A 227,008-nucleotide genomic window follows, 5' to 3' on the forward strand; every position below is an offset into this window, starting at 1 on the left:
AGACCAAGACCGCGCCCCGCCATGCGGACTGGCTGCACGAACTTGCCCGGAAGGAACACGGGGTCAGCTGATCCACACCGGCTAGGAACCTCACCCTTTGCGTTGCGTTGCAGCGCAAAGGGAGTTTCGCACTCGTGAATTACATCGATACGCTGCGCGAACAGCTGCAGGACATGGGCGAAGGTTTCGTGGCGAGCCTTCCAAGCATCGCGATTGCGATCTTCATCCTTTTCATTACCTGGATCCTCGCGCGCTTTGCTGCGCGTATTTCGGACATGCTGGTCGGCCGGACCGACCTGCGGGCCAGTCTCAAGACGCTGATCGACACGCTGGTCAAGCTGGGCATCTGGGTCGCGGGGATCTTCATTGCGGCTGTCGTCGTCCTGCCGGGCCTGACCGCCGCCAGCCTGCTCGCCGGGCTCGGGATCGGCGCAGTCGCCATCGGCTTCGCCTTTCAGGACGTTTTCGAGAACTTCCTCGCTGGCGTGCTCATCATGGTCCGCGAGAAGATGCGCATCGGCGATGTCATCGAGTGCGAGGGCATTTCGGGCAAGGTCGAACATATTACCTTGCGCGAAACGCATATTCGCAAGCTCTCGGGCGAACTGACCGTCGTGCCCAATTCGATCCTGTTCAAGAACCCCGTCGAAATCGTTACCGACGAAAGCCAGCGCCGCCACGAGGTAGTGGTCGGCGTTTCCTACGACACGCAGCTCGACCATGCTGCAAGCGTGATCCGACGTGCGGTCGAAGGGGTCGACCATGTCCTCGCCAGCAAGGGGATCGACATCTTCGCGCAGGAATTCAATTCCAGCTCGGTCGATTTCCTGGTGCGCTGGTGGGCGGGATCTTCCCCGCGCGACGGCTGGGAAAGCAAGGACAAGGTCATCCGCGCAATCAAGGCGGCGCTGGACGATGCAGAGATCGAAATCCCCTTCCCCTATGTGACGCATACCTTCAAGGAAACGGTTCCGGTCAGCCACTTGGGTGACACCAGTCATCCGACGCCTTAAGGTTTCGAATCAGGACCGGATCATCGGTCGCCTGGGAGGAGAAACCTTTGCAGATCCTGCGCACGCCCGCCGAACGCTTTGCCGGCATTCCTGACTATCCGTTTGCCGAGCACTGGTTCGAGGTCGACCTCCGCGATGGCCTGAAGGCTCGCCAGCATTACGTCGACGAGGGGCCGCGCGATGCCCCGCCCGTCCTGCTGTTCCATGGCGAGCCGAGCTGGTCGTTCCTCTATCGCAAGATGATCCCGCCGCTGGTGGAGGCTGGCTTCCGCGTGCTCGCGCCCGATCTGATCGGCTTCGGAAAAAGCGACAAGCCCGACGACATCGCGTTCTACACCTATGCCCGCCATGTCGACTGGCTCAAGCAGTGGCGCGCTGCAGTCGAACCGCGCCCGGCCGCGCTGTTCTGTCAGGATTGGGGGGGACTGCTGGGGCTGCGGATGGTTGCCGACGATCCCGATCTGTTTTCCTGCGTCGTCGCCAGCAACACCTTTCTGCCCGCAGGCGGCACGCCAAGCGAAGCTTTCCTGGCCTGGCGCGAGTTTGCCCGAAGTTCGCCCGATTTCAGGATCGGCGCGCTGCTCGACCGCGCCACCGCGACGCCGCGAAGCGAGGCGGAGATCGCTGCCTATGACGCGCCCTTCCCCGATGAGCCTTCGAAAGCGGGCGCCCGCGCCTTCCCGGCCTTGGTCCCTGCGGCTGACGGGATGCCGGGGGTCGAGGAAAACAAGCGAGCCTGGCCCGTGCTCGCCGCTTACGACAAGCCGTTCCTCACCCTTTTCGGCGAAGACGATCCCATCACCCGCGGCGCTGAAAAGCATTTGATCGAACGTATTGCGGGCGCTGCGGGGCAGCCGCACCGGACGCTGGCCACCTGCGGTCACTTCTGCCAGGAAGACCAGCCCGGTGTTCTCGCGCAAGGCGTCATCGCGATGGCGCGCAAGGCGGGTCACCTCGGTTGAACCATACGGCACGACTGACGGCCGCGCAGGAAACCTCGCTCGCGATCGCCGCGGCGGTGGTGACGGCGAACGCCTATTACATCCATCCGATCATCGCGCTGGTTGCCGACCACTTCGGGGTCAGCCACGCACGGATCGGACTGGTCCCTGCGCTCAACCAACTCGCTCTGGCCGTCGGGATCTTCCTGCTGTTGCCGCTGGGCGACAGGTTTTCCAACCGCCGCCTCACCATCGCGTTTGCCACAGGACAGACGGTATCGCTGGCGGTCATGACGTTCGCACAGGGCTTTACGCTTTTCGTGCTCGGATCGACGCTGCTGGGGTTCTTCACGATCGCACCGTACTTGCTGCCCGCATATGCTTCCAAACGCGTGGCTCCCGAACGGTTGGGACAGGTCACTGCCAAGCTGACTGCGGGCGTCATCCTGGGCATTCTCGTCGCCCGGGTGGGCGCGGGCGTCGTCGCCGAGCATTTCGGCTTGCGCGCGGTCTATTGGGCCGCGACCGGGCTGATGCTTGCAGTCACTCTCGCCCTGCCCCGACTGATGGAAGGTGGCGAGCGGCCGGCCAGCGGAAGGCAGTCCTATACCGGGCTCATCCTCTCGGTGTTTCCGCTACTATCGCGCCACCGCGAGATCCTCATTGCCGGCGCCATTCAGGGCTTGAACTTCGCACAATTCATCGCGCTCTGGCTCGGGCTGGCGCTTTATCTCACCTCACCGCCGATGGGGTATGGCACCGACACGGTCGGCTACCTTGCAGGCTTGGCGGCGGTAAGCATCGCCTCCACGCCATGGCTAGGCCGCTGGTCCGATGCGATCGGCCCGCGCACTGCGCGAATGGTCTTCGCCTCGATACAGCTCGTCGGGATCCTGCTGCTGTGGCCGCTGGGCGGGACGCTGTGGGGGCTGCTGGTGCCGCTGTTCATCGCCAATCTCGTCGGACCGGGAATCGACGTCACCGGCCGGATGACCTTCCTTTCGCTCGATCCCGCGATCCGCACCCGGCTGACCACGATCTATGTCGTGATCATGTTCATCGGCGGCGGAATCGGCAGCTATGCCGGGACGCTGGCCTATGACATCCACGGCTGGGCCGGGACCTGTGCGCTGCTGGCGGGATGTTCGCTCGCTCTGACTGCGCTGTCCTTCGCAGCGCGCCGGTATGGCCGCTGACGCTCAGACCGCGGAGCTGAACTGCCGAGCGCTCGGCTGCCGATACGCGTCGAACGCTGCGGCGATCGTTCGCGCATAGGGGAGCCCCTCCGGACAGATGGCAAGCCATTGCCCGTCGATAGACGCCAACCCTCGTTCGAGAAACGGGCGGAGCGTCTCGTTCGCTTCCCGCATGAGGCACGCCCCTAACTGCGCGCGGCCCTGGCACAGCAGCCGTTCGATCACCGCTGCGCGGTAACGGTCGTCGGGATTGCGGACGATGCCGCGACCGGCCGCGAGGTGTCCCTGCGAGCTGAGCATGCGATAGCGGCCACTGTTCTTCTCGTTTTGCGCGAGCAATTGCGGGAAGCTGCTGATTGACGACGCGCCCAGCCCGATCAGGATGTCGCTGGGATCATCGGTGAACCCCTGGAAGTTGCGCCGCAACGTCCCGTCCAGCGCCGCACGCGCGAGCGGGTCTCCCCCCGGCTTGGCGAAATGGTCGAAGCCGATCGGCGTGTAGCCATGCGTGGCGAAATAGGCGTATCCCATCTGGGCCATGGCAAAGCGTTCGCGCTGGTCTGGCAGGTTGCTGCCATCGATCACCCGCTGCCGCGGTACCATGTGCGGCACATGAGCATAGCCGAACAGCGCGACCCGGTCGGCGCCGAGCACACGGGTGCGCTGCAAACTGTCTTCCAGGTCATGCATCGTCTGGCCCGGCAGACCGTACATCAGATCGAAATTGAGCGACGTCACCCCTGCCCCTCGCAGCCAGTCGACGGTCTGGACGATGCAATCCTCCGATTGCACGCGGCCAATCGCCTCCTGACACTGGGCCGAGAAGGTCTGTACGCCGAGGCTGGCGCGTTCGATACCGACCTGCCCGATCACATCGGCCCATTCCCGCGTCATGGTCCGCGGGTCGAGCTCAATCGAGAAGGTCGGATTGGACACATGAAGGTTTGCAAGCAGGCTGTCGACCAATCGCTGGAAGTCGCCAGGCTCGATGGCATTCGGGCTGCCCCCACCGAAGGCGACCCGCGCGATCCGGGCAGAATCCGGCAGCAGCGCAGCGACCAGCTCGATCTCGCGGTGGAGGGCGGCCAGATAGGTCTCGAGCCGCTGACGCCGGCCTGATGCAGCCGTGTTGCATCCACAATAGTAACATATCTTCTCGCAAAACGGGATGTGGACGTAGAGCGAGATATCGCCTCCTGCTCCGCTCAGCGCTTGCCGGTAGAGGCCGGTATCGATGTCGCCGAATTCGGCGGCGGTGGGATAGCTCGTGTAACGCGGCACGGGCCTGGCGAGCAGATCGGGGTAATATGTCCACATGCGGGCCTGCTTGAAGGGCCGCACCACGCGCGTCATTGCGCCAGATCAAATCTCTTGCGACATGAACCTGCGTGGCACGCCTTCACGGCGCAGGGCTCCTCACGCGCCGGGTTGCGATCGACGGGAATTTCCACCGATCCGCCGTTGCACAGATCGGCGGTGATGGTCCGTGCGGGCTGCGGCAGCGGACCGACCGCCAGTGGCAGCAACACGAGGATGCCCGGTAGCACGGATCCGGTCATCGCTCGTCTTCCTCATCGTCGATCAGGATACGCTGCGCAGCGCCATCGAGATCCTCGAACTGGCCCCGCTTCATGGCCCAGAAGAACGCGGCGAGACCGAGCATTCCAAGGCCCAGCGCAATCGGGATCAGGAAGGCGAGGCCGCTCATTGCGCCGCCCTGGCAAGCCTGAGCGAATTGCCCACCACGACGAGCGAGCTGAGCGACATCGCCACCGCTGCGATCAAGGGCGTTACAAGACCGGCCAGCGCCAGCGGCAAGGCAAAGACATTGTAGACGATCGCGAAAGTGAAGTTCTGTCGCACGATCCGCATGGTCCGGCGGGCGACCCGTACCGCCAGCACGACGGGACGCAGCGACCGGCCGAGGAAGACCGCATCGGCTGCCTGCTGGCTCACATCGCTGGCGCTGCCCGGCGCTATCGAGGCATGCGCCGCGGCCAGCGCCGGGCCGTCATTGATGCCATCCCCCACCATGAGCGGGTGATGCCCTGCTGATTTGAGTTTTTCGATATGTGCAAGCTTGGCGTCGGGGTGAAGTTCGGCCTTCCACTCGAGCCCCAGGTCGCCGGCGACCGCGCTCACCGGCCCCGCCCTGTCACCCGAGACCACCGCACTTTCAATGCCCGCAGCGGCAAGCTCGTCCAAAGTCGCCTGGGCATCGTGCCGAACGGGGTCGTCGAACGCGATATTCGTGACCTCGTCGCCGATCCGCAGTCCGGTAGCGATACGGAACCCGTCGGTATCGGGGCGGGTGAGCGCGACTGCGATACCGCCGAAGACAGCGGAGACACCGGTGCCGCCCGTTTCTTGCACACCCGACAAGTCGACGGGTTGCACGCCGCGCCCTTCGAGCGCGCGGGTGATGCTCTTGCTCAGCGGATGGCGGCTGGTGCGGGCAAGTGCCAGGGCGATCGCTGCCTGCCGGTCGGTAAGATGGCCCAAGGCGGGCACCGGCTCGCCCACGGTCAGCGTGCCCGTCTTGTCGAACAGCGCGGTATCGATTTCGGCAAGCCGTTCTAGCGCGCTGCCATCCTTGACCAGCAGGCCGTTCCTGGCGAGCGCCCCTGACGCCACGACCTGCGCTGCCGGAACCGCGAGCCCCATTGCGCACGGGCAGGTGATGATCAGCACCGCAATCGCGATCACCAGCGACTGGTACCAACCCGCCCCGGCGATCATCCACCCGGCAAAGGCCAGCAGCGCGAGCGAGTGCACCGCCGGGGCGTAAAGCCGGGATGCGCGATCCGCAATGCGGACATAGTGGCTGCGTGATTGGCCCGCCTCGTCCATGAGCCGCGCGATCCCCGCGAGCGCCGTATCCGAAGCGGCCTCTGTCACCCGCACGCGCACTGCATTCCCAAGATTGATCGCCCCGGCATAAACCGTATCGCCGACCCGTGCCGCCTGCGGTGCGCTTTCCCCGGTCAGCATGGCATTGTCGAGCGTCGTCTCCCCTTCCTCGATCACGCCATCGGCTGCGAGCGCTTCGCCGGCCGCGACGATTATCAGCATGCCCCGCTCGAGATCCTCCGCAGCGACGGTGCGATGCGCCCCGCTTTCATCGAGGACCATCGCGCTGCGACCCATGCGCGACAGCAGGGCTCCGATTCCTGCGCGCGTCCGGTTGCGCATCGTCGCGTCGAGCGCGCGCCCGGCAAGCAGGAAGAACAGCAGCATGACCGCGCTGTCGAAATAGGCATGGCCCGTGCCCGCGATGGTCTCGTAGAGGCTCAAGCCCGTCGCCAGCAGGACCCCGATGGAGATCGGCACATCCATGTTGGTGCGTCGGTGGCGCAGTGCCATTGCAGCGCTCGCGAAGAAAGGCCGGCCGGCATAGGCCACCACCGGCAAGGCAATCATCGCCGACAGCCAGTGGAACAGGTCGCGCGTAACCCCTTCCGCGCCCGACCATACGCTGACCGAAAGCAGCATGATGTTCATCATGCCGAAGCCGGCTACGGCGAGCGCCCGCATCAGCGCCGCCGATTCGCGGTCGTCGCGCGCCATCGGATTGTCGGCCACGGACTGGGCCTCGAACCCGATGGCGGCAATCGCTTCGATCAGGTCATCCTCACCCAGCCGCTCGTGGTGGCGGACGGCGACACGCTTGGCGGAGAAGTTCACCCGCGCCGCGTCGACACCTTCGAGCTTCGCCAGCCCGCGCTCGATCTTCGATATGCACCCGGCACAGCGCATGCCCGGCACGGTGAACCGGCTGTCGCGCAAGGGCATGCTACCCTGCGTGTCGAGTGCAAGCGGGGCATTCATTGCACTTCCGCTTCATCCATCCAGCGCTGGTCACCGACGGCGATGGTAACGCGCGCGATCCAGCGGCCCGCGGGCAGGGTTTCGGCCGAGAGATAGCTGCCCGCCCCTGCCTGCTCCAGCTGCAAGGACATGTCCTGCGGCCGGCCGAGCGGTCGCCGCAAATCGGCAGAGACGCGTGCCGCCGGCGGCACACCCTGCGTCGCTACCATCAGCCTGCCGTCCGCGGCGCGAGCCATCTGCGCAGCATAGCCAAGCTTGCGGCCCTCGCGCGCCTCGTCGAGCCAGCCATTGAACTTCTGGCTCGCGACATAGGAGTTCTCGACCACCACGCCGCCGAAACCGCCGATGGCGAGCGAGGCCATGTAGAAATTCACCGCAACCACGACCCCGAAACCGGCGACCATGACCATGGCCATGTCCCGTCCTGTAAATTCACGGCGCATCATTCATCCTCCGGTGCATCGAAGCGCGTTTCCACCACATCCGTTTCGCGTTGCTCGTCGAGCGAGGTGACGCGGAATTCGAATTGCTGCGGTTCGGTGCCGACCGGCACGACGACATAGGCGCGCACTGCCCGCATGAGATCGGCCGGCACTGTCACCCGCTGCGTGGCTGAGGCCTCGTCGCGGTTGATCGTGTCGGTCCACATGAGAGCGCCGGGCAGGCCCTCGACCGCGATCTCCATGGCGCGCGGGCGGCTTTCCATGTTGCGGATCTTGAGCGTGTAGGAATTGCGCACCGACCCGTCCGACATGAGCATGAAGGGCGGGTTGCGATCGGGGGCGACGGTCAGTTCGGTATGACTGCGCGTACCCAGCGCGAACAGCAGTGCTCCGCCGATCCCAGCCCAGATCATCGTATAGGCGATCGTGCGCGGCCGCAGCAGCGTGCGCCAGGGCGATTTCACGGCTTCGCCGGCTGCCTCGCGCTCGCAATCTTCGAGCGTCGCATAATCGATCAAACCCCGCGGGCGTCCGATATCGTCCATGACCCGGTCGCAGGCATCGATGCACAACCCGCAGGTGATGCAGCCGATCTGCGGTCCTTCGCGGATATCGATCCCCGTCGGGCACACTTGCACGCACTGGGTGCAATCGATGCAGTCGCCGAACCGGTCGGGGTTCTTCGCTGCCTTCTTGACGCTTCCGCGCGGCTCGCCGCGCCAGTCCTTGTAGGTCACCAGCAGCGAATTTTCGTCCATCATCGCCGTCTGGATGCGTGGCCAGGGGCACATGTAGATGCACACCTGTTCGCGCATGAAGCCGCCCAGCGTGACCGTAGTCAGTGTCAGCACCGCGACCGTTATGTAGGCAACCGATGCCGCCTCGCCGCGCCAGAAATCCTGGACCAGCGTGGGCGCATCGGCGAAATACATGATCCACGCGCCACCGGTCCAGAACCCGATGAACAGGTAAATGCTCCACTTGAAGGCGCGGCGCGCCACCTTGCTCCAGGTCCACGGTGCCGCGTCGAGCCGGATGCGCGCATTGCGATCGCCGTCGACGAAGCGGTCGACGTGCTGAAACAGGTCCGTCCACACCGTCTGCGGACAAGCATAGCCGCACCATGCGCGCCCCACGGCGCTGGTCACGAGAAACAGGCCGATCCCCGCCATGATCAGCAGCCCGGCCACGAAGTAGAATTCGTGCGGCCAGATCTCGATGCTGAACATGTAGAAGCGGCGATTGGCGAGATCTACCAGCACGGCCTGGTCGGGCGCGTAGGGGCCGCGGTCCCAGCGGACCCACGGCGTTACATAGTAGATCCCCAGGGTGACCAGCATCACCAGCCATTTGAACCGGCGGAAAGGCCCGTCGATCCGTTTGTTGTGCACTGCCTTGCGCGGCTCGTAGAGCCGTTCGGGCAAGTGCTCTCGCGCGGGTTCGTGCGGTTCGTGGCGACGCGTCGTTGCCGCAGGATCGGCAATCGCACTCGAGACCGGCTGGTTGCTCTTGGCGATGCCGTCCTCGACGACTACCGACCAGTCGCGTTCACCCGGTGGCCTGTTGTCTTCAGGGTTGTTCATCGACCGCTACCTCGGGATCCTCGGCAACTTCCACGAAGTCTTCGCCTCCCCCGAGCGAGTGTACATAGGCCGCCAACATCTTCAGCGTCACCGGATCGAGCCGGCCCTCCCACTTGGGCATCATGCCCATGCGCGGATTGAGGATCTGCTGCTTGATCGCCTCGCGGCTGCTGCCCCGCAGCCAGATCGCATCGTTGAGCGTGGGTGCGCCCTGCGCCCGGTCCCCTTCCCCGCGGATGCCGTGGCAGGCAGCGCAATTGTCGGCATAGATCTGTGCACCCACCGGATTGCTCTCGGCCTTGCCGCTGAAGGCGAGAACGTGATCGGTCAGGGCATTGAGCTGGTCGGTATCGAACGCGCCCGCGAAGGGCGGCATGACGCTGCTGCGGGTCTCGTCGTCGCCAGCCTGCCGAATGCCATGCGCAAGCGTGTATTCGATCGCCCTGAGATCGCCGCCCCATAGCCAGTCGTCGTCATTGAGGTTGGGATAGCCAAGTTCCTGGCTGCCCGCCGCGCCCGAACCATGACACTGCACGCAATTGACGCGGAACGCAGCTGCGCCACCGGCAACCGCCTGCTGCATCAGCGGGCCGTCTTCGGGCAGGCGTTCGATCGGAATGCGGGCCAGCTGCTCGCGCACGGTAGCGCGGGCCTGGTCGGCAGCGCTCATTTCCTCTGCCAGTTCCCCCCGGCTCGACCAGCCCAGCACGCCCTCGGTCGCCCGGTCGATCATCGGCCAGGCTGGATAGGCAATCACATAGCCCACCGCGAAGGCAATCGTCAGATAAAAGGTCCACAGCCACCAGCGCGGCAGCGGCGTATCGAGTTCCTCGATGCCATCCCATTCATGGCCGACGGTGGGCGTGCCGGTCGGTTGGTCGATGCGCTTATTCGCCATCGGCTTTTCCTTCGAAGATCAGGTTTGCAGCGTCGCGGTTGCGTTCTTTCGCGCCGGGTCGGAACGGCCAGGCGCACAGCCCGACGAACAGCGCCAGCATCAGCACCAGCGCATAGCTGTCGGCGAAGTGGCGCAGGGTTTCGTAGATGCTCATCGGCCCTTCTCCTCGGCCAGTTCCTCGAGCGGTGCGGCGCTGTCGAAATCGACGAGCGTGCCAAGCATCTGCAGATAGGCGATGAGCGCATCCATCTCGGTCAGCTTGTCGGGATTGCCATCGAAATCGCGGATCTGCGCCTTGGGATAGCGCGCCGCGAGATCGCCGGGATCGCGATCGGGATCCGCCTGCGCGAGCATATCGGCCTCGGCATTCGCGAGGTCTTCCTCGGTATAGGGCACGCCCACCCGCATGAGCGCGACCATGGTCGCTTCGGGATCGCCGATTTCGAGTTCGGTCTCCTTGAGGAAGCCGTATTGCGGCATGACGCTTTCGGGCACCACGCTTTGCGGGTCCTCGAGGTGCTGGACGTGCCATTCGTCGGAATAGCGGCCACCCACGCGCGCCAGGTCGGGTCCGGTGCGCTTGGAGCCCCACTGGAACGGATGGTCGTACATGCTTTCGGCAGCGAGGCTGTAGTGGCCGTAGCGCTCCACCTCGTCACGGAACGGGCGGACCATCTGGCTATGGCACACGTAGCAACCCTCGCGGATGTAGATGTCGCGCCCTGCCTGTTCGAGCGGGGTGTACGGGCGCACGCCCTCGACCTCCTCGATGGTATTGTCGAGATAGAACAAAGGCGTGATCTGGACGAGACCGCCAATGGCGACGGTCACGAAAGTGCCGATGGCCAGCAGGGTGATGTTGCGCTCGAGCCGCTTGTGGCCCTTGACGGTTTCTTCGACGACGGGATCGGTCATGGCTTGGGTGATCCTATTCGGCCGGAACGGCGCTGGGCTGGTTGACGATCGGACGATCCGCTTCGGGATCGTAGGCAGCGTCGTTGAGCGGAGCTTCGACACGCTGCTTCCCGGCCAGCGTCATCCAGATGTTGTAGGACATGATGAGGGCACCGCCGAGGTACATCAGGCCGCCCGCGGCGCGCATGACATACATCGGGTGCAGCGCGGCAACGGTGTCGGCGAAGCTGTTCACCAGGTATCCGTCCGGCCCATATTCGCGCCACATCAGGCCCTGGGTGACACCGGCAACCCACATGCTCGCGGCGTAGAAAACGATGCCGATCGTCGCGAGCCAGAAGTGCCAGTTGATCATGCGCAGCGAATACATCCGTTCGCGCTTCCACAGGCGCGGTACGAGGAAATAGACGCAGGCGAAGGTGATCATGCCGTTCCAGCCGAGCGCGCCCGAATGCACGTGGCCGATGGTCCAGTCGGTGTAGTGCGACAGGCTGTTGACGCTCTTGATCGACAGCATCGGTCCTTCGAAGGTGCTCATGCCGTAGAAGGCGAGTGCCATTACCATCATGCGGATGATCGGGTCGGTGCGAACCTTGTCCCAGGCCCCGTTGAGGGTCATCAGCCCGTTGATCATGCCACCCCAGCTCGGCATCCACAGCATGATCGAGAAGACCATGCCCAGCGTCTGCGCCCAGTCGGGCAGCGCTGTGTAGTGCAGGTGGTGCGGGCCCGCCCAGATGTAGAGGAAGATCAGCGACCAGAAGTGGATGATCGACAGCCGGTAGGAATAGACCGGGCGTTCAGCCTGCTTGGGGACGAAGTAATACATCATCGCCAGAAAGCCCGCAGTGAGGAAGAAGCCGACCGCATTGTGGCCGTACCACCACTGCGTCAGCGCATCCTGCACCCCGGCAAACGCGCTGTAGCTCTTGGCGCCCAGCAGGCTCACCGGCATCGCCAGGTTGTTGACGATGTGCAGCATCGCAACCGTCACGATGAAGGCGAGATAGAACCAGTTGGCGACGTAGATATGCGGTTCCTTGCGGCGCGCCAGCGTGCCGACGAAGACCACGAAATAGGCAACCCAGACGATCGTCAGCCACAAGTCGACGTACCATTCGGGCTCGGCATATTCCTTCGACTGGGTAATGCCGAGCAGGTAGCCGGTCGCTGCCAGCACGATGAACAGCTGGTAGCCCCAGAAGACGAACCGCGCGAGATTGGGAAAAGCCAGCTGTGTGCGGCAGGTGCGCTGCACGACGTAGAAGCTCGTCGCCAGCAGGGCGTTGCCGCCGAAGGCGAAGATCACCGCGCTGGTATGCAGCGGACGCAGGCGTCCGAAATTGAGATAGGGTTCGAAATTCAGCTGCGGATATGCCAGCTGGGCAGCGATGAAAACGCCCGCCAGAAGGCCCGCGAGGCCCCAGAACATGGTGGCGATGACGCCCCAGCGAATGGGATCGTCGTCATACCGCGAAGGTCCGTCAGGAAGCTTGAAGAAGCCCCGCGCCTTGCCCAGCGGGTCGAACCGCGAGGCGCTGACCCAGATCATCACGAAACCAAGGGCTGCAATGATCCAGGCGTGCGCCGCGAAGCCGCTATCCGCCGCCCCGAGCGCTGCCGCCATCGCGACCAGCATGACCAGGAACCACAGGCCCACCCGGCCCAGCGCCGTTTCCGCTTGCATAGAATTCTCCGTCCTTTTGCAGGGGGTTAAGCGGGTATCCCGCGAAGGGCATTGACCCAGATCAAATTCGGAAAAGATTTCACGCGGCCTCGCGCAGGAAACCCGCGCGGTCCCGGAGGCTCTCCAGGGCGTTCAAAATCACGCCTGAACGGCCCACCGTCTCGATCACCCCGTCGTCCCTCAGCTTCGATAGTTGACGGCTGACAGTCTCGATCGTGAGCCCGAGACTGTCCGAGATATCACGGCGGGACATCGGCAATTCGAGAACCAGCCGGCCGTCCTGCTCGACCCCGATCCGCTCGGCCATCCCGACCAGGAACACGGCAATGCGTTCGCCCGCCGTCTTGCGGCCCAGCGCGATCGTCTTCTCGCGGCAACGGCGCAGCGAAAGCGTGGTGTTTTCCAGCAAATGGTGGAGGACCCCCGCTTCGCTCGATGCCAGCCGGAGGAATTCGGCCGAGTCGAAAGCCAGGATGTCGCAGTCCTTGAGCGCGCTGACGGAGTAGGAATAGTTGTCGGGACCGGGGACAGTGAAGACCTCGCCAGCGAATTGGAAAGCGACGATCTGGTCGCGCAACTCTGACGCGTGCGCCACCAGCTTGGTAGCCCCGTCGACGACGAAGACGATCTGCTGGCCCGCCCCCGCGAAATCCAGAGAATGCGCCTTGGCAAGCCGGCTTGCCCGGGCGAGCGCCTGGAACCGGAAGTATACGGTATCCGACAGATTTGCGGGAAGTATCCGGTTGGCAAATCGCTGGAAGGGTTCGGCTGGTGTGATCATGAAGCCGCCCTCGCCCCGATAAGCCGGCGCTTCCTTGACCCAGATCAATGCCGGCAAGAAATTTTCGCGCCACAGCCATCCCAGCGCTGCAACATCCCTGGGCCGCATGGGGCGGCCACTGCCGCGCTCGAGGACGATCGAATGAAGAAGTTTCTGGTAGCTGCGCTGGCCGGTACGGCAATGTTCGCCGCACCTGCCCAGGCCGCGGACAACGACGGCAAGCTGCAGGTAAAGCTGCTCGGCACCCTTGTCGCACCCGATGGCAAAATCACCGATATCAACACGGATATCGTGGGCCTTCCCGCCACGACGCAGACCGAGGCGAGCGACAATTTCGTACCCACGCTGGCAATCGAATATTTCGCCGCGCCGAATTTCTCGATCGAGACGATCTGCTGCGTGACACAACATGATGTCGATGCGGTGGCCGGGCTGCCGGGTGCAGAGCTGGTGTCAGACGCCAAGGTCATCCCCGCAACTTTCACGGCGAAGTACCATTTCGATCTCGGCGGCGTGAAACCCTATCTCGGTGCCGGGGCCACCTATTTCTGGTGGGTCGATGTCGAACCGGGTGCGGACACCATTCCGCTCGGTGTGACGCGCACCACGCTGTCGGACGAATTCGGCCTCGTGCTGCAGGCAGGTACCGATATCGCGCTTGGCGACAGCGGTCTCGGCCTGACGATCGACGCGAAACGCTATTTCGTCGACACGACCGCGCGCTGGTATGCCGGCAACACGCTCGCAATCGAAACCGAACACAAGCTCGACCCGTGGGTATTGAGCGCAGGCGTAAGCTATCGCTTCTGACCGAAGCCAGGCATAATCGGCCTGTAACCTGAGAGGCCTGCCCCCCGGCGATGGCCCGCCCGGGGGGCGGGACCAAGCAACGAGTATCCCGAGAGCTCCTCACCTCCTGTCGAGAGGCCTTCGTCATCTTCTTAACAGCATTTGTAAATTTCCGGAGACGGCGTCCTTCGGTAATCGGATCCGACCGAACCGAGGGGAAAACCATGACGCCGAAATTTCTGATATCGCTGGCCTGTGGCACCGCGCTGCTCGCGTTCTCGCAGCCAGTCCTTGCGAAAGATCCGAGCCCGAAGAAGCTGCTCGAGATGAGCGCAGGCTGTGCATATGTCGTCTCGATCGCAGAAGGCAGCGACGTGAGCCTAAATTATGGATCGGCGGAATGGATCGGCCTGGTTAGGATCATCGAACAGCGGACCGGTCTCGACGGCGAAAAAGCGATCCAGACGGCCAAGGCCAAGTACAACAAGCGGGCGCGTGTGATGGGGGCGGACGAGGCGCGCAACCACATGTTTAAACGCGCGCGCGACTGCGATCGCGAAATGGCCGTTATCCAGTCGTGATGCCGTCCGCCCTCCGAGGACGCCGCGACACGCTCCACGCGTCCCCCGGCGTCCTCGCGCTTGGCGCGGCGGCTTGCTTGCTGGTGGCGGCGGCTCCGCTACGCGCCAATACGGAAGACGCCGAACTGATCTACGAATGCGGTCTGGCGATGCAGTTCGCCGAGAAAGAAGACATTCAACTGCCCGTTTCATCCAACCGTGCGATGGGCCATTTTGCCGAAGTGACACGGAATGATCCGAACCTTCGCAACGAGGCGGATCGGCAAGTTCGAGCCGTCTGGGACGGGATGAGAAAGAGCGACGGGCGCCCCGCGCTCGAGCGTTACGTCCTGTCCGTCGCACAGGACTGTTCCGACCTCTACGTCGAACTGGCAGAGCGCGACGCCGCAGCGGTAGAGGGCGAGCTCAATTCGCTGGGCACCCTGTCAGCCGCGGCGCTCCGGTCTTATGCGACACGAACGGGCGATCTCGGCGAAATCGCCAATTACCTCGTCTACAATTACCCATACGGCAAAGACCTGTTCAAGCCGAACGAGGATGGCGATCTGCTCGGCCAGCTGGTCGTGGAAGCGGGCGCGTCCGGGCTACGTCGATGGAGCGACGAAGCGATCTATGCGATCGCGAACAAGCATTACTGGCAGTATAATCCGCCCGCCACCCGCTTGGTCGATGCAGAGTATAGACGCCGCATGCGGATGATGCGCCAGACCCAATCGGAAGCGCAACGCTGGGCGCAGCGCGCGGCCGACGATCGCGCGGCGCAGGCGCGGCGGGCGAATGCGCCCTACGTCGGATCGCTTGGCAGCGGAAGTTCGAGCAGACCGAAACCGGGCAGCGGTGTCGTCGTCTGCACCACCTACAAGGGCACCGGCGGCGGGCGGGTCTGCAAGGAAGACTGAGGCGCCGGTGAAACCGTGCTTGCGCTTCCATCGAGGCAGTGCGCAGAACGTGAGGGGAAAAGTGAAATGTGTGCGCGACGTAAACTCTTGGGTAGCGGCGCTCTGGCGCTAGCCCTTTCGGCAGGCGTGTCCTTTCTGCCGAATATGGCGCTTGCTCAGCCGCAACAGGTCCTCCGGGACGGCGCGGAAAGCGCTGCCATGCACAATGCAGCCTATGATCGAGGATTGGCGGAGTCCTATACCTCGCCCGAAACAATCGGTGAGATGCTGCAATGCTCCGCGCTGTGGCAGCGTTGGTCCGATATCCTGGGGAGCTCCCAGGATTCGGCATTCGTTGCGAACCTGCGCGAAGAATTGTCAGCCGCTCGTGCGGGAATCCGCCATCGCTATTGGCAGCGTCAGGCACGTCGCGACATGCGGGAAGACAGCGATCTGAGCTATTTCGACAAAATGCACGCCAGGGCTGAAAGCTGGGCGGACAGCCAAGCCGCCGGCTACGCCACCGGTGCCGACAGTAAAATCAGTTCGATGATGAGCTGGCTGGCAACCTGCTAGAACCGCTTTGCGCGCAAGCTCCGGCGGGGGATCCTGTCGCCTGTTTCGGGACTGTCGACATAGCGGACGCGACATTTATCGACCGTCGATGAGCACCATGCTCGCCCACCGCTCAGGATTGGCGGATCCGCTGTCCGTTTCGCTCTCCAGCATCGATAATTGAGCAAGACGAAGAGCGTCCGCGTGGGCGTGCCCATCACGCAGGCGCTTAACGAATTCCACGGTCAGCTGCGACGCGGCTTCGTCCTGGACCCGCCAATGCGAGAGCATCACGCGCTCGCTTCCCGACGCGAAAAAGGCATTTGCAAGACCCGTATAAGCAGGAGCAGCATGAGTGCGTCCCGCGGCGGTGTTGCATGCGGAGAGGATCGCGATCTGGGTCGAAAGGCCAAGCTCCGCAATTTCACCGGCAAGCAGGATGCCGTCGTCGGTCGTACCGCCCGTTCCCGATCCGGGCGTCAGGACGAGCGCCGGTTCCCGTAGACCGCCCAGTTCCCCTTCCATGAGACCGTGCGTGGCGAACAGGACTACACTGTATTCTGCTTCAGCCAGCAGCCGAAGCCGGGCTTCGGTTGCGTCCCCGCCGATGAGGAGGATGCGCTCGCTGGCGCCGCTGACTTCCCCCGCAAGCCGGACCTCCTCGCGGCTCGCAGGCAGCGAGGGCAGCGATCGCAAATCCACGGCGGTTGCCACGACCGCCCGCGTTTCCCCAGCGAACGCTTCGTCCGAATTTGCGGCGGCGCCTATGCCGAGAAACCGCCCGGCATTCCCCCCATCTTGTCTCGAGCCCAGTACAGCGGAAGGCGAAAGAACCGTCGCGAATGCGTGATGGCGGACCAGCCATTCCATCTCGCTGAAGTCCCGCACCTGTCGGTCGGGCACGGAAGACAGCAAAGCGGAAAATGGCAGACGCGAGAGAGCATCGCTCGTAACCAAGGATACCCGGGTCTTTCCATTGAGCGCCGCTGCGATTTCGGCCGACAGGACGAGGTCGTGCAACGCCTTCGCATCGTCGAATGGGAATGCGTCTGCACCTTCGCCCGCGTCGAGTGCCAAACGCAATCGTTCCACGAACGGCCGGATGGTTGCGCGCCCCCCCGGCCCCACTTTCATCACCGCCGTTTCGGAGGTCACGGCCATCAGGAGCATCCCCCGCTTGGCAGGCATTGCGATCAGCAGGGCTTCGTCCGGCCGCAATCGGGCTTGGACGGTCTCGATTGATACATCGACCGGTCGCCGCGTCGTATCGAATTCGGGAAGCGCCGTGCGCAAGGCCGCTTCGGCATCGCTCACCGATCGCTCGAGGTCGGCAATTTCCCGCTCGACTTCGCCGATCGCCTCGGATCGCCCCGCGGCCAGCATCGCCGCCCGCTCGCGCGCGAGCAACCGAAGGCGCGCGGTCCCGCTGCGGAGCCTCTCGATATCGGCAGCAAGGTCGGGCCTGTCGAACTGGCCGTGACGCAGCTTGGCCAATTGGCGCGCACGGGCGTTGACGCCCCAACTGGCCAGTTCGAATGCATTGAGCGCATCATCGGCGCGGTCGGAAATGATCGCGGCTTCGGCGATCAGCAGGATCGAGTCGAAGTAATTTTCAAGATCCGCATCGAGTTCGAAGCTGGTCGCATCCTGGATCATCTTGTCGACGATCCGCGCGCGTGCCCTTGCTACGTGCTCCCAACCCTCATCCTGTCCTGCGCGAACCTGCGACAGTCCACGTTGAATAGCTGCATCGACAGGTAGCTCGCGCCCGCTGCTGTTCACGCGCATTTCGATTTCATCGAGGATGTCGAGCGCAGCCTCGGGTTGTCCGCTCTCATCGAGACGCTGCGACAACGTGAGGAGGCCGCGCAGCGCCTTGTCGTCGTCGGTCGGCAGTTCTCGTGCCAGACCCGCAGCCTTGAGCGCGAAATGCATGGCGTCGTCGTCACGGCCGGCTTCGATCGCGGCGTTTGATGCGGAGAGCAACGAGTTCACCGCTTCTGCCGGGCTGATCTCCATCAATCGCTCGTGCCGCGCCAGCATGAGTGCGATGCCTTCGTCATACTGCCCGAGGCGCATCTGGACCACGCCCAGATTGTGCAGTGCGACCAAGGTATTGCGATGTGTCGGGCCAAGCCTTTCGGTCATTATATCGAGTGCACTTCTAGCAGGTTGTTCGGCTTCCTCATATCGTCCCGCCTGCAACAGGACCTTGGCCAAGGTTCCTTGCGCGAAACCGTGGAACGGGTGCTCCTCCGGGAGCAGCTCGTTCGCCATCGCGATCCCCTGCCTCGCGAGACGCAAGGCATCGACCTGGCGACCGGCATCGATGTAGATATTCGCTCCGGTCGAGAGCGCCACGAAGAGCGTGGTGTCGGTCATCCCGCCACGGATCAGGCCCTTGATAGCGGGATCGACATATTCCGCGGCGTCACCGAAGCGGTTCGCTTCGTACAGCGCGGCGGCGTAATTCAGATATCCCAGCCCGAGTGCCTTGGCGTCGGGAGGGGCAATCCCTTCGGGGTCCTGGCCATACAAGCCGGTCCTTATCTTCAGCGACCGCTCCTGCAGTGGGACGTTCTTCTCCGGCTGCCCTACCCCTGTGTAGAAGGTCGCGATGTTGGCCAATGTCCCCGCCATGGCTTCACCATCGGTCGCCCCTGCGGCGATCAGTCGCTTTTCCGCTTCGAGCGAGGATGCGAGCGCGCCGGCAATGTCCTGCTGGTAGTAGCGGCTGTCGCCGATGCGGTTTAGTGCGTGCGCCTGTTCCTCTGCGGGGCCGTTCTCAGCTTCCAGTGCTTCCAGATAGACAGACCACGCACCCTCCGATTTCGCCGCCTCGGCGAGCGGGTCGATCGCCTCTGCGGCCGCTTTCAGGGATGCGAGATCGGTGAGGCCCGCACCTTCGGAAACGGTCTGCACCTGCGGCAGTACTTGTGGAGCGAACGCGATAGCCTGGCCGATCGCGGCAATCGCAAAGATATGACGGTGCATGTCGACGTGTCCCCCTCGAAACAGCGAGGATATGGCATCGCAGGACGATCAATCGATCACAAGCTGGTAGCGTGTCTTTTTCGTGTTGGGGTTACGCAAAGTAATCGTGTGCCGGTGGGTATAGAGCGGCACCCAGCGACATGTGACACGTTCGGCGACCTTCCTGCACAGCGACTGATCGCTGCTGTCACGAACGGAAATCTCCAGCGGCCTTCCTTCGAGCGCGGACAAACTGATCGCGGCACCGCGCCCCGACAGGAACGTCTGCTCAAGCGCGCGTTCTTCCTTTGGTGCGAGTTCTCCCACCATGAACCCCGGACCGAGGATCCGCCCTCGGGTAATGGCAGGCTGATCTGCGGCCGCCCGCCACCGAGCAAGGATGTCGTTCGCTTCTTCGCCGACCGGATGAAGGCCGACGGCATCCAGCCGCGAAAGCGCGAGAGAGAGGGCGGCACGATCGCCATCCTCATAAGCCGACTGCGCGCGATACAGGACCGCCACCGCGGTTCTATCCGTATCTAAACGGGCCGCCGAGTGGCCCGCGAGTGACGCGCTGCGAGGCTCACCCGCCGATCCGGTGCAGCTGCTGGTCAGCGCGCCGAGCAGCGCCATTGCCAGAAGCTTGTTCATGGCGTCTCTCTGCGGAGCTGGAACAGTGCACCGGTTGCACTCGGAAGGCATTCCAGGATCATCGAATGACGTTGTGCGATTGCGGATGCGAGGGCAAGGCCAAGTCCTGCGCCCGGGCGTTCTTCGCCTCCCTTGGCGTCCGGCCCCCGCTGGAAACGCTCGAATATCCGCGTCCGGTCGGCTTCGGCTATGCCAGGCCCATCATCCGCCACGACGAGGACGGGGCCATCACCGAGCGTGACGCGGATTGTCCCTCCGCGCGGGACGTATTTGAGGGCATTGTCGAGGAGGTTGGCCAGCAGGCGCCCGAGCTGTGCTTCGTCACCGTCCAAGACAACGCCGGGCTCCACCTCCCACTGCAGGACCAACCCGGCATCTTCGGCGCTATCGGCATAGAGTTCGCACAAATTGGTAACGAGGGCGGACATGTCGACGGGCGTTAGCATCGATCGATCACTGAGGCGGGCTTTGCTCCACGCGATATCAAGCAGCGATTCCAACATGCTAACCAGCTGCCGGATTTCGCTGCGGGCTTCGGTCAGCCGCCTGGTGACTTGCTCGTCCGGTTGCGTTTCGAGCGCTTTAACCAGCCTCGCATCGAGGTGGGTCAGGGGGGTGCGAATTTCGTGGGCGAGCCTGTCGGTCGTATCGCTGTGGGCTTCCAACAGGTTCCGTACCCGGAGGATCACTTGCGCGCTATTGGCTGCGAGTTCGTCGATTTCGTCGCGGGTTCGTCTGGGGAGCTCTGGCATGGACGCAAGCTCATCGGGGTGCGACAGGGTGCGGTTGATGCGCGCGATGCGGCGCTTCAACCTGTCGGCAGAAAATTTGCCAAGCATCGCCACGACCAAAACCAGAATGGCCCCGCCAACCAGAAACACGGTTCGCACTCCGGCCTTCAATGACTTGGCCGGATCGACCTCATGCGCGACCAGCAGCCATCTATCCGGAGCAAGCCGGGTCGAACGGGCATGCGCGCTGGAACGATGGCCTATCGCGATCATGCCCCGCTCCGAGATTGCCGCATCGAGATCCGGCCAGGCTTCCAGATCGCCCGCGAGGCGGACCCCGTCTGTGCGCATAAGCAGATAGTGCGGCGCTCCCCCGTCGGCGGGCCGCAATGCCAGGCGATCCTCGATCCTCCGCACCAGATCCGCTTCCCCGCTACTGGAATAGATATCGGCCAGACCGGCAAGATCGACATCGACCGCCTCACGCGCACTTTCGTTCAGCGCGGCATCCATCGTTCGCTCCGTCACCAACCAGAGCCCCAGCACCGTGAGGGCCGCCAGCAAAGTGGCGGCGGCAACCAACCGGGAAAAAATGGAACGTGCCGGTGACACGTCTATTTGCCGTCCAGCAATCGAAAGCCCGTGCCCCAGACCGTTTCCAGCGCCGGAGCGGAGAAGCCGTCCTCGAGCTTGCGCCGCAAACGTCCGATATTGACGTCAACCACATTGGTTTGCGGGTCGAACGACATGTTCCAAACATCGCGCAGCAGCATTTCGCGCGTTACCACCTCCCCGGCGTTTTCCATGAAGTAATGGAAGAGCTCGAATTCCCTCGGGCTCAAAGCGAGGTGCCGGTTCTCGCGAAAAGCCGTGCGCGCTTTCAGATGGCACTCGAAGGCACCGTAAAGGATCACCGCGCTATGCACCCTGCCCGATGCACGCCGGTGGAGGGCGTTCACGCGGGCCATCAATTCTGCGGCTTCGAATGGCTTGCCAAGGTAATCATCGGCACCGGCGTCGAGCCCTTCGGCGCGGTCGCTGGTGCGCCCGAGTGCACTCAGCATCAGGATCGGTGTGTCTACCCCGCTCTCGCGCAGGCGGGCCAAGATCTTGAGGCCATCGTCATCGCCCAGCATTCGATCGAGTATGATGACATCGAACCTGTCCCGCCCCGCTATCCGCAGGCCGGCAGATCCATCGCTTTCCCAATGCAGATCGTCGCCGCGAGACAGGGCGAGTTCCTTCACCCGCGTCGCGGTGTGCGCATCGTCTTCGATGTAGAGGATTTTCAGTCCATCCACGTTCAGCCCCCCGCGCCCGGTATCCGGCCGCCTTCGGATAGCGCGCCCAGACAATTCGAGACACCCGTTATCGCGTCAGTTTTTCACGGGGGCGCGGCGCATTCGACCACGCCAAACCTTCCCTGACCGCCCCCAGGTTGATTTGCTGCACTCCGCTGCCCTTGCTCGGAGCGTCGAAAATCCGCCATTCCTCTCCAGCCTGCTTGAACGCAACCCGAACCGAAACGTCCGCCCCCTGATCCCTCAGGACGGTCAATCCGCTTTTGCCGAGTTCGAAGGTCGAAGTGCCCTCCATCCCATTCTTCTCGCCGGCGACCTTCTCCATGGGCAAACCGGTGCCGTTGCCGAGCCGGAGTTCGACCGCTTCGATGTTCCGGTTGATACCCGCGATCCACTTCCCCCCGGTGGTAAAGTACATGTGCCCCGCGACGCCGAAAAGACCCGGACTGGACAGCCTCGCAAAGCCGGTTTTCACGTCCCCGTCGTGGGCCATGCGGTAGAAGTCGGGTTCGGTAGTATAACCGCCCCCGGTCCATGAACGCTGCGACCGCCAAAGGCCGAGGTGTCGCGAGGTGAATGTGCGTTCGGACGATCCGAGCGAAGTAAAGGCCATCGCGTCGGGAGCAGCAAAGCTGCTGGCTTCTTCCATCAGGCGGAGTTTCTCGAAAGCAGGAATCAACATAACCGTCTGCTTTACCAACCCGCAGGCCTGGTCCGCGATACTCGCGAAATTCGTCCGCAATCCCTGATACATCGCCTCGAGCTGAGGGTCTTCGTACTCGACGAAATGCCCTTTCGGAACGAACTCCCATTCGCGCCGATGGAAGCGCCAGTGCGTTCCCTCAACCGCGCATTGCTGCTGGTCGGTCGTCATGGCTGCCGGGGCGTCCTCCAAGGCCCTTGCCACTACCCTCGCACGCTCGATCGTGACCTTGGTGTCGTCCGGCATGGCGCAGCCCTTCGCCTGCCGCGTGCCACGTTCGGACTGGTCTATCGCTGCGACAACTTCGTCCCCGCCGACCCGCGCCAACTGCCTCCCGATCTGCCCCTTGAGGACCTGGAACGCGCGCAATTCGCCGACGTCGAACAGCTGGCAGCTTTCGTCCGCACCAGCCGCGAAGGTGGCAATTCCGAACACTTCCATCAGCGGTCGGGCCTGCTGGTTCCCGGCCAAGATCTGGAGCCGTTGCTCCACTGGAATGTCTTCCAGGCTCTGAGCGTGCAAGGGTGCCGCGAGCGCCACCGCCGCAGCCAACGTTCCCCAGATCACCGATCGCATCGCAGTCTTCATCAGATTTCCTTCACGCAAGAGGGCTTGTCGCCCAGCCGACATGCACGCCGGAGGGCCTCCATCGTGGAGACCCCCGCAACTTCACCTTCTTCACTTTCCCCTGCGATGCGCGCCAGAGTGGCGCAGGCTTTCGGACTTCCGATTTCGCAAGCATGCGCCACGAGCGATTGCGCACGGGTTTCATCGACCCGGCCGCCAATCCCCTTCTTGTGCATCACCCCGTATGCAAAGCATGCCTTGGCTACGTAGAGATCGCAGGCGCTGCGCATGTAGCGAAAGCCGATGCCCGGAAAATAAGCGTCCTTCGGCCCCTGCGTATAGTAAAGGCCGAGGTTTGCGCAGGCGATCCCCACCCAATCGTCGCACGCTGCCTTCAGGGCCTGCTTGAGATCATCGACTTCGCTTGCCGCCTCGCCCGTCATCAGCGGTTCCAGCAGCGCGTCGCACCCACCGGCCCAGCCCACATTGCACAGCAGGACATTGCGCGCGCGCGTCTCCGCAGCGTCGGGTTCTTCGGCAGGAAGCATCGCGGCGCTGATGCAGGCTGCGAATTGCTGGTCCTCGCAAGCCCTCACTGCGTAACCGCGAACCGCCGCGATGTCCGCCCCGATCTCTTCAGTCGTGCCAAGCAGTTCTGCGGCGTCGACACAGGCCTGCGCACCGCCGTGACGGCACTCCTCGCCCATGGCCAGCAGCGCGAGCTTCATCAGCCCATCGGGTTCGGGCGAGTCTGCCTGCGAGAGCGGCCCCAAAGCCATCCCCGTCCGCGTGCAGGCGAGGTCGTCTCCCGCGCGACAGGCAGCGGCGAACATGCGCGCCGCCCTGATGTGATCCTTGTTGTCGGATGCCGTTTCATGCTCGATTTGTCCGCCGAGGGTGCAGGCCGCGGCCAGCCCCATGTCGCAGGCCTGCCCGTACATCGACAGTGCGGCATAGGTATCCCCGTCGCGCTCATAGGCAAGTCCGCCGCGATGGATCTCCATTAGAGCCTCGTCGTCGAAAGGTCGTTCTTTCGCCTCTGCGAATGTGCTGGTGCTTGCTGCAGCGAGAAGTACGGGCGCGAAGATCCGCGCCGCTACCGCAGTCAGTGTCCCGCGCACCCTGTTACCCACACCACATGCCCCCGCTCGCCTTTGCTTTTGCAAAGCCCGACGAAAGAGATCAATCGCTTGCGGCATTTCTGCCCTCCCCAAATTCATGTCAGTCCTGACGGGCCGGTCCATCGACCATGGCGCAGGCGCTGGACTGGCCGAGATCGCAGGCCTTTTGCCGCAGCGCGCGAGCGGTTTGCGCATCGGCCTCGACGCCTTCTCCCGCTCCCCGCATATCGGACGCGAGCAGGCAGGCCCGCGCGCTGTTCGCTTCGCAGCCGCGCACAGCGAGATCATGGGCGCGCACGAGATCGGTCGGCACGCCCCGGCCTTCGCGCAATTGCCGCGCCGCGTTGGAACACCCTGCACCGTCTCCGCCATCGCATGAGGCGATGAATACGAGCAGCGCCGGGTCGCGCCAGCGCTCGTCCCCGCTGCGATCGGACAGTTGCATCCACATGATGCCGAGATCATTGCAGGCGTTGGCGATACCACCGTCGCATGCCATCCCGAAATAGTCTCGCGCGGACGCCCAGTCGGCGTCATGCGCCAGTCCGTCGCGTGCCATGACGGCGACATTGGCGCACGACTGCCATTGCTCTGCCCGGCAGGCGCGCTCCAGTAAGTCGTAGCCTTTGATGGGGTCAGCCGGCCCACCGGTGCCGGTTGCCAGTAGGGCACCGGCTTGCCCGCAAGCCTCCATCGAATCCAGATCACAGCCTTGCAGGTACAACTCGCGCGCGGCGATCAAATTCTCGTGGTCGATTTGCTGGTCCGATGCGGCCTGCCGCGAAAGGACATTCGCCTGCCAGCTGCAACCCTGTCCAGACCCGGCTTCGCACAGGATTTCTGCGACCTCAGCCGCCACATCGAGCAATTGCGCACCCCCACGCCCTTCGATCAGCATTGGTACCAGCAGATGGCACGCATCGGTGTTGCCGAGTTCGCAGCCCCGCGCGAACATATCGCGAGCCCTGATGGCGCGCGCTTCGCCAGAAAGCTGGACGAGGATCCTCCCTGCATTGAGACAAGCCGCGACCTCCCCGGCTTCGCAAGCGCGCTCGACAGCCGATTTTTCCGACGCCGCGCCCTGGTCCGCGGGCGAGGCGCTCGAGGGAACCGACCAGGCCGCAGCCAGCGCGAAAACCAGGCCCATGCTGAGTAGTTTCAGGGCGAACGCGCCAATTAGTCCCGCTGCAACGCTCACTGTCCCAGCGCCTCAGCCATGGCACAGCCGTCCTGGATGCCCAGTTTGCATCCATTGGTGAAATAGCGCTTCGCCCTGGCGTGATCGGGAGCGGCTCCGGTCCCGTCGCGGTACATCATGCCCGCATTCATGCATCCGCCGGCGGCCCCGTTGTTGCATGCCTGCGCGAACTGGTCGCGGGCTTCGGCGAATTGCCCGTTATCGTAATAGCCGACGCCGGATTCGATGCATCCTTCGGCATTGCCGCTTTCGCACGCGATGGAGAAAGCCTTGTTCGCTCCCGCGGTATCGACCGCACCGCCTTGACCGTCACGTTTCATTATCCCGAGCGCATAGCAGCCATCCGCCGCGTAGCCGGGGCAGGCCCCGGCGAATGCCGTTCGCGCTTCTTCGAAGCGGCGCTCACCGGCGTCGCCGAAATAGAGGATCTGGCCCTGATTGTAGCACGCGCCCGCTTCGCCCGCCTTGCAGGCGAGCCCCAGCGGGCCCAGCGCCTCGGCAGGAACGGCCGGTCCGCCAAGACCATCCTTGAGCAATGCGCCATACTGGCCGCAGGATTTGAGCAGGCCGGCTTCGCATCCGCGCCGATAGGCATCGCGCGCCTGCACCGGGTCCTTCGCCCCGCCCTGCCCCCGCCACGCCATCGAACCGAGATTGTGGCATGCCTCATCCTTGCCATCGCTCATGCACGCTTTCTGGTAGAGTGCGCGAGCAGCCGGGAAGTCCCCCGCATTGTAGCGCTCCTGCGCTTGCTCTGCATTGCTTTGCGCCGCGACGGGGAGAGCTGCAATCGATGTCACCGACAGGACGGTAGCCGCAAGAAAAGGACGAAGATTCATGGCTGCTTGCTCCACGTTCAATTGCAAAGATATCGGTTTGCGTTGTTGTTCATCGTGCAGTGGGCTGTGCGATAACGATTGCGCGTCTCGCGGGAGATTTCCGCTGCACTTTTCATCCGGGCTGGCTGGAACGAGGACGCGGATGAGGAGGACGAACGCGATGCCGCCGTTCTACCCGCCCCTGCCGCCCAACGACGGCTCGATGCACCGGGCATGTTGGTGCAGTTGTAGATTCCGCAGTCGTCGCCCCGGCTGCGCCGTGCAATCTCCGCATTCACCGCGGCATTGAGCCTGCCCGACGGGAACCAGTAGTCGAGAACATAGAGATGGTCCTTGTAGACACTGCCCAATGCGCCCGCCTCCAAGGTCGCTTCGAGCGCAGTCCGCGCATCTGCCAGCTGGCGGCTGTGATAGATCGCCGCATAGATCGCGCTGTCGTATTTGCCCTGCCCGAGGAAGGATTGGACGACTTGCGAAGCGCGCTCGCGTTCGGCTAGGCGACGGCGCTGCGCTTCATGTCGTTCGGTCAACGCCTGCTCGATTTCCTGGCGTCGCTGACGCAGGCTTACGGCGAATTCGCATACCGACCGCTGCTCGGCATGTGGGGGATCGCACGCCTTGGCAGCCACCTGTTCCGCCGGTGCGAATTCCCCAAGATTGTAGTAAATGCGCGCGAGATCTTCGCACGAGCGCCATCCGCCCTGATCGCAATTCACGCGCCGGTAGCGCAGGGCTTTCTCCGCGTCGAATTGATCGGACGACGCCTCTGCAAAGACTGTCTCGGCGACTTCGCACGCTGTTTTATCGAACAGCGAACACCCCTTGATCGCAAACCGGCCTGCCGTGGCCCGATCGGCTTCGATATCTTCGGATCCCTCGAGGTAGACCAACGCAAGACGGCCACACGAAGCCGCGTGGTTACCGCGGCAGGCCTCTTGAAGAAATCTCAGGCTGAGGAAAATATCGTATTGGTCGTTCGCCGGGTCGGAATAGGCGAGCCCGACCGTGCCGCATGCGACCGACACCTGCTGCTCGCAGTCAGCGATAGCCTGAGCGATTTCGGGGTCCTCGCTGGCCTTGGCCGCGCTGGAGCCAAAGGCGAGGCCAGCGACCAAGACGAAGTTGAGTAAGCGCGAACTCGCCCCATCCATCCTGCCCGACTGCACCAAGCTGAAGAACGTGCGAAAAATGTGACCTACCCCCTGTTCGTGATCCACATCAAGGTGAACGAACGATGGCAAACGGCCAATTTACAAATGCTGTTAGGTCTCGATTGAACTCGCAATAGCCAGGCGCCGACGCCACAAGGCACAAAACGGCTTTCCCATACAGTTGGCCGACGCTTCAGCCAGCATTTGGCGCCTTGACCGGAATGACTGCGGACGGCCAAAAAGCTGCCATTCAGTGCCCATAGCATTCCTGCCGGGCGAGTCCGGAAATCAGAGAAATCTGCGGATTTTCGTCAATGGTGCGCCCGACAGGATTCGAACCTGTGGCCCCCAGATTAGGAATCTGGTGCTCTATCCGACTGAGCTACGGGCGCCCGCCGCCGCATTTAGCAGACGATCGCGCGCAAGCAATCAGTTCAGTTCGTCGGGCGGCGCGACCGGCACCAGCAGGGGGGCGACGGCGATGCCTTCCGCGACCATGTCCTCGGCCTCGTCGCGCGTGGCGCGCCCGTGAATGGGTGCGTTTTCGCTTTCCCCATAGTGCATTTCGCGGGCCTTTTCGGCAAAGCAGTCGCCGACCCAGGTGCTGCTCTCGAGCGCCTTGGCCTGAGCCTTCGCCAGCGCTTCGAACGCTTGTTTGACGGCCGGGGGCATGTCGCCCGTGCTTAGCTGCGCCTTTTCTCCCGCCGGGGCTGCGACGGCATTGGCCTTGGCCGGGACTGAGGGGGCCATCGGCGCCTTGCCGACATCTTCGCACCCGCAGGCGGGACACTGCAGCAAGCCTTGCGCTTTCTGGTCCGAGTAGTCGCTCGAGGACGAAAACCAGCCCTCGAAGCGGTGGCCTTCGCTGCAGGATAGGTCGTAAACGATCATGCCGCGGCCTATGCGGTGATATGCCTGCGGTTGGCAAGGCTGGGCACCTGTTCGCGCACCTCGGCCACCCGCTCCAGATCGACATCGACGAAACCCAGTCCGGCCTCCTCTCCGCCCATGTCGAGCAGCACTTCGCCCCACGGATCCACCACCAGGCTGTGACCATAGGTCCGGCGGCCGTCCTCGTGCTCGCCAACCTGCGCCGCGGCCACGACGAAAGCGCTCGCCTCGATGGCGCGGGCGCGCTGCAACACGTGCCAATGCGCGGCGCCGGTCGGTACGGTAAAAGCAGCGGGTATGGCGATGCAGTCGCAGTGCGCGCGCCCCAGCGCCTCGAACAAGGCAGGGAAGCGAATGTCGTAGCACACGGTGAGGCCGAGCCGGCCGAGCGGCGTGCCCTCCACCAGCCCGACGCTGTCGCCTGCACGATAGGCATTGGATTCGCGCCAGCTTTCACCGCTTGCCAGGTCGACATCGAACATGTGCATCTTGTCGTAGCGCGCGGCAATCGTGCCGTCAGGCGCGATGACGAAAGCGCGGTTGACCCATTCGCCCCCGCCACCGCCCTCGAGCGCGAGCGAGCCGAGCGATACCCACAGGCCGTGCTTGCGCGCAGCTTCACGGACACGGGCAAGGACGGGCGAAGTGTCTTCGCTGCAGATCGACCGGGAAGCGCGTTCGCGATCGCGATCGAGCAGGCCCGACATTTCGGGCGTGAACAGCATGTCGGCGCCCCCGGCCGCAGCCTGTGCGACCGCGTCTTCGAGCCCTGCGGCATTGGCCCCGGGATCGATGCCCGAAGTCATCTGCAGGACAGCGACGCGTGCCATTCAGCCCGCCAGCAACGCGTCGAGCTTGCCTTCGCGCTCGAGCGCGGCGAGTTCGTCCGAACCGCCGACATGCGTATCGCCGATGAAGATCTGCGGCACGGTCCGCGCGGTAGGCGCGCGTTCCAGCATCTCTTCGCGCTTCGGCCCGCCCATCGTGATGTCGTGTTCGCTATAGTCCACGCCCTTCTCGTCGAGCAGGCGCTTGGCTCGGACGCAGAATCCGCAACCGAATTTGGTGTAAATGTCGACCGGGTGGTGGCTCATTGATATTCCCTTGTTTTCCGCGGCGAAACTAGCGCGCGACAAGAAGTCTTGAAAGCGCAAAGGACGCGCCTATCTCGAAAATACCGTCACGGTGTTCGTGGCGGCAACGGGGCGCCGATACCGGGCCCCGCCATCATAGAATCGCTCACAAGAGGATTTGTTTCGATGAACCGTATGGACCTTACGCCTTTCCGCCGCTCCACCGTGGGCTTCGACCGTGTGTTCGACCTGATGGAACGTCAGGCTCGCAATGCCGGCGGCGACAATTACCCCCCCTTCAACATCGAACGCCGCGGCGATGACGAATATCGCATCACGCTGGCGGTCGCGGGCTTCCGCAAGCCGGATCTCGATATCGTTGCGCAGCAGAACCTGCTCGTCGTGACCGGCAAGAAGCGCGACGAACTCAACGACGGCGAAATGCTGCATATCGGGATCGCCAACCGCGGATTCGAACGCCGTTTCGAACTGGCCGACTATGTCCGCGTGGCCCATGCCGACCTGGCCGATGGCCTGCTGGTCATCGATCTGGTGCGCGAAGTGCCCGATGCGATGAAGCCGAAGAAGATCGCCATCGGCGAAACGCAGCCGCTCGAAGTCGTCAAGGACGACGAGCGCGACGGCGACACGACCAAGGCGGCCTGATCCCGCCTTCACCTGCACTGGTGAAATGAATAGGGGGCGGAACCAGGTTCCGCCCCCGCGACGTTGAACGCCGCCAAACCCCGAAATCGGCCGTCCGGGTCGCAGAAGACAACCGGCTTCGAAGCAAGCCCCGCCTCGTGCTGGCAAAGCATGTGTCTCCATGCGCCCACACCCGAGGTGTGGAACAGCCGTATCCTGGCCCAAACATAACAAAAGATAAACCGGTCTCGTGCCCGCGACATCATTTTGTCGCATAGCTACAAGCGTAATTTCGACGCCTCCAACGAAATCAGAGGCTTAAAATGCCGCCATCTCGGCGCTGGATCAGACCAGACGTGCCTGTTCCAGCGCCGCGCCGACGAAACCGGCGAACAGCGGGTGCGGTTCGAAGGGCCGCGATTTCAGCTCGGGATGGAACTGCACGCCCACGAACCATGGGTGATCGGGGCGTTCGACGATTTCGGGAAGCAGGCCGTCGGGCGACATGCCCGAGAAGACCAGGCCCTGTTTCTCGAGCGGCTCGATATAGGCCCCGTTCACTTCGTAGCGGTGGCGGTGGCGTTCCGAGATGCTGGTCGCCCCGTGATAGACCTTCGACACGTGGCTGCCCACCGCAAGCTTGGCATCATATGCACCCAGCCGCATGGTCCCGCCGAGATCGCCGCCGGCTTCGCGTTTCTGGAGACCCTCTTCGGTCATCCATTCGGTAATGATGCCGACCACCGGTTCTTCGGTCTCGCCGAATTCCGTCGACGAGGCGCGGGCAAAGCCGGCCTCGCGCGCAGCGTCGATGCACGCCATCTGCATGCCAAGGCAGATGCCGAAGAACGGCACCTTGCGTTCGCGGGCGAAACGGACTGCCGCGATCTTGCCCTCGCTGCCGCGCTCACCGAACCCGCCGGGCACGAGGATGGCATGCATGGGTTCGAGCTTGGCGGCAATGTCGGCATCGTCGCCTTCGAACACTTCGGCGTCGATCCACTTGATGTTGACCTTGACCCGGTGCGCCATGCCGCCGTGCACCAGCGCCTCGTTGAGCGATTTGTAAGCATCCTGCAGGCCGACATATTTGCCGATCACGCCGATCGTGACTTCGCCCTCGGGGTTGGAATGGCGATCCACGACGTCGTACCAGCGCGACAGGTCGGGATCGGGCGCATCGGTTATCCCGAAGGCGCGCAGCACTTCGGTATCGAGCCCCTCGCCGTGATACTGCAGCGGCACGGCATAGATCGACGGCGCGTCCAGCGCGGGAATGACCGCTTCCTGCCGCACGTTGCAGAACTGCGCGATCTTGCGGCGGTCGGATTCGGGGATCGGATGCTCGGCGCGGCACAGCAGCACATCGGGCTTGATCCCGAGACTGGCCAGTTCGCGCACCGAGTGCTGCGTCGGCTTGGTCTTCAACTCGCCCGCCGCGGCAATATAGGGGACCAGCGTGACGTGGACGCTCAGCGTCTGCCACGGCTCCAACTCGTTGCGCAGCTGGCGGATGGCCTCCATGAACGGCAGGCCTTCGATGTCGCCCACGGTTCCGCCGATCTCGCACAGCACGAAGTCATGGTCGTCCTGCCCGGCCAGCGCGAAGGCCTTGATCTCGTCGGTCACGTGCGGGACCACCTGGACGGTCGCGCCGAGGTAGTCGCCGCGGCGTTCCTTGGCGATGATGTCCTGGTAGATCCGGCCCGAGGTGATGTTGTCGCCCTGGTGAGCCGATACGCCGGTGAAACGCTCGTAATGGCCGAGATCGAGATCGGTCTCTGCCCCGTCGTCGGTCACATAGACCTCGCCGTGCTGATAGGGGGACATCGTCCCCGGATCGACGTTGAGATAGGGGTCGAATTTCCGGATACGGACCTTGTAGCCACGCGCTTGGAGGAGGGCAGCAAGCGATGCTGCCATGAGACCTTTGCCAAGCGAGGAGACCACGCCGCCGGTGATAAAGATATACCGCGCCATGGGGGTCGAGCCTTAAGCTGTGGGATTGAGTCGGGGCAAGCGCAAACGCACATGGATCGCGCCATTCGCACGGCGCAATCCACAGCTCTGCGATGGAATGGAGATTATTCGGTCGCGCCGGACAGCGGATCGCCGTCCGCAGGAGCGCCCAGGGGATCGGCGGCAGGAGCGGCTTCGCCGGTCGTGGCCGCACCGAGCGGATCGGCCGGTGCAACCGTGCGATCGAGCGTCGATTCGATGGCGTCGCTGCCGGTCGTCTCGACTGCGACTGCAGCCAGCGCGATCGACAGGACGACGAACAGCACCGCGAGCCATTTGGTCGAACGGGTCAGGAAATCCGCGGCTCCGCGCGCGCTGAGCATGCCCGACGGGCTGCCACCGATGCCAAGCCCGCCGCCTTCGGAGCGCTGCATCAAGATGACGCCGACAAGCGCGGCTGCGATGATCGCCTGGACGACGGTTAGGAACAGGAACATGCGAATACTCTTGGAAAGGCTTTAGCGGAGCTAACGCGCATCTAGGCGCGCCGGCGGCAAACGGCAAGGTCGGGTGCGATCAGGCCTCTTCGGCTTCGGAGGCGCCGACCACGATCCCGAGGAAGCTTTCCGCCGACAGGCTGGCACCGCCGACCAGCGCACCGCCCACTTCGGGGGTCGCCAGGATCTCGCGCGCATTGTCGGGCTTCACCGAACCGCCATAGAGGATGCGGACCTTGGCGGATTCCTCTTCGCCATAGGTTTCGTCGAGCAGCCGACGGATCGCCCCGTGCATCGCTGCGATATCCTCGCCGGTTGCGGTGCGCCCGGTACCGATCGCCCAGATCGGCTCATAAGCGATCGTAAGACGTTCGGCGGGATCTTCGACCACCGTCAGAGCGGCCTTGATCTGGGCCAGCACGTATTCTTCGGCCTTGCCCGCGTCACGCGTATCGAGCGGTTCGCCGCAGCAGAGGATGATGCGCAGGCCCAACTCGATGGCCAATTCGATCTTGGCGTTGATCAGTTCGTTGCTTTCGCCGTGGCCCTGGCGCCGTTCGCTGTGGCCCAGGATCACGAACTTCGCACCTGCATCGGCAACCATCGAGGAGTTGATGTCCCCGGTATGCGCACCTTCCGCGCCCGGGTGGCAATCCTGCGCGCCGACGCCGATCTGCTCGGCTTCCTTATGGACCGCATAAATCAGCGTGTAGGGAGGCGCCACGGCGACCTCGACCTTCATGTAACGCTGCGCGGCACGATCGATGGCGCGTGCTTCGGAAAGCATGGCGCGCGTGCCGTTCATTTTCCAGTTTCCGACGATGTAGGGCCGTTCGGCCATGTCTTGGTCCTGCGATTTATTGAAATGTGTGGCCCGCTATATGGGGCTTGGAATGCGCTCCGCTAGACAAGGTTTCTTCCCGCGTCAAAACCCTTTGCAACCTGTTGCCGCGAGGTCGCAGGGGGGATAAAGCGCCCCAACCCATCCAGGCTCCGCCTGAACAACAGCAGCCATCCAACCGGATCGTCCGTCTATCATGTTCCAATTCTTCCGCAATTTCTTCAAGACCAAGCTCGGGCTGGCAATCGCGCTCGCCTTCCTCGGTCTGATCGCCCTGGCGTTCGCCAGCGCGGATGTTTCGTCCACCGGGACTTTCGGCGGCATCGCGGGCGGTGACCGCGTGGCTGTCGTCGGGGATGAAAAGATATCCACCGCGGATCTGATCCAGGGCGCGAACAACGGGCTCGACCGGGTGCGGCAGGACCAGCCTACGGCCACCATGCAGGCCTTCCTGCGCGGTGGGGGGCTCAATTCCGCGCTCGAAGCGCTGATCAGCCGCGCCGCGCTTAAGGAATACGCCCAGCGCTACGGGCTCCGGGCGGGCGACAATCTGGTCAACAGCGAAATCCGGATGATTCCCGCGTTCCGCGGCCCAGACGGCAATTTCAGCGAGGATACCTATCGTCAGGCGCTGGCCCTGCAGCGGCTGAGCGATGCCGACGTGCGCGAGGACTTGGGGATCGGCCTGCTGTCGCAGCAGATGCTGCTTCCCGCGAGCTTCGGAGCGACCGTGCCCGACAAGCTTGCGTACCGTTATGCGCAATTGTTCAAGGAACGGCGCGAAGGTTCGATCGCGTTGCTCCCCGCAGCGACATACGCCCCGAGCGGCGCAGCCGACCCCAAGGTCTTGCGCGCCTATTACGATGCGAACCGTGATGCGTTCGTACGGCCGGAACGCCGGACGATCCGCTATGCCACCTTCGACGCGGCAGCACTGGGCGACCGGGCGGAACCGACCGATGCCGAAATCGCCGCGCGCTATGAACGCGATGCCGAACAATACGCCGCTGCGGAAACCCGCGACGTCACCCAGCTGATCGTACCGACAGAAGCCGCCGCCAAGTCGATCCGTGACCGCGTTGCCGGTGGCGCGTCGTTCGAACAGGTCGCCCGCGAAGCGGGGCTGCGCGCTTCGCCCGTGGTCGATGTTGTTCGCGAAGGTCTCGCGAGCCAGGCGTCGCCTGCGGTCGCCGCAGCCTATTTCTCCGCCGAACGCGGCGCGATGACCACGCCCGCGCGCAGCCCGCTGGGCTGGCATGTCGCGCGGATCGACGCGGTCGAAACCACTCCTGCCCGCTCGCTGAGCCAGGTGCGCGGCGATATCACCGATACGCTGCGCGCGGAAAAGCGGGTGCGCGGCCTGGCCGATCTCGCAAGCGAGATCGAAGAGCAGCTCGGAAACGGCGCCACGCTCAGCGAAGTGGGCGAAGAACTGGGTCTCGAGCTGGAAACGGTCGGCCCGGTTCTCGCCAATGGCCAGCTGTTCGACGAGCCCCGCGGCACGGTGCCCGAGGTGCTCCAGCCCGCCCTTGCCACGCTGTTCCAGATGGAAGTCGAAGAACCCGAGATCGCCCCGATCGAAAGCGGGCAGACCTATCTGGTTTACGAAGTGGACGACATCACGCCCGCTGCCGTCGCCCCCTATGCACAGATCGCCGATGCGGTCGAAGCGCGCTGGCGTGCTACCGAGGGCATGAAAGCCGCGCAGGCCGCGGCCGACCGGGTGATCGCACGCGTGCGGTCGGGCAAGACGATGGCCGCCGCGCTCGCCGAGGAGGAGCGCCGCGTTCCCCCCGCGCAGAGCGTCGACATGACCCGCGAAGATCTCGCGCGCCAGCGCGAACAGCGCATCCCGCCCCCGATCGCCCTGCTGTTCAGCATGGCTGAGGGAACGACGAAGCGGCTCGAAGCGGGCAACAATGCCGGTTTCTTCGTGGTCGATGTCGATGATATCACCATGGGCGAGATCGCCGGCGACGATCCGCTAATCGCGCAGGCCACCCGCCAGATGGGTCCGCTGCTGGGCGAAGAATACGCCGAACAGTTCAGCCGCGCGATGCGCGAACAACTGGGCGTCTCGCGCAATGCCACGGCGATCGAAGCCGTGCGTGCCCAGCTCTCCGGCAACTGAGGTCCAGTTGGATAACGGCCTGAAAGGCGTCGACCGGGCGCGCACCGCACTGGCGCAGGGCACTCCCGCGCTGATCTGGCGCGAAATCGTGGCCGATACCGAAACCCCTGTCGGCGCGGCGCTCAAACTGTTCGAGGAAGGGCGCGGCGATTTCCTGCTCGAATCGGTCGAGGGCGGTGAAGTCCGCGGCCGTTACAGCCTCATTGGGCTCGATCCCGATCTGGTGTTTCGCGCGACGGGCGACAGCGCGGCGATCAACCGTCGCTGGCAGCACGACCGCGAGGCTTTCGAGGCCTGCGATGCCGGCACGCTCGACAGCCTGCGCGCACTGGTCGAAAGCTGCCATTGCGCGGTTCCCGGCGAACTGCCTCCCGCCCTTGCCTGCCTCGTCGGGCATTTCGGCTATGAGACCATCGGGCTGGTCGAAAAACTTCCGCGCCCGCCGCAGGGTGCGCTTGACGTACCTGACATGCTGTTCGTGCGGCCGACCGTGCTGCTGGTGTTCGACCGGCTCAGCGACGCGCTGTTTTGCATCGCCCCGGTATGGTCGGGCGGTTCGATCGAACGTTCGGGCGAACGCATCGACGAGGTGCTGCGCAGGCTCGCCCGGCCGGCGATCCCGTCGGAAACACGCGCCGCCGATCATCCCGAACCCGCTCTGACGCCGACGATGCCCGCCGCGGACTACGAGGCGATTGTGCTGCGCGCAAAGGACTATATCGAGGCCGGCGACATCTTTCAGGTCGTGCTGTCACAGCGCTTCGCGACCCCGTTCGAACTGCCACCTATGGCGCTTTACCGCGCGCTCAGACGGGTCAATCCCTCGCCCTTCCTCTATTTCCTCGACATGCCCGGGTTTGCGATCGTGGGGTCGAGCCCGGAAATCCTGGTCCGCGTGCGCGAAGGCGAAGTGACCATCCGGCCCATCGCCGGCACTCGCCCGCGCGGCGCGACGCAGGCAGAGGATCGCGACGCCGAACGCTCGCTGCTGGCCGACCCGAAGGAACGCGCCGAACACCTCATGTTGCTCGACCTGGGCCGCAACGATGTCGGACGCGTGGCACAATCGGGCAGCGTGACCGTCACCGACAGTTTCATGGTCGAACGCTACAGCCACGTGATGCATATCGTCAGCAATGTGACCGGCCAGCTCGATCCGGCGAAAGACGCGATCGATGCGCTGTTCGCCGGCTTCCCCGCGGGCACGGTCAGCGGTGCGCCAAAGGTGCGCGCCTGCGAGATCATCGCGGAACTCGAGCCGGCAACGCGCGGCCCCTATGCCGGCGGCGTGGGCTATTTCGCGCCCGATGGTTCGGTCGACAGCTGCATCGTGCTGCGCACTGCGGTGGTGAAGGACGGGACCATGCACGTGCAGGCCGGCGCGGGGATAGTCGCCGATAGCGAACCCGCGTATGAGCAGAGAGAATGCGAAGCGAAAGCGGGCGCCCTGCTCGCTGCGGCGAAGGAAGCCGTCCGCCTCGCGAAGGAACCCGGATTCGGCCAATGAGAACGACACTTGCCGCGCTGGCGCTGCTTGCGCTGACTGCATGCGAAGCCCAACCCGAGGGCGAGCCGGTGGCCCGCGCGCGGATCGACGGACAGCCGCAGGATGCAGCCGGCGACACGCCCACTCCGGCGGCGACACTGGCGAGCCAGGTCGAAAGCGCCTGCCGCTCGATCATTTTCGAAGATACGCCGCTAACGCACTGCCTCGCCGTGCCCGAACGCCACGACATCTCGACTGCGCTCGACCGGGGCGGATCGCGCTACGGCAGCCTCGCCAGATATGCCGATGCCAATGACGGCGACACCATCGCCTTCGCGATGAACGCGGGGATTTTCGGCGAAGGCGAACGCCCGGCGGGCTATTTCGTGGAAGATTCCGAACGATTGAGCGAACTCGACACCGGTTCGGGATCGGGCAATTTCTACATGAAACCCAACGGGGTGTTCTACGGCAGCGGCGGTGACTGGCAGGTGCGCGAGACCGACTGGTTCCTCGCCAATGTCACCGAGCGCCCGCAATTCGGCACGCAGTCGGGGCCGATGCTGATCGTCGACGGCAAGATCCATCCGCAGATCGTCCATGACGGCCCGTCGCGCAAGATCCGCAATGCGGTGGGCATCGATGGCGAAGGGCGCGCGCATTTCGTGATCTCCAACGCTCCGATTTCCTTCGGCAAACTCGCCCGGTTCTACAAGAACGAGCTCGAGGCCGAGAACGCGCTGTTCCTCGACGATACCGTGTCGCTGCTGTGGAATCCGGCAACCGATCGGCTCGACACCGGTGCCGCCATCGGCCCGATCCTCGTGGTCAGAAAGAAAGCAAGCGAATGACCGATACCCGCCGCACGCTCTATCCGGAGATCGAACCCTACGAGACCGGCATGCTCGATGTCGGCGAAGGCCATTCGCTGTATTACGAGCGCGTGGGCACACCGGGCGCCAAACCGGCGGTTTTCCTGCATGGCGGACCCGGCGGGGGCATGGCTCCCGATCATCGCCGCCAGTGGGACCCTGAACTCTACGACGTGTTGCTGTTCGACCAGCGCGGTTGCGGCAAGTCGCTGCCCTTTGCTGAAATAGAATACAATGACACATGGCGCATCGTCGAGGACATCGAGCGCTTGCGCGAGATGTGCGGACACCAAAAGTGGCAGGCGTTCGGCGGCAGCTGGGGTTCGACGCTCGCGCTTGCCTATGCGCAGAAATATCCCGACCGGGTGAGCGAGCTGGTGCTGCGCGGCGTGTTCCTCGCGCGGCAGCAGGAAAAGTCGTGGCTCTACGATTATGGCGCGAGCGAGATCATGGCGGAGCAATGGGATGCGTTCACCGGTCTCATTCCCGAAGCCGAGCGCGGCGACCTCGTGCGCGCTTATTACAACCGCCTGACCAGCGAGGACGAGGCGACCCGGCTTGCCGCGGCGCGCGAATGGTCGCTGTGGGAAGGGCATGTCGCGACACTGCTGCCCAATGAAGACCTGCTCGAAAGCTTCGGCGATCCGGCCAAGGCGGTTCCGTTTGCACGCATCTGCGCCAAGTTCTTCCTCGAGAACTTCTTCCTCGAGGAAGGCGAGCTGCTGCGGAACGTGGATGCGCTGGCGGGAATACCTGGGATCATCGTTCAGGGCCGCCACGATATCTGTACCCCGCCGGGCGCGGCATGGGCGCTCAAGAAGGCCTGGCCCGAAGCCGATCTGTGGATCGTGCCCGATGCCGGTCACAGCGCCGGTGAACCGGGCATCGTCGATGGCCTCGTCCGCGCCACGGACAAGCTGGCCGGCAAGACCGCCTGATCGGCTGCGGGAAGCGCGGTGCCGGCCGCGCTGGCCTGCAAACCTTTCCTTGCTTGAAAGCGCGTCGCCATCGCTTCAAGGACCGTATCGATGACCGACAGCCGATCCATTCTCGTAATCGACAATTACGACAGCTTCACCTTCAACCTTGTCCATTACCTGATGGAGATGGGCGCCCGCGTGGAAGTGGTGCGCAACGATGCCATATCGGCGGTCGAGGCGATGGATGGCGGTCATGCGGGCTATCTGATTTCTCCCGGACCCTGCACTCCCAACGAAGCCGGCATCAGCCTCGATATCGTCGCGGCCTGCGCCGCAGCGGGCAAACCCCTGCTCGGCGTCTGCCTCGGCCACCAGGCGATCGGCCAGCATTTCGGCGGCCGCGTGGTGCGCGGCGGTCTGATGCACGGCAAGACCTCGCCCGTCACGCATGAAGGCGACGGGGTGTTTGCCGACCTGCCCTCGCCCTTCACCGCGACGCGCTACCATTCGCTGGTGGTCGAAGACATTCCCGATTGCCTGGCGATCAACGCGACCAGCGAGACCCCGGGCCTCGACGGCAGCAGCGTCATGGGGTTCCGCCACCGCGATCTTCCGCTCCACGGCGTCCAGTTCCACCCCGAAAGCATCGCCACCGAACACGGCCACGCCCTGCTGGCGAACTTCCTCGCCATCTGCGGCATCGCCGCCAAGGTGCCCGCATGAAACAGCTTCCCGATGCCACCCGGCACCTTGCCGAAGCCGAGGCCGAGGAAGTCTTCGGCTGGATCCTCGACGGCGAAGCCGATGACGACGCGATCGCCCGTTTCCTGGTCGACATGTCAGCGCGCAGTGAAACCTCCGAGGAAATCGCGGGCGCGGCGCGTGCCCTGCGTCACCGGATGATCCCCATCGCTGCGCCCGAGGGCACGGTCGATTGCTGCGGCACCGGCGGCGATGGCCATCATACGCTCAACGTATCCACCGCGGTCAGCCTGGTCGTGGCGGCCTGCGGCGTCCCAGTGGCCAAGCACGGCAACCGCGCTGCCAGCAGCAAGGCGGGCGCGGCCGATACGCTCGAGGCGCTCGGACTCGACATGGAAGCGGCAGGCCGCAGCGCGGAGAAGACGCTCGCCGAACTGGGCATATGTTTCCTGTTCGCCAAGAACCACCACCCGGCAATGGGGCGGATCCAGCCCATCCGCCAGAAGCTCGGGGTGCGCACGATCTTCAACCTGATGGGGCCGCTTTCCAATCCCGCCGGGGTCCGGCGCCAGCTGATCGGTATCGCCCGCCCCGCTTATGTGCCGATCTATGCCGCGGCCAAGGCCCGGCTCGGAACCGAGCGCAGCTTCATCGCCTCGGGCGACGAGGGCCTCGACGAACTCAGCCTCGCGGGCGGCAACGAACTGGCCGACGTGACGGGCAACAGCTTCGAAATGCGCCGCGTGCTGGCAGTGCAGGCCAATCTGCCGCACGCCCCGGTCGAAGCCATCCGCGGCGGCGATCCGGCGCACAACGCCCGCGCGCTCGAGGCGCTGCTGGCAGGCACCCCCGGCCCCTATCGCGATGCGGTGCTGTTCAACGCATCCGCCACGCTGATCGTCGCCGGCCGGACCGACGATTGGACCGAAGGCGCCCAGATCGCTGCCGAGGCGCTCGATTCCGGCGCTGCCCTGACCCTCCTGCGCGACTGGATCGCACTGAGCGTTTGACATGAACAAGCTGGAAGAAATCTGCGCCACCAAGCGCGAAGAAGTGGCTGCCCGCAAGCAGGAACGCTCGCTGTCCGATCTCGAAACCGCGATCCGTGCGCAGACCCCGCCGCGCGGGTTTCAGGCTGCACTCGCCCGCGCGCAGGATGACGGCTTCGGACTTATTGCCGAGATCAAGAAAGCCTCGCCGTCGAAGGGCCTGATCCGCGCCGATTTCGAGCCGGCGGCGCATGCCAGGGCCTATGCCGCAGGGGGCGCGGCATGCCTTTCCGTGCTGACCGATGCGCCCTATTTCCAAGGCCATGAGGATTACCTCATCGCCGCCCGCGAGGCCTGCGACCTGCCCGTCCTGCGCAAGGATTTCATGGTCGACCCGTGGCAGGTCGCCGAAGCACGCGCGCTCGGTGCCGATGCCATCCTGATCATCGTCGCGGCGCTCGATGACAGCGTCATGGCCGAGATCGAGGCGGCCGCGCTCGACCATTCGATGGATGTGCTAATCGAAGTCCACGACGCCGCCGAAATGGACCGCGCAGCGCGGCTTTCCTCGCGGCTCATCGGGGTGAACAACCGCGACCTGAAAACCTTCACCACCGATCTCGCAACGACCGAGCAGCTTGCCCCGCGGGCGCCGGCGGAAAGCCTGCTGGTGGGCGAGAGCGGGATCAGCTCGCATGCGGATTGTGCCCGTCTCGCAGATTCGGGTGTGCGCAGCTTCCTCGTTGGTGAGAGCCTGATGCGGCAGGCCGATGTCGCTGCTGCGACCAGGACGCTGCTGCACGGCTGAACCGTCGCGCCCGGGGCAAAGCAGGAACAGCTGTTCTCGCCTCCATACCGCTAAACCGGCGCAATTGCTTGACTTGCCGATTCGGGTTGCCTACTTGTTCCGTATTCGTTCACAGCTTTGTGAACAGGCGATACGGGAGTTCGCACCATGCTGACCGCCAAGCAGCACGAATTGATCCGCTTTATCCAGCAACGCCTGGAAGACACCGGCATTTCCCCGAGTTTCGAGGAAATGAAGGAAGCCCTCGACCTCAAGAGCAAGTCGGGCGTTCACCGCCTGATCTCGGCGCTCGAGGAACGCGGTTTCATCCGCCGGCTGCCCAACCGTGCACGCGCACTGGAAGTGGTCAAGCTTCCCGAAGACGCAGTTACCGGGAGCGACAAGCCCAGTGCTGCGAACGCCCTGGTCGGGGCGGCAATGCCGACCAAGACCGTGGCACCCGAACCCGCCAACGACATCATCGACGTGCCGCTGCACGGACGGATCGCCGCCGGCGCGCCGATCGAGGCGATCGAAGGCCAGTCGAGCATGCCGGTTCCCGCTGCCCTGCTCGGTCCCGGCGAACATTACGCGCTCGAAGTCTCGGGCAATTCGATGATCGAGGCCGGCATTTTCGATGGCGACTTCGCTCTCGTGAAACGGACCGACAGCGCGCGCGATGGCGAAATCGTGGTGGCGCTGGTCGACAACGAGGAAGCCACGCTCAAATATCTGCGCAAGGACGCGGGGCGCGTGATCCTCGATCCGGCCAATGGCGCCTATGACCCCCAGGTCTACGATGCGCACCGCGTTCAGGTGCAGGGCAAGCTCGCCGGGCTATTGCGCCGCTATCACTGATGGTACGCGCACCGCGCCCTATCGGCGCGGGGCCGGCCACCAGCCATGCGCACCCTGGTCCTGCGCGACCGTATCGATGCGTTCGCGATCGAGATAAACCGCGACGCCGCCTTCGCGTTGCAGATAGCGCCGATCGGCCTTGAGCCAACGCGGCCGGCAGCTGCGCGGCAGGAAGCGGTCGGCCACGACGATATCGGCCTTCCCGCAGGCTGCGGCCAGCGCACGCTCGGCGATCAAGTCGCGATTGCGGGCCACGAGCACGCTCCATGTCTTCCCGCTTCTCTCGACGGGGAGCACGCAGAACTCGGGGCTGCACCGGCTCTGCGGCCACGCCGCGATGGCCATGGGCTCGCGGTCGGTTCCGGCCAGTTCGAGCAGGTTCTGCTGCGCATAGCCCCCGGCACTGTCGCGGAGGACGAGCAGGCGGTCGGCCTGGCTGGCAATACCCAGATCGCGCCCGTCACGGGTGATCAGCAGGTCGGGAACCGGGGCTGTCACGATCAGGATCGTGGACAGCGCGATCGGCACCGCGCCCCACAGTCTTGCCCTGCCCTGCCACAACGCCAGCCACAGTGCACCGCCGATATAGAGCGCCATCGTGCCCATGCCGATGCGGGGCGACAGTTTGACCGAACCGGGTTGCTCGGCGAAGAAATGCGCGATCGCCAGCAGCACGTCGAGTGACTGGCCGACCAGCCACCAGGCCGGCGCCCCCGCCCCCACCAGATCGAGGAAGAGCGCGAGCGCAACCAGCGGCATCGATACGAAGGTTACCAGCGGGATCGCGATCAGATTGGCCGCCGCGCCGTAGAGCCCAGCACGGTGGAAATGGAACAGCACGATCGGAATCAGCGTGAATTCGATGACCAGCCCGGTCAGGAACAGCATCGCTGCACGCCGTGCCAGGCGCGATAGCCAGCTTTCCTCGCGCGGCGCTAGGAAGCTGCGGACCCAAGCGGCATTGTGGAGCGAGACAATGGCGATGACCGCGGCAAAGCTCATCTGGAAACTCGGCCCGACCAGCAATTCCGGCCAGAGCGCCAGCACCACGCCGGCGGCGATCGCGACCATCCGCAGCGACAGGGGTTCGCGCCCCAGGGCCAGCGCGACGAGCACGAGCAAGGCGCCGATGCAGCTGCGAACGGTCGGCACCTGCGCGCCGGTAAGCAGCGTGTAGCCGATGCCCGCAAGCGCGGCTGCACCCGCCGCCACCAACGGCAACCGCACGCGCAGCGCCAGCCAAGGCCAGGCTGCCAGCAGTTTCAGCACCACCAGATAGGTCGCGGCGATAATCGCGCTGACATGCAGGCCGCTGATCGAAAGCAGATGGGTCAGCCCGGCATCGCGCATGGCTTCTTCGTCGGCCTCGGGGATCGCACCGCGGTCGCCGCTCGCCAGCGTGGCCGCGATGGCGCCCGCCGTCCCGTCGAGATTGCGCCGCACATGCGCCGACAGGCGGCGCTGGATCACGGCGATCGACACAAGCGTCTCCGCGGGCGGTTCGACGAGTTCGACGTCACCGACCACCGATCCGGTGGCCGACAGGCCATCGAACCAAGCCCGCCGCGCGAAATTGTAAGCACCCGGCACGATCGGCGGCGATGGCGGCATCAACCGCGCGCTCAGACGGATCCGTGCCCCTTCGCGCAGCTGCGGCCCGTCGGCTTCCAGCGGCAGATTGACGCGGTAGGCGACTGCCCGGGCTGTCTCGGGGTCGCGTGCTGCCAGCACCAGCCTTACCCGTCCTTCCGCCGGCTGTTCCTCGCGCGCGAGGATCCGTCCATCGATCCGTTCGAACCGCGGATAGGGGATCGGCTCGGCACCCACTGTCGCCGACCGCGCCCAGACCAGCGCGGTGCCCGCTGATATGGCGAGGGCAATCGAAAGCAGCGCAGCAAGCGCATAATTACGGTTCTCGCGGCCGCGCCATGCGGTGATGGCTGCGAAGGCTACGACCAGCGAACCGGCGATCACGGCGAGCCATTGCCACGGCCCGGCAAGGAGGAACCACAGCCCGATGCCGCAGCCGAAAGCGACCGCCAGCCATGGACCGCGATCGAATTCGGCGCCCGCGAGAAATGCCTCGAACCGGGCTGCCAAACTGGACATTGCGCCGCGCATGCGCCAAGGGCGCGGCACTGTTTCGCGGGCGGTTTCGCCCGCTTCTCCCATCGGTATCGAAGGCGTCCCCCGTGTCGCCATGTGAATGTTTGAAAGGAAGCGAGTGACAATGGCAAGCGATAGTGACAGCGAGACCCCTCCGGTCGTCACCCGCTTCGCTCCCTCGCCCACCGGCTATCTGCATATCGGCGGGGCGCGGACCGCGCTGTTCAACTGGCTCTATGCGCGCCACCACGGCGGCCGCGCGCTGCTGCGGATCGAGGATACCGACAAGAAGCGCAGCACGCAGGACGCGATCGACAAGATCATCGACGGGCTTGGCTGGCTCGGCCTCGATTTCGACGATGCGCCGGTGTTCCAGTCTGACCGCGCCGAGCGCCACGCCGAAGTGGCGCACAAGCTGCTCGAGGCGGGCCATGCCTACAAATGCTTCGCCACGCCCGAGGAACTCGAGGCGATGCGCGCCGAACAACGCGCCAACAAGCAGCCGATGCGTTACGACCGCCGCTGGCGCGATCGCGATGCGAGCGAAGCTCCCGCGGGCGCGCCCTATGTGATCCGGCTCAAGGTCCCGGCCGAGGGCGAAACCACGATCCACGACCAGGTCCAGGGCAAGGTCACGGTGAAGAATGCCGAGATCGACGATTACGTGCTGTTGCGCGCGGACGGCACGCCGACCTATATGCTGGCGGTGGTGGTCGACGATCACGACATGGGCGTCACACACATCATTCGCGGCGACGATCACCTCAACAACGCCTTCCGCCAGCTGCCGGTGATCCGCGCGATGGATGCGATCGAGGGCGGCTGGCCCGATCCGGTCTATGCGCATGTCCCGCTGATCCACGGACCAGACGGGGCGAAGATGTCGAAGCGCCACGGCGCGGTCGGCGTCGAAGCCTATCGCGACGAAGAAGGCGTGCTGCCCGAAGCGCTGTTCAACTACCTGCTGCGGCTCGGCTGGGGTCATGGCGATCGCGAGGAAATCAGCCGCGACGAAGCGATCGAACTGTTCGACCTCGATGGCGTCGGCAAGGGCCCGGCGCGTTTCGACATCAAGAAACTGCAGAACCTCAACGGCCATTACATCCGCGAGGCGGATGATGAACGGCTGGCCGACATCGTCGCCGACAGGATCGGTGAAAACGCCGACCGCGCGCTGCTTGCCGAAGCCATGCCTGTGCTCAAGACGCGTGCAAGGTCCATGAATGAACTTGCTGAGGGTGCAGGATTTCTTTTCGCCACGCGCCCCTTGCAGATGACCGACAAGGCGGCGGGGTTGCTCGATGATGAAGCGCGGGCGCGGCTCGCCGGTTTGTCCGAAATGCTGCATGTGCAAAATGACTGGACAATCGAGGCTCTGGAAGCCACTACGAAGGCCTATGCCGAGCAGCTCGAACTGGGTCTCGGCAAGCTCGCGCAGCCCATGCGCGCAGCACTGACGGGGACGACGACGTCACCCGGCATTTTCGATGTGTTGGTCCTGTTGGGCAAGGAAGAGTCGCTCTTGCGTATCGATGCGCAGGCCGCCTCGCCCGCAGGCACCGAAGAGAACGAGTGAGGAGACACGCGTGGCCGACAAGCAGGCAACCCTCGATCTGGGTGGTCAGACCCAGGAATTCCCCGTGCTGCAGGGCAGCGTTGGCCCCGACGTGGTCGACATCCGCAAGCTGTACGGCACCACCGGCAAGTTCACCTACGACCCGGGCTACAAGTCGACTGCCAGCTGCGAAAGCGCGCTGACCTATATCGACGGCGAAGAAGGCATCCTGCTGCACCGCGGCTATCCGATCGGCCAGCTGGCGGAAAATTCGTCGTTCATGGAAGTCGCCTACCTGCTGCTCAACGGCGAACTGCCGCAGCAGACCGAGCTCGACGATTTCACCTACACGATCACGCGGCACACCATGCTGCATGACCAGCTGCGCCAGTTCTACCAGGGTTTCCGCCGCGATGCGCACCCCATGGCGATCATGTGCGGCGTGGTCGGCGCGCTGTCGGCCTTCTATCACGACAGCACCGACATTTCGGATCCCGAGCAGCGCAAGATCGCCAGCCACCGGCTGATCGCGAAAATGCCGACCATCGCCGCCATGGCGTATAAGTATTCGGTTGGTCAGCCGATGATGCAGCCCGACAACTCGCTGAGCTACACGGGCAATTTCCTGCGCATGACCTTCGGCGTGCCGGCCGAGGAATATGAAATCCACCCCGCCATCGAGCGTGCAATGGATCGCATCTTCATCCTCCATGCCGACCACGAACAGAACGCCTCGACCTCGACCGTGCGACTGGCCGGTTCGTCGGGCGCCAATCCCTTCGCCTGCATCGCGGCCGGCATTGCCTGCCTGTGGGGTCCGGCGCACGGCGGCGCCAACGAGGCGGCGCTCAACATGCTGCAGGAAATCGGCTCGCCCGATCGCATCCCGCACTATATCGAGCGCGCCAAGGACAAGAACGACCCGTTCCGCCTGATGGGCTTCGGCCACCGCGTGTACAAGAACTACGATCCGCGCGCGACCGTGATGCAGCAGACGCTGCGTGAGGTGTTCGAAGCGCTGAACGTCAACGACCCGGTGTTCGAGACCGCGCTCAAGCTTGAAGAGCTCGCGCTCAACGACGACTACTTCAAGGAAAAGAAGCTTTTTCCGAACGTCGACTTCTACTCGGGCATCATCCTCAACGCGATCGGTTTCCCGACGACCATGTTCACCGCGCTGTTCGCACTCGCCCGCACCGTGGGCTGGGTCGCGCAGTGGAACGAAATGATCTCGGATCCCGCTCAGGTGATCGGCCGTCCGCGCCAGCTTTACACCGGCCCGACCGAACGCGATTACGTCCAGATCGGCCAGCGTTAAGGCTCAAGCCAGGTAACACGAACGGGCCTTGCGAGGCGGCTTCCCGCCCCTCGCAAGGCCCGTTTTTCGTTGGGGATGCTACTGCCGCTGCGCGCGGCCGCGGCAACGGCAAGGCTTCAGCGCGGTGTCTGGCGCAAATCCTCTGCGGCGGGGACCGACAGCGTGAAGCGCGCGCCCTGCCCCGGCGCGCTTTCGACGGTCAGGTTGCCGTCCATCGCACGCGCGATGCGGCGCGAAATGTAGAGTCCGAGACCAGACCCGCCATCGCCGCTGCGCCCGAGCCGTTCGAACTTCTCGAAAATCCGTTCCTGCTGGTCTTCGCCGAGGCCATGCCCCTGGTCGGCGACGGTGATCAGTGCGCGGCTGCCAATCCGGTCGAGCCGGATCCATACCTGGCTGTCATCGGGCGAATAGCGGATCGCATTGCCGACGAGATTGAGCAGGATCTGCAACACGCGCCGGAATTCGGCGATTGCCAGCTGGCTTTCCCCTTCGGGCGGCGCGACGAGCGTGATGCCCTTCTCGCGCGCGCGCACGCCTAGTATACCGCAGGCGCGCCGGGCCACATCCGCCAGTTCGATCCGGTCGGGCGCGGTCACGAAATCCTCGGATTCGACGACTTCGAGATCGGACAGATCATCGATCAGCGCGAGGAGGTGCTGCGCGGCGGTGGCGATATCGGCGGCGTAGGAACTGTATTCGTCGGCCAGCGGGCCCGCCAGCTTGGTCCGGATCGTCTCGGCGTTGGCGATGATCCGGTTGATCGGCTGGCGCAGGACGGGGGTCAGGTCGCGGCCGAACGAAGGCCCTTCCGCGCCCTCGTCCTCGGCATCGGCGTCACCCTTGGCCAGCGGCCGGTCGGCGGTCAGATAGAGCACGAAACCCGCGCTACCGGGCTGCGACTGTCCCAGCGGTTCGAGATGCGCGGTCCAGTTGCGGTTCGACCCCGCGATGCTGCAACTCGCACCGTCGAGCAGGCGCCAGTGCAGCGGCTGCTGGTGGCTGCTGCCGGGCAGGTCGACCAGCTCGGTCCACGGCTTGCCGACCTTTGCCCGCGCTTGCTCGGAAAACTCGGCAAGATCGGAAGCTTCGGTTTCGAGCGACAGGAGCCGCTGCTGCGAATCGAGTCGCGCGGTGCAGTCGGCCGTATGGCGGTTGATCTCGACGCGACGCCGGGCCGCTTCGATATCGTTCTCGGGCGGCAGTTCCTCGCTGTGCCAGCTGACCACGTCGATCGCGCAGCCATCGGCCTCGCCCGCCTCGTTTGTCACCGGCGCGATTTCGACCCAGGCGGTGACCCGGTTCTCGCCGTCGATGGCTTCGAACTGGCGCGCGAGGCGCAGGCCATAACGCTGGGCCTTCTCGACCAGCGCAAGCAGTTCGGGAATGGCGATACGCGTACCCAGCGAACCGCCGCAGGCATGCTGGAGGCGCGCGACGATTTCGTCCGCTTCGACCAGTCGCGCGTCGGCATCGGCGTGGGCCCGGGCGATATAATGGGTTCCAACAGTCGTCGCCATGGTCAGTCTACCTCGGTGAGCGGTGTATCGGCGATCAGCCGGCGGGCATCGTCGGGATCGATGGTAACGGCCTCGGCGGGCGGTTCGGCCTGCGGATTGATCCGCAGGACCTGTCGTTCGGCCTCCTCGCCCGACAGCCCTGCGGCGCGCAGGCCGAGCGCAAGGCGCGCAGTCTGGCGGTTGTTTGTCGACAGCACCGCAGCTGTGCGCGACTGGCCCGACCGTGTCGCCAGCGCGGTCAGGAACAGCGCCACGCCAGCGCGATCGATATCGAGCGCGCGTGCGCCCGCGGCCCCCATGCCCGTCACGACCCGCGCAAGCAGCGACAGCCGCCCTGCGCCTTCGTCGAAACTGGAACGGAGCTTGGTTTCCGCCCGCATCATCGCATCCGACCGCAGCTGGTTGCTGAATTCGCGCCATCCGACCAGCAGGTCGTGCAGGAGGTCGCCCGGCAATTCGCTGAGCGGCAATTCCATGCGGCGCTGGGTCTGGGCGAAGCGCGCCTGTGCGGTCAATGCAGCCATTGCCGCGCCGGAGACGCCATCGTCGTCATGCGCGATGAGTTCCTGCACCAGCGGCGAGAGCACCGGATCGATGCCCGAACGCACTTCCAGCGCTTCCGCCAGCTGCCACTCGATCGCCAGCGAATGGCAGTGCGCCAGCAGAGCGGGCCGTCCGACGAAATGTTCGGCCAGGGCTTCGCCGTGGCGTTCAACGAAGGTTTCGCGTTCGGACTGCCCCGCCGCCTCGGCCTGCGCACGCAGCACCTGCCAGGCAAGGTGGTGGCACATGCCGCGAACCCGGGCGACGATCTCGTCGCTGAACAGCGAATGATCGGGCGTGGCCAGCAGATGCGTCAGGATCGGCGTGATCCGCGCAAGCGACGCATTGCCCTGCGCGAGGGCTTCGCGCAGCGAATCGTGGCCGGCGCCCTGCGGCTCGGATGCGGGATCAGGGATCGACATGACCGGGTGGTACCATCGCCATAGTTAAATGGCCGTTAGTCGCGCGGCGGTGCAGTGAGAAAAAGCGACACGAGAGCGCCCAGCGCGAGCACTGCGGCTGCGGGCTGGATCACGCCGAACAACGCCGCGGGGATCAGCAGCGCCGTCAGCATGACGCGATCGGCATAGCTGCGGCGCCAGTCGCGCTGCGCCAACCGCTCGCCCAGGTGCAGCAGGCCGAACAGGACCGCAGGCACGAAAAGCCGCAGCCAGGCGGTGTCTTCAGGCGATGCGAGGACGATCAGCAGGACGATCACGGGATCGATGAGGATGGCCAGGGCCTGCACCAGCAAGGGCACGCGCGGACGGACCTGGCCCGCCGACGATACACGGCGCACCACCGCCTCCATCGCGAACAGCAACGCGGCGACCGCAGCGAGGCCGAAACCGGGCACCAGCCACCCGAATACTGCAACGGCCAGCGCAAGCACGGCGGCCGCAGCCGAACCCAGCGCGAGGAAGCGTGCCAGATTGCCGCGCATCGTATCGCGCGCGAGCCGCGCCCCCATGCGTTCCGCGACAGCAAGGCCGGGGGCCTTGAACGGCGCGACGTCGGCATGCCCCGCCACCCAGCTGCGTTCGCGCACTGCAAGCTGTTCGGGCGCCGGGTCGTTGAGCCAGATATCCTCGTCGAGCAGGCGGGTCTCGAGCGGATAGGTCCGCGTGCCCGATTGCAGCGCGATACGCAGCAGCGCGGAGGGCGTATCGACATCGTCGGGCAATTGCGCGAGCTGTTCGACCGCCTGCCCCCTCGTCAGCAGGACGCCGGCCCAGGCGAAATGCGCATCGATGCGCTCATAGCCGCGCTGCACCGCAGGATCCTCGGGAAAGACCAGCACGCCCGGCTTGGTCAGCTGCCGCAGCACCGCCTCCTCTTCGGGCAGCACGCCCGGCGCCATGACCAGCAATTCGTCCGATGCACTCACCATGCCCGACAGCTTGCGGGGTTCGTGCAGCGCGATGAAACGCGCACCGGCGGCCTCCGCCCGGTGCTGGAGTTCGATCACCTCGCGGCCGACCGCCTGCGCGAGACAGGCGATGGTTTCGCATCCCGCAGCCAGCGCGATGTCGAGCTGGCGTTCTACCAGCCTCGCGCCGGCAAGCAGGCGAAAGGGAGCCGGCACCTGCTGCGGGCCGGTCTGGCGATCGAGCACGGACAGCAGGGCGACGCGCACGCAGGACTCCGGTTGGCGGTTCGACGGATGTCTTGCTTTTAAGTGTGCGGGGCAGCTTCCGCCAAGGGTGCGGCGGCGGTTTCCCTCAGTTGAGAGCGGCGATGACGCTTTCGATGCGGCTGATCACCGTGGGTTCTCCCGGTGCCCCGGCGCGGGCTTCTTCGGCGAGATCCATCAGTTTTGTTGCATGAAAGCTCGCGGCCAGTTTCCCGAGCCGCTCGGCCGCCATTGCCCAATTGGCATCGCACCGGGCCCGGCGCAGCAGGTCGTGATGCGCCGACGCGCTCTGCACGAACGCCTGCTTCAGGTCTTCCCGCAGGGCGAAGTCGTCCCCGGCAGCATGGGCCAGCGCGGCTTCGAAACCTGTAGTGTGATAGGCCATCGGGCTACCGTAAACGCGAGGCGGTTAATTCAGGTTTAAGCCTGATCGCTTTGGTGGTAGTTTGCCCCATTATGAGAAAGCGCTCGCTTATCCAGGCCGTCGATCAGACGCCTGACGAAACCCATGAGGAAGCCGTTGTTTCCGAAGAGTTTGTCGCAGAAACTTCGCCGGAACTCGAAGAAGACGACGAGGTGGTCTGGGACGATGAGTCCGCGGCCCGGCGGCGCTTTTCCTGGCTGCTCCCAGCTGCGGCGATCCTGGCGATAGCGGGCTGGACGGCGTTTTTTGCCTGGGCGCATGCCAGCCAGCTGATGGCCCTCCCCACGCCCCGCGCCTGGACCGCGCTGGTCACCCAATGGGCAGTGCCCGTCCTGCTGGTAATCGGCGTATGGCTTCTGGCAATGCGCAATTCGGCCCGCGAAGCGCGCCGCTTCGCCACTGTCGCCCACGATCTGTCAGCGCAGAGCGCCGAACTGGAAAGCCGGCTGGTGACGATCAACCGCGAACTCAGCCTCGCGCGCGAATTCCTGACCAGCCAGACGCGCGATCTCGACTATCTCGGTCGGACCGCGACCGACCGGCTGTCCGAACATGCCGACCGGTTGCAGGCGCTGGTCGCGGACAATGGCGAACAGGTCGAAGCGATCGCACGTGTGAGCGTTACCGCTCTGGAAAACATGGACAAACTCCGCGACAACCTGCCTGTTGTCGCCAGCTCGGCCAAGGATGTGTCGAACCAGATCGGTAGCGCCGGCCGCGAAGCGCAGAACCAGCTCGACGGGCTGGTTGACGGTTTCGCCAGGCTCAACGAGTTCGGCTCTGCGAGCGAGCGGCAGGTCGCCTCGCTACGCGAGCGGATCGATGGCGCGCTCGAGGCTTTTTCACAGCAGGCCGATCATCTTGCCGAGATCGCCGATCGGCGGTTCTCGGAACTGCGCGAGGGCAGCGAGGATTTCCGCGGCGAACTCGACCGCCGCGAAGTCGAGGCGTTGGCATCGCTGCGCACCCGCTTCGACAAGCTGCGCAGCGAATTCGCCGAGACCGAGACCGCTACCGCGGCGGACCGTGAAACCGCGGTCGCCAGCCTGACCGAGCGGCTCGCCGCCATTCGTGAGGAAACCGCGCATGCGGCGGCGGCCATACGCGAAGGCGAAGCGCAAGCGATGAACGCATGGCAAGAGCAGATCGAGGCCATGCGCGAGAGGATGAACGACGCCGTCGAGGAGATCGCCCGCGTCGATGATGCCGCGCTGGAAGCGGCCAATGCCAAGCTTGCGGCACTGGCTGCCGAGGCCGAACGCGTCGATACCCGGATTGCCGAACGCAATCGGATGTTCGCGCAGGAGACCACCGAGCGACAGGTCGCCATGGCCGAGGCCGAAGAGGCAGCCCAGCAACGCCTGACCCAGCGGCTCGCCGCGCTCGACGAAGCGATTGCCGATCGCCGGGCAGCGCAGGCCGAACAGCTGTCGCTCATGGCTGCGGAAGGCGACGAACTGGGCGAACGCATCGCGGCGCTCGGTACGGTGTTCGCGGCGATTGCCGAACAGGGCCGCGAGGCGCGGACCGAGCTCGCCGACGGGATCGGCGCGCTCAATGCGAAACTGGCGGACAGCCGCGGCGCGCTCGACGGGACCGAGACAGCGGTATCGCAGCTGACCGACGCCAGCGTCCGCCTGCTCGAGCTGATCCAGGCGAGCGCGAAGCACAGCCGCGACGACCTGCCGCAGGCGATGGAGGCAAGCGAAGCGCGGCTGGACCGAATCGAACAGCGCGCCGAAGAAGTGAACGCGCTGCTCGACCAGGCGAAATCCGCCGGCGAAGCGCTGACCGCGAGCATGGATACCGCCGAGGCGCGCAGCCGCGAGGCAATGGACGGGATCGAGGTGTTCCAGAACCGTTTCGGCGAAACCGCGTCCGAGCATGCCGATGAAATCGCCCGGCTGCGCGGCAGCATTGCGACGCTGGGCGAGGAAAGCGCCGGGGTTTCCGAACAGGCGCAGACCGCGCTGCGCGATGCGATCACCGCGCTCGAAACCAGCGCACGCGAAGCGCTGGGCGCGATCGAGACCGAACAGGCCGAACGCATCGCCGGGATCGCGCGCGAGGTCGGCCAGCAAAGCGCCGAGGCGATCGACCACGCGCTGCGCGAGCAGACCGCGCATGCGCTGACCGAACTGGACGCCGCGAGCGAGCGTTCTGCCGCAGCGGGACGCGAGATCACCCGGCAGCTGCGCGACCAGCTGGCCAAGGTCAACGAACTGACCGCCAATCTGGAAAGCCGCATTGCCCACGCGCGCGAACGCGCGGCCGAGGACGTGGACAATGATTTCTCACGCCGTGTCGCGCTGATCAGCGAAAGCCTCAATTCGAACGCGATCGACATCACCAAGGCACTGTCGACCGATGTGACCGATACCGCGTGGACCAGCTATCTGCGCGGCGACCGGGGGATCTTCACCCGGCGCGCGGTCCGCCTGCTCGACAACACCGAGGCGCGCGAGATCGCGGAACTGTACGATGCGGACCACGATTTCCGCGACCATGTCAGCCGCTACATCCACGATTTCGAGGCGATGCTGCGCACGCTGCTATCCACGCGCGACGGCAATGCCATCAGCGTGACGCTGCTCAGCAGCGATATGGGCAAGCTCTACGTGGTGCTGGCGCAGGCGCTGGAACGGCTGCGCCAGTGATCAGCCCGCCGACGGGCCCCACAGGATGATGTCGTCCACGGTGATCCATCCGTAGATGTAGTTGAGCACGTAAAGCGTGGTGACGACCGCGGAGAGGATCACCGCGCGCAGCAGCAAACGACCGGCGCGAAATTCCACCGGCGCGCTATCGGCCTGCCCGGGAATTTTCTCGATCCCCGCCTCGTCATGCGTGCGCACGCCGAAGGGCAGCAGCACGAAGGCGCTGAACACGAAGAACAGGAAATAGATCGCGAGAATGCTGGTCCACTGCATGGCTGCGCCTCCTACAGATTGGGTACGATCACGCGCACCTGCGGTCGCTTGCCCGACCAGCGCTGCGCCGCCCGGCGCGCGGCGAGCCGCGCGGCCTCGTGAACGCTTGCCTCGTCGCGCCGGTCGCCGCCGCGAAGCTTGCCGATCGCGGCGGTGATGTCCCGCGTCGCTTCGGCGACGAAATCGTCGTAATCCTCGTCCAGCGGCAGCCCCAGGCTGTCGATCCGCGGGTTGAGATCGCCGTCGAGCGCGACGATGAGCACGCCTTCGCGCATGATCCGGCGCCGCATGGCGATCGCCTCGCCATCGGCCGGGATGATGAGATCGCCATCGAGCACCAGGCGGCCCGCCTTCACTTCGGCAATCTTGCCGGGCGCACCGGGCGCGAGCCGCACGAGATCGCCGTTCTGCTGGACGACCTGGTCGGGTATCGCGCATTCCTTACCCAGCCTGCCCTGCTCCTGCATGTGGCGCATCTCGCCATGCACGGGGACGAGGATGTCCGGCCGGATCCAGCCATAGAGCGCTTCCAGCTCGGGGCGGCCCGGATGGCCCGACACGTGGATCATGCTCTGCCGGTCGGTGACCATGGTGATACCGCGCGCAGCGAGCTTGTTCTGCACGATCCCGATCGACAGTTCATTGCCCGGGATCTGCCGGCTCGAAAACAGCACGACATCGCCGCTGACCAGTTCGATCGGGTGGTTTTCGTCCGCCACCCGCGCCAGCGCGGCGCGCGGTTCGCCCTGCCCGCCGGTCGCAATGATCAGCACTTCGCCGCGAGGCAGCCCCATCGCGGTGTCGAAATCGACCGGGTCGGGGAAGTCCCGCAGATAGCCGTTATCCTGCGAGACCTCGATGATCCGGTCGAGCGAGCGGCCGGCAACGCAAACCTGGCGGCCGGTTTCGCGCGCGACATCGCCCAGCGTCTGGAGCCGTGCGACATTGCTGGCGAAGGTGGTCACCATCACCCGCTTGCCCGCATGGCGCTGCACTTCCTCGAGCAAGCCCTTGTAGACCGCCCCTTCCGAACCGCTCGGCGCGGGATTGAAGACATTGGTGCTGTCGCAGACCAGCGCCAGCACGCCCTCGTCGCCGATCGCGACCAGTTCTTCCTCGGTCGTCGGTTCGCCGATGATGGGGTCTTCGTCGAGCTTCCAATCACCGGTGTGGAAGATCCGCCCGTGCGGGGTATCGATCAGCAGCGCATTGCCTTCGGCGATCGAATGCGCGAGCGGGATATAGGTCACCTCGAACGGGCCGACGGCGAACTGGCCGTGGTCCTCTTCGATGACATGCAGCTCGACCTCGTCGACCAGACCCGCTTCCTTGAGCTTGCGGCGGACGAGGTCGGCGGTGAACGGCGTGGCATAGATCGGCACGCCGAGATCGGCGGCGAAATAGGGGACCGCACCGATGTGGTCTTCATGCGCATGCGTCAGCACGATGGCTTCGAGCTGATGGGCGCGTTCCTCGATGAATTCCAGATCGGCGAACACCAGGTCGACGCCGGGATACTGGTCGCCCGAGAAGGTCATCCCCAGATCGACCATCAGCCATTTGCCCTGGCAGCCATAGAGATTGACGTTCATGCCGATTTCGCCCGAACCGCCGAGCGCGAGGAACAGCAGTTCGTCTTCGGGGGTGAAGTCCTTCTTCACGCGGCGCGCCCTGCCAGAATGGCAAGCCCTTCGAGCGTGAGGTCGGGGTCGACCACGTCGAACAGGTCGGTGTGTTCATCAAACAGGATCGCCAGGCCCCCTGTCGCGACCACCTTGGCGGGACGTCCGATTTCAGCCTTCATGCGGGCCACAAGTCCTTCGATCAGAGATACATAGCCCCAGAAAACCCCAATTAGCATCTGGTCCTCGGTGTTGCGACCGATGACGCTGTCGCTTTCGGGCTTCTCGATGGCGATCCGCGGCAATTTGGCCGTGTTCCCTACCAGCGCGTCAAGCGACAGATTGATCCCGGGCGCGATGATGCCGCCCTTGTAGGCGCCGTTGAAATCGACCACGTCGAATGTCGTCGCGGTGCCGAAATCGATGACGATAAGATCGCCGTCGTGCTTGGCATGCGCCGCAATGGTGTTGAGCGCGCGGTCCGCACCCAGCGAGCTGGGCTGTTCGATATCCAGCTCGATTCCCCAGGCCGCCTTGTCCTGGCCCGCGATGAGCGGCGTGATCCCGAGATACTTTTCCGACAGGACCGTGAGATTGTGGATCGCCTTGGGAACGACCGAGCCGATGATCACCTGATCGATCTCGCCGCTGTCGAAGCCCTGGAATTCGGCCAGTTGCAGCAGCCATACGGCATATTCGTCGCCCGTCCGGCGCGGGTCGGAGGCGATCCGCCAGCGCGCCTTGATCTCGCCCTTGTCGATCAGCGCGAAGACAACATTGGTATTTCCGACATCGGCGGCGAGCAGCATGGCTCAGCTCTCCTCGTTTGCGAGCATCACGTCGCCCGCATGGATGGCACGGGTCGATCCGTCCGCCAAGCGCAGCGACAACGCGCCGTCGGGGGTCAAACCGGCAAAGGCGCCTTCGATCCGCTCCTCGCCCGGCGGTTGCACGGTCAGCCGCGTGCCGGGCGGGTGGGCCACGCTGGCCCAGCGCCGCGTGAGCGGTTCGAGGCCGTAGGTGCGCCACCGCTCGAGTTCGCGGTCGAAGGCCTCGGCCAGGGTGCGGGCGAACATGTCGCGATCGGGCGCGGGGCCCAGTTCGGCCAGCGCCACGGTCTTGCGGTCGGGCAGGTCGGGCGCAGCAGCCAGGTTCATGCCCATGCCGACGATGATCCTGTCGCCTTCGCGTTCGAGCAGGATGCCGGCCAGTTTGGCATCGCCGAGCATGAGATCGTTGGGCCATTTGAGCCGCAGCTTGCCGGGTTCGGCCAGCACGGCGGACACGGCCTCGTAGGCCGCCACGCCCGCGACCAGCGCCAGCGTTGCCGGGGCGGGATCGCGCGGCGAAATGCGAACCGCGGTCGAACCCATGAAATTGCCGCTGCCGTCGAACCAGCTGCGTCCCTGCCGCCCGCGCCCCGCGACCTGCCGATCGGCCACCAGCCAGTGACCCTCGGCCACCACCTCGCCCGCGCGCACCTGCGCGGCGAGATCGGAATTGGTCGAACCGGTTTCGGTTACGAAGCGGATCACATCGCAGCGACGAAGGATGCCGCGGCCTGCGCCGTCCATTCACCCAGCGGGATGGTCAGCAGGTAGCCGAGCGGTGACAGGATCGCGACGCACACGCCCAGCACGGCCCAGTGGCTCACTGGGCTGCTCGTCTCGACATCGCGCGTGGGTTCGTCGAAGAACATCACCTTGATGAACTTCAGGTAGTAGAACGCGCCGATCACGCTGGCGGCGATCCCGATCGCGGCAAGTGCGACCAGATCGGCCTGCACGGCGGCCTGGAACACCACGAACTTGCCCCAGAATCCGAACAGCGGCGGAATGCCCGCGAGGCTGAACATCAGCACCAGCAGGCACCAGGCGAGCGCCGGCCGCCGGGTCGAGAGCCCGGCAATGTCGGCGAAGGTTTCGAGGTTCTGACCGGCCGGGTCGCGCAGCATCAGCAGCGCGGTGAAGCTGCCGATCACCATGGCGACGTAGATCGTCAGATAGGTCAGCACGCTGGCGACGCCCGCGGCGGTCGCTGCGGCAAGACCGATAAGGATGAAGCCGACGTTGTTGATCGACGAATAGGCCAGCAGCCGCTTGAGGTTCTGCTGCCCGATGGCGCCGAGCGCGCCCACCACGATCGATGCCAGAGCGGCGAAGATGATGATCTGCCGCCAGGCATCGACTTCGCCCGCGAAGGGATCCATCGCGATGCGCACCAGCACGCCCATCGCCGCGACCTTGGGCGCGCTGGCGAAGAAGGCCGTGACCGGAGTCGGTGCGCCTTCGTAGACGTCGGGGGTCCACATGTGGAACGGCACGGCGCTGATCTTGAAGGCGACACCCGCCAGCACGAAGACGACGCCGAACAATGCACCGGTGGAGAAATCGAGCGCAAAGGCGGCGCGGATGCCGTCGTAATTGGTCGAACCGGTGAAACCGTAGACCAAGCTGACGCCGTAGAGGATGATGCCCGATGCCAGCGCACCGAGCACGAAGTACTTGAGCCCGGCCTCGCTCGACCGGTCGTCCTGCCGCAGGAAGCTAGCCAGCACGTAGCTCGACAGGCTCGACATTTCGAGACCGATGTAGAGCGTCATCAGGTCGGTGGCGGAAACCATGATGCCCATGCCGACCGCGTTGAACAGCATCAGCACGGGATATTCGGCGCGGTAACCGTCCAGCTGGGTGAAGAAACGCGGGGTGACGATCAGGACCGCCGCCGACGCGAGATAGATCAGCACCTTGCCGAAGCTGCCGAAGGCATCGGCGCGGTAAAGATCGCCGAAGGCCCGCCCGGCGACTTCGCTTGCGCTGCGGTCGAACAGGCCGATGCTGAAGATCGCTGCACCGACGAGCGCGGCCACGGCGATGATGGTCAGCAGGCGGGCAGACCGGTCCCCGTTCCATGCGGCGAGCAGCAGCAGGACGAGCGCCGTGATCGACAGGCCGATTTCCGCCGCGGTGAGATAGAGCGAGGTAGCGTAGGACATCAGTGCGCTCCCTCTTCACCGCGGGCTTCGCCATGCGCGGATCCGACGTAATTCGCATTGTGTTCGCGCGGCGTGCCGATGGTGTTGTCGGCATCGAAATCGGGTGCGGCGCGCGCCACGCGCGCCTCGAGAGCGGCAATATCCTGACGCATGGGGGCTAGGAAGCTTTCCGGATAGACGCCCATCCACAGCACGGCGGCTGCGATCGGGGCGAGCATGGCCCATTCGCGGGCGTTGAGGTCGGGCATGCGCGCGGCATCTTCGTTGACCTGAAGCCCGAAGACGACGCGGCGGTAGAGATACAGCATGTAGGCGGCACCGAGGATGATCCCGGTGGTGCAGACCAGCGTGACCAGCGTCGAGACCTTGTAGAGGCCGGCCAGCGCGAGGAATTCGCCGACGAAGTTGCTGGTGCCCGGCAGGCCGATCGAGGCCATCGTGAACAGCAGGAAGAACAGCGCATAGCGCGGCATGTTGATGGCGAGGCCGCCATAGCGCGCGATCTCGCGCGTGTGCAGCCGGTCGTAGATGACGCCGACGCACAGGAACAGCGCGCCCGAGACCAGCCCGTGGCCCAGCATGACCATCACCGCGCCTTCGATGCCCTGCGCGTTGAACGCGAAGATGCCCGCGGTCACGATCGCCATATGCGCGACCGAGGAATAGGCGATGAGCTTCTTCATGTCGCTCTGCACCAGCGCGACGAGCGAGGTGTAGATCACCGCGATCATCGACAGGACGAAGACGAACCAGGTGAACTGCGCGCTGGCTTCGGGGAACATCGGCAGGCTGAAGCGGATGAACCCGTAGCCGCCGAGCTTGAGCAGCACGCCCGCGAGGATGACCGATCCGGCGGTCGGCGCCTGCACGTGGGCATCGGGCAGCCAGGTATGCACCGGCCACATCGGCATCTTCACGGCGAAGCTGGCGAAGAAGGCCAGCCATAACCAGGTCTGCGCCTGCGGCGAGAAGTCGTAGTTCAGCAGCGTCGGGATATCGGTCGTGCCCGCTTCGTTCGCCATCCACAGCATCGCGATCAGCATCAGGACCGAACCGAGCAGCGTGTAGAGGAAGAATTTGTACGAGGCGTAGATGCGGTTATCGCCGCCCCATACACCGATGATCAGGTACATCGGGATCAGGCCGGCTTCGAAGAAGATGTAGAACAGGAACATGTCCTGCGAGGCGAAGACGCCGATCATCAGCACTTCCATCAGCAGGAAGGCGCTCATGTATTCGCCGACGCGCTTGCTGATCGCGTCCCAGCTGGCGAGGATGCAGATGGGCATCAGGAACACGCTGAGCATGATCAGCATCAGCGCGATCCCGTCGATCCCCAGCGCATAGCTGAAGCCCGCGAATATCTCCGCGCGCTCGGTGAACTGCCACTGCGCCCCGCCGATATCGTAATTGAGCCACAGCACCACGCCGAGCGCGAGGTCGATCAGCGTGGCCACCAGTGCGACCATGCGCGCGGTGTGCGCACCGAGGAACAGGCAGGCGATAGCGCCGGCCAGCGGCACGGCGAGCATCAGCGAAAGGATGGGGAATTCCATCAGAACAGCACCCAGGTGATGGCGGCGACGAGCCCGAGGAGCATCACCAGCGCATAGCTATACAGATATCCGGTCTGGAAGCGGCGGGCGCCAACGGCCCCCTTCTCGACCACCCAGGCAATGCCATTGGGACCGAAACGGTCGATCGTGCCGACATCGCCAAGTTTCCAGAACTGGCGTCCCAGCCAGAAGGCAGGGACGATGAAAAGGTAGTGATAAAGCTCGTCGAAATACCACTTGTTGTAGAGGAAGCGGTAAATCGGCCCGAGCTGTTCGGCCGTCTTGCCCGGAATGCTGGTGTCCTTGATATAGGCCAGCCAGGCGACGAACAGGCCGATCAGCATGACGATGAAGGCGGCGTATTTCACCAGATAGGGCACGCCGTGCATCGCGTGGATGAGCGGTTCGTTGTAGAAGATCGAGCTGCCCCAGAACGCGGCATCATCGAGGAAGGTCGGCGCGAAAATCTGTCCGGCCAGGACCGCACCGATCGACAGCACGCCCAGCGGGATCAGCATCGACAGCGGGCTTTCATGCGGATGATAGCCGCCGGTCGTGTCCTCGCCCGCTTCGGCGGGGGTCTTGTGAACCGAATGCTGGATGTGCTCGCTCTCGATCCAGCGCGGCTTGCCCCAGAAGGTGAGGAACATTAGCCGCCAGCTGTAGAAGCTGGTCAGCAGCGCGGCGAAGGTGCCCATCCAGAAGGCGAAATTGCCCAGCTCGGTCCCGCGGCCATAGGCCACTTCGAGGATCGCGTCCTTCGACCAGAAGCCGGCGAAGCCTGCGCCGAGATGGTAGATGCCCACGCCGGTAATCGCCAGCGTCCCCATCATCATCGCCCAGAAGGTCAGCGGGATGTGCTTCCGCAGCTCGCCGTAATAGCGCATGTCCTGTTCGTGGTGCATCGCATGGATGACCGAGCCCGCACCCAGGAACAGCAGCGCCTTGAAGAAGGCATGAGTGAACAGGTGGAACATCGCCACGCCATATGCGCCGACGCCCGCTGCAAAGAACATGTAGCCCAGCTGCGAACAGGTCGAATAGGCGATCACGCGCTTGATGTCCCACTGCGTGGTGCCGACTGTCGCGGCAAAGATGCAGGTGGCAGCGCCGATGAAGGTCACCATGCCCAGCGCCACGGGCGCGGTTTCGAACATGGGCGAAAGGCGGCAGACCATGAACACGCCCGCGGTCACCATGGTCGCGGCATGGATCAAGGCAGACACCGGCGTCGGGCCTTCCATCGCGTCGGGCAGCCAGGTGTGCAGGCCGAGCTGCGCCGATTTGCCCATCGCGCCGATGAACAGCAGGATGCACAGCACGTCCATCGTCTGCACGGTGAAGCCGAGGAAGCCAATCGTCGCCCCGCTCATACCGGGCGCGGCGGCGAGGATTTCGGTGATCGAAACGGTGTCGAACACCAGATAGGTGCCGAAAATGCCCAGCATGAAGCCAAGGTCGCCGACGCGGTTGACCACGAAGGCCTTGATCGCGGCGGCATTGGCACTCGGCTTGCGGAACCAGAAACCGATCAGCAGGTAGGATGCCAGGCCCACGCCTTCCCAACCGAAGAACATCTGGACGAGGTTGTCCGCAGTCACCAGCATCAGCATGGCGAAGGTGAACAGCGACAGATAGGCGAAAAACCGCGGCTGGTCGGGGTCTTCGTCCATATAGCCCCAGCTGTAGAGGTGGACGAGCGCCGAAACGGTGTTGATCACCACCAGCATGACCGCGGTCAGCGTATCGACGCGCAGCGCCCAGTCGAATGCCAGCGTGCCCGACTGGATCCAGGTAAGCACCGGCACCACGGCCGGTTCGGACGATCCGCCGACGAAGCCGAGGAAAATCGGCCAGCTGAGCGCGGCGCTGATGAACAGCGCCCCGGTGGTCACCGCCTTGGCGAAGACCGGCGGCGCGGCCTTGTTGGTCAGGCCGGCGACGAGCGCCGCCAGCAGCGGCAGGAATACGATAAAGAGGATCGGGTGCACGGGTGCTTATCCCTTCAACCGGTCGACGTCGTCGACGGCAATCGTGCCACGGCTACGGAAATAGGTGACGAGAATGGCGAGACCGACGGCGGCTTCGCCCGCTGCCACGGTCAGTACGAACATGGCGAAGACCTGGCCCACCAGATCGCCCAGAAAGGCACTGAACGCGACCAGCTGGAGATTGACGCTGAGCAGGATCAGTTCGATCGCCATCAGGATGACGATGATGTTCTTCCGGTTCAGGAAAATACCCAGCACGCCCAGCACAAACAGGATCGCGCTGACCACGATATAGTGTTCGATGCCGATCACAGCTCGACCCCCCTGCCCACTTCGGGCTGTTTCATGACGGTTGCCTCGTCCGGATTGCGGCGCACCTGGCGGGTAATGTCCTGCTGGCCGCGCGCACCGTCGGGGCGCTTACGGTGCGTCAGCACGATCGCGCCGACCATTGCCACCAGCAGGATCAGGCCTGCGGCTTCGAACAGGAAGATATAGTCGCGGTACAGCACCGCGCCGATGCTGGCGGTATTGGATTCCCCGAGGATGGGGGCAGCAGCGCCGCTGGCGACGCCCAGGTCGATCCGCCCAGCCTGATAGGCACCGATCCCGAAGATCAGCTCGGCAGCGAGCACCAGCGCGATCGCGATACCCAGCGGGAAGTTCTTGATGAAGCCCGCGCGCAGTTCGGCAAAGTCGATGTCGAGCATCATCACCACGAACAGGAACAGCACCGCGACTGCGCCGACATAGACGATGACCATCAGCGCGGCGATGAATTCGGCGCCGACGAGGACCATCAGCCCGGCCGCATTGAAGAAGGCGAGGATCAGCCACAGCACCGAATGCACCGGATTGCGCGACATGATGACCATGACGGCGCTGGCGATGACCAGTGCTGCGAACAGGTAAAAGGCGATAGTCTGTATCACTTTTCCCTCAAACCTCTTGCGTCACGCCCGCAAAGGCGGGGGTCCGGATAACGTTGCATGGTGCCACTGCCGCCTGATGGATCCGCGCCTGCGCGGGGATGACGGAAATGGTGGTGAGTTGGTATGCCCCAGTCACGCGCGGCCCCTAGCGATAGGGCGCATCGGCTTCAAGGTTCGCGGCGATCGCCCGCTCCCACTTGTCCCCGTTCGCCAGCAGCTTGGCCTTGTCGTACAGCAGTTCTTCACGCGTTTCGGTGGCGTATTCGAAGTTCGGCCCCTCGACCACGGCATCCACCGGGCAGGCTTCCTGACAGAAGCCGCAATAGATGCACTTGGTCATGTCGATGTCGTAGCGCGTGGTGCGGCGGCTGCCGTCCTCGCGCGGTTCGCTCTCGATGGTGATCGCCTGCGCGGGGCAGACGGCCTCGCACAGCTTGCAAGCGATGCAGCGTTCTTCCCCGTTGGGATAGCGGCGCAGCGCATGCTCGCCGCGGAAGCGGGGCGAGATCGGGTTCTTCTCGAACGGGTAGTTGATCGTGACCTTGGGCTTGAAGAAATACTTCAGCGTGAGGGCATGCGCCTTCACGAACTCCCACAGGGTGAACGCCTTGATGGTTTGCGCGATACTCATCCGTAATGTCCCGTGGCCATCAGATAGCCCGAAATGACGACGACGAAGCCGAGGCTGATGGGAAGGAACACCTTCCAGCCCAGGCGCATCAGCTGGTCGTAGCGATAGCGCGGTACGGTCGCCATCACCCAGCTGAACATGAAGAAGAAGAAGAAGGTCTTGAGCAGCAGCCAGACGATCCCGGGCACGTAATAGAGCGGTGCCCAGTCGAACGGCGGCAGCCAGCCACCCCAGAACAGCAGCGCATTGAGAATGCACATCAGCAGGATGTTGGCATATTCGCCCAGCCAGAACAGCGCGAAGCTCATCGAGCTATATTCGGTCTGGTATCCAGCGACGAGCTCGCTCTCCGCCTCGGTCAGATCGAACGGCACGCGCTGCGTTTCCGCGAGCGAGCTGATGAAGAACATCACCCACATCGGGAACAGCAGCGGATGGATGCCATAGGCGTTGATGAAGCCGAGGCCGAAGCCTTCCTGCGCGCGGACGATGTCGTTCAGATTGAACGTGCCCGCGAACAGCACGACGCACACCAGGATGAAGCCGATAGAGACTTCGTAGCTGATCATCTGCGCGGCGGCGCGCATGGCCGAGAAGAACGGGTATTTAGAGTTACTCGCCCACCCGCTCATCACCACGCCGTACACCGACAGCGAACTGATCGCGAGGATGTAGAGCAGCCCGATATTGATGTCCGCCAGCACCGCTTCGGCGCTGAACGGCACCACCGCCCACGCGCCGAGCGCGACGGTGAAGGTAAGGATCGGCGCAAGGAGGAAGATCCCCTTGTTCGCCGCCGAGGGAATGATCGTTTCCTGCAGGAACACCTTCAACCCGTCGGCAAAGCTCTGCAGCAGGCCGAACGGGCCGACCACATTGGGACCGCGGCGCAGGTTGATCGCCGCCCACACCTTGCGGTCGACATAGATGACCATCGCGACGCTGAGCATCAGCGGCAGCGCGATCAGCAGGATCCCGGCAAAGGTCGCAAGACCCCAGGCCCATTCGTAGGTCATGCCCAGCGATTGGAAGAATTCGGTCATTCCGCGGCCTCCGCAAGCTCGCCGCTGCCGAGCAGTTCGCTCGAACATTGCTGCATCACCGCGCTGGCGCGGGCGATGGGATTGGTGAGGTAGAAGTCCTTGATCGGATAGGCGGTGATCCGTCCTTCCGCCTTGGCCGTGCTGCCACCCTTGGGCAAGTCGCCATAGCCGGCAAGGCCTTCCTCGCCCAGTGCGGGGACTTCGCGGATCATGTTGGCCTGCAATTCGGCAAAGCTGTCGAAGCCGACCTCGACCTTGAGCGCATCGGCCAGCGCGCGCAGGATCGTCCAGTCCTCGCGCGCGTCACCCGGCGCGAACACAGCGCGTTCGGCGAACTGCACGCGGCCTTCGGTATTGACGTAGGTCCCGTCCTTCTCGGCGAAGCTCGAACCCGGCAGGATGATGTCCGCCGCATGCGCGCCCTTGTCGCCGTGATGGCCGATATAGACCTTCAGGCTGTCGGCGAAGGGTTCGAAATCCATCTCGTCGGCGCCCAGGCTGATGACCACCTTGGGCCCTGCCGCGGCGATGTCCTTCATCCCGCCCTTCTGCGCGAAACCGAGCATCAATCCGCCCATCCGTGCTGCGCTGAAGTGCAGCACGTTGAAGCCGTTCCAGCCCTCGCGCACCAGCTTGTGCGTTTCGGCAAAGGCGAGGCCTGCGCCCAGCGCACCCTTGGCAAGCGCCGCGCCGCCCATGATGATGGCGGGGCGGTCGGCGCCGGCGAAGGCATCGACCACGTCCTTGGGCAATTCGCCGAGTACTGCGAGGTCCTCGCCGAGGAACTGCGCCGGATAGGTCGTGTCCCACTGCGGACCGACCACGAAGACCCTGGCGCCGCGCTTCACGGCCTTGCGGATCCGCACGTTGACCAGCGGCGCTTCCCAGCGGATGTGGCTGCCGACGATCAGGATAGCATCGGCGGTTTCGATACCCGCAAAGGTCGAATTGAAATTGACCGCGGCCAGGTTTGATACGTCGTAATCCATGCCGGTCTGGCGGCCTTCGATCAGCGACGAACCGCAGGCCTTGAGCAGCGTCTTGGCGGCGAACATGGTTTCGCAATCGACCATGTCGCCCGCGATGGCGGCAATGCTGTTGCCCGGCTTGGCCTTGGCGATCGCCTTGAACGCCTCGTCCCAGCTCGCCGGTTGCAGCTTGCCGCGCTTGCGCATGAAGACCTTGTCCAGGCGCCGCTTCGACAGGCCGTCGACCTGGTAGCGGGTCTTGTCCGAGATCCATTCCTCGTTGACGTCGTCATTGATGCGCGGCAGCGCGCGCATGACTTCGCGGCCACGGCTGTCGAGCCGGATGTTCGACCCCACCGCATCCGAGACGTCGATGCTGAGCGTCTTCTTGAGCTCCCACGGGCGCGCTTCGAAGGCATAGGGGCGGCTGGTCAGCGCGCCGACCGGGCACAGGTCGATCACATTGGCCGACAGCTCGTGCTCGGCCGCCTGCTCGAGATAGGTAGTGATCTGCATGTCCTCGCCGCGATAGAGCGCGCCGATTTCGTCCACGCCGGCGATCTCTTCGGAGAAGCGCACGCAGCGGGTGCAGTGGATGCAGCGGGTCATGACCGTCTTGATCAGCGGGCCCATGTATTTCTCGGTCACCGCGCGCTTGTTCTCTTCGTAGCGCGTGGCCCCGCGGCCATAGGCGACCGACTGGTCCTGCAGGTCGCATTCGCCGCCCTGGTCGCAGATCGGGCAGTCGAGCGGATGGTTGATCAGCAGGAATTCCATCACGCCTTCGCGCGCGGTCTTGACCATTTCGCTGTCGGTGCGGATTTCCTGCCCGTCGGTAGCCGGCAGCGCACAGCTCGCCTGCGGCTTTGGCGGTCCGGGCTTCACTTCGACCAGGCACATGCGGCAGTTGCCGGCGATGCTCAGCCGCTCGTGATAGCAGAAGCGCGGGATTTCCTTGCCCGCAAGCTCGCAGGCCTGAAGGACGGTCGCGCCATCGGGGACCTCGATTTCCTGTCCGTCTACGGTGACTTTGGGCATTATTCCGCTGCCTCGGCAAATTTGGCGTTGTGTTCTTCGATCCGGCGCTCGAGCTCGGGGCGGAAGTGGCGGATCAGGCCCTGGATCGGCCAGGCAGCCGCATCGCCCAGCGCGCAGATGGTATGGCCTTCGACCTGCTTGGTGACCTGCTGCAGCATGTCGATTTCCTCGATCGCGGCATCGCCGGTGCGCAGGCGTTCCATCATCCGCCACATCCAGCCCGTGCCTTCGCGGCAGGGCGTGCACTGGCCGCAGCTCTCGTGCTTGTAGAAATAGCTGATGCGGCTGATCGCGCGGACGATGTCGGTCGACTTGTCCATCACGATGACGCCCGCAGTGCCGAGACCCGAGCCGAGCTCCTTGAGCCCGTCGAAATCCATCGGCGCATCCCAGATCTGCTCGGCCGGAACCAGCGGCACCGACGATCCGCCCGGGATCACCGCGAGCAGATTGTCCTTGCCGCCGCGGATACCGCCGCAATGCTTCTCGATCAGCTCGCTGAACGGAATGCTGAGCGCTTCCTCGACCACGCAGGGCTTGTTCACATGGCCGCTGACCTGGAAGAGCTTGGTGCCCTTGTTGTTCTCGCGCCCGAACGAGCTGAACCACGATGCGCCCCGGCGCAGGATGGTCGGCACGACGGCAATCAATTCGACATTGTTGACCGTGGTCGGGCAGCCGTAGAGGCCTGCTCCCGCGGGGAACGGGGGCTTGAGCCGCGGCTGGCCCTTCTTGCCCTCGAGGCTCTCGATCATCGCGGTCTCTTCGCCGCAGATATAGGCCCCTGCACCGCGGTGCAGGAAGACGTCGAAATCGTAGCCCGATTTGCTGGCGTTCTTGCCGATCAGCCCCGCATCATAGGCTTCGTCGATCGCGGCCTGAAGCGTCTCCGCCTCACGGATGTATTCGCCGCGGATATAGATATAGGCCGCGCGAGCACGCATTGCATAGCCGGCGACCAGCGCGCCTTCGATCAGCTTGTGCGGATCGTGGCGGATGATCTCGCGGTCCTTGCAACTGCCGGGTTCGGACTCGTCGGCATTGATGACGAGGAAGCTGGGACGGCCGTCCTTCGATTCCTTCGGCATGAACGACCATTTCAGGCCGGTGGGGAAGCCTGCCCCGCCCCGCCCGCGCAGCCCCGAAGCCTTCATCTCGTCGATGATGCTGTCATGGCCGCGCGCGATCAGCGATTTGGTATCGTCCCAGTCGCCGCGCTGCTGCGCCGCCTTGAGGCCCCAGTCCTGGAAGCCGTAGACATTGGTGAAGATGCGATCCTTGTCGGCAAGCATCAGAATGCGCCCCCTTGCGAGAGGAAATAGATGGCAGCGACCGCGATAAGCGCGAGAACGCCGAATTTCACGAGGCCCACCAGCACCTTCCAGGCGATCCAGGCGAGCACCAACGCGACCAGGATAGTGACGATCTCCATCACCATTCCTTCCGGTAATCGTGATTGGCATCGACCATCTCGGTCAGCGTGGTCGGCCCACCGGCGGGTTCGCTGGTGTGGCGGCCGGGTTCCTGCGTGCCGGTCTTGGGTTGCTCGCCCTTGGCCAGTGCGTCGAGCACCGCGTCGAGGCGCTCGGGGGTCAGGTCTTCGTAATTGTCGTCGTTGATCTGGACCATCGGCGCAGTCGCGCAATTGCCCATGCATTCGACTTCGGTCAGCGTCCACAACCCGTCTTCGGAGACGTGCCCCTTCTTCATCCCGCGCTTGCTGCAGGTGGCGAGAAGGCCGTCCGAACCACGCAGCATGCACGGCGTCGTGCCGCACACCTGCACGTGGTACTTACCCACGGGCCGGAGGTTGTACATGAAGTAGAAGGTCGCAACCTCGAGTACGCGGATCACGGGCATGTCGAGGTAATCGGCGACATATTCGATCACCGGCAGCGGCAGCCAGCCCTGCGTGTTTGTTTCTTCACCCACCTGGCGCTGGGCGAGGTCGAGCAGCGGCATCACTGCCGAGCGCTGGCGCCCTTCGGGATAGCGCGCAATCGCCCTGTCGGCACGGGCCCGGTAGCTTTCGGTGAACTCGAAACCGCCCCAGCGCTCGCGCAGCTTGGGGGTATCGGGAGCAAGGGAACGGTCAGCCATTGATCAACCTGCGTTCGACATAACGGCCCACATAGAGACCGATGACGGCAGCGAAGGCCGTCGAAAGGATTTCCTTGAGCGAGCTTTCGCCATGGAAGGCGAACAGATAGGCAGCAACCGCCGAAGCGAATGCCGCAAATGCCGCGATGAAGATGAACACTTCGCGCGCAATCACCGGTCACACTCCCCGAACACGACGTCGATGGCGCCGAGAATGGCGGTGGCGTCGGGCAGCATATGGCCGCGGCTCATGAAATCCATCGCCTGCAAGTGGCTGAACGCGGTCGGCCGGATCTTGCAGCGATAGGGTTTGTTCGACCCGTCGCTGACCAGATAGACGCCGAATTCGCCCTTGGGGCTTTCGGTCGCGACATAGACTTCGCCCGCGGGGACGTGGAACCCTTCGGTGTAGAGCTTGAAGTGATGGATCAGCGCTTCCATCGACTGCTTCATCTCGGCACGTTTGGGCGGCGAGACCTTGCGGTCGTCGGAGCAGATCGGCCCGCCGGGCATCTGCGCCAGGCACTGCTTGATGATCTTCGCGCTTTCGTAGACTTCCTTCACGCGCACCACGAAACGGTCGTAGCAGTCGGAATTGGTGCCCACGGGAATGTCGAATTCCATCCGCTCGTAGACGTCGTAGGGCTGCGACTTGCGCAGGTCCCACGGGATGCCCGCAGCGCGGATCATCGGGCCGGAGAAACCCCAGGCGACCGCATCGTCCTTGCTGACCACGGCGATATCGACATTGCGCTGCTTGAAGATGCGGTTGTCGAGCACGAGGCTCATCGCATCGCCGAACAGTTCCTGGAGCCGGCCATCGACCCAGTTGCCGATGTCGACCAACAGCTTTTCAGGCACGTCCTGGTGGACGCCGCCGGGGCGGAACCAGGCGCTGTGCATGCGCGCACCCGAGGCCCGCTCGAAGAAGTTCATGCAGTCTTCGCGCAGCTCGAACACCCACAGGTTCGGCGTCATCGCGCCGACATCCATGACATGGGCGCCGATATTGAGCATGTGATTGCAGATACGGGTCAGCTCGGCGAACAGCACGCGCAGGTATTGCGCGCGTTCGGGCACCTCGACATTGAGCAGCTTCTCGATCGCGAGGACGTAGCTGTATTCCTGCGCCAGCGGCGAACAATAGTCGAGCCGGTCGAAATAGGGCAGCGCCTGCAGATAGGTCTTGTGCTCGATCAGCTTTTCGGTGCCGCGGTGCAGCAGGCCAACATGCGGATCGATCCGTTCGATGATCTCGCCGTCGAGCTCCATCACCATGCGCAGCACGCCGTGCGCCGCGGGGTGCTGGGGCCCGAAGTTGATCGTGTAATTGGTGATCACTTCGTCGCCGGTGGTCGGCGACTCTTCCAGGTGCATGGCGTGGCTCATGAACAGATCCAGTTACCGCTGTAGCTTTGCGTCTTGCCCGCCGCGTCGGTCACGGTGACATTCGCGGTACGGCGTTGCTCGGTGCCCGCAGCGGGGGCGACCGATACAGTGAAGCCTTCGCCCGCGAAGCTGGTCCCGTCGCGGATGGCGTCGAGACCGCCCGCCGCGGCATCGGTCAGCACCAGGCTATCGCCCACGCGCACCACCGCCTTGCCGGGGACCGAGGCGTCATCGGGCGCACCGGCGATCAGCATTTCGTCCTTGCCGACCATCAGCGTGCAGCCGCCGTCGCGCGCACCCAGGTCGACGCCGCCGATATCGCCCAACTTCTGGAGCTGGGTCAGATCGGCACCGCCGGGCGCCGTAACGCTTGCAGTGTTGGGCAGGTCGGGATCGGCCTGCGGTCCGCCAGCGGCATTGCCGTCCTGGCCGATACGGCTGGCGAAATCGTCGGCGCTTTCCTGCTCGGCGGGTTCCGAAGAACACCCGGCGAGCGCCAGCGGGAGGGCAATCAGGAGCAGCCGCTTCATGACTTGCGCTTCCCGGCCGCAGGCGCGGGGCCGCCGGCATCGTTATCCGGCGTATCCGGCTCGGTCGCTTCGGCGGTGTCGGTGGTCTTGCCCTCGCGCTCGGCGCGTGCGGGCTGGTCCTCGGTCGGTTCGGGAGCCGGGGCGTTCTCGCCGCCGTCTTCCTCGGCCGGGGCACCGGCGCTGACCTTGTCGGCCGCATGTTCGTCGGTTTTCTTGCCCGCACCCGTGTCCTTGGGCGTTTCGGTGGTCTTGGGTTCGTCGACCGGCGGGACATCCGCCTTCTCGTCACCCGGCAGCACGTAATCGGCCCCTTCCCAGGGGCTCATGAAGTCGAACTGGCGCAGGTCCTGCGCGAGCTCGACCGGTTCATAGACCACGCGCTTCTCGTCCTCCGAATAGCGCAGCTCGTGATAGCCGGTAAGCGGGAAATCCTTGCGGAAGGGGTGCCCTTCGAAACCGTAATCGGTGAGGATCCGGCGCAGGTCGGTATTGCCTGCGAAGAGCACGCCGTACATGTCGAACACTTCGCGCTCGAGCCAGCCTGCATTGGGCCACAGCGTCGTTGCCGTCGGGACCGGCGTGTCCTCGCTCGCCGAACACTTGACCATGATGCGGTTGTTCGTGGTCAGCGACAGCAGCATGTAGACGACTTCGAACCGCTCCGCGCGGCTCGGATAGTCGACCCCGGCGATTTCCATCAGCTGCTGGTACTTGTGGTCGTCGCGCAGGATGCGCAGCACGTCCTCGATGCTGTCGCGCTTCACGGTGAACAGCAGTTCGCCGTGCTCTTCATGCACATTGAGCAAGTGCGCGCCGAGCGCCTTGCCCAGCGTGTCCTTCAGCCCGTTGATCTGCGTGAAGCGGGGTGCGGAATGTAGCGTAGCCATTGCGCCCTACCTCTCGATCGTGCCCGCGCGGCGGATTTTCCGCTGCAGCTGCATCACGCCGTAAAGCAGCGCTTCGGCGGTCGGCGGGCACCCGGGAACATAGATGTCGACGGGGACGATACGGTCGCAGCCGCGCACCACCGAATAGCTGTAATGGTAATAGCCGCCGCCATTGGCGCAGCTGCCCATCGAGATGACGTATTTGGGCTCCGACATCTGGTCGTAGACCTTGCGCAGCGCGGGCGCCATCTTGTTGCACAGCGTACCGGCGACGATCATCACGTCGCTCTGCCGCGGCGAGGCGCGCGGAGCGACGCCGAAGCGCTCCATGTCGTAACGCGGCATGTTGACGTGGATCATCTCGACCGCGCAGCAGGCGAGGCCGAAGGTCATCCACCACAGCGATCCGGTGCGCGCCCACTGGAACAGGTCCTCGGTGCTGGTGACGAGGAACCCCTTGTCGTTCACCTCGGTCTGGAGCGCGTTGAAATAGTCCGCGTCGGGCTGGCGGGTTTCGCCGCCCTGCGCGGCGGGCACGGTCTGCGGCGGGGTGATGATGGTCGAATTGCTCATGTCATTCCCAGTCCAGTGCGCCCATCTTCCATTCATAGGCCAGGCCGACCGCCAGAATGCCGAGGAAGATGATCATCGCAATCCAGCCGGTCCAGCCGGTGTATTCGAGGCTTACCGCCCAGGGAAACAGGAACGAGGCCTCGAGATCGAACAGCAGGAAGCTGATCGCCACGAGGTAGAACTTGACGTCGAACTGGCTGCGCGGGTCTTCGAAGGCGGGGAAACCGCACTCATATTCGCTGAGCTTCTCGGCATCGGGCTTGTGCGCTCCGGTCAGCCGCGACACGCCCATCGGCAGGAAGACGAACAGCGCCGAAAGCCCTGCGGCGAATATCAGGAAGATCAGGATGGGCAGGTATTGTTCGAGGTCGACCACGAATGATTCCTAGGCGTAAAGCTTGGTTCGCGCCCGCCTCTAGGCCCCTCACCCAGATGGCGCAAGGGTGCAGAAATGCGAACAATTCGCAACAATTCCGCACCCCGCGCACACCCCCTGCCCCGGGGTGTTACTTCATCATCGTTTTGACCGCTTTTTCAGTCGCGGGCCCATAGGGCGGCTTGAATCCGCCCAGCTTGGCGACGTCGATCTTGGGCTGGGTATAGATGCTGCGTGCGTGGCTGAATTCGCGGAAGCCCTCGACCCCGTGATAGCTGCCCATCCCGCTCGGTCCAACTCCGCCGAACGGCAGGTCTTCCATCGACACGTGGAAGATAACGTCGTTGACCGTCACACCGCCGCTGATCGTCCGCGACAGCACCTTCTCGCGCTCGTCGCTGTCCTGGCCGAAGAAATACAGGCCCAGCGGGCGATCGTGGTCGTTCACGTAATCGATCGCCTCGTCGATGTGGCGATAGGTCTTCACCGGCAGGACCGGGCCGAAGATTTCCTCCTGCAACGCGCGCATGTCGTCATTGACGTTCTTGAGGATCGTCAGCGGCATCTTGCGCGCATTGGTGTTGGAGAAATCCTCGTTCCCGGGATTGACCTCGATCACCTCGGCACCCTTGTCGCGCGCATCGGCAACCAGCTCCTGCAGGCGGTCGAAATGGCGGTCGGTGACGACGCTGGCGTAGTCCTCGTTATCGAGCAGCGTGGGGTACATGTTGGCCGTGCCCTGCCACACGCCGTGGATTGCCTCGTCCTGCTTGCTTTCGGGGACATAGAGGTAATCGGGCGCGAGGCAGATCTGGCCCGCGTTGAGCATCTTGCCCAATGCCACCCGCTCGCCCGCCTTGGCGAAATCGGCACTTTCGCCGAGGAACACCGGGCTCTTGCCGCCCAGTTCGAGCGTGACGGGGACGAGGTTCTTGGCCGCCGATTCCATCACCTTGCGCCCCGTCGCGGTCGAACCGGTGAAGATCAGGTGGTCGAACGGCAGTTCGCTGAACGCCGCGGCGACTTCGGGCCCGCCGGTGAACACCGCGCATTCGTCGGGGGTGAAGTATTCCTCGACCAGTTCCTTGGTCAGTAGGCTGGTCTTCTCGGTGAACTCGCTCGGCTTGATCATCGCGCGATTGCCCGCAGCGAAGATCTGCATCAGCGGGCCGAAGCTGAGATTGACGGGGAAGTTCCACGGGCTGAGGATGCCCACCACGCCCTTGGGCTCGTAGCGCACCTCGGCCTTCGCACCCAGCAGGCCGAGCGGGAACTGGACATGGCGCTTTTCGGGGCGCGACCATTTGTCCATGTGCTTGAGGCAGTACTTGCCGAAGTTCACCGTGCCCGCGATGTCGGTGATCATCGACTGGTGCGGCGAGCGATTGCCGAAATCGGCGGCCATCACCTTGCACAGGTCGTCGGCATGATCGGTGAGCAGCTTCATCGCGCGCTGGATGCGGTCCTTGCGCAGCGCCAGCGGTTCGGGGCGCATCTGGTGGTGCGCGGCGCGCTGCTTGCGCAATACGGCTTCCATTTCGGTTTTCCGGTCGTCCGCCATTGCTCTCTCCGTTTGATATTGCTGCATCGCAGCACTAGGTTGTGGGCCACCAGATAGGTCGCCATTGGCAACCGATATTCCAGAACCGAAGGACATACACAAGCATGACCCAGTTCAGCGCATCCGATCCCGTCGTCATCCTGTCTTACGCCCGCACTCCGATGGGCGGCATGCAGGGCGCGCTCGCCGATGTCTCGGCCACCGATCTCGGGGCCACGGCAGTAAAGGCCGCGGTCGAGCGCTCGGGGGTGCCGGTGGACAGTTTCGACCGCACCTACATGGGCTGCGTGCTGCCCGCCGGGCTGGGCCAGGCGCCCGCGCGGCAGGCATCGATCAAGGCAGGCCTGCCCAAGTCGGTCCAGGCGACCACGGTCAACAAGGTCTGCGGCAGCGGCATGCAGACGGTGATCATGGGCGCCGAAGCGCTCGCCAGCGGCACGGTGGACTATGTCGTCGCGGGCGGGATGGAGAGCATGACCAATGCTCCCTACCTGCTCAAGAAGCACCGCAGCGGCGCGCGCCTCGGACACGACACCACCTATGACCACATGTTCCTCGACGGGCTCGAGGACGCATACGAAGAAGGCCGGGCGATGGGCACTTTCGCGCAGGAAACCGCCAATGACTACCAGATGACACGCGAGGAAATGGACGAATACTCGATCGAATCGCTACGCCGCGCGAATGCCGCGATCGACAGCGGCGCCTTTGCCGACGAAGTGGTCCCGGTCACATTCACGACCCGCAAGGGCGAAGTCACGGTCGAGCATGACGAGCAGCCCGGCAAGGGCCGTCCCGACAAGATCCCCCAGCTGCGCCCCGCCTTCGCCAGGGACGGCACGATCACCGCAGCGACCTCCTCCTCGATCTCCGACGGTGCGGCGGCCGTGGTTCTGAGCCGCGAAAGCGTCGCTAAGGCCAATAGCCAGCAGCCGGTGGCGAAGATCGTCGCCATGGCCGCGCATGCGCAGGAACCCGCGCAGTTCACCGTCGCCCCGATCGGCGCGATCGAGAAGGTCCTCGACAAGGCCGGCTGGAGCGCGGACGAAGTCGAACTGTGGGAAGTCAACGAGGCCTTTGCCTGCGTCGCCATGTTCGCGATGCGCGACATCGGCATCCCGCACGACAAGATCAACGTGAACGGCGGCGGCACGGCTCTAGGCCACCCGATCGGCGCCAGCGGCACACGCATCATCGTGACGCTGCTCAACGCCCTCAAGCAACAGGGCAAGAAGCGGGGTGTCGCCTCGTTGTGCATCGGCGGCGGCGAAGCCACGGCGGTCGCAGTCGAACTGGTCTGATATTCGGGCACTTACCCCTTTCGCGCGCGTTGAGGCGGGCGAAAGGGGAAGTATCCATGAAGAAGTTTCTGGTCGCCGCATCCTGTGTGGCGCTTGCCGCCTGCGGTTCCAACGAGGCAGAGGCTCCGGTCGAGCCGATCGAAACCGCTGACACGACGCTCGACAGCACCGCCACCGGTAATGTCGCCGGCACCTATGAGGTGAAGCTCGCCGACGGCAGCGTCACGATGCAGACCATCAATGCCGATGGTACCTACGTCGACACGACTCCCGATGGCACCCGCATCGGCGGCGGCACTTGGCGCACCGGCGACAATGGGACGATGTGCTTCGATCCGGAAGGCAACGATCCCGAGGAATGCTATACCGGCGGTGCGCCGGCAGAAGATGGTGCTTTCGAAATGCGCGGCGAAGACGGCACGGTCCAGTCCTCCGTCCGCAAGGTCGAAGCCCAAGCGTTGGCCGCCCCGTCGGAATGACAAACGATCAGGGCGGCGCTACGCTAGCCGCCCTGATCGTTCGCAAGGGAGGATTTCATGACGTTCAAGCTTTTGCCGATCGTTGTGCTTGGGGCGCTGATTGCCGGATGCAGCAACGAGACCAACGCCGACACGCAAACGCCGATCGAAGGGAGCGAACGTGCCTCTCCTGCCGCCTATGTGATGGGACCGGGCAGATATGCCATCGAGGGCGGTGACGGAACGGTCTATTCGCAGACTGTCGTCAAGTCTGACGGAACCTATGCGGATCTCGATGCCGAAGGCAATGAAGTCGGACGCGGAACCTGGCGGGACGAGCGCGGCCTCGCCTGCTTCGACCCGGATGGCGACGGGCCCGATCAGCAGGAACGCTGCTGGACGAATTCTGCCTTGGCCGAGGACGGGAGTTTCACAAGCACGCGCGACGACGGAAGCGAGAGCTACACGATCCGCCCGATCGGCGGATAACCTTCAGGGTTCGCCTGCGCCCCACAGCCGGTTCTGCGCGATATAGCCCCGATAATCGTCGATGCGAAGTTCGCACCAGCCATCGTCGCAGCCTCCGAGCGCACCGACCACGCCGGGTTCGACGCGCCATTTCAGCATTGCGTCGTGCGACGGGCCATCGCGCAGTTCGGCCAGGCCGTCCCCGATGACGATGGCCCCGCGATCGGGACTGAGCAGCCGGGCCACGACCCAACCCTGCGCGCCGTCGGGATCCTCGATCAGCCGCCAGCCTTCCATCAGCCGCAGGACCTTCACCGGCAGGCCGGGAAGCCGGTAGACCCAGTCGATCTTGTAATCCGCGCTCGGGCCGACACGCATGTTGAGTACGCTTGCACGGATCGTCGCCCAATAGGGGGTTTCGCGGTCCTGCGCCTGCAGGGGAGCAGCAAGGCCGGCCAGCAGCAGGAAAGGCATGAATAGGCGTGCAAACATCGCGGTGGTGAATCGGGCATCACGCGCTTCCAGTCAACGCCCTTGATGCGCGATATCGCAGGCGAATCCTTGACCACGGCGCCGCCGGCGTCCTAGCGCTGCTGCACACATGGAAAGCCCCGACACCCGCCCCGCCAAGCGTCTCGAACGCACGCCGCGCGTCTTCGTCACGCGTCACCTGATGCCTTCGGTCGAAAGCCGCATGCGCGAGTTGTTCGACGTCAGCCTCAACACCAAGGACCAGCCCCTCGCGCGCGAACAGCTGGTCGCCGCGATGCAGGAATACGACGTGCTGGTGCCGACGGTGACCGACCGGATCGATGCCGACATGATCGCCGCTGCCGGCCCGCAATTGGGACTGATCGCCAATTTCGGCGCGGGCACCGAACACATCGACCTCGCAGCGGCTTCCGCCCGCAATATCCTGGTCACCAACACCCCGGGCGTCTTTACCGACGACACCGCCGATCTCGCCATGTCGGGGATTATCGGCGTGCCCCGCCGCATCCGTGAAGGGGTCGAACTGATCCGCAGCGGCCGGTGGACCGGCTGGACGCCTACCGCGCTGCTCGGGACCAAGCTGGCGGGCAAGGTGCTGGGGATCGTCGGCATGGGCCGTATCGGCCAGGCGGTGGCTCACCGGGCGCATGCCTTCGGGCTCGAAATCGCCTATCACAATCGCAAGCGGCTCCCCGAAGCGGTGGAACGCATGTTCAAGGCGCGCTGGGTCGAACAGCTCGACGACCTGATGAGCGAAGCCGATATCCTCTCGCTGCATTGCCCTGCAGGCCCCGATACGCACCACATGATCGATGCGCGGCGGATCGGCCTGATGAAGGACGGCGCCTGCCTCATCAACACTGCCCGCGGTGATCTGGTCGACCAGGAAGCGCTGATCGCCGCGCTGGAAAGCGGCAAGCTCGCGGGTGCGGGGCTCGACGTCTATCCCGACGAACCCGATGTCGATACGCGCCTGATCGCCCACCCCAACGTGATGACACTGCCGCATATCGGCAGCGCCACGCGCGAGGGCCGCGAGGACAGCGGTCTTAAGGTGATCGCCAACATCCGCATGTGGGCCGACGGCCACCGCCCGCCCGATCAGGTGCTGACGGGGTTCTGACCCGAGATCACCCCGCCCCGGCCCGAAGGCCGGGGTGAAGCGGATCCGGTATTGTAGGGCCTAGTCGCCGGTCAGGATGCGCTCGACCAGTTCCTGCACCGTGGGGGTGTAGTTGTTCGAATAGAACGGGTCCTGCTTGAAGCGGTAGGCCGCGTGGCCGGCGAAAGCGAGGTTCTCGTCCGGGTCGCCGCCATGCGCGATGTCCTGCAGCGTTTTCTGGATGCAGAAGCTGCGCGGATCGGCGAGCCGCCCGGTGGTGTGGTTGTCGTGATCCTTCCAGCTCGAGAACTGGCAGTGCGACAGGCAGCCCATGCAGGCCTGCTGGTCGGCGCGGATCTGCTCGGCGCTTTCGGGAGTGGTGAACACCACCGTGTCGTCGGGCGTCTTGAGCGCTTCGGTAAAGCCCTCGTGCATCCAGGCCTGCGCCTTGCGCTGGTCGCCGGGGTGAACGAAGAAATATTTCGCCTTGCCGTGATCGGCCAGCGGAATGGTCCCTTCCTCCTCGTCGCGCTTGAAGATCGGGATCTGCCGCTCGCTGCGATGCATCAGATCGTAGAGGAACGGCGTCTTCACCGCGCTGGAATAGAAACCGGTCGGGCTGAACTTGTGCAGCGCTACGTCGCCCGGCTCGACCGTGCGCAGCATGTCCTTCCACACATTGGGGATCGGGCTTTCCTGCGTCAGCAGCGGACGCGTGCCGAACTGGAACATGATCTTGCCCAGCTCGGGATTGTCGATCCAGTCGTTCCATTCGCGCAGGAACCACACGCCGCCAGCCATGACGATGGCAGTGTCTTCGGACACGCCTTCCTTGCGCATCGTGTCGCGCAGCGCGGCAACGCGCGGATAGGGATCCTCGGGCTTGGCCGGGTCCTCGGCGTTGGACAGGCCGTTGTGCCCGCCCGCCAGCCAGGGGTCTTCATAGACCACTGCCGCCATCAGGTCGGGGACCTTGGAATAGCTGCGCTTCCACAGCGCACGGAACGCGCGCGCCGAGCTGACGATGGGCAGGTAGTGGACATTGTGCTTCGCGGCGATTTCCGCGAGCTTGTAGGGCATGCCCGCGCCGCAGGTGACGCCGGTGACGAGGCCGGGGCAGTTCTCGAGAATGCCTTCGAGGACCTGCTGCGCGCCGCCCATTTCCCACAGCACGTTGATGTTGATCGCGCCCTTGCCGCCCGAGATTTCGTGCGCGCGCTTGACCTGTTCGGTGCCGCCTTCGATGCCGTAGCGCACCAGCTGTTCGAAGCGTTCGACGCGGGTCGCCTGCGGATAGACCTGCGGGATCGGGTTGCCGTCCTCGTCATAGCTGTCGGCATTGACCGCGCTGACGGTGCCGATGCCGCCCGCGGCGGCCCAGGCACCCGAACTCAGGTGATTGGTGGCGGACACGCCCTTGCCGCCTTCGACCAGCGGCCAGACTTCCTTGCCGCCATAGCTGATCGGCTCGAGACCCTTGAAACTCATAAACTCAACGCTTTCTCTGCTTTTGTCTTATGCAGGCCGTTCGGCCCTGGCGCCTAGCGCGGCACGATCGCCGCGACAGCGCTCTATCTCTCCGGGAGCGGGTCTCGTAGCGGCTGCCTTGAACTGTGCATAGTACCCCGCCAGTTCGGGCGCGTCCTTGAAAGCCACCAGCTCGTAACCGACCGCTTCGAATTCGCAGCTCAGCAGCAGCGGGTCGATCCCGTGCTGGTCGGTCGGCCGGTCGATATCGACGACGACCACCTGCCCGCCCTCACGCAGCGCGGGCCACATCCGCCAGAGGAATTCATAGGGGCTTTCGATCTCGTGGTACATGTGGACCATGAAGATGCGATCGAAACTGGCGGCGGGCAGCATCGGATCGGCCAGTTCGCCCTGCCGGATCGAGACGTTTTCGAGCCGGTAGCGCTCGATCCGGCGGGCTAGCCGGGTCAGCGCTGCGCCATCGATATCCTGCGCCAGCACGCGGCCGTCATCGCCGACGCGTTCGGCCAGGCGAACGGTGTAATAGCCATTGCCCGCGCCGATATCTGCCACGGTCATGCCCTCGGCGATCTCGGCAAGCTCCATCACCGTGCTCGCCTCGCCGCGGCTGTCGCGCTGGTCTTCGGTCGAGAACTGGTTCGACCCCAGTTCGGACACCGGGCGGTCGGGTTCCGGGAAGCGCGGGCCGTCATCGGCCATTCGCGCATTGCCCTCGCAGCCGGCCAATGCCGCCGCGACCAGCAGGGTCGAGAGGAGGCGGTGCCTCACTCGGTATCCTCTACCTCGACCTTCTCGCCGGTCACCCGCTGCGCCAGCGCGGCCGAGATGAACGGGTCGAGCGCGCCGTCGAGCACGTCGTCGGGCGTGGGCGACTGAACGCCGGTGCGCAGGTCCTTCACCATCTGATACGGCTGCAGCACATAGGACCGGATCTGGTGCCCCCACCCGATGTCGCTCTTTTCCTGGTATTCGCCCGAAGCGGCCGCCTCGCGTTCGGCCATCTCGCGTTCGAACAGCCGCGCTTTCAGCATGTTCATCGCGGTGGCGCGGTTCTTGTGCTGGCTGCGGTCGTTCTGGCTGGCGACGACGATGCCGGTGGGCTGGTGGGTGATACGGACGGCGGAATTGGTCGTGTTGACGTGCTGCCCGCCCGCGCCGCTGGCGCGGTAAGTGTCGATCTTGAGGTCGGCGGGATTGATCTCGATGTCGATGTCGTCGTCGATCACCGGATAGACCCACACCGAGCTGAAGCTGGTGTGGCGCCGCGCCGAGCTGTCGTAAGGGCTGATCCGCACGAGCCGGTGAACGCCGCTTTCGGTCTTGGCATAGCCATAGGCGTTCTCGCCCTTGATCAGCAGCGTCGCGCTCTTGATCCCGGCCTGGTCGCCCGCGGCATATTCGACCGTTTCGACCTTGAAGCCGCGCCGTTCGGCCCAGCGCGCATACATGCGCAGGAGCATGTCCGCCCAGTCCTGGCTTTCGGTGCCGCCCGCACCGGCGTTGATCTGCAGATAGGTATCGGAGCCGTCGGCTTCGCCCGAAAGCAGCGCCTGGACTTTGTCGCGGTCGGCGCGGTCGGCCAGCCCGGCGAGCGAATCGAGCCCTTCACGCTCGACCTCGGCATCGCCTTCGGCTTCGCCCATCTCGACGAACTCGATCGCATCGGCCATCTCGCTCTCGATTTCGCGCACCGTGTTGATCGCGGTTTCGAGGCGTTTCTGTTCCTGCGTGATCGCCTGCGCCTGCTTGGGATCGTCCCACAGGGTGGGGTCCTGGACGCGCGCGTCGAGTTCGTCGAGCCGGCGCAGCGCCTGCTCCCAGTCGAGCGACTGGCGCACCAGCGACAGCGCGGCTTGGATACGGTCGATATGGGCCTGCCCTTCGGCACGCATAGGAAATTCCTTCGGATCTGCTTGGACCTGCCCCTAATATGCGCAGGGCGATTGTAAAGTGCAGCGGCGGCGGGACGCGTGCGTCAGTAGATGCCGCCCTGGTCCTCGACGAAATCGTTGGGCTGGTCGCCGCCATCGCGCGCGCGCGCCGATAGCGCCCCCTGCCGGCCGCGGCGGATCAGCTCGAGAATCTCGTTGCGCTTGGCGGCGATCGCATCGCTGCGTGTCGCCCGCGGCGGTTCGGTGTCGGGCTTGAAGACTTCCCAGATGATCGAAGCGGTGGGCTCGTTCGACGGGGTTCCTTCGAACACGCGCTTGCCGCTGCGGCGGTCGATCTTGACCATCCGCACGCCCGGCGGGGCTACGAAATCCTCGGCCTGCCAGCGATCCGGAGTGGCTTCGACGAAGCGCTTCATGATCGTGGCCGCGGTATTGCCGCCCTGCACCCAGCCGCCCAGATTGCGCGGCTGGTCGAAGCCGACGTACATGCCGGCGATGATTTCGGGCGAGCCGCCGACGAACCAGGCATTGGTCGGGCCATTGGTGGTGCCGGTCTTGCCGAACAGCGGTAGGTCGAGGCTGCGCAGGCGGACCGCGGTACCGCGGGTGACCACGCCCTGCAGCATGTGGACCATCTGGAACGCGGTGCGCGGGTCGAGCACCTGCTTGCCCGACACGTCGAAGCGCGGCATCGGTTGCCCGTCCCATTCGGCCATGTTGCATCCCGAACAGTTGCGCGTGTCGGTGCGGAAGATCACCTTGCCGTCGCGGTCCTGGACGTAATCGATCACCGAGCCCGGGTTCTGCCGGCCCCAGTTGGCCAGCGCGGCATAGGCGTTGACCATCCGCGCCACCGTGGTGTCGCCCGCGCCCAGTGCGAAGGAATAATAGGGTTCGTAGGAGCCGATGCCGAGCCGGTCGATCGTCTTGATCACATTGTCCATTCCGGCATCGTCGGCGATGTGGACCGTCATCAGGTTGCGGCTCTGTTCGAGGCCCCAGCGCAGCGTATGGACACCGCCCCCGCCGCCGCCGAAGTTGCGGAAGCATTTCTCGCCCAGATTGGCGCCCTGCCAGACACAGAACGTCTGGTCGGGCACCTGCGTCGCCGGGGTCATTCCCTGGTCCAGCGCGGCGGCATAGACGAAGGGCTTGATCGTCGACCCCGGCTGCCTCAGCGCCTGCGTCGCGCGGTTGAAACTGCCGAGCCGGCTGTCGAAGCCGCCCTGCATGGCGAGCACCCGGCCGGTTTGCGGCGCTTCGGCAAGGAACGCGCCCGAAACCTCGGGAACGCCGCGGATCGCATAGCCCCCGCCCGACCTTGCCGCGGCGACCACATCGCCTGGCTTGAGCGACGAGGGCCCGCCCGACAGCGCGAATTCCTCGCCATCGGAAAAGCCGATCCGCCCCGGCGCTGTCACCACGCCGACGCGCCAGTCGCGATAGTTGATCCCGATGTTGGACGAAGCGAGCTGCGCGGTAAGATCGCCATTGTCGGGATTGAGCGTGGCAATCGGCCCGGTAAACCCGCGATTGCCGTGATAGCTGATAAGCTGCGCCCGCAGCGCGTCGCGCGCGGCATCCTGCAGTTCGACATCGAGCGAGGTGCGCACCCACAGCCCGCCCGAATAGACGCTGTTGCGGCCATCGTCGGCGGTTTCGCCGAACTGGTCGATCAACTGGCGGCGGACTTCCTCGAGGAAATACCCCGCATCGGCCGAACGCGTCCGTTGCTGTTCGACCAGCCCCAGGCCCATCCGTTTGGCCGCTTCGGCCTCTTCCGACGCGACGAAATCGTTCGCCACCATCTGGTCGAGCACGAAATTGCGCCGCACGATCGCCATGTCGCGATACCGTTCGCGGCCATAGCGCTCGGGGGCCTTGGGCAGGATGGCAAGGAAGGCCATCTCATGCAGGTCGAGATCGCCGACATCCTTGTCGAAATAGGCGCGCGCTGCCGCCTGCACGCCGAAACTGCGCCGCCCCAGCGGAATCTCGTTGAGATAGAGTTCGAGGATTTCCTCCTTCGTCAGCACGCTTTCGATGCGCGTGGCGAGGATCATTTCCTTCAGCTTGCGGGTCACCGAATATTCGTCGCCCAGCAGCAGGTTCTTGGCGACCTGTTGGGTGATCGTCGACCCGCCGACCGCGCGTTCGCCCGACCCGAACTTGGTCGCATAGTCGATCACTGCATTCGCCGTGCCGGTGATATCCACCCCGCCATGGCTGAAGAATGTCTTGTCCTCGGCCGACAGGAACGCCTGCGTCAGCCGCTCGGGGAAATCCACATACTGCAGCTGAACGCGCCGTTCGCGCGCATAGGTGCTGACGATTTCGCCGTCGATCCCGCGCACTACCGTGGGCAGCGGCGTTTCATATTCCAGCAGCAATTCGGCATCGGGCAGGTTGCGACCCAGCGTCGCCCAGGCGAGCAGGATGGCCACCACCGCGAAGCCGCCGAGATAGCTGAGCACGCGCAGCTTGCGATTGTGCGACCAATTGTCACCGAACCACGCGATCAGCCGCTTGGGATCGCGGCTGATACGGTAGCGATAATATTGCAGGGCGGCTTGTTCTGGCATGATAGTGCGGGGGCCTCTAGCATGGTCATTCTGCAAATCGCCAGAACGAACAGCGTGGTGGGATCAGCTTTCTTGCTGGCGGGCGAAATAGCTGCGGATCGCCCGCGCCATGACTTCGGCGAAACGCGCCCGCCCCTCGGGCGACGCCAGGCGGCGCGCGTCGTCTTCATTGGTGATGAAGCCGCTTTCGAACAGCACCGATGGCACGTCGGGTGCGCGCAGCACCTTGAGCGCGGCCGATTTGCGCGCTTGCGGATGGAACCGGATCGCCCCTTCGGCCTCGCGCTGGATCAGCCGGGCGAAGGCGTCCGACTGCTCCTGCGTACGGCGCTGCGACAGTTCGACCAGGATCGTGCTGACGACGTCGCTTTGCGCGCCGACATCGGTCCCGTTTATCCGGTCGGACGCGTTCTCGCGTTCGGCGAACAGCGCGGCGGCCTCGCTCGATGCCTTGTTCGACAGCGTGTAGATGCTCGCCCCGGTCACCTCCGCCGCCTCGCCCGCGCTGTCGGCATGGATCGACAGGAACAGGTCGGCATCGAGCCGGCGGGCGATATCGACGCGTTCGGCATGGACGAGATAGCGATCGTCATCGCGCGTCAGCGCGACCCGCACCCGGCCCTCTTCCTCCAACCGGTCGCGCAGCGCGCGGGCGAGACCCAGTACGATCGTCTTCTCGCGGTACCCCTGCCCCGAGGCCCCGGGATCGTGTCCGCCGTGACCGGCATCGATCACCACCAGCGGTAGCCCCGCGCGGCCCGCGACCTCGGGCAGGTCGGCGGGCCTGTCGACGCGCGGCAATTCCACCCGCAGGACATAGCTGCGCCCCATTTCGGGCACGGGTATGCGCTGCGCCGAAACGACCAGCAGCGCCACTGCGGCGAGCGGCAAGAGGATGAGCAGGAGGATTTGCGCCCGGATCGACATTGGCTGCATGGTTACGGCCTTGTTGCCGAATGACGCAATATGGTTGCCGTGTGAAACCCACGGTGCTAGCGACATGTCATCGGTTTCCCGGTGCCTCCGATCGGCGCGAACAATGCGCGACGAAGAGGGTCACATGGAAAAACCGTGGTTTTTCAGGCCGCAGCGGCAGTCCCGCTCAGGCCCAAGTCAATACAGGTTGATGCCGGACATGGCCCGTTACTCCCCGACATTCGCAGCACTGGCGCAAGCCCGTGCAGCCGTGTCGGGTCGGACAGCGCAGAAACAGCGCGCGGCCACTCCCGCAGTCACGAATACCCGGCCTCCTGCACCAGCAGGGCGCGGCCGGTTCGCAAACACCGCGATGCCCCAGGAGGGCCGCGGATTTTCCAACATAAATCGCCGCGCTTTTGCAGGGTCATCCCTGCCCCGACGCGGCTGGAGACAGATACATGGCAACGCGCATGCTTATCGATGCGCGCCACCAGGAAGAAACCCGGGTGGCGGTGCTCAAGGGCAACCGGATTGAAGAATTCGATTTCGAATCTGCCGATCACAAGCAGATCAAAGGCAATATCTACCTAGCCAAGGTTACACGGGTCGAACCGTCGCTGCAGGCGGCCTTCGTGGATTTCGGTGGCAACCGCCACGGCTTCCTCGCCTTCAGCGAGATCCACCCCGACTACTACCAGATCCCCAAGGAAGATCGCGAAGCGCTGCTCGAAGCCGAGGCCGAAGCTGCCGAGGAAGAAGCGCGGCTGCGTGAAGAGGAAGAAGACCGCGGCGAAATGCCCGGCAACGAATACGACGCCGACGACGAAAGCTCCGAAGCGCTTGCCGAAGACCTCGCCGAAGACGGGCTCGAGGAAGTCGACACCTCCGACAAGGACGATGTCGCCACGATCGAGGAAGGCCATCTCGACGGCAATGAGGACGACGACGATTCGGATGACGAGGGTTCGGACGATGACGACGACAAGTCGCGCGGACGCGGCCGTGGTCGCCGCCCGCGTGGCCGCCGCCAGAACGGCAAGGGCCGCGCGCGGACCAAGGAAGTCGACGAAGCGCGTGCCAAGCGCATGGCGCTGCGCCGCCGCTACAAGATCCAGGACGTCATCCAGCGCCGCCAGGTGCTGCTCGTCCAGGTCGTCAAGGAAGAACGCGGCAACAAGGGCGCAGCGCTGACCACTTATCTCAGCCTGGCCGGTCGCTACACCGTGTTGATGCCCAACAGCAGCCACGGCGGCGGGATTTCGCGCAAGATTTCCAGCGCATCGGACCGCAAGCGGCTCAAGCAGGTCGTCAGCTCGCTGAGCCTGCCGCGCGCCATGGGCCTGATCGTGCGCACCGCCGGGCTCAGCCGCACCAAGACCGAGATCAAGCGCGATTTCGACTATCTCGCACGGCTGTGGGACGAAATCCGCGAACGCACGCTGTCCTCCAGCGCGCCCGCGCTGATCCATTCGGACAGCGACCTGATCAAGCGCGCGATCCGCGACATCTACAATCGCGAGATCGAGGAAGTCGTCGTCGAGGGCGAGGAAGGCTACAAGCTGGCCAAGCAGTTCATGAAACTGCTGATGCCCAGCCACGCCCGGCGCGTGAAGCAATATTCCGACCCGGTGCCGATGTTCCAGCGCTATGGCGCCGAGGATCAGCTCAAGGCGATGTACGACCCGATGGTCCAGCTCAAGTCTGGCGGCTATCTAGTCATCAACCCGACCGAAGCGCTGGTTTCGATCGACATCAACTCGGGCCGCTCCACCAAGGAGCACAATATCGAGCAGACCGCGCTGCACACCAATCTGGAAGCCGCGCGTGAAATCGCTCGCCAGCTGCGGCTGCGCGACATGGCCGGGCTCGTGGTCATCGACTTCATCGACCAGGAGCACCATTCGAACACGCGCAAGGTCGAACGCGCGATGAAGGATGCGCTCAAGAACGATCGCGCGCGGATCCAGGTCGGCCGGATTTCCAGCTTCGGCCTGATGGAAATGAGCCGCCAGCGCCTGCGCACCGGCGTGCTCGAGGCGACCACGCGCGAATGCCCGCACTGCGATGGCACCGGGCTGGTCCGCACCGCGTCGAGCGCGGGTCTTTCGGCGCTGCGCCTGATCGAGGACGAGGCTGCCAAGGGCAAGGGATCGGTCATTCGCCTGGCCGCCAGCACCGAAGCCGCGGTCTATCTCCTCAACGAGAAGCGCGCCGATCTGATGGAGATCGAACAGCGCTACCACGTGACCGTCGAAGTCGTGCCCGAGGGCGAAGACGAAGGCGCCAAGATGGTGGTGTCGAGCCACGGTCCCAAGCCGAAGGACGCGCCGCGATTCGATCCGATCGTCCATGAGCAGGACGAGGACGACGACGAAGAAGAAACCGCCGAGGAAACTGCCGAAAACGACGGCGACGGCGAGAACGACGATGATCGTCCGCGGAAGAAGCGTCGTCGGCGCCGGGGCGGCCGTGGTCGCAACAAGAACCGTTCGCAGGATGACGACCGGGACGACAATGACGATGACAATGGCGACGACGGCAATGACGACGCCTCATCGGACAATGACAATGACGATGGCGACGACGGTGACGACAGTGGCAAGAAGCGCCGCCGTCGCGGTGGACGCCGCCGGGGTGGACGCGGCCGTGGCCGGAACGCTGACGAGGTGAACGCCGAAGACGCGCAGAACCTCGAACAGGTGTCGGAAGCCGTGGTCGACGACATGGCAGTCGTCGCCGGTCCGAGCGATTCCCCCGAAACGGCCGAAGCCGCCGCGGAAGAGGAAGAAAAGCCCAAGCCCAGGAAGCGGGCACCGCGCAAGAAGAAGGCCGACACCGAAGCGGCTGATCCGGCGACCGGCGAGGACGAGGCCGAAGCCAAGCCCGCGCCGAAAAAGCGGGCCCCGCGCAAGAAGAAGGCAAATGCCGAAGCCGGTGATCCGGAAACGAGCGAAAGCGAGGCCGAGGCCGAAGCCAAGCCCGCGCCCAAGAAGCGGGCTCCGCGCAGGAAGAAGGCGGAAGCCGAACCTGCCGCCGATGCCGCAGTGGAACCGGCCGCCGAGGCCCCCGCGGAACCGGCGCCCCAGCCCGCCCCTGCTCCGGCGCCTGCGCCCGAAGCTACGGAACAGCCGGCCCCGGCCGCTGAAGCCCCCAAGCCCAAGCGGGGCTGGTGGCAGCGGACTTTCGGCGACGAATAAGGACCTCGAGGGTCGGCGAGCCGCTGCGCTTGCCGGCCCTCAGGCCTTGCGCGCCACGCCCCATTCCATCCACCCCAGCACGCGCGGCGCCTTGTCGAGATAGGCCTGGCCCAGCGGTTCGACCGCGAAACCGGCACCGCGCAGCGCCGCCCCCACGGGGCGCGTCAGATTGCAGCCACCCGCCAGCGGTTTCCACAGTGGTTCGAGCCGCTCCTGCCACAGCGCCACGCCCGCATCGGGCGCGCGGCCGTGTTCGAGGAACAGCAGGCGGCCGCCCGGTGCCAGCACGCGGCGCATTTCGGCCATGACCCGCGCCGGATCATCGACCGAGCATAGCGTATAGGTGCACACCACCGTATCGAACGAGCCATCGGGAAACGGGATGTCTTCCCCCGCGCCCTGGCGGATATCGACCGGCCATCCGCGCGCTTCGGCGCGCTGGCGCGCCCGGGCGAGCAATTTTCCATGCGGATCGATCCCGGAAAAGGCGGTAACCCTGTCGTGATCGTAAAGCGCCTGGTTCAATCCGCCGCCGCAGCCCAGTTCGAACACCCTGCCGCGGGCGAGCGGGACGATGGCACGGCGGCGGTCTTCGATCCCCGGCTGGCCGCAGGCGCGCGTAATGAGCCGCGGCATCACATGCGCATCGTACCAGCGCTTCAACCCCATCGCGCGCTCCTCAGCCGCTTTTCCTGCCGCAAGGCTATCGCTTAACGATAATCCGGCAAGCACAAAATTCGTGACCGGCCCCGGGCCTGCGCCTAAAGCGCGGCGCATGAGCAACAAGATCGACCTGTTCCGCATCCCCGCCGCCGACAAGGAGCGGCTGCGCGTCCTGTTTCTGGCAAAGCACGCCGAATCCGGCGGATCGCTGCATGGCGAGGACGGCAACCATGCGGTCTATCACCACGAAGTGCTGACGACGCTGCGCGCCATCGGCCTCGACGTGACCCCCGCGAGCGACTTCACGGCACTGTTCGGTCCGACCGATCACGACTTCCTGTTCACACTGCTCAACCGGGCCGGCTATCCGATGAGCGAGATGCTCGGCCCGCTGCTTGCGCAGCGCATCGGCCTGCCCGCGCTCGGTGCCTCCCCGATCCTGCGCGGCCTGTCGGATGACAAGCATCTGATGAAGACGGTGGCAGTGGCGCGCGGCGTGCCGGTGGCACCGTGGCTGATCGCGCGGCGGGGATGCCAGTGGATCCCCTATCCCGACTTCGCTTTCGAACGGCTGGTGGTCAAACCCAATGCGTCTTCCGCCAGCTGGGGGGTAAGCATGCCGACCGACTGGGAAACCGCCAAGAACGACATCGCCAAGCTGCATGCCGAGGGGCATGACGTGATCGTCGAACGCTACGAGGGTGCCTATGACGTGGTGGTCCCCGTCCTTGGCGGAGCCGAACCGATCCTGCTGTCGACCATGCGCTTCGAAATGCCGGGCGATGAAGGCAATTTTCGCTCCTACGAGGAAAAGCGCGGGCTGTCCGAAGGTCCGAAGGAACGGCTGGTGGCGATGAAAAACCCGGTCATGACGCGCAAGATCCGCGAATACACACGCGCCATGCTGCCCGAACTGTGGCCGTTCGATTACGGACGTTTCGAGTTCCGTTATACTCCGACGACCGGCGAAGTGCTGTTCATGGAGGTCAATCTGTCGTGCAACCTGTGGTCGAAGAAGACCGTCTCGGGCGCGGCGCAACTGGCCGGGCTGACGCATGCCCAGCTGATCGAGCATATCGCGGCCTACAGCATGGACCGGCAGGGAGTGATCACGGCAGAACGGGTGCCGTTCGACCTGGCGATGATGCCCGAGGATGTCGGCGGCGAAACCATCGAAGTCTGACCCGCCATGCACCCCGCCGAACTCGCCTATTACGCCAAGAAGGCGTTCGCGCTGTTCCCCGGCGGGGCCGAAGCCGCCAGCGCCCCGGCCTTCGCTGCGCATTACGAGCGCCGCCGCCGCAGCCGGTCACCGGCGCGCGCAATGCTCGACCGGGGCATCGCGCGGGGCTTTGCCGCGTGGCTGCCATCACGAACCCGCGCTGTCGCGTGCAAGTACGGCATGGATGCGCAGTGGGAACGGCAGGCGCTGGCAATCGCGCGCGAACGCTTCGTCGATCCCAACGACATTGCGCTGTTCCGGATCGAGCGGCCCGAGGAGCTCGATCACTATATCCGGCGGTTCGAGGATGCGGGTTTCAACAAGATCATCAACTCGCTGGGATGGAGCCGCGCCTGCGTGCTGGTCGACAAGGCGGCGTTCTATCGCCGCTGCGCGGCGCACGGCCTGCCCCATCCCGCCGTGCACGTGGTCTACGATCGCGAAGTACGCGATTTTCGCCCCGCCCGCGGACACCCGCTGATTGCCAAGCCCACGCACGGCGAAGGCGGCCGCGGTGTCGCGCTGCTCCCCCATGCCGTGTCCGATATCACCGGCCAGGCCGCCTTCGCCCAGGCGATCACGCCCTATGTCGATGACCGGCAAGTGTGGGTGATCCAGCGCGCACTGGGCAACCACGCAGCGCTGGCGGACTATGCGATGGATGCCCTGGCGACTGCGCGGCTCACCACGATGCGCAATGAGACGGGAGAACCCGAACTGGTCAGCACCGTGCTTCGCGTGCCTTCGCTGCGCGGCCCGGTGATCGATAACATGAAGGCGGGCGGGCTGATCATGCCGGTCGATTTCGAAACCGGGCGCGCGGGTACCGCCTGCAAGGGCTATGGTGGCGGCGATTACGAATGCCATCCGGTCAGCGGCGCGGCCTTTGGCGATCTGCAGCTGCCCGATTGGGAAAAGGCCGTGGCGCTCGCCTGCCGCGCGCATGCCGCGGCGTTCCCCGAATATACGCTTATCGGCTGGGATATCGCGTTCACGCCCGACGGGCCGATGGTGGTCGAAGGCAATGCCAAGCCCGGGGTGCTGATGCCGCAGCGCAGCGGCCGCAAGGGTCTGGCAGGCCAGCGCTATGGCGAATTGCTCGCCTTCAATCTCGAGCGTGCCGAAACCGGGCGGGCGGGCGCGTTGGCCGCCTAGGCCGGAACGGCTTCGCCCTTCCAGTCGAACACGCCGCCGCTGTCCGCCACCGTCAGCCCGTCGATGACATTCAGCAGGTTGTCCGCCGCATCGGCGGGCCGGGTCAGCTGTCCCGCGGGTAGATTGGCCTGGAAGGGTTCGGACAGCGCCGAATCCACCGTGCCCGGATGCAGACCTGCCACGATCGCCTGCTTGTGCGTCCGGCCCAGCTCGATCGCAAAATTCTTGAGCAGCATGTTGAGCGCGGCCTTGCTGGCACGGTAGCTGTGCCACCCGCCGATGCGGTTGTCGCCGATCGATCCGACCCGCGCCGACAGCGCGGCGAAGACGCTGCGGCGGTCGCGCGGCAAGAGGGGCAACACGTGCTTGGCCACCAGCGCGGGGCCGATGGTGTTGAGCCGGAACACCTCGTCCATCGCCGCGCCGTCGATCTGCTTGTAGCTGCGTTCGGGGCCCGAGCCATCGGCCAGTGTCAGCACACCGCTCGCGACCACTACCAGATCGGGGGGCGCGTCGGCCATCGCGCCAGCGGCGGCGGCGATCGAGGCTTCGTCGGACAGATCGAAGCGAAAGGCGCGCAGGGCGGGGTCGGCTGCCGTGCCCGAACGGCTTCCCGCCCATACCTCGACGCCGCTTTCCGCCAGCCTCGTGGCCAGTGCGGCGCCGATACCGCCGCTGGCGCCGAAGATCGCGGCACGCCGAAAGGGGTTTCCTACATTCATCATACCGATCTAGACCTCCGGCAACCGCTCGTGGTTCCCTCGAATTCACCCGATTACCGGGCTTTTGACGCAAGAAAGCGTTTTCGCTCTGGACCGTGTAACACCCGGTCCATGTTGTAGGACACCCGTTGCAGGATTTGCGTCATACATGGCCTTGCACCAAGCGCCCGAACCGCTAGATGGGTTTCGCAAAGCAACAGGACTGACAGCGTAATGGCGACCTTCACCCTTCCCAAGAATTCGAAGATCACCGGCAAGAGCCGCACTCACAAGGCTGAAGGCGGCGCGCGCATCCGCAAGTTCAAGGTCTATCGCTACGATCCCGACAGCGGTGAGAATCCGCGCTACGACACCTTCGAGCTCGACCTCGACGATTGCGGCCCGATGGTCCTCGATGCCCTGTTCAAGATCAAGAACGAGATCGACCCGACGCTGACCTTCCGCCGTTCGTGCCGCGAAGGCATCTGCGGTTCGTGCTCGATGAACCTCAACGGTAAGAACGGTCTCGCCTGCACCACCGCGATCGAGGATCTCAAGGGCGAAATCCGCATCACCCCGCTGCCGAGCATGGACGTGATCAAGGACCTCGTGCCCGACTTCACGCATTTCTATGCGCAATACGCCAGCATCCGTCCTTGGCTGCAGACCGTCTCGACCACGCCCAGCGGTAAGGAACGGCTGCAGTCGCCCGAACAGCGCGAGAAGCTCGACGGATTGTACGAGTGCATCCTGTGCGCCTGTTGCTCGACCGCCTGCCCCAGCTACTGGTGGAATTCGGACAAGTTCCTCGGCCCGGCAATCCTGCTGCAGGCCTATCGCTGGCTCGCCGACAGCCGCGACGAGATGACCGGTGAACGGCTCGACCAGCTGGAAGACCCCTTCCGCCTCTATCGCTGCCACACGATCATGAACTGCGCGAATGTCTGCCCCAAGGGCCTGAGCCCCGCCAAGGCAATCGCCGAAACCAAGAAGATGATCGCCGAACGCGCGATCTGATGGCTCTGCGCGACGAGGTATTCGACCATGGCCCCGACCCGGAAAACCCCGGCTGGCGGCACTGGAACCTGAAGGACGAAACGCTGTTCAACGGCGCGGTGATGGGCAAGCTCATCACCCGGGTGGACGATGACGGGAAGGCGCGGCTGCGCATGTTCCCCGAACGGCGCCACCAGAACCTGCAGGGCATCATCCACGGCGCGGTGACGCTGTCGCTGATCGACATTTCGCTGTTCACCACCATGCACAATATCGGCAGCGGCAATGCCGGACCCTCGGTGACGGTCGAGCTGTCGACCCAGTTCGTAGGCGGCGGCAAGCCCGACATGCCGCTCGACGCGGTGTGCGAGATCGTCCGCGAGACGGGCAGCATGGTGTTCGTGCGCGGCACGGTGGTCCAGGAAGACCATGCGGTCGCCAGCTTCTCGGGCATCGTCAAGAAGATCAAGCCCCGCGCCGCCGCGTGACCGGAATGCTCGCCCGCTATGAGCGGCTCGTCTCGGCGGGCGAATTGCAGGCCGATCCCGACCAGCGCCGTGCCGCCCAGCGGCTCGACCGGCTGCAGAAGGACCTCGAGGCAGATAGCTCGGGCGGGCTGCTCGCACAGCTGTTCAAGCCGAAGAAGGCGCGGCCCGAGGGCGTCTACATGTGGGGCGGCGTCGGGCGCGGCAAGTCGATGCTGATGGACCTGTTCGTCGAGACGCTGGGGATCGCCGAGAAACGCCGCGCGCATTTCCACGAGTTCATGCTTGAGGTCGACCGGCGGATGCGCGAACGGCGGACCAGCGATCCCGGCGATCCCACCGGCAAGGTTGCGCGCGATATCGCGGCCGATGTGCTCTGCCTCGCCTTCGACGAGATGGTGGTGAACAACACCGCCGATGCCGCGATCATGGCGCGGCTGTTCACCGCGCTGATCCGCGACGAGGGCGTGACCGTGGTCACCACCAGCAACCGCCCGCCGCGCGATCTCTACAAGGACGGGCTCAACCGTTCGCTCTTCCTGCCCTTCATCGACCTCGTCGAGGACGAAATGGATGTGCTCCCGCTCAACGGTCCGACCGATTACCGGCTCGACCGGCTGGGCGATATCGCGACGTGGCACGCCCCGCTGGGCGAGGAGGCGACCGCGCAGGTGCGCGAGGCCTTTTTCCGCCTCACCGATTACGCGCCCGAGGATGCCGAACACGTTCCCAGCGCCGAACTGGACCTGGGCGGCGGGCGGACGATCCACGTGCCCAAGAGCCTCAAGGGCGTGGGCGTGTTCAGCTTCAAGCGGTTGTGCGGCGAGAACCGCGGAGCGGCGGACTATCTCGCGATCGCTCATGCCTATCACACCGTGATCGTGGTCGGCGTCCCCGCCATGTCGCCCGACAACCGCAACGAGGCGATCCGCTTTACCAAGCTCATCGACGCACTCTACGAGAACGGCGTCAAGCTGTTCGTCACCGCGGCGGCCGAACCCGAAGACCTCTACACCGCCGGCGACGGCGCGTTCGAGTTCGAGCGCACGGTCAGCCGCCTCAAGGAAATGCAGAGCGCGGATTACATGGCGCGGGGTCACGGCGCCGACTAGCCGGGCCGCAAGGCAGTTACATCGGTGTTTCTTGACGGCTTTCGCGCCGCCCCCACATCGCCCGCATACCGGCGTCAACACCCCGCCGATGTGAGACTGAACCATGATCGATATCCGACCCTTCGCCACGCTTGGCCACGCCGACCACGGCTGGCTCGACGCGCGGCACCATTTCAGCTTCGCCAATTACCACGACCCCGACCGGATGGGCTGGGGCAGCATCCGCGTGTGGAACGACGACACCATCGCGGCGCAGAGCGGCTTTCCCCCGCACCCGCACCGCGACATGGAAATCGTCACCTTCGTGCGCAGCGGGGCGATCACGCACCGCGACAGCCTCGGCAATGAAGGCCGCACCGCCGCCGGCGATGTGCAGGTGATGAGCGCGGGCACCGGCATCACCCATGCCGAGATGAATCTCGAGGACGAAGCGACGACGCTGTTCCAGATCTGGATCATTCCCGATCGGCAGGGTGAGCAGCCCGGCTGGGGCCAGCGAGAGTTTCCCAAGGCCACGCGCGAAGGCGGCTTCGAAGTGCTCGCAAGCGGCGATGCCGAAGCGGATGACGCGCTGCCGATCCGGACGGATGCGAAGGTCGCCGCGGCGACGCTGGCGAAAGGCCAGAGCGCGGTCTGGAACACTTCGGGCGAACGCCACCAGTATCTGGTCGCGCCCAAGGGTCGGGTCACGGTCAATGGCCGGGAAGCGCAGCCGCGCGACGGGATTGCCGTGACCGGCGAGAGCGAAATCGTGGTCGAGGCGCTCGACGATGCCGAAATCGTGCTGGTCGACGCGCGCTAGGCGCTGGGGGCGAGATGGCGGAGCGATCGCTCCAGCATCAACAGCTGCCACAGCACCCGGCCATGGTCGCTGCGGCCGGAAATATGGTCGTCCGCGAGGCGTGACAGCGCCTTGCGGGCGAACCATCCGCTCCCGGTCAGCAATTCGCTCGAGGCGACTGCCCTCGCCTCGCCCGCCAGCGGACCGCGGAACCACTCCGCCAGCGGGGTCACGAAGCCCTGTTTGCGGCGATAGAGGATGTCTTCGGGCAGATACCGCTCCATCGTGTGCTTCATCAGCCATTTGCCGGTGGTGCCGCGCAGGCGCTGGCGCTGCGGCAGCCGCGCCGCGAACTCGATCAAGCGGTGATCGAGCAGCGGCTCGCGCGCCTCCAGTCCCGCCGCCATGCTCGTCCGATCGGTCTTGGTCAGGATGTCGCCCGGCAACCAGAACTTGAGATCGGCATATTGCGCCCGGTCGAGCCCGCTGCGCGCAGGAGCATCGCGCATCGTTTCCTCGAAAGACTGTTCGGCGCGGTACTCCCCGCGTTCGCGGAGCATGGTATCACCATACAGCGCCTTGCGCTGCTCGGGCGCCAGAATGGCGAGCGCACGCGCGTAGCCGGCCTCACCGCCCGCCGAAAGCGCCAGCAAAGTGGATTTGGCGCGCAGCGGTCGCGGGGCCCAGTCGGCCTTGGGCCACACCTTCCCCAGCGAACCGAACAGCGGCTGGCGCAAGGTGCGGGGCAGCACCGAGCGTGCCTGTTCCTCGCGCGCGTGGAACATCTGCCGGCGGTACCCGGCGAACGCCTCGTCGGCCCCGTCGCCCGACAGCGCCACGGTGACATGCTCCCGCGCCAGCTGGCATACGCGCAAGGTCGGCAGCGCGCTGGCGTCGGCGAAGGGTTCGTCGAAGATTGCCGCGATGCTGTCGATCGCATCGAACTGGTCGGCCGATACGATGCGTTCGTGGTGATCGGTGGCGAACAGCTCGGCCACCTGCCGCGCGTATCGGGTCTCATCCACGCTTTCGACATCGAAACCGATCGAGCAGGTGGTCACGGGGCTGTTGCTGGCCTCGCTCATCAGCGCGACGACCGACGAGCTGTCGACACCGCCCGACAGGAATGCCCCCAGAGGGACGTCGGCGACCATCCGGCTGCCAACGCCTTCGCGCATGCGGTGCAGCAGCTGCGCCGACAGGTCGCGCGTGCCGCCCTTTTCACGCTCGGCGAAGGACACGTCCCACCACTGCCGCTGCGGCTCCGGCGTACGCCCATGTTCGAGCAGCAGGAAATGGCCCGCAGCGAGCTTCTCGACGCCTTTCAGGACGCTGCGGTGATCGGGGACATAGCCCCAGGTCATGTAATCTTCGATCGCCAGCGGATCGATCGTGCGGCGCAGCAGCGGATGGGCAAGCAGGCCCTTGAGCTCGCTCGCGAAGGCCAGTGCACCGCCTTCGAGCCGCGCGAGATAAAGCGGTTTGACCCCCAGCCGGTCGCGCGCGAGGAACAGCTGGCGCCGGTCGCAGTCATAGAGCGCGAAGACGAACATTCCCTCGAGGCGGTGGAGGCAATCGGGGCCCCATTTCCGCCAAGCGGCAAGAATGACCTCGGTGTCGCCATCGGTATGGAACTGCGCGCCGTCCTGGATCAGTTCGCGCCGCAGTTCGCGGTAATTGTAGATCTCGCCATTGAAGACGATAACCGCGCGCCCGTCGGCGGAATGCATCGGCTGCGGCGAACCTTCGAGGTCGATGACCGACAGCCGGCGATGTCCCAGCCCCACTCCGGGCGCGGTCCATACCCCGCTGCCGTCGGGTCCGCGATGCGCAAGCGCATCGGCCATCCGTTCGACCCGCCTGGGATCGACCGGCTTGACCGTTTCGTAATGGAAAATCCCCGCGATGCCGCACATGCGGGGCTGCCTAGACCAGCCGCGCGGCGACGGCAAAGCATCCTGCGGCAAGCAGGATCGCGGCAAGGACGAGATTACGGTCTGCGCCCGGCCCTTCCCACCGAGCGACATGCGGCAGTGCGGCGATCCCGGCGGCGGTCCAGCCAGCCTCTTCCGGTTCGCGCTCGAACCAGCGCCAGGCCGCCCCCAGCACCAGCGCCAGCACCAGCGCGAAGAAAAACCAGCCGTAGACGATATGGTCGAACCCGCCAGCGGCTTCGGCGCCGACATATTGGGCAAGGAAGATCGTCGCCCAGGCGCGGATGCCATTGGCGATGATCGGAACGACGACACAGGCGATCAGGAACCACGCCCTGCGGTTCCAGCTGGCGAAACAGGTATGCGCGACCAGCAGCCCCAATGCGAGCATGGCGACGAGGAACTTCACGCCCGAGCATTCCTCGGCAACGATGAACAAGCCCGCGGGCGTATCGATGAGAATGCCGCTCGCCACCGTTTCGATACCGCTCCACCGGGTCAGCGCGGTGGCGATTTCCGCAGTGACCATCTGCAACGGGGGAATGATCTCGTCGCCGAACGGCACCAGCACGAAGGCATAGGCAAGCGGAAAGGCCAGCACGAGCCCGGCGCGCAGGCCCCACAGCGCCAGCACGGCGCCTTGCAATGCCATCACCGCCCCGCCCTGCGCGATGGTGTTGATCGCGATCTCGCGGCCCACGAACCAGACGGCGAGGCCCAGCACCAGCCATGCGAGCCCGGGCCCCCAGCCCCGCAGCCCGGCCCGCGCCAGTTCGTCGCGCCGGATCCACCCGAGCCACGCAATGATCGGCGGAACCAGCAGGATATGGCTATAGGTGTCGATGTTCCACCACTGATGTACCATCGCGCGCCATTCCGCGAATGTCAGCGCCACCAGCACGAGCGCGGCGAGCGCCAGCATCGCCCCGGGTATGGCGAACGCGCCCTTGCGCGTGGCAGCTGCGGCCGGACTACGGAGCATCGTGCGGCGCGCCCGCGCAGACCAGGATTTCGCTCAATGCCCGTTCCACGCTTTCCCAGCTCATCTCGTCGATCACGAACTTGCGGGCCGCCTGTCCCATCTCCTCGGCCCGGGGCGGATCGCCCAGCAGGCCCGTGATCCGGGCGAGCACCGCTGCGCCCTCGGCAGGAGCAATTGCGAAATGGCATCCGTCCCGTGCCTCTATGCCGGTCGCGGCCCCCGGCGTCAGCACCACCGGGCGCGCCATTGCCATCGCCTCGAGCACCTTGTTCTGTACCCCCCGCGCGATCAGCAGCGGCGCGACGACGAGGTCGGCCGATTTGAGGAAGGGTCGCACGTCGGGAACTTCGCCCCAGACCCGGACGCCGTTTTCGCCATGCCGTCTGCTCAGCACGGGCACCGGGGCGCGGCCAACGATATGCAACCGCGCACGGCTGTAGACACGGCGCAGATCGGGCATGACGTTGTCGATCAGCCACTGGGCCGCCGCGACATTGGGAGCGTAGTCCATCTGCCCGGTGAACACGAGCTGCGGATCCTCGCCCTCGTCGAGATCCTGCTGCCGGGCGACGGTTTGCGGATCGAATATCTGCGCGTCGATCCCGTTGCCAAGGACCAGGCATGTGGCTGCACCGGGATCGACCAGCCGCGACGTGAACAGTTCCACCTCGTGCCCGCTGATGAGCAGCACCCGGTCGGCGCGCGCGGCAATGCGTTCCTCTTCGCGCGCGAGCAGCCGGCCCTCGCGCCGGTTGAGCCAGACGCGCCGCCCGGCATCGGCATAGGCTTCGAACTTCGCGCTATCGACATCGCAGAGGTCGACGATCACCCGTCCGGTGAAGCTGTCGGGCACATATTGGGCCATCTGTCCCGAAAAGACGAAGATCGTCTCGATCCGGTGATTGCCCAGCGTCTTGGCGACATAGCGGTGCATCGCGGCATCGTCGAATGCGGTGAGGCTGACCGGCTTGCGTTTCAGCACTGCCTCGGCCCCGGCGAGCGCCAGCGGCTTTTTGCGTTCGATCAGCGCATGGGTGCGCGCCAGCGCGGCGAGCGCCGATTTCTGCGCAAGGTCCGTCTCGGTCTCGCCGAAGGTGCCGACATGGACCGGCCCGCGCTTAACCAATGCCCGCAGCAGATGGTGCGAACGGATCTTGTCCCCGCGGTCGGGCGGGAACGGCACGCGGTGCGCCAGGAACAGTGTTTCGCCCATGCTAGCCAAGCCCGCGGGCGATCCACGGCCCCAGGCGGTTCGCCACCGGCAAGGGGAGCCGCTTCCACAGCGCGATCTTCGCCGAATAGCCGGCATCGGTCGGATCGATATTGCGCGGCGCGGTGCCCGGCGGCGACCATTCGTAATAGGTCAGCGGCGCGGGCTTGAAGCCCCAGTTCTTCTTGAACGCATAGGGCCCGCTGCCGGTTTTCGAGCGGCCGAAATCGAACCTCGTGCACCCACGCCGCCGGGCGTGGGTCATCAGTTCGTAATACATGCGCTCGTTTGCCCTCAGTCCGCGCGCGCTCCATGTGCCGCCGCCCCAGAAGGGCATCACTGTTTCCCGGTGATAGAGCGAGAGCACACTGGCCACGGGAAGTTCCCCCTGACGGACGGTAAGGATATCGGCGTCGTCGCCAAACCGGTCGAGCACGGCATCGAACAGTGTCCGCGGAAACACGGGCGTGCCGAGGTTGCGGACGCTCTGTGCATAGACCGCATAATGCGCGGCGCGGTCGGTCTCGGCGGTGCCGGTGGTAACCGTCAGATCGTACTTGAGGCCCTTGCGAACCTCGGCGCGCGCCTTGCGCGGGATGGCCAGCAGCTGCGCCTCGTCATCGGCCGCGAGCTCGGCGGCGAAATTGGCGTGCTTGCCGCTTATCGTGGTCCAGTCCACCGGCGCGCTTCCCCCGCGCAGTTCGACGCTGGCCGCGCAAAGGCGGCCGGCCAGTTCCTCTGCCGCGCGGCACAAGCGTCGTGCATCGTCGTCCCGCGCTGCCAGCACGCCGCCACCGACCCCGAAGCCACTGGAAACGAGCGCGCGGCCGAACAGCGGTGAATGCACGTCGCTGAGTGGAAGCCAGCCCGCCAGGCGGCCTCCGCGTTCGGCGATCAGGCCGCGCGCGCTGTTGCCCGTGCCGTGCGCGATGGCCTGCAGCCACAACGGACGATGGAAGACGTCCCCCTCATTCGTTGCGACGAATGCCTCGATCGCTTCCGCTTCGCCCCGATCGGCAAGGTCTGCCTCGCGTATGACGGGAGTGTGCACCATCGGGGCGTTCATGCCGCCCAGTCCAGGCTCCGCGGCTGTTCGCGCGCGGCCAGCGCGTCCATCCGCCCCCATTCGAAATCGCCCAGCAGGCCGGACAGCTTGCCCGCCATTTTAGACAGATTGGTATAGTGGCGCAGTCGCGATCGCAGCGGCGCGCCCGCTACGCGCGGTTGGCCGGGATCGATTTCCCACGGGTGGAAATAGAACACCGCGGGGTGTCCTTCGCGGTTCACCTGCCGGATCGCCCAGCGGCTGAATCCATAGGGCAGGACACGGAAAAAGCCGCCGCCGCCCGCCGCCAGACGTTTCCCGCGCAGCATTGCGGTCGTCACCGGGATTTCGACGAGATCGCTTCCGGAAACCGGCGCGAAGGCAAAACGCGGCGCCTCAGGCCAGCCATAATGGTCGTGGACCACCGGTGCGACCGATGACGAATAGGCATAGCCGTGTTCCGCCAGCACGTCATGCGCCCACGCATTGCGCGAATCGATCGAGAAGCTCGGCGCCCGGTATCCGGTGATCGCCTGCCCGCCCGCATCCTCCAGAATGGCGCGGGCGCGCATGAGGTCGGCGGCGAATTCATCACGGCTGAGCGTGAAGACGCGCGTGTGGTCATAGCCATGGCTGGCAAGTTCGTGCCCGCGATCGACGATGGCGCGCATTGCGGCGGGGTTGCGTTCGGCGACCCACCCCAGCGTGAAGAAGGTCGCCTTGACCCCGGCTTCATCGAACAGGTCGAGGATGCGCGCGACATTGTCGCCCACGCGCAGTTCGAGCGCGTCCCAGTCGCTGCGCGCGATGGTGTTCTCGAACGCGCCGACCTGGAACCAGTCTTCCACATCGACCGACAGGCCGTTGACGACGGTAATCTCGTTCAACGCACCCTCCCCGGCATCACGCTGCGGCGCGCGAACCCTGCGATTCGAAATAGTCGATCATCATCGCGAGCACATGCCGCAGCGAGCGCTCCTGCTCGTCGAGGCGCGCCTCGATGGCCGACAGGCGCTCGCCAGTGTCACCAGACGCTTCGCCTGCCGCAGGCGCCTTGGCGAGCTTGTCCACTTCCTCGCGCATGGCACGCAGATGCTTGTCGCGTTCGGCGAAGGCAGCTTCGATCGCCTGGATCTGGTGATCGAGCAAGCCGGTCTGCTGCGGATCCGCACCGGTGGCCGCATCCGTCGCAGGCTTGCCGCCCTTCGCGCCGGTTGTCGCCGCGGTGGCTTCGGCCTGCCGCGCTTCCTGCCTGGCCCGGGCGATCGCTTCGAGCGCGCGGCCATCGCGGTCGGGCCGCGGCTTCACGACATGGTCTTCGGCCGGTGCCGCATCGCCGGACATCTCCTCGACCACCGTGTCGAGCATCTCGACATCAAGCCGGGACTTTTCCTCGACCGAACCCAGCAGCAGCAACCGGGTCATGACCTGGTTGATCTTGCGCGGAATACCGCCGGTCGCCTTGTGCAGCTTGACCCACATGCTCCCGTCGAGTTCGGGATGCTCGTCCCAGCCGACATGGCGCAGGCGATGCTCGACATAGGGTTCGATCTCGCCCGGCTGCATCGGTTCGAGATGGTGTGCGGCGATGACGCGCTGGCGGAGCTGCTCGAGCTCGTCCGAATGCGCCAGCAGCTGCTTGAACTCGGGCTGGCCGAGCAACAGCGTCTGCAGCAGCGGGTGCGAACCGAGCTGGAAGTTCGACAGCATCCGCAGTTCTTCGAGCGCGCCGATCGACAGGTTCTGCGCCTCGTCGACGATCAGCAGCGCCCGGCGGCCATTGCGCGCCTCTTCGTGCAGGAACATCTCGATCGCTGCGAGGTCGGCAGCCTTGTCGCCGCCCGCGTCGAGCCCGAAGCTGCGCGCTGCGACATGGATCATTTCCTCGCCATCGAGCGCGCTGGTCACCACTTCGCCCACGGTCATGCGGTCGCTGTCGAGCTTCTGCTTGAGATGGGCCACCAGCGTCGACTTGCCCGAGCCGACCTCGCCGGTGATGACGACGAAGCCTTCGCCCTGGTTGAGGCCGTACCCGAGATAGCTCAGCGCCTTCTTGTGCGTGACGCTTTCGTAATAGAACGCCGGGTCGGGCGTGAGCTGGAAAGGACGCTCGCTGAAACCGTAATATTCTTCGTACATCTGCGCAGTCCTATCAGAAATCGTACCGCAGGCCGAGCAGGGCCGATGCAGTGGTGAAATTGTCGGGCGCGATATCGCTGTCGAGCATCGAGATCGCCACCGCCGCGCGCGCCGAGAGATTGCGGATGACCTCTTCGCTGTAGCTGGCCGATCCGCCAATCGCGGTCACATCTTCGGCGCCCGCCGTTCCGCTTTCGAAACGGTTGGCATAGCTGTTGACCGAGAAGCGGCCGCGCTGGCCGACCGGACCAGACAAGCCGGCCGTCACGTAATAGCTTTCATCCACGAGGCCGTCGGCCAGTTCGAGCACCGTGCCGGGCGCACCGATGAATGTCCGGCGATCGTAGCCCGCGCCGATGCTGGCGGTCATGCGGCCGATCTGGCGGCTGTAGCTGCCGACCACGCCGCGGCCCCGGAAGACCGAAGAGCGGAGCGAGCCGAGCAGGCCGTCGAGGCAGCCGCTGCCGTCGATCGAGCTGACGCAGCCGGTCAGCTCGCCCGTGACCGGATCGCGCGAGACGGTGAAATCGGTGGGCAATGCGGCGAGCGAATTGTTGAGCCGGCCGCCGAATCCCTGAATGCCGTCGTAGACACCGATCTGCAAACTGCTGCGGCTGCTCGGCCGCCAGCTGAAGCTGCCGTAGAAGGTTTCGCTGTCATAGCGATGGCCGAACCGCGCTTCGAGCTGCGTCCGGCTGCTCGGCGACCATACGACCCCGACATCCCAGATGAGGCCGCTGGCTTCATAGGCGATGATCCGCGGGCTCGCCTCATCGGTAATGAAACGGCCATTGTCGCCGATGACCGGGTTGCCCGCAGCATCGCGCACCGCATCGCGGCTCGACACTTCGACGTCCTCGATGCCCGCACCCGCGACGATTGCCAGCGTCGGCGTGACGGGAACGGTCACGTCGCCGCGGACATAGGCATCGCGCACGCGCTGATCGAGGTTGGAGACATCTTCCTGGTAGTAGCCGGCACCGACCCCGAGACCGACCGGTAGCGGCTGGCCGGGCCGCGTTCCCGCGCGCACGCTGGCGCTGTGCGAAACGCTTTCGTCGAACAGGTCGGCAGCGGTGCCTGTGGCGGGGATGAAATCGGGGCTGTCGACGCGCGTATAGCCGATACGGTAGTTCGCGTTCACTTCGACATCGCCCGCGCGCGTCTGCAGCGTGGGTCCGGCATAGGCGGAGTATGTCTGGGTCGAAAGCGTATCGTCGACGATCGGATTGATCACCGAACGGCCCTGCGCATCCACGCGCGTGCTGCTGGCCAGCGCGCCCGCTTCCACCGTCAGGACGCGCGGGATGATCGAGGCATAGCCGCGCGCCACGCCGGTGATCGTGTCCGAATCGGCGCCGTTGGACTGGTGCGCGAAATTGCGTTCGTAACGCACCGACACGCTGCCGCCGTTGTTGCGCCCGGCGATCGAGGCGTCGACCCCTGCGGCAAGTTGCGTGTAGGTAACCACATCGCTGCCCGGCGATATCTGCCAGCTCGCCAGCGAATTGGCCTCGATATAGGGATCGATGCTGGTGCGCCCGCCGCCAGTGGACACGCCTTCGGCCGCGCTGCCCGCCGAACCGCTGTCGGCCCCCTGGTAGGACTGGGCCTGCAGCGGCGCGGCGCCAAACAGCGCAACAGCCGTCGCGGCGCTTGCCAGATAGGGTGTTTTCATTCGGTAGATCATGGGCTTACTCGCCATATCCGTAGTAGGTTCCGAACCTGCGCCCGCTGGGGCTGAAGGTCGCATCGTTGAGCAGCAGCTTGATGTCGGGACAGGCCGAAAGCAGGTCGACCGCATCTTCCAGCGCCGCGCGCCCGGTCAGATCGGCGCGGGCGACCAGCAATGCCTGGCCCACCTGCTTGGCAAGCTCGGCAGCCGGCGTCGCGGCGAGTGCCGGAGGGCTGTCGAACACGATGATCCGGTTGCGCGCGCCGCGCGTGAGCTGGTCGAGCACATCGCGGGTGCGCTCGCTCGAAAGATATTCGCTGTCACGCCCGGTGCGCTTGCCCGCGGGCAGGACGAACAGCCCGGGAATATCGGTACCGACGACGAAGTCCGCGACCTGCGCAGCAGGGTCGGACAGCACGTCCATGAAGCCCGCGGATTCCTGCAGGCCGAGTTTCTCCATGACCGACGGATTGCCGAAATCGGCATCCACCAGCAGCACTTCCATGTCGCGTTCGCCCGCCAGCGCGATGGCGAGATTGAGCGCACAGAAGGTCTTGCCCTCGTTGGGGTGCGGCGAACAGACCAGCACGCGGCGCGCCAGCTGGCTGCCCTCGGTCTTGGTGGTGGCCAGCACCTGGCGCTTCACGATGCGGAATTCCTCGAGCAGCGTCGATGCCCCGCCATCGGGATCGATCAGGCCCTGCTCGCGCAGCATGGCGCGCACGATTTCGCGTTTCGGACCGGTAAAGGCGACTACCGGGCGGTCGGGTTCCACATCGGCGGGTGGAACAACCACCGGCTCGGGAGCGGTAGACGTATGCGCATCGCTCGCGCGGCGCTGCGGTACGGGTGCCGGCGCGGGCGTCGGCGTCACCTCGATGGTCCGCCGCGGGGCGAATTTCTTCGCCTTGTCGCTGTCGAGCTTGGCCGGAACCGCGGCGGGAATCAGCCGGTCGAAGCCGAAGGTGCCACTGGCGCGTTCGAGAAGCGATGCCCGCTTGGGCTTGCCATCGTCATCGTTCGACGGCTCTATCTGCGTGGGTTTGTTCACTGCCATGTTCCCTCAGGCCACCGATCCGACCTGGACGATTTCGACGACCAGCAGCAGGAAGCATACCGCTCCCAGCGCACCGACACCGGCGAAGAATTGCTTCAGACGGAGTTTCTGGTGCTTGCGCGCCGCTTCGGTGACCGAACGCGAAATCGTCCCGATCACCGGCAGGTCGAGCGAGCGCTCGAGCTTGTCCGCGGTGGTGAAGCTCGAACGGAGCTGGCCGAGGACGAATGCGGCCCCCGCGCCCGCGCCGAGGCCGACGATCAGCACGCCCAGCAGCAGCAGCGGCCGGTTGGGAGCCGCGGGATTGCGCGGCGCGGTGGGCGGGTCGATCACCTCGAACTGGAACGCGCTGCGTTCGGTTTCGACCTGCCCGCGCAGCCGCATTTCCTCGCGGTCGTTGAGCAAGTCGTCATACTTGTCCTTCAGCACTTCGTAGTCGCGGCTGATGCGATTGGCTTCGGCCGCCACGGCAGGCTCGTTGGCCTGCGCGGCGATCAGCGCGGAAATGTCCGATTGCACCGCCGCCTTGCGGGCCTGCAGCGCCTGCACATTGGCCTGGCGTTCGGCGCGGATCGACATCAGCGAAGTATAGGCCGGGTTGGGCGAACCGCCCGAACCCGCCGGTTCGCTGGCTGCCTGTTCGCGCAGCGAGGCGATCTGGCGCTGCTGCGCCTGCACGTCGGGATGGCTGTCGGTCAGGCCGCGCGCACGCATGGCCGAGAGGTTCGATTGCGCCTGCATCAACGCCCCGCGTGCGCCACCGCCCCCGGCGGTCACGATGCTGCGCGGCGTGCTGGCGATCTGGCCGTTGATGGCCGCCAGCGCGCTTTGCGCCGCGGCGATATCGGCATCGATCCCGCGCATTTCGGTGCGCATCGTCTGCAGGCGACCGGTCACGGTGCCAGTGCCGCCGATCAGGTCTGGGTGTTCCGCCTCGAAGGCCAGGCGCCGCTGTTCGGCGGCTTCGAGCTCGGCCTTGCGGTCGTCGAGCTGCTGGTCGAGAAACGCGATCGTATCGGCGACATCGCCGCGGTTGCCCGCGATGTTCGATTCGCGGAAGATATCGATCAGCTTCTGAACCACGTCTTTCGCCAGCGCGGCGTTCTCGGCATCGCTCAGGCTCGACTTGCCGACCGTCGCAGTGATCGTGAACAGATTGTCCTGCTCGCTCTCGACCACGATGTTCTCGGTCAGGCTCTGCACCGCGCTCTGCATCTCATTGTCGGTGGCGACCTTTTCGCCCAGCTTGGTGCTGCGTACCACGCGCTCGAGGTTGACCGCGCTGACCAGCGTCTGGCGGACCTTGGTGATCGCCTGCTTGCCGTCGCCGGAAATCTCCAGCTGCTCGGACAGGACATCCTCGAGCTCGACATAGATCCGCGCCCGGCTTTCATAGCTGTTGGGGATGAACGCAACCGCCAGCCAGCCGAGGATGCACACGGCCCAGGCCACCGCGAGCGCGAGCCAGCGGCGGTTCCACACCGTATGCAGCGCGCTGCGAAGTTCTTCGACGACTTCCTGCATGCCCCCGCAGTCCCCTAGAAGGTGCTTTCGGGGATGATGATCACATCACCCGGCTGCAGCAGCACATTGGCCTTGCTGTCGCCCCGCTTGAGCAGATCGGTCAGGCGCAGCGCATATTCGCGCTGGCGGCCGAGCTGCTTGTCGAAACGGATCAGCTTGGCGCGATTGCCGGCGGCGAACTCGGATAGGCCGCCGACCGCGATCATCGCGTCGAGCACGGTCATGTTCGCGCGATAGGGCAGCGAGGCCGGCTGCGCCGTGGCGCCGACAATGCGGATCTGCTGGCTGAAGGTCCCGGCAAATTCGTTGACGATGACCGAGACCAGCGGATCCTCGATATACTGGCTGAGCTGGAGGCGGATATCCTCCTCGAGCATCGATGGTGTCTTGCCCACCGCCGGCATGTCCTTGACCAGCGGGATGGTGATGCGGCCATCGGGGCGCACCTGGATCTTTTCCGCACCCAGTTCGGGATTGCGCCAGACATGGATGGTCAGCTGGTCGAGCGGACCGATCACATATTCCTCGCCCGGGCCTTCCTGCATGGCGACGAAAGTCGCGGGGGGAAGCTCGGTGTTGCCGCCGGCGGCACAGCCCGCCAGCATCAGCATGGGTGCGGCGCATCCGGCAAAAAGCAAGCTTGGTCGGTTCAAACGCATGTATCTATCCCGGCATCTGTCCACGGCCGTTTCGGACGCCGATTGCGCCCGTTGGCCCCTGTTTGGGAAGACTATTGCCCAAGAAAGGTGAACATACAGTTAGCCATAGCGCCCGGGAACCGCAGAAACCGCAGGATTTGCGGGCCTTACCCCGCCACGTTCACACCAGCATTTCGGCCGCCGGCCCCTGTCCGAGGAAGGCGCTGGGTGACGCGCTGGCGCCATAGGCCCCCGCGCAGAACACCGCGACCAGATCGCCCACCTCGGCGCGGGGCAGATGCGCCTTGTCCGCAAGCCGGTCGAGCGGGGTGCACAGGCAGCCGACCACATTCGCGGTTTCTTCCGGTTCGGCGGCAAAGCGGCTGGCGATCGCCACCGGATAATTGCGCCGGACCACCGTGCCGAAATTGCCCGATGCCGCCAGCTGGTGATGCAGGCCGCCATCGGTAATCAGATAGGTTTCGCCGTAGCTGTCCTTGCGATCGACGATACGTGTGAGATAAACCCCAGCTTCGCCAACAAGATAGCGGCCGAGTTCAAGAAAGAGTTCAGCATCGGCCAGCGTCTCGGGCAGGTGCGCGAAGCGGTCGTGCAGCGCGGCCCCTACGGCAGCTATGTCCAGCGGTTCGTCACCCGGGAAATAGGGAATGCCGAAGCCGCCCCCCATGTTGAGCTTGGGCAGCTTGACCCCCGCCTCGCCAGCCAGGCGGTCGGCGCAATCGAGCACCTTCGCCTGCATGTCGATCACCGCTTCGGCCGACAGCGCCTGGCTGCCGGTAAAGATATGCAATCCGCGAAATTCGCAGTCTGCCGTAATGATCCGTGCGATCAGTGCCGGCACCCGCTCGGCATCGATCCCGAATGGCTTGGGGCCGCCGCCCATCTTCATTCCCGATCCCTTGAGTTCGAAATCGGGATTGACGCGGATCGCCATCCGCGGGGTCTTGCCGAGCCGCGCGGCGATACCCAGCGCGCGGTCGGCCTCGGCCTCGCTTTCGAGGTTGAGCGTGACGCCTGCGGCAATAGCCGCTTCCAGTTCGCTGTCGCGCTTGCCCGGCCCGGCGAAACTCACCCGCGTCAGGTCGAAACCCATTGCCCGGACCATTTCCAGCTCGCCGCCCGATGCGATATCGAGCCCGTCCGCTAGCGTCGAGACATGCTCAAGAACCGGCGCGAAACTGTTGGCCTTGATTGCATAATTGATCTTGACCCGGTCGGGCATCGCCGCGCGCAGATCGGCAAGGCGGTGCGTTATCAAATCCTTCGAATAGACGAACAGCGGGGTCCGCCCCGCAGCCTCCACCCAATGACTGGCGGGCTTGCCCCCGATGGCCAGCTCGCCGCCGATCGCGGTATAGCCCGCGGGAATGGGTCCCAGCGGCTTCATGCGCCGATCTCCGCGGCGATCGCGGTCCGGTCGAGTTTGCCGTTGGGATTGAGCGGCAGCGTGTCGCGCCAATGGATCACGTGCGGTTGCATGAAATTGGGCAGTTCCTTCTGCAGGGCCTTGCGAAGACCGCTTTCGGGGTCGTCCGAGCCTACGGCAGGACGCACGACGAGATGGATCGCGTGACCGAGGCGTTCGTCATGGACCCCGAGCGCGACCGCTTCGGCCACCAGGCCGCTCGCCACGGCAGCGCTCTCGATTTCCTGCGGACTGATACGGTTCCCCGCGCTCTTGATCATCGCATCGCGCCGTCCGACGAAATGGAGCAGCCCGTCCGCATCGCGCAAGGCCCGGTCGCCCGACCAGACGGCCGTGCCGCCATATTCGGACATCGCCGGGGCCGGCTTGAAGCGTTCGGCTGTACGCTCGGCATCCTGCCAGTACCCCTGCGCCACCAGCGGTCCGCAGTGCACCAGTTCGCCTTCCTGACCCGGTCCGGCCAGCGAACCATCGTCGGCCATCACCAGTATCTCGGCGAAGGGAATGGCCCGGCCCATCGATGTCGGATGGGTATCGACCAGCGCCGGATCGAGATAGGTCGAACGGAATGCCTCGGTCAGGCCATACATCGGAAAAAGTTGTGATTGCGGGAACATGCCGCGCAAATTTCGTACGAGGTCGAGCGTCAGCGCGCCGCCGGAATTGGTCAGCCGCAGCATGCTCCCGATCGCCTCCGCAGGCCATTCGACGTCGGTCAGTTGCAGCCACAGGGGCGGCACCGCAGCGAGCGTCGTCACCGCATGCCGGGCGCAGGCTTTCGCCACATCGCGCGGGAAGAGATAATCGAGCGGGACCACGCAGCCCCCCGCATACCAGGTCGATAGCAGCTGGCTCTGGCCGTAATCGAAACTCAGCGGGAGCACCGCCAGCGTCACATCGTCCTCCGCCATGCCGAGGTAATGCGCCACGCTGACCGCGCCCAGCCACATATTCGCATGGCTCAGCATGACGCCCTTGGGCCGGCCGGTCGAACCGCTGGTGTAGAGGATGGCCGCCAAGGCGTCCGGATCGTGCGCGGATGGCCCTGCATGGTCGCCCTGCGCTTCGGCCAGCGCGAAGACATCGGCTTCGTCGATCGGCGAACACGCTGGTGGCAGGTCCGCGTCCTTCAGCGTGGCCAACCGGGCCCTGGTCCCCATCAGCAACACAGCGCCGCTGTCGGCAAGGATATGCGCGACCTGCGCGCGCTTGAGCAGCGGATTGATCGGTACGTGCACCACGCCCGCGCGGGCCGCGGCGAGCGGCAGCAGGCAGGTCAATTCGCCCTTCGCCGCCCAGCTGGCGACACGCGTGCCCGCCGGCACCCGGCCTGCAAGCCAGCCTGCAAGCAGGCCCACTCGCTTTCTCAGCTCGGCATGGGTAAGCGTACGCTCGCGCAGAACGAGCGCAGGCGCATCGTCTCGCCCGCGCCCGGTCAGTCGATCGAGCGGCTGCGGCGTGGAATCAGGCATTAACGCTCCTGAGTGAGGGAAATCCGGTGGACATCGCGGTCAGCTATCACGAGAGCCTTACCAAACTGCAAGCGCTGGATTGGCCGCAGGACGGTCCTTTCGACAGGCTGGAGTGGTTCGGCCTGCTCGGCCCCGTGCTGGCCGCCATGGCCGAGCGCGGGGATGAGCGCGTGCTGCTGCCGCTGCGGCGCGAACATGAACACCTCGCCAGCCTGACCTACTGGTTCAGCTTCAGCTGGCGCCCGCTGGGCCGTTCGCAAGCCCTGCTCACCGCCCTCGCCCGCGACCTGCGGCGACAGGCCGGCCGGATCGTGCTTGCCCCCGTTCCCGGCGAGGACGGTAGTGCGGACGCGCTCGAACAGGCGTTCCGCGAGGCCGGCTGGCTGGTCTTTCGCAGCACCTGCGATGAAAACCACGTGCTCCCGGTCGAAGGCCGCAGCTTTGCCGAGTACTGGGCCGCGCGCCCGGGCAAGATGCGGACCACGCTCAAGCGCAAGGCGCGCAAGGTCGAGGTGAAGATCCTCACCCGGTTCGACGAGGCGGCCTGGGCCGACTATCAAGCGGTCTATGCACAAAGCTGGAAGCCGCGGGAGGAACGCGCGGATATCCTCGAGGCGTTTGCCCGCGCAGAAGGCGCTGCCGGCCGGATCCGGCTGGGGCTCGCCTATGCCGCTGGCGAGCCGGTCGCGGCGCAGTTCTGGACGGTGGAAGGCGGTACCGCCTATATCCACAAGCTGGCGCATATCGAGGCGGCCAAACCGCTTTCGGCGGGGACGACGCTGAGCGCGGCGCTGTTCGAGCGGGTTATCGATACGGATGGCGTGTCGCTGGTCGATTTCGGTACCGGCGCTGATGCCTACAAGCGCGACTGGATGGAAGCGAACCGGCCGCGCTACCGGCTCGATTGTCTCGACTGGCGCCAACCGCGGGCCTGGCCGGCCATCGCCAGGGCGTGGGTCCGCCACCTTGCACCGCACAATAGGCCCAGCTAAGGGCAGCGCCTCCAATCCAGGGCCAAAGGCAGGGGAAGCCGAGGAAATGAACGCCGAAACCGCACACGCCGCACCGACCGGGCCGAGCCGCAGCGACATCGACCAGACGCTGCGCGCGATCCTGCGCGACGTTCTCGACCTCGACCAGGCTCAGGTCGACGGCTTCGATGGCGATACCGGGCTGTTCGGCCACCTTCCCGAACTCGACTCGATGGCCGTCGCGGGCCTGCTTACCGAAATGGAAGACCGGCTCGACATTGTCATCGAAGACGAGGACGTCGATGGCGAAATGCTCGAAACCTACAGCGGCCTGCTGGCTTTCGCCGAAGCCAAGGTCGTCGAAAGCTGACCGCGCACATGTATGTCACATGGCCTTGCCCGCTGCTGGACGGCACGTCGGGCGAGGAAATGGCGCTGTGCTTCGAACAACGGCGGTCCCGGCGCTTGCTGGTGATTCCCCCGCTGTTCGATGAAGCCAACAAATTCCGCCATCAACTCTCTGAAATCATGCGCAGACTCGATGAAGGCGGCGTGGATTGTTTCCTCCCCGACCTGCCCGGCTGCAACGAAAGCATGGCGCCGCTACAGGCGCAGACGCTCGCCGGCTGGCGGCAGGCGGTCGGAGCAGCTGCCGCGCATTTCGGTGCCGCGCATGTCCTTGCGATGCGGTCGGGCTGCTGGCTGGTGCCCGATGACATGCCCGCCGCGCTCTATGCTCCTGCAAAGCCTGCACAGGTCCTGCGCAACATGCTGCGCGCACGGGTGCTGGCCGCAAAGGAAACCGGGCATCCGGAAACCGCCGAGGCACTGCTCGACGATGCGCGGTCGAACGGCATCGTGCTCGCGGGCTGGCAGCTCGGCGCCGAGCTGGTCGGCGAACTGGAAACGGCAGTTTACGATCCTTCGCCGCGGCACCGGATCGTCGAACAGGCCGAGCTTGGCGGGCGGCCGCTGTGGCTGCGCGCCGAAAACGATTTCGATGCCGCGCAGGCCGACACGCTCGCGGCGATCGTGATGGCAGAAATGGCCGACCGATGAGCAGGTTGCATCTTACCTTCGAATGCCGCGAGCAGCGCTGCGGTGCCACGCTGGACAGCGCCCCGGGTACCACCGGGCTGCTGATCGTCAGCGGGGGCAACGAGATACGCGCGGGCGCGTTCAACGGCCAGTCGCAGCTTGCCGCCTCGATCGCGCGCGCCGGTTTCCCGGTGTTCCGCTTCGACCGGCGCGGGATCGGCGACAGTGAGGGCATCAATCGCGGGTTCCGCCGCTCGGGCCGCGATATCGCGGCCGCGCTGCTCGCCTTCCGCGCAATCGCTCCGCAGGTCCAGCGCGTGGTGGCATTCGGCAATTGCGATGCTGCCAGCGCCCTCATGCTGGCCGGGGGCGCGGAATGCGATGCCCTGGTCCTCAGCAACCCGTGGACGATTGACGAAAGCGAAGACAGCACCCCGCCGCCCGCGGCCATCCGTTCGCGCTATGCACAAAAACTGAAGAATCCGCAGGAACTTGCCCGGCTCCTTTCAGGCGGTGTCGACCTAAAGAAACTGTCGCGCGGGATGGTCAAGGCGATGCGCCCGCGCAGCACCCCCTCGTCGCTCGCCGACCAGATGAAGAGCGGGCTCGACAGCTTTGGCGGGCCGGTGCGCTTCCTGCTCGCCGAAGCCGATCGCACCGCGCAAGTCTTTGCCGAGCGCTGGGATGCAGACGATGAGCGGATCGCGCGGTGCCCGGGGGCGGATCACGCCTTTTCGGATGGCGAAGCGCGCGCCTGGCTGCGCGCCCGCCTGCTCGAAACGCTGCGTGCCTACCGGGTGAAGTAGCTCGACAGCTCGACATGCGTCGACCAGCGGAACTGGCCGACTGGACGCAGCTTTTCGAGCCTGAACCCCGCCTCGACCAGCGTCCTCGCATCGCGCGCCCAGCTGGCAGGATTGCAGCTGACATATGCCACGCGCGCGGCATCGCTGGCAGCAATCTGCGCCACCTGGTCGCGCGCACCCGCGCGCGGCGGATCGAGCAGGATCGCGCCGAAGCGCCCGGCTTCCTCGGACTGCAAGGGATTGCGGAACAGGTCGCGGTGCAGCGCAAGCACGGGCACACCGCGCATGTTGGCCGCGGCCTTGCACGCCAGATGCGCGTCGCGCGCGGCCTCGGCCGCCAGCACCTTGCGCGGCCCCGCCAGCGCGAACGCGAAGGTCCCGAGACCCGAAAACAGATCCGCAATCGTCGTCGCCCCGTCGAGGAAGGCGCGTGCATCGCCGACCAGCACGCCCTCCCCATCCTTGGTGGGCTGCAGGAAACTGCCCTGCGGGAAGGGTACCGGGAACGAGCCGAGCGTGACCGTCAGCGGCTGCGGTTCCCACACGGTCTCGGGGCCGAAACCGCGATCGAGCGAGAGCCGGGCGAGCGCATTGTCGCGCGCGAAATCGAGCAGCGCCTCGGTCGCCGCGAGGCCATCCGCCTCGATCCCCTTGAGCGTGCAGTCCACGCCTTCGTCGACCAGCGTGAGTTCGATATCGACCGGCTGGCGTGCCCCATGTTCGGCAACCAGCGAACGCAGCGGCCCCACCAGTGCGAATAGCTCGGGCACGAGGATGTGGCATTCGCGCATGTCGACGATGCGATGCGCCCCGCCTTCGCGAAAACCGAGCACTGCACCCCGGGCCGTGCGCAGCGCGTGCAGCGTCGCGCGGCGCCGCGAATTGGCTGGCGAGAGATGCGTCGGCAGCACCTCGCCGATGGCAATGCCCTGCCCTTCGGCGGCATGGACGACCCGGTCGGTAACGAACTGGCGCAGCGCGGTTTCATCGGCCTGCTGCAACTGGCAGCCGCCGCATTCCGGGAAATGGCGGCACGGGGGCGTGACATGATGCGGCCCGGCAACCAGCGTCCCATCGGCGGCAACCGCGTCGCCGGGTACAGCGCCCGCGACGTGGCGGCCCGATGCCGTGATGCCGTCACCGCGGGCGGCGATCCGTTCGATGATCTCGCTGTCGCTCACAGAAATGTCTCCATTGCGGTCCGGACCGCCCAGGCCAGCTCGCCGGCAGTAAAGGCAGGACCCGCGCGCCGCGCCGCTTCGTGATGCAACCACACCGCTTCTTCGCCAGCGCGGCGCGTATTGCCGTGTACCGCGAGCCGCGAAGCGAAGATGCCGGCAAGGACGTTGCCGGTGCCCGCGACCGAAAGCCAGCTGGACCCGCGCGGGAAGAATGACGTCATGCCGCCAGCCACGAGTATCGTGTCTGCGCCCTTGGCCAGCACGGTCATCCCGGTGACGTCATGAAGCCGCCGTGCGCGGTCGAGCTTGCACTCCGCCGTGACGCCGAACGCCGCGCACAGCGCCGCCAGTTCGCCTTCATGCGGGGTAACGCACAGCTTCGAAGCATCGGCCTCCGCCAGCAGCCCAGCATCGAGCAGATGCAGCGCGTCGGCGTCGAGCACCGCCGGCAACCCCCGGCCGAGGACCGCCGCGAGCCGTGAACGGGCAGCGCCGTCGCGCCCCAGCCCGGGGCCGACCAGGAGCGCCGCGATCCTCTCATCCGCAATGGCCCCGGCGAAATCCCCCTGCTCGATCACCAGTTCGGCGGGGGCATCGGGATGCGCGTGTTCGCTGAGCAATTTCACATAGCCCGCCCCCGCGCGCATTGCCGCCTCGGACGACAGCAGCGGTGCGCCGGGCATCGCGCCGGCGACGATCGCAAGCAGGCCTCGCCGGTATTTGTGGGCATCGGCCGCCGGAGCGCCGAGCCGCGGCGGCGCGGCAAACGCCGCGGTTCCGCCCCCGGTCTCGATCCCGATCGGAACACGTCGCAGGGCCCCCATCCGGGCAACCGAGGGCATCAGGGCATGTGCCTGTTTCCATGCCCCGAGCGCCAGCGTAAGATCGTAGCGGGGCAGCGGTCCGAGCACCCGGCCGCTGTCGCTTTCGACCGCGCTGGGCACGTCGATTGCGATACGATAACAGTCATTTGCTTCGAGCTCTTCGAGCAGTTCGGTAAAGGGGCCCTCGACTGCGCGGGACAGCCCGTAGCCGAACAGGCAATCCACCACCACGGGGTGCTGCAGCCGGGCCGCTTCGCTCACGGGACCCTCGTAATGCGCCCGCGCGGTGCGCGCCGCAGTGCTGGAGGGTTCGCGCGGCGCGACGACATCGACGGCATAGCCTGCGCGATGCAGGCATTGCGCAATAACATAGCCGTTGCCGCCATTGTTGCCCGGCCCGCACAGCACCGTCACGCCGCGCCCGGCAGCCGCGCGCATGACCCACAGCGCCGCGCCGCGACCGGCGCGTTGCATCAGTTCCCATTCGCTGGTCCCGGCATCCACTGCGGCACGCTCAGCCGCGCGCGTCTGCTCGACCGTCAACACGGGCTCACTCATCGGCCGGTTCCTTCCAGCGGTAGCGGTCGTCGCCGATCATCAGGACAATGTCGCCCCCCTCGCGCTTGCTGGTCGCGATCTGCGACCCGTCGGATTCGGCAAGGCCGGCGGGGGTGTCTGCAGGCACCAGCGTCCGGAAACCGCCATCGGGATGCCGCATGAGATACACCGCGCCCGTGCCCTCGCCGCTCTGGATCAGGCGGCATTCGCTGGCAAAGTCGCTCGCGCCGCCGAGCGCGCAGGCGACGCTGGTGCCGCCTTCGCTCTCGATCCCGGGGGATACATCGCAGCCGGCCAGCGCCAGCGCCGCCAGCGGCGCGCATAAAAGGGATCTTGGTTTGACCATCCGCCGCCGCTGCCACGCGCGCGGCCGCGGGGCAAGTGTCAGCGCTTTTTCAGCTGCCCGACATCGCGGATGGCCCCGCGTGCGGCGCTGGTGGTCATGGCGGCATAGGCCTCGAGTGCGGGCGAGACGCGCCGGTCGCGCGGCTTGACCGGTTGCCACCCGCGCGCTTCCATCGCGGCGCGCCGCTCCGCCAGCATGTCGTCGGGCACGGCGAGGGTGATCGTACGCTCGGGAATCGAGATTTCGATCAGATCGCCCTCTTCGACCAGGCCGATGGTCCCACCCTCGGCCGCTTCGGGCGAAACGTGGCCGATCGACAGCCCCGATGTGCCGCCCGAAAAGCGTCCGTCGGTCAGCAGCGCGCAGCCTGCGCCGAGGCCCTTCGACTTGAGGTAGCTGGTCGGATAGAGCATTTCCTGCATCCCCGGCCCGCCGCGCGGCCCTTCGTAGCGGATTACCACCACGTCGCCCTCGACCACCTGCCCGGTGAGGATCGCGGTGACCGCATCGTCCTGGCTTTCGTAAACCTTCGCCGGACCGGAGAAGGTGAGAATGCTTTCATCGACCCCCGCGGTCTTCACGATGCAGCCGTCGCGCGCGATATTGCCGTAAAGCACTGCCAGTCCGCCATCCTTGCTGAAGGCGTGCTCGGCGCTGCGGATCACCCCGTTTTCGCGATCGAGATCGAGTTCGGGCCAGCGGTTGGACTGGCTGAAGGCGGTCTGTGTCGGCACCCCGCCCGGCGCGGCGGCAAAGAAATTGCGCACCGTGTTGTTCTGCGTGCGGCCGATATCCCAATCGTCCAGCGCATCGGCCATGGTCGGGCTGTGGACGGTCGGCAGCGCGGTGTGGAGCAGCCCCGCCTTCTCGAGTTCGCCGAGGATGGCCATGATGCCGCCGGCGCGGTGCACGTCTTCCATGTGGACATCGTCCTTGGCAGGCGCGACCTTCGACAGGCAGGGCACCTGGCGGCTCAACCGGTCGATGTCCTTCATGGTGAAATCGACCCCGGCTTCATGCGCGGCGGCCAGCAAATGCAGCACGGTGTTGGTCGACCCGCCCATGGCGATATCGAGGCTCATCGCGTTTTCGAACGCCTCGAAGCTGGCGATGGTGCGCGGCAGGACGCTTGCGTCGTCTTCCTCGTAATAGCGCTTGGCGAGCGCCACCACGAGCCGTCCCGCGCGTTCGAACAACCCCTGCCTGTCGGCATGCGTCGCCAGCGTGGACCCGTTGCCGGGCAGCGAAAGGCCGAGCGCTTCGGTCAGGCAGTTCATCGAATTGGCAGTGAACATGCCGCTGCACGAACCGCAGGTCGGGCAGGCGTTCTGCTCGATCGCGGTCACTTCCTCGTCGGTGTAGCTCTCATCCGCCGCCGCGACCATCGCATCGACCAGGTCGAGCGCGACTTCCTTGCCCTTCACCACGACCTTGCCCGCTTCCATCGGCCCGCCCGAAACGAACACGCTGGGGATGTTGAGCCGCATCGAGGCCATCAGCATGCCCGGTGTGATCTTGTCGCAATTGGAAATGCACACCATCGCATCAGCGCAATGCGCGTTGACCATATATTCGACGCTGTCGGCGATGAGGTCGCGGCTAGGCAGCGAATAGAGCATGCCGTCGTGCCCCATGGCGATCCCGTCATCGACCGCGATGGTGTTGAATTCCTTGGCCACGCCGCCCGCTGCCTCGATCTCGCGCGCGACCAGCTGGCCGAGGTCCTTGAGGTGGACATGGCCAGGCACGAACTGCGTGAAGCTGTTGACCACGGCGATGATCGGCTTGCCGAAGTCGCCATCCTTCATCCCCGTCGCGCGCCACAATCCGCGCGCGCCGGCCATGTTGCGGCCGTGGGTGGTGGTGCGGGAACGATAGGCAGGCATGATATTGGTCCGGTCGGCTTCGGGGAGGAGGACAGACTAGAGGATCGCGGGTGCGGGTCGAAGCGGAAAATCTTTACGCGAAGCTAGATGCGGGATTTGCGCGCTGGGGAGCGGAGGAACCGTCAGCCCCCCGCATCCGCCGCGTCGCCCCTGCGGAGGCAGTGGCCCAGATGACCTTCGTTCTTTAACGCCACGTCAGCTGGATCCCCGCCTTCGCGGGGATGACGGGAAAGCGCGAGGAAACCTGTCTTCGCGTCTTGGCGTGCGGTATCGACGCTCCGCAAACCGCAAGCGACGAAGCGCCTCCTCAGACCTCGAGCGCGACGCGGCCCATCACATCGGCCAGCAGCGTCGCCCAGCGCGCCTGTCCGGCGGCGGTGCCGATCTGGTCCTGGCGGATTTCGACCGTGCAATAGGGGATGCCCTGCGCCTCGGCGTGGCGGTCCATCGTCGCATTGAGCTGCTTGCCGGAATAGGGCTGGTTGTCGCCCACATTGAGGCCCTGCTCGCCGAACAGGCGGATCGCATGGCGCGCCGCGCGGTCGTCCTGGTTGTAAAGCAGCGCGACTTCCCACGGGCGCTGTTCGTCGCTGGTGGCCATTTTCGGCGTGAAGCTGTGCAGCGCCAGGATCAGGCGCGGCTGGGCCCGCGCGATCAGTTCGGCCAGCGCGGCATGATACGGACGGTGGAACCGGTCCAGCCGGGCTTCGACATTGGCGCCGATATTGCCGGGGATCAGCGTCCCGTCGCTCTCGCTCGGCACCGCTGCGGGATCGTCCTCGCGCCGATGCAGGTCGCACACGAGGCGGCTGACCGTGGCGATATGCGCGGGCATGCCGTGGCGCCGGGCCAACCGGTCGGCAATGCCCTCGACACCGATATCGACCGCGATATGCGCGTCGAGCAAGGCCGGGTCGATGCCCAGCTCGATGTCTTCGGGGACGTGGTTGGAGGCGTGGTCGGCGACGCACAGCAGCCCTCCCGGACGCAGGTCGTCGACCGCGACCTGGCGGTAGGGGAGGTTGTCGATCATCATCGCAGGAGCCCTTTCATCTGCCACCAGTCCGTGTGGAGCTTGCCGATCTGCGAAGCTGCCGCGTCACGCGCCGCGACGCTTTCGTAGAGCGCAAAACACGTCGCGCCCGAGCCCGACATACGGGCGAGGATGGGCGATGTTCCGCCCAATTCCGCCAGCACCCCGGCGATCTGCGGACATAGCGAAATTGCCGGCCCCTCGAGGTCGTTGCGGCCCGCGATTGCCACGCTCCGCGCATCCCCGGCAGGCAGTGCGCCGCGGTCCTGGCCATCCCAGTGCCCGAACACCGGACCGGTGGCGAGCGGGAAGCGCGGATTGACCAGCAACACCGGGGTGCCGGCAAGGCTGTCGTCCGCCGCCTCCAGCTCGGTTCCGGTCCCCCGGCCGACACAGGTGCGGCTCTCGACGCAGGCGGGCACATCGGCGCCGAGCGCGGCGGCGCGCGCGTGCCAGTCCTCGGGCAGGCCGAAGCGCGCCTGCACCACGCGGAAGACCGCGCCGGCATCGGCCGATCCGCCCCCCAACCCCGCCGCGACGGGCAGGTTCTTCTCGAGCGTAACCGCCAGCCCATCGGCGCGCGGGAGCTTGCCCAGCGCCTTGGCGACGAGGTTGTCGAACGGATCGTCGAGCCCGCCGGCGAATTCGCCGAAGACGGTGACGCTGTCCTGAGCCGCACTGCGCGCCGTCAGCACATCGCCCGTATCGACGAAAGCGAACAGCGTCTCGAGCTCGTGATAGCCATCCTCGCGCCGCCTGCGGACATGCAGCGCGAGGTTGATCTTGGCGTAGGCGGTCTCAGCAATGGCCACCCGTAGGCTCCCACGTCATTGCGAGCGAAGCGAAGCAATCCAGGGCGCTGCCGTGGATTGCCGCGTCGCTTCGCTCCTCGCAATGACAGAGCAAGCGACGCCGGCGATCACATATTCGGGTAGTTCGGGCCGCCCCCGCCTTCGGGCGTGGTCCATTCGATGTTCTGGTTCGGATCCTTGATGTCGCAGGTCTTGCAGTGGATGCAGTTCTGCGAGTTGATCTGGAACTTCATCTCGCCCGTGTCCTCGTCGGCAAGCCATTCGTAGACGCCAGCGGGGCAATAGCGGTTCGACGGGCCGTCGTATTCGGCCAGTTCGCTGGTCTTCTGCAGCTCCCAGTCGCACACCTTCAGATGGACCGGCTGGTCCTCGGCGTGGTTGGTGTAGCTGAAGGCGACATTGGTCAGCTTGTCGAAGCTCAGCTTCCCGTCGGGCTTGGGATAGGCGATCTTCTGATGCAGGTCGGCGCGCTGCAGCATCTCGTGGTCGCGGTGGTGCTTCATCGTGATCGGCAGGCCGATCTTGAGCGTGCGCATCCACATGTCGATGCCGGCCAGCACGGTGCCGAGGTCTTCGCCCCACTTGGCCACCGCGGGCTGCGCGTTCTTCACCTTCTTGAGCTCTTCGGCAATCCAGCTCGACCGGACCGCGGCGTCGTAATCCATCAGCTCGCTATGCTCGGCGCCGCCGGCAATCGCCGCAGCGATGCTCTCGGCCGCCAGCATCCCGCTCTTCATCGCGGTGTGGCTGCCCTTGATCCGCGGGACATTGACGAAGCCCGCGGCGCAGCCGATCAGCGCGCCGCCGGGGAAGGCCAGCTTGGGGACCGACTGCCAGCCGCCCTCGTTGATGACGCGGCCGCCATAGGCGACGCGCTTGCCGCCTTCGAGAATTGCCGCGATCGCCGGATGGTGCTTCCAACGCTGGAATTCCTGGTAGGGCGAAACGTAGGGGTTCTTGTAATCGAGCGCGGTGACGAAGCCGAGCGCGACCTGGCCATTGGCCTGGTGGTAGAGGAACCCGCCGCCCCAGGTGCCGCTCTCGCTCAGCGGCCAGCCCTGCGTGTGAATCACGCGGCCGGGCTCGTGCTTGGCGGGATCGATATCCCACAGTTCCTTGATGCCGAGGCCGTAGACCTGCGGCTCGCAATCGGCCTCGAGGTCGTATTTCGCCTTCATCTTCTTGGTCAGATTGCCGCGCGCACCCTCGGCGAAGAGCGTGTATTTCGCGTGGATCTCCATCCCCGGCTGGTAATCGCCCTTCTGCGAGCCATCTTCGGCGATGCCCATGTCCTGCGTTACCACGCCGGTAACCGCGCCCTGCTCGTCGAACAGCACTTCGGCGGCGGGGAAGCCGGGGAAGACCATCACGCCCAGGCCCTCGGCCTGTTCGCCCAGCCAGCGCGCCAGATTGCCCAGCGAACCGGTGTAATTGCCGTGATTGCCCATGAAGGGCGGGAGCAGGAATTCGGGCAGGTCGGACTGGCCGGTTTCGGACAGCACCCAGTGGTGGTTCTCGGTCACCGGGGTTTCCGCCATCGGGCAGTCCATGTCGCGCCATTCGGGCAGCAGTTCGTCCAGTGCCCGGGGGTCGACCACGGCGCCCGACAGGATGTGCGCACCGATTTCGCTGCCCTTCTCGAGCACCACGACCTCGAGGTCCTCGTTGATCTGCTTCAACCGGATTGCCGCTGCCAGGCCGGCGACACCGCCGCCGATGATGACGACGTCGCAGGGCATCGATTCGCGTTCGCTCATGACTCTCTCTTTTCGTCGCGTAACTTGTGAGAGTGCCTTGATTGGTGGCGCTATTGAGGTCAAGACCTGCGGACCGAGGAATGATGCACGCCGATCCCCTGAACACACGCGATTTCACCGCGCTGGAGAGCCTCGAAGGCGCGCTCGACTGGTGGCGCGAGGCCGGGGTCGATGCCGATTTCGCGGATGAGGCGAGCGGCTGGCTGGTCGAGCCCGAGAGCGAGAATGCCGTAGCGGCCCCGCCCCCGCCCGCCCCGCCGCCGATCCAGCGCAAGACCGCGCTCGAACGCGCGCTCGAACAGCCCGGCGCCCACTCGCTCGCAATCGACCCCGCAGCCCTGCCCGCCACGCTCGAAAAATTTCGCGAATGGTGGATGACCGACACCGCACTGGCCGAAGGCGCGCTCGACCGCCGCGTGCCGCCGCGCGGGGTTGCCGGAGCCCGGCTAATGATTGTCCTGCCGCAGCCGTTCGACGACGATGGCGATGGCCTGCTGACCGGCGGCGCCGCCCCCTTCTGCGCGGCCATGCTGCGCGCGATGGGGATCGCCGAGCACGAGGTCTATTTCGCCAGCGCGCTGCCCGCGCCGATGGCCATGCCCGAATGGGACCGACTGGCGGCAGCCGGCCTGGGCCAGGTCCTGCGACACCACATCGCGCTCGCCGCGCCGCAGCGAGTCCTGCTTTGCGGCCGCGCGCAGCTCGCGCTGTTCGGCATCGCGCCCGAACAGGCGCGCGAGCCGTTGTCGGTCGATTGCAACGGCTCGCCCCATGCGCTGCTGGCCGCACCCGACCTGCGCAATCTCGCCCGCTCGGCCGTGCGCCGGGAGAATTTCTGGAACCGCTGGCTGGACTGGACCCGATGATCCTACGCCCCCTCGCCGCCGCCGCTCTAGCGGCATCCGCGCTCGCCTCGGCCGCGCCCGTGATGGGCCAGGGCGACAGCGTCGACTATTTTACCCGCTCGCACGCCGCCGCTCTGCCGCAGCTGCTGTCGGCTGACGAGCGCGGCTATTACGCATCGCTGTTCGCCGCGATCGAGGCGCGCAACTGGGACCGGGTCGAAGTCATGCTTGCCGGACGCAGCGAAGGGCCGCTGCATGGCGCCGCGCTGGCGGCCTATTACCTGCACCCCGAAAGCCCGCGGATCGAACTGCCGCGGATCGAGGCATGGCTGGCGCGCTATGCGCAGCTGCCGCAGGCCGAGGCGATGGTCCGGCTGGGGCAGACGCGCGGGCTGGAAAATCCGCCGCGCCTGTCCGGCGCACGCGATCTCGTCCGCCAGCCGGGGTCGAGCAAGCGCATCCGCCCCGGCACGATCAACGACGGGACCATGCCCGCCAGCGTACGGGCCGCAATCCTCGAGCATATCACCAATGACGATCCCGACGGCGCCCGGCTGCTGCTCGACGGGGTCGATGCCACGCTGAGCCCGCAGGCGCGCGCCGAATGGCGCTACCGCGTCGCGTGGAGCTATTACATCGAGAACCAGGATGCGCAGGCCTGGGCACTGGCGGATACCGTGCGCGACAATGGCAGCGGCCCGTGGGTCGCCGAGGGCGACTGGGCCGCAGGGCTCGCGGCATGGCGGCTGGGCGATTGCGACAAGGCGGCCGAGGCGTTCCAGCGCAGCGCCGCCGCATCGACCAATCCCAACCTCACTGCCGCTGCGCATTACTGGGCCAGCCGCGCCCTGATCCGCTGCCGCTTCCCCGAAAAATCCGACGAACAATTGCGCGGCGCGGCGCGCTTCCCCGAAACGCTCTATGGCATGCTCGCGCATGAGCAACTGGGCCGCGAATTGCCCGAAACGCACGCCCAGCCCGACCTGACCGAAGCCGATTGGCGGCGGCTGCGCGATGAAGATGCGGTCCAGCAGGCAGTCATGCTCGCCGAAATCGGGCGGCGCGACGAGGCGGCGGACGATCTGGTCTGGCTGGTTCGCACGGGTGATCCCGACGATTACCCCGCGCTGTCGCGGCTGGCGCGCGCACTCGGGCTGACCGGCGCGCAGACCTTCATGGCCTATAACGCGCCGCGCGGCGAAGGCGCGCATCCCAGCCTGCGCTACCCCGTCACCTTCCGCACCCCGGTGGGCGGCTGGCGCGTCGACCCGGCGCTGGCTTTTGCGCATGCGCTGCAGGAATTGAATTTCCGCGAACGCGTGGTCAGCCCCGCGGGCGCGATCGGGCTGATGCAGATCATGCCGATCACGCAGCGCGAATATGCCGCCTCGATCAACATGAGCAGCAATGCCGATCTCAAGGACCCCGCGGTCAATCTCGCCTTCGGCCAGCGCACGCTCGAATCGCTGTCGACCGCGGGCTATACGCAGGGGCGGCTGCCCAAGATCATGGCGGCCTACAATGCCGGTCCCTCGCCCGTGGCGCGCTGGGAAAGCGAAATCCGCGATGCGGGCGACCCGCTGCTCTACATGGAAAGCATCCCCTATTGGGAAACGCGCGGCTATGTCGCGGTGGTGATGCGCAATTACTGGATGTATTTGCGGCAGGCCGATGCCCCCGCGCCCAGCCGGATCGACCTGGCCGAGAACGACTGGCCGCAATTCCCGAAGGTGCGCTGATGCCGATCGATGAAAGCCGCCCGTTCCAGCCGGTGCGTATTGCGCTGCTGACCGTCTCCGACACGCGCTCGCGGGCCGACGACAGCTCGGGCGACATCCTCGCCGCGCGCATCGCCGATGCCGGGCACGAACTCGCCGCGCGCGAGATCAGCCGCGACAGCAAGAACGAGATCGCCGCACACCTGCACCGCTGGATCGACGATGAAATGGTCGATTGCGTGATCACCACCGGCGGCACCGGCCTCACCGGGCGCGACGTCACGCCCGAAGCGCTCGACCGCGTGAAGGACAAGGACATTCCCGGCTTCGGCGAGCTGTTCCGCTGGCTCAGCTACGAAACGATCGGCGTCAGCACGATCCAGAGCCGCGCCTGCGCCGTGCTTGCGCGCGGCACCTATATCTTCGCGCTGCCCGGATCGAACGGCGCGGTGAAAGACGGCTGGGACAAGATCCTCCACCACCAGCTCGACAGCCGCTTCCGCCCCTGCAATTTCGTCGAACTGATGCCGCGGCTCAGGGAACGATAGGCACTAAGTATCCCCCCGTTCTGCGTCAGCCAAATGGGGGAGATGGAGGAGGCTAGCAGCCGCAACCAGAGGGGCACGGGCCCGACCAGGACGCTTCGAACCCCATCCACCCCCGTCACCCCCGCGAAGGCGGGGGTCCCGCTAACTTTGGGCATGCGAAACAGCAGCGGGATCCCCGCCTTCGCGGGGATGACGGAACGATTGTAAGAGCGCGGTAGGTTGCCGCGCTAGCCCGCTGCCACCCACCAATTCCGACTGGCGCACCACTCTTGTTCTATATATGTTCTCACATATGGAACGACGACTCGCCCCTGCTATATCAGGACGCGGCGCACAGGGCGCGGCGGTGCCTACGCGCTTCGGCCTCGCCACGCGCGAGGAAGACGGCGACTGGCGCGATCATATGGAGCAGCTCGTCGCGCCTGATGAGGGCCCGCCGGTAAAACTGCGCACCGAAGTGACCGAGGAATTCCCCAAGACCATCCTCAGCTTCAACCAGTCGCCCGACGTGCCCTTCGACCGCTCGGTCAACGCCTATCGTGGCTGCGAACATGGCTGCGTCTATTGCTTTGCGCGCCCCACGCATGCCTATCACGATCTCTCGCCCGGGCTTGATTTCGAAACCAAGCTATTCGCCAAGCCCAATGCGGCGGAACTGCTGCGCGCCACGCTGGCCAAGCCCAAATACCGCCCCCGCCCGCTGGCGATGGGGACCAATACGGATCCCTACCAGCCGATCGAGGCGCGCTACCGGATCACGCGGCAGGTGCTCGAAGTGTGCCTCGACGCGCGCCATCCGGTTACGATCACCACCAAATCCGACCGCGTGCTCGCCGATCTCGACCTGCTGGCCGAGCTGGCCGAGCGGCGGCTGGTGGCGGTGGCGATCTCGGTCACTTCGCTCGACCCGAAACTATCGGGCAAGCTCGAACCGCGCGCGGCGGCCCCGGCCAAGCGGCTGCAGGCGCTGGGGAGGCTGGCCGCGGCGGGGGTCCCGACGCATTGCTCGGTCTCGCCGATCATTCCCGCGATTACCGACGAGTTCATGGAGGAAATCGTCCAGCGAGCGGTCGCGCTCGGGGTCGACAGCGTCGGCTGGATCCCACTGCGCCTGCCGCATGAGGTCGCCCCGCTGTTCCGCGAATGGCTATCGGTCCATTATCCCGAGCGCGGCGACAAGGTGATGAGCATCGTCCGCTCGATCCGCGGCGGGCGCGACAACGATCCTGATTTCAACACGCGCATGAAGCCCAGCGGCGTGTGGGCCGACCTCTTCCGCGCGCGCTTCCGCCTTGCCTGCAAGCGCGCCGGAATGGGCAAGGCGAAGTTCGAGCTGGATTGCACGAAGTTCAGGCCGCCAGCAGTCGGCGGTCAGATGCGGTTGCTATGACAGCCTCCCCACCCTGGGGAGGGGGACCGCCGAAGGCGGTGGAGGGGCACATCCTATGATCACAGGGCCACGGGAAACGGTCAAACGTGCACGGCAGTTACGCAGCGAAATGTCGGTGCCCGAACGAATTCTTTGGCAACACCTTCGCGGCCGCCAGCGCGGTCACAAGTTCCGCCGCCAGCATCCTGCCGGCGTTTACATCATCGACTTCTATTGCGCGCGGCTGCGGCTCGCCATCGAGATCGACGGCTGGGCGCATGACAGCGCGGAAACGATAAAAAGGGACCGGGCCAAATCGGCGTTCCTGCGCTCGCAGGGAATCGCAACTGCGCGGATCCCAGCCGCGGCAGTGATAGACGATATCGAAGCGACGATGACGCGCTTACTGGAAATCTGCGACGCCCGAGCGAGCGACATGCCTGAGCGGTGAAGGTGCCCCTCCACCACTTCGTGGTCCCCCTCCCCGTACCGGGGAGGCTAGAACCCCTCGCCCGCCTCGCCTGGCGTGAAGCGCATCAGGCGGCTGTCGACCAGCGCGGCGGTGCGGTTGACCACTGCCTGCTGGTATTCGGGATCCTTGATCATTTCAAAGAAGGCGCCGGCATTGGGATAGTGCGCAATGAAGCCGTCGTGCCAGCGCTTGGCATCGGGGCCGGTGACCATGGTCTGGAACGCACCGCGCCAGACTATGGTGCCACCCACGCGGCGGAAGATCGGGCCGCTGGTCTTGCCGTATTCCTCATAGGCGCGCCGCCCGCTCCAGCCCTTGCCGACGTGTTCGTGACCTTCCGGATATTCCGCCTGCTCGCGATATTCGAGCAGGTTGAGCATGTGGATCGGCTCGTCGCGCGGCAGGTCCTTGAACGCCTGGAAGTTCGCGGGGCTCGGATCGATATAGCTGCTGGCCATGGTCAGATCTCCAGCGCGTAGTCGCTGAAGCGGTCGCGCAGATCCTTCTTGCTGATCTTGCCCGTCGCGGTGTGCGGGATGTCGTCGACGAATTCGACCGCATCGGGTAGCCACCACTTGGCGACCTTGTCGGACAGGAAGTTGATCACCTCTTCCGCGGTGACTTCCTTGCCTTCCTGCTTGACCACGAACAGCACCGGCCGTTCGTCCCACTTGGGATGCATCATGCCGATCGCGGCGGCTTCGGCGACCGCCGGGTGGCCCACCGCGGCGTTTTCGAGTTCGACCGAGCTGATCCATTCGCCGCCCGACTTGATCACGTCCTTGGTCCGGTCGGTGATCTGCATCGTGCCGTCGGGATGCAGGATCGCCACGTCGCCGGTGTTGAACCAGCCGTCCGCATCGATCGCGTCTTCCTCGGCCTTGAAATAGCGCTTCACCACCCAGGGCCCGCGGATATGCAGCGCGCCCGAGCTTTCACCATCGCGCGGCAGTACCTTGGTCGGATCATCGAGATCCACCGTGCGCAGTTCCACGCCGAAGATCGGACGACCCTGCTTCATCGTCTTCTCGACCTTCTGGTCGAAGGTCAGCTGGTCCCAGTCGGCCGTGGGGCCGCCAACGGTGCCGATCGGCGAGGTCTCGGTCATCCCCCAGGCATGCTGGACGCGCGTGCCGTTCTTCATCAGCCGTTCGATCATGAAGCGCGGCGCGGCCGAACCCCCGATCGTCGCCGCGCGCAGCTTGGGCAGTTCGAGATTGTTGGCGTCGCAATACTGGAAATGCGCCAGCCACACCGTGGGCACGCCTGCGGAATTGGTGACCTTTTCGGTCTTCATCACCTCGTCGAGCACCGCTGGGTCGTTGACCGCGCTGAAGACGAATTTGATCCCCGCCATCGCCCCGGCATAGGGCAGGCCCCAGCTGGCCGCGTGGAACATCGGCACCACCGGGAGCATCACCGAGGACGCGGTAAAGTTGAAGGTCGACGGCTGCAGTCCGGCCAGCGCGTGCAGCAGCGTCGAGCGATGCTCGTACTGCACGCCCTTGGGGTTGCCCGTGGTGCCGCTGGTATAGCAGATCATGCAGGGATCGCGCTCGTCGCCATCGACCCATTCGAAATCGCCGTCCTGCTCGCCGATCCAGTCTTCGAAGCTGGTGGTGTGCTCGCCGCTGTCGAAGCAGATGTAATGTTCGACCGTGGGCCATTTGTCGCGCATCTTGTCCACGATCGGCTGGAACGCCGCATCGTAGATCATCACCTTATCCTCGGCGTGATTGACGATGTATTCGAGCTGGTCCTCGAACAGGCGCGGATTGCAGGTGTGCAGCACGCCGCCCATCCCCGCGACGCCGAACCAGCTGACCAGGTGGCGCGCGTGGTTCATGGCGAGGCTGGCAACCTTGTCGCCCTTGCCGAGGCCCAGCGCCTGCAGCGCCTGGCTCATCTTCTTCGCATCCTGGCGCACGCCCGCCCAGTCGGTGCGGGTCTCGCTGCCATCCGCCCAGCGGGTGACGATTTCACGGTTCGGGGCTTCCCGGGCTGCGTGGTCGATCACATGCGAGATCCGCATGCTCCAGTCCTGCATCGCGCCAAGCGACATATGTATTCCTCTCACCCAATCAGGTCCCAGATCAAGCGACGAGGCGCAGGTTTGCCTTCCCCCGTCGCGCGGTTAACTGCACCTTGGCAAGGCCGGGCACGCTTGCCAAGCGTTCGGCGAGCTCGCCGTCGATAGAAAATGTTCGGCCCAGCCGCACGACAGGCGGGGTGGGGTCGCCGGTGAGCAGCGTTGCGACCGCCTCGTCGCCCCCCTGCCCGCCCTCGCCCAGCGCCAGCGCCAGCTGGGTCACCGCCTCGACACTCTCGACCTCCAGCGTCAGCAGCATCGCCATGCTCCCGCGCACCGCGTCGAGCGGGACCGCCCCGCGCACGGTGATCCGCGGCGGTTCGTCGGGGCTCGGGCTGTCGAGTTCGACATCGAGCTTCACGCAGGTGCCATTCCTGGCCCATTCGAGGAACTTCTCGACCAGCCCCTCTTCGAAACAGGCGGCGCTGAACTGGCCGGAGGCGTCGGAGAAATCGGCGCGGATGAAGGGCTTGCCGCGCTTGGTCGTGCCCTTGCTGGCGCCTTCGACCTGCACCGCCATCACCGCGCCCATGCGCCCGCCACCAGGCACGCCGCCGGACATCAGCGAGGCGTGCGAACGTGCGCCTTGCGCGCTGGCGATCTCGCGATAGGCGGCGGTAGCATGCTGCTTGAAGGAGAAGCCCATGTTCTCCTTCTCGCGGGCGCGCGCTTCGCTGAGCGACCAGTCTTCCGCGTCCTTCAGTCGCAGATCGTCATCGACCGCTAAATCCTCGCCGCCGAACAGGCCCGCCTGCCCGCTCGAGCGTTCGCGCTCGGCCGCGTCGGCCACGGCCAAGAGCATGTCCGCATTGGCCATCAGCTTGGCGCGGTTGGCTTCGAATTCGTCGAGCGCGCCCGCGCTGATCAATGCCTCGAGCTGGCGCGAATTCATCGAGCCCTTGGGCAGGCGTTCGAACAGGTCCTTGAGGCTTTCGAACCGGCCCGCCGCCTCGCGTTCCTCGACGATCGCTTCCATCGCGCGTTCGCCGACATTGCGGATGCCCGCCAGCGCGTAGCGCACGGCGTAACCGTCGTCGGTCTGCTCGACGGTATATTCGGCCTCCGAATGATTGAGCGAGGGCGGCAGCACCGTGATCCCGCCGCGGCGCGCGTCGTCGACGAAGATCGCCAGCTTTTCGGACTGGTGCATGTCGAAACACATCGAGGCGGCGTAGAATTCTTCCGGGTAATGCGCCTTGAGCCACGCGGTCTGGTAGGCGAGCAGCGCATAAGCGGCGGCGTGCGACTTGTTGAAACCGTAGCCGGCGAACTTGTCGATCAAATCGAACAGCGCATTGGCCTCGGCCTTCTCGATCCCGCTGACTTCCTTGCACCCGGTGACAAAGCGTTCGCGCTGGATGTCCATCTCGGCCTGGACCTTCTTGCCCATCGCGCGGCGCAGCAGATCGGCATCGCCGAGCGAATAGCCCGCGAGGATCTGCGCCGCCTGCATGACCTGTTCCTGGTAGACGAAGATGCCGTAGGTCTCGGCCAGGATGCCTTCGAGCTTGGCATGCGGAAACTCGATCGCGACCTCGCCTGCCTTGCGCTTGCCGAACAGCGGGATGTTGTCCATCGGGCCCGGGCGGTAGAGCGAGACGAGCGCGATGATGTCGCCGAAATTGGTCGGCTTCACTGCAGTCAGCGTGCGCCGCATGCCTTCCGATTCCAGCTGGAACACGCCCACCGTGTTGCCCGCCTTCATCAGTTCGTAGACCTTGGGATCGTCGAGCGGCAGCTGCGACAGGTCGATGTCGATCTCGCGCCGCTTGAGCAGATCGACCGCCTTCTTGAGCACCGACAGCGTCTTGAGCCCGAGGAAGTCGAACTTGACCAGTCCCGAGCTCTCGACATTCTTCATGTCGTACTGTGTCACCGGCATGTCCGAACGCGGATCGCGGTAGAGCGGCACCAGCTTGGCCAGCGGCCGGTCGCCGATCACCACGCCCGCCGCATGGGTCGAACTGTTGCGCGGGAAGCCTTCGAGCTGCATCGCCAGGTCGACGAGGCGCTTCACCTCGTTGTCATTGTCGTATTCGTTCTTGAAATCGGCGGCGCCGTTGAGCGCGCGTGGCAGCGTCCACGGGTCGGTCGGGTGATTGGGCACCATCTTGCACAGCCGGTCGACATGGCCGTAGCTCATCTGCAGGATCCGCCCCGTATCGCGCAGCACCGCGCGCGCCTTGAGCTTGCCGAAGGTAATGATCTGCGCGACGTGGTCGTGGCCGTATTTCTGCTGGACGTAACGGATCACCTCGCCGCGTCGGGTTTCGCAGAAGTCGATGTCGAAGTCGGGCATCGAGACGCGTTCGGGATTGAGGAAGCGTTCGAACAGCAGGCCGAGCTGGATCGGGTCGAGATCGGTGATCGTCAGCGCCCAGGCGACGAGGCTGCCCGCGCCCGAGCCACGCCCCGGTCCCACGGGAATATCGTGGTCCTTGGCCCATTTGATGAAGTCGGCAACGATCAGGAAGTAGCCCGGGAAGCCCATCTGGTTGATGATGTCGACCTCGAACTGCAGCCGGTCGAAATAGACCTTGCGTTTCTCCTCGCTCATCTCGCCATAGGGTTCTAGCCGCGCCTCCAGCCCCTTGCGCGCATCTTCCTCCAGCGCGCGCGCCTCGCCTTCGAGGTCGCCAGCGAGGCTGGGCAGGATCGGCTTGCGATAGGGCGGCGCATAGGCGCAGCGCTGCGCCACCACCACGGTGTTTTGCACCGCTTCGGGCAGGTCGGCGAAGGCCTCCTCCATCATGTGGTAGGTCTTCACATAGCTTTCGGGGTTCGACCGCGTGCGTTCCTCCGCATCGACATGCGTCGAGCCGGCAATGCACAGCATCGCGTCATGCGCTTTGTGCATGTGCGGCTCGGCGAAATTGGCGGGATTGGTCGCCACCAGCGGCAGGTCGCGCGCATAGGCGAGATCGACCAGCGCGGCTTCGGCGCGCTCCTCGACCGGGTCGCCGCGCCGCGCCAGTTCGATGTAGAGCCGGTCGGGGAACAGCGCCTGCAGGCGGTCCAGCAGGGCCTCGGCATGGCTCTGTTGGCCTTCGGCAAGCAGCCGCGTGACCGCGCCTTCGCTCGCACCGGTGAAGGCGATCAAGCCGTCGGTGCGGCCATCAAGGTCGCCGATCCGGACGTGCGGTTCGAATTCGAGCGGGCGTTCGAGATGCGCCTTCGACACGAGATGGCACAGATTGTCGTACCCAGCCTCGTCCTGCGCGTAGAGCGGCAGGTAATCGACCTGCTTGCCTTCCGCCCCTTCGTCGCGGCTCGGGCGCGCCACGCCCAGCAGCGTGCCGATGATCGGCTGGATGCCTTCGGCCTTGCAGGCATTGGCGAACATGACCGCGCCGTAGAGCCCGTTGCGATCGGCAATCGCGACAGCCGGAAAGCCGCGTTCCTTGGCCAGCTTGGCCATTGCCTTCGGATCGATCGCCCCTTCCAGCATGGTATAGGCCGACAGGATACGGAACGGGACGAAGGGCTTGAAGGACATGCGTGCCAATATGCGGCGCGGGAGGGGATTCGCCAACCCGCGCGCCCCGCGCTTTCCTCCGTTCCGTCATCCCGGCCAAGGCAGGGATCCAGATAACGGAAACGATCCGCCAGAGGCTGGATCACCCGGGTCCCTGCCTAGGTAGAGGCGACAGTCCTTGCCTGGCAGCTACAGGAGCTTTTCGATATCCCTGGCGATACCTTGCGGCTTGTCCGCCGGCCCGTAGCGTTCGACCACGCGGCCTTCGCGGTCGATCAGGAATTTGGTGAAGTTCCACTTGATCGCCTTCGATCCCATCAGTCCGGGCTGTTCGCGCTTCATCCAGTCGAACAGCGAGCTGGCATTGTCGCCATTGACGTCGACTTTCGCCATCAGCGGAAAGGTCAGCCCGAAATTGACCTTGCAGAATTCGGCAATCTCGCCCGCATCGCCCGGCTCCTGCCCGCCGAACTGGTTGCAGGGAAAGGCGAGCACCTCGAAACCGCGGTCGCCGAACCGCTGGTACAGCTCTTCAAGCCCGTCATACTGAGGGGTGAAGCCGCATTTGCTGGCGGTGTTGACCACCAGCAGTACGGTGCCGAGCTTGTCCTTCAGCTCGAGCGGTTCGCCCCTGTTGGTGGCGACGGTGAAGTCGGCGATGGTGGTCATGCTCTTGCAGTTTCCTGTATCGATAGCGCGGGCGCAGCCAAGCGCGGCGCCGCATCACTCGCGCGGGAAATCGGGGCGCTTGGACAGTTCCGCGATCTCCGCGGCATGGTATTCGCGGTCGCCCGCCTTCTCGATGTAATAATCGGCGCGTTCGTGCTCGGGCAGCAGCATCAGATGGCGGACCAGTTCGGCGAAGCTGCCGCTGCGCAGGCCCTTGGCACCGTCGAGCACGCCATTGCCGTCGCCGGTGTGGTGCAGGCTGGCGCGGTCGTCCCACTGAATGCCGCCGTGGTGGTCGTGGTCGCCCTTGAAGGTGCTCGGATGGTCGGTCATGAAAATCTCCTTTGAGCGACCAACGAGCGAAGCGCGCTACGGGTCCGCTATTCGAGCACACCTTCATGCAGGCGCACGACGCGGTCCATCTTCTGCGCCAGCCGCTCGTTATGCGTCGCGATCAGCGCCGCGCTGCCCTCGCCCCGGACAAGGCTGAGAAACTCGCCCAACACCCTGTCGGCAGTCGCTTCGTCGAGATTGCCGGTGGGCTCGTCCGCCAGCACCAGATCGGGCTTGTTGGCGAGCCCGCGAGCGACCGCCACGCGCTGCTGTTCGCCGCCCGACAGCTGGCTGGGGCGGTGATCGAGCCGGTGGCCGAGGCCCAGCGCGACGAGCAGTTCTTCCGCCCGTGCCTCGGCTTCGGCGCGCGGCCTGTCCGCTACCAGCTGCGGCAGGACCACGTTTTCCAGCGCATTGAAATCGGGCAGCAGGTGATGGAACTGGTAGATGAAGCCCAGGTGTTCGCGGCGCAGCACGGTACGAGCATGCGAATTCGACTTCTCGGCCGAGTGGCCGGCTATCAGGATCTCCCCGCCGAACCCGCCTTCGAGCAGCCCGACCGCCTGCAGCAGCGTCGACTTGCCCGATCCCGACGGCCCGAGCAGCGCGACGATCTCACCCGGACGGATCGCCAGATCGACCCCGCGCAGCACGTCGATCCGCTCGCCGCCCTGTTCGAAGCTGCGGGTGAGCCGCTTGAGCTCGACCACCGGTTTCACGCCGGGACTATTCATAACGCAGCACCTGCACGGGATCGGTGTTCGCCGCCTTCCACGCGGGGTAGAGCGTGGCGAGGAAACTGAGGCCCAGCGCGAGCAGCACGATCATGGTTACTTCGCTGCCATCGACCTTCGACGGGATGGTGGTCAGGAAGCGGTATTGCGGGTCCCACAAATCCTGCCCGGTCAGCACGCCGAACCCCTCGACGATTTGCTGGCGCCCGGCAAGGATGAGGAAGCCCAGTGCAAGCCCGGCCAGCGTGCCGATCGCGCCGATGGTGAAACCGGTGGTGACGAAAATCTTGATCAGGCTCTGCCGTGTCGCGCCCAGCGTGCGCATGATCGCGATGTCGCGGGTCTTGGCGCGCACCAGCATGACGAGGCTAGAGAGGATGTTGAACGCCGCGACGAGCACCATGAAGCTGAGCGCGAAGGCCATCGCCGCGCGTTCCACCTGCAGCGCTTCGAACAGCGTCGCGTTGATCGTCTTCCAGTCAGATACCACGGCCCGGCCCTGCACCGCGCGCTGCACCGGTTCGAGGATTTCGCCGACTTCGTCGGCATCCTCCACCGTCACCTCGATCATGCCCACCGTATCGCCGATCAGCATCAGCGTCTGCGCATCCTTCATCGGCATGACGACGAAGGCGCCATCGTAATCGTAGACGCCGATCTCGAAGATCGCGGCAACTTCATAGCCGATCTGCCGCGGCACGGTGCCGAACGGGGTCGAGCGACCCTGCGGATTGATGATCGTGATCGTATCGCCCACTCGCGCGCCGATATTCTCGGCCAGCCGGACCCCGATCGCCACCTTGCTTGCACCCGCCTGCAACTGGCCGAAATCGCCCGCCACTGCCTTGGTCGCCAGCTCGGCGATGTCCTCGTCGGTGTTGCCGCGGACCAGGATCGCTTCGACGCGGCCGTTGAAGCTGGTCAGCAGCGGCTGTTCGATCAGCGGGCTGGCATCGACCACTCCCGGGGTGGCGCGGACTTCGGCGAGGATATCCTCCCAATCGTCCAGCCGCCCGCCGTAGGCCTGGACGATGGCATGGCCGTTGAGGCCGACGATCTTGTCGAGCAGTTCGGCGCGAAAGCCGTTCATCACGCTCATCACCACGACCAGCATCGCCACCGACAGCATCACCACCCCGATCGAGATGCTCGCTACCAGCGCGATGAAGGCCTCGCTCTTGCCCGGAAGCAGATAGCGTTTGGCGATTGTCCATTCGAAGGGGGAGAGGATCAAGGCGGCCCTGATTGTTGCCTGCGGATGGAGCCGCGTTTAGGCAGCCAATCCTTGCTGCGCAATGAAATCGTGTGGCCGCTCGCGGCATTGGTCGCACTGCCCTTGTAATCGAGGCGTAACACCGCCATTGGGCGCGCATCCCGATCAGCTTCGGCGGACAGGCCTTTCGATGAACCTCACGCACCCGTTTCTAGACGAGGATGGCGACAAGTTGCGCGAAGAGTGCGGCGTGTTCGGCGCGGTCAATGCGACCGATGCCTCCGCCGTCACCGCGCTCGGCCTCCATGCATTGCAGCATCGCGGGCAGGAAGCCGCGGGCATCACCAGCTTCGACGGGGCCGAATTCTACACCCGCCGCGGGCTCGGCCATGTGGCGGAGAATTTCTCCAGCCAGGAAGCGATCGCCGAACTGCCCGGCATGATGGCGGCGGGCCATGTCCGCTATTCGACTACCGGCGGGTCGGGCCTGCGCAATATCCAGCCGCTCTATGCCGACCTCGCCAGTGGCGGTTTTGCAGTCGCGCACAATGGCAATATTTCGAACGCGGGCATGCTGCGCGAGGACCTCGTGCGGCGCGGCTCGATCTTCCAGTCGACCAGCGATACCGAGGTCATCATCCACCTCGTCGCCACCAGCCGATATCCCACGATCATGGACCGGCTGATCGATGCGCTGCGGCTGCTCGAAGGCGCCTATGCGCTGATCGTCATGACGCCCGAGGGCATGATCGCCTGCCGCGATCCGCTGGGCATTCGCCCGCTGCAGATGGGCCGGATCGGCGATGCCACGCTGTTCGCGTCGGAAACCGTCGCCTTCGACGTCGTCGGCGCCGAATTCGTCCGCCAGGTCGAACCCGGCGAAGTAATCAAGGTCGATTTCGACGGCAATGTCGATTCGCTGCATCCCTTCGGCAACCATTCGGCGCGGCCCTGCATTTTCGAGCATGTCTATTTCAGCCGCCCGGATTCGGTGTTCGACGGGCGCAGCATCTATGCTGCGCGCAAGGCGATCGGCGCCGAGCTTGCGCGCGAGACTCCGGTCGAGGCCGATCTGGTCATCCCGGTGCCCGACAGCGGCGTGCCCGCGGCCATCGGCTATGCGCAGGAAGCGGGGATCCCGTTCGAACTGGGGATCATCCGCTCGCACTATGTCGGCCGCACCTTCATCCAGCCGAGCGACGGCGCGCGCCATGCCGGCGTCAAGCGCAAGCACAATGCCAACCGCGCGCTGGTCGAAGGCAAGCGCATCGTCCTGATCGACGACAGCATCGTGCGCGGCACCACCAGCCTGCAGATCGTCGAGATGATGCGCGAGGCCGGAGCCACCGAAGTGCATTTCCGCGTCGCCAGCCCGCCCACCGCGCACAGCTGCTTCTACGGCGTCGACACGCCCGAGCGCAGCAAGCTGCTCGCCGCGCGGATGGACGTCGAACCGATGCGCGAATTCATCCGGGCCGACAGCCTCGCCTTCGTCTCGATCGACGGGCTGTACCGCGCGGTCGGCGAAAAGCCGCGCGATGCCGCCTGCCCGCAGTTCTGCGATGCCTGCTTCACCGGCGATTATCCCACTTCGCTGACCGATCTCGCCCGGCGCGACGACAAGCAGCAGCAGCTTTCCTTCCCTCCCGAACAGGTCGCCTGATGACGAAACCGCTCGACAACCGCCTGGCCCTGGTCACCGGGGCGAGCAAGGGAATCGGCGCCGCTACCGCGCAGGCGCTGGCCGCAGCCGGCGCCCATGTGGTGCTCACCGGGCGCGACGTACGCGCGCTCGAAGCGGTCGAGGACACGATTCATGCCGCTGGCGGCGCTTCCACCATCGCACCGGTCGATCTGGCCGAAAGCGACGGGATCGCGCGGCTCGCTTCGGCAATTGCCAGCCGCTGGGACAAGCTCGACGTGCTCGTCGCCGCAGCCGCCTACCTCCCCGCGCTGACCCCGGTCACGCAGATCGACGGCAAGCAGCTGAGCCAAGCGCTGACGGTCAATTTCCTCTCGACCCAGGCGCTGCTCGCCAATTTCGACCCGCTGCTCAAGCGCGCCGAAGCGGGCCGCGTGATCGGCCTGACCAGCAGCGTCGGGGCGAGCCCGCGCGCCTATTGGGCGGCCTATGGCACGACCAAGGCGGCGTTCGACAACCTGCTCGAAAGCTATGCGCAGGAGGTCGAGAAGACCTCGAAGGTGCGCGTCGCGCTGGTCGATCCGGGCGCCACGCGCACGGCCATGCGCGCCAAGGCCTATCCGGGTGAAGACCCGCAGACGGTCAAACCGCCCGAAACCGTGGCGGAACGGCTCACCCAATTGCTGGTCGAGGGCTTCGACGGGTTCCACCGCGAGCGGGTCGAAGCCTGAGTTAACCAAGTCCGGGAACCCTTTGGCCACCTTGATCGATCATATCCGCTGCCTGCGCGCCCGAATGCGCGCCAGGACCAAGCGGGACAGATCGAAAAGGGGCGCCGCCATGATCCACCAGTCGCAGGATCGCTATTCACTCGCCGCGCAGGAAGATCGCAGCGCGCCGCGCGCGAAGCTGGCCATTCCCGGCCAGTTGCGCGCGAGCGGCGGCCGTGCCTTCCAGACGGTCGTCCACGACCTGTCGGTATCTGGCTTTTCCGCCGCTGCGCTCAACCGCATGCACGAAGGGCAGCTATGCTGGCTGACCATGCCCGGACTCGAATCGCTCCAGGCGCAGGTCGTGTGGTGGGAAAAGAGCATGGTCGGATGCGCGTTCAGCGAATTGCTGAGCCCGCTGGTGCATGACAGCATCCTCGCGCGGTTCGGCGACCCGAGCTACCAGCGCCCTTTCTGAACGCCCATTCCGGTCAGGTGGTGACGGCGTAGCCCTTGCCGGGACGCCGCCACCGGCCGGTTACTCAGCCGCCGCGACGATCTTGCCGATCAGAGCGCGAAAGCCGTCGCGGTTCGCGCTGCTGGTCGCGGTTTCCCAATTGCTGACCACGGCCACCACCAATTGTTCCTGCGGGACGATGGTGATCGCCTGGCCGAAGATGCCCTGCGCGCCGTACATGCCGCCGGGATAGGTCCACCACTGGTACCCATAGCCGAAGCCGGGCGCCTGCGGTGCGAAGTCGACCAGCGGCGAACCGGCAGCGGTGAACCAGCCTGCGGGGACGGTGCCCGCCCCGCCCTCCAGCGCAAACTGGCCCATGCGCGCATAGTCGGCCAGCCGCAGCGACAGGCAGCAGCCACCGATATTGCCGCCGGTGAGATCCTGCATCCAGAACAGGCCACCTTCGAAGCCCGCGGGTTCGACGATCTTTTCCGCGGCATAGGCGGCCAGCGACTGGCCGGTCGCCTGTTCGACGATCAGCCCGAGCAGATTGGTTTCGAGCGTCTTGTAGACCCACTTTTCGCCAGCGGGCGCCTCGCGCGTCAGCGTGCGCGCGTAGGTGACCGCCTGCGATTCGCCCGCAACCGGGGCAACCGCCAGCATCTTGGCTACGTCGCTGTCGGGATCGGTGTAATCCTCGTTCCATGCCACGCCCGAGGTCATGGTGGCGATCTGGCCGACGCTGACGCCGTCATAGGCGGTGCCCGCCAGTGCAGGGATGATCTCGGTTACCGGGGTGTCGACACTGGCAATCGCACCATCGGCGATCGCCGCCCCCAGCAGCGTGGACGTGAAGCTCTTGGCGACCGAGAAGCTCGTCCAGCGTCCGGTCGGGCCGAAACCCAGACCGTAATCCTCGAACAGCACTTCGCCGTCCTTGAGCACCATCAGGCCGGCAGCCTGCGTTTCGGCCATGTATTCGCGCAGTTCGGCCTGCAGCGAGGCAGGCAGCGGCGCTGCGCTGCGCGGCAATTCGCGAACCGTACTGGCAGGCGCGACCTCGAGCCCGGGGAACGATCCTTCCATGTCGCGGAACACTGCCGAGCGGCGCTCATCACTCCAGAACAGGATCGAGTCGCTGGGATCGAGGCTGGCCATCTGCTCAGGCATCGACTGGGTCACTGCAGGCGGCGGAACCGCCGTCGCCGTGGCGGTGCCACCATCGCCATATCCCGTGCCGCAGCCGGCCAGCGCCAGTGCCGCCACCGAAATCATAAGTCCGCGCATCATTTCTCTCCCTCTTTCACCAGTGTAACCTGGTGGACGTCGATCCCGCCCCCGCGGAACCCGCCTTCGCAATACATCAGATAATATCGCCACAAGTCGCAGAATTCCCGATCGAAACCCTGCGGCAGGCGATCCTCCGCCACCGCCCTATCGAAGTTCCGGCGCCAGTGCAGCAGCGTATCGGCATAATCGTGGCCGAAATCGTGCTGGTCCTGCCATGCAAGTCCGCGTTCCTCGGCCAGGCGGCGAAATTCGCTGGTGCGGATCAGCAGCCCGCCGGGGAAAATATAGGCCTGGATGAAATCCGCACTTCGCGCATAGGCGTCGAACAGATCGTCGCGGATCGAGATATACTGGATCGCCGCACGGCCCCCGGCGCGCAAATTGCGTGCAATGCAGTCCATGAAGGTCGGCCAGTATTCGCGGCCAAGCGCCTCGACCATTTCGGCGCTGACGATGGCGTCGTAGCGGCCGTCGCAGTCGCGGTAATCCTGCTTGCGGAACTCGGCCACGTCCGGATGATGGGTGCGGGCCCACTCCAATTGTTCGTCGGAAAGGCTGATCGCGGTCACCCTGCGGCCCTGCGCGGCCAGGCTTGCCGCCAGCGCGCCCCAGCCGCAGCCGATTTCGAGCACGCTGGGCGCCTCTCCGATCCGGCCGGCAAGCGCACCGCACTTGCGCCGCTGCGCCGCCTCCAGCCCGTCGTCCGACGGGGCCAGCGCCGAGGAATAGCTCATCGTCGGATCGAGCCAGGCAGCGTAGAAATCATTGCCCAGATCGTAATGCGCGCTGATGTTCTTCTGCGCGCCCTGCGGGGTGTTGCGATTGAACAGATGCGCCAGCTTCAGCGCGTGGCGGAACGGCCCCTTGGCCCGCGCGGTATCGCCCAGGTGCTGCGCATGCTGCATGAACAGGGCGAACAGCGGCACCGGATCCGGGCTCCACCATTCGCCGGCTTCCCACGCCTGGTACCAGCCGACCGACCCATTGCTGGCCAGCCGCACCAGCGCGTTCCAGCTGCGCAGTTCGACCGTGCATTCGAAGCCCGGCGAACGCCCGCCGACGGTGCGCCGCGTGCCGTCGGGCAGCGTGGCATGGATCGCGCCGCTGACCAGCGCCCGGTCGATCCGGTCGATGATCTTGCCGATGCCGGGCGCCACCAGCCGCGCGACCAGACCGGGCCTGCGAACGAAACGCTGCGATCCGGCGACAAGCTCGCGCCCGCGGGAGGTGGTCGGCATATCCATCGTCCGCGCTATGGCTCGGCGATCTGTCGTTCACAAGCCCGCGGCATTCACCGCTGCGCCGCGGCGGCGGATCAGCCCTTTGCGCTGCGATAGGCTTCCAGCGCGCGCTCGCGCGCTTCGCGGTGGCCGATCACCTTGGCCGGGTAATCGCCGCGCCGGCCTTCGGGAGGATCGTGGATCTCGTCATCGCCAAGCCCGGCCAGTTCGGGGACATATTCACGGATATAGCCTGCCGCGTCGAACTTCTCGCTCTGCGTCAGCGGGGCCATGATGCGCACGAACATGTTGCTGTCGACCCCGGTGCCCGAAATCCACTGCCAGTTGACGCCGTTGTTGCCGTAATCGGCATCGACGAGGCAGTCCCAGTACCACTGTTCGCCGAAGCGCCAGTCGATCAGCAGGTGCTTCACCAGAAAGCTGGCGCAGATCATCCGCACGCGGTTGTGCATCCAGCCGGTCTGCCACAGCTGCCGCATGCCCGCATCGACCACCGGATAGCCGGTCATGCCTTTCTGCCAGCACGCGAAGTCCTGCGCGATCAGATGCCCCGCATTGGGGTTCCGCCACAGCGTGCGCTCGTCGTAGTCACGGTAGCTTTCGCGCGGGTAGTCGGGGAACTGGTCGATCACGTTCTGCGCATAATCGCGCCAGATCACCTCCTTGGCGAAGGTGTTCCAGCCGTCGCTGCGCTTGTCTTTCAGCCTGTGCCAGACCTGCGCGGGGCTGATCTCGCCCCAGTGCAGATGCGGCGAGAGGCGCGAGGTGGTGTCTTCGGACGGCAGATTGCGGCCCTCGTCGTAATCGCCCACCACATCGGCCCACCAGTCGAGCCGGTCATGCGCCGCCTGTTCGCCGAAGTCCCAGAATTCGCGAATACCGTCGGCCCAGTCGGGCTTCGTGGGTAGGAGCGACCAATCAGCCAGTTCGTCGCTGTCGGGCCAGCTATCGGGCGACGACAGCGTCTCGGGCTCTGGCAGCGGGTCGCGCGGAGGCATCACCTCCAGCATGGATTTCGCAAACGGGGTGTAGATCTTGTAGGGATCGCCCGAACCGGTGGTCACGCTGCCGGGCGGAAGCAGGTAGTTGCCGTCGTAGAGGCACAATTGCCTGTCCCCGCCCAACGCATCGCGCAGCTCGTCTTCGGCTTCCTTCCACCACGGCTCGTAATGGCGCATCGCGTGGATGCAGGTGGCGCCGGTTTCGTCGGCCAGCGCGGCAAGCACCTGCGGGGCGTCGCCGCGGCGCAGCACGATCCGCGAATTGCGCGCGCCATAGCTCTTGCCGAGGCTGTCGAGCGAATGATGCAGCCAGACCTTCGACGCCCCGCCATAGGCATGGTCGCCCGCGCGGTCGTCGTCGAGGACGTAGACCGGAATGACGGGTCCGGCTTGCGCGGCGGCATACAGCGCGGGATGATCGGCCATGCGCAGATCGCGCCGCAGCCAGACGATGTGGGGTGCAGTCATGCCGTTCTAACCGCCGGGTGCTGGCGTGGGTTCCGTTTGCACGCCGGGGCAGACCCCCGCGGGCAGTTCGACCGAAAAGCGATCGCCGACCCGCGGATCGTAGAAGCGCGCATCACGCAGCCACAGCGAGCCATCCTCGCGCGGCTCGATCAGCGGGGTGCGTGCCCAGAACAGGAAGGCGTCGACCGCGCTATCGCCTGCCCGCGCCGCTGCCAGATCGCACCGGTCGAGCGGGACCCCGGGCAGCGTGGTGTCTTCGCCGAGCGTGTACAGCCCGTTGCCGCCGCTGATCATCTCGCGCGCGAGCGGGTTGAACGGCACCGGGCTGGCGATCACGGTTTCAGTGCCGGTCGGGCTGGCCGTGAGCGCGTTTTCGTCGGCCGCGGTGATCATGGCGTTGAGCCCGATATAGGCGAGCGCCGCCGCGAGCGCCGCGCGTGCCGGCCTGCGCCACTCCCCACCCCGCTTTTGCCGCCGGAGCGAGAACCATGTGGCAAAGCCCATCAGCAGCCACAGCCAGATATCGATGATGAACAGCGTGTCGCCGTAGAACCAGCGCGAGGAAAACGGCTCGAGCAGGCGGATGCCGTAGACATTGAGCCAGTCGAGCGCGGGATGCGTCAGGCAGCCGAGCAGCGCTAGCGCGTAGAGCCACTTGAAGCTGACCGGGAGCCGTGCCTCCGGGCGCTTACCGCGTTTCGCCTGCCAGCGGTCGAGGCCGTAGAGCAGGCCCGCCAGCATCAGCGGCAGCAGCAGCATGGCGGGCGGACCATGCGTGATGCCGCGGCGGAAGCCGAGGTGTTCGACTCCGTCGAGCCAGAAAAAACAGGCCGCATCGACATCGGGCAGGTTCGCGCCGATGATCAGCGCGGGCATTGCCAGCCCGGTCTTCCGCTTGAGCCCCGCCTGCCCGATCAATGCCCCGACGAGGCTGTGTGTGAGATTATCCATTGCGCGCGAGTGATAGCCCGCCCCGCCCAAAAGGAAAGGGCGGCAGGTTGCCCCGCCGCCCTTGTCCAGCCGATTGCCCGAGAATCAGGAATCGAAGTTTTCGCCGCGGCGGGCGGACGTGAATTCGCGCCGGTCGAGATAGGTGTCGCCGTCGGTATCGTAATAGAAAAAGCTGTCGGCAGCCTTGTTGATCGTTTCCGCCTTCAGCTCGGGCTCGCCCTGGTCGTTGAGCGCTTCGTGCTGCGGATCGAGCGGGATCGCCCAGATCGCATATTCGGCGACCGAAAGCTGGTCGTCGTCGTTCCGGTCGAGATAGCCCCAGGTCATGTTCTGGCGCCGGCGCATGTTGGTGTCCGCATCGCGCTCCTGCGAGGCGGCTTCCATTTCGCTCCGCTCGTCCTCGCTCATGTCGGCTGCGGTCGCTGCTTCGTCGGCATTTGCGACCTGCTCCGCCGCAACCTCGTCGCGGTAGCCGTCATATTCGCTGCGAAACGCATCCGCGTCGAATGCGTCGCGGCGCGTCTGCGCGTCGTCCGAGAGCGCGTAGTCGCGCGTCATCGGGTCGTATTCGGCAGTCGCGGCAGTCTCGACATCGGCCATTTCGCTGCCGACCACCGGATCTTCGGCAACGTCGTCCCCGCAAGCGGCAAGCGCCAGGGCAAGCGTGGAAAGCGCGGTCGTTTTCTTCAGAATGGTCATGTGTCCTCCATTGGTTGAACGTCCTGCCGGCGGCAGGGGAATGTCCAACCAACGAAGCCGCACCGCAATCGGTCCGCCTCGCGCGAAACCGATTGCCGGATGCGTCAGACCGGGTCTTGCGCGGTACCGTCGACGGTCCAGGTCTGGCCCTGGCCCAGCAGTTTGGCCAGATTGGCCTCCTTGCCCGCGCTTGCGGCGGCCTTCTCGGCCAGCACAGCAGCCTCGAAGGTCGGGCGCGGATCGTCGTACAGCACGCCTAGCGCCATCGGGAACGGGCCGAAGGGCATCTCGACGAGCATGTGCGCGATCGAGCGGTTGGTGACATCGTGGACGATCACCCCCGCGGCTTCCCAGTTGCCATCGACGACATCGACCACTTCAAGGTTGAGCGTGTCGCGGTTGAGCGCAATGCCCTTGGCATCCTTCGCGAACAGCATCGGCTTGCCGTTTTCGAGCCACAGCTGCTGGTCTTCGGCGCCCTTGGGGGCGGCGAAATCGTTGAACACGTCCTTGTTGTAGACGATGCAGTTCTGGAAGATCTCGATGAAGGCGGCGCCTTCGTGTGCATGGGCGGCCTTGAGCACATCCGGCAGGTGCTTCGACACGTCGAAACCGCGGCCGACGAAGCGCGCCCCGGCGCCGAGCGCGAATGCGGCGGGACGGGCGGGATGGTCGTAGCTGCCGATCGGGGTCGAGGGCGACTTGGTGCCCTCGCGGCTGGTGGGCGAGGCCTGGCCCTTGGTGAGACCGTAGATCTCGTTGTTGAACAGCATGATCTGCATGTTCACGTTCCGGCGAAGGACGTGCATCAGATGGTTGCCGCCGATCGACAGGCCGTCGCCGTCGCCGGTCACCAGCCAGATGTCGAGATCGGGATTGGCCAGTTTGGCTCCCGTGGCGAACGCAGGCGCGCGGCCGTGGATCGTGTGGAAGCCGTAGCTCTCGACGTAATAGGGGAAGCGGCTCGAACAGCCGATCCCGCTGATGAAGACGGTGTTGGCCGGGTCCGCGCCCAGCTGCGGCAGCGTGCGCTGCACCGCCTTGAGGATCGCATAGTCCCCGCAACCCGGGCACCAGCGGACTTCCTGGTCGGTTTCCCAGTCCTTGAGCGTGGTTTCGATTTTCACTGGTGCGTTCACGAGCTGTGCTCCTGCGATTGCGGCGAGGCCTGGTCTTTCAGCGAGCCGTCGTCATGTCCGGTTTCCAGATGCGGCAGCTGGTCGTCATTGACCGACACCTGCCCGCCTTCATTGCCATCGATACCATCGAAATACTTGCCGATGGCCTCTTCGAGCTCGGCAATCTGGAACGGCTGGCCGCTGGTCTTGGTCAGCGGCACGGCATCGACGAGGAACTGGTCGCGCAGCACGGTCTTGAACTGCCCGGTGTTCATTTCGGGCACGAGCACGTGTTCGAAGCTGCGGAGCAGGTCGCCGAGATTGGCCGGCATCGGCCAGATATGGCGAACGTGGATATGGCTGACATCGAGCCCCTTGCGGCGCGCATTGTCGACCGCGCGGTGGATCGGGCCATAGGTCGAACCCCAGCCGACCACCGCAAGCTTGCCCGAAGTCTCGCCGAGGCAGACCTCCTGGTCGGGCACGGCGATGCCTTCGATCTTGTTCTTGCGCGCATCGGTCATGCGCTGGTGATTGTCGGGCGAATAGTCGATATTGCCGGTCAGCTCGTGCTTCTCGATCCCGCCGATGCGGTGCATCAGCCCCGGCGTACCCGGCTTGACCCAGGGACGCGCGCCCTTGGCGTCGCGCTTGTAGGGCAGGAATACACCCTCGCCCTCGTCGTCCTGCGCGTTCTTTTCGGTCAGGAAACTGGCCGGGAACGGCGTGTAGCTGGCCGGGTCGGGCACCTTCCACGGTTCGGCGGCATTGGCGATATAACCGTCGGTCAGCAGCATCACCGGGGTCATGTACTGCACCGCGATGCGGCAGGCCTCGATTGCGACATCGAACGCGTCCGACGGGCTGCTGGCGGCGATCACCGGCATCGGTGCATCGCCGTTGCGGCCGTAGACCGCCTGGTAGAGATCGCTCTGCTCGGTCTTGGTCGGCAGGCCGGTCGAAGGGCCACCGCGCTGCGAATTGACGATAACCAGCGGCAGTTCGGTCATGATGCCGAGCCCGATCGCTTCGGTCTTGAGCGCGATCCCCGGGCCCGACGAACTGGTCACGCCGAGGCTGCCCGCATAGCTGGCGCCGATCGCGGCGCAGACCGCAGCGATCTCGTCTTCCGCCTGGAAGGTGGTGACGTCGAATTCCTTGAGCCGCGCAAGGTGGTGCAGGATCGCGGAAGCCGGCGTGATCGGATAACCGCCGAAGAACATCGGCAGTTCGGCCAGCTGCGCGCCGGCAACCAGCCCTAGGCTGACCGCTTCGGCACCAGTGACGGTGCGATAGAGGCCGGGCTTGGACGGAACCGGATCGATATGGACCTGCTTCAGCGGCCCCGCGAGTTCCGCCGTTTCGCCATAGGCATGCCCCGCGTCGAGCGCCGCGATATTGGCATCGGCGATCTCGGGCTTGGACTTGAACTTGCTCTTCAGCCAGTCGTGGATCGGGTCGCGCGGACGATCGAACATCCACAGCGCAAGGCCCAGCGTCCACATGTTCTTCGACCGCAGCGCGTCCTTGTTGCCAAGGCCGTAGGGCTTGACCGCCTCGATTGTCTTCTCGCTAATGTCGAAAGCCAGCAGGTCGAACTTGCCCAGGCTGCCATCTTCGAGCGGGTTGGCGTCGTATTTCGCCTTCTCGAGGTTACGCTTGGTGAAGGCGCCGGTATCGGCGATGATCAGCCCGCCGGGCTTGAGCGCGGCGAGGTTCACCTTCAGCGCGGCGGGGTTCATCGCCACGAGCACGTCGGGCGCGTCGCCCGCGGTGTTGATTTCGCGGCTGCCGAAATTGATCTGGAACGCGGAAACGCCGAACAGCGTGCCCTGCGGCGCGCGGATTTCCGCGGGGAAATCGGGGAAGGTGGCCAGGTCGTTCCCCGCGAGCGCGGTCGACAGCGTGAACTGCCCACCGGTCAGCTGCATGCCGTCGCCGGAGTCGCCGGCGAAGCGCACGACCACGCTTTCGGGGGTTTCGGGGAGGCCGTCCTGCGGCGCCGTGGCGGCTGTAGCCATCCGGGTCATCCTTGTCTGCGCCCCCCACCGGCGGCGCCGTTTCCAATTGGAAGCGCCACCTAGGCCGCGCCCCATTCTCTCGCAATGAAGTTTCTCTGCTAGGCCGAAAAAGCCTCATGGAAAAGCGCTCCAAACACGCTAAGTTCCAAAACGCAACGGATTTTGGAGAGAGAACGACATGGCCGATACAGAACATTATGTCCGCGACGACGTGCGCGGCTTCCTCGACATGCTCGAAGCGATGGGCGGCAAGGGTGTCGAAGAGGTCGGCGCACAGGAAGGCCGCGAACAGATGCGCGCCATGGGCGCCCTGGCCGAAGCCGAGCCGCGCGCGATGGCGGTTCAGAAGGACCTCACCTGCCCCGGTCCCGCCGGCCCGATCCCGCTGCGCTTCTACGATCCGCGCGCAGAGCGCGAACCCGGGCCCTGCGTGCTGTTCTTCCACGGCGGGGGCTTCGTTATCGGCGATCTGGAAGTGTACAATGCGCTGTGCACCGAGATCGCGCACCATCTCGACCTGCCGGTGGTCTCGATCGACTACCGGCTGGCCCCCGAACACCCCTTCCCCGCTGCGCCCGACGATTGCGAAGCGGCCGCGCGCTGGGTCGCTTCCTCGCCTGCCGAACTGGGGCGCGAAATCACCGGGCTGGTCATCACCGGCGACAGCGCGGGCGGCAATCTGACGATCGTCACCACCAACCAGCTGACCAACGAGCCCGCCGACGTCCCCGTGATCGTCCAGGCGCCGATCTACCCCGTCGCCAGCGATCTGAGCCAGCACCGGAGCCTGGCGATGTTCGCCGAGGGCTTCCTGCTGACCGGCGCGGCGATGGCCTGGTTCACCTCGCAATATGGCGGCGATGCGAGCGACCCGCGGCACACGCCGATGGTGGGCGACTGTGCCGACACGCCGCCGACCGTGGTGTGCACCGCCGGACTCGACCCGCTACGCGATTCGGGACGGGAATACGCCGCACATCTGGTGCAACTCGGCACGGAAACCGTGTTTCTCGAGTTCCCCGGCATCGTTCACGGCTTTACCACGCTGAGAAAAGCGATACCGAGCGGACAGAAGGATCTCGAGGCGTTTCTCGACGCCGTGAAACTGATGGTGGAGCGATACAGGTGAGCGATGGGCTCGGTTACCGTCCCTGCGTGGGCGTGATGTTGGTCAACAGCGACGGCAAGGTCTTCGTCGGCCGCCGGATCGACAACAAGGAAGGCGACTGGTGGCAGATGCCGCAGGGCGGCGTCGATGACGGCGAGGACCTGCGCGAGGCCGCGCTGCGCGAACTGCACGAGGAAACCGGCGTGCGGAGCGAGCATGTCACCATCCTCAAGGCGCTGGACGAACCGATCCGTTACGACCTGCCCGAAGAACTGATCGGCAAGCTGTGGGGCGGCCGTTTCCGCGGGCAGGAGCAGGTCTGGTACCTCGCGCGGTTCGCGGGCAGCGATACCGATATCGATCTCGAGGCGCATGATCCGCCCGAATTCTGCGACTGGAAATGGGTCGAGGCGGAACAGCTTCCCGACCTCATCGTGCCGTTCAAGAAACGCGTGTATCGCGCGGTGGTCGAGGCTTTCCGCGAACTGGTCTGACGGACCCGCCGCGGCGACCGCTGCCGGGATATCCGGTCAGTTCGACTGCGGCACCGCGGCGTCGGGCAGCAACGCTTCAGCGGTTTGCACCCGCGCCGGCGGACCGGCCGCGATGGTTGCCGACAACGTCTGTGTTTCGGGGCAGCTTTCGCCGCACAGCGATTCCAGCTTGGCCAGGCTGCCCTTGGCCATTTCGACCGCGCCCTTTTCAACCAGCGCCTCGCCCTCGCCCGCAATCGCGGCCAGATTGCGCGGCTCGCGCGTCAGCGCTTCGCGGTAATAGCGGATCGCCTTGCCCTGCAGCCCGTCGGCGCGGGCGGCCTCGGCCAGTCGCAGGAAGATCGGCGTGTGGCCCGGGTCGACCGCCAGGGCGGCTTCGAAGGCGTCGATCGCCCCCTGCGTATCGCCCTGCGCCAGCGCGGTTTCGCCCTTGGCGATCAGCACGCCCGCTCGCGGCTCGGGCGCGTCGTTCCCGGCCCAGCCAACGCTCGATGTCACAGCCAGCGCCAGGGAAAGGGCAGCAGCGGCAGGGGCAAAACGCATGATCGTCTCCAGCGGGGTCGTCCGTCGAAAAGGTGGCACATCAGCCATAATCTAAATGGCTAACACGTTCACCCTGCATAGGCGATGAAAAATCCGTCGGTCCCGTCATGCGCCGGTGCGAGCCGGATCCCCTGCCCGCGCGCCTGCCCCAGTGGCAGCGCCATGGCCTGCGGCTGCAGCTGCGGATGCCGCGCGAGGAAGGCTTCGAACTGCCCCGCGCCCTCTTCGTCGAGCAGCGAGCAGGTGACATAGACCACCCGGCCGCCCGGCTTGATGAGCTGCGCCGCGATGTCGAGCAGATAGGCCTGCAGCTCGGCCAGCCGCGCCAGTTCGGCCTCGTCCAGTCGCCAGCGCGCTTCGGGATTGCGCCGCCAGGTCCCCGTGCCCGAACAGGGGGCGTCGACCAGCACAGCGTCGGCCTGTCCGGCCAATCCGGAGAGCGCTTCCATTTCGCGCCGGGGGTCGAGCAGCAAGGTCTCGATGCAGGTCGCGCCTGCCCGTTCGGCCCGCGGGGCGAGCCGGGACAGGCGGCCACGATCGGTATCGGAGGCGACGAGCCGTCCCTGGTTGTCCATCGCCGCCGCCAGCGCGAGCGTCTTGCCGCCCCCGCCTGCGCACAAATCGACCACCGTTTCGCCGGGCCGTGCAGCCACCGCGAGGCAAGCCAGCTGCGAGCCGGTGTCCTGCACTTCGATCGCGCCCGCGCGGAAGGCGTCCCACTGCTCGACCGGGGTGCCGGTGGCGAGCCGCAGGCCATGCGGCGCGGCGGTGGGCACGGCGGCTCCGGGCAAGGCGAGCGTGGCGCGCTCGGCCCTGAGCGTGTTGACCCGCAAGTCGAGCGGAGCCCGGTCGAGCAACGCGGCCGCATCGGTGCCGTCCATGCCCGAGGCGGCGAGCCGGTCGACCAGCCAGCGCGGCGCGACCCCGCCCTCGGCCACCGGCTCGTTGTCGGCCAGCGGCGCGGGGCCGTAGTGCGATCCGTCGAACAGCGGCGCGATCGCCGGATCGTCCTGCGCCAGCCGCAGCATCGCCGCGCGGCCGGTCGCGGGGACCGGGCCGCAGGCGCGGATCGCGGCATAGACCAGTTCGCGGATCGCCCGCCGGTCCTTCGACCCGGCAAAGCGGTTGCTGCGGAACCATTCGGCGAGGATCCGGTCGGCGGGCGCGGCTTTTGCGCGCGCGGCCTCGACGATCCTGTCGAGCAGCTCGATCGCGGTCTGGACCCGGGCAGCGGGCGTCATGGCCTAGCGCGTCGGATAGTTGGGCGCTTCGCGGGTGATCGCCACGTCGTGGACATGGCTTTCGGCCAACCCGGCATTGGTGATCCGTACGAATTGCGCGCGCTTGCGCAAATCCTCGATCGTGGCGCTGCCGGTATAGCCCATCGCCGCCTTGATCCCGCCGACCAGCTGGTGGACGACCGCCGCGGCGGGGCCCTTGTAGGGGACCTGCCCCTCGATCCCTTCGGGGACCAGCTTCTGCTGGCTGACATCGGCCTGGAAATAGCGGTCGGCGCTGCCGCGCGCCATCGCGCCCACGCTGCCCATACCGCGATAGGCCTTGTAGCTGCGGCCCTGGTAGATGAAGGTCTCGCCGGGCGCTTCCTCGGTCCCGGCCAGCATCGAACCGACCATCACCGTGCTTGCGCCGGCAGCCAGCGCCTTGGCGGCATCGCCGCTCGCGCGCAGACCGCCATCGGCGATGACCGGGATGCCGTATTCCTCGGCGGCCTCGGCGCTGTCCATCACGGCGGTCATCTGCGGCACGCCCACGCCTGCGACCACGCGGGTGGTGCAGATCGACCCCGGACCGATGCCCACCTTGACCGCATCGGCGCCCGCCCCCGCGAGCGCCCGGGTCGCTTCGGCGGTCGCGACATTGCCCGCGATCACCTGCACGCTGTTCGACAGCTTCTTCACCCGTTCGACCGCGCGCGCGACATCCTTGTTGTGGCCATGCGCGGTATCGATCACCACCACGTCGACTTCGGCATCGATCAGCGCCTGCGTCCGCTCGAACCCCTTGTCGCCGACCGTGGTCGCGGCGGCGACGCGCAGCCGCCCGGTCGCATCCTTCGTGGCATCGGGATAGGCGACCGCCTTCTCGATATCCTTGACCGTGATCAGCCCGACGCAGCGGCCGTTGTCGTCCACCACCAGCAGCTTCTCGATGCGGCGCTGGTGCAGCAGGCGGCGCGCTTCCTCCTGCCCGGTGCCCAGCGGCACGGTGGCGAGATTGTCGACCGTCATCAGCTCGCTGACCGGCTGAAGCGGATTTTCGGCAAAGCGCACGTCGCGATTGGTCAGGATCCCGACCAGTTTGCCGCCGCGGTCGGTGACGGGGATCCCGCTGATGCGGTTGGCGGACATGATGTCCTGCGCTTCGCCCAGCGTGGCTTCGGGGTGGATGGTGATCGGGTTGACCACCATGCCGCTTTCATAGCGCTTGACCGCGCGCACGGCAGCGACCTGTTCGTCGACTTCGAGATTGCGGTGCAGCACGCCGATCCCGCCAAGCTGCGCCATGGCGATGGCCATGTCGGCCTCGGTCACCGTGTCCATCGCACTGGACACCACCGGGATGCTGAGCCCGATATCGCGCGTCAGCCGCGTGGCGGTGTTCGCCAGCGAAGGCAGGATATCGCTCTCGGCAGGACGCAGGAGCACGTCGTCGAAAGTAAGACCGAGGGGGATGTCGAAATGTGCCACGTGGAGAATCGCCTGCCGGGGGGAGAAATGTGGCGGCCCATGTAACGACGGTTTGGAAAACTAGCTAGTGCCCATAACCGCGCGGTGCCAGCCGGCGCATCGCACCGGTCGCCTAGCGGCGCCCGGCCAGCGCGCCATCCCCTCCGCGAGACACCCGTTGCCGCCGGCGATGAACCGCGATCCGGACGAGCACCGCAAGCGCACCGAAGGGGAACAGCACCCGCAGCACTTCGGGCTGCCAGCTTCCGGCAGCGGCGCTGAATGAGGCGGTCGGGAGCGCCATGCCGAGAAACCAGTAAAGCGCGCCGGGCACAGCCGGCACCAGCGCCGCCCCGCCCAGCCCGGTCAGCGCGAGCAGTGCCCATAGCGGTTTCAGCCCCAGTCCGGGTTCGCGCAGCGCGGCGATGGCAGCTGCGCCGCTTACCATCAGGCTGGCAGCCATCGCCGCGAGGAACAGCGTCAGCGACACGGGCATCCGCCGCTATTCCGCGGTCCAGCCGCCATCGACGCTCCAGTTCGCGCCGTTGACGTTCTGGGCCTCGTCGCGGCACAGGAAAGCGACCAGCGCGCCGATTTCCTCGGGCTGGACGAACTTCTTGGTCGCCTGCTTGACGAGCAGCACATCGTTGATGACCTGCTCGCGGGTCAGCCCGCGCGCTTTCATCGTATCGGGAATCTGGCTTTCCACCAGCGGGGTCCAGACATAGCCGGGACTGACGCAGTTCGCCGTCACGCCGTGCTCGGCCAGTTCGAGCGCGATCGTCTTGGTGAAACCGTCGAGCCCGTGCTTGGCCGAATTGTAGGCCGCCTTGAACGGGCTGGCGACCTTCGAATGCGCGCTGGCGGTGTTGATGATCCGGCCCCAGCCCTTCCGCTTCATCGCGGGCACGGCGAGCCGCGTGGTGTGGAACGCCGCGGTCAGGTTGAGCGCGATGATCGTATCCCACTTCTCCACCGGGAAATCCTCGACCGGCGCGACATGCTGCATGCCCGCATTGTTGACGAGGATGTCGATTTCGCCCGCCGCATCCATCATCGCGGCAATCTGCGCGGGATCGGTCAGGTCGGCGCCCGAATGCGTCGCGCCGAGCTCTTCGCACAGCTCCGCGATCACGGCCGCATCGCCGAAACCGTTGAGGATCAGCGTCGCCCCCTCGGCAGCCAGCGACCGCGCAATCGCGAGTCCGATACCGCTGGTCGATCCGGTGACGAGCGCGCTCTTGCCGGCAAGAAACATTTGGGCCTCCGGGCGTTGTAGAAACTGTTCATTGCGGCCATCGCGCACATACCAGCGGCTGTAAAGCGGCCAGACACCGGGGGAAGACATGCGGCTCAATCCGTTCAACACCAACAATATCAACGTACGATCGAGCGGCGGCGGTGTCCCCGGCGGCAAGGCGGGCGGGATCGGCTGCGGCACGATCGTGATCGCGGCGATCGGCTATTTCGTCTTCGGGCTCGACCCGATGCAGACCGCGGGCATGGTCGAGGGCGTGCAGCAGGGCCAGCAGCAGGCAGGCCCGGCCAACACCGACGAACAGGAAGTGTGCACCAGCAGCGAATATGCGCTGGAAGCCTGCAACGGGCTGCAATCGCTCAACCAGACCTGGGCGGCGACCTTCGACGCGCAGGGCTACGGCGACCAGTTCCAGCAGCCCACGCTCGACCTTTACGGAGGCGGCGGGGTCCGCACCGGCTGCGGCAACGGCACGTCGGCGATGGGGCCGTTCTACTGCCCCGCCGACCAGACGATCTACATCGACACCAGCTTCTACGACACGCTCGAACGCCAGCTCGGCGCGGGCGGCGATTTCGCGCGTTATTACGTGCTGGCTCATGAATATGGCCACCATATCCAGACGATCACCGGCATTTCGGGACAGATCCGCAGCGCGCAGCAGCAGAACCCGAGCCGGGCGAACCAGCTGCAGGTGCTGATGGAATTGCAGGCCGATTGCTATGCCGGGGTCTGGGCGGGCAAGAACCGCAACCTGATCGAGCCGGGCGACATCGAGGAAGGCATGAACGCTGCCGCCGCGATCGGCGACGACCGGCTGACGGGCGGACGGGTCTCGTCGGAGAACTTCACGCATGGCACCTCGCAGCAGCGCAGCGATGCCCTGCGGCTGGGCCTGCAGGGCGATGACCGCGCCTGCGACCGGATCACCAATATCGGCTGATCAAGCGCTGTCGAGGCGGGCGGGCGCGGCGCATGGGCCGCGTCCTCGCCGTCACGCGGTGGCTGATCAGCGCGCCAATTCGGCGAGTTCGGCGTCAATTTCGCCGAGCGCCTCGGCCCGGTCCGCCGCGGACATGCTGCGATCAGCGGCGATGGCCTTGCGAACGCTCTTCAGCGTCGTAAGCGCCAATTTCTGCCCGTAGCTTTCGCAGACATACATCGTCACGCGGCCCGCGCTGTCGACCTTGGTGGTCACGGGGCTGTTCTTGTCGAGGCACTTCATCACGACCTGCGGCGCATTCGCCACTGCGCGAACGGCAACCGCTTCGGCGTTCATCTGCGCGGCGTCGGCCTGGGCCTCGGCCATCGCGATCTTCACCTCGCGGCGCGCTTCGGCCTTGTCCGTGACTTTCACCGCAGACTTCCGCTCGGTTTCGCGGGCCAGCCTGCCGTCCTCCGCCAGCGTCTCGCGCAGTTCGGCCATTTCGCGTTTGAACGCGCGCCGTTCCTTGTCGTTCATGTCGTCCCAGACCTTGCCGTTCCAGCGCGCATGCCGCTCGGGATTGCGCTCGACGCTGGCCATGGTCCGGCGGGCCCGTTCGAGCTCGCGCTCGGCGCGTTCCAGATCGCGTTCGGCGCTTTCGAACTCGCGCTCGATCGTGCGCTCCAGCGCCGCGACGAATTCGCGCTTGCTTTGCGGCGCAGGTGGCGGAGCGACAGGTTCGGGCGGCGGCGGCGGCGCCCAGTCCGCCGCGGGCGGCGCGACAGCAACGGGGGGCTGCGGCGCAGCGGGCGGCACGGGCGTGGATGCCCGATCCTCCGGGGCCGTCACCGTCTCGGCATACCCGATGCTCGCGGTCATCGGCAGCGCGAGCAGCGCAGCGGCGACCACGCCGCGCGCGGCAAGCCGGCGGCGGCGCGAATGGTCGGTCATCGGCAGGCTGCGCAGCCGGTGGATGATCGACTTGTCCCCCAACACGGGGCACGCCATCGGCGCCGCCAGTGCTGGGCGCGGCGCGATTTGCGGTCGGCGGGCGAAATCGGCGATGATCGCCGCATAGGCGGCGCGCTCGTCGCGGCTGCGGCTGGCCACCACCCGGGCATCGCAGGCCGCCTCCTGGTCGCGGCGCATGGCCGACCAGCCCATCCACCCCAGCGGGTTGAACCAGTGGAGTGCGAACAGCGGCTGGACGAGGACGTTGACGAGGATGTCGTGGCCGCGGTGATGCGCCAGCTCATGCGCGATCGCGAGGTCGCGGACCAGGCGCTCGCGGCTGGCCATGAAACCATCGGGCAGCGCGACGACCTTGTCGAAGACGCCGAATGCCATCGGCCCCGAAATCGCCGGGGTTTCGATCAGGCGGATGGCGCCCACCTCGCCCACCGGACGCGCCTCTTCGAGCAGTTCGCGGCGCAGCTGGCCATAGAGCCAGAACCGCCGCGTCATGAAGATCGCGGCCCCGGCGAGCCACAGGATCAGCAGCGGGGTCAGCAGGTCGACCGGCGCATCCAACGGCACGGGCGATACCGGCGCGACGAGTGCGTTATCGCCGAAACCCCCGGCGGCGGCGGGGGACAGCGCCAGCTCGCGCGCGGGCGGCGGGGTAGTGGACGTGAGCGGCTGCATCCAGGACGGCAGCGTAACCGGCGGGAACAGCAAGCGCGCCAGCGGCAGGAACCACAGCGCATACGCAGCCCCCGCCCCCAGGTGCCGCGCCACCGGGCGTCGCAGCAGCAGCGCCAGGACGATCAGGGCACCCGTCCACACCAGCGTGTCGAACAGGAACCAGTGCCAATACTGGCGAAGCAGCTCGGTCATTTGCGCATCTCCCTCAAGAGCGCCTCGATTTCGGACAGATCGTCATCGGTCAGCGCCTCGCTTTCGGCGAGCTGCGCGAACAGCGGCGCCGCGCGGCCGCCGAACAGCCGGTCGACCAGCCGGCGGCTTTCCCCGCCGACATAGTCGGACCGTGCGATCAGCGGGCGGTAGAGGAACTTGCGACCCTCGGGCTCGGTACCCACCGCTTGTTTCTGGACCAGCCGGCTGAGCAGCGTCTTGACTGTCGGGATCGACCAGTCGCGCTCGGCGCAGACCGCGTCGCAGACCTCGGCGGCGGAGATCGGGTTGCGATCCCACAGCACTTCCATGATGGCATGCTCCGCTTCGCTGATCCGTTCGCCCGGCCCGTTGCTGCGCTTGGCCATTCCCGCCTCCTCGTTCCGCCACGCATAATGTGACGATTACGTCTGTAGCCGCAATGACTACGATTGTAAACCTGCACCATGGATCAATATCGGGCAAACGCGCTTGCTTCTCGACCAACGACATATCACTCTTGACCGATGACCCGGTTTCTTCCCCTGCTCGCCTCGTTCGCTGTCCTGGCCAGTCCGCTGGCCGCGCAGGACGATCCGCCCGCCCCGCCCCCGCGCGAATACGCCACCCAGCGCGTCGTGATCGAGACGACCATGGGCGACATCACGGTTGAGCTGGAGACCGGACGCGCGCCGATCACCGCGGCCAATTTCCTGCACTATGTCGACGAGGACCGGTTCGACGGGACGAAATTCTACCGCGCGATGCATCTCGATTGGGGCGAACCGCCCAATGGCCTGCTGCAGGGCGGTACGCAGATGCACCCCGACCGCGTGCGCGACCCGATCGCGCATGAACCGACGACCGAAACCGGGCTCAGCCATACCGACGGCGCGCTGTCGATGGCACGCTACGAGCCGGGCACCGCGACGGGCGATTTCTCGATCATGATCAAGGACCAGACCGGGCTCGATGCCAATCCCGCCTCGAGCGACCCGAACCTGCAGCTGGGCTTTGCGGTGTTCGGTTATGTGGTGGACGGGATGGAAGTGGTCCATGCGATCCATGCCGCGCCGATCGATCCCGACAAGGGCGAAGGCTGGATGAAGGGCCAATTGCTGGCCGAGCCGGTCGAGATCGTCGAAATGCGCCGGGTGGAGAGCGCCGCAGCGCCCGCGGAATGACCGCGGCTATTGCGGCGACGGTTCGCGGGCGAGCCGGCTGATCAGGATCGCCGAACGCTGGGCCTGCCGCACGATCGAGCGCAGGTCGATCGACTCGCCCTCCGCATGGCTGCCGCTGCCCGCGGGGCCCATGCCCGCAAGACCGACCGTATAGGGCGCAACGAAGCTGATATCGGCTGCCCCGCGGCGCGACGGGGGATAGGGCTGCATCGCCTCGCGCCCGAGATCGGCGTTGATCGCATTGAGCCGGTCGAGCAGCGCGGCATTGCCCGCGGTCGGCGCCATCGGCGGATAGCGGAACTCGATCGCGATGGTCGCCTCGGTCCCCGGCAGGTGCTGCGCGACGATGGCGCGCATCTTCCCGGCAACCCGCTCGTTCTGTTCACCCGTCAGCGCGCGCAGATCGCCGCGGGCAATGGCGTGCGAAGGGATGATGTTGGTCTTGCCGCTGGTGGTGGCGGAAAGGCCGTCCTCGCCCAGCTCGGCGGGGGTTCCGCCCGCCATGAAGCCCACGTTGTAGGTGAGGTTTTCCTCGGGCGCTTCGCGCCGGAAGGCGTCGAGGATGCGCGCCATTTCGTAGATCGCGCCATAGCCCGCATGGTCGGAAAAGATACCCGAGCTGTGCCCGCTGCCCGCGCGCGTGGTCAGAGTCCAGCTACCCGACGAGCGCCGCGCGATCACGCCTGCGTCCTTGCCGTCCAGCACCGAGAGCCCTTCATAACCCAGCGCGACATCGGCCCATTTGCCCGCCTCGACCAGGTCGCGGCGCGCAGCTTCCAGCGGTTCGCCCGCATCTTCCTCGTCGCCGGTCAGCGCGACAACGATGTTCGCGCCCTCGAGCGTGCCCGCCGCCTGCATGGCGCGCAGCGCAGCGAGGATCACCACGATCCCGCCCTTGTCGTCAACCACGCCGGGGCCGGTCGCACGGTCGCCCTCGCGGACGAAGCCGGTGAAGGGCGAACCGGGTTCGAACACCGTGTCGAGATGGCCGATCAGCAGCATCTTCGTGGTGCCCGGCACGCCTTCGTGCCGCGCGAACAGGTGGCCTGCGCGCCCCTGCGCCGATTGGTCGATCCATTCGACGTCAAAGCCGAGCGCCGCGAATTCGGGCGCCAGCACCTCGGTCACCGCCTTCACGCCCGCATGATTGTGCGAACCCGAATTGATCAGCGTGATCCGCTCGAGCAGCGCAACGTCATCCTCGAACCCGTCCGCGACGGTCTCGACCATGACCTGTTCTGCATTGCTGAGCTGCGCGGAGACGGGGGCGGCAAGCAGCGCCGCGAGACCCGCGACGAAGCCGAGCGCCCCCGCCCGCATCAGTAAACCCGCTTCTTCGGCTCGATGTACTTCACATCGTCGGTCAGCGTGTATTCGTGGACCGGGCGGTAGTCGATCTTCACCCCGCCGCCGCTGCCGCCCCAGCCATCGAACCAGGCGATGGTGTGCTTCATCCATTCGGCGTCGTTACGGTCGGGGAAATCCTCATGCGCATGCGCGCCGCGGCTTTCCTTGCGGTTTTCCGCGCTCGCCATGGTGACATTGGCCTGCGCCATCAGATTGTCGAGCTCGAGCGTCTCGATCAGATCGCTGTTCCAGATCAGCGAGCGGTCGAAGACCTTCACGTCCTCCATCCGCTTGTTGATCTGCTTCAGGTTTTCCACGCCCTCGGCCATCAGCTTGCTGTCGCGGAACACCGCGGCATGGCGGGTCATGGTCTTCTGCATGTCCGCGCGCAGCGTCGCGGTTGGCGTGCCGCCATCGGCATAGCGGAAATGGTCGAGCCGGCCGAGCGACAGCTCGGCGCTGTCCTTGGGCAGTTCGTCATGGCTGGTGCCCGGCTTGATCAGTTCCTTGAGGCGGTGGCCGGTCGCGCGGCCGAACACCACAAGGTCGATCAGCGAGTTCGAGCCGAGGCGGTTCGCGCCGTGGACCGAAACGCAGGCGGCTTCGCCCACCGCGAACAGGCCGGGGACGATCTTCTCGGGATCGTTCTTGTCGCCCGCCATCACTTCGCCGTGATAGTTACAGGGGATGCCGCCCATGTTGTAATGCACCGTCGGGGTGACGGGCAGCGGTTCGCGGGTCAGGTCGACCCCGGCGAAGATCTTGCCGCTTTCGGTGATCCCCGGCAGGCGCTGGCCCAGCACGGTCGGATCGATGTGGTCGAGATGGAGGTAGATGTGGTCCTTTTCCGGACCCACACCGCGGCCTTCGCGCATTTCCAGCGCCATCGAGCGGCTGACAACGTCGCGGCTGGCGAGGTCCTTCGCGCTCGGCGCATAGCGTTCCATGAACCGCTCACCTTCCGAATTGGTAAGGTAGCCACCCTCGCCGCGTGCGCCTTCGGTGATGAGCACGCCCGCACCGTAAATGCCGGTGGGGTGGAACTGGACGAATTCCATGTCCTGCATCGGCAGGCCTGCGCGCAGCACCATGCCGCCGCCGTCGCCGGTGCAGGTATGTGCGCTGGTGGCGGTGAAGTAGCAGCGGCCATAGCCGCCGGTTGCCAGCACCACCGCCTTCGAACGGAAGCGGTGGATCGTGCCGTCGTCGAGGCACATGGCGATCACGCCGACGCATTCCTTCTCGCCATTCGCGCCGTCCTTCATGATCAGGTCGAGCGCGAAATATTCGATGAAGAAGTCCGCGGCGTATTTCAGGCTCTGCTGGTAGAGCGCGTGCAGCATGGCGTGACCGGTCCGGTCGGCGGCGGCGCAGGTGCGCTGCACCGGCGGGCCTTCGCCCATGTTCTGCATGTGCCCGCCGAACGGGCGCTGGTAGATCGTGCCGTCGTCGTTGCGGCTGAAGGGCACGCCGGCGTGCTCCAGCTCGTAAACCGCCTGCGGCGCTTCGCGCACCAGATATTCGATCGCGTCCTGGTCGCCCAGCCAGTCCGACCCCTTTACGGTGTCGTACATGTGCCACGACCAGTGGTCGGGCGTGTTGTTGCCGAGGCTGGCGGCGATCCCGCCCTGCGCTGCAACGGTGTGCGAACGCGTCGGGAAGACCTTGGTGATGTTGGCGGTCTTGAGGCCGCTTTCGGCAGCGCCCATCGTGGCCCGCAGGCCCGAGCCGCCGGCGCCGACGACGACCACGTCATAGGTGTGGTCGGTGATCGGGTATTCGCGGCCATTGATGCTGAAGGTTTCGGTACGGGCCATCAGGCGGCTCCTCCAAGGGCGAGGCGGGCAATCGATACGAGACCGAAGGCGCCGCCGCCGATGGTTGCAAGGTTGAGAAGGGCGATGACGCCGAACTTGGTCCCGGCGTCGTGGACATAGTCTTCGATCAGCACCTGCAGGCCGAGGCGTGCGTGCCAGAAGACGGAAATGATCAGCAGCGCCAGCGCAGTGGCCGGCAGCGTCTGCGCCGCCCAGCCGGCAACCGTGCCGTAGGAATAGTCGGGCAAGAGCGCGAGGCTGAACGCAAGGAACAGCATCAGCGCCAGATTGCCGATGGCGGTGAAGCGCTGCACCAGCCAGTAATGCGCGCCTTCATGCGCCGAGCCGAGCCCGCGCACGCGTCCGATCGAGGTTCCGTTACCCATGGTGTAGCCCTTAGCGAAGCAGGATGAGGGCCCAGAAGCCCGCAGTGAGAAGAATGCCGATCAGCGGCGCGAGGATCGACCAGGTCTTGTTGGTTTCAAGCTCGTAACCGGCACCGATGTCGAGCACGAAGTGACGCAGGCCGCTCATCATGTGGGTGAAGAAGGCCCACGACAGGCCGACCAGCACGACCATGCCCAGCGGCGATCCCATGATGGTGGCGAAGGTTTCATACGCGCCCGGCCCCGCGGCCATCGCGCCGAGCCACCACAGCAGCACGCCCAGACCGACCAGTGCCATCCCGTTGCCGGTGATACGGTGCAGGATCGAGACCGCCATGTGCGGACCCCATTTCCAGACTTGCAAGTGCGGCGCCATCGGGCGGTTGGCCATGGTGATCTTCCGATAGAAACAATTTGGAACGCCTCCCTTAGCGATGTGATCGTGCGTGACAAGGCGGGGGGCCTCGACAAGATGCGCAATTTTTTCGAATAGGGTTTGCATGACATGCATTCTACTTACCGGCGCAAGCCGCGGGATCGGCGCCGCCGCCAAACGGGCGCTGGAAGCGCGCGGTGCGCGCGTGGTCGGCCAGGCTACCAAGGCCAATTCGACCGATATGGTCGCCGCCGATTTCTGCGAACCGGGCGCGCCACAGGAATTGTGGCAAACCGCGCTGGCGCGCGCCGGCGGCAGCATCGACGTGCTGGTCAACAACGCCGGCCTGTTCGATCCCAGCCCGCTCGACCGGTCGGACATCGCCTGGCTCGATGCCTGGGAAGACACTCTCCGGATCAATCTCACCGCCGCCGCGCAGCTCAGCCGCTTCGCGGTGCGCCACTGGCAGGAACGCGGCGTTGCGGGCCGCATCGTCCATGTCGCCAGCCGGGCGGGCCACCGCGGCGATTCGCCGGCGCACTGGCATTATGCCGCGGCCAAGGGCGGGATGCTGGCGATGCACAAGACCATCGCCCGCGCCTATGCCGGCGAAGGCATTCTCAGCTTCGCGATCACTCCCGGCTTCACCGACACCGCGATGGCGGGCGATTACCTCGAAAGCCGCGGCGGGCCCGGCCTGCTGGCGGATATCCCGCTGGGCCGCGTCGCCGAACCCGAAGAAATCGCGACGCTGATCGCGTTCTGCGCGCTCGATGCACCTGCCAGCATGACCGGCGCCACGCTCGATGCGAACGGCGCCAGCTATGTTCGCTAGAACCGGAGCCGGCCTCGCGCTTGCGGCCGCGTGCCTCGCCGGCTGCGCACCGCCGATCCAGTCCCGTCCCGACCTGCCCGCGCCCGAGCAGGTTACGCCGCAGCAATGGGCTGCCGGTTGCGAGCCGTGGGACGATTGGGACAAGCCCGCCCCGCCCTACCGCATCCACGGCTCGACCTATTATGTCGGCACTTGCGGCATCACGGCGATCCTCGTCGCGGGGCCGGCCGGACACCTGCTGATCGACAGCGGGACCGAGGCGGGCGCCGAAGTGGTGCTCGACAACATCGGCAAGCTCGGTTTCCGCCCCGACGAGATCGCCAGCGTGCTGCACAGCCACGAACATTTCGACCACACCGGCGGTCATGCGCGCGTCAAGCAAGCCAGCGGCGCGCATGTCGTCGCCTCGCCCGCTGCCGCGCCTGCGCTGCGCAGCGGCCTGAGCATTGCCGAAGATCCGCAATACGGACTGCACGAACCGATGGCGCCGGTGGCTGTCGACGTGCTGGTCCGCGGCGGCGAGACGGTGCGCAGCGAAACCGCCACGCTCACCGCGATCGCCACGCCGGGGCACACGCCGGGCGCGCTGAGCTGGACATGGCGCTCGTGCGACGCGGCGGGTGACTGCCTCGACGTGGTCTATGCCGACTCGCTCTCCGCGATCAGCCGCGAAGGATACCGCTTTGCCGACCATCCCGCCTATGTCGCCGCGTTCCGCGCCGGATTGCAGCGGCTGCGCGAAACCGCCTGCGACCTGCTGCTGACCCCGCACCCCTCCGCGAGCGAGATGGTCGCGCGCGCGGCGAGCGGAACGCTGGTCGGCGGGATGAGCTGCGCCGCCTATGCCGATGCCGCCGAGGCCCGGCTCGATGCGCGACTGGCGGAGGAAGCGGATGGCTGACGCCTGGAAGATCGTCGCCGAAGTGTCGAAAACGGAAGCGCGCGCCGCGCTCGTCGCGCATGAGGAAGCACTCGACTGGCCGGCCGAATGGGTCGTGACCGGCATGGAAGTCGCCGACCACCTGCCCGACGACTGGACGGTCGAAGTCTATCTCGACCGCGAGCCGGGGCCGGACGATTTGCAACGCGTCGCGGCGCTGTTCGCCGGCACGCCGCCGCGGCTGTCGGCGGAAAAGCTGCCCGCGACCGACTGGGTGACCGAAAGCCAGAAGGGCGTCGAACCGATCCGCGCGGGCCGCTTCCACGTCCGCACGCCCGAGCACCCGGCCGATCCCGGCCTCGTCGATTTCGTCATCCCCGCAAGCCAGGCCTTCGGCACCGGCCAGCACCAGACCACCGCCGGCTGTCTTGCCATGCTGGACCTGATGAAGCGCGCGGGCGTGACCGCACGCAACCATGCCGATATCGGCACCGGTACCGGGCTGCTGGCCTTCGCCGCGCTCCATCTGTGGCCCGGCGCGCGCGCCACCGCGTCGGATATCGACCCGGTCTGTGCGGGCGTGGTGCGCGACAACATGGCGCGCAATGCCATTGCCGAAGGCGGCGGTCCGGGCCAGCTGACGATGGTCATCGCCGACGGGATGGCGGACCCGTTGCTGCGGCTGCGCGGGCCCTACGACCTGTTCATCGCCAACATCCTCGCCGGGCCGCTGGTCGAACTGGCGCCCGCCTTTGCCGCCGCCACCGCGCCGGGAGGCAATTTGCTGCTGGCGGGGCTGCTCGAGACGCAGGAAGCGCGCGTGCGCCGCGCCTACCGCGCACAGGGTTTCCGCCTCGCGCGGCGGCTGGTGCGCGGCGACTGGTCGATCCTGTGGCTGCGCAAGAGCCGCGTGCGGTGACGCGCTGGCGGCGCTGGCTTGCAGGGCTGATCGCCCTGCCCTGCGCCGCGCTCGCGCTGTTCCTGCTCGCGGCATGGATCGGCAGCAGCCTGCCGCGCAATCCGGACTGGACCGAACCGGCCGAGGGCGTCACCATCATGGTGGAAACCAACGGCATCCACACCGGCATCGTGATGCCCGTGATCAGCCCGGTGAAGGACTGGCGCGCGACCTTCCCTTCCGCCGGCCTGCCGCGCGCCGACGGGCAGCTGCCCACGCATGTCGCGATCGGCTGGGGCGAAAAGGAGGTTTTCCTCAGCACCCCGACCTGGAGCGACCTCAAACCCGCCACCGCGCTGCGGATCGCTCTGCGCGGTGGCGAGGGGCTCGTTCGCGTGGGCCATTACGTGCGCCCCGCGCCGTCCGAATACCACCGCCCGCTGACGCTGCGCCCGGCCGAATACGCCCGTCTCGTCGAGCGCGTCGAAGCCGCGTTGCCGCCGCTTGCACCGGGCGAGACGCGCGTCACCTACGACAGCTTCGCGGAAGGCGCGCGCAATTACGATGCCACCGGACGCTACACACTGGCGAACACCTGCAACCAGTGGGTCGGCGACACGCTGGCCCATGCGGGAATTGCGATGGGGCGCTGGACCCCGCTGGCCGGCGGCGTGATGAAATGGGTGCCCGAGCCCGCGGCGCCGGGTCAGCCGGCGTCAGGCGCAACAGCGGGCAAGGCTTCGTCATAGCGCACGACCGCGCGCACGACCTCCTGCATCATCTCCATCCGCACCGGTGTCGGCTCGCGCGTGCGGGCGATCATCACCGCGATCGCATAGGTGCGGCCCGCGGGCGAGGTGATCAGCCCGATATCGTTATAGCCCGACTGTTCGCCGTCGTAGAATTGCCCGGTCCCGGTCTTGTGCCGCACGGTCCAGTCCTCCGGCGCCCCGGCCTTGAGCCGCTGCGGTCCGCTGCGCGTGCGCGCAAGCGTGCCCAGCACCAGGCTGGTCGAGCCGGGCGAGAGCAATTCGCCGCGATGCAGCTTCGCCAGCGCGCCGACCACTGCCACCGGCGGCGCCCCGTCGAGCGGGTCGGCGAGATAGGCCTCGAACGCGCTGCGCCGCACGGCGGGCGAAACCTCGTCGCGCGCCTCGAAGAAGGCGGGTCCCTGCGCATAGTCCTGCCGCCATTCGAGCCCCGCAATGGCGCTCTGCTTGCTGCGCTCGTCAGTGCCGAACCGGATGCTGGACAGGCCATGCGTGTCGAGGAAATCCTGCACCGCCGCAGGTCCGCCGACGCGCCGCAGGATGCGGTCGTTGGCCGTGTTGTCGCTCTGCGTGATCGCGCGTTCGACCAGCTCGGCGTAATCGGCCGAAAAGCTGCCGTCGCGGCGGACGATATCGCGGATCGGCTGGTGGAAAACGGTCAGGTCGCCAGGACGGATGCGGACCATCTCGCCAAGGTCGAGCCGGCCTGCATCGACCTCGTCGAGCGCGGTCAGCGCGACCCATAGCTTGCTCACGCTCTGCTGCGGGAACTGCTCCAGCCCGTTGAAATGCAATGTGCGCCGCGCGGCAAGATCACGCACCGCGATCCCGACATGGCCATCGAAAGTCCCGCCGATCCGGCTGATCGCGCGGTCGAGCGCGGCCTGCGCAGGCGTCAGCGGCGGCGCTTCCACCGCTTCGTTGGCCTGTTCGACCAGCGGATCGGCGGGCGCCTGCAGGCGCGGAAGCCACACGACCAGCAGCGCCAGCAGCAGCACCGGTATCGCAACGAGCAGGAAACGGAAAGGAAGCGTCACCCTTCCTCAACGCGCTGCAGCGCGCTGGTTTCCGAAGCTTTCGCTAGACCAGCCCCGCATCCGCTGCGGCTTCGCCGGGCAGCGGGCGGCCGACATCGAACATCGCGCGCACGCGTTCGGAGAACATCAGATTGCCTTCGGGGAAATAGCGTTCGTAGATCCGCATCAGCTGGTCGAGATGATCGAGCCCCAGCGAACTGCGGAATTGCGGCCCCAGCGCGCTCTTGCCGAAATGCGGGCGCGTATCGACTTCATAGCGCATCACCATCCGCTGCAGCCGTTCGAGCCAGGCATAGTCGCGCGGGTCGGCGAACAGGTCGATCGCTGCCATCGGCCGCCGCGCATTGGCCGCGAAGACCGGCTCCGCCACCCCCGGCAATTCGCGCACCGAGATGATGCCCTTGAGGAAGAAACCCAAATCGCGCAGCGCATCTGCTTCGCGGATGATGAACTTGACCACCGCGGGGGCACGTTCGAGTGGGACGAAGAAGGCCAGATTGTATCCGGTGTAAGTAGTCGAAAACAGCCCGCGGGTGATGCTGGGCGCGCGGTTTTCCTTCAGCCCGGGCTTGGGATCGTAAAGATAGTCGAGATCGCCCGGATCGGTGATCACGCGTTCGCTCTGCTCGAGGTCGAGCCAGTCGATGAAGCGCTGCATCGGCCGCCGCAGCCGGGGAAGGAACCGATCGAGCTTGTAATAATGGCGCAGGAACCATGCGGCGAACTTGCCGCTGCCGCTGGCCTTGGGATGCGCGACCACGACCTTCTCGTCGGCGCATTCGGCAAGGACGTGGGTCATCACCACCGGATCGTCCGGATCGGTATAGGGCATCACCGCCCAATTGACCGCGATCCCGCCCTGGCGCAGCTCGTCCAGCTTCGACAGGCGGCTCATCGAACTGACCGAAATGTAGGATTCGAGCGGCTTGGTCTCCAGCACCAGTTCCACGATCGGCGCGATCGTGCCGAAGGACAGCGCCACATAGGCGAATTCGGGATCGCCGCGCTGCAGCGTGACGCGCTGCCCCTTCCCGTCGAGGAAGGTCAGTTCGACCACGCTGTCCGCCATCACCGCGCGCGGACCGAAGCCGTGCGTGCCCGTGGCCAGCGCGCCGACCACCGACTGTTCCATGTAATTGCCCGAATTGTGCAAGCCGCGCCCGTGCTGGTCGCGCAGGAACAGCTTGAGATCGCGCACCGAAACCGAAGCGCCCACGCGCACGGTTTCACTGGCAGGATCGTAAGACAGCGTCTTGATCCCGCCTTCGCGCATCATCATCGCGGTGACGCCGGGGACCACCTGGACCCCGTTGTAGGAATGCGACTGGCCCACGCAGCTGTAGCGGCCTTCGCTCACCAGCTTGGCCAATGCGGTTTCATCGTGTGGAACGCGCGCTTCGGTTTCGCAGCGATAGACATTGATCCACGAGCGGACCCAGCGCTTGCCATCGGTGCCGATCGCCCGCCGGTCGGCCGCACGTTCGCGGCGCGTACGCAAATATTTCCTGATCAAGACCTGCCCCCTGCCTTGCACCCGCAGGCAGCATAACGGATTTCGGCCCGCGAAGCGAGGACAGGAACGACATTGCCGGCGCAGCGGTGGAACCTTGGCGGCAGCGATACGCTCTCAAGACAAACCTCTTTTCAGGAGACACCATGACCCAGACCTTGCTTATCACCGGTGCATCGACCGGTATCGGAGCAGCCACCGCCCGCGCCGCCGCAGAGGCCGGATGGCAGGTCGCCCTGCTCGCCCGTTCACAAGACGAACTGGACAGCCTCGCCGGCGAGATCGGCGAACGTGCGCTGGCGCTGCCCTGCGACGTGACCAACCGCGCCGCGCTGAATGCGGCGGTGGACAGGGCCGTCGACCATTTCGGCGGGCTCGACGCGGTCTTCGCCAACGCCGGCAAGGGCGTGTCCAGCCCGGGTATCGAACAGGGCGTTCCGGCCGAATGGGACGAGATGATCCAGCTCAACGTGATGGCCGTGCTGTCCACCGCGCATGCGACCCTGCCGCATCTGCGCAAGACCAAGGGGCATTTCGTGGTCACCGGATCGAAGGCGGGGCGCGATCACCTCAAGGGGTCAGTCTACGGCGCGACCAAGTGGTTCGTCCACGGTCTTGCCGGGAACCTCGCCGAAGAAATGCGCGAATGGGGCGGCCGCTGCACGGTCATTTCACCGGGCATGGTCGACACGCCGTTCTTCGACGAACCCAAGCCCGACAAGATCCAGCCCGGCGATGTCGCGAATGCAGTGATCTTCGCCATCTCGCAGCCCGAAACCGCCGCAGTACGCGAAATTCACATCATGCCGACCGGCTGATCAGCGCTGCAGCGCCTCTTCCAGCGTCTCCAGCGTGGCGCGCGCAAAGGCTTCCATATTTGCGATCCGGTCCTCGCTGCCGGTCTCGGTCCGGCGGGTGAATTCGAACCCGCCGGGCCCGACCACCGCCGCGCAGCTGCGCCCCGCGGGCGCACCGCTGGGATGGCTCGACCCGCCGACCGAACCACTTTCCGCCAGCCCCCATTGCGCGCCGAAATTGTCGCGGATCGCGCGCGCCTGTAACAGCGCATATTCCTCGCTCGCGCCGGTCATGCCGGCATAGGCGTCACGCGGCAGGTCGAACAATATGTCGCGCGCGCGGAAGGAATAGACCACCCCGCCCCCGACGAAGAAGTCGAGTGCGCCGGGCACGGTCAGCAGCGAAGCCGCAACCAGCCCGCCGGTCGCGCCGTCGGCCACCGCGACCTTCTCGCCGCGCTGGCGCAGTAGATCGGCAATGCGCAGCGCCTGTTCGTGGGTCTGCTCGAGCATGTCAGCCGGCCGCCTTGACGATTTCGGCCCAACCGGCTTCGTCCACCACCTCGATCCCGAGTTCGGCTGCCTTCTTCAGCTTGCTGCCCGCACCCGGCCCCGCGACCAGCAGATCGGTCTTGGCGCTGACCGAGCCGCTGGCCTTGGCACCAAGCCGTTCGGCCTGCGCCTTGGCCTCATCGCGGCTCATCGTCTCGAGCTTGCCAGTGAAGACCACCGTCTTGCCGCTGACCGGGCTGTCGCGTGTCTCGACCTCGTAGCGCTGGGGCTCGACCACCCCTTCGCCCGGTGCCTCGCCGATCAAATCGTTCCACACGCTACGGTTGTGCTCTTCATGGAAGAAGTCGGCCAGTGCATGGCCCACCGCAGTGCCGATCCCGTCGGTGCGGACTTCGAAAATGCGTTTCACCGCCTCGACCATGCGCGTGTTGAACGGGCTTTCCTTCTCGCCCTCGGCGCGCGGGTGTTCGACGCAGTAGGTGCGGAACTCGGCGGCCTTTCCGGGCAGCAGGCGGATATCGCCCAACCCCTTCATCAGGTCGCGCGCGGTGACCGCGCCGACATGGCGGATCCCCAGCCCGAACAGCAGCCGCGCGGCATCGGGTTCACGGCGCGCTTCCACAGATTCCAACAGATTATCCACAGAGCGCTCCTTCCACCCGTCGAGCGCGAGAATGTCCGCGCGCCGCTGCTTCAGGCGGAAGATGTCGGCGGGGCTTTCGAGCCAGCCGAGCGCGAAGAACTGGTCGATCGTCTTCTCGCCCAGCCCGTCGATGTCGAGTGCGCCGCGGCTGACGAAATGCTTAAGCCTTTCCGTGCGTTGTGCGGGACATATCAGACCGCCTGTGCAGCGCACGTCGACCTCGCCCTCTTCCGCCACCGCCTCGCTGCCGCATTCGGGGCAATGATCGGGGAAGTGGAAGGGATCGCGCTCCGCCTCGGGCGTGAGGTTATCCACAAGCTGTGGAATAACATCGCCCGCACGCTGGACCACCACGCGATCGCCCGGCCGCACGCCCAGCCGCGCGATCTCGTCGCGATTGTGCAGCGTGACATTGGTCACGGTCACTCCGCCGACGAGGACCGGCGCGAGCCGCCCGACCGGGGTCAGCTTGCCCGTCCGCCCGACCTGGATATCGATGCTCTCGAGCGTGGTCTCGGCCTGCTCGGCGGGGAATTTATGCGCCAGCGCCCAGCGCGGCGCCTTGGCGACGAAGCCGAGCCGCTGCTGGTAGTCGAGCCGGTCGACCTTGTAGACCACGCCGTCGATTTCATACGGCAGGTCGGGCCGCGCGGCGGCGATGGTCTCGTAATGCGCCAGGATCGCGGCGGCATCGTCGAACCGCGCGAACAGCGGCGAGACGGGCACGCCCCAGCGCTCGATCACGCGGACCACCTCTTCCTGCGTGCCGCCCGGCACGTCGGAAGCCGCACCCCAGCCATGCGCCCAGAACTTGAGCGGGCGCTGCGCGGTGACCTCCGCGTCCTTCTGCCGCAGCGATCCCGCCGCCGCATTGCGCGGGTTGGCGAACTGGCGGACCTTGGCCGCGTCGAATTCCTCGCCCTTTTCCTCCGCCGCGGCGCGCGCATCATCCATCAACCTCGTGTTGAGCGCCTCGAAATCGGCGCGCCCCATATAGACCTCGCCGCGGATCTCGAACACCTCGGGCGCATCGTCCCCAAGCTGCTGCGGGATGTCGGGAATATGCGCGACATTGGCGGTGACGTCCTCGCCCACCTGCCCATCGCCGCGCGTCGCCGCACGCACCAGCGCGCCCCCCTCGTAGCGCAGCGAGCAGGACAGCCCGTCGATCTTGTCTTCGGCCGTAAACGCCACCGGATCGCCATCCGACAGCGACAGGAAGCGCCGCACGCGCGCCACCCATTCCTCGACCTCTTCGGCGTTGAAGGCATTGTCGAGGCTCATCATGCGAACCTCGTGCGTCACCTTGCTCAGCGGCGAGGCGGTGGCCGTGTGGCCCACCTTGCGGCTGGGCGAATTCTCGCGCACCAGATGCGGAAACGCCGCCTCCAGCGCGGCATTGCGCCGCACCAGCGCGTCATATTCCGGATCGCTGATCTCGGGCGCGTCCTCGGCATGGTAAAGCCGGTCGTGCTTCGCGATCTGCTTCGCCAGCCGCATCAATTCATTCGCGGCTTCGGCCTCGGTGACGTCGACTGCCATGTTACGCCCCCTCCAGCAGCCGATCGGCCTGCGCTCTCGCCTCGGGCGTAACTTCGGCTCCCGAGAGCATGCGCGCAATCTCTTCCTGCCGCCCGGCCTCGTCGAGCAGCGCGACGCCGGTCTTGGTCACCGTCCCGTCGCTCGACTTGGCGATCATGTAGTGCATGCGCCCGCGCGCAGCGACCTGCGGGCTGTGCGTCACCGCGAGCAATTGCCCGTCGGCGGAAAGCCGCGCCAGCCGTTCGCCGATCGCGCTGGCGACCGCACCGCCGACGCCGCGGTCGATCTCGTCGAAGATCACCGTCGCCGCGCCGCCCTGCTCGGCCAGCGCGACCTTGAGCGCGAGAATGAAGCGCGACAGTTCGCCGCCGCTGGCGATCTTGGTCAGCGGCGCGAAATCGGCGCCCGGATTGGTCGCGATGAGGAATTCGACCGCGTCGGTGCCACCCGCGCCCCACTTGTCTTCGGACAGCGGCGTGACCGCAGTGCGGAAACGGGCCGCGTCGAGCTTGAGCGGCGCCAGTTCGCGCGCCACCGCTTCGTCGAGCCGCAGCGCTGCGGCAACGCGCCGGTCGTGCAGCGCCTGCGCTTCCGCGCGGTAACGCTGCCCCGCCTCCTTCGCCGCGGCCTCGAGCGCGTCGAGCTGCGCCTCGCTCCCCTCGATGCTGTCGAGCTGGCCGCGCATCGTGCGCATCAGTTCGGGCAGTTCGTCGACCTCGCAGCGGTGCTTGCGCGCCAGCGCACGCAGTTCGAACAGCCGGGTTTCGGCGGCATCGAGCGCGGCAGGATCGTGGACCAGCGCCTCGGCCGCGGCCTGCAGTTTTTCCTCCGCCTCGCCCGCTTCGATCACCGCCCGGTCGAGCGCGCCCAGCGCCTCGGCCAGCAGCGGGTGTTCGGGCGCGATGCGGTCGAGCCGCCGCGCCGCCACGCGCAGCGATGCGAGCGGCGAATCCGAGCCTTCCCACAGGTGCCGCAATTCCTCGAGATCGCCCGACAGTTTCTCGCCCTTCTGCATGTCGGTGCGCGCCGCGGCGAGCCGCGCTTCCTCGCCCGCCTGCGGTTCGAGCGCGGTCAGTTCGGCCAGATGCGCAAGCAGCAGGTCCTGGTCGGCCTTGGCGGTTTCGACCGCGAGCCGCGCCTCGCCCAGCGCCTCGTCGGCGCTGCGCCACGCGCGCCAGGCGGCTGCGAGCTGCGCACCATCGACACCGGCAAAACGATCGAGCAGCGTGCGGTGGCCGCGCGGATTGACCAGGCCGCGGTCGTCGTGCTGGCCGTGCAATTCGACGAGGAAACCCGCCATTTCGCGCAGCAGGCCGACGCTGACCGGCTGATCGTTGACGAAGGCCTTGCTCTTGCCGTCGGGACTGAGCTGCCGGCGCACGATCAGCGGTTCGCCGTCCTCGACCTCGATATCCGCATCGTCGAGCCGCTCGGCCAGCCCCTGCGGCAGCGCGGCGAATTCAAAACTGGCCGAAACGCTGGCCTTGTCGGTGCCGCCCCGCACCAGTCCGCTGTCGGCGCGATTGCCCAGCACCAGCCCCAGCGCGTCGAGCAGGATTGACTTGCCCGCCCCGGTTTCGCCCGTCAGTACGCCCAGTCCCCGCCCGAAGGTCAGGTCGAGCGCTTCGATCAGCACGATGTTGCGGATGGAGAGACGGGTCAGCATTCGGCCTCCCTCCTAGCCAATGCCGAAACCCGAGTCAGCAGCGCATCGCCGGCAATCGACAAGCTTGCCGCAATCCCCCGCATCCGCCGCTGTAAACGCAGAGTTAGCAAATGATGCATAGAAGGGAGGCGTGAGTTGGAAACGCATCTGCAACGGTCTTCTCGGGCCGGACATACCCGTGCACCTGCGCGACGACTTCACCTTGCTTACCGCCCGCCACATGCGCGGCCAGGCCCGGCTTTTGTTCGTCGGTTTCATTCTCAGCCTGCCGATGGTCGTCCTGGGTGCCAGCCCGGGCGCGGGGCCGCTGGTTGCCTACGGATTGCCCGCTGCCATTTTCGTGCTGTGCGCGCTGGCGCTGGCCAGCGTGGCGCACCCGCTCGCCCCTTCGGCCACTGCCGAGGAAGCGCGCAAGACGATCGACACGCTGTGGCAATTGTGCCTGCTCGCCGCCGCGCTCGGCAGCCTCTGGTGCGTCACCAGCTGGGCCAGCGCACCGGTTGAAGTGCGGCTCTACTACCCGGCGATCATGTCGCTGGGCGCGCTGATGCTGAGCTATTGCCTCATGGCAGTGCGCAGCGTCGCCATGTCGGTCCTGCTGGTGACACTCGGGCCCGTGGCCTGCGTGCTGGCAGGAACGGGCGCGACTATGGACCGCGTGCTGGCGGTGTCGATCCTTATCGCGGTGGGGTTCCAGATGGTGATGATGGTACGCCATCAGCAGTTGCTGGTAAGCCTGGTGGAGGAACGCCACAAATCGGGCGAGCTTGCCCGGCGCGATCCGCTGACCGGGCTGGCCAACCGCCGCGCCCTGATCGAACAGTTCGAAGGTTTCGCCGACAGCGGTGCGTCGCTGCGGCTGATGATCATCGATATCGACCGCTTCAAGCGGATCAACGACCGCTTCGGGCACGATATGGGCGACCGTGTGCTGCAGACCATCGCCACCGTGCTGCTGTCGCATGCGCGCGGGGATATCTGCGCGGCCCGGCTCGGGGGCGAGGAATTCGCCATGCTCAGCCGGAGCGATGCGCTCGACCCGGCGCTCGCGCTGCAATTGCTGCGCGAAATCCGCACTTCGGAAATGCCGCATGGCGAAGCGGTCACCGCCAGCATCGGCGTAGCCGATGCGCTGGTTACGCAGGCGGAAGACTGGACCGCGCTCTACGGCCAGGCCGACCGTGCGCTCTACCGCGCCAAAGATGAAGGCCGCGACCGCGTCGAGGCGTTCGAAAAGGATGCCGCTGCGCAGGCGCGCACCCCGTCACGGCCCGCGCGACAGGCCTGAACCGGCTCAGCCGGGGGTGACGTCCGGTGCATGGTCCTGCACCAGTTCATAGGCCTTTTCGTACCATTCGGTGCCGGGATAGTTCGCCCCGAGCACCGCGGCATATTTGACCGCTTCGGCAGGAACGCCCAGCGCCAGGCTGGTTTCGGTCAGCCGGTAGAGCGCCTCGGGCGCATGGCTGGTGGTTTCATAGGTGTCGACCACGTTCTGGAAACGGATCTGCGCGGCAATCCACTTGCCCGACCGTTCGTAATGGCGGCCGATTTCCATTTCCTTGCCCGCCAGGTGATCGCGCACGAGGTCGATCTTGAGCCGCGCGTCGGCAGCGTAATCGCTGTTGGGGAACCGGCGGTTGATCTCGTTCAGCGCGGTCAGCGCCTGGTCGGTGATCCGCTGGTCGCGCTGGACGTCGCTGATCTGCTCGTAATAGCTGAGCGCGATGAGGTAGAACGCATAGGGTGCGTCCTTGTTGCCCGGGTGGATCTGCAGGAAGCGCTGCGCCGCCTGGATCGCCTTGTTGTAATCCTTGGCGACGTAATAGCTGAACGAACCCATCAGCTGCGCGCGACGCGCCCAGGGCGAATAGGGATGCTGGCGTTCGACCTCGTCGAACAGCGCAGCGGCCATTTCCGCCTGCCCGTTGTCGAGCCGGCGCTTGGCTTCGAAATAGAGCGTTTCCACGTCGCGTGCGACATAGGCGGTATCGCGCGGCCCACCATCGCCGCCCGCACATCCGGCGGTGAGCAGCGTCGCCCCCGCAAGGGCGGCGCCAAGGATGAGCTTGCTGGGTGAGCGGGTCTGGGTCGTCATGGGAAGCAGCCTATAACCAGCGTGCCGATGAACGCCAAGTGAAGTTCGCGCCGCTGTCCCCCGCGTGTGCGCGGACCCGGCCCGGCGTCAGGCCGAACCGGAGATTTCCTCGGGTGCGTCCCACAGCAGGTGGCGGTTTTCCAGCATCACCAGATTGGCGCTGCGGATCACTTCGCCCTTGGTGCGATAGCCGAGCAGCTTTTCCGCCTGCGTATCGGGATTGCTGGTCAGCACGCGCAGTTCTTCGGAAGTGAAATCACTCAGCCCGCGTGCCCGCTCGATCCCCTTGCTGTCGTAGATATGCAGCACGTCGCCGCGGCTGAAGTCGCCGGTCATGGAGATCACGTCCTCGCGCCGGATCGGGCGATCGCCGCTGAGCGCGGTCGCCAGCGTATCCGAGATCACCAGGCTGCCCGCCATCTGCAGGCGGTTGGCGATCCAGCTGTCCCAGCCCGACAGTGGGTTGGGATGCGGCAGGATCTTGGTCGACCGGCGCGTCTGCGCCAGCACGCTCGAAACCGGGTGATCGACTTCGCCCTGCGCGATCCAGGTGGTGACCCCGGCTTCCTGCGCCATGTTCGCTGCCAGCAGCTTGGTTTCCATGCCGCCGGTGCCCAGCGTGCTCTTGCCCTTGGTCGCGTCCATATACTGGCTCACGTCGTCGACCTCGGGGATGAACTGCGCGCCGGGTTCATCGGGGTTGCGATCGTACAGCCCGTCGACCCCGGTGAGGATGATGAAATCGTCCGCCCCGACCATCTGCGCCACCTTGGCAGCCAGCCGGTCGTTGTCGCCGACGCGAATCTCTTCGGTGGTGATCGTGTCGTTCTCGTTCACGATCGGGACCACATTGGCCTCGAGCAGGCGGTGCACCGTGTTGCGCGTGTTGAGGAAGCGGCGGTGGTCCTCGAAGTCGCCGAGCGTGAGCAGCACCTGCGCGATTTCAAAGCCGAATTCATGCCCCACCTGCTTGTAGGCGTTGAGCAGCAGCGGCATGCCGCAGGCGGCGGCGGCCTGCTTGTCGGAAACACCCGCGCTTTCGGGCGTTTCCCCGATGATGCGCAGCCCCAGGGCGACCGAGCCCGACGAGCACAGGATCACATTGGTCCCTTCGGCGCGGAGCTGGGCGACGTCTTCCAGCAGGCGCTGGAGGAAACCGTAACGCGGTGTAAGGAGTTCGAGATTGGCCAGCAGGGCCGAACCGATTTTGACGACGATGTTTCGTTTTTTTGCCATAGACTTCAATTATTGCACAGACTTGAAATTTCTCGACGGCAATATAGATAGCGTTTGTGCACTGCACAACCACATTTTGAGAATATCCGCCGGTCGCGAAAAGCATGGTAACTGACAAAGTTAAAGGCAAGTACTGCACCGCGGCATATTCTATAGTCAAGTAAGTACAAGAAACCACAAGAGCCCGATTGCTCGGAAACGGATTTTAGTCATTACGAAAACTGTTTGTATTGTCGGATGCGGAAAAATGGGTTCCGCTTTGCTTTCGCAGTGGGTCGAGGGCCCCGAAGCGATAACTGTCGTCGATCCCGCGGGTAGCGAAGTTCCCGATGGCGTTACGCTGGTAACCGACCGCGCCGCGATCGCCGACCAGCGCTTCGACCTCGTGATTGCCGCGGTAAAGCCGCAGCTGATCGACGATATCCTCGCCGACTATACCGACCATCTCGCCCCCGGCGGCTATGTCCTGTCGATTGCCGCGGGCTATTCCGCCGGACGCCTGTCGCAGCTGATGGGCGATGCGCCGGTGATCCGCACGATGCCCAACCTCCCCGCGGCGATCGGCCGCGGCGTGAGCGGGATCTGCCCCGGCCCGCATGCCACCAGCGACCATGTCGCGCATGCCGAGGCCTTCATGCGCCGCGCGGGTGCGACGATCACCGTCGACAGCGAGGAAAAGCTCGACCGCGTTACCGCAGTGGCCGGATCGGGCCCCGGCTACGTCTTCGAAATCGCGCGCGCCTATGCCGAAGCCGCGATGGCGCAGGGTTTCGACGAGGACGAGGCGCGCGACATGGTGCTCGGCACGATCGGCGGCGCGATCGCAATGGCCAGCGAACCGGCCGCGCCCAGCCTCGAGGAACTGCGCAATTCGGTGACCAGCAAGGGCGGCACCACCGCCGCGGGCCTGAACGCGCTCAATGGCGATGGTGGCCTTTCCACCCGGCTGCATGATACACTGCAGGCAGCCTACGACCGCGCGGTCGAGCTGCGCTGATACCCGGCGCCTCCCGCCCCGACGCAAGCATACGAGAGAACCTATGACCGACCAGACCCCCGACCCGCAGATCCATATCCACGACCTCGGCCAGCGCGCCCGCAAGGCCGCGCGCGCGCTGCTGTCCGCCAGCACCGAGGCGAAGAACAACGCGCTGCGCGAAGCCGCCAAGGCGCTGCGCAGCCGGATGGGCGAACTGCTCGAAGCCAATGGCGAGGACGTGCAAGGCGTCGCAGGCAGCAAGCCCGAGAGCTTCGTCGACCGTCTCCGCCTGACCGAGGAACGCATCGAGGGCATGGCCGGCGCGCTCGAGGAAATCGCCGAACTGCCCGATCCCGTGGGCCGCCAGCTCGCCAGCTTCGAGCGCCCCAACGGCCTCACCATCGAGCGGGTCGCCGTGCCCATCGGGGTGATCGGCATGATCTACGAATTGCGCCCCAATGTCGGCGCCGACGCCTCCGCCCTGTGCCTCAAGTCGGGCAATGCGGTGATCCTGCGCGGCGGCAGCGAAAGCCGGCACTCGACCCGCGTGATCGTCGAATGCATGCGCAACGGCCTCGCTGCGGCGGGCTTGCCCGAAGACGCGGTGCAGACCGTCGGCACCACCGATCGCGGTGCGGTCGCCGCGCTGCTCAAGGCGGACGAATTCGTCGACCTGGTGATCCCGCGCGGCGGGCGCGGGCTGGTCGAGCTGGTCCGCGACCAAGCGAGCGTCCCCACCCTCCTCCACCTCGACGGCAATTGCCACAGCTACGTCCACGCCGCCGCCGATCTCGACAAGGCGGTCAAGGTCATCCGCAACGCCAAGCTGCGCCGCACCGGCGTCTGCGGTGCGACCGAGAGCGTGGTGGTCGACCGCGCGGTGGCCGCAGACTTCATTCCCAAATTCGCCGACACGATGGGCGCCGATTGCGAATTGCGCGGCGATGCCGATGCCGTGGCGATCGACGGCCGCCTCAAGCAGGCCACCGAGGACGACTGGCACACCGAATATCTCGACCCCATCGCCAGCGTGAAGATCGTCGACGGGCTCGACGAGGCGATCGCCTGGGTCGAGGAGCATTCGAGCCACCACACCGATGCGATCATCACCGAGGACGACACCGCCGCGCGCAAGTTCATGACCAGCATCGACAGCGCGATCGTGATGCACAACGCCAGCACGCAGTTCGCCGATGGCGGCGAGTTCGGCATGGGCGCGGAAATCGGCATCGCCACCGGCAAGATGCACGCCCGCGGCCCCGTCGGGCTCGAACAGCTGTGCAGTTTCAAATACCTCGTCCACGGCGAAGGACAGACGCGGCCGTAAGCTGGTTTGGTTTTGCGAACCCGCATCCGCGGGTTCGTCCTCGCTAAATGTTCAGCAAGCTCCACCCGCTGCGGGCGGGCGGGCGCCCTTGCCTCGCCTGCGGCTCGGAACCAGTGCGAGCCGCTATCGTAACGCGCAAGTCCCGTTCGCGACCAGCGAACGGCAAGGCCGACCGGCCGCCCGCAGGGGCCCGCAGGAGCGCAGCGACGGAGGAACAGCCCCGAGGACGAACCCGCGGATGCGGGTTCGAAAAGCAAGGACTCCCCCTCCCCCAGATTTTCCTACTCGCGCCAAATCTGCTCCATCCCCGCAGATGGCCGACCACGACCCCGACACCGCCCCCACCCAGCACCCGCAGACCGCGCGCGGCACCCTGCCCGCCTTCATCCCCGTCCCGCGCGCGAAGGAGCGGTCGAACGGGTGGAAGCCGCAGGTCCAGCGCGCCTTTATCGAGGCGCTGGCCGACACCGGCAGCGTCGCCAGCGCCTGCCGCCAGGTCGGCCGCGCCGAGGTCGGCGCCTATCTCCTGCGCCGCCACCCTAAAGCCGCCAGCTTCCGCGCCGCGTGGCAGGCCGCGCTCGATCTCGGCATGCAGCGGATCGAGGACGTCGCGATGGACCGCGCCTTGAACGGGGTCGAGGTGCCGGTCTATTCCTATGGCAAGCTCGTCGGCAGCCGCCGCGTGCACAATGACCGGCTGCTGATGTTCATGCTGCGCAACCGCGCGCCCGAGCGCTTTGCGGGCGGCCGCCCCAAGGCGCTCAACGCGATCGGGCGGATGGAGAAGAAGCGGCTCAAGGCGAAATGGCGGCGGCAGTGGGAGAAGGAGCAGCGCCGCACCTCCCCCGCCGAAGTGCGCGCCTCCATCGCGCGCAAGGTCGCCGTCTTCCGCCAGCAGATGGAAGCGCAGCTAAGCCCGCGCACGTTGGCCGCCTACGCCGAATTCGAACGCCTGCGCGACGCAGACATCGCGCGCGGTTACAAGGCAAGCGACGACCCGGAGCATCCGCTGTATGCGGAACGCGGAGAGGCGGTGAAGGAAGAGCCGATGCCCCTACCCTCGCCCGAAGCGGCCGAGCGCGAGGTGGAGGATGCCGAGCCAATGCCCCCGGAAAACCCGCGCTGGCGGTCGATCAAGGACGAGGGAGAAAGCTTGGTTTGATCATAGGCGATGGCTCCGAGCCGAAGGCGAGGCAAGCGCGACCGCGCGCCGCGGCTTATGCCGCAAAGCCAAGGGGCGCGGATGCGCCCCGCCCGGCGTTTGAGAGTTCAAACAGATAAACTCGGCCCCTGGAAAGGCCTTAGCGGTGAGCGCCGCCGCGGGCGAGGAAGAGGCTGAGACGCTGCGCTCGCTCAACACCAAGCTGAACGCGTCCTACGAGAACTGGTACGCCCAGCTAAGCCCCCGCACCCGCGCCGCGTGGAAGGAATACCGGCGGCTGGAGGCGCTCGACCGGGAGGAAGGCTACCTCTGCTACGACGACCCCGAGCACGAACTCTACCAGGACCCCGAGGCGCGGTGGGACGATCAGGTGGACGAAGCGATGCCGCTACCGGCGCCGGAGAGGGTTGCGTGGGAGGCGCCGGAGGAGCCATCCAAAGACGAAGGCCCTCGCTGTCGATCGATCAAGGATGATGGGTGGTGACCTCCGATGAACGCCTCGCTGAAAGCAATAGCGCGTCCCACATTTATGCAAAAACGAACTAGCGGAGGATGTTGATGCTGACTAAGCATTGCGAATGCCTGTTGAAGACGACATAGCGGAATTCAAGACCGCAATTAGCGCTGACATATGCTCTGCTGACATATTTGAACAGTTCGTCGCGCCAGAAATTTGTCGAGCTCCGATTGATTTTGACCAGCTAGCTTTACGCACTCGGATCGGTCGACGCTGGCAGGTGCCGGTAGAAGACGTATGGATAGTGGGCTCAGCCAAGCTCGGATTCACGCTAGTCAACAAATCCAAAGCCGGAGTTGATCGTCCGGCATTTTCTCCATTCTCTCTAGATTCTGATATCGACGTTGCCGTGATTTCAAATGAACTGTTTGAACACATCTGGAAACTTTGCTTCGAATTCTGGCACCGTTATCGCTACCAGAATGCAGGTCATTTTTGGCCCGATGGGCGAGCATTTCGCGACTATAACTTCCGCGGTTGGATGAGACCGGATTTCCTACCTAATGACGCTGACGTCTCCTATCGGAAACGGTGGTTCGAATATTTCCGAAGGCTGATGAGCGACCGTGCGGCAGGCGACTACCGCATTACCGGTGGGTTGTTCCGCAATCGAGAAGCCCTAATGCAATATCAAACAGTTGCGATTGAACAAGCTCGAGCACAAATCAGGATCTCTGGCGCATGAAGACCTCAGCCGAAAATAGAAGAATCAGGCAGCTTCTGAGTGCCCTAAACAATGGAGAACTAATTCCTAGACCTGATTTTCAGAGACAGCTCGTATGGTCCAATAATGACAAGAATTCTTTCTTAGATACAGTACTAAGAGGATACCCCTTTCCCGAAATTTACGTAGCAGTCGGCGACGTTGATCTAGAAACGGCAAAAGGATCTGAGCTACTAGTCGATGGACAGCAGCGCGTTACTACGCTATATCAATATTTTACTGGGGCCAAAGAACTTAAACTGCAAAAATCTCTCACCGCATACTCTCAGCTGACACCCCTTCAGAAAAAAGAATTTATGAATTACGAATTCCCTGTTCGGAACTTGGGAATTGTCACAGACGAAGAAATAATAGAGGTTTTCAGCCGCATCAATGCAACTTCATATTCTCTAAATGCAATGGAAGTGCATAACGCTCGCTATCGCGGGCCACTAAAGAAACTTGCGGACGAAATTTCAGCAAATAAATTCTTTGCCGACCACAGATCATTCAGCGCACAGGAAATGCGAAGAAAGCGCGATGTCGTATATGCGCTTACGCTGGTAATAACGATGATCTCCACCTACTTTCATCGAGATGAAGAATTAGAAGCCTATCTCAGCGAGTACAATGACGAATTCCCCCAGGAAAGAGACATTAAAAATAGGCTGCGCAGCGTATTTGACTTCATCAACAAAGCTGATTTTAAGCCAAAATCCAGAGCATGGAAGAAAACGGACCTTCTCGTTCTAATTATAGAAATAGATCGAATCCTCAATAAAGATAAAGATGCCTTGGATGCACGAATTGTTGGCGAAGCTGTAGATCGGTTCTATGAGCGTGTTGAGCAGGAGTTAAAAGAGCCAACGGGGGATGAAGATCTCCAAGCTTACATACGCACCACTCTTCAAGCCACAAACGATCGCTCTTCTCGAGTCAATAGAGGTCGTATATTACGTAAAGTTCTTTTGGGCCAGATCTAGCGCTGCCGCCGAAGATCAGCTGAACATAACGAAGTTTTCGGCATGACCCATTGTTCAGGTTCAGGCCTCCTGCCGATTTTCATCCACTCAGCCAAACAAGCAAATTGCCACGCAATAAGCGGAGGCACAGCATCGCCGATATGCCTATAACGGTTAGCAATTGATCGTGCGGCGAAAACGTAGTCAAATGGGAAACCTTGCAAGGTCGCCATTTCTCTCACAGTTAAGAGGCGATTTTTTTCGGGATGAGTATAACGTCCATTACCCACATGGCCGCATTCCCGCTTGATCGTAGGGGATGGGCGATCCCAAGCCATTCGACCGTAAACATCGGGATGAGAGCCTATCTTGCCGCTCTCCCATCGACGCAAGCAAACCGGCGGCAAAAGCTCTCTTGTATGAGGATGGCGCGCTAGGTCGATCCAACTCCCTCCATCCTTTGGTGTTGCTGCTATCCGAAGCGAAACTTCGTGCCCAGTTCGCGGGTGAAAATCACCTGAGGGATGTGTCTCGGAAGCTTCTTTCGCTTCCTCCAATCGTTCGAGTGCGGACCTGACGGTGATCGCATTGCGATCGACCTCCCAATCACCCCACAGGTCGGAAAGCGTGCGTGGTTGACCAATTCGAGAAGCAATCACCACTGCTCGTTCCCGAATTTGTGGCAACCCATATCGGTCGAGGCGAAGCACTTCCGAACGGACCTCGTAGCCCAACTGCTTCAATCGCTCGCACAAGCGGGTATGATGGTGCTTCAAATTGCCAGAGATGAGCTCGCGCGCGTTCTCAAGGAAAAATATTTCAGGACGCAAAGCCTCCACATAGTCAACTCCCCTACCGACCAGATCGTTCTTTTTGCTATCGCGGATATGGTTTTCCGGCTTCGCGCGACTAAAATCGGTGCAGGGCGCGCAAGAAATTAAAACTGAGAGATCTTGGATCCCAAATGCGTCTTTAAAAGAAGCAGGAGAAAATGTCGCAATATCTTCTGCGAGCGGACGAATTCCGTGATTAGCTTCATAGGTTGCATTACAATCGGATGTTCCCGGACCACCCGATGGTTTGGCAATCTCCGAGTCCAGTGCCGCGACTAGTTGAAATTTTTCTTTACGTCCAAACCCTGCACTAGTTCCCCCTCCACATGAGAAGAGGTCAGCTACGGTCCAACTGGGCATTGATGTGGTCATGGGTCTGGCCGACGCAATTCTAATAAATTCCCTGCTATGATGTCCTCCTGTCCCAAACAACGCTCTTCGATCACTTTTCCAGAAAATGTCGCCGCAGCGAGGCCCTCTCTCGCTAGACGAATGGTCACTTTTCCAACATCCGAAGCGCCGCAACAACGCCTATTGCTACATCGAGACACTATCCCTGGCCTACGCGGTAGAAGACCACCTTCGGTGCTCCCCGATCCTCAGCGCGAGGGCACTCGCCCCCCGATCGCAGCGCAGCAAAAAAATATGCGGAATACGCCCATTGCCATACTCGTATCCAGACCTGGCTTTCTTCTGCTTCTCGAGCAGCTTCTTCTTGCAGCTGATGTCACCGCCGTAGCACTGGGCAGTCACGTCCTTGCGCGTCGCAGCGTTAGTTTCGCGGGGCGGCTAGCACCGCCCCCCCGCTCTCCCCTACCCCTTCTTCCGCTTCTTCCGCGCCGCGTATTTCGCGTCGCGCGCGGCCTTCAGTTCGGCTTCGGTCGGGGCGGGCACCGCGTCGGCTTCGGCCTTGGCTGCGGCGGCGGCCTGCTTGTCGGCCTTGGCCTGCGCGATCGCGGCGCGCTTGGCGGCGCTCTTTTCGGCAATGGCGGCTTCGCGCGCTTCCTGCGCGGCCTTGCGCTTGGCAATCGTCGCCTCGTCGAGCTTGGGCGCGTCGGCCAGTTTCTCGAGCGCCTTGGCGCGCGCCTTCTGCGCAAGCGCGCGGCGATCCTGGAAATCGGGGTCCTTATATCCGGACATAGGCGGTAATCTCGTTTCTGGTTGGCCGGCGGGGGGCGCCGGCTCTGTGTGTGCGGGGGGGGCTGGACAGCGCTGGCGCTGGGGACGCGCCCTATTCCTCGCCCATCCGCAGCGCGGCAATGAACGCTTCCTGCGGAATACTGACGTTTCCGTATTCCCTCATCCGCGCCTTACCCTTCTTCTGCTTCTCGAGCAGCTTCTTCTTGCGGCTGATGTCGCCGCCATAGCATTTGGCGGTCACGTCCTTGCGCATCGCGGCGATGGTTTCGCGCGCGATCACCTTGCCGCCGATCGCGGCCTGGATGGGCACCTTGAACAGGTGCCGCGGGATCAGGTCCTTCAGCCGTTCGCACATGCCGCGCCCGCGGCTTTCGGCGACATCGCGGTGGACGATCATCGACAGCGCGTCGACCGGTTCGTTGTTCACCAGGATGCTCATCTTGACGAGGTCGCCCTCGCGCAGGCCGATCTGGTCATAGTCGAAGCTGGCATAGCCGCGGCTGATCGACTTGAGCCGGTCGTAGAAATCGAACACCACTTCGTTGAGCGGGAGTTCGTAGGTCACCTGCGCGCGGCCGCCGACATAGGTCAGATCGACCTGGATGCCGCGGCGGTCCTGGCACAGCTTGAGGATCGCGCCGAGATATTCGTCGGGGGTGTAGATCACCGCCTTGATCCACGGCTCCTCGATCTGCTCGATGCGGCTGGGATCGGGATAGTCGGCGGGGTTGTGCAGCATCAGCTCCTGCGCCGGGTCGGTCCGCGACTTGTTGAGCTGGATGCGGTAGACCACCGAAGGGGCAGTGGTGATCAGGTCGAGATCGTATTCGCGGGTGAGGCGTTCCTGGATGATCTCGAGGTGCAGCAGGCCGAGGAAGCCCGCGCGGAAGCCGAAGCCCAGCGCGGCGCTGCTTTCGGCCTCGAAGCTGAAGCTGGCATCGTTGAGCCGCAGCTTGCCGATGCTTTCGCGCAGTTTCTCGAAATCGGCGGCGTCGACGGGGAACAGCCCGCAGAACACCACCGGCTGGACTTCCTTGTAGCCGGGCAGCGCCTTGTCCGCCCCGCCCTTCACCGTGGTGATCGTGTCGCCGACGCGCGCCTGCTCGACTTCCTTGATCTGCGCGGTGATGAAGCCGATCTCGCCCGGGCCGAGTTCGGGCAGGTCGGTGCGCTTGGGGGTGAAGCAGCCGACGCGGTCGATCAGGTGCTGCGTGCCGCCCTGCATGAAGCGGACATTGAGGCCCTTCTTGATGACGCCGTCCATCACGCGGACGAGGATGACCACGCCGAGATAGGGGTCGTACCATGAGTTGACCAGCATCGCCTTCAAGGGCGCGTCGCGATCGCCGGTGGGCGGGGGGATGCGCTTGACCAGCGCCTCCAGCGTTTCCTCGATGCCGATGCCCGACTTGGCGCTGGTGAGCACCGCGCCGCCCTCTTCCCACGGGCCGGTGGCCTCGATGCCGACGATCTCCTCGATCTCCTCGGCGACGCGCTGCGGTTCGGCGGCGGGGAGGTCGATCTTGTTGATGACGGGGACGATCTCGTGGTCGTGCTCGATCGACTGGTAGACATTGGCGAGCGTCTGCGCTTCGACGCCCTGCGCCGCGTCGACCACCAGCAGCGCGCCCTCGCACGCGGCGAGGGAGCGGCTGACTTCATAGGCGAAGTCGACATGGCCGGGCGTGTCCATGAGGTTGAGCTCATAGGTCTCGCCGTCACGCGCGGTGTAGGTGAGGCGCACGGTCTGCGCCTTGATGGTGATCCCGCGCTCCTTCTCGATGTCCATGTTATCAAGCACTTGCTCGGACATCTCGCGATCGGTCAGCCCCCCGCAATGCTGGATCAGCCGATCGGCAAGCGTCGACTTGCCATGATCGATATGGGCAATGATACTGAAATTGCGGATTTTTCTGAGATCGGTCATACAAACTACTTAATCGGAAAAGATGGCACAAGACATGCCTCGCCCGCGCCTTAGCCGTGGCAGGCATTCTCGCCAAGCGCCCTCTGCGACGCGATTCCCGCAGCTGCTCCGATAATCAGTAGCTGGTACCCGCTTTGGGCGTGCCGACCTCGACCTCGACGAACTTGCGCTTCGACGAGGCTTCCCCCCGCCCCGCCATGATCAGCGAGTAGGGATCCTGCGGCAAGGTCGTCAGCGGGCTGCCGGCCGCTTCGATCTGATAGGGCGAGACGCGGTGCCGGGTGCACAGGCCGTCGGCGCCGTCGCTGATCAACGGGGTCTCGAACTCGACGCCCTGCACCGAGCCCTTCGACCGGCGTACGGTTGCGACGGCCAATTGGCCATTGCCCAGATCGAGCACGACTTCGGTGCCCAGAGGCACGTCTATAAGCCCCTCGATCCGCGCCCCGGTCTTCGAGAGATTGCGCATGACCACCCGGTAGCGGCTATCTTCGTGGATCAGTCCGATGCGGCGGAACACGGTCTTGCGGGTCGCGCGGTATTTCGCCGGGCCGCGCGGTTCATATTTGAGCTCGCCCGCTTCCAGCCGTTCGAGCAACTCTGCGTGAGGCATGGCGCGGGCGAAGATATACCCCTGGACCAGTGTTGCCCCGCGCTTGGTCACGAGATCGAGTTCGTCCTTCGCCTCGACGCCCTCTGCCACTGTTTCCATGTCGAGCGCATCTGCAAGGCTGACGATAGCGCTGAGGATGGCCGCGTTGTTGTTGCCTTCCTCGGTTGCGCCGCGCACGAAGCTCTGGTCGATCTTGATCTTGTCGAACGGCGCGGTGCGCAGGTAGCTGAGCGAGCTGTATCCGGTCCCGAAGTCGTCGAGCGCCAGCTTTACGCCGAGCGCCTTCAATTCCTCGAAAATCCGCTGGGTGCGTCCGGCATCGCCGAGGAACACGCTCTCGGTAATTTCGAGTTCGAGCCGCTCGGGTGTCAGGCCGCTTTGCTTGAGCGCGTTGGCGACGATCTGCGGAAAATTGTCGTGCGCGAACTGCATCGGCGAGACGTTTACCGCCACGCGCAGTTCGAGCGGCCATTCGGCCGCCTGTCGGCAGACCTCGTTCAGCGCCCATTCGCCCATTTCCCCGACAATGCCGATTTCCTCGGCCACGGAGATGAAATCCTCGGGTGAAATCGCTCCGCGGTCCGGATGATTCCAGCGCATCAAGGCTTCGCACCCGCGGACCATATGCGTCTTGGCGCAGACGAGTGGCTGGTAGTGCATGACCACCTGCCCGTTCTCGATGGCGTCGCGCAGGTCTTCCTCGATCTGCCGGCGATGTTTCGCGCCATCCTTGAGCTCGGCCGAATAGAAGCGGTACTGGCCCCGCCCACCGCTCTTGGCGGCATGCAGCGCCAGATCGGCGGCCGATATCAGCCCTTCCGGATCGAGCCCGTCATAAGGCGCAATGGCGACCCCGACCGACGTTCCGACGACAGCGCGCGAATCGTTGATCGAATAGGCCTGCGACAGCATCTGGATGACTCGCTGACTCAGATCGCCCAGGGCGCCGCGGTCATCCATGTCGGGCAACACGATCTGGAACGAGTCCGCGCTCCGGCGTGCAATTTCCCCCTTGCTCCCGATGATCCGTTCAAGCCGCGCAGCAACCTGCTTCAGCAGTTCGTCGCCCGCGGCATGACCCAGCGAATCGTTGATCTGCTTGAACCGGTCGAGGTCGACCATCAGCAACGCGCAGGTCCGTTTGGAATTGCGATAGGCCTTGAGCAATTCGGCCAGACGCCGGTTCATCCGGTGACTGTTGGCCAGACCGGTAACCGGATCGTATTGCGCCAACCGTTCGGCATCGCGCCGGTTTTCCCGGCTGGCCGTGATATCCTTCGCGCTACCGCGATAGCCGGTAAAGCGCTCCTGCTCGTCGAACTGCGGTTTGCCCGCGATTTCCCACCAGACTTCGCGCCCCTCTATGGCGAGGCGGACATTGAGTTGGCTGATCGAGTTGCGCGCCCGCAGCAGGAACGCGAGCGGGCGCTCGGGCCGGTCGGGATCATCGACCTTCTCGGGGATGAAGAGTTCGCTCAGCGATTTGCCGATCGCTTCGCCCTGCGTCCAGTCGAGCTCTTTCGCCGCATTGTCGGACAGGTAGATGAGCCGGCCTTCGGCATCGGTCGCCCAGAACCAGCCCAGACCTGCGGCCTCGAAACTGTCGAGCAGTTCCACCCGGCGTTCGGCATCGGTGATGGCGATCGGACGCAGCGGCGCAGGCTGTGAACCTTCGCGTCGTTCCGTCTTCGCCCGCGACGCACGCGAGAAGAACCCTGCCATGTGAACTCATGCTCCCGAGTAGCCTCTGTGCGCCGAAATTCCCTCTCAGCGCAGCGAACCATGTAGATAAACGCAACTTCTTTCCAAACGGATAACCATGTGATCTGCGGTGTACCGCACATAGTCCGCTGCTTGCCAGCTGCCCCGACCATGTGCATTGAAGGCATGTCTCGGGGGAGAAAGACATGCGGCATATCGCGATCGTGGGATCGGGTCCGGCGGGCTATTACACGGCCGAAGCCGCCGTCAAGAAATGGGGCGATGACGCCCGGATCGATATCTTCGACAAATTGCCGGTGCCGTTCGGCCTGATCCGCACCGGCGTCGCGCCCGATCACCAGTCGATCAAGGCGGTTGCGCGTCGGTACGAAAAAACGGCGATCGGCCAATCGGTACGCTTCATCGGCAATGTCGACGTCGGTGGTTCGGTTTCCATCGAGGAGCTCGGTTCGCTCTACGATGCGGTCATCCTGGCCACGGGCGCGCCGCAGGATCGCCCGCTGGAAATCCCTGGCGCGCGGACCGGAAATGTCTTTGGCAGTGCGGCATTCGTCGGCTGGTACAACGGCCATCCCGAGTTCGCGGGGATGGACCCCGTGCTGTCGGGCAAGCATGCCGTCGTCATCGGGATGGGCAATGTCGCGCTCGACGTGGCGCGGATCCTGGCCAAGACCGAAGGCGAATTTGCCGGCTCGGACATCGTCGCCCACGCGCTCGAGGCTTTGCGCGGCAGCGCTATCGAGAAAATCACCATCCTCGGCCGGCGCGGTCCGCACCAGATCATGATGACGCCCAAGGAACTGGGCGAGTTGGGGACGCTCGACCGCGCCGCTCCGCACGTCGATCCGGCCGACCTGCCGCCGGTTGCCGACGATGCCGTTCTCGAACCGGGGGTGCGCAAATCGGTCACTCTGCTGCGCGAATTCGCGCAGCCTGCGGCAGCCGACCGCGATGCCAAACCGGTTTCTATCGAGTTCGATTTCTTCGCCAGTCCCCGAGCCATCACCGCCACGAACGGCCGGGTAAGTGCCATAGAAGTGGAGCGGACCCGGCTCGAGACCGGGCGCGCGGTGGGTACCGGCGAAACCTATAACCTGCCGGCCGATCTGGTCGTCAGCTGTATCGGCTATCGCACCTCGGCCATAGAGGGCGTGCCGTTCGACCAGCGGGCGGGACATTTCGCCAATGACGAGGGCCGGATCCTGCCCGGCCTCTATTGCGTCGGTTGGGCCAAGCGCGGCCCCAGCGGCACGATCGGCACCAACCGGCCCGATGGATATGGGGTCATCGACACGGTCGATGGAGACATCGCCGCAAGCTCCGGCAAAGCTGGCCGCGCGGGTTTCGACGAACTGGCGCAGGAACGCGGGATCGAGATCGTCACTTTCCGCGATTGGCAGAAAATCGAGGAAGCCGAAATCGCAGCCGCGCGCGAAGGAGCGCCGCGGGAAAAGTTCGTCGATATCGAAAGCATGATCGCAGCACGCGGCGCGTGATCGTCCTTCTCTCGCACAGGTCCGACACCCCGGCCAAGCTGACCGGGGGATACCGCCCTTGCCCGCCCGGCCGCTTCGCAATCGATACCCCCAGCACTGCTGTCCAGCCCGGACCAGGCGGATCGCAAGGACAATGACATGACTGCCGATCCCGCGCTCTTAGCGAACCCGCTTGCCAGCCAACCGCCCCGCCAGACCACGGGCGAAGGCGGCGCTTTCGGTCGAACCGGCTTTGCCTGGGCGATCTTCGAATGGGCCCGCAACCCCTATTACATCCTGATCGTGATCTACATCTTCGCGCCCTATTTTGCGCGCGACATTATCGGCGCGGACCTGCTTGCCAGCGGTGCGCTGGACGACCTGCCGCCCGGCGATGCGCTTGCCGCGGCCAATGCGCAGGGGCAGGCAACCATAGCCTCGGTGACCAAATGGGCCGGTTTCATTGCCGCCCTGACCGCGCCGGTCCTGGGTGCGGCGCTCGACCGCGGCGGGCGGCTGAAACCGATCCTCGCGCTATTCCTCGGGGCCATCGCGGTTTGTTCGGCGCTGCTGTGGTTCGCGATGCCGGGGGGCGAAGGCCTGCCGGTTCCCGCGATCATGGCCCTGCTAGTGGTCGCCTATGTCGGCTACACCTATTCAGAAGTGACGCACAATGCGATGCTCAGCGTGTCGGGTGAACCACGCCGACTGGCGATGATATCGGGTCTCGGACTGGGTCTCGGCAACCTCGCTGCGACCTTGATCTTTCTCGCGATTGCCGTGCTCTTCGTGCTGCCCGCTGCGATCTCCTGGCCATTCGCGGCGCCGCAATTCGGAATTGACCTGACGATGTTCGAACATGCGCGGCTAGCCGGCCCGATCTGCGCGGTGTGGCTGGTGCTGTTCTCGATTCCGTTCTTCACCAGGGCACGCGACCCGGGCGTCCCCGGGGCCAGTTGGATGCGCGCCTTCCGGGAAGGCGCACGCAGCGTTGCGCGCACGCTGCGCGAGGCAGCGCGATACCGCGAATTGATGCGGTTCCTCATCGCGCGGATGTTCTACGCCGACGCGATGGCTGCGCTGCTGGCGCTCGGCGCGGTTTATGTCGCGCTCTTCCTCGGCTGGAATTTCCTCGAAATGCTCTGCTACGCGATCTTCGCCAGCGCCTGCGCATTCGGCGGCGGCATTTTCGGCGGCTGGCTGGAAGGAAAGGTCGGCGTAAAGCGCGCGCTGGCGCTGGAAATTCTCGCCATGGTGGGTGTCGGACTGCTCCAGCTGAGTATCACCCGCGAAAGCCTGTTCCTCGGCCTGGTCGACAATGTGGTGGTGTGGGACGGGCTCGTCTTCCGCACCCTGTCGGACCTCGTCTATCTCGGTCTCATCAGCGTGATCGCGGTGACCGCCACCGCCAGCATTTCGTCGAGCCGTACGATGCTGGTCACGCTTGCCCCGCCGGGCCGTAGCGGTGAATTCTTCGGCCTCTACGCGATTGCCGGCACCATCACCGTATGGATGGGGCCGCTGCTGGTCGAACAGTTCACCCTGTGGTCGGGTGACCAGCGGATCGGCATGACTTCGATCCACCTGCTGTTCGCGATCGGCTTCCTCGTCCTGCTTGCTGTCCGCATGCCCACGCACGCCGAATAGCTCGGCGCTGGACTCATCGGTTGCAATGTGGAACCTTCCTCGGCGGAGAGAGGAGCACCAACATGCCCGCATATGATCTGATCATTCGCAACGGGACCATTGTCGATGGTACCGGACAGGACCGCTTTACCGGGGATCTCGCCGTGAAGGACGGGCTCATCGCTCAAGTGGGCCAGGTAAGCGGCGACGCCGCCGAGGAAATCGATGCGCAGGGTCACCTGGTCACCCCCGGCTTCGTCGACATTCACACGCATTACGACGGACAAGCGACCTGGGACCAGGAAATGGCCCCGTCGAGCTGGCACGGCGTAACGACCGTCGTCATGGGCAATTGCGGTGTCGGTTTCGCTCCGGCGCGTCCCGACAAGCACGAATGGCTGATCGGCCTGATGGAAGGCGTGGAAGACATTCCCGGGACCGCGCTGGCGGAGGGCATGAAGTGGAACTGGGAAACCTTCCCCGAATATCTCGATGCGCTGGAAGAACTGCCCCGTACCGTCGATGTCGGCACCCATGTCCCGCACGGTTCGGTCCGCGCCTATGTTCTGGGCGATCGCGAGCGTCCCGGTGCCGTTCCGACCGCCGAAGACATCGCCGCCATGAGCCGCATCGTCGAAGACGGCGTGCGCGCGGGCGCGCTGGGATTCTCCACTTCGCGTACGGTGCTCCACCGGGATATCGGCGGCGAGGTCGTCCCCGGTACGACCGCCACTGCCGAGGAGCTGGTCGAGATCGGCCGCGCGATGGGCCGCGCCGGGCACGGCGTGTTCGAAATGGCCAGCGACATGATGCGCGAATGGGACGAATTCGGCTGGATGGGCAAGATGAGCCGCGAGACCGGGCTGCCGGTCACCTTCGCGGCGCTCCAGTCGATCGCCAAGGAGCTCCCGCTCGACGAGCAGATCGCGAGCATGCGCGCCGAGAACGACAATGGCGCGAACATCGTCGCGCAGATCGCGCTGCGCGGCAACGGCATCGTCATGGCGTGGCAGGGCACCGTGCATCCCTTCCGGCTCAAACCGAGCTGGAAGGAGATCGAGGACCTTCCGTGGGAAGAGCAGAAGGCCAAGCTGTTCGACCCCGAGTTCAAGGCGCGCCTCATCGCCGAACAGCACGATTTTTCCGAGGTCAACCAGGACATCATGGGCCTGATCATGGTCGTTTGCGGCGGCTGGAACATGCAGTTCGAGATGGACCCCGACTTCAATTACGAACCGACCGCGGAAGAAAGTATTCTCGAACGCGCGAAGGCAGCGGGCATGTCGGGCGATGAATATGCCTACGAGCTGCTCTGCCGCGACGAGGGCAAGGGTTTCATCTACCTGCCCATCCTCAATTATGCCGACGGCAATCTCGATTTCCTGAAAGACCTGCAACACGCCGACGACACGGTGAATTCGCTGTCCGACGGCGGCGCGCATTGCGGGACGATCTGCGATGCCGCCTCGCCCACCTTCATGCTGCAGCACTGGGTGCGTGACCGGGCGCGCGGCACGATCGGCCTCGAAAATGCGATCAAGCGGCAATGCAACGACACGGCTCGGCTCTACGGGCTGGAGGACCGCGGCGTGCTGGCGCCCGGCTATCTGGCCGATATCAACATCATCGACATGGACCGGATCAAGCTGGGCAAGCCCTGGCTGGCCTTCGACCTGCCTGCGGGCGGCAAACGCTTGCTGCAGAAGGCCGAAGGCTATGTCGCGACGATCAAGAACGGAAAGGTCACATTCCGCGAAGGCGAATGGACGGGCGAGGCGCCCGGTGGCCTGATCCGCGGCCCGCAGCGGGCCGAAATGCTGGAGGCTGCAGAATGAAAGCAATCCGTACGGGCGCGAAGCCGTCCACCCTCGATGCGCTGGAATGGGTCGATATCGACGCCGCAGCGGCGCCCGGTCCGGGCGAGATTACCGTCGATCTGAAGGCCAGTTCGCTCAACTATCACGATTACGCCGTCGTTAAAGGCATGATCCCGACCGAACCGGGTCGCATCCCCATGTCGGATGGCGCTGGCATCGTCTCGGCGGTTGGCGACGGGGTGACCGAATTCGCCGTGGGCGAACATGTGGTCAGCACCTTCTTCCCCGACTGGCTCGACGGCCGCCCGCCGTCCAGCGCGTTCACCCGCGTTCCCGGTGACGGGATCGACGGCTATGCGCGCGAGGCAGTGACTGCCCCGACCCACTGGTTCACGCGCGCACCCTCCGGGTTCAGCCATGCCGAGGCTGCAACGTTGACGTGCGCCGGGCTGACCGCCTGGCGCGCATTGTTCGTCGACTACGCGGTCAAGCCGGGGGACACCGTGCTGGTCCAGGGCACGGGCGGGGTCTCGATCTTCGCCCTGCAGTTCGCGAAGGCCGCGGGCGCCACTGTCATCGCCACCTCTTCTTCGAACGAGAAGCTCGAACGGGTGCGCGAACTGGGGGCGGACCATTTGATCAATTACAAGGAAGTCGAAGCTTGGGGCCCGAAGGCGCTGGAGATAACCGGCGGGCGCGGGGTCGACTGCGTGGTCGAAATCGGCGGGGCGGGCACGCTCGACCAATCGATGCTGGCCACACGCGTTGGCGGGCATGTCGCGCTGATCGGTGTGCTCGCAGGTTTCGCCGGGCCGGTGCAGACCGCGCTGCTGTTCTCCAAGAACCTCAAGGTGCAGGGCCTCACCGTCGGCAGCCGCGCGATGCAGCAGGACATGATCGCTGCGATCGAGGCCAACGGCATCAAGCCGGTCATCAGCGATACCTTCGCGCTAGCCGACCTCGCCGATGCCTTCCGCCATCAGGAAAGCGGGAGCCACTTCGGCAAGATCGCAGTCGAGATCTAGGCGCGCGATTACCTGCCGTAGCGGGGACCGGACACTGACCGGGTATCGCGGGGCCGGCCTCCACCGGCCCCCGGCGGCCCATCACGGTTCGATGATGATTCCCTTGGCGGGATCCACACTGCCGCCGGCCATCCTGACGAAAACGTCGCGTGCAGCAGCAAGGCCCGCATGGCGTTCAATGGTCACGCTGTCGCCTGCATCGGCAAGGAATATACGCCAGCTCTCGGCCATCTGGCGGCCCGCTTCCTGCGGCCCGAGGTCCTTGAACAGCGCGACCGCATGGTCGGGTGCGAAGAACAGCGTCGGCGCCGGTCCGGGCAGGTCCCCCGCCCCGCTGCCGCGCTCCTCGATATGCGTCGCTCCCACCAGGCAGGAGTACTTCAACGCGTCGCCAAGAAGCGCATGGATCGCGCCCAGCAGACGGGCGTTGCCGGCAAAATCGACCGATACCGCGGGTCGGCTGGCCAGTGCCTGCACATCGTCATAGGCCAGCACTTCGCCGTAGAGACCGCTCTGCTTCACGAAAGCGACATTCCCCGAAGAGGTCAGGCCGATCCGCCGGATATCCGGCGAACGATGCCTGGCCGTACTGGCAAGGCCCATGGCAGTCTTGGACGATGCGCTGGTCAGGATTACCTGTCCGGCGCCGAACCAGTCCTGCGAGCGCATGAAGTATTCGATCAGGAAACCGGTCTTGAACAGCGGACCGAAGATCATCCGTTCGCCTTCGCGCGCCGGATCGTGTTCCGGGTCGGCTGCAAGCCGCGAATAGCTGTTGTAAACCGGGCTCATCGGCTGGCGATGTGCGGCCATGTCGGTAAAGCCGCTGGCGGACAGTTTTCCGGGCACGACGTCCAGATGCGTCGCCATAGGCAGGTAGCCATAGACCCGCTCGCCCACGGATATCTCGGACACATTGCTTTCGATGACGCGTGCATGCCCCCACATGGGCACTATGCCCATGCCGTCGGTGCCTGCCCCCTGCACGGGGAAGAAGTTCCAGTATCCGAAGCCGTCGCCGACGACCGCATAGGTCACGTTGTTCGCCGTGACCGAGAAGCTTTCGATTTCCAGGCGCACCGCATCGTCGGCCAGCTTTCCCTGGTCGCAATCGACCAGTCGGGCCTCGCCGATTGCATTCTTGCGGACATGGACTTGCTGCATTCGCATCTCTCCTTCGAGAGCGACGCTAACCGCAGATCTACGCCAATGCGAGCGCTTAAACCCGCATCGGCATGAGGACATAGAGCGCGGGCGAATTCTCGTCCTTGCGGATCAGCGTCGGGGCGCCGGCATCGGCCAGATGGATTTCCACCGTATCGGCATCGATCTGGTTGAGGATATCTTTCAGATAGCCCGCGTTGAAGCCGATTTCGAACCCGTCGGACGAATATTCCGCCGGCACTTCCTCGGTCGCGGTGCCATTGTCGGGGCTGGTTACGGTCAGCGTGACCTTGTCCCGATCGAGCCCCATCTTGACCGCGCGGGTCTTCTCAGTGGCGATCGTCGCCACGCGGTCGACCCCCTCGTGGAAGCTCTTCGGGTCGAGCTTAAGGAGCTTGTCGTTACCCGTTGGAATAACGCGCGAATAATCGGGGAAGGTCCCGTCGATCAGCTTGCTGGTCAGGACCACTCCGCCCTCGCCGCCGAGCGTGAAGCGGACCTTGCTGGCCGACAGGTCGATCTGGACATTGCCGTCGAGCGACTCGTCGAGCAGCTTGCGCAGTTCGGCCACCGCTTTGCGCGGCACGATCACGTCGGGCATGCCTTCTGCCCCATCAGGCCGCGGCAGCGTGAAACGCGCGAGCCGGTGACCGTCGGTTGCGGCCGCCCGCAGGACGGGTTCGTTGTCGTCCGACACGTGGAAAAAGATACCGTTCAGATAATACCGGGTTTCCTCGGTCGAAATCGCGAAACGCGTCCGGTCGATGAGGTCGGCGAAGGTCTTGGCGGGCAGTTCGAAACTGGTCGGCAGATCGCCTTCGACGATGACCGGGAAGTCGTCGCGCGGGAGCGTCGGCAGCGAGAAGCGGCTACGCCCCGCCTTGATCGCCATGCGGTTTTCCGCCGCTTCGAGGCTGACCTGCGAACCTTCGGGCAGCTTGCGCGCGATATCGAACAGCAGGTGCGCCGAAACGGTGATCGCCCCGGCACTGTCGACATTGGCTTCCATATGCTCGATCACCTGCAGATCGAGGTCGGTTGCCATGACCCTGAGCGAATTGTCGCCTTCGGCTTCGATCAGCACGTTGGAGAGGATCGGGATGGTATTGCGGCGCTCCACGACCGACTGGACGTGGCTGAGACAACGCAGCAGCGTCGCGCGTTCGATGGTGGCCTTCATGGTCCTACTTTCGTCCCTCTTGGGCGCCTGGCAGGCCGGAATCGCCCCACCAGCGCCGGAATACGGATAGTCACCCTAGCGGGGCGGGCTTGGGGGGCAAGGCCGGACGCCGCGGCGCCGCAATTCGTTGGGGAAAAGTGGGTGAAATCAGCCCATCATCGCCATGCCGCCGTTCACGTGCAGCGTCTGGCCAGTGACATAGGCTGCCTCGTCGCTCGCAAGGTAGGCAACCGCAGCGCCGATCTCGTCGCCTTCGCCCATGCGGCCCATCGGAATACGCCCGTTGATCGCCGTTTTCTGCTCGTCGTTCAACGCGTCGGTCATCGCTGTGCGGATGAAGCCGGGGGCCACGCAGTTCACGGTGATGTTCCGGCTGGCAAGTTCCTGCGCGAGGCTTTTGGACATGCCGGTCAGGCCCGCCTTGGCGGCGACATAGTTCATCTGGCCGGGGTTGCCGGTATGCCCGACCACGCTGGTGATCGAGATGATCCGCCCGCCCTTGGCCTTCATCATCGGCCGTGCGCTGGCGCGCATCAGGCGGAAGCTCGCCTCGAGATTGATGCGGATCACCTGGTCCCACTCGTCGTCCTTCATCCGCATGGCCAGATTGTCACGGGTGATGCCGGCATTGTTGACGAGGATGTTCATCGAACCCAGCGTATCGACGGTGGCCGGGATAAGTTCCTCGACCTGCGTCGGATTGGAAAGGTCGCAGGTGATCTCGACATGGTCATGGCCGAATTCGTCGTTGAGCTGTTCGCGGAAGGCGCGCAGCTTGTCGCCGTTGGAGCCGGACAGCGCGAGGCGCGCACCCTGCTTCGCCAGCGCGTAGGCGATCGACGAACCGATCCCCCCGCTGGCCCCGGTCACGAGCGCGGTCTTTCCTTCGAGGCTGAACATCATGCGTTCTCCTTGGCGAAGTTTTCGAGGTCTTCCATGGTGACGAGGCTGACGGTTGCGGCCTCCTTGTCGATGCGGCCCACCATCGGGGCGAGCACCTTGCCGCCCACTTCGACAAACCGTTCGATGCCTGCCTCGCGCATCGCCAGCACGCTTTCGCGCCAGCGGACGCGGCCGGTGATCTGATCGACCAGCAGCGCCTGTTCTTCCGCCGGATCGGTGACGCGTGCGGCAGTGACATTGGCGAACAGCGGCACTGCAAAGGCCTGCGGGGGCGTCGTTTCGAGCGCGTTCTTCATGCGCAGCGCAGCAGGACCCATCAGCGAACAGTGGAACGGTGCCGAAACGGGCAGCTTGATGCCGCGCTTGATCCCGTGATCCTTCGCCATTTCGATCGCGCGGTCGATCGCCTCGGCGTGGCCGGAGATAACGACCTGCGTCGGATCGTTGTCATTGGCGACTTCGCAGACCTGCCCCTCGGCCGCTGCCTCGGCCAGCGCGGTGGCCTTTTCGATATCGGCACCGAGCAGCGCGGCCATCGCGCCGACGCCGATCGGAACCGCATCCTGCATTGCGATGCCGCGCAGGCGCAGCAGCTTGGCCGTGTCGGTCAGCGAGAATGCCCCGGCGGCGCACAGCGCGCTGTATTCGCCGAGCGAATGGCCCGCGACGCAATCGGCCGTGTCGGCCAGCGTCACGCCGAATTCCTTTTCGAGGACCCGGGCAGTGGCCACCGAATTGGCCATGATCGCCGGCTGCGCATTGGCAGTCATCGTCAGTTCGCTTTCGGGGCCATCCTTCATCAGCGCGGAAAGCTTCTGCTTGAGCGCTTCGTCGACTTCCTGGAACACTTCGCGCGCATGCGCGCTGGCTTCGGCGAGATCGGCGCCCATGCCGACCTTCTGGCTGCCCTGGCCGGGAAAGATGAATGCAGTCATAAAATCTCCTCGACCGCGCGACTAGGCGCGAGCGCCCCGCGTCTCAAGTCCGAAGGGGACAATCTTGTTGGCAGCATCGTGGCCGATATCCGCCCGGCCGAGGTAGGGGATGCCGCTGCGCCGGCACCAGTCCTGCGCGATGGCGACTTCGTCGGTGCCAAACGGGCGGTCGTTGACGGGGACATCGCTGATGCGGCCCAGACGCAGGCCCGCGATGCCGCCGAGGTGCTGCGTCATCGCGATGCCGCCGAGGTGCTGCGTCACATGAAACAGCAGCCGGTCAATCGCATAGAGATGCTCGGCAACTTCCTCGACCATGACGACATGACCCGACAGATCGGGGGCAAGCTCGGTGCCGACCAGCATCGCCAGCGTGGCAAGGTTGAAAGCCACCGCGGGGCGCGTATCGAGGCCGGGTTCGAGACCATCCTCCCCGCCCTTGAACCAGTCCAGCGCGCGCTCGATCGCAGCGGCGCCGCCCTCGCGCCGGACGTCGCCCGCCAGCGGCCCATGCGCGACGCGCCCGATGCCATGCCTGTACAGTGCGGCGAGCAGGAAGCCGGTGTCGGAATAGCCGAGATAGGACTTGTCCCGCGCTGCCGCGTTCATTTGCGCGACCGCCTGCGGGGCGATGCGGTTCGAACCATAGCCGCCCATCGCGAACCACACCGCATCGAAACTGGGGTCGTTCGCGCAATCGAGCAAGGCGGCGAGCCGCACGTCGTCGCTGCCGGCGAAATGCCCGTCTTCGGCAAAGCATTGATCGTGAAAGTGCAACGACACGTCGCTGCGCCCCGCCACCAGCGTTTCGACCGCCGCGGCGCGTTCGCGCTTCAACCGCTTTCCGGGGGCGCAGATCGCAATTCTGACCATGCGCCATGCTAGCGTGCTTGTATCGCGCGGCACAACTCAATAGCTGCACGCGCATGAGCGATATGCCCACTCCAGATGAATTGTTCGCCCGTCCCTTCTTCTTCTGCGGGATCGGCGGATCGGGAATGCTGCCGCTCGCGCAGATCCTGAAAGGTCGCGGCTGCACGGTCGAAGGATCGGACCGCAGCCACGATCAGGCCCGCACGCCCGACAAGTTCGCCGCGCTCGAACAACAGGGTTTCACGCTGCATCCGCAGGACGGCAGCGGGATCGTCTCGGCCAAGCAGATCCTCGTCGCCAGCGCCGCGGTGGAAGATACCGTACCCGATGCCAAACGCGCCAAGGAACTGGAGTGCCTGCGGCTGACCCGCGCCGAGCTCAATTCGATCCTCTTCAACACCAGCGGTGCGGGGCTGGCGGTTGCCGGGACCAGCGGCAAGTCGACTGTCACCGGCATGCTCGGCTGGATTCTCCACGCCTGCGGACGCGAGCCGACGATCATGAACGGCGCAGTGATGACGAACTTCGTCTCGCCCGAACGCCCCTATGCCAGCGCGGTGGTCGGCGGGCAGAGCCTCTATGTCAGCGAAGTCGACGAGAGCGACGGCTCGATCGCGCTCTATCGCCCCGCGGTCGGCGTGCTGCTCAATGTCAGCCTCGACCACAAGAGCATGGAAGAGCTGCGCCAGCTGTTCGGCGATTACCTGTCGCGCAGCCGCATTTCGGTGATCAATGCCGACGACCCCGAGGCGTTGGCGCTGCTGCCGCATGCGAAGGAAGTCGTCACCTTCGGGATCGAGCAGGAAAAGGCGCAGATCGGCGTGGTCCCCGGCTCGGTCGCGGAAGGCCCGATGCGCCAGGCCGCTCTGGTCGTCGACCGGCACGACGGCAGCGAACATCCGTTGATGTTCAACCTGCCCGGGCGGCACAATCTGGCCAACGCGCTGGCGGCAATCGCAGCGGCAGCGGCAGCGGGCATACCGGTCGCCAATGCGGTCGCCGCGCTCGCCGGTTTCGAAGGTCTCGCGCGGCGGTTCGACATCGTCGGCACCAGCGCCTCGGCCATCACCGTGATCGACGATTTCGGCCACAATCCGGAAAAATGCGCCGCCACGCTGCGCACGCTCAAAGCGCACCCGGGCCGCGTGCTCGCCTTCTTCCAGCCGCACGGCTACGGGCCCCTGCGCCAGATGGGCGAGGAGCTGGCCCAGACCTTCGCGCATGAACTGGGTGACGAGGACCGCGTTATCCTGTGCGACCCGGTCTATTTCGGCGGCAGCGTCGATCGCAGCGAAGGCAGCGAGCGGATCGTGCGGCTGATCGAGCAGGCGGGCGGCCAGGCCGAACACATTCCCGAGCGCACGGCGGTGGGCGACAGGCTCGCCGAACTCGCGCAGCCAGGGGACCGGATCGTTGTTATGGGCGCGCGCGATGACACGCTGAGCGGATTTGCACGCGACCTGTTCGACCGGTTGTCCTAGATCGCGGCGGGGCCCGCGGCCTCACGCGCCACGGCCCGGCGATATCCCTCGCGTGCGGTCAGCCGGTCGCGGTAGTCCCTGAGCGATTGCGGCACGCCCTCGTCCAAGCCCACCCGACCCGCCAGGATCAGCGCGTAACCGCAGCAGATATCGGCCACGGTAAAGCGATCCGCGCACAAGTAGTCGCGCGTTTCGAGGCGCTGCTCGAGCTTGACGAGGCGCTTCCAGAACCACTTGGCATAGGCCTCGCCCGCCTCGCCCCAGCCCTTGTCCTTCTCGAACAGGGCGAAGCGCATATAGACGGTTTGCGGGAAAGTGATCGTGGCATCGGCGTGGTAGGTGAAATCGAGATAGGCGGGATAATCCATCTCGTTTGGCGCCACGACCAGCGACTGGTCCGCGCCCTTGGTGGCAAGGTAATGCGCGATCGCACAGCTCTCGGTCATGTGCGCCGCGCCATCGACCAGCATGGGTACCGTACCCAGGGGATTGACCTCAAGGTAGTCGGGCGCCTTGAAGCGGGGCGGGAACGGCAACAGCCGCAGGTCGATAGCGACTCCCGCCTCTTCCGCCGCCCAGGTCGCCCGCAGGCCGCGCGACCCCGCGCAGGTGTAAAGGACCGGCGGCTCAGTGATCGCCATGGGTAATGCCGATCTTGAAGACCTTGTGGATGAGGATCGCCAGCACGAAGCCGAGCGCGAGCCCCGTCAGGGCGGACAGCGCCGCATAGGTTCCCCAGCCGAGGATGCCCGAAAGTCCACCGGTCACCGCTTCCACCGTGTGCTGCAGCCCATGCGCCCAATCGGAGGGACCATGGATGCCCAGTTCGTGCAGGCTGTGCAGGATGATGCCGCCGCCGACCCACAGCATCGCGATCGTGCCGATGAAGGACAGCGTGGTCAGCAGATAGGGTACCGAGGTCACCAGAAACTGCCCGAAGGCCTGTGCGGCGGCCGAAGTCTTCTCGCGCAGGTGCAATCCGATATCGTCCAGCTTCACGATCAGCGCGACCGATCCATAGACCACCAGTGTCACGCCGATACCGACGATCGCCAACACGCCCGCGCGTACGATGAAGTCTTCCGCGGCCACCTCGTTCAGCGTGATCGCCATGATTTCGGCCGAGAGGATCAGATCGGTGCGGATCGCGCCGTTCACCCGCTGTTTCTCGAACGCCGCCGGGTCGGTGATCTCATCCTCCACAGTGACGCCGTGTTTCTGGCCGCCCAGCTTTTCCATCACCTTTTCCGCCCCTTCATAGGACAGGTAGCAACCGCCCAGGATCAGGATGAAGACGATCGCGCTGGGAAGCAGCCAGCTGAGCAGCAGCGCGCCGGGCAGCAGGATGATGAGCTTGTTCTTCAGGCTGCCCTTGGTAATGTTCCAGATGATCGGCAGTTCGCGCGCGGGGCTGAGGCCCGTGACGTAACTCGGTGTGACCGCCGCATCGTCGATCACGACGCCGGCGGTCTTCGAGCCCGCCCTGCCCGCGGCAACCGTGATATCGTCGACCGAGGCCGCCGCCGCGCGGGCGATGATCGACACGTCGTCTAGCAGGGCTACAAGTCCACCGGGCACGCACTACTCCTTCGTTTTCCAACCAATGCCGCCCTGCCCGCCCGGTTCCACCCTGCCAAGCCCCGAGATTGGCTTGCATTCGTCGCCAATCCCGTTATGTGCGCGCATCCCCTGCCTGTGGGCGGGGATTCGAAGAAAGCCGGAGGGGCCCCGCAATCCCGCGGACAAGCCAGCGATCGGCCACATGTGAAAGGACAAGGGCATGGCTCTATACGAGCATGTTTTCCTGGCGCGACAGGACCTGAGCCAGGCTCAGGTCGACCAGCTCGCCGCCACCGCTACCGAGATTGTCGAGAAGAACGAAGGCAAGGTCACCAAGACGGAGACCTGGGGCCTCAAGAACCTCGCCTACAAGATCGACCGCAACCGCAAGGCGCATTTCGTGATGCTCAACATCGAAGGCCCCGGTGCCGTCGTGGAAGAGCTCGAGCGCCAGACCCGCATCAATGAAGACGTCATCCGCTACATGACCATCCGTGTCGAAGAGCACGAAGAAGGTCCGAGCGTGATGATGCGCAAGAACGAGCGCGATGCGAAGAAGCGCCGCGACCGCGAGGAGCGTAACTGATGGCCCGCCCGTTTTTCCGCCGCCGCAAGTCCTGCCCCTTCTCGGGCAAGAACGCCCCGACGATCGACTACAAGGACATCCGCCTGCTGCAGGGCTTCATGTCCGAACGTGGCAAGATCGTCCCCAGCCGCATCACCGCCGTCAGCGCAAAGAAGCAGCGTGAACTGGCCAAGGCCATCAAGCGCGCCCGTCACATCGGCCTGCTGCCGTACATCGTGAAGTAAGGGGAATAATCATGGATATCATTCTCCTTCAGAGGATCGAAAAGCTCGGCTCGATCGGTGACGTCGTCACCGTGAAGGACGGCTATGCCCGCAACTTCCTGCTCCCGCAGAAGAAGGCATTGCGCGCCAACGAAGCCAACAAGAAGGTCTTCGAAGCGAACCGCGACCGCCTGGAAAAGGAAAACGCGGAACGTCGCAGCGAAGCCGAAAAGTCCGGCGAGAAGGTCCAGGGCGAAGAAATCGTCCTGATCCGTGCCGCGTCGAACACCGGCCAGCTCTATGGTTCGGTCAACGTGCGCGACATCGCCGCGTCGCTGGCCGAAAAGGGCCACGAGATCGACAAGAAGCAGGTCATCATGGGTGACCCGATCAAGGCGATCGGCATGCATGAAGTCCGCATCGACCTGCACCCCGAGGTCTCGGTCACGATCAAGGCCAACGTCGCCCGCAGCGACGATGAAGCCGAACTGCAGAGCCAGGGTATCGACGTGATGGCGCAGATGTTCGAAGACGAGCAGCGCGAGATCGAAGAACAGGCCGAAGCGAACCGGACCGACCCGACGCTCGAACCGGGTGAAATCCCCGCCGACATGCTCGAAGACGGCATCAGCACGCCCGAAGGCATGAGCGAGACCGAAGCCAAGATCGAAGCGACCGCGCCCGAAGGCGAGTAAGCTTCGTCGCTTCGTGCGATCGACAATCAGGGCGCGGCGGCTTCGGTCTCCGCGCCCTTTTTGTAAGAACCGCCTGCGCACCCTATGTGGGTGGGCGACACAAATCCTAAAACAACAAGAGGCAGGAGCAACGCCCATGGAATCCATCGAACAGACGCTCGACCGGCTCGAGAAAATCTACGACGCTGCCGTGGAGCGGCTCCGCGAGGACGTGATCGCCTTCGGCCGCGAACGCGAGCTTCCCGCGCCCGAACGGCGCCACGACGGCAGCTATGCCTATCCCGAATTGCGCCTGCGCTTCCGCGGCGGCGACCAGCCTGCCGACCGCAACCGCGCGTTCGGCCGTCTCAATGCGCCCGGGCTGTACACCACCACGGTCACCCGCCCGGAGCTGTTTCGCGACTATCTGCGCGAGCAGCTCGAACTGATCAGCGAGAATTACGAGGTCGAACTCGAAGTCGGTTCCTCGAAACAGGAGATCCCCTTCCCCTATGTCCTCGACGGGGGCGCCGGGGCCGAGCTGGCAGGCGTCGATCCCAATCTGATCGCGCGGCATTTCCCCTCGACCGAACTGGCCGATATCGGCGACGAGCTGGCCGATGGTATCGTGCTCGAAAACGATGACGACCCGATCCCGCTGTCGCTGTTCGACGGGTTGCGAACCGATTTCAGCCTGGCCCGGCTGGCGCATTACACCGGGACCAGCACCGACCACTTCCAGCGCTTCATCCTGTTCACCAATTATCATCGCTATGTCGATGAATTCGTGGACTGGGCGGGCGCGCAGCTGGGCTCCAACGGCTACACCGCACTGGCCGGTGCCGGGGGCATGATGCTTACCGAACAGACCGATAATGCGCGCGCGCAGCTGTCCGACACCGCATGGCGCCGGCACCAGATGCCCGCCTACCACCTCGTCGGCCCCAATCGCGAAGGGATCACGCTGGTCAATATCGGCGTCGGCCCGTCCAACGCCAAGACGATCTGCGATCACCTTGCGGTGCTGCGGCCCGAAGCATGGCTGATGATCGGGCACTGCGGTGGTCTGCGCCCCAGCCAGAAGATCGGCGACTACGTCCTGGCGCATGCCTATCTGCGCGACGACCACGTGCTCGACCCGGTGCTGCCGCCGGAAATCCCGCTTCCCGCGATCGCCGAAGTGCAGCAGGCGCTGGCGGGTGCGGCCGAAGCGGTTTCGGGCGAACATGGTGCCGATCTCAAGAAGCGGATGCGCACCGGTACGGTGGTCACGACCGACGATCGCAACTGGGAACTGCGCTTCACGCAGTCGGCCAAGCGCATGAGCCTGAGCCGCGCGGTCGGCGTGGACATGGAAAGCGCCACCATCGCCGGCCAGGGTTATCGCTTCCGCGTCCCCTACGGCACCTTGCTGTGCGTTTCGGACAAGCCCCTGCATGGCGAGATCAAGCTGCCCGGACAGGCCAATGCCTTCTACGAAGAAGCGATTGCCGCGCATCTCCAGATCGGGGTCAATGCCTGCAAGCGGCTGCGCGAAGAAGGCCCCCGCCTCCACAGCCGCAAGCTGCGCGCGTTCAACGAGCCGCCGTTCAGATAGGCCCTTGGGAAAACCGCGGCATCACGGTTAACGGCTTGGGGAGGATTTGCTGCCACCAGCCATCGCGATGCATATCGCGAAGCCCGAATCCAAGCCGAAGCCGCGCCGATTGCTGGGATTGTCCCAGGCTGTAATCGCGATCGGCGCGGTCGGCGGCCTGCTGCTGGCGCCGCCGGCTTTCGGCCAATTGGCATTCTACCCCATATCTCCTGCGGCGGACCGGGCCTTGCCCGGAATCGTGTTTCAGGACGGGCGGCGCGCTGTCGCCCGCACCGCGCTGGGCGGTGGTTATGTGATGCAGGGCGCACGTCCGCCGCTTTTCGAGCTTCTCTTCGAGCACGGCATCCTCGTTCTCGCCGTTCCGCGGGGCGGCTGCACCGGAGCAATCAGTGGATCATAACGAAATCAACGCGCTGCGCACCAAAGGCGTGATAGGAATTGCGATCGCGGGCTGGGCTGCATCGCTGAGCCTTGCCGCACTGATCCCGGCGATGGGCACGCAGGCCTTCCATGCACTCGCCGCGAGCGTCTTGCTGAACCTGCTGCCGACGATCGCGGCCTGGCAACGCCGCTACGACAGCGCTGCTCGCATGGCGGTCGCGCTCATGGCCGCGCTGCAGCCTGCGCTTATGCTTTACGCGCTGCGCGGTGCCCCGTGGCAGATCGACATGCATATGTATTTCTTCGTCGCCATCGCGACGCTGACAATCCTGTGCGATGTCCGGCCGATCCTGCTCGCTGCGGCGACCGTCGCCCTGCACCACCTCATCCTGTCGATTGCCGCGCCCAGCTGGGTCTTCTCCGGTGGCGGAGGTGTGAACCGGGTGTTCATCCACGCGCTGGCCGTAGTGCTGGAAGCAGGCGTATTGTGCTATATTGCCACTACGCTCAATTCGCTGATCACGCGCATCGGTTCTGCGCTGGCGGAAAGCGAACAGGCCACGCGGTCTGCCGAAGAGGCGCTCCGCCTTGCCGATTCGGAGCGCGCCGAACGCAGCCGGCTGGAAAGCGACCTCGCCGCCCGTCGGCGCGAAGACATGCTGCGGATCGCGGCCGATTTCGAAAGCTCGGTTTCCGAAGTCACGATGGCGGTGGCCAAGAGCGCTCGCGCGCTGGACGAGGTGATGCATTCGCTGGACGAGAATGCGCGCGACACCGGGCAGCAGGCAGGCGAAGTCGCCGCAGCTGCCTCGCAGGTATCCAGTGCCATCGATGCGGTGGCCGGCAGCGTTACCGAATTGTCCCGTTCGATCGGCAACATCGCGGTGACCGCCGGTCGCCAGGACGAGCTCGCCAGCGAGGCAGGAACGCGCACCGAAACCGGCGGCGACGCGGTCCGATCGCTTGCCAACCAGTCGAAGACCATCGGCGATGCGACGCGTTCGATCGCGGAAATTGCCGAAATGACCAATTTGCTCGCGCTCAACGCCACGATCGAGGCTGCCAGCGCAGGGGATGCCGGCAAGGGTTTCGCCGTGGTGGCGCAGGAGGTCAAGCAGCTCGCCGCGCAGGCCGCACGTGCCACGCGCGAGATCGAGGACCTGCTCTCGGGCATCAGCAAGGGCACCGGCGAAGCTGAGAACAGCTTCGGCAAGCTCAGCGGGGCAATCGCCGAACTCGCCAGATCGGCGATGACGGTGCGCAGCGATGTCGACAACCAGCGGGCGGCGACCTCCAGCATCGAACAGACCATGGGTGACACCGCTGCGGGCACCGAACAGATGGCCCACAACAGCGCCGTCCTGGCGAACCGCGCAAGCACCACCCAGAAGCTGTCCGGCGATGCCCGGCAGAACGTGAAGGCGCTGCTCGAGACCATCCATTCGCTCGAGCGATCGGCCGGCGACTTCGTTGCCAGTATCAAGGCCGCCTGATTGGCGACCGTGACGGCGATGCCATTCTTCGATAGCCTGCTGTCGGGGAGGACATTGATCGCATGACCACAATACCCAATCGCTCGCGCTCGGTCGCGGGCCGGGTCGCCATCGTCACCGGGGCCGCCAGCGGCATGGGCCGCGCAACCGCGACGCTGCTGGCAAAGGAAGGCGCGCGCGTCGCGGTGACCGATCTCGATATCGCCGGATGCCAAACCGTGGCGGCAGCGTGCGGCGCTGGCGCGCGCGCCTATGCGCTCGACGTATCGGACGCGGATGCGATCGCACAGGTTGTGGCGCAGGTCGCAGCGGATTTCGGCGGAATTGACATACTCGTCAACAATGCCGGCATCTCGAGCTTCTGCGCACTCGAAGACGATGCCTATGAGGAGACCTGGCACCGCGCACTGGCCGTGATGCTGACCGCGCAGCAGCGCATGGTTCGCGCCGCGCTCCCGCATCTGCGGAAAAGCGATGCCGCGCGGATCGTCAACGTCGCCAGCACCGAAGGTCTCGGTGCGACGCCCGGCGACACGCCCTATGTCGCGGCCAAGTCGGGCGTGGTCGGCCTTACCCGCGGGCTGGCGGTCGATCTCGGGCCCGAAGCCATCACGGTAAACTGCATCTGTCCCGGGCCGATCCGCACCGCGATGACCGATGCAGTGCCCGACGAACACAAGGTGATCTATGCCAAGCGGCGGACGGCACTGAAGCGCTATGGCGACCCGGAAGAAGTCGCGCATGTGACGCTATCGCTCGTACTCCCCGCGGCGAGCTACATTACCGGCGCTGTGATCCCGGTGGACGGCGGGCTGATGGCGCGCAATGCGTGACGAGTAAACCGGCTGACACGTCGTGCGCCTCGGGCGTCCGCTACCCCGATGCCGCCGAGCCTGAAGGATCGACCTTCGGCCCTGCGCGTATGCAATAGGCCAGCACCTACGCCGCGCGCCCGCCCGTTCAGGATCATCCCATGTCTCGGCCCGAAAGCATCAGCATCGATTTCCGATCTCAGCGCATCGCCGGAGTGCGCTATCCGGCGCCGCGCCCGAACGGAGCGAAGGTCCTCTTGAACCACGGTTTCGGCGTCACCCGCACGGGCGTCGGCCGGGCGTTTGTCGATCTCGCACGAGGTCTGACCAATTCGGGTTGCACGGTCTTCGCCTTCGACCGCCTCGGCCATGGCGAAAGCGATGGCCGCTTTCTGGATGTCTCCGTGCCGGACGAACTCGACCAGCTATCCGCCATGCTCGATCACGTGCTCGCGGACGGAAATGGTCCGGTGCACCTTGTCGGCCATTCGCTTGGCGGTATGGAATCGGCATGCCTGGCTGCGCGGCGTCCGGGCGATCTCGCAAGTCTGACGCTCTGGGCTGCCGCGGCGGTCTTCGTCGATGATGTGCGTAGCGGCCAGATCCAGGGCAAGTCGCTGGACATGCTTCGCGATACGGGCGTTTTCGATTTCAAGGGCCAGGCGCTGGGCTCGCGCTTCGTCGAGACCGCAGAGGCATTCGACCCTTTCGCAGAGCTAGGCGCTTTTACTGGCAAGGTGTTCGTCCACCAGGGCGAAGCGGACGAGGTCGTGCCGTTCGAATATGCGCAGAAATACGCCGATATCTGGTCGGAGAACGCAGTCCTGTACCGCTATCCCGATGCCGACCACGGGTGGAACCGTCTGCCGGATCGGGCGCTGCTGCTGCAGCGTACGCAAGCGGACATCGCTGGCTTGGCGGACACCGGGACAGAGCACTGACAGTGCCTCGGCCGAGCGAGGGCAATTTCAGACCGGCCGTCGCCGTGCGCTGACCATTCGCGATCAGCGTAAGTGCTGGCGTCAGCCCCGCCCCTTCGTCTTGGTCTTGCCGTCGCGCGCGCTTTTCTCGATGAACTCGATCACCAGCCCGGCAATATCCTTGCCGGTCGCCTTCTCGATCCCCTCGAGGCCGGGCGAGGAATTGACTTCCATAATGACCGGCCCGTGATTGCTGCGCAGCATGTCGACACCGCACACGTTGAGGCCCATGCGATTGGCGGCGCGCACTGCGGTCGAGCGTTCTTCGGGCGTGATCTTAATGAGCTCGGCGCTGCCGCCGCGGTGCAGGTTGCTGCGGAAGTCGTCCGCCGCGCCGGTGCGTTTCATCGCCGCGACCACCTTGCCGCCGACCACCAGCGCGCGAATGTCGGTGCCGCCCGCTTCCTTGATGAATTCCTGCACGAGGATGTTGACGTTGGCGCCGCGGAACGCCTCGATCACCGATTTGGCCGATGACATCGTTTCGGCGAGGACGACACCGATGCCCTGCGTGCCTTCCAGCAGCTTGATCACCACTGGCGGCCCCTTGACCGCCTTGATGATCTCCTCCGCCGCCTTGGGGTCGTTGGCATAGGCGGTCAGCGGCAGGCCCAGCCCGTGCTTGGCGAGGATCTGCATGCTGCGCAGCTTGTCGCGGCTGCGCCCGATCGCCACGCTTTCGTTGAGCGGCCAGCAGCCGCGCATCTCGAACTGGCGCAGTATCGCGAGGCCGTAATTGGTGATCGACGCACCGATCCGCGGAATCACCGCATCGTAGCCGATGCACGGTTCGCCATTGTAGAAGACTTCTGGCTTGTGACTGGCGATATGCACCGTGCAGCGCAGGGTGTTGAGGATATCGAGCTGGTGCCCGCGATCCTCGGCGGCCTGCTGCAGGCGCTGGTGCGAATAGAGATTGGGATTGCGCGCCAGCATCGCGATTTTCATGGTTTGTGGCCTTTCTTGACCTTCATTTCGGGCGTTTGCAGCCACGAATAGCCGCTGTCCACTACGAACCGGCGGCGCAGCGACGAACGTCCGATCAGCATCGGGAAACGCATGTCGCGCCGGTCGGCGAGGCTGAGTTCGGCGCGAAACTCGACGTCGCCGATCTTCAGCGGGGTCTTGATAACATAGCGGCGCTGCGTTTCGCCATTCGAACTGGTGATGCCGCGGATATCGACATGCACCGCCTCGCACACCTGCCGTACGTGCTGCCGTTCGAAATCGACCGCGAAACGCACGTATTTCTCGCCGTCCCGCTCGAATTCGGCGAGCACGGTCCCATGCAGCGAGGATGTCCGCGCGCCGGTATCGATCTTGGCCGGAACGGAATGCAGGCCGAGCTCGGGCAGATGCACCAGCTCGCGCCAGCCGATCGGCGGCAGGGGCTTGCGGTTCGCGCTCATTCGATGATGGCGATGCCGTCGCCGCCCCCGGCACCGGGCAGGCGGCGCAGCACGCGGCCGCTGGCGAAGTCGACCTCGGCAATGGTGTTCGTAGTGGTTTCGGCAACGTAGATCCGCTCGCCATCGGGGGAGAACAGGATCGTGACCTGCGTCCGCGCCTCGGCCTCGGCAGGGCTTGACACCGAAATGCTGCGGACCAGTTCGCCGGTGGCGGTATCGATCACGCTCAGCCCGCCATCGGCAAGATCGGAGGTGACCGCGTAATCGCCCTGCGGCCTGACGACGATCCGCAGGGGGAAGGCGCCGGTTTCGATCCGTTGCCGTATCGCCAGCGTCTCGGGATCGAGCTTGAACGCGGCATTCGAACCGCGCGCCGAAACCCACAGCGTTTCGCCATCATCCGCCAGCGCAATGCCCTCGGGTTCCTCGCCCACTTCAACCGAACGCGGGGCCCGCCGGGTCTTGAGGTCGATCAGGCTGACCGTGCGCGAACCCAGGTTGGTGGTCCAGGCATGGCGGCCATCCGGCGCGACCGCCAGCATATGCGTGCCATCCTGCCCCGAACCATATTCGAATGCCTCCGCCGCACCGAGCGGATCGCGAATCCAGAAAATCGAGCGGCGCCCCTCCGCCGTGGCATAGATATCGCCATTGGCATGCCACACGATCCCGTGCGGCCGCGCGCCCTCGCCCAGATCCACGCTGGCGACCTTGCCGAGGTCCGACGTCCGGAAGATATCGACCGTGCGCCCGCCATAGCAGGCAAGCGCGAGATGGCTTTCGTCGGGCGACGTGGCGAGTTCGTGCGGATTGGCGCAGCTGGCAACCGTCGCGGCGGTTTCGCCCGATGCCAGCTCCACCTTCGTCAGCGTGTTGCCGAACTTGCCCGCCACGAACAGCGCCCCCTCGACCGGCTGTCCGGAGAGCGGCGCGCGGGCATCGCCGCTTGGCGCCATGGGGGCGCAAGCGGCGGTCACCGGAAGCGCCAGCAGCAGCGGGAGGCGGCTTACCATCCTTCGGTCTGGCCGGCGTTCTGTTCGTCGAGCCACGCCTTCAGCGGAGCGAAGTACTCGACCATTGCCGTGCCGCTCATCTGCCGCTCGCCGGTGAAGGCCTCGAGCGCATCGGGCCACGGCTTGCTGGCACCCATTTCGAGCATGGCGGCGAGATTCTTGCCGACTTCCTCATTGCCGTAGAACGAGCAGCGGTGCAGCGGCCCTTCCCAACCGGCCTGGTCGCAGGCGGCCTTGAAGAACTGGAACTGCAGGATCCGCGCAAGGAAATAGCGTGTGTAAGGCACGTTGCCGGGGATGTGGTACTTCGCGCCGGCGTCGAACCCGCTTTCATCGCGCTCCACCGGCGGGACGATCCCCTGGTATTCGAGCCGCAAATCGTTCCACCCCTTGTTCAGCTGGTCGGCCGGGATGGTGCCGTCGAACAGCTGCCAGCGATAGCGGTCGACCATCAGGCCGAAGGGCAGGAAGGCGACCTTGTCCATCGCCTGTCGCAGCAGCAGGCCGATATCCTTGTCCGCGCTGGGTACGTCTGCCTCGTCAAGCATGTCGATCTGGACGAGATATTCGGGCGTGATCGACAGCGCGATCATGTTGCCGATCGCCTCGTGGAAGCCATCGTTGGCGCCGTTGAGGTGCAGGTAGTCCTGCTGGTTGTAGGCGCGCTGGTAGTAATTGTGGCCCAGCTCGTGATGGATGGTCACGAAATCGTCGGCGTTCTTCTTGATGCACATCTTGATGCGCAGATCGTCGACATTGTCGACGTCCCACGCGCTGGCATGGCATACGACCTCGCGGTCCCGCGGTTTGACGAACTGGCTGCGCTCCCAAAACGTGTTCGGAAGCGGTTCGAAGCCGAGCGAGGAGAAGAACCCTTCGCCGGTCCGCACCATCTGGATCTCGTCGAGCCCCTTGGCCGCGATCAGGTCGGTCAGATCGTACCCGATGTCGCCGGCACCCTCGGGCGCGACCAGCGGATAGATGTTGCCCCATTCCTGCGCCCACATATTGCCGAGCAGGTCGGCGCGGATCGGGCCGTCGGCGGGCTGCACTTCGGCGCCGTACTTGGCGTTAAGCTTGCCCCGGACATAGGTGTGCAGCGCCATGTAGAGCGGCTTTACTTCCTGCCACATGCGCTCGGTCTCGGCGGCGAACTGGTCTGGGTCCATGTCATAGTTCGAACGCCACATCGCGCCCAGGTCGGCAAAGCCGAGTTCCTTCGAGCCTTCGTTGGCGATGGCGATCATGCGCTGGTAATCCTCGCGCATGGGCGCACCGACATTGTCGTGCCAGCTCGCCCACATCTCGGCGAGTTCGGCGGGCGTGCGCTCGAGGTTGCCCATCTCGGCCTCGATATCGCTGCCGTTGATCTCCTCGCCGCCGAGCATGCCCTTGCCCTGCCCGTACTGGCTGTTGAGCTTGGTGGCGATTTCGTTGAGCTCGGTCGCGGCGCCGTCGCGGACGGGCGCGGGCATGACGATGCCGTTGCGCAGGATGTCGAGCTTGCGGGCGACTTCGGGGTCAAGCCCCGCGACCTGCGCATAGCGCGCGGCCTCGTTCGCGTACCGGACCGACTTTTCCGTCGCCTGCGCGCCGTATTTGGCTGCCAGCTGGTTGCTGTCATGCACGATATAGGTCGAGTTGAGCCACAGCACCCGGCCGTATTCGACCGAGAAATCGAACATGTCCTGTTCGACCATCGCCACCCAGTCGGCGGCGCCCTGCGGGGTCATCGGGAAAGCGGCAGCTGCGGCTGCGGGCGTTTCCGCATGGTCATCGGCCATGGCCGGCGTAGCGAGCGAGACGGCAAGCGCGGAGAGCGCGACGGTTGCGAATTTCATGCGGGTCCTCTCAGGATCGGAATGATGTGGTTTCACGTGCTACCGGATTGCACCTGCCGCGCAGCTTAATCAAGCGGTTGGCGCAGCAAACCGGCGGATGAGCCATGCCGCGATTACGCCGAGGAAGGTCACGACCCACGCCGCGACCTTGACCGGACGCGCGGTGGCAGCAATGCCCGCCAACTGGTCTGACCCCGCATCGCGCAGCAATTGGGCCAGCTGCAGCAGCGTTTCGGTATAATCGGTCAGCACGAATACAAGCGCCGCGGCTGCGACGACCGCGCCGATCGTCCGCACCGTGCCACCCATGCGCATGAAACTGCGGCCGGCGATCCAGCTGCCTGCGCCATATATGCCGATAAAGACCAGATCGCCGAACATTGCGAAGACGGCCAGCGGACGCACGCCGCCCGTATGCCACTGTGCTTGGATGGCATCGACCCGTGCGGCAGTGCCGGCCGCCTGGTGTTCGGCAATGCCCAGCGTCACATCGTCGGGCGCGGTCACCGCGAGGCTCAGCGCGACGACGACGGCGAAGGCCAGCAGGCCCCACAGCCACCAGGTCAGCGCAGGCGCGGGTCTGCCTATGCCTGCGCTCCCAGCCAGTCGGCGATCGCCTGCCCGAGGTCGGGCTTGGTGACGCTGCTCATATGCGTACCCGGCACTTCGGCGAAATCCGCATCGGGCAGGCGCTCCGCCAGATCGGCGGCAGAGCCATTGTCGCGGTCCTCGTCACCGCACACGACCAGCGTGGGCATGGTGATATTGTCGAGCAAGGCGAGATCGAGATCGGGCATGGTGTCAAGCAGTAGCCGCGCCGCGACCCGGTCGACCCCCTGCGACTTGAGGAACTGCATTGAGAAATAGTCAGGATCGCCCTTGGGAATGGCATCGAACTCGTCGATCACGCGGCGGAACTTGGCCGCGCGGCGCTGCCATTCGCCCAGCCCCGCAGTCCCCATCCCGCCGATGACCAGATGCGCAGGCGTCAACACGCCGTGCGCCGCGCCGTGCAGCGATGTGCGTGCGCCGAGCGAGAACCCGCCGAGATCGTAATCGTCGAGCCCGAGATGATCGACCAGCGCGGCCACGTCGCGCACCAGCACATTGCTCGGATAGCTGTCGGGATCATGCGGCGCCGCGCTGTCGCCATGCGCGCGGAAATCGAGCATGAGCACTTCGAACCCCTGCGCGGCGATCGCCTCGTGATGCCCCCATTTGATCCAGTTCATCTGCGCGCTGGAGAACAAGCCGTGCAGGAGGACGAACGGCCGCCCCCTCCCATGCCGATGCAGCGCCAGCCGCGTGCCGTCGAAACTGTCGAAGAAATCGGTGGTCATCGCTTCGCCAGCCCCTGCTGTTCCATGCGCCAGCGCGCCATTTCGATACGGTCCTGGCCGAAGAACGGTTCGCCCTCGAACACCAGCGTCGGCACGCCCCAATGACCCGAGGCCTCGAGTGAATCCTGGTTGGCAGCGATTTCGGCGTCGAGCGTGTCTTCCTCGGCGGCGACCTCGCGATCGATCTCCGCCGCGTCGAGCCCGGCGCGGGTCAGCGCGCCGGCGAGGTGGTCGCCCTCGTGCCAGTTTTCCTGCCCGCCCCAGATCAACTGCCCCGCCTCATGCGCGAAGACGAGACCCTTGCCTCTTCGTGCCGCAGCCTGGCCCATCCGCGTGACGTGGCGGATATAGGGCTGCTCGGCGGCGATTTTGCGTGTGGCGGCATCCTGCACGATTGGATCGGGGCGCGGCGCCCCGAAGGCAATGCCGTGGAACTGCGCCACGCGCATCATGTCGCGCAGCGTATAGGCCAGCCAGTTGGGATGGTTGCGCTCGAAGAAGTCGGGTTCGCGGATCGCCAGCGGCCAGACGGGACGCAGCGTGATGTCGAGATCGTATTCCTCGGCCATGGCGCGGTACCGGCCGACCGAAAGATAGCTGTAGGGCGAACGGAAGCTGAAATAGAGCTCTGCGGTCAGGGTCATGCAGGCACTTATACATCTCCGTCGTCCCAGCGAAACCCGGGTCCGCTATCGGTGTTGCGGCGGGTGGAGCAATATCCCGGCTCGAGCCGGGATGACGTTCAACGGAAGAAGCAGCTAATTCCGGCCTGCAGCGCGTCGATCGATCCATCGGGCGCGGCGAAGCCGGTGATCGTGCCGTAATCGCCCGTCGTGTACTGGAACTCGCCCTCCAGCGTGGTGTCGAGCTGCTGTACCTGCCGCTCGTCCTGCAATGCGTCCAAGGTCGTCACACCGGGGGCGATGCCATCCGCGGTAACCACGCCTTCGCCGGCGCGGAGGAACCAGCCGGCGAAGCTGCCGTCGAGATAGGCGATCTGCAGCGGACCGAACTGGCTGAAATCCATCGGCCCTGCGCCGCATTCTTCATTGCGCGACGTGGTGGGGGCTGCGCCGAACGCTTGTTCGGCCAGGGCATCGACCTCGGCGCGCGGCGTGCTGAAGCCGAGCGTTTCGCCGCCCGCCGAAAGCCCGTCGGCGTTCACTACGATCCGCGCCTGTACGATGCGCTGCTGCGCGGCATCGCCCTGCTCGCCCGCTTCCGCGGCGGGCTGGTCCGGCGCCGAACCGCATCCCGCCAGGGCCAGCGGGAGCGCAAGCAGCAGGGCGTTGCGGATCATCCCTTCTTGAGGCATTCGCGGCCGAGCAGCTCGGCGATCTGCACCGCATTGAGCGCGGCGCCCTTCCGCAGATTGTCGGAGACGCACCACAGCGTGATGCCATTGTCGACCGTCGGGTCGTCGCGCACGCGGCTGATGTAGGTCGCGCTGTCGCCCGCTGCTTCGACCGGAGTGACGTATCCCTCGTCCTCGCGCTTGTCGACAAGCATGATGCCGGGGGCCTCGCGCAAGATATCCTGCGCCTGTTCGGCCGACAGTTCATCCTCGAACTCGATATTCACCGCCTCGGCGTGGCCGACGAACACGGGCACCCGCACGCAGGTCGCGTTGAGCTTGATCTTGGAGTCGAGGATCTTCTTGGTCTCGACCACCATCTTCCATTCTTCCTTGGTGGAACCATCGTCCATGAAGACATCGATATGCGGGATGACGTTGAAGGCGATCTGCTTGGTGAACTTCACCGGCTCGATCGAATCCCCGACGAAGATCGCGCGGCTCTGCTGGAACAGCTCGTCCATCCCCGCCTTGCCTGCGCCCGAGACCGACTGGTAAGTCGAGACCACCACGCGCTTGATCCGCGCCGCCCTGTGCAGCGGCGCAAGCGCCACCACCAGCTGCGCGGTCGAGCAGTTGGGATTGGCAATGATGTTGCGCTTGGCATAATCGTGGATCGCCTCGGGGTTCACCTCGGGCACGATCAGCGGCACATCGGGATCCATGCGGTAGAGCGAGCTGTTGTCGATCACGACGCAGCCGGCCGCCGCCGCCTTGGGCGCATATTCCTTGGCCGGCCCGCTGCCCGCGGAAAACAGCGCGATGTCCCAGCCGGCCCAGTCGAAATGCTCGATGTTCTTGCATTTGAGCATCTTGCCCGTGTCGCCGAATTCGACTTCGGTGCCCTGCGAACGGCTGCTGGCAACCGCTGCCACCTCGTCACAGGGGAAGCCGCGTTCTGCCAGGACCTGCATCATTTCCCGGCCGACATTCCCGGTCGCACCGACCACGGCAACACGATAACCCAAATTACATCTCCAGTATTTCTGTGTCGCCGAGATAGCGATTAGCTGCGCCCCCGCAAGCGCACATACGTTTGCGCCCCCTAAAGCCTCACTCGGGCGGGGTTACACCATGGCTCTCGAGGAAGCGGAACACGGTGTTGTAGCGATGCGGTGAGATCTGTTCGCCCGAAACGCGGTGCGTGTATCCGGGATAGAGCATCATCTCGAACGGCACGTTGGCTTCCTGCATCGCGGAGATGATCTCGGTCGCGTTTTCGAACACCACATTGTCATCGGCCATGCCGTGGATGATGAGCAGCGGATCGACGATCTTCGTCGCATCGGGGATCGCGCTGGCGGCATCATAGGCTGCGCCGTCGTCTTGCGGCGTGCCCATGTAACGCTCGGTATAATGCGTGTCGTAGAGCGACCAGCGGGTCACTGGCGCGCCGCTGATGCCAGCGGCGTAGAGGCCCGGGTCGGCCTGCAACTGCTTGAGCGTCATGTAGCCGCCATAGGACCAGCCATCCACGGCGATCTTGTCCGGATCGACGAAGTCGAGCGTCCTGAGATACTCCGCCCCAGCCTTCTGGTCGCGCACTTCGACCCCGCCCATCGCCCGGTAGATCGGCTGTTCGAAGGCAACCCCGCGGTAATTGCTGCCGCGGTTGTCTAGCGCGAACCAGATATAGCCCCTGTCGACGATGGCCTGAGGCAACGCGCCGTTCCAGCCCCGGTTGACGATCTGCGGGCCCGGCCCGCTGTAGTGATAGTAATAGACTGGATAGCGCTTGCCCGGCTCCATTTCGGGCGTGATCATTTCCCAGTGCAGCGGCGTGCCGTCCTCGGCTGGGATCGTGCCGTATTGCGTCGGCCGGTGGCTGGCGAGGTAGGGCGCGTAGGGATGATCCGCATCGAGCGCGTTCTCCTCGATCCATGCGAGGCGCTGCCCGTCCTGGTCGGCAATGTAGCTCTGCGGCGGCGTGTCGTCGTTCGAGCGGATGATGACGAGCGTCTGCCCCTTCCCGTCCATCGTCGCCGTATGGGTGAAGCCGCTTTCGGTCAGCTGCAGCGGTTGCGCGGAGGGATCGGCATAATCGAGCGCATAGATATGCTGTTCGAGCGGGTCCTCTTCGCTCGTGGCGAGATAGAACAGGCGCTCCGCTGCTTGGTCCACACCCACCAGCTTGGTGACGACGAATGACCCGCGCGTCAGCTGGCGTGCATCCTTCCAGCCATCGTCGGCAGAATAGAGATAGAGGTGACCGAAGCCGTCGCGCTCGGACCACCAGACCAGGCTGCCATTCTCGAGCAGCTTGTAATCGTCACCAAGATTGATCCAGTAATCCGCAACCGCGGCCTTTTCGGTGAAGACCGGCGACAGCGCGCCCGTCTCCGGATCGACCCGGAGCATGTCGAGCACGGTCTGCTCGCGGTTCTGGCGCTGGACGTAGAGCGCGCTGCCATCGGGCGCCCAGTCCACCCGGGCGAGATAGAAATCGGTCGGATCGCCTTCGGTATAGATTCCCGGCTCCTGATGCGCGGCGAGATCGACCTTCACCCGGTTCTCGCCGTCGGGATCCATCACATAGAGTTCGACATCGGCGTTTTCGCTGCCCGCGACCGGATAGCGCTGGTCGAACACCCTGGTGCCCGTCGCGCCGATCGCCGCCCGCGTCACGATGCCGACCATGCTCTCGTCGAAGCGCTCGACCGCGATGCGCCGGTCGTCGGGGCTCCACCAATAGCCGGTCATCCGGCCCATTTCCTCCTGCGCGACGAACTCGGCCTCGCCCCAGCGTACCGCCTCGCCTTCGCGCGGCGTGATCGGCGCGGTCTCGCCCCCCGTCTCGCCGACCCACAGCTGGCGATCGCGGACGAAGGAAACGTGGCTGCCCGTGTTGCTGAGCGCGGGATTGAGTTCGCTTTCCTCGGTATCGGTCAGCCGCACCACTTCCCCGCCCACTCGCGCGAGGTAGAGATCGCCATCGAGCGGGACCAGCACGCCGGTGCCATCCTCGGTCCACTGATAGTCGATGATGCCCTTCAGGCTGCCGACCCGCGCGCGCTCGCGCTGCATCTTCTCCTCCTCGGACAGTTCGCGGCCCGAACCCAGCGCCTCGCTGTCGACCAGCATTGCCCATTCGCCCGCATTGCGGTCATAGGCCCACAGATCGTAGCGTTCGCGGTCGTCGGCGCGATTGCGCAACACGGTGAGATAACGCCCGTCGGGTGACAGCTTCACCTTGCGCGGCGTCGGCCCGTCGAGGCCGGGCGAGGCGAAGACACGCTCGAAGGTCAGGTCCATGGGCGCGGTCTCCGTAGTGGTCTGGGCATTGGCCGGGGCGGACAGGCAGGTGCCGAACGCCAGCGCGGCGGCAAGGGACATGGCTTTCATAGGTTCTCCCCAAGGATCGATCGGCTGCTTCCTCGCAACGCGGTGACGCGATTGCAAGCACCGGGCCCGCGCCATGCACCGCCGGCCCGGGTGAAGGCTCGTGCTCCCTCTCCAGGCAACTGCGGCGCAAGATGCAAAAGGGGCGGTCTCCCCGAAGGAAAACCGCCCCAAGATTCTCGCGAAGAGAACTGCTGTTTTGCGCTACGCCTTGGGCGCGTTGTCGCGGCGTTCCGCGATACGCGCGCGCTTGCCGGTGCGGCCGCGCAGGTAATAGAGCTTGGCACGACGCACGATGCCGCGACGCACCACGGTGATGCTGTCGATGATCGGCGAGTAGAGCGGGAACACGCGTTCCACACCTTCGCCGAACGACATCTTGCGCACGGTGAAGTTGCTGCCCATGCCGCGGTTCGAGCGGGCAATGACAACGCCTTCGAAATTCTGGACGCGTTCACGGTTGCCTTCGACAACGCGGACGCCGACGCGCACGGTGTCACCGGCGCGGAATTCGGGGATTTCCTTCCCGAGGTTCTCGATAGCTTCCGCTTCGAGCTGCTGAATGAGGTTCATCGAACCGTATCCTTAGTCTTTTCGCCGCGCGCCAGAGGCAGGTCGGTCCCGAGCGTCACAGTAACGCTCCCAAAGGTCCGGCCTGCGTAACCGAGTATCGTCTTCGCTCCTTGCCTTGCGCCAAGCAGCGATCTTCGCATGATCCCCCGATCGCAGCACTTCAGGGATCGTGCGCCCTTCCCATTGCTGAGGTCGGGTATATTGCGGGTATTCGATGAGCCCGTTCTCGTAGGAACTCCTCGACTCCGCTATCGGGCGCGCCCATTACGCCGGGAAGCAGGCGAATGCAAGCGTCGAGAATGGCCAGCGCAGCGGTCTCGCCGCCCGACAGGACGATATCGGCGAGGCTGACCTGCTCGATCTGCGGATAGGCCTCGAAAATGCGTTCGTCGAAGCCTTCGAAACGGCCGCACAAGATGGCCACGCCGGGGCCCTGCGCGATGGCGCGGATGCGCGCCTGCGATATCGGCTTGCCGCGCGGCGTCATGGCAAGGATCGGCCGCCCCTCGCCCACGCTGGCGATCGCCGCGCCAAGCACATCGGGTTTGAGCACCATCCCCGCGCCGCCGCCCGCGGGCGTATCGTCGACGGTGCGGTGCTTGTCCGTGGCGAAATCGCGGATCTGCACGGTCTCGCACGACCAGTTGCCGCGCTCGAGCGCGCGACCGGCAAGGCTGACCCCCAGCGGACCGGGGAACATCTCGGGATAGAGCGTGAGAATGGTGGCTGCAAAACCCATGCCGCGCGCCCTAGCCGCCAATCGGCAGCAGCGCCATAGCCGGCCGCGGGGATCAGCCGATCGGCAGGCGATGCTCTGCGGGCGCAGCGCGCCCGGCGGCAGGCAAGGCTTTCGCGGCCATTGCCGACGCGGCGATACCCAGCACGACCAGTCCGCCGCCCGCGGCGAGGTCCACGCCATGCAGCGTCACGCTGTCGGCCTCGGTCAGCTTCATCCCGAGCACCGCGGCAAGCGGCGCGATGCCCGCGAAAGCATGGCGCAGCCGGGGCCCGATCGAAGGCGACACCCTGCCGACACCTGCACCGAGCCCGGCGGCCAGCGCTGCGTAAGCGCCGGCGAGGAAAACCATATTGTCGATCATCGTTTGCAATCCCCCTTGCCGAAGGTCCTGCCATGCCGACGTGTGCATGCAAAGCGCGGACCGGTCCGGCGGCCATTCTGCCTCGGCGAACGGCACCCATCGGCGCGTGGTGCGTAGTCCTGCCATGAATGTCGACGATTGCATCATCGTGGGTGCGGGGCCCGCCGGGCTGACCGCCGCGATCTATCTGGCGCGCTATCACCTTTCGATCCGCATGTTCGATTGCGGGACGAGCCGGGCGAGCTGGATCCCCACCAGCCACAATCATGCGGGTTTTCCCGACGGGATCAACGGCAACGAACTGCTCGAACGCATGCGCGACCAGGCGGCTCGCTACGGCGCGCTGCGCGAACCCCGCCGCGTGACCGACCTGCGGCGCGATGGCGACCAGTTCATCGTGCGCTGCGACGACGAGGACTTCCGCGCGCGCACCGTCCTGCTGGCGACCGGCGTGGTCAACAACCGGCCGGAAGGGATGGACGACCAGTTCCACGCCGAAGCGCTCGGCCGCGGGCTGCTGCGCTATTGCCCGGTCTGCGATGGCTACGAAGTGACCGACAAGCGCGTGGCGGTGATCGGCACCGCCGACCATGGCACCGCCGAAGCGCAGTTCATCCGCACCTATACGGCCGACCTTACGCTGGTATCACCGCACGGCGACCATGACCTGTCCGCACAGTGTTCGCAGGCGCTGGACGAGGCGGGGATCGCCCGGGTGGCGGGCCCGTGCAGCGGCTATGCGATCGAGAATGGCCGGATCGCCTTCGACACTGGCGCGGGCCGCATGGCCTTCGACAGCATCTATCCCGCGCTTGGATCGCTGGTGCGTTCGGGATTGGCAGTCAGCTGCGGGGCCGAGGTCAGCGAACAGGACTGCGTGCTGGTGGACGACCATCTCGAAACCAGCGTGCCGGGGCTGTTCGCTGCGGGCGACGTCGTGATCGGGCTTGACCAGATCAGCCATGCGATGGGACAGGCGGGCGTTGCCGCGACCACGATCCGCAATCACCTCGCCCGCGAACGTCCGCTCAGGCGCTGAATTTGCGGGCGCCTCCCGGCTAGCCGATGAAATCGGGGTTGATCACCAGCTGGCTCGCGTCCCAGCGCGGCACTGCCTGCGCGGTCAGCGGCGCCATGAACTTCTTGCCGTCGGGTTTCTCGATCTCGACGATATCGGTCGCGCCGAAATTCTCCACTGCGCAGACGCGACCCACCGCTTCGCCCGTAACGGTGACGACGGCCAGATCGAGCAGGTCGGAGAAATAGAATTCCCCCTCGTCCAGCGCCGGCAGGTTCTCGCGCGAAACCGCAAGCGCGGTACCGCGCAGCTGTTCGGCTGCGGTCCGGTCGGCCACCTCGGCGAACCGCGCGATCGCGCCGCCCTTGTTATCGCTGCGGAGTTTGGTGAGGGTCAGCGACCCCCCGTTGAAGCTCTTGTGCGGCTTGAGCGCTTCATAGCCCTCGCCGAGCAGCTTCAGGCGGACTTCGCCCGTCACGCCATGCGCACCGGTGACGGCAGCGAGCGTGACGGGCTTGTCCGACATGGGCGTGCTTACTCGCCCTTGTCTTCGGTAGCTTCTTCAGCTGCGGCTTCCTCGGCGGGAGCGTCTTCGGCAGCTGCTTCTTCGGCCGGAGCATTGGCTTCTTCTGCGGCAGCCTTGGCGGCTTCCTCGGCTTCAGCCTGCTTCGCGGCCTTTTCCTCCGCGCGTTCCTTGGCGGCTTCGCCCGGCTCGGCCTTCTTCGGGTTGTTGCGCGGGCTGCGCTCGAGGATGCCGGCGGCATCGAGGAAGCGGTGGACGCGGTCGCTCGGCTTGGCGCCGACGCTCAGCCAGTGGCGGGCGCGGTCTTCGTTGAGCTTGACGCGCTCGCCCGAATCCTTGGGCAGCATCGGGTTGTAGGTGCCGATCTGCTCGAGATACTTGCCGTCGCGTGCTGCACGCGAATCGGCAACCACGATGCGGTAGTAGGGGCGCTTCTTCGCACCACCACGCGAAAGACGGATTGCAACTGCCATTTGATATTACCTTTCGAATGTAAACGTCTGAAATCTATTTCTTGTTGAGTAGGTCCTGCAGGTCGGGCGGGAGCGTGGAGGGATCCACCCCCGGCCCCTTGCCGCCGCCCATTCCGGGCATCCCGCCGCCCGGACCGCCAAGACCCGGCATGGCGGCACCCATGCCCCCCTTGCCGAACAAAGCGCCGAGGCCCTTGAGCCCGCCCATCTTCTTGATCTGCTTCATGGCGCGCGACATCTCCTGGTGCATCTTGAGCACCTTGTTGACGTCCTGCACCTGCGTGCCCGACCCCGCTGCCACGCGCTTCTTGCGCTTGGCGTTGAGCAGGGCGGGGTTCTTGCGCTCCTTGGCGGTCATCGACCCGATGATCGCATCCATGTGCAGCAGCACCCGGTCGTCCATGTTCGACGCGGCCATCGCTGCCTTGGCCTTCTTCATGCCCGGCAGCATCCCCGCGAGCATGCCCAGCCCGCCCATGTTCTGCATCTGCTTCAACTGCATGCGCAGGTCTTCGAGGTCGAACTGGCCCTTGGCCATCTTCTTGGCGAGCGCTTCCGCCTCGTCCTGCTGGATGCCCTGCGCGGCCTTTTCGACCAGGCTGACGACATCGCCCATTCCGAGGATGCGGCCCGCCACGCGCTTGGGGTCGAACGCCTCGATCGCGTCGAGCTTTTCGCCGGTCCCTGCAAACTTGATCGGCTTGCCGGTGACATAGCGCATCGACAACGCCGCACCGCCGCGCGCATCGCCATCCATGCGGGTCAGCACCACGCCGGTCAGCGGCACTTCGCCGGTGAAGCTCTGCGCGACATTGACCGCGTCCTGGCCGGTCAGGCTGTCGACCACCAGCAGCACTTCGGTCGGCGTCGAGACGCCGGCGATGGCCTTCATCTCGGCCATCAGCGCTTCATCGACATGCAGGCGGCCTGCCGTATCGAGCAGCAGCACGTCGGCGGCCTGTAGCTTGGCGCTGTCCATCGCCCGGCGGGCGATATCGACCGGCTGCTGGCCCTCGATGATCGGCAGCGTGGCGACATCGACCTGTTCGCCGAGCACCTTGAGCTGTTCCTGCGCCGCCGGACGGTTGACGTCGAGCGACGCCATCATCGCCTTCTTGCCGTGCTTTTCCTTGAGCAGCTTGCCCAGCTTGGCAGTCGTGGTCGTCTTGCCCGAACCCTGCAGGCCGACCATCATGATCACCACCGGGGGCTTGGCCGCGAAATTGAGTTCGCGGTCGGCGGGATCGGCATCCTCGCCACCGCCGAGCATCGCCACCAACTCGTCATCGACGATCTTGACGACCTGCTGGCCCGGCGTGACCGAGCGCAGCACGTCCTGGCCGACCGATTTCTCGGTCACCGCATCGATAAAGCGGCGCACCACGGGCAGCGCGACATCGGCTTCGAGCAGCGCCACGCGAATCTCGCGCATGGCTTCGCGCACGTCGCTTTCGGACAGCGCGCCGCGCCCCTTCAGGCGGTCGAAGACGTTACCGAGGCGATCGGACAGATTGTCGAACATGCCTGCTTACTCCTTCCGAACCGCGGGCGGCCCGAATAGACGCGAAAAACGCCGGCGAACGAAAACTCGTTGGCCAGCGTGGGGAATTCCCCGGTGAAACCCAGAACTGTCTGCCCGGGTGTGGTGGAAGCAAGCCGCAACCGTCGTCGCGGCCTGCTACCAACATATCCGGCCCGCATTGCGGAAAATGGTGGAGCCTAGCGGGATCGAACCGCTGACCTCTACAATGCCATTGTAGCGCTCTCCCAGCTGAGCTAAGGCCCCGAGCCATTTTTCATGGCGCCCCCTGGGAGGTGCGCCAGCCTTGCGGAGGCAGCCCTTTATGGGGCCGCCCCGCGCAACGCAAGAGAAAAAATCAGCTTTCGTCGACGTTGTCGTCGTCGCCCTTGGACTTGGTTTCGACGCCGAGGTCGTCGTCACCGCCGAGGTCGACTTCATTGTCGGGAGAATCGCTGTCCTCGTCGATATCGATGTCGAGATCGTCATCGTCGTCATCGCCGCCCAGATCGCTGTCCGCCTCGGCGTCCTTCTTCGTCTTGCTTTCTTCCTCGGCAAGGATCGGCTGCTTCGACTTGAGCACGGGTTCGGGCGACCATTCCTCACCGCATTCGATGCAGGTGACGGGTTCGTCCTTGTTCAGATCGTAGAAGCGGGTGCCGCAGTTCGGGCACGTCCGCTTGGTGCCCCATTCCGGTTTGACCATGTGTAATCCTTGAGTGTGCCGCCCCAGCCGTTACGCCCGGGGCCGTGAATTCGTAATCGTATTGATGGGAACCTGCCATGCAGGAATCAACAGCGCGCGCGCCTTGCCAGAACGCATTGCCACTGTCAAAGCGCGGCGTTCCGCCACCAGCGTCATACGGGACAATCGCTTGACCGCCCATACCTTCTTTCCTTCCGGCCCGCTGACCGGGCGCATCCGCGTCCCCGGCGACAAGTCGATCAGCCACCGCGCACTCATGTTCGGGGCGTTGGCCGTGGGCCGCAGCCGCATTTCGGGCCTGCTCGAGGGCGAAGACGTGCTGGCCACTGCCGCCGCGCTGCGTGCAATGGGCGCGCGGATCGATCGCGACGGGTCCGACTGGGTGGTCGACGGGGTCGGCGTCGGCGGGCTGCTGCAGCCCGGCGAGGCGCTGGACATGGGTAATTCGGGCACCTCGACGCGGCTGCTGATGGGGCTTGTCGCCAGCCATGGCATCACCGCCGCCTTTACCGGCGATGCCAGCCTGTCGAAGCGCCCGATGGGCCGGGTGATCGATCCGCTGTCGCAGATGGGGGCCAGCTTCACTCCCTCCCCCGGCGGCACCTTGCCGCTGATGATGGAAGGCCTCCAGCCCGCCGTACCGATCGAATACCGCCTCCCGGTCGCCAGCGCGCAGGTCAAGAGCGCGGTGCTGCTGGCGGGCCTCAACACGCCCGGCATCACCAGCGTGATCGAACCGGTCGCCACACGCGACCATACCGAACGTATGCTGCGCGGCTTCGGTGCCGAACTGAGCGTGGAAGAGGATGATGGCGCGCGGATCATCCGCATCCACGGCCCCGCCGATTTGCACCCCTGCGATATCGAAGTGCCGGGCGATCCATCCTCGGCGGCGTTCTTTGCCGTCGCCGCCAGCATCGTGCCCGGCAGCGACCTGGTGATCGAGAACGTCGGCCTCAATCCCACGCGCGATGGCATCTTCCGCGTGCTGCGGCAGATGGGCGCGGATATCGCATTCATCGACGAGCGCGAGGTCGGCGGCGAGCCGGTGGCCGATCTGCGTGTACGCCACGCGGTCCTCGAAGGGATTGCAGTCGACCCGGCGATCGCTCCCAGCATGATCGACGAATTTCCCGTTCTGTTCGTGGCCGCAGCGCTGGCGCGCGGCACCACCATCACCCGCGGATTGGAGGAATTGCGCGTCAAGGAAAGCGACCGCCTCTCCGCCATGGCGGCCGCGCTGCGCCTGGCCGGGGCAAAGGTCGAGGAAAGCGACGACGGGCTGACCATAACGGGCTCGGGCGGCACGCCGCTGCCCGGCGGCGGTCCGGTTACCACGCATCTCGACCACCGCATCGCGATGAGCATGGCGGTCGCAGGGCTCGCCAGCGGCGACAGCGTCGCCATCGACAGCGCCGAACCGATCGCCACCAGCTTCCCCAATTTCATCGATCTGATCGCGGAGGCCGCGGCATGACCGGGCTCGACTGGGCCAGCTGGGTCGGTTTCGTCGGCACCGCCTGCATCATCGGCGCCTATGGCTATCTGACCATCAAGGATGCGCCCAACCCGTTCGTTCTGCATGGCACCAATCTCATGGGGGCAGCGCTGCTTACCGTCTCGCTGCTGGTGCATACCAATTGGCCGAGCCTCGTGCTCGAGGGATTCTGGGCCGCCATCGCGATCTTCGGCATCGCCAAGGCCGTGCGGGGCACGCGCAAGACACAGGAACGCGAAGCATGATCATTGCCGTAGACGGACCGACTGCCAGCGGGAAAGGCACGATCGCCAAGGCCCTGGCAGCCCATTTCGGCCTGCCCCATCTCGATACCGGGCTGCTCTATCGCGCAGTCGGCCGGCAGGTCTTCCTCGACGGCGGCGACCCGGACGACGCCGGCGATGCGCTCGCCGCCACCGCCTTTCCCGATACTCTGCTCGGCGATCCCGCATTGCGCGATGAGCAGACCGGCGGATTGGCAAGCCGCGTGTCGGTTCACCCGGCGGTGCGGCAGGCGCTGTTCGACCGCCAGCGCAGCTTCGCCACGCGCGACACCGGCGCCGTGCTCGACGGGCGCGACATCGGCACGGTGATCGCGCCCGAGGCGCAGGCCAAGCTGTTCGTCACCGCCAGCGTCGAGGCGCGCGCGCAGCGCCGCTTCCTCGAAATGCGCGAACGCGGCGCGGGCGTGAACCTGCTCGAGATCCAGGACGATTTGCGGCGCCGCGACGAACGCGACCGCAACCGCGCCGTCGCGCCGCTGGTACCGGCCCCCGATGCCATGGTGATCGACACCAGCGACCTCGACAAGGACGAAGCCGTCGCCGCGGCGATCGAGGCTGTCGAGCAGGCTATCGGCTGAGCGGTCCCGGGAAGCGGCGCGCGGGGCGCTTTCCTACATGGCCCGGGCCGGCGCATGGTGCCAGCGATGCCCCTCCCCTTGCTATCGACCCTGCGGAATCCCGCCGTTTGCACGAAGCGGAGCGCCAGCACCGGTTTTTGCTCCGGACCGTGTAACATGCGGTCCATGTCTATCGGCAGCGGCCCGCAATTCGCTTGCCTTTCGCGCCCGTTTCGCCTAGGCGCGCGCCCGTTCTCTCAATCCCCGATTGAAAGGACTTCCGCGGCGGCATCCGGCCTCGCGGGAGTACAGCGGCCCTCTTGCCCCGTTGGCCTGCGCAATCGTGCGCAGAGACGGGTAAAGACCCCGGGAAAACCGGTGGCCGGTAGCAAACGTAAGTTAGGACTACTCACACATGGCAACTTCAGCCAATCCCACCCGCGACGATTTCGCGGCCATGCTCGACGAGCAGCTCGGTGGCGCCGATGACGGCGGCTTCGAAGGCCGCGTCGTCAAGGGCACCGTCACTGCCATCGAAAACGGCATGGCGCACATCGATGTCGGCCTCAAAAGCGAAGGCCGCGTCGATCTCAAGGAATTCCAGCGCTCCGAAACCGAAACCGCGCCCGGCGTCGGCGATGAAGTCGAAGTCTATGTCGACCGCGTCGAAAACGCCGAAGGCGAAGCGATGCTCAGCCGCGACCGCGCCCGCCGCGAAGCCGCCTGGGACAAGCTCGAAAACGAATTCGGCGAAGGCAAGCGCGTCGAAGGCCGCATCTTCGGCCGCGTCAAGGGCGGCTTCACCGTCGACCTCGA

The 227,008-nt window shown here is 65.3% G+C and carries 216 protein-coding genes, 2 tRNA genes and 2 pseudogenes (2 of these 220 cut by a window edge); 77 read left to right on the forward strand and 143 right to left on the reverse strand.

Going from position 1 to position 227,008, the window contains the following annotated elements; genetic code table 11:
- From SJY12_RS03030 to SJY12_RS03045, 4 genes are all read left to right on the forward strand, one after another.
- Positions 1-71, forward strand: partial view of a VOC family protein gene (locus tag SJY12_RS03030; protein WP_397505948.1) — the 3' portion only. It extends 502 nt beyond the left edge of the window; 71 of the gene's 573 nt are visible here — the last part of the coding sequence; its start codon lies beyond the left edge, outside the window; it ends in the stop codon at positions 69-71.
- Between the two features lie 63 nt (positions 72-134).
- Positions 135-1,013, forward strand: coding sequence for a mechanosensitive ion channel family protein (locus SJY12_RS03035; RefSeq protein ID WP_050601280.1), 879 nt, complete (start codon positions 135-137; stop codon positions 1,011-1,013).
- 47 nt (positions 1,014-1,060) lie between these two features.
- Positions 1,061-1,975 carry a haloalkane dehalogenase gene (locus SJY12_RS03040; RefSeq protein ID WP_397505949.1) on the forward strand — a complete coding sequence of 305 codons (915 nt, stop codon included), beginning with the start codon at positions 1,061-1,063 and terminating at the stop codon, positions 1,973-1,975.
- The gene (locus tag SJY12_RS03045; protein WP_397505950.1) at positions 1,972-3,150 is read left to right on the forward strand and encodes an MFS transporter; all 1,179 of its coding nucleotides are present in this window, start codon (positions 1,972-1,974) and stop codon (positions 3,148-3,150) included. The genes SJY12_RS03040 and SJY12_RS03045 overlap by 4 nt, the downstream gene beginning before the upstream one ends.
- Positions 3,151-3,153: 3 nt before the next feature.
- On the opposite strand, the gene hemN is transcribed toward SJY12_RS03045, so the two are convergent.
- From hemN to SJY12_RS03100, 11 genes are all read right to left on the reverse strand, one after another.
- Positions 3,154-4,467, reverse strand: a complete 1,314-nt coding sequence (hemN, locus tag SJY12_RS03050) for an oxygen-independent coproporphyrinogen III oxidase (protein WP_397506636.1) — start codon at positions 4,465-4,467, stop codon at positions 3,154-3,156.
- A 32-nt stretch (positions 4,468-4,499) separates the two neighbouring features.
- Positions 4,500-4,709 (reverse strand): hypothetical protein, encoded by a 210-nt coding sequence (locus tag SJY12_RS03055; protein ID WP_063510498.1) that lies wholly within the window; start codon positions 4,707-4,709, stop codon positions 4,500-4,502.
- On the reverse strand, positions 4,706-4,858 hold the full coding sequence (ccoS, locus tag SJY12_RS03060; protein ID WP_050601277.1) for a cbb3-type cytochrome oxidase assembly protein CcoS: 153 nt from the start codon (positions 4,856-4,858) through the stop codon (positions 4,706-4,708). Before ccoS ends, SJY12_RS03055 begins: the two co-directional genes overlap by 4 nt.
- Positions 4,855-6,978: a heavy metal translocating P-type ATPase gene (locus SJY12_RS03065; protein ID WP_397505951.1), complete on the reverse strand. Its 2,124-nt coding sequence runs from the start codon at positions 6,976-6,978 to the stop codon at positions 4,855-4,857. The genes ccoS and SJY12_RS03065 overlap by 4 nt, the downstream gene beginning before the upstream one ends.
- Positions 6,975-7,424 (reverse strand): FixH family protein, encoded by a 450-nt coding sequence (locus SJY12_RS03070; protein ID WP_348035783.1) that lies wholly within the window; start codon positions 7,422-7,424, stop codon positions 6,975-6,977. The genes SJY12_RS03065 and SJY12_RS03070 overlap by 4 nt, the downstream gene beginning before the upstream one ends.
- Positions 7,421-9,004, reverse strand: coding sequence for a cytochrome c oxidase accessory protein CcoG (ccoG, locus tag SJY12_RS03075; protein ID WP_397505952.1), 1,584 nt, complete (start codon positions 9,002-9,004; stop codon positions 7,421-7,423). The genes SJY12_RS03070 and ccoG overlap by 4 nt, the downstream gene beginning before the upstream one ends.
- Entirely contained in the window at positions 8,991-9,902 is a 912-nt protein-coding gene (gene ccoP / locus SJY12_RS03080; RefSeq protein ID WP_397505953.1) for a cytochrome-c oxidase, cbb3-type subunit III, read from the reverse strand. The genes ccoG and ccoP overlap by 14 nt, the downstream gene beginning before the upstream one ends.
- Complete coding sequence (locus tag SJY12_RS03085; RefSeq protein WP_063507159.1) at positions 9,892-10,056, reverse strand: CcoQ/FixQ family Cbb3-type cytochrome c oxidase assembly chaperone; 165 nt, start codon at positions 10,054-10,056, stop codon at positions 9,892-9,894. The genes ccoP and SJY12_RS03085 overlap by 11 nt, the downstream gene beginning before the upstream one ends.
- On the reverse strand, positions 10,053-10,817 hold the full coding sequence (gene ccoO / locus SJY12_RS03090; protein ID WP_050601273.1) for a cytochrome-c oxidase, cbb3-type subunit II: 765 nt from the start codon (positions 10,815-10,817) through the stop codon (positions 10,053-10,055). The genes SJY12_RS03085 and ccoO overlap by 4 nt, the downstream gene beginning before the upstream one ends.
- A 13-nt stretch (positions 10,818-10,830) precedes the next feature.
- Complete coding sequence (ccoN, locus tag SJY12_RS03095) at positions 10,831-12,504, reverse strand: cytochrome-c oxidase, cbb3-type subunit I (protein ID WP_050601272.1); 1,674 nt, start codon at positions 12,502-12,504, stop codon at positions 10,831-10,833.
- 79 nt (positions 12,505-12,583) lie between these two features.
- Positions 12,584-13,285 (reverse strand): helix-turn-helix domain-containing protein, encoded by a 702-nt coding sequence (locus tag SJY12_RS03100; protein ID WP_397505954.1) that lies wholly within the window; start codon positions 13,283-13,285, stop codon positions 12,584-12,586.
- Between the two features lie 141 nt (positions 13,286-13,426).
- Between SJY12_RS03100 and SJY12_RS03105 the strand changes: the two genes are divergently transcribed.
- From SJY12_RS03105 to SJY12_RS03120, 4 genes are all read left to right on the forward strand, one after another.
- The gene (locus tag SJY12_RS03105) at positions 13,427-14,095 is read left to right on the forward strand and encodes an OmpW family protein (RefSeq protein WP_397505955.1); all 669 of its coding nucleotides are present in this window, start codon (positions 13,427-13,429) and stop codon (positions 14,093-14,095) included.
- Between the two features lie 203 nt (positions 14,096-14,298).
- On the forward strand, positions 14,299-14,655 hold the full coding sequence (locus SJY12_RS03110) for a hypothetical protein (protein WP_397505956.1): 357 nt from the start codon (positions 14,299-14,301) through the stop codon (positions 14,653-14,655).
- Positions 14,655-15,554 (forward strand): hypothetical protein, encoded by a 900-nt coding sequence (locus SJY12_RS03115; RefSeq protein WP_397505957.1) that lies wholly within the window; start codon positions 14,655-14,657, stop codon positions 15,552-15,554. The genes SJY12_RS03110 and SJY12_RS03115 overlap by 1 nt, the downstream gene beginning before the upstream one ends.
- Positions 15,555-15,698: 144 nt before the next feature.
- Entirely contained in the window at positions 15,699-16,109 is a 411-nt protein-coding gene (locus tag SJY12_RS03120; protein WP_050601267.1) for a hypothetical protein, read from the forward strand.
- A 75-nt stretch (positions 16,110-16,184) separates the two neighbouring features.
- On the opposite strand, the gene SJY12_RS03125 is transcribed toward SJY12_RS03120, so the two are convergent.
- From SJY12_RS03125 to grxC, 13 genes are all read right to left on the reverse strand, one after another.
- Entirely contained in the window at positions 16,185-19,082 is a 2,898-nt protein-coding gene (locus SJY12_RS03125) for a CHAT domain-containing protein (RefSeq protein ID WP_397505958.1), read from the reverse strand.
- 48 nt (positions 19,083-19,130) lie between these two features.
- Complete coding sequence (locus SJY12_RS03130) at positions 19,131-19,712, reverse strand: hypothetical protein (RefSeq protein ID WP_050601265.1); 582 nt, start codon at positions 19,710-19,712, stop codon at positions 19,131-19,133.
- On the reverse strand, positions 19,709-21,055 hold the full coding sequence (locus SJY12_RS03135; RefSeq protein ID WP_397505959.1) for a sensor histidine kinase: 1,347 nt from the start codon (positions 21,053-21,055) through the stop codon (positions 19,709-19,711). Before SJY12_RS03135 ends, SJY12_RS03130 begins: the two co-directional genes overlap by 4 nt.
- A gap of 2 nt (positions 21,056-21,057) precedes the next feature.
- Positions 21,058-21,744 (reverse strand): response regulator transcription factor, encoded by a 687-nt coding sequence (locus tag SJY12_RS03140; protein ID WP_230832986.1) that lies wholly within the window; start codon positions 21,742-21,744, stop codon positions 21,058-21,060.
- Positions 21,745-21,811: 67 nt separating this feature from the next.
- A complete protein-coding gene (locus tag SJY12_RS03145) occupies positions 21,812-23,035 on the reverse strand; it encodes a hypothetical protein (protein WP_397505960.1) in 1,224 nt (407 codons plus the stop codon).
- Positions 23,035-24,213 (reverse strand): tetratricopeptide repeat protein, encoded by a 1,179-nt coding sequence (locus SJY12_RS03150; protein ID WP_397505961.1) that lies wholly within the window; start codon positions 24,211-24,213, stop codon positions 23,035-23,037. Before SJY12_RS03150 ends, SJY12_RS03145 begins: the two co-directional genes overlap by 1 nt.
- A 22-nt stretch (positions 24,214-24,235) precedes the next feature.
- Positions 24,236-25,333, reverse strand: a complete 1,098-nt coding sequence (locus tag SJY12_RS03155; RefSeq protein ID WP_397505962.1) for a tetratricopeptide repeat protein — start codon at positions 25,331-25,333, stop codon at positions 24,236-24,238.
- Complete coding sequence (locus SJY12_RS03160; RefSeq protein WP_397505963.1) at positions 25,330-26,019, reverse strand: tetratricopeptide repeat protein; 690 nt, start codon at positions 26,017-26,019, stop codon at positions 25,330-25,332. The genes SJY12_RS03155 and SJY12_RS03160 overlap by 4 nt, the downstream gene beginning before the upstream one ends.
- A gap of 170 nt (positions 26,020-26,189) precedes the next feature.
- Positions 26,190-27,389, reverse strand: coding sequence for a sel1 repeat family protein (locus SJY12_RS03165; protein WP_397505964.1), 1,200 nt, complete (start codon positions 27,387-27,389; stop codon positions 26,190-26,192).
- 249 nt (positions 27,390-27,638) lie between these two features.
- Positions 27,639-27,715: transfer RNA gene (locus SJY12_RS03170), tRNA-Arg, on the reverse strand.
- Between the two features lie 37 nt (positions 27,716-27,752).
- On the reverse strand, positions 27,753-28,214 hold the full coding sequence (locus tag SJY12_RS03175; protein ID WP_230832993.1) for a DUF1178 family protein: 462 nt from the start codon (positions 28,212-28,214) through the stop codon (positions 27,753-27,755).
- 8 nt (positions 28,215-28,222) lie between these two features.
- Complete coding sequence (locus SJY12_RS03180; protein ID WP_397505965.1) at positions 28,223-29,044, reverse strand: carbon-nitrogen hydrolase family protein; 822 nt, start codon at positions 29,042-29,044, stop codon at positions 28,223-28,225.
- Positions 29,045-29,308: a glutaredoxin 3 gene (gene grxC / locus SJY12_RS03185; protein WP_160766783.1), complete on the reverse strand. Its 264-nt coding sequence runs from the start codon at positions 29,306-29,308 to the stop codon at positions 29,045-29,047.
- Between the two features lie 165 nt (positions 29,309-29,473).
- On the opposite strand from grxC, the gene SJY12_RS03190 reads away from it, so the two are divergent.
- Positions 29,474-29,953, forward strand: a complete 480-nt coding sequence (locus tag SJY12_RS03190) for an Hsp20 family protein (RefSeq protein WP_050601256.1) — start codon at positions 29,474-29,476, stop codon at positions 29,951-29,953.
- A 324-nt stretch (positions 29,954-30,277) separates the two neighbouring features.
- Here SJY12_RS03190 and SJY12_RS03195 read toward each other — a convergent pair whose 3' ends face one another.
- The 3 genes from SJY12_RS03195 to tpiA all read right to left on the reverse strand — a co-directional run bounded on the left by SJY12_RS03195 (position 30,278) and on the right by tpiA (position 33,229).
- Positions 30,278-31,912 (reverse strand): CTP synthase, encoded by a 1,635-nt coding sequence (locus tag SJY12_RS03195; RefSeq protein ID WP_050601255.1) that lies wholly within the window; start codon positions 31,910-31,912, stop codon positions 30,278-30,280.
- Positions 31,913-32,016: 104 nt separating this feature from the next.
- Positions 32,017-32,388, reverse strand: coding sequence for a preprotein translocase subunit SecG (gene secG, locus SJY12_RS03200; protein ID WP_063511866.1), 372 nt, complete (start codon positions 32,386-32,388; stop codon positions 32,017-32,019).
- 79 nt (positions 32,389-32,467) lie between these two features.
- On the reverse strand, positions 32,468-33,229 hold the full coding sequence (gene tpiA, locus SJY12_RS03205; RefSeq protein WP_397505966.1) for a triose-phosphate isomerase: 762 nt from the start codon (positions 33,227-33,229) through the stop codon (positions 32,468-32,470).
- Positions 33,230-33,425: 196 nt separating this feature from the next.
- Here tpiA and SJY12_RS03210 point away from each other — a divergent pair, with 196 nt between their 5' ends.
- The 8 genes from SJY12_RS03210 to lexA all read left to right on the forward strand — a co-directional run bounded on the left by SJY12_RS03210 (position 33,426) and on the right by lexA (position 41,974).
- Complete coding sequence (locus SJY12_RS03210) at positions 33,426-35,360, forward strand: SurA N-terminal domain-containing protein (protein WP_397505967.1); 1,935 nt, start codon at positions 33,426-33,428, stop codon at positions 35,358-35,360.
- Between the two features lie 7 nt (positions 35,361-35,367).
- Positions 35,368-36,867, forward strand: a complete 1,500-nt coding sequence (gene trpE / locus SJY12_RS03215; protein ID WP_369795364.1) for an anthranilate synthase component I — start codon at positions 35,368-35,370, stop codon at positions 36,865-36,867.
- Entirely contained in the window at positions 36,864-37,697 is an 834-nt protein-coding gene (locus SJY12_RS03220) for a phosphodiester glycosidase family protein (protein ID WP_397505968.1), read from the forward strand. The genes trpE and SJY12_RS03220 overlap by 4 nt, the downstream gene beginning before the upstream one ends.
- The gene (gene pip, locus SJY12_RS03225) at positions 37,694-38,656 is read left to right on the forward strand and encodes a prolyl aminopeptidase (RefSeq protein ID WP_397505969.1); all 963 of its coding nucleotides are present in this window, start codon (positions 37,694-37,696) and stop codon (positions 38,654-38,656) included. The genes SJY12_RS03220 and pip overlap by 4 nt, the downstream gene beginning before the upstream one ends.
- Positions 38,657-38,746: 90 nt before the next feature.
- Complete coding sequence (locus SJY12_RS03230; RefSeq protein ID WP_063511164.1) at positions 38,747-39,361, forward strand: aminodeoxychorismate/anthranilate synthase component II; 615 nt, start codon at positions 38,747-38,749, stop codon at positions 39,359-39,361.
- A complete protein-coding gene (trpD, locus tag SJY12_RS03235) occupies positions 39,358-40,350 on the forward strand; it encodes an anthranilate phosphoribosyltransferase (protein WP_397505970.1) in 993 nt (330 codons plus the stop codon). Before SJY12_RS03230 ends, trpD begins: the two co-directional genes overlap by 4 nt.
- A gap of 1 nt (position 40,351) precedes the next feature.
- Entirely contained in the window at positions 40,352-41,137 is a 786-nt protein-coding gene (gene trpC / locus SJY12_RS03240; protein WP_063511697.1) for an indole-3-glycerol phosphate synthase TrpC, read from the forward strand.
- Between the two features lie 147 nt (positions 41,138-41,284).
- Entirely contained in the window at positions 41,285-41,974 is a 690-nt protein-coding gene (gene lexA / locus SJY12_RS03245; protein ID WP_397505971.1) for a transcriptional repressor LexA, read from the forward strand.
- Between the two features lie 18 nt (positions 41,975-41,992).
- On the opposite strand, the gene SJY12_RS03250 is transcribed toward lexA, so the two are convergent.
- Positions 41,993-44,083 carry a ComEC/Rec2 family competence protein gene (locus SJY12_RS03250; protein ID WP_397505972.1) on the reverse strand — a complete coding sequence of 697 codons (2,091 nt, stop codon included), beginning with the start codon at positions 44,081-44,083 and terminating at the stop codon, positions 41,993-41,995.
- 121 nt (positions 44,084-44,204) lie between these two features.
- Between SJY12_RS03250 and gltX the strand changes: the two genes are divergently transcribed.
- Together gltX and SJY12_RS03260 are read left to right on the forward strand one after the other, a co-directional pair.
- On the forward strand, positions 44,205-45,656 hold the full coding sequence (gene gltX / locus SJY12_RS03255) for a glutamate--tRNA ligase (RefSeq protein WP_397505973.1): 1,452 nt from the start codon (positions 44,205-44,207) through the stop codon (positions 45,654-45,656).
- A gap of 10 nt (positions 45,657-45,666) precedes the next feature.
- Complete coding sequence (locus SJY12_RS03260) at positions 45,667-46,953, forward strand: citrate synthase (protein ID WP_050601243.1); 1,287 nt, start codon at positions 45,667-45,669, stop codon at positions 46,951-46,953.
- Between the two features lie 116 nt (positions 46,954-47,069).
- Here the strand turns inward: SJY12_RS03260 and SJY12_RS03265 are convergent, their stop codons facing one another.
- The 4 genes from SJY12_RS03265 to SJY12_RS03280 form a co-directional block, all read right to left on the reverse strand.
- Complete coding sequence (locus SJY12_RS03265; protein WP_397505974.1) at positions 47,070-48,473, reverse strand: sensor histidine kinase; 1,404 nt, start codon at positions 48,471-48,473, stop codon at positions 47,070-47,072.
- A 2-nt stretch (positions 48,474-48,475) separates the two neighbouring features.
- The gene (locus SJY12_RS03270) at positions 48,476-49,438 is read right to left on the reverse strand and encodes a hypothetical protein (protein ID WP_397505975.1); all 963 of its coding nucleotides are present in this window, start codon (positions 49,436-49,438) and stop codon (positions 48,476-48,478) included.
- A gap of 35 nt (positions 49,439-49,473) precedes the next feature.
- Positions 49,474-50,652 carry a hypothetical protein gene (locus SJY12_RS03275; protein WP_230833003.1) on the reverse strand — a complete coding sequence of 393 codons (1,179 nt, stop codon included), beginning with the start codon at positions 50,650-50,652 and terminating at the stop codon, positions 49,474-49,476.
- Between the two features lie 85 nt (positions 50,653-50,737).
- Positions 50,738-51,034, reverse strand: coding sequence for an Hpt domain-containing protein (locus SJY12_RS03280; RefSeq protein WP_397505976.1), 297 nt, complete (start codon positions 51,032-51,034; stop codon positions 50,738-50,740).
- A 71-nt stretch (positions 51,035-51,105) separates the two neighbouring features.
- On the opposite strand from SJY12_RS03280, the gene SJY12_RS03285 reads away from it, so the two are divergent.
- Positions 51,106-53,730: an ATPase gene (locus tag SJY12_RS03285; protein ID WP_397505977.1), complete on the forward strand. Its 2,625-nt coding sequence runs from the start codon at positions 51,106-51,108 to the stop codon at positions 53,728-53,730.
- Here the strand turns inward: SJY12_RS03285 and SJY12_RS03290 are convergent, their stop codons facing one another.
- From SJY12_RS03290 to SJY12_RS03395, 22 genes are all read right to left on the reverse strand, one after another.
- Positions 53,731-54,003: a DUF1467 family protein gene (locus SJY12_RS03290; RefSeq protein WP_050601237.1), complete on the reverse strand. Its 273-nt coding sequence runs from the start codon at positions 54,001-54,003 to the stop codon at positions 53,731-53,733.
- A gap of 11 nt (positions 54,004-54,014) precedes the next feature.
- The gene (locus SJY12_RS03295) at positions 54,015-55,664 is read right to left on the reverse strand and encodes a ribonuclease J (protein WP_397505978.1); all 1,650 of its coding nucleotides are present in this window, start codon (positions 55,662-55,664) and stop codon (positions 54,015-54,017) included.
- Positions 55,661-56,434, reverse strand: a complete 774-nt coding sequence (locus SJY12_RS03300; RefSeq protein WP_063505398.1) for a type III pantothenate kinase — start codon at positions 56,432-56,434, stop codon at positions 55,661-55,663. The genes SJY12_RS03295 and SJY12_RS03300 overlap by 4 nt, the downstream gene beginning before the upstream one ends.
- 3 nt (positions 56,435-56,437) lie before the next feature.
- Positions 56,438-57,160 carry a biotin--[acetyl-CoA-carboxylase] ligase gene (locus SJY12_RS03305; RefSeq protein WP_397505979.1) on the reverse strand — a complete coding sequence of 241 codons (723 nt, stop codon included), beginning with the start codon at positions 57,158-57,160 and terminating at the stop codon, positions 56,438-56,440.
- Positions 57,157-58,620 (reverse strand): NADH-quinone oxidoreductase subunit NuoN, encoded by a 1,464-nt coding sequence (nuoN, locus tag SJY12_RS03310; RefSeq protein WP_397505980.1) that lies wholly within the window; start codon positions 58,618-58,620, stop codon positions 57,157-57,159. Before nuoN ends, SJY12_RS03305 begins: the two co-directional genes overlap by 4 nt.
- Positions 58,620-60,176 (reverse strand): NADH-quinone oxidoreductase subunit M, encoded by a 1,557-nt coding sequence (locus SJY12_RS03315; protein ID WP_397505981.1) that lies wholly within the window; start codon positions 60,174-60,176, stop codon positions 58,620-58,622. Before SJY12_RS03315 ends, nuoN begins: the two co-directional genes overlap by 1 nt.
- Positions 60,176-62,167 (reverse strand): NADH-quinone oxidoreductase subunit L, encoded by a 1,992-nt coding sequence (gene nuoL, locus SJY12_RS03320; protein ID WP_397505982.1) that lies wholly within the window; start codon positions 62,165-62,167, stop codon positions 60,176-60,178. The genes SJY12_RS03315 and nuoL overlap by 1 nt, the downstream gene beginning before the upstream one ends.
- Positions 62,168-62,173: 6 nt before the next feature.
- The gene (gene nuoK / locus SJY12_RS03325) at positions 62,174-62,479 is read right to left on the reverse strand and encodes an NADH-quinone oxidoreductase subunit NuoK (protein WP_050601232.1); all 306 of its coding nucleotides are present in this window, start codon (positions 62,477-62,479) and stop codon (positions 62,174-62,176) included.
- Entirely contained in the window at positions 62,476-63,099 is a 624-nt protein-coding gene (locus SJY12_RS03330) for an NADH-quinone oxidoreductase subunit J (RefSeq protein ID WP_050601231.1), read from the reverse strand. The genes nuoK and SJY12_RS03330 overlap by 4 nt, the downstream gene beginning before the upstream one ends.
- A gap of 145 nt (positions 63,100-63,244) precedes the next feature.
- The gene (gene nuoI / locus SJY12_RS03335; protein WP_050601230.1) at positions 63,245-63,730 is read right to left on the reverse strand and encodes an NADH-quinone oxidoreductase subunit NuoI; all 486 of its coding nucleotides are present in this window, start codon (positions 63,728-63,730) and stop codon (positions 63,245-63,247) included.
- Positions 63,727-64,773 carry an NADH-quinone oxidoreductase subunit NuoH gene (gene nuoH, locus SJY12_RS03340; RefSeq protein WP_050601229.1) on the reverse strand — a complete coding sequence of 349 codons (1,047 nt, stop codon included), beginning with the start codon at positions 64,771-64,773 and terminating at the stop codon, positions 63,727-63,729. Before nuoH ends, nuoI begins: the two co-directional genes overlap by 4 nt.
- A complete protein-coding gene (gene nuoG / locus SJY12_RS03345) occupies positions 64,770-66,779 on the reverse strand; it encodes an NADH-quinone oxidoreductase subunit NuoG (protein ID WP_397505983.1) in 2,010 nt (669 codons plus the stop codon). Before nuoG ends, nuoH begins: the two co-directional genes overlap by 4 nt.
- Positions 66,779-68,071 (reverse strand): NADH-quinone oxidoreductase subunit NuoF, encoded by a 1,293-nt coding sequence (gene nuoF, locus SJY12_RS03350; protein ID WP_397505984.1) that lies wholly within the window; start codon positions 68,069-68,071, stop codon positions 66,779-66,781. Before nuoF ends, nuoG begins: the two co-directional genes overlap by 1 nt.
- Positions 68,071-68,211 carry a hypothetical protein gene (locus SJY12_RS03355; protein ID WP_197458229.1) on the reverse strand — a complete coding sequence of 47 codons (141 nt, stop codon included), beginning with the start codon at positions 68,209-68,211 and terminating at the stop codon, positions 68,071-68,073. Before SJY12_RS03355 ends, nuoF begins: the two co-directional genes overlap by 1 nt.
- A complete protein-coding gene (nuoE, locus tag SJY12_RS03360) occupies positions 68,211-68,879 on the reverse strand; it encodes an NADH-quinone oxidoreductase subunit NuoE (RefSeq protein WP_397505985.1) in 669 nt (222 codons plus the stop codon). Before nuoE ends, SJY12_RS03355 begins: the two co-directional genes overlap by 1 nt.
- The gene (locus SJY12_RS03365) at positions 68,872-69,054 is read right to left on the reverse strand and encodes a hypothetical protein (RefSeq protein WP_063511447.1); all 183 of its coding nucleotides are present in this window, start codon (positions 69,052-69,054) and stop codon (positions 68,872-68,874) included. Before SJY12_RS03365 ends, nuoE begins: the two co-directional genes overlap by 8 nt.
- Positions 69,051-70,268, reverse strand: coding sequence for an NADH-quinone oxidoreductase subunit D (locus tag SJY12_RS03370; protein ID WP_050601225.1), 1,218 nt, complete (start codon positions 70,266-70,268; stop codon positions 69,051-69,053). Before SJY12_RS03370 ends, SJY12_RS03365 begins: the two co-directional genes overlap by 4 nt.
- Entirely contained in the window at positions 70,265-70,798 is a 534-nt protein-coding gene (locus SJY12_RS03375; protein ID WP_397505986.1) for a hypothetical protein, read from the reverse strand. The genes SJY12_RS03370 and SJY12_RS03375 overlap by 4 nt, the downstream gene beginning before the upstream one ends.
- Positions 70,795-71,685, reverse strand: a complete 891-nt coding sequence (locus SJY12_RS03380) for an NADH-quinone oxidoreductase subunit C (RefSeq protein WP_397505987.1) — start codon at positions 71,683-71,685, stop codon at positions 70,795-70,797. The genes SJY12_RS03375 and SJY12_RS03380 overlap by 4 nt, the downstream gene beginning before the upstream one ends.
- Positions 71,686-71,691: 6 nt before the next feature.
- Positions 71,692-72,258 carry an NADH-quinone oxidoreductase subunit B family protein gene (locus SJY12_RS03385; protein WP_082835494.1) on the reverse strand — a complete coding sequence of 189 codons (567 nt, stop codon included), beginning with the start codon at positions 72,256-72,258 and terminating at the stop codon, positions 71,692-71,694.
- A gap of 1 nt (position 72,259) precedes the next feature.
- Positions 72,260-72,634: an NADH-quinone oxidoreductase subunit A gene (gene ndhC / locus SJY12_RS03390; protein ID WP_050601222.1), complete on the reverse strand. Its 375-nt coding sequence runs from the start codon at positions 72,632-72,634 to the stop codon at positions 72,260-72,262.
- A 130-nt stretch (positions 72,635-72,764) separates the two neighbouring features.
- Positions 72,765-74,195, reverse strand: a complete 1,431-nt coding sequence (locus SJY12_RS03395) for a coniferyl aldehyde dehydrogenase (RefSeq protein WP_397505988.1) — start codon at positions 74,193-74,195, stop codon at positions 72,765-72,767.
- A gap of 104 nt (positions 74,196-74,299) precedes the next feature.
- Between SJY12_RS03395 and SJY12_RS03400 the strand changes: the two genes are divergently transcribed.
- Genes SJY12_RS03400 through SJY12_RS03410 form a run of 3 tightly spaced genes read left to right on the forward strand, consistent with a single transcriptional unit; the run spans position 74,300 to position 76,443 of the window.
- On the forward strand, positions 74,300-75,496 hold the full coding sequence (locus SJY12_RS03400) for a thiolase family protein (RefSeq protein ID WP_397505989.1): 1,197 nt from the start codon (positions 74,300-74,302) through the stop codon (positions 75,494-75,496).
- Between the two features lie 56 nt (positions 75,497-75,552).
- Positions 75,553-75,975 (forward strand): hypothetical protein, encoded by a 423-nt coding sequence (locus tag SJY12_RS03405; RefSeq protein ID WP_397505990.1) that lies wholly within the window; start codon positions 75,553-75,555, stop codon positions 75,973-75,975.
- A 57-nt stretch (positions 75,976-76,032) separates the two neighbouring features.
- Complete coding sequence (locus SJY12_RS03410) at positions 76,033-76,443, forward strand: hypothetical protein (protein WP_397505991.1); 411 nt, start codon at positions 76,033-76,035, stop codon at positions 76,441-76,443.
- 3 nt (positions 76,444-76,446) lie between these two features.
- On the opposite strand, the gene SJY12_RS03415 is transcribed toward SJY12_RS03410, so the two are convergent.
- Complete coding sequence (locus SJY12_RS03415; RefSeq protein WP_063506588.1) at positions 76,447-76,914, reverse strand: SH3 domain-containing protein; 468 nt, start codon at positions 76,912-76,914, stop codon at positions 76,447-76,449.
- A 109-nt stretch (positions 76,915-77,023) separates the two neighbouring features.
- Here SJY12_RS03415 and SJY12_RS03420 point away from each other — a divergent pair, with 109 nt between their 5' ends.
- Positions 77,024-78,037 carry a 2-hydroxyacid dehydrogenase gene (locus SJY12_RS03420; RefSeq protein WP_397505992.1) on the forward strand — a complete coding sequence of 338 codons (1,014 nt, stop codon included), beginning with the start codon at positions 77,024-77,026 and terminating at the stop codon, positions 78,035-78,037.
- Positions 78,038-78,097: 60 nt separating this feature from the next.
- Here the strand turns inward: SJY12_RS03420 and SJY12_RS03425 are convergent, their stop codons facing one another.
- The 5 genes from SJY12_RS03425 to SJY12_RS03445 form a co-directional block, all read right to left on the reverse strand.
- Positions 78,098-79,504, reverse strand: a complete 1,407-nt coding sequence (locus SJY12_RS03425; protein WP_397505993.1) for an NAD(P)H-dependent flavin oxidoreductase — start codon at positions 79,502-79,504, stop codon at positions 78,098-78,100.
- 27 nt (positions 79,505-79,531) lie between these two features.
- Complete coding sequence (locus SJY12_RS03430) at positions 79,532-80,206, reverse strand: class I SAM-dependent methyltransferase (protein WP_397506638.1); 675 nt, start codon at positions 80,204-80,206, stop codon at positions 79,532-79,534.
- 65 nt (positions 80,207-80,271) lie between these two features.
- Positions 80,272-81,399, reverse strand: coding sequence for a peptide chain release factor 2 (prfB, locus tag SJY12_RS03435; RefSeq protein WP_397505994.1), 1,128 nt, complete (start codon positions 81,397-81,399; stop codon positions 80,272-80,274).
- An 83-nt stretch (positions 81,400-81,482) separates the two neighbouring features.
- Entirely contained in the window at positions 81,483-83,981 is a 2,499-nt protein-coding gene (locus SJY12_RS03440) for a penicillin-binding protein 1A (RefSeq protein WP_397505995.1), read from the reverse strand.
- A gap of 63 nt (positions 83,982-84,044) precedes the next feature.
- Positions 84,045-84,908 (reverse strand): N-acetylmuramoyl-L-alanine amidase, encoded by an 864-nt coding sequence (locus SJY12_RS03445; RefSeq protein WP_397505996.1) that lies wholly within the window; start codon positions 84,906-84,908, stop codon positions 84,045-84,047.
- 449 nt (positions 84,909-85,357) lie between these two features.
- Here SJY12_RS03445 and SJY12_RS03450 point away from each other — a divergent pair, with 449 nt between their 5' ends.
- Entirely contained in the window at positions 85,358-88,096 is a 2,739-nt protein-coding gene (locus tag SJY12_RS03450) for a ribonuclease E/G (protein WP_397505997.1), read from the forward strand.
- Between the two features lie 39 nt (positions 88,097-88,135).
- Here the strand turns inward: SJY12_RS03450 and SJY12_RS03455 are convergent, their stop codons facing one another.
- Positions 88,136-88,765: a class I SAM-dependent methyltransferase gene (locus SJY12_RS03455; protein WP_050601212.1), complete on the reverse strand. Its 630-nt coding sequence runs from the start codon at positions 88,763-88,765 to the stop codon at positions 88,136-88,138.
- Between the two features lie 106 nt (positions 88,766-88,871).
- Between SJY12_RS03455 and SJY12_RS03460 the strand changes: the two genes are divergently transcribed.
- Both SJY12_RS03460 and SJY12_RS03465 read left to right on the forward strand, forming a co-directional pair.
- Positions 88,872-89,942: a phosphoribosylglycinamide synthetase gene (locus tag SJY12_RS03460; protein WP_397505998.1), complete on the forward strand. Its 1,071-nt coding sequence runs from the start codon at positions 88,872-88,874 to the stop codon at positions 89,940-89,942.
- Positions 89,943-89,948: 6 nt separating this feature from the next.
- Entirely contained in the window at positions 89,949-91,136 is a 1,188-nt protein-coding gene (locus SJY12_RS03465) for a sugar-transfer associated ATP-grasp domain-containing protein (protein ID WP_397505999.1), read from the forward strand.
- Here the strand turns inward: SJY12_RS03465 and SJY12_RS03470 are convergent.
- Positions 91,133-91,861: an SDR family NAD(P)-dependent oxidoreductase gene (locus tag SJY12_RS03470; RefSeq protein ID WP_063506489.1), complete on the reverse strand. Its 729-nt coding sequence runs from the start codon at positions 91,859-91,861 to the stop codon at positions 91,133-91,135. The genes SJY12_RS03465 and SJY12_RS03470 overlap by 4 nt on opposite strands.
- 210 nt (positions 91,862-92,071) lie before the next feature.
- Here SJY12_RS03470 and SJY12_RS03475 point away from each other — a divergent pair, with 210 nt between their 5' ends.
- From SJY12_RS03475 to SJY12_RS03490, 4 genes are all read left to right on the forward strand, one after another.
- Positions 92,072-92,854 carry a succinate dehydrogenase iron-sulfur subunit gene (locus SJY12_RS03475; RefSeq protein WP_050601208.1) on the forward strand — a complete coding sequence of 261 codons (783 nt, stop codon included), beginning with the start codon at positions 92,072-92,074 and terminating at the stop codon, positions 92,852-92,854.
- Complete coding sequence (locus SJY12_RS03480) at positions 92,854-93,321, forward strand: PaaI family thioesterase (RefSeq protein ID WP_063511146.1); 468 nt, start codon at positions 92,854-92,856, stop codon at positions 93,319-93,321. Before SJY12_RS03475 ends, SJY12_RS03480 begins: the two co-directional genes overlap by 1 nt.
- Positions 93,318-94,430 carry a cell division protein ZapE gene (zapE, locus tag SJY12_RS03485; RefSeq protein WP_397506000.1) on the forward strand — a complete coding sequence of 371 codons (1,113 nt, stop codon included), beginning with the start codon at positions 93,318-93,320 and terminating at the stop codon, positions 94,428-94,430. The genes SJY12_RS03480 and zapE overlap by 4 nt, the downstream gene beginning before the upstream one ends.
- 103 nt (positions 94,431-94,533) lie before the next feature.
- Entirely contained in the window at positions 94,534-95,232 is a 699-nt protein-coding gene (locus SJY12_RS03490; protein ID WP_397506001.1) for a pirin family protein, read from the forward strand.
- Here the strand turns inward: SJY12_RS03490 and SJY12_RS03495 are convergent.
- The 12 genes from SJY12_RS03495 to SJY12_RS03550 all read right to left on the reverse strand — a co-directional run bounded on the left by SJY12_RS03495 (position 95,229) and on the right by SJY12_RS03550 (position 110,334).
- The gene (locus tag SJY12_RS03495; protein ID WP_397506002.1) at positions 95,229-97,127 is read right to left on the reverse strand and encodes an XrtA/PEP-CTERM system amidotransferase; all 1,899 of its coding nucleotides are present in this window, start codon (positions 97,125-97,127) and stop codon (positions 95,229-95,231) included. The two genes, SJY12_RS03490 and SJY12_RS03495, sit on opposite strands and share 4 nt — an antisense overlap.
- A gap of 10 nt (positions 97,128-97,137) precedes the next feature.
- Positions 97,138-98,127: an exosortase A gene (gene xrtA / locus SJY12_RS03500; RefSeq protein ID WP_397506003.1), complete on the reverse strand. Its 990-nt coding sequence runs from the start codon at positions 98,125-98,127 to the stop codon at positions 97,138-97,140.
- Entirely contained in the window at positions 98,117-99,340 is a 1,224-nt protein-coding gene (locus SJY12_RS03505) for a TIGR03087 family PEP-CTERM/XrtA system glycosyltransferase (protein ID WP_397506004.1), read from the reverse strand. Before SJY12_RS03505 ends, xrtA begins: the two co-directional genes overlap by 11 nt.
- Position 99,341: 1 nt before the next feature.
- On the reverse strand, positions 99,342-100,403 hold the full coding sequence (locus SJY12_RS03510) for a FemAB family XrtA/PEP-CTERM system-associated protein (RefSeq protein ID WP_397506005.1): 1,062 nt from the start codon (positions 100,401-100,403) through the stop codon (positions 99,342-99,344).
- Positions 100,400-101,269, reverse strand: a complete 870-nt coding sequence (locus SJY12_RS03515; RefSeq protein ID WP_397506006.1) for an XrtA system polysaccharide deacetylase — start codon at positions 101,267-101,269, stop codon at positions 100,400-100,402. Before SJY12_RS03515 ends, SJY12_RS03510 begins: the two co-directional genes overlap by 4 nt.
- Positions 101,270-101,285: 16 nt before the next feature.
- Positions 101,286-102,521: an AAA family ATPase gene (locus SJY12_RS03520; protein WP_397506007.1), complete on the reverse strand. Its 1,236-nt coding sequence runs from the start codon at positions 102,519-102,521 to the stop codon at positions 101,286-101,288.
- A gap of 13 nt (positions 102,522-102,534) precedes the next feature.
- On the reverse strand, positions 102,535-104,199 hold the full coding sequence (locus tag SJY12_RS03525; protein ID WP_397506008.1) for a preprotein translocase subunit YajC: 1,665 nt from the start codon (positions 104,197-104,199) through the stop codon (positions 102,535-102,537).
- 16 nt (positions 104,200-104,215) lie between these two features.
- Positions 104,216-105,247, reverse strand: a complete 1,032-nt coding sequence (locus SJY12_RS03530) for a capsular biosynthesis protein (protein ID WP_397506009.1) — start codon at positions 105,245-105,247, stop codon at positions 104,216-104,218.
- A 12-nt stretch (positions 105,248-105,259) separates the two neighbouring features.
- Positions 105,260-106,777, reverse strand: a complete 1,518-nt coding sequence (locus tag SJY12_RS03535; RefSeq protein WP_050601198.1) for an XrtA system polysaccharide chain length determinant — start codon at positions 106,775-106,777, stop codon at positions 105,260-105,262.
- 14 nt (positions 106,778-106,791) lie between these two features.
- Entirely contained in the window at positions 106,792-107,436 is a 645-nt protein-coding gene (locus SJY12_RS03540) for an XrtA/PEP-CTERM system exopolysaccharide export protein (protein WP_050601197.1), read from the reverse strand.
- A gap of 160 nt (positions 107,437-107,596) precedes the next feature.
- On the reverse strand, positions 107,597-108,823 hold the full coding sequence (locus tag SJY12_RS03545) for a pyridoxal-dependent decarboxylase, exosortase A system-associated (protein WP_397506010.1): 1,227 nt from the start codon (positions 108,821-108,823) through the stop codon (positions 107,597-107,599).
- Positions 108,820-110,334 carry an acyl-CoA ligase (AMP-forming), exosortase A system-associated gene (locus SJY12_RS03550; protein WP_397506011.1) on the reverse strand — a complete coding sequence of 505 codons (1,515 nt, stop codon included), beginning with the start codon at positions 110,332-110,334 and terminating at the stop codon, positions 108,820-108,822. Before SJY12_RS03550 ends, SJY12_RS03545 begins: the two co-directional genes overlap by 4 nt.
- A 26-nt stretch (positions 110,335-110,360) precedes the next feature.
- Here SJY12_RS03550 and SJY12_RS03555 point away from each other — a divergent pair, with 26 nt between their 5' ends.
- From SJY12_RS03555 to SJY12_RS03570, 4 genes are read left to right on the forward strand one after another with little or no spacing between them, the layout of a single operon-like run.
- Positions 110,361-111,326, forward strand: coding sequence for a GNAT family N-acetyltransferase (locus SJY12_RS03555; RefSeq protein ID WP_397506012.1), 966 nt, complete (start codon positions 110,361-110,363; stop codon positions 111,324-111,326).
- Positions 111,327-111,372: 46 nt separating this feature from the next.
- Entirely contained in the window at positions 111,373-111,675 is a 303-nt protein-coding gene (locus tag SJY12_RS03560; RefSeq protein ID WP_397506013.1) for an acyl carrier protein, read from the forward strand.
- An 8-nt stretch (positions 111,676-111,683) separates the two neighbouring features.
- Positions 111,684-112,364, forward strand: coding sequence for a hypothetical protein (locus SJY12_RS03565; protein WP_397506014.1), 681 nt, complete (start codon positions 111,684-111,686; stop codon positions 112,362-112,364).
- The gene (locus SJY12_RS03570; protein WP_063506461.1) at positions 112,361-113,149 is read left to right on the forward strand and encodes a hydrolase 1, exosortase A system-associated; all 789 of its coding nucleotides are present in this window, start codon (positions 112,361-112,363) and stop codon (positions 113,147-113,149) included. The genes SJY12_RS03565 and SJY12_RS03570 overlap by 4 nt, the downstream gene beginning before the upstream one ends.
- On the opposite strand, the gene SJY12_RS03575 is transcribed toward SJY12_RS03570, so the two are convergent.
- From SJY12_RS03575 to SJY12_RS03605, 7 genes are all read right to left on the reverse strand, one after another.
- Positions 113,134-114,330 carry a class I SAM-dependent RNA methyltransferase gene (locus SJY12_RS03575; RefSeq protein ID WP_397506015.1) on the reverse strand — a complete coding sequence of 399 codons (1,197 nt, stop codon included), beginning with the start codon at positions 114,328-114,330 and terminating at the stop codon, positions 113,134-113,136. The genes SJY12_RS03570 and SJY12_RS03575 overlap by 16 nt on opposite strands.
- Positions 114,327-115,712 (reverse strand): NAD(P)H-hydrate epimerase, encoded by a 1,386-nt coding sequence (locus SJY12_RS03580; RefSeq protein ID WP_397506016.1) that lies wholly within the window; start codon positions 115,710-115,712, stop codon positions 114,327-114,329. Before SJY12_RS03580 ends, SJY12_RS03575 begins: the two co-directional genes overlap by 4 nt.
- A complete protein-coding gene (locus SJY12_RS03585) occupies positions 115,705-116,058 on the reverse strand; it encodes a hypothetical protein (protein ID WP_397506017.1) in 354 nt (117 codons plus the stop codon). The genes SJY12_RS03580 and SJY12_RS03585 overlap by 8 nt, the downstream gene beginning before the upstream one ends.
- Positions 116,059-116,096: 38 nt before the next feature.
- Entirely contained in the window at positions 116,097-117,944 is a 1,848-nt protein-coding gene (gene ilvD / locus SJY12_RS03590; RefSeq protein WP_397506018.1) for a dihydroxy-acid dehydratase, read from the reverse strand.
- Between the two features lie 307 nt (positions 117,945-118,251).
- Positions 118,252-118,977: an N-formylglutamate amidohydrolase gene (locus tag SJY12_RS03595; RefSeq protein WP_397506019.1), complete on the reverse strand. Its 726-nt coding sequence runs from the start codon at positions 118,975-118,977 to the stop codon at positions 118,252-118,254.
- Positions 118,977-119,789, reverse strand: a complete 813-nt coding sequence (locus SJY12_RS03600; RefSeq protein ID WP_397506020.1) for a 4-(cytidine 5'-diphospho)-2-C-methyl-D-erythritol kinase — start codon at positions 119,787-119,789, stop codon at positions 118,977-118,979. Before SJY12_RS03600 ends, SJY12_RS03595 begins: the two co-directional genes overlap by 1 nt.
- A gap of 107 nt (positions 119,790-119,896) precedes the next feature.
- Positions 119,897-121,546 (reverse strand): electron transfer flavoprotein-ubiquinone oxidoreductase, encoded by a 1,650-nt coding sequence (locus SJY12_RS03605; protein ID WP_397506021.1) that lies wholly within the window; start codon positions 121,544-121,546, stop codon positions 119,897-119,899.
- Between the two features lie 83 nt (positions 121,547-121,629).
- Between SJY12_RS03605 and SJY12_RS03610 the strand changes: the two genes are divergently transcribed.
- The 5 genes from SJY12_RS03610 (at position 121,630) to SJY12_RS03630 (ending at position 126,477) form a co-directional block, all read left to right on the forward strand.
- On the forward strand, positions 121,630-122,412 hold the full coding sequence (locus tag SJY12_RS03610) for a hypothetical protein (protein ID WP_397506022.1): 783 nt from the start codon (positions 121,630-121,632) through the stop codon (positions 122,410-122,412).
- Complete coding sequence (locus SJY12_RS03615; RefSeq protein ID WP_397506023.1) at positions 122,409-124,130, forward strand: transglycosylase SLT domain-containing protein; 1,722 nt, start codon at positions 122,409-122,411, stop codon at positions 124,128-124,130. Before SJY12_RS03610 ends, SJY12_RS03615 begins: the two co-directional genes overlap by 4 nt.
- Complete coding sequence (gene moaB / locus SJY12_RS03620; RefSeq protein WP_397506024.1) at positions 124,130-124,657, forward strand: molybdenum cofactor biosynthesis protein B; 528 nt, start codon at positions 124,130-124,132, stop codon at positions 124,655-124,657. The genes SJY12_RS03615 and moaB overlap by 1 nt, the downstream gene beginning before the upstream one ends.
- A gap of 292 nt (positions 124,658-124,949) precedes the next feature.
- Complete coding sequence (locus SJY12_RS03625) at positions 124,950-126,047, forward strand: PA0069 family radical SAM protein (RefSeq protein ID WP_397506025.1); 1,098 nt, start codon at positions 124,950-124,952, stop codon at positions 126,045-126,047.
- 55 nt (positions 126,048-126,102) lie between these two features.
- Complete coding sequence (locus tag SJY12_RS03630) at positions 126,103-126,477, forward strand: endonuclease domain-containing protein (RefSeq protein ID WP_397506026.1); 375 nt, start codon at positions 126,103-126,105, stop codon at positions 126,475-126,477.
- Positions 126,478-126,524: 47 nt separating this feature from the next.
- Here the strand turns inward: SJY12_RS03630 and SJY12_RS03635 are convergent, their stop codons facing one another.
- The 7 genes from SJY12_RS03635 to SJY12_RS03665 all read right to left on the reverse strand — a co-directional run bounded on the left by SJY12_RS03635 (position 126,525) and on the right by SJY12_RS03665 (position 135,032).
- Positions 126,525-126,956, reverse strand: a complete 432-nt coding sequence (locus SJY12_RS03635; protein ID WP_397506027.1) for a DUF1330 domain-containing protein — start codon at positions 126,954-126,956, stop codon at positions 126,525-126,527.
- A gap of 2 nt (positions 126,957-126,958) precedes the next feature.
- Positions 126,959-128,560 (reverse strand): long-chain fatty acid--CoA ligase, encoded by a 1,602-nt coding sequence (locus SJY12_RS03640; protein WP_397506028.1) that lies wholly within the window; start codon positions 128,558-128,560, stop codon positions 126,959-126,961.
- 31 nt (positions 128,561-128,591) lie between these two features.
- Positions 128,592-132,083, reverse strand: coding sequence for a DNA polymerase III subunit alpha (dnaE, locus tag SJY12_RS03645; RefSeq protein WP_397506029.1), 3,492 nt, complete (start codon positions 132,081-132,083; stop codon positions 128,592-128,594).
- Positions 132,084-132,251: 168 nt separating this feature from the next.
- Positions 132,252-132,731, reverse strand: a complete 480-nt coding sequence (locus tag SJY12_RS03650) for a glutathione peroxidase (RefSeq protein ID WP_397506030.1) — start codon at positions 132,729-132,731, stop codon at positions 132,252-132,254.
- Positions 132,732-132,785: 54 nt separating this feature from the next.
- Positions 132,786-133,064, reverse strand: coding sequence for a hypothetical protein (locus tag SJY12_RS03655; RefSeq protein ID WP_397506031.1), 279 nt, complete (start codon positions 133,062-133,064; stop codon positions 132,786-132,788).
- Between the two features lie 47 nt (positions 133,065-133,111).
- A complete protein-coding gene (locus SJY12_RS03660; protein ID WP_050601176.1) occupies positions 133,112-133,798 on the reverse strand; it encodes an ABC transporter ATP-binding protein in 687 nt (228 codons plus the stop codon).
- On the reverse strand, positions 133,791-135,032 hold the full coding sequence (locus SJY12_RS03665; protein WP_063511705.1) for a lipoprotein-releasing ABC transporter permease subunit: 1,242 nt from the start codon (positions 135,030-135,032) through the stop codon (positions 133,791-133,793). The genes SJY12_RS03660 and SJY12_RS03665 overlap by 8 nt, the downstream gene beginning before the upstream one ends.
- A gap of 169 nt (positions 135,033-135,201) precedes the next feature.
- On the opposite strand from SJY12_RS03665, the gene purF reads away from it, so the two are divergent.
- From purF to SJY12_RS03680, 3 genes are all read left to right on the forward strand, one after another.
- Positions 135,202-136,674: an amidophosphoribosyltransferase gene (gene purF, locus SJY12_RS03670; protein WP_050601174.1), complete on the forward strand. Its 1,473-nt coding sequence runs from the start codon at positions 135,202-135,204 to the stop codon at positions 136,672-136,674.
- Positions 136,674-137,384, forward strand: a complete 711-nt coding sequence (locus tag SJY12_RS03675; RefSeq protein ID WP_063512984.1) for an SDR family NAD(P)-dependent oxidoreductase — start codon at positions 136,674-136,676, stop codon at positions 137,382-137,384. The genes purF and SJY12_RS03675 overlap by 1 nt, the downstream gene beginning before the upstream one ends.
- A gap of 109 nt (positions 137,385-137,493) precedes the next feature.
- Entirely contained in the window at positions 137,494-137,841 is a 348-nt protein-coding gene (locus SJY12_RS03680; RefSeq protein WP_050601172.1) for a PilZ domain-containing protein, read from the forward strand.
- A 60-nt stretch (positions 137,842-137,901) separates the two neighbouring features.
- On the opposite strand, the gene SJY12_RS03685 is transcribed toward SJY12_RS03680, so the two are convergent.
- From SJY12_RS03685 to SJY12_RS03715, 7 genes are all read right to left on the reverse strand, one after another.
- Positions 137,902-139,110 (reverse strand): serine hydrolase domain-containing protein, encoded by a 1,209-nt coding sequence (locus SJY12_RS03685; RefSeq protein ID WP_397506032.1) that lies wholly within the window; start codon positions 139,108-139,110, stop codon positions 137,902-137,904.
- Positions 139,110-140,357, reverse strand: coding sequence for a cyclopropane-fatty-acyl-phospholipid synthase family protein (locus tag SJY12_RS03690; RefSeq protein ID WP_063506574.1), 1,248 nt, complete (start codon positions 140,355-140,357; stop codon positions 139,110-139,112). The genes SJY12_RS03685 and SJY12_RS03690 overlap by 1 nt, the downstream gene beginning before the upstream one ends.
- Before the next feature lie 71 nt (positions 140,358-140,428).
- Positions 140,429-141,823: a cryptochrome/photolyase family protein gene (locus tag SJY12_RS03695; RefSeq protein ID WP_397506033.1), complete on the reverse strand. Its 1,395-nt coding sequence runs from the start codon at positions 141,821-141,823 to the stop codon at positions 140,429-140,431.
- Between the two features lie 6 nt (positions 141,824-141,829).
- On the reverse strand, positions 141,830-142,774 hold the full coding sequence (locus SJY12_RS03700; protein ID WP_397506034.1) for a metal-dependent hydrolase: 945 nt from the start codon (positions 142,772-142,774) through the stop codon (positions 141,830-141,832).
- Between the two features lie 84 nt (positions 142,775-142,858).
- Complete coding sequence (locus tag SJY12_RS03705; protein ID WP_230833053.1) at positions 142,859-143,473, reverse strand: hypothetical protein; 615 nt, start codon at positions 143,471-143,473, stop codon at positions 142,859-142,861.
- 104 nt (positions 143,474-143,577) lie between these two features.
- Entirely contained in the window at positions 143,578-144,612 is a 1,035-nt protein-coding gene (locus SJY12_RS03710) for a 2-oxoacid:ferredoxin oxidoreductase subunit beta (RefSeq protein ID WP_397506035.1), read from the reverse strand.
- Positions 144,609-146,612, reverse strand: a complete 2,004-nt coding sequence (locus tag SJY12_RS03715; protein ID WP_063506096.1) for a 2-oxoacid:acceptor oxidoreductase subunit alpha — start codon at positions 146,610-146,612, stop codon at positions 144,609-144,611. Before SJY12_RS03715 ends, SJY12_RS03710 begins: the two co-directional genes overlap by 4 nt.
- A gap of 178 nt (positions 146,613-146,790) precedes the next feature.
- Between SJY12_RS03715 and SJY12_RS03720 the strand changes: the two genes are divergently transcribed.
- Both SJY12_RS03720 and SJY12_RS03725 read left to right on the forward strand, forming a co-directional pair.
- A complete protein-coding gene (locus SJY12_RS03720; protein ID WP_050601165.1) occupies positions 146,791-147,741 on the forward strand; it encodes an alpha/beta hydrolase in 951 nt (316 codons plus the stop codon).
- Positions 147,738-148,214 (forward strand): RNA pyrophosphohydrolase, encoded by a 477-nt coding sequence (locus SJY12_RS03725; RefSeq protein WP_082835416.1) that lies wholly within the window; start codon positions 147,738-147,740, stop codon positions 148,212-148,214. The genes SJY12_RS03720 and SJY12_RS03725 overlap by 4 nt, the downstream gene beginning before the upstream one ends.
- A gap of 36 nt (positions 148,215-148,250) precedes the next feature.
- On the opposite strand, the gene SJY12_RS03730 is transcribed toward SJY12_RS03725, so the two are convergent.
- From SJY12_RS03730 to SJY12_RS03750, 5 genes are all read right to left on the reverse strand, one after another.
- Entirely contained in the window at positions 148,251-148,757 is a 507-nt protein-coding gene (locus SJY12_RS03730) for a tetratricopeptide repeat protein (RefSeq protein WP_156488860.1), read from the reverse strand.
- A 68-nt stretch (positions 148,758-148,825) separates the two neighbouring features.
- Positions 148,826-149,998, reverse strand: coding sequence for an RsmB/NOP family class I SAM-dependent RNA methyltransferase (locus SJY12_RS03735; RefSeq protein ID WP_397506036.1), 1,173 nt, complete (start codon positions 149,996-149,998; stop codon positions 148,826-148,828).
- Between the two features lie 3 nt (positions 149,999-150,001).
- Positions 150,002-151,465, reverse strand: a complete 1,464-nt coding sequence (guaB, locus tag SJY12_RS03740) for an IMP dehydrogenase (RefSeq protein WP_050601162.1) — start codon at positions 151,463-151,465, stop codon at positions 150,002-150,004.
- Between the two features lie 112 nt (positions 151,466-151,577).
- Positions 151,578-151,940 (reverse strand): hypothetical protein, encoded by a 363-nt coding sequence (locus tag SJY12_RS03745; protein WP_397506037.1) that lies wholly within the window; start codon positions 151,938-151,940, stop codon positions 151,578-151,580.
- A 6-nt stretch (positions 151,941-151,946) separates the two neighbouring features.
- Positions 151,947-152,702, reverse strand: coding sequence for a 3-hydroxybutyrate dehydrogenase (locus SJY12_RS03750; protein WP_397506038.1), 756 nt, complete (start codon positions 152,700-152,702; stop codon positions 151,947-151,949).
- Positions 152,703-152,790: 88 nt separating this feature from the next.
- On the opposite strand from SJY12_RS03750, the gene SJY12_RS03755 reads away from it, so the two are divergent.
- Positions 152,791-153,645, forward strand: a complete 855-nt coding sequence (locus SJY12_RS03755; RefSeq protein ID WP_050601159.1) for a neutral zinc metallopeptidase — start codon at positions 152,791-152,793, stop codon at positions 153,643-153,645.
- Positions 153,646-153,711: 66 nt separating this feature from the next.
- Here SJY12_RS03755 and SJY12_RS03760 read toward each other — a convergent pair whose 3' ends face one another.
- Both SJY12_RS03760 and SJY12_RS03765 read right to left on the reverse strand, forming a co-directional pair.
- Positions 153,712-155,463, reverse strand: a complete 1,752-nt coding sequence (locus SJY12_RS03760; protein WP_397506039.1) for a M56 family metallopeptidase — start codon at positions 155,461-155,463, stop codon at positions 153,712-153,714.
- Positions 155,460-155,849, reverse strand: a complete 390-nt coding sequence (locus SJY12_RS03765; RefSeq protein WP_348345385.1) for a BlaI/MecI/CopY family transcriptional regulator — start codon at positions 155,847-155,849, stop codon at positions 155,460-155,462. Before SJY12_RS03765 ends, SJY12_RS03760 begins: the two co-directional genes overlap by 4 nt.
- A 138-nt stretch (positions 155,850-155,987) precedes the next feature.
- Between SJY12_RS03765 and SJY12_RS03770 the strand changes: the two genes are divergently transcribed.
- Positions 155,988-156,644, forward strand: coding sequence for a peptidylprolyl isomerase (locus tag SJY12_RS03770; protein WP_397506040.1), 657 nt, complete (start codon positions 155,988-155,990; stop codon positions 156,642-156,644).
- Between the two features lie 6 nt (positions 156,645-156,650).
- Here SJY12_RS03770 and SJY12_RS03775 read toward each other — a convergent pair whose 3' ends face one another.
- From SJY12_RS03775 to sdhC, 4 genes are read right to left on the reverse strand one after another with little or no spacing between them, the layout of a single operon-like run.
- Entirely contained in the window at positions 156,651-157,964 is a 1,314-nt protein-coding gene (locus SJY12_RS03775; RefSeq protein WP_397506041.1) for a M20/M25/M40 family metallo-hydrolase, read from the reverse strand.
- The gene (gene sdhA / locus SJY12_RS03780; protein ID WP_050601153.1) at positions 157,964-159,808 is read right to left on the reverse strand and encodes a succinate dehydrogenase flavoprotein subunit; all 1,845 of its coding nucleotides are present in this window, start codon (positions 159,806-159,808) and stop codon (positions 157,964-157,966) included. Before sdhA ends, SJY12_RS03775 begins: the two co-directional genes overlap by 1 nt.
- On the reverse strand, positions 159,808-160,194 hold the full coding sequence (sdhD, locus tag SJY12_RS03785) for a succinate dehydrogenase, hydrophobic membrane anchor protein (protein WP_397506042.1): 387 nt from the start codon (positions 160,192-160,194) through the stop codon (positions 159,808-159,810). The genes sdhA and sdhD overlap by 1 nt, the downstream gene beginning before the upstream one ends.
- A gap of 10 nt (positions 160,195-160,204) precedes the next feature.
- On the reverse strand, positions 160,205-160,585 hold the full coding sequence (gene sdhC / locus SJY12_RS03790; RefSeq protein WP_397506043.1) for a succinate dehydrogenase, cytochrome b556 subunit: 381 nt from the start codon (positions 160,583-160,585) through the stop codon (positions 160,205-160,207).
- Between the two features lie 109 nt (positions 160,586-160,694).
- On the opposite strand from sdhC, the gene SJY12_RS03795 reads away from it, so the two are divergent.
- Genes SJY12_RS03795 through SJY12_RS03810 form a run of 4 tightly spaced genes read left to right on the forward strand, consistent with a single transcriptional unit; the run spans position 160,695 to position 163,932 of the window.
- On the forward strand, positions 160,695-161,405 hold the full coding sequence (locus SJY12_RS03795; protein ID WP_397506044.1) for an SDR family NAD(P)-dependent oxidoreductase: 711 nt from the start codon (positions 160,695-160,697) through the stop codon (positions 161,403-161,405).
- Complete coding sequence (blaECM, locus tag SJY12_RS03800) at positions 161,395-162,306, forward strand: ECM family subclass B3 metallo-beta-lactamase (protein ID WP_397506045.1); 912 nt, start codon at positions 161,395-161,397, stop codon at positions 162,304-162,306. Before SJY12_RS03795 ends, blaECM begins: the two co-directional genes overlap by 11 nt.
- Positions 162,299-163,204 (forward strand): 50S ribosomal protein L11 methyltransferase, encoded by a 906-nt coding sequence (locus tag SJY12_RS03805; RefSeq protein WP_397506046.1) that lies wholly within the window; start codon positions 162,299-162,301, stop codon positions 163,202-163,204. The genes blaECM and SJY12_RS03805 overlap by 8 nt, the downstream gene beginning before the upstream one ends.
- Positions 163,177-163,932 carry a DUF2459 domain-containing protein gene (locus SJY12_RS03810; protein WP_397506047.1) on the forward strand — a complete coding sequence of 252 codons (756 nt, stop codon included), beginning with the start codon at positions 163,177-163,179 and terminating at the stop codon, positions 163,930-163,932. The genes SJY12_RS03805 and SJY12_RS03810 overlap by 28 nt, the downstream gene beginning before the upstream one ends.
- On the opposite strand, the gene SJY12_RS03815 is transcribed toward SJY12_RS03810, so the two are convergent.
- Both SJY12_RS03815 and SJY12_RS03820 read right to left on the reverse strand, forming a co-directional pair.
- On the reverse strand, positions 163,890-164,990 hold the full coding sequence (locus tag SJY12_RS03815; protein ID WP_397506048.1) for a serine hydrolase: 1,101 nt from the start codon (positions 164,988-164,990) through the stop codon (positions 163,890-163,892). The genes SJY12_RS03810 and SJY12_RS03815 overlap by 43 nt on opposite strands.
- A 43-nt stretch (positions 164,991-165,033) precedes the next feature.
- On the reverse strand, positions 165,034-166,503 hold the full coding sequence (locus SJY12_RS03820; protein ID WP_397506049.1) for an FAD-binding protein: 1,470 nt from the start codon (positions 166,501-166,503) through the stop codon (positions 165,034-165,036).
- 143 nt (positions 166,504-166,646) lie between these two features.
- On the opposite strand from SJY12_RS03820, the gene SJY12_RS03825 reads away from it, so the two are divergent.
- Positions 166,647-167,318, forward strand: coding sequence for an SDR family oxidoreductase (locus tag SJY12_RS03825; protein WP_397506050.1), 672 nt, complete (start codon positions 166,647-166,649; stop codon positions 167,316-167,318).
- Here SJY12_RS03825 and SJY12_RS03830 read toward each other — a convergent pair whose 3' ends face one another.
- Genes SJY12_RS03830 through recN form a run of 3 tightly spaced genes read right to left on the reverse strand, consistent with a single transcriptional unit; the run spans position 167,319 to position 171,661 of the window.
- A complete protein-coding gene (locus tag SJY12_RS03830; RefSeq protein WP_397506051.1) occupies positions 167,319-167,810 on the reverse strand; it encodes a CinA family protein in 492 nt (163 codons plus the stop codon). It lies immediately after the preceding gene.
- Between the two features lies 1 nt (position 167,811).
- The gene (ligA, locus tag SJY12_RS03835; RefSeq protein WP_397506052.1) at positions 167,812-169,995 is read right to left on the reverse strand and encodes an NAD-dependent DNA ligase LigA; all 2,184 of its coding nucleotides are present in this window, start codon (positions 169,993-169,995) and stop codon (positions 167,812-167,814) included.
- Between the two features lies 1 nt (position 169,996).
- Positions 169,997-171,661, reverse strand: coding sequence for a DNA repair protein RecN (recN, locus tag SJY12_RS03840; protein ID WP_397506053.1), 1,665 nt, complete (start codon positions 171,659-171,661; stop codon positions 169,997-169,999).
- Between the two features lie 130 nt (positions 171,662-171,791).
- Here recN and SJY12_RS03845 point away from each other — a divergent pair, with 130 nt between their 5' ends.
- Complete coding sequence (locus tag SJY12_RS03845; RefSeq protein ID WP_397506054.1) at positions 171,792-172,949, forward strand: diguanylate cyclase; 1,158 nt, start codon at positions 171,792-171,794, stop codon at positions 172,947-172,949.
- Between the two features lie 6 nt (positions 172,950-172,955).
- Here the strand turns inward: SJY12_RS03845 and SJY12_RS03850 are convergent, their stop codons facing one another.
- Both SJY12_RS03850 and proB read right to left on the reverse strand, forming a co-directional pair.
- Positions 172,956-173,759, reverse strand: a complete 804-nt coding sequence (locus tag SJY12_RS03850; protein WP_063505241.1) for an outer membrane protein assembly factor BamD — start codon at positions 173,757-173,759, stop codon at positions 172,956-172,958.
- An 87-nt stretch (positions 173,760-173,846) separates the two neighbouring features.
- Complete coding sequence (gene proB / locus SJY12_RS03855; protein ID WP_050601142.1) at positions 173,847-174,995, reverse strand: glutamate 5-kinase; 1,149 nt, start codon at positions 174,993-174,995, stop codon at positions 173,847-173,849.
- 229 nt (positions 174,996-175,224) lie between these two features.
- On the opposite strand from proB, the gene SJY12_RS03860 reads away from it, so the two are divergent.
- From SJY12_RS03860 to SJY12_RS03885, 6 genes are all read left to right on the forward strand, one after another.
- Entirely contained in the window at positions 175,225-175,992 is a 768-nt protein-coding gene (locus SJY12_RS03860; protein WP_255358297.1) for a pyrroline-5-carboxylate reductase, read from the forward strand.
- A gap of 43 nt (positions 175,993-176,035) precedes the next feature.
- Positions 176,036-177,301, forward strand: a complete 1,266-nt coding sequence (locus tag SJY12_RS03865; RefSeq protein ID WP_397506055.1) for a glutamate-5-semialdehyde dehydrogenase — start codon at positions 176,036-176,038, stop codon at positions 177,299-177,301.
- A 313-nt stretch (positions 177,302-177,614) separates the two neighbouring features.
- On the forward strand, positions 177,615-178,463 hold the full coding sequence (locus SJY12_RS03870; protein WP_397506056.1) for a hypothetical protein: 849 nt from the start codon (positions 177,615-177,617) through the stop codon (positions 178,461-178,463).
- A 145-nt stretch (positions 178,464-178,608) separates the two neighbouring features.
- A complete protein-coding gene (locus tag SJY12_RS03875) occupies positions 178,609-178,947 on the forward strand; it encodes a hypothetical protein (RefSeq protein ID WP_397506057.1) in 339 nt (112 codons plus the stop codon).
- Positions 178,948-179,041: 94 nt separating this feature from the next.
- Positions 179,042-179,665 carry a hypothetical protein gene (locus SJY12_RS03880; protein WP_397506058.1) on the forward strand — a complete coding sequence of 208 codons (624 nt, stop codon included), beginning with the start codon at positions 179,042-179,044 and terminating at the stop codon, positions 179,663-179,665.
- Entirely contained in the window at positions 179,662-180,666 is a 1,005-nt protein-coding gene (locus tag SJY12_RS03885; protein ID WP_397506059.1) for a DUF262 domain-containing protein, read from the forward strand. Before SJY12_RS03880 ends, SJY12_RS03885 begins: the two co-directional genes overlap by 4 nt.
- Here SJY12_RS03885 and SJY12_RS03890 read toward each other — a convergent pair.
- From SJY12_RS03890 to SJY12_RS03910, 5 genes and pseudogenes are all read right to left on the reverse strand, one after another.
- Positions 180,663-181,850, reverse strand: a complete 1,188-nt coding sequence (locus SJY12_RS03890; protein WP_397506060.1) for a DNA cytosine methyltransferase — start codon at positions 181,848-181,850, stop codon at positions 180,663-180,665. The two genes, SJY12_RS03885 and SJY12_RS03890, sit on opposite strands and share 4 nt — an antisense overlap.
- Before the next feature lie 189 nt (positions 181,851-182,039).
- Positions 182,040-182,261: pseudogene (locus SJY12_RS03895) on the reverse strand (hypothetical protein); the annotation flags it as partial.
- 30 nt (positions 182,262-182,291) lie between these two features.
- Positions 182,292-182,618 carry a DUF6481 family protein gene (locus tag SJY12_RS03900; RefSeq protein ID WP_341859779.1) on the reverse strand — a complete coding sequence of 109 codons (327 nt, stop codon included), beginning with the start codon at positions 182,616-182,618 and terminating at the stop codon, positions 182,292-182,294.
- Positions 182,619-182,709: 91 nt separating this feature from the next.
- On the reverse strand, positions 182,710-184,545 hold the full coding sequence (gene lepA, locus SJY12_RS03905) for a translation elongation factor 4 (protein WP_397506061.1): 1,836 nt from the start codon (positions 184,543-184,545) through the stop codon (positions 182,710-182,712).
- Positions 184,546-184,660: 115 nt separating this feature from the next.
- On the reverse strand, positions 184,661-186,880 hold the full coding sequence (locus tag SJY12_RS03910) for a putative bifunctional diguanylate cyclase/phosphodiesterase (RefSeq protein ID WP_397506062.1): 2,220 nt from the start codon (positions 186,878-186,880) through the stop codon (positions 184,661-184,663).
- Positions 186,881-187,065: 185 nt separating this feature from the next.
- On the opposite strand from SJY12_RS03910, the gene SJY12_RS03915 reads away from it, so the two are divergent.
- The 4 genes from SJY12_RS03915 (at position 187,066) to SJY12_RS03930 (ending at position 192,823) form a co-directional block, all read left to right on the forward strand.
- On the forward strand, positions 187,066-188,376 hold the full coding sequence (locus SJY12_RS03915) for an FAD-dependent oxidoreductase (RefSeq protein WP_397506063.1): 1,311 nt from the start codon (positions 187,066-187,068) through the stop codon (positions 188,374-188,376).
- Positions 188,377-188,514: 138 nt separating this feature from the next.
- Positions 188,515-190,002, forward strand: a complete 1,488-nt coding sequence (locus SJY12_RS03920) for an MFS transporter (protein ID WP_050601133.1) — start codon at positions 188,515-188,517, stop codon at positions 190,000-190,002.
- A 62-nt stretch (positions 190,003-190,064) separates the two neighbouring features.
- Positions 190,065-191,816, forward strand: coding sequence for an amidohydrolase family protein (locus SJY12_RS03925; RefSeq protein ID WP_397506064.1), 1,752 nt, complete (start codon positions 190,065-190,067; stop codon positions 191,814-191,816).
- Complete coding sequence (locus tag SJY12_RS03930; RefSeq protein WP_397506065.1) at positions 191,813-192,823, forward strand: NAD(P)-dependent alcohol dehydrogenase; 1,011 nt, start codon at positions 191,813-191,815, stop codon at positions 192,821-192,823. The genes SJY12_RS03925 and SJY12_RS03930 overlap by 4 nt, the downstream gene beginning before the upstream one ends.
- 81 nt (positions 192,824-192,904) lie before the next feature.
- On the opposite strand, the gene SJY12_RS03935 is transcribed toward SJY12_RS03930, so the two are convergent.
- From SJY12_RS03935 to SJY12_RS03955, 5 genes are all read right to left on the reverse strand, one after another.
- Positions 192,905-193,987 carry a DUF2855 family protein gene (locus SJY12_RS03935; RefSeq protein ID WP_397506066.1) on the reverse strand — a complete coding sequence of 361 codons (1,083 nt, stop codon included), beginning with the start codon at positions 193,985-193,987 and terminating at the stop codon, positions 192,905-192,907.
- Between the two features lie 55 nt (positions 193,988-194,042).
- Positions 194,043-195,167, reverse strand: a complete 1,125-nt coding sequence (gene dnaN / locus SJY12_RS03940) for a DNA polymerase III subunit beta (RefSeq protein ID WP_063507049.1) — start codon at positions 195,165-195,167, stop codon at positions 194,043-194,045.
- 147 nt (positions 195,168-195,314) lie between these two features.
- Positions 195,315-196,067, reverse strand: a complete 753-nt coding sequence (fabG, locus tag SJY12_RS03945) for a 3-oxoacyl-[acyl-carrier-protein] reductase (protein WP_397506640.1) — start codon at positions 196,065-196,067, stop codon at positions 195,315-195,317.
- On the reverse strand, positions 196,067-197,005 hold the full coding sequence (fabD, locus tag SJY12_RS03950) for an ACP S-malonyltransferase (RefSeq protein WP_397506067.1): 939 nt from the start codon (positions 197,003-197,005) through the stop codon (positions 196,067-196,069). Before fabD ends, fabG begins: the two co-directional genes overlap by 1 nt.
- A gap of 21 nt (positions 197,006-197,026) precedes the next feature.
- Positions 197,027-197,878 (reverse strand): LD-carboxypeptidase, encoded by an 852-nt coding sequence (locus tag SJY12_RS03955; protein WP_397506068.1) that lies wholly within the window; start codon positions 197,876-197,878, stop codon positions 197,027-197,029.
- 53 nt (positions 197,879-197,931) lie between these two features.
- Between SJY12_RS03955 and SJY12_RS03960 the strand changes: the two genes are divergently transcribed.
- Positions 197,932-199,359: a glutamate ligase domain-containing protein gene (locus SJY12_RS03960; protein WP_397506069.1), complete on the forward strand. Its 1,428-nt coding sequence runs from the start codon at positions 197,932-197,934 to the stop codon at positions 199,357-199,359.
- Here SJY12_RS03960 and SJY12_RS03965 read toward each other — a convergent pair.
- Together SJY12_RS03965 and SJY12_RS03970 are read right to left on the reverse strand one after the other, a co-directional pair.
- Positions 199,356-200,000 (reverse strand): glutathione S-transferase family protein, encoded by a 645-nt coding sequence (locus SJY12_RS03965; protein ID WP_397506070.1) that lies wholly within the window; start codon positions 199,998-200,000, stop codon positions 199,356-199,358. The genes SJY12_RS03960 and SJY12_RS03965 overlap by 4 nt on opposite strands.
- Positions 199,987-200,937: a DUF808 domain-containing protein gene (locus SJY12_RS03970; RefSeq protein WP_050601124.1), complete on the reverse strand. Its 951-nt coding sequence runs from the start codon at positions 200,935-200,937 to the stop codon at positions 199,987-199,989. Before SJY12_RS03970 ends, SJY12_RS03965 begins: the two co-directional genes overlap by 14 nt.
- Before the next feature lie 202 nt (positions 200,938-201,139).
- On the opposite strand from SJY12_RS03970, the gene rpsF reads away from it, so the two are divergent.
- The 8 genes from rpsF (at position 201,140) to SJY12_RS04010 (ending at position 207,606) form a co-directional block, all read left to right on the forward strand.
- Entirely contained in the window at positions 201,140-201,505 is a 366-nt protein-coding gene (gene rpsF, locus SJY12_RS03975; RefSeq protein ID WP_050601122.1) for a 30S ribosomal protein S6, read from the forward strand.
- The gene (gene rpsR, locus SJY12_RS03980; protein WP_397506071.1) at positions 201,505-201,729 is read left to right on the forward strand and encodes a 30S ribosomal protein S18; all 225 of its coding nucleotides are present in this window, start codon (positions 201,505-201,507) and stop codon (positions 201,727-201,729) included. The genes rpsF and rpsR overlap by 1 nt, the downstream gene beginning before the upstream one ends.
- Positions 201,730-201,740: 11 nt before the next feature.
- Positions 201,741-202,403 carry a 50S ribosomal protein L9 gene (rplI, locus tag SJY12_RS03985; RefSeq protein WP_050601120.1) on the forward strand — a complete coding sequence of 221 codons (663 nt, stop codon included), beginning with the start codon at positions 201,741-201,743 and terminating at the stop codon, positions 202,401-202,403.
- A 103-nt stretch (positions 202,404-202,506) separates the two neighbouring features.
- Entirely contained in the window at positions 202,507-203,979 is a 1,473-nt protein-coding gene (locus SJY12_RS03990) for an AMP nucleosidase (protein ID WP_255357743.1), read from the forward strand.
- Positions 203,980-204,046: 67 nt separating this feature from the next.
- The gene (locus SJY12_RS03995) at positions 204,047-204,379 is read left to right on the forward strand and encodes a hypothetical protein (RefSeq protein ID WP_050601118.1); all 333 of its coding nucleotides are present in this window, start codon (positions 204,047-204,049) and stop codon (positions 204,377-204,379) included.
- The gene (locus SJY12_RS04000) at positions 204,369-205,853 is read left to right on the forward strand and encodes a methyl-accepting chemotaxis protein (RefSeq protein ID WP_348345348.1); all 1,485 of its coding nucleotides are present in this window, start codon (positions 204,369-204,371) and stop codon (positions 205,851-205,853) included. Before SJY12_RS03995 ends, SJY12_RS04000 begins: the two co-directional genes overlap by 11 nt.
- A 62-nt stretch (positions 205,854-205,915) precedes the next feature.
- Positions 205,916-206,686 carry an SDR family NAD(P)-dependent oxidoreductase gene (locus SJY12_RS04005; protein WP_397506072.1) on the forward strand — a complete coding sequence of 257 codons (771 nt, stop codon included), beginning with the start codon at positions 205,916-205,918 and terminating at the stop codon, positions 206,684-206,686.
- A gap of 140 nt (positions 206,687-206,826) precedes the next feature.
- Entirely contained in the window at positions 206,827-207,606 is a 780-nt protein-coding gene (locus SJY12_RS04010) for an alpha/beta hydrolase (protein ID WP_397506073.1), read from the forward strand.
- 81 nt (positions 207,607-207,687) lie between these two features.
- Here the strand turns inward: SJY12_RS04010 and rimK are convergent, their stop codons facing one another.
- The 13 genes and pseudogenes from rimK to SJY12_RS04075 all read right to left on the reverse strand — a co-directional run bounded on the left by rimK (position 207,688) and on the right by SJY12_RS04075 (position 219,614).
- Entirely contained in the window at positions 207,688-208,593 is a 906-nt protein-coding gene (gene rimK, locus SJY12_RS04015) for a 30S ribosomal protein S6--L-glutamate ligase (protein ID WP_050601114.1), read from the reverse strand.
- Positions 208,590-209,054 carry a RimK/LysX family protein gene (locus tag SJY12_RS04020; RefSeq protein WP_050601113.1) on the reverse strand — a complete coding sequence of 155 codons (465 nt, stop codon included), beginning with the start codon at positions 209,052-209,054 and terminating at the stop codon, positions 208,590-208,592. Before SJY12_RS04020 ends, rimK begins: the two co-directional genes overlap by 4 nt.
- The gene (locus SJY12_RS04025; protein WP_397506074.1) at positions 209,051-210,067 is read right to left on the reverse strand and encodes a YncE family protein; all 1,017 of its coding nucleotides are present in this window, start codon (positions 210,065-210,067) and stop codon (positions 209,051-209,053) included. Before SJY12_RS04025 ends, SJY12_RS04020 begins: the two co-directional genes overlap by 4 nt.
- Positions 210,061-211,908: a M2 family metallopeptidase gene (locus SJY12_RS04030; protein WP_397506075.1), complete on the reverse strand. Its 1,848-nt coding sequence runs from the start codon at positions 211,906-211,908 to the stop codon at positions 210,061-210,063. Before SJY12_RS04030 ends, SJY12_RS04025 begins: the two co-directional genes overlap by 7 nt.
- A 69-nt stretch (positions 211,909-211,977) precedes the next feature.
- Positions 211,978-212,415: a hypothetical protein gene (locus SJY12_RS04035; protein WP_397506076.1), complete on the reverse strand. Its 438-nt coding sequence runs from the start codon at positions 212,413-212,415 to the stop codon at positions 211,978-211,980.
- A gap of 77 nt (positions 212,416-212,492) precedes the next feature.
- Positions 212,493-213,248, reverse strand: coding sequence for an alpha/beta fold hydrolase (locus tag SJY12_RS04040; RefSeq protein ID WP_397506077.1), 756 nt, complete (start codon positions 213,246-213,248; stop codon positions 212,493-212,495).
- Positions 213,245-213,892: a 2-hydroxychromene-2-carboxylate isomerase gene (locus SJY12_RS04045; protein WP_397506078.1), complete on the reverse strand. Its 648-nt coding sequence runs from the start codon at positions 213,890-213,892 to the stop codon at positions 213,245-213,247. Before SJY12_RS04045 ends, SJY12_RS04040 begins: the two co-directional genes overlap by 4 nt.
- A gap of 98 nt (positions 213,893-213,990) precedes the next feature.
- A complete protein-coding gene (locus SJY12_RS04050) occupies positions 213,991-214,548 on the reverse strand; it encodes a hypothetical protein (protein ID WP_397506079.1) in 558 nt (185 codons plus the stop codon).
- A complete protein-coding gene (locus SJY12_RS04055) occupies positions 214,545-215,570 on the reverse strand; it encodes an aspartate-semialdehyde dehydrogenase (RefSeq protein ID WP_050601106.1) in 1,026 nt (341 codons plus the stop codon). Before SJY12_RS04055 ends, SJY12_RS04050 begins: the two co-directional genes overlap by 4 nt.
- An 85-nt stretch (positions 215,571-215,655) precedes the next feature.
- Positions 215,656-217,944 (reverse strand): DPP IV N-terminal domain-containing protein, encoded by a 2,289-nt coding sequence (locus SJY12_RS04060; RefSeq protein WP_397506080.1) that lies wholly within the window; start codon positions 217,942-217,944, stop codon positions 215,656-215,658.
- A gap of 201 nt (positions 217,945-218,145) precedes the next feature.
- Positions 218,146-218,514, reverse strand: a complete 369-nt coding sequence (gene rplS / locus SJY12_RS04065) for a 50S ribosomal protein L19 (protein ID WP_050601104.1) — start codon at positions 218,512-218,514, stop codon at positions 218,146-218,148.
- Between the two features lie 12 nt (positions 218,515-218,526).
- Positions 218,527-219,253, reverse strand: a pseudogene (gene trmD / locus SJY12_RS04070) (tRNA (guanosine(37)-N1)-methyltransferase TrmD).
- Positions 219,254-219,305: 52 nt separating this feature from the next.
- Positions 219,306-219,614, reverse strand: coding sequence for a hypothetical protein (locus tag SJY12_RS04075; protein ID WP_397506081.1), 309 nt, complete (start codon positions 219,612-219,614; stop codon positions 219,306-219,308).
- A 124-nt stretch (positions 219,615-219,738) separates the two neighbouring features.
- Between SJY12_RS04075 and SJY12_RS04080 the strand changes: the two genes are divergently transcribed.
- Positions 219,739-220,653, forward strand: a complete 915-nt coding sequence (locus SJY12_RS04080; RefSeq protein ID WP_397506642.1) for an NAD(P)/FAD-dependent oxidoreductase — start codon at positions 219,739-219,741, stop codon at positions 220,651-220,653.
- A 19-nt stretch (positions 220,654-220,672) separates the two neighbouring features.
- Here SJY12_RS04080 and rimM read toward each other — a convergent pair whose 3' ends face one another.
- The 5 genes from rimM to SJY12_RS04105 all read right to left on the reverse strand — a co-directional run bounded on the left by rimM (position 220,673) and on the right by SJY12_RS04105 (position 223,853).
- Positions 220,673-221,158 carry a ribosome maturation factor RimM gene (gene rimM / locus SJY12_RS04085; protein WP_397506082.1) on the reverse strand — a complete coding sequence of 162 codons (486 nt, stop codon included), beginning with the start codon at positions 221,156-221,158 and terminating at the stop codon, positions 220,673-220,675.
- Between the two features lie 8 nt (positions 221,159-221,166).
- Complete coding sequence (gene rpsP / locus SJY12_RS04090; protein WP_050601099.1) at positions 221,167-221,628, reverse strand: 30S ribosomal protein S16; 462 nt, start codon at positions 221,626-221,628, stop codon at positions 221,167-221,169.
- A gap of 34 nt (positions 221,629-221,662) precedes the next feature.
- The gene (ffh, locus tag SJY12_RS04095) at positions 221,663-223,150 is read right to left on the reverse strand and encodes a signal recognition particle protein (protein WP_050601098.1); all 1,488 of its coding nucleotides are present in this window, start codon (positions 223,148-223,150) and stop codon (positions 221,663-221,665) included.
- A 188-nt stretch (positions 223,151-223,338) separates the two neighbouring features.
- Positions 223,339-223,414, reverse strand: a tRNA-Ala gene (locus tag SJY12_RS04100).
- 91 nt (positions 223,415-223,505) lie between these two features.
- Entirely contained in the window at positions 223,506-223,853 is a 348-nt protein-coding gene (locus SJY12_RS04105; RefSeq protein WP_397506083.1) for a TIGR02300 family protein, read from the reverse strand.
- A gap of 154 nt (positions 223,854-224,007) precedes the next feature.
- On the opposite strand from SJY12_RS04105, the gene aroA reads away from it, so the two are divergent.
- The 4 genes from aroA to rpsA form a co-directional block, all read left to right on the forward strand.
- Positions 224,008-225,330 carry a 3-phosphoshikimate 1-carboxyvinyltransferase gene (aroA, locus tag SJY12_RS04110; RefSeq protein WP_397506644.1) on the forward strand — a complete coding sequence of 441 codons (1,323 nt, stop codon included), beginning with the start codon at positions 224,008-224,010 and terminating at the stop codon, positions 225,328-225,330.
- Positions 225,327-225,596: a hypothetical protein gene (locus SJY12_RS04115; protein WP_050601096.1), complete on the forward strand. Its 270-nt coding sequence runs from the start codon at positions 225,327-225,329 to the stop codon at positions 225,594-225,596. Before aroA ends, SJY12_RS04115 begins: the two co-directional genes overlap by 4 nt.
- Entirely contained in the window at positions 225,593-226,213 is a 621-nt protein-coding gene (locus SJY12_RS04120) for a d(CMP) kinase (RefSeq protein ID WP_160766673.1), read from the forward strand. The genes SJY12_RS04115 and SJY12_RS04120 overlap by 4 nt, the downstream gene beginning before the upstream one ends.
- 394 nt (positions 226,214-226,607) lie before the next feature.
- On the forward strand, positions 226,608-227,008 hold the 5' end (the start) of the coding sequence (gene rpsA / locus SJY12_RS04125; protein ID WP_050601094.1) for a 30S ribosomal protein S1. The gene runs 1,303 nt beyond the window's last position; the window shows 401 of its 1,704 coding nt (coding positions 1-401); the start codon lies at positions 226,608-226,610; the stop codon falls past the right edge of the window.

The organism is Qipengyuania sp. R86523, assembly GCF_044596365.1.
Taxonomy (GTDB): domain Bacteria; phylum Pseudomonadota; class Alphaproteobacteria; order Sphingomonadales; family Sphingomonadaceae; genus Qipengyuania; species Qipengyuania citrea.

What these genes read in the sequence shown, in the direction of transcription:
- SJY12_RS03450 (WP_397505997.1), top strand. Translation starts at nt 85,358, where the DNA reads ATGGCAACGCGCATGCTTATCGATGCGCGCCACCAGGAAGAAACCCGG.
- SJY12_RS03870 (WP_397506056.1), top strand. Translation starts at nt 177,615, where the DNA reads ATGGCCGACCACGACCCCGACACCGCCCCCACCCAGCACCCGCAGACC.
- SJY12_RS03880 (WP_397506058.1), top strand. Translation starts at nt 179,042, where the DNA reads ATGCCTGTTGAAGACGACATAGCGGAATTCAAGACCGCAATTAGCGCT.
- SJY12_RS03425 (WP_397505993.1), bottom strand. Translation starts at nt 79,504, where the DNA reads ATGAGTTTCAAGGGTCTCGAGCCGATCAGCTATGGCGGCAAGGAAGTC.
- SJY12_RS03630 (WP_397506026.1), top strand. Translation starts at nt 126,103, where the DNA reads ATGATCACAGGGCCACGGGAAACGGTCAAACGTGCACGGCAGTTACGC.
- SJY12_RS03230 (WP_063511164.1), top strand. Translation starts at nt 38,747, where the DNA reads ATGACCGACAGCCGATCCATTCTCGTAATCGACAATTACGACAGCTTC.
- SJY12_RS03415 (WP_063506588.1), bottom strand. Translation starts at nt 76,914, where the DNA reads ATGTTTGCACGCCTATTCATGCCTTTCCTGCTGCTGGCCGGCCTTGCT.
- tpiA (WP_397505966.1), bottom strand. Translation starts at nt 33,229, where the DNA reads ATGGCCGAACGGCCCTACATCGTCGGAAACTGGAAAATGAACGGCACG.
- SJY12_RS03585 (WP_397506017.1), bottom strand. Translation starts at nt 116,058, where the DNA reads ATGGTCAAACCAAGATCCCTTTTATGCGCGCCGCTGGCGGCGCTGGCG.
- SJY12_RS03120 (WP_050601267.1), top strand. Translation starts at nt 15,699, where the DNA reads ATGGCGCTTGCTCAGCCGCAACAGGTCCTCCGGGACGGCGCGGAAAGC.
- SJY12_RS03560 (WP_397506013.1), top strand. Translation starts at nt 111,373, where the DNA reads ATGAACGCCGAAACCGCACACGCCGCACCGACCGGGCCGAGCCGCAGC.
- SJY12_RS03490 (WP_397506001.1), top strand. Translation starts at nt 94,534, where the DNA reads ATGATCGATATCCGACCCTTCGCCACGCTTGGCCACGCCGACCACGGC.
- trpD (WP_397505970.1), top strand. Translation starts at nt 39,358, where the DNA reads ATGAAACAGCTTCCCGATGCCACCCGGCACCTTGCCGAAGCCGAGGCC.
- SJY12_RS03890 (WP_397506060.1), bottom strand. Translation starts at nt 181,850, where the DNA reads ATGACCACATCAATGCCCAGTTGGACCGTAGCTGACCTCTTCTCATGT.
- nuoN (WP_397505980.1), bottom strand. Translation starts at nt 58,620, where the DNA reads ATGTCCTACGCTACCTCGCTCTATCTCACCGCGGCGGAAATCGGCCTG.
- SJY12_RS03770 (WP_397506040.1), top strand. Translation starts at nt 155,988, where the DNA reads ATGACCCGGTTTCTTCCCCTGCTCGCCTCGTTCGCTGTCCTGGCCAGT.
- SJY12_RS03765 (WP_348345385.1), bottom strand. Translation starts at nt 155,849, where the DNA reads ATGGCCAAGCGCAGCAACGGGCCGGGCGAACGGATCAGCGAAGCGGAG.
- SJY12_RS03355 (WP_197458229.1), bottom strand. Translation starts at nt 68,211, where the DNA reads ATGGAGATCGTCACTATCCTGGTCGCGTTGGTGCTCGCCTGGATCGCC.
- SJY12_RS03915 (WP_397506063.1), top strand. Translation starts at nt 187,066, where the DNA reads ATGCGGCATATCGCGATCGTGGGATCGGGTCCGGCGGGCTATTACACG.
- lexA (WP_397505971.1), top strand. Translation starts at nt 41,285, where the DNA reads ATGCTGACCGCCAAGCAGCACGAATTGATCCGCTTTATCCAGCAACGC.
- hemN (WP_397506636.1), bottom strand. Translation starts at nt 4,467, where the DNA reads ATGTGGACATATTACCCCGATCTGCTCGCCAGGCCCGTGCCGCGTTAC.
- nuoI (WP_050601230.1), bottom strand. Translation starts at nt 63,730, where the DNA reads ATGAGTATCGCGCAAACCATCAAGGCGTTCACCCTGTGGGAGTTCGTG.
- SJY12_RS03290 (WP_050601237.1), bottom strand. Translation starts at nt 54,003, where the DNA reads ATGCAGTGGACCAGCATTCTCGCGATCTATTTCCTGTTCTTCGTGTTC.
- ilvD (WP_397506018.1), bottom strand. Translation starts at nt 117,944, where the DNA reads ATGCCTGCCTATCGTTCCCGCACCACCACCCACGGCCGCAACATGGCC.
- SJY12_RS03315 (WP_397505981.1), bottom strand. Translation starts at nt 60,176, where the DNA reads ATGGAATTCCCCATCCTTTCGCTGATGCTCGCCGTGCCGCTGGCCGGC.
- SJY12_RS03650 (WP_397506030.1), bottom strand. Translation starts at nt 132,731, where the DNA reads ATGACCACCATCGCCGACTTCACCGTCGCCACCAACAGGGGCGAACCG.
- SJY12_RS03565 (WP_397506014.1), top strand. Translation starts at nt 111,684, where the DNA reads ATGTATGTCACATGGCCTTGCCCGCTGCTGGACGGCACGTCGGGCGAG.
- SJY12_RS03085 (WP_063507159.1), bottom strand. Translation starts at nt 10,056, where the DNA reads ATGAGCATCTACGAAACCCTGCGCCACTTCGCCGACAGCTATGCGCTG.
- rpsR (WP_397506071.1), top strand. Translation starts at nt 201,505, where the DNA reads ATGGCCCGCCCGTTTTTCCGCCGCCGCAAGTCCTGCCCCTTCTCGGGC.
- ccoN (WP_050601272.1), bottom strand. Translation starts at nt 12,504, where the DNA reads ATGCAAGCGGAAACGGCGCTGGGCCGGGTGGGCCTGTGGTTCCTGGTC.
- SJY12_RS04045 (WP_397506078.1), bottom strand. Translation starts at nt 213,892, where the DNA reads ATGACCCTGACCGCAGAGCTCTATTTCAGCTTCCGTTCGCCCTACAGC.
- SJY12_RS03105 (WP_397505955.1), top strand. Translation starts at nt 13,427, where the DNA reads ATGAAGAAGTTTCTGGTAGCTGCGCTGGCCGGTACGGCAATGTTCGCC.
- SJY12_RS03885 (WP_397506059.1), top strand. Translation starts at nt 179,662, where the DNA reads ATGAAGACCTCAGCCGAAAATAGAAGAATCAGGCAGCTTCTGAGTGCC.
- SJY12_RS03125 (WP_397505958.1), bottom strand. Translation starts at nt 19,082, where the DNA reads ATGCACCGTCATATCTTTGCGATTGCCGCGATCGGCCAGGCTATCGCG.
- SJY12_RS03505 (WP_397506004.1), bottom strand. Translation starts at nt 99,340, where the DNA reads ATGGGCGAAACACTGTTCCTGGCGCACCGCGTGCCGTTCCCGCCCGAC.
- SJY12_RS03380 (WP_397505987.1), bottom strand. Translation starts at nt 71,685, where the DNA reads ATGGCTACGCTACATTCCGCACCCCGCTTCACGCAGATCAACGGGCTG.
- SJY12_RS03475 (WP_050601208.1), top strand. Translation starts at nt 92,072, where the DNA reads ATGGCGACCTTCACCCTTCCCAAGAATTCGAAGATCACCGGCAAGAGC.
- dnaE (WP_397506029.1), bottom strand. Translation starts at nt 132,083, where the DNA reads ATGTCCTTCAAGCCCTTCGTCCCGTTCCGTATCCTGTCGGCCTATACC.
- ccoO (WP_050601273.1), bottom strand. Translation starts at nt 10,817, where the DNA reads ATGACCGATCCCGTCGTCGAAGAAACCGTCAAGGGCCACAAGCGGCTC.
- SJY12_RS03605 (WP_397506021.1), bottom strand. Translation starts at nt 121,546, where the DNA reads ATGAGCGAACGCGAATCGATGCCCTGCGACGTCGTCATCATCGGCGGC.
- SJY12_RS03265 (WP_397505974.1), bottom strand. Translation starts at nt 48,473, where the DNA reads ATGGCGACGACTGTTGGAACCCATTATATCGCCCGGGCCCACGCCGAT.
- SJY12_RS03935 (WP_397506066.1), bottom strand. Translation starts at nt 193,987, where the DNA reads ATGCAGCAAGTCCATGTCCGCAAGAATGCAATCGGCGAGGCCCGACTG.
- SJY12_RS03280 (WP_397505976.1), bottom strand. Translation starts at nt 51,034, where the DNA reads ATGGCCTATCACACTACAGGTTTCGAAGCCGCGCTGGCCCATGCTGCC.
- SJY12_RS03635 (WP_397506027.1), bottom strand. Translation starts at nt 126,956, where the DNA reads ATGGCCAGCAGCTATATCGATCCGAGCCCCGCGAACTTCCAGGCGTTC.
- SJY12_RS03755 (WP_050601159.1), top strand. Translation starts at nt 152,791, where the DNA reads ATGCGGCTCAATCCGTTCAACACCAACAATATCAACGTACGATCGAGC.
- ccoP (WP_397505953.1), bottom strand. Translation starts at nt 9,902, where the DNA reads ATGGCGAATAAGCGCATCGACCAACCGACCGGCACGCCCACCGTCGGC.
- SJY12_RS04010 (WP_397506073.1), top strand. Translation starts at nt 206,827, where the DNA reads ATGTCTCGGCCCGAAAGCATCAGCATCGATTTCCGATCTCAGCGCATC.
- SJY12_RS03700 (WP_397506034.1), bottom strand. Translation starts at nt 142,774, where the DNA reads ATGGATAATCTCACACACAGCCTCGTCGGGGCATTGATCGGGCAGGCG.
- SJY12_RS03685 (WP_397506032.1), bottom strand. Translation starts at nt 139,110, where the DNA reads ATGCGCGGACTTATGATTTCGGTGGCGGCACTGGCGCTGGCCGGCTGC.
- grxC (WP_160766783.1), bottom strand. Translation starts at nt 29,308, where the DNA reads ATGAGCCACCACCCGGTCGACATTTACACCAAATTCGGTTGCGGATTC.
- SJY12_RS04050 (WP_397506079.1), bottom strand. Translation starts at nt 214,548, where the DNA reads ATGATCCGCAACGCCCTGCTGCTTGCGCTCCCGCTGGCCCTGGCGGGA.
- SJY12_RS03270 (WP_397505975.1), bottom strand. Translation starts at nt 49,438, where the DNA reads ATGTCGATCCCTGATCCCGCATCCGAGCCGCAGGGCGCCGGCCACGAT.
- SJY12_RS03300 (WP_063505398.1), bottom strand. Translation starts at nt 56,434, where the DNA reads ATGCTGCTCGCCGCCGATGTCGGAAATACCAATGTTGTCTTCGCGCTG.
- SJY12_RS03115 (WP_397505957.1), top strand. Translation starts at nt 14,655, where the DNA reads ATGCCGTCCGCCCTCCGAGGACGCCGCGACACGCTCCACGCGTCCCCC.
- SJY12_RS03775 (WP_397506041.1), bottom strand. Translation starts at nt 157,964, where the DNA reads ATGCGGGCGGGGGCGCTCGGCTTCGTCGCGGGTCTCGCGGCGCTGCTT.
- ligA (WP_397506052.1), bottom strand. Translation starts at nt 169,995, where the DNA reads ATGGCAGTCGACGTCACCGAGGCCGAAGCCGCGAATGAATTGATGCGG.
- fabG (WP_397506640.1), bottom strand. Translation starts at nt 196,067, where the DNA reads ATGTTCAGCCTCGAAGGAAAGACCGCGCTCGTGACCGGGGCCAGCGGG.
- SJY12_RS04080 (WP_397506642.1), top strand. Translation starts at nt 219,739, where the DNA reads ATGAATGTCGACGATTGCATCATCGTGGGTGCGGGGCCCGCCGGGCTG.
- SJY12_RS03960 (WP_397506069.1), top strand. Translation starts at nt 197,932, where the DNA reads ATGAGCGATATGCCCACTCCAGATGAATTGTTCGCCCGTCCCTTCTTC.
- SJY12_RS03535 (WP_050601198.1), bottom strand. Translation starts at nt 106,777, where the DNA reads ATGCAGGAAGTCGTCGAAGAACTTCGCAGCGCGCTGCATACGGTGTGG.
- SJY12_RS03480 (WP_063511146.1), top strand. Translation starts at nt 92,854, where the DNA reads ATGGCTCTGCGCGACGAGGTATTCGACCATGGCCCCGACCCGGAAAAC.
- SJY12_RS03055 (WP_063510498.1), bottom strand. Translation starts at nt 4,709, where the DNA reads ATGACCGGATCCGTGCTACCGGGCATCCTCGTGTTGCTGCCACTGGCG.
- proB (WP_050601142.1), bottom strand. Translation starts at nt 174,995, where the DNA reads ATGGCAAAAAAACGAAACATCGTCGTCAAAATCGGTTCGGCCCTGCTG.
- SJY12_RS03830 (WP_397506051.1), bottom strand. Translation starts at nt 167,810, where the DNA reads ATGCTCGAGCAGACCCACGAACAGGCGCTGCGCATTGCCGATCTACTG.
- SJY12_RS04060 (WP_397506080.1), bottom strand. Translation starts at nt 217,944, where the DNA reads ATGAAAGCCATGTCCCTTGCCGCCGCGCTGGCGTTCGGCACCTGCCTG.
- ccoS (WP_050601277.1), bottom strand. Translation starts at nt 4,858, where the DNA reads ATGAGCGGCCTCGCCTTCCTGATCCCGATTGCGCTGGGCCTTGGAATG.
- SJY12_RS03220 (WP_397505968.1), top strand. Translation starts at nt 36,864, where the DNA reads ATGAGAACGACACTTGCCGCGCTGGCGCTGCTTGCGCTGACTGCATGC.
- SJY12_RS04040 (WP_397506077.1), bottom strand. Translation starts at nt 213,248, where the DNA reads ATGACCACCGATTTCTTCGACAGTTTCGACGGCACGCGGCTGGCGCTG.
- SJY12_RS03210 (WP_397505967.1), top strand. Translation starts at nt 33,426, where the DNA reads ATGTTCCAATTCTTCCGCAATTTCTTCAAGACCAAGCTCGGGCTGGCA.
- SJY12_RS03525 (WP_397506008.1), bottom strand. Translation starts at nt 104,199, where the DNA reads ATGAAAACACCCTATCTGGCAAGCGCCGCGACGGCTGTTGCGCTGTTT.
- SJY12_RS03385 (WP_082835494.1), bottom strand. Translation starts at nt 72,258, where the DNA reads ATGAGCAATTCGACCATCATCACCCCGCCGCAGACCGTGCCCGCCGCG.
- fabD (WP_397506067.1), bottom strand. Translation starts at nt 197,005, where the DNA reads ATGACTGCATTCATCTTTCCCGGCCAGGGCAGCCAGAAGGTCGGCATG.
- SJY12_RS03130 (WP_050601265.1), bottom strand. Translation starts at nt 19,712, where the DNA reads ATGAACAAGCTTCTGGCAATGGCGCTGCTCGGCGCGCTGACCAGCAGC.
- rplS (WP_050601104.1), bottom strand. Translation starts at nt 218,514, where the DNA reads ATGAACCTCATTCAGCAGCTCGAAGCGGAAGCTATCGAGAACCTCGGG.
- rimM (WP_397506082.1), bottom strand. Translation starts at nt 221,158, where the DNA reads ATGTCGGACAAGCCCGTCACGCTCGCTGCCGTCACCGGTGCGCATGGC.
- nuoF (WP_397505984.1), bottom strand. Translation starts at nt 68,071, where the DNA reads ATGCTTGCCGACAAGGATCGCATCTTCACCAATGTCTACGGCTTCCAG.
- SJY12_RS03395 (WP_397505988.1), bottom strand. Translation starts at nt 74,195, where the DNA reads ATGGCGGACGACCGGAAAACCGAAATGGAAGCCGTATTGCGCAAGCAG.
- SJY12_RS03160 (WP_397505963.1), bottom strand. Translation starts at nt 26,019, where the DNA reads ATGAGCGATGGCAAGGATGAGGCATGCCACAATCTCGGTTCGATGGCG.
- nuoH (WP_050601229.1), bottom strand. Translation starts at nt 64,773, where the DNA reads ATGACCGAATTCTTCCAATCGCTGGGCATGACCTACGAATGGGCCTGG.
- SJY12_RS03705 (WP_230833053.1), bottom strand. Translation starts at nt 143,473, where the DNA reads ATGACCATTCTGAAGAAAACGACCGCGCTTTCCACGCTTGCCCTGGCG.
- SJY12_RS03655 (WP_397506031.1), bottom strand. Translation starts at nt 133,064, where the DNA reads ATGACCGACCATCCGAGCACCTTCAAGGGCGACCACGACCACCACGGC.
- moaB (WP_397506024.1), top strand. Translation starts at nt 124,130, where the DNA reads ATGCCGATCGATGAAAGCCGCCCGTTCCAGCCGGTGCGTATTGCGCTG.
- SJY12_RS03070 (WP_348035783.1), bottom strand. Translation starts at nt 7,424, where the DNA reads ATGATGCGCCGTGAATTTACAGGACGGGACATGGCCATGGTCATGGTC.
- SJY12_RS03180 (WP_397505965.1), bottom strand. Translation starts at nt 29,044, where the DNA reads ATGGCACGCGTCGCTGTCCTGCAGATGACTTCGGGCATCGATCCCGGG.
- SJY12_RS03465 (WP_397505999.1), top strand. Translation starts at nt 89,949, where the DNA reads ATGCACCCCGCCGAACTCGCCTATTACGCCAAGAAGGCGTTCGCGCTG.
- SJY12_RS03285 (WP_397505977.1), top strand. Translation starts at nt 51,106, where the DNA reads ATGAGAAAGCGCTCGCTTATCCAGGCCGTCGATCAGACGCCTGACGAA.
- SJY12_RS03735 (WP_397506036.1), bottom strand. Translation starts at nt 149,998, where the DNA reads ATGACGCCCGCTGCCCGGGTCCAGACCGCGATCGAGCTGCTCGACAGG.
- rimK (WP_050601114.1), bottom strand. Translation starts at nt 208,593, where the DNA reads ATGAAAATCGCGATGCTGGCGCGCAATCCCAATCTCTATTCGCACCAG.
- SJY12_RS03190 (WP_050601256.1), top strand. Translation starts at nt 29,474, where the DNA reads ATGAACCGTATGGACCTTACGCCTTTCCGCCGCTCCACCGTGGGCTTC.
- SJY12_RS03595 (WP_397506019.1), bottom strand. Translation starts at nt 118,977, where the DNA reads ATGATCGACAACCTCCCCTACCGCCAGGTCGCGGTCGACGACCTGCGT.
- rplI (WP_050601120.1), top strand. Translation starts at nt 201,741, where the DNA reads ATGGATATCATTCTCCTTCAGAGGATCGAAAAGCTCGGCTCGATCGGT.
- SJY12_RS03580 (WP_397506016.1), bottom strand. Translation starts at nt 115,712, where the DNA reads ATGAGTGAGCCCGTGTTGACGGTCGAGCAGACGCGCGCGGCTGAGCGT.
- SJY12_RS03150 (WP_397505961.1), bottom strand. Translation starts at nt 24,213, where the DNA reads ATGCCGCAAGCGATTGATCTCTTTCGTCGGGCTTTGCAAAAGCAAAGG.
- SJY12_RS03250 (WP_397505972.1), bottom strand. Translation starts at nt 44,083, where the DNA reads ATGTCCAGTTTGGCAGCCCGGTTCGAGGCATTTCTCGCGGGCGCCGAA.
- rpsP (WP_050601099.1), bottom strand. Translation starts at nt 221,628, where the DNA reads ATGGCAGTTGCAATCCGTCTTTCGCGTGGTGGTGCGAAGAAGCGCCCC.
- SJY12_RS03520 (WP_397506007.1), bottom strand. Translation starts at nt 102,521, where the DNA reads ATGTACGAAGAATATTACGGTTTCAGCGAGCGTCCTTTCCAGCTCACG.
- SJY12_RS03690 (WP_063506574.1), bottom strand. Translation starts at nt 140,357, where the DNA reads ATGGATATGCCGACCACCTCCCGCGGGCGCGAGCTTGTCGCCGGATCG.
- SJY12_RS04025 (WP_397506074.1), bottom strand. Translation starts at nt 210,067, where the DNA reads ATGGTAAGCCGCCTCCCGCTGCTGCTGGCGCTTCCGGTGACCGCCGCT.
- nuoE (WP_397505985.1), bottom strand. Translation starts at nt 68,879, where the DNA reads ATGGCTGACCGTTCCCTTGCTCCCGATACCCCCAAGCTGCGCGAGCGC.
- SJY12_RS03550 (WP_397506011.1), bottom strand. Translation starts at nt 110,334, where the DNA reads ATGCCTGATTCCACGCCGCAGCCGCTCGATCGACTGACCGGGCGCGGG.
- SJY12_RS03825 (WP_397506050.1), top strand. Translation starts at nt 166,647, where the DNA reads ATGACCCAGACCTTGCTTATCACCGGTGCATCGACCGGTATCGGAGCA.
- SJY12_RS03110 (WP_397505956.1), top strand. Translation starts at nt 14,299, where the DNA reads ATGACGCCGAAATTTCTGATATCGCTGGCCTGTGGCACCGCGCTGCTC.
- SJY12_RS03510 (WP_397506005.1), bottom strand. Translation starts at nt 100,403, where the DNA reads ATGAACGCCCCGATGGTGCACACTCCCGTCATACGCGAGGCAGACCTT.
- secG (WP_063511866.1), bottom strand. Translation starts at nt 32,388, where the DNA reads ATGTTCCTGTTCCTAACCGTCGTCCAGGCGATCATCGCAGCCGCGCTT.
- SJY12_RS03570 (WP_063506461.1), top strand. Translation starts at nt 112,361, where the DNA reads ATGAGCAGGTTGCATCTTACCTTCGAATGCCGCGAGCAGCGCTGCGGT.
- SJY12_RS03420 (WP_397505992.1), top strand. Translation starts at nt 77,024, where the DNA reads ATGGAAAGCCCCGACACCCGCCCCGCCAAGCGTCTCGAACGCACGCCG.
- SJY12_RS04030 (WP_397506075.1), bottom strand. Translation starts at nt 211,908, where the DNA reads ATGAAATTCGCAACCGTCGCGCTCTCCGCGCTTGCCGTCTCGCTCGCT.
- dnaN (WP_063507049.1), bottom strand. Translation starts at nt 195,167, where the DNA reads ATGAAGGCCACCATCGAACGCGCGACGCTGCTGCGTTGTCTCAGCCAC.
- lepA (WP_397506061.1), bottom strand. Translation starts at nt 184,545, where the DNA reads ATGACCGATCTCAGAAAAATCCGCAATTTCAGTATCATTGCCCATATC.
- SJY12_RS03545 (WP_397506010.1), bottom strand. Translation starts at nt 108,823, where the DNA reads ATGAAGCCGCTGGGACCCATTCCCGCGGGCTATACCGCGATCGGCGGC.
- SJY12_RS04115 (WP_050601096.1), top strand. Translation starts at nt 225,327, where the DNA reads ATGACCGGGCTCGACTGGGCCAGCTGGGTCGGTTTCGTCGGCACCGCC.
- ccoG (WP_397505952.1), bottom strand. Translation starts at nt 9,004, where the DNA reads ATGAACAACCCTGAAGACAACAGGCCACCGGGTGAACGCGACTGGTCG.
- SJY12_RS03695 (WP_397506033.1), bottom strand. Translation starts at nt 141,823, where the DNA reads ATGACTGCACCCCACATCGTCTGGCTGCGGCGCGATCTGCGCATGGCC.
- SJY12_RS03400 (WP_397505989.1), top strand. Translation starts at nt 74,300, where the DNA reads ATGACCCAGTTCAGCGCATCCGATCCCGTCGTCATCCTGTCTTACGCC.
- SJY12_RS03795 (WP_397506044.1), top strand. Translation starts at nt 160,695, where the DNA reads ATGACATGCATTCTACTTACCGGCGCAAGCCGCGGGATCGGCGCCGCC.
- SJY12_RS03965 (WP_397506070.1), bottom strand. Translation starts at nt 200,000, where the DNA reads ATGGCGATCACTGAGCCGCCGGTCCTTTACACCTGCGCGGGGTCGCGC.
- SJY12_RS03455 (WP_050601212.1), bottom strand. Translation starts at nt 88,765, where the DNA reads ATGGGGTTGAAGCGCTGGTACGATGCGCATGTGATGCCGCGGCTCATT.
- SJY12_RS03715 (WP_063506096.1), bottom strand. Translation starts at nt 146,612, where the DNA reads ATGGCTACAGCCGCCACGGCGCCGCAGGACGGCCTCCCCGAAACCCCC.
- SJY12_RS03730 (WP_156488860.1), bottom strand. Translation starts at nt 148,757, where the DNA reads ATGCGTTTTGCCCCTGCCGCTGCTGCCCTTTCCCTGGCGCTGGCTGTG.
- SJY12_RS03430 (WP_397506638.1), bottom strand. Translation starts at nt 80,206, where the DNA reads ATGGCCGATGACGGCCCGCGCTTCCCGGAACCCGACCGCCCGGTGTCC.
- SJY12_RS03410 (WP_397505991.1), top strand. Translation starts at nt 76,033, where the DNA reads ATGACGTTCAAGCTTTTGCCGATCGTTGTGCTTGGGGCGCTGATTGCC.
- trpC (WP_063511697.1), top strand. Translation starts at nt 40,352, where the DNA reads ATGAACAAGCTGGAAGAAATCTGCGCCACCAAGCGCGAAGAAGTGGCT.
- SJY12_RS03660 (WP_050601176.1), bottom strand. Translation starts at nt 133,798, where the DNA reads ATGAATAGTCCCGGCGTGAAACCGGTGGTCGAGCTCAAGCGGCTCACC.
- SJY12_RS03625 (WP_397506025.1), top strand. Translation starts at nt 124,950, where the DNA reads ATGGAACGACGACTCGCCCCTGCTATATCAGGACGCGGCGCACAGGGC.
- pip (WP_397505969.1), top strand. Translation starts at nt 37,694, where the DNA reads ATGACCGATACCCGCCGCACGCTCTATCCGGAGATCGAACCCTACGAG.
- purF (WP_050601174.1), top strand. Translation starts at nt 135,202, where the DNA reads ATGAACCTCACGCACCCGTTTCTAGACGAGGATGGCGACAAGTTGCGC.
- SJY12_RS03805 (WP_397506046.1), top strand. Translation starts at nt 162,299, where the DNA reads ATGGCTGACGCCTGGAAGATCGTCGCCGAAGTGTCGAAAACGGAAGCG.
- SJY12_RS03900 (WP_341859779.1), bottom strand. Translation starts at nt 182,618, where the DNA reads ATGTCCGGATATAAGGACCCCGATTTCCAGGATCGCCGCGCGCTTGCG.
- SJY12_RS03925 (WP_397506064.1), top strand. Translation starts at nt 190,065, where the DNA reads ATGCCCGCATATGATCTGATCATTCGCAACGGGACCATTGTCGATGGT.
- SJY12_RS03760 (WP_397506039.1), bottom strand. Translation starts at nt 155,463, where the DNA reads ATGACCGAGCTGCTTCGCCAGTATTGGCACTGGTTCCTGTTCGACACG.
- SJY12_RS03955 (WP_397506068.1), bottom strand. Translation starts at nt 197,878, where the DNA reads ATGGTCAGAATTGCGATCTGCGCCCCCGGAAAGCGGTTGAAGCGCGAA.
- sdhC (WP_397506043.1), bottom strand. Translation starts at nt 160,585, where the DNA reads ATGGCCAACCGCCCGATGGCGCCGCACTTGCAAGTCTGGAAATGGGGT.
- SJY12_RS03470 (WP_063506489.1), bottom strand. Translation starts at nt 91,861, where the DNA reads ATGATGAATGTAGGAAACCCCTTTCGGCGTGCCGCGATCTTCGGCGCC.
- SJY12_RS03675 (WP_063512984.1), top strand. Translation starts at nt 136,674, where the DNA reads ATGACGAAACCGCTCGACAACCGCCTGGCCCTGGTCACCGGGGCGAGC.
- SJY12_RS04075 (WP_397506081.1), bottom strand. Translation starts at nt 219,614, where the DNA reads ATGATCGACAATATGGTTTTCCTCGCCGGCGCTTACGCAGCGCTGGCC.
- SJY12_RS03615 (WP_397506023.1), top strand. Translation starts at nt 122,409, where the DNA reads ATGATCCTACGCCCCCTCGCCGCCGCCGCTCTAGCGGCATCCGCGCTC.
- SJY12_RS03995 (WP_050601118.1), top strand. Translation starts at nt 204,047, where the DNA reads ATGCATATCGCGAAGCCCGAATCCAAGCCGAAGCCGCGCCGATTGCTG.
- SJY12_RS03440 (WP_397505995.1), bottom strand. Translation starts at nt 83,981, where the DNA reads ATGCCAGAACAAGCCGCCCTGCAATATTATCGCTACCGTATCAGCCGC.
- SJY12_RS03920 (WP_050601133.1), top strand. Translation starts at nt 188,515, where the DNA reads ATGACTGCCGATCCCGCGCTCTTAGCGAACCCGCTTGCCAGCCAACCG.
- ffh (WP_050601098.1), bottom strand. Translation starts at nt 223,150, where the DNA reads ATGTTCGACAATCTGTCCGATCGCCTCGGTAACGTCTTCGACCGCCTG.
- SJY12_RS03750 (WP_397506038.1), bottom strand. Translation starts at nt 152,702, where the DNA reads ATGTTTCTTGCCGGCAAGAGCGCGCTCGTCACCGGATCGACCAGCGGT.
- SJY12_RS03375 (WP_397505986.1), bottom strand. Translation starts at nt 70,798, where the DNA reads ATGAAGCGGCTGCTCCTGATTGCCCTCCCGCTGGCGCTCGCCGGGTGT.
- SJY12_RS03460 (WP_397505998.1), top strand. Translation starts at nt 88,872, where the DNA reads ATGAGCAACAAGATCGACCTGTTCCGCATCCCCGCCGCCGACAAGGAG.
- SJY12_RS03195 (WP_050601255.1), bottom strand. Translation starts at nt 31,912, where the DNA reads ATGGCGCGGTATATCTTTATCACCGGCGGCGTGGTCTCCTCGCTTGGC.
- SJY12_RS03495 (WP_397506002.1), bottom strand. Translation starts at nt 97,127, where the DNA reads ATGTGCGGCATCGCGGGGATTTTCCATTACGAAACGGTCAAGCCGGTC.
- SJY12_RS03640 (WP_397506028.1), bottom strand. Translation starts at nt 128,560, where the DNA reads ATGTCGCTTGGCGCGATGCAGGACTGGAGCATGCGGATCTCGCATGTG.
- SJY12_RS03865 (WP_397506055.1), top strand. Translation starts at nt 176,036, where the DNA reads ATGACCGACCAGACCCCCGACCCGCAGATCCATATCCACGACCTCGGC.
- sdhD (WP_397506042.1), bottom strand. Translation starts at nt 160,194, where the DNA reads ATGGGTAACGGAACCTCGATCGGACGCGTGCGCGGGCTCGGCTCGGCG.
- SJY12_RS04005 (WP_397506072.1), top strand. Translation starts at nt 205,916, where the DNA reads ATGACCACAATACCCAATCGCTCGCGCTCGGTCGCGGGCCGGGTCGCC.
- SJY12_RS03680 (WP_050601172.1), top strand. Translation starts at nt 137,494, where the DNA reads ATGATCCACCAGTCGCAGGATCGCTATTCACTCGCCGCGCAGGAAGAT.
- SJY12_RS03850 (WP_063505241.1), bottom strand. Translation starts at nt 173,759, where the DNA reads ATGACGACCCAGACCCGCTCACCCAGCAAGCTCATCCTTGGCGCCGCC.
- SJY12_RS03100 (WP_397505954.1), bottom strand. Translation starts at nt 13,285, where the DNA reads ATGATCACACCAGCCGAACCCTTCCAGCGATTTGCCAACCGGATACTT.
- sdhA (WP_050601153.1), bottom strand. Translation starts at nt 159,808, where the DNA reads ATGGCCCGTACCGAAACCTTCAGCATCAATGGCCGCGAATACCCGATC.
- SJY12_RS03065 (WP_397505951.1), bottom strand. Translation starts at nt 6,978, where the DNA reads ATGAATGCCCCGCTTGCACTCGACACGCAGGGTAGCATGCCCTTGCGC.
- SJY12_RS03145 (WP_397505960.1), bottom strand. Translation starts at nt 23,035, where the DNA reads ATGAAGACTGCGATGCGATCGGTGATCTGGGGAACGTTGGCTGCGGCG.
- SJY12_RS03745 (WP_397506037.1), bottom strand. Translation starts at nt 151,940, where the DNA reads ATGCCCGTGTCGCTGACGCTGTTCCTCGCGGCGATGGCTGCCAGCCTG.
- recN (WP_397506053.1), bottom strand. Translation starts at nt 171,661, where the DNA reads ATGCTGACCCGTCTCTCCATCCGCAACATCGTGCTGATCGAAGCGCTC.
- SJY12_RS03445 (WP_397505996.1), bottom strand. Translation starts at nt 84,908, where the DNA reads ATGTCGATCCGGGCGCAAATCCTCCTGCTCATCCTCTTGCCGCTCGCC.
- SJY12_RS03720 (WP_050601165.1), top strand. Translation starts at nt 146,791, where the DNA reads ATGGCCGATACAGAACATTATGTCCGCGACGACGTGCGCGGCTTCCTC.
- SJY12_RS03930 (WP_397506065.1), top strand. Translation starts at nt 191,813, where the DNA reads ATGAAAGCAATCCGTACGGGCGCGAAGCCGTCCACCCTCGATGCGCTG.
- SJY12_RS04020 (WP_050601113.1), bottom strand. Translation starts at nt 209,054, where the DNA reads ATGAGCGCGAACCGCAAGCCCCTGCCGCCGATCGGCTGGCGCGAGCTG.
- SJY12_RS04120 (WP_160766673.1), top strand. Translation starts at nt 225,593, where the DNA reads ATGATCATTGCCGTAGACGGACCGACTGCCAGCGGGAAAGGCACGATC.
- nuoG (WP_397505983.1), bottom strand. Translation starts at nt 66,779, where the DNA reads ATGCCCAAAGTCACCGTAGACGGACAGGAAATCGAGGTCCCCGATGGC.
- SJY12_RS03175 (WP_230832993.1), bottom strand. Translation starts at nt 28,214, where the DNA reads ATGATCGTTTACGACCTATCCTGCAGCGAAGGCCACCGCTTCGAGGGC.
- gltX (WP_397505973.1), top strand. Translation starts at nt 44,205, where the DNA reads ATGGCAAGCGATAGTGACAGCGAGACCCCTCCGGTCGTCACCCGCTTC.
- prfB (WP_397505994.1), bottom strand. Translation starts at nt 81,399, where the DNA reads ATGCGTGCCGAAGGGCAGGCCCATATCGACCGTATCCAAGCCGCGCTG.
- SJY12_RS03910 (WP_397506062.1), bottom strand. Translation starts at nt 186,880, where the DNA reads ATGGCAGGGTTCTTCTCGCGTGCGTCGCGGGCGAAGACGGAACGACGC.
- SJY12_RS03540 (WP_050601197.1), bottom strand. Translation starts at nt 107,436, where the DNA reads ATGCGTTTGAACCGACCAAGCTTGCTTTTTGCCGGATGCGCCGCACCC.
- SJY12_RS03370 (WP_050601225.1), bottom strand. Translation starts at nt 70,268, where the DNA reads ATGAGCCACGCCATGCACCTGGAAGAGTCGCCGACCACCGGCGACGAA.
- SJY12_RS04105 (WP_397506083.1), bottom strand. Translation starts at nt 223,853, where the DNA reads ATGGTCAAACCGGAATGGGGCACCAAGCGGACGTGCCCGAACTGCGGC.
- rpsF (WP_050601122.1), top strand. Translation starts at nt 201,140, where the DNA reads ATGGCTCTATACGAGCATGTTTTCCTGGCGCGACAGGACCTGAGCCAG.
- blaECM (WP_397506045.1), top strand. Translation starts at nt 161,395, where the DNA reads ATGTTCGCTAGAACCGGAGCCGGCCTCGCGCTTGCGGCCGCGTGCCTC.
- SJY12_RS03405 (WP_397505990.1), top strand. Translation starts at nt 75,553, where the DNA reads ATGAAGAAGTTTCTGGTCGCCGCATCCTGTGTGGCGCTTGCCGCCTGC.
- SJY12_RS03610 (WP_397506022.1), top strand. Translation starts at nt 121,630, where the DNA reads ATGCACGCCGATCCCCTGAACACACGCGATTTCACCGCGCTGGAGAGC.
- xrtA (WP_397506003.1), bottom strand. Translation starts at nt 98,127, where the DNA reads ATGCTCCGTAGTCCGGCCGCAGCTGCCACGCGCAAGGGCGCGTTCGCC.